Origin of the sequence: Sphingobacterium sp. ML3W (genome assembly GCF_029542085.1) — a bacterium.
In the GTDB taxonomy this organism is placed as follows: Bacteria; Bacteroidota; Bacteroidia; order Sphingobacteriales; family Sphingobacteriaceae; genus Sphingobacterium.
In genome coordinates, this window is the sequence record NZ_CP107036.1 from 2,248,456 (window position 1) to 2,479,141 (window position 230,686).

Sequence of the window (230,686 nt, forward strand, 5' to 3'; positions counted from 1 at the left end):
GCTGCGCCCAGACACGGTTAACCAAAGTGCGGGCAGTCAATGGATTTTCTTTACTAACAATCCACTGTGCGAAGCCCATACGATTTCGAGGGGCTCCCTTTGGAAAATCATTCAGTGACTCCGGAACCATAGGCTGTACTTCCGCACCCAAAGACAAACGATTTCCGCGGATAAATACATTGGTTTTCCGCTGCATATCCTTCGGGTTTTCGATCATAACAGGCACTCCTTCGGGCTGTAGATTGACGAGCTGCAAAAAGGTACGTTGCAGATGCTGATTTTCCATTGGTTTCCCGAGAGGAAAATCTTCGCGAAAAGCAAACCATTCAATCATACATATTGGCTGACCAGCTGCAACTGCTGCATTTTTAAAGACCAGGTAGAGATCATGTACACCTGTAGTTGGTACGATCGGTGCTTGAATAACCTGTCTTCCCGAAGTTTTCGGTAAATCCACATTGGTTAACAGGGGACCATGAGGGTTATTGAGGTGCACCTCCATTTTCCCTCCGACCGCATCGGTCCAGAAATTCATGAAGAGTTGTTTTTTGCCATCCAATGTAATTGCTTTCAAACGAGCCGATCCGCTATTGCGCACACCAAGCCATTTTGTATCGTACAATGCACCATCCACAATCTGATCACTATAATGCGCATGAATCTTGGGTTCTAGTGTATGCAGAAATAGGTCCGCTGATTTAACCACGTTTGCATTTCCGTTGGCCGCCAGCCAATGCTTAATGCTATCGATACGTTTTTCGTCCTGTGCAGCGTAAAAACGTAACTTCGGATGATCTCCCTGTGTATCTTCATCCCTTGTATTATTGAAAAATGCCAGCGATTTATAGTATTCTTCAAATTTAAACGGGTCATAGGTATGGCTATGGCATTGTACGCATTCAAATGTTGTACTCAACCATACCTGATAACTGGTATTTAAACGGTCCAGCACGGCCGCCATCCGAAACTCCTCACTATCGGTTCCCCCCTCATCGTTATTCATCGTATTGCGGTGAAAAGCAGTTGCGATGAGCTGATCTTTGGTTGGTTGTGGCAGAAGATCTCCTGCGAGCTGCTCAACTGTAAATTCGTCGTAAGGCATATCGTTATTTAAGGCTTTGATCACCCAGTCCCGATAAGGCCAAATACTACGGGATCCGTCTTTTTCATAACCTTTGGTATCTGCATACCGTGCCATATCCAACCACCAACTGGCCCATTTTTCACCATATTTGGAGGAGGCTAATAAGCTATCAACTCTACGGGAATATGCATCGTCGCTCTCATCTTCGATAAAAGCACGGGTTTCGGCTAATGTGGGTGGTATACCGATGAGATCCAGATAAAGTCTCCTTAATAAAGTAGCTCGGTCGGCTTCATCGGCAAATGTCAGATCTTTGGACTTCAATTTATCCTGAACAAAATAGTCAATGTCATTATTTACCCCTTTGGGTTTTATTCCAAATAGTCCCGCAAACGAAAAGGTTTTGGGTACTTCAACGTCTTTAGGTAATGTGTAGGCCCAATGTTCACCCCACTTCGCACCTTGATCAATCCATTTTTTTAGGATGTCGATCTCATCATCATTCAGTTTGGGTGCATTGTAAGGCATACGTAGTTCGGGATCATCCGACAGCAATCTTTTCATAAACTCGCTATGTTCCGCATCCCCCGGAATAATCGCCGATTTGCCAGACTCAGCTTTGGCAAAAGCTTCATTTTCGAAAAGAAAACTAAGCCCTCCATTTTTCTTCACGCCACCATGACAGGTAATACAGTGTTTATTTAATATCGGTTTGACATCTGCACTAAAATCTATTGTTTCTTCTTTGCGAAATGTAAATATTGCAATGCAGGCGACAACTACGGCCAATGATGCTAACACCATTAATTTTCTATTCATAGCAATAAGGTCTATTCTATATTAGTCAGTTATTAGGTTTATTTATAATTCTTATTTCACTATTCCAGTATCAGTTAATGGGATAGCTACAAGTAAATCAACATCAGAATGGATATTTATTTATTGTTATAAAAATAAAGAAGAACAATGGGATATACTAGAACTAGATTAACAGAAATATAATCTATATTACCCTCACATAGGCTAATCTTCGTTTTTACCCCCATTCGTGCGATACGGTTCCCATCAGCACCCTATAACAATTTGGTTACGATATCGTAGTCAGCATTGCTTTTTATATTTTTAATCTGGTGCTAAACTGATATTCTTTCTATCTTATGATCTATTTATTCTGTCTTTCTAAGCGATAGCTGATAAGGCTGGCTACTGTTGACGAGTCACAGCTTGGAAGCATGCAATTTGCTATTGGATACAGCAAGTGGAAAATGAGATGCAACAAAGGTAAAATAAGCTATAAAAAAGCCTAAATAGTGTCAGCCTTTGATTGTGGTGACCACTAAATTTGTAAAACCATATCCACATAAATTATGAAATACGTCTTTCTTATATTACTATTTTTCGCAGCGCGTCTGGTTATCGCCCAACCGTCCCCTGCTTATAATCTCCATTTCAAAGATCTTGCAACACGATGGGATGAAGCCATCCCTTTGGGTAATGGTCAGCTGGGTGCATTGATCTGGAAAAAGGAAAATGCCATCCGGCTATCCTTGGACCGTGCTGATCTTTGGGATGAACGAAAAGCTTTTGAGATAGAAAAACATGATTTTAAATGGGTACAGCAGCAATTGAAAAACAACAGCTATCAGGCGGCCCAACAATGGGGCGATTCACCCTATGACCGTTCTCCCTATCCTACCAAACTTCCTGCGGCGGCGATGACCTTAAACTTAGCTAAATTCGGAAAGGTCGTATCCAATGTACTAGATATACAAACTGCTGTACATACACTGAAATTCGACGACGGAAAAATACTTACCTCTTTTGTCCATGCGACCAGTCCAATGGGCTATTTTGAAATCACAGCGAAGAACATTAGCGACCTTGGTCCAGAGCTTATTCCACATGAATATGAAACCAAGACCAATACGGATGAGCAAAAAAGTGTTGTCGATGGTCAAAGTTTAGCCAGGTTGGGCTATAAACAGGGAAATATTGTTAAAATGGGGAATGCGCAGCTATTACATCAGGAAACTTATGATCATCACTTTTTTGAGGTCATGTTATGTTGGGAAAAAGTCTCATCGACCAAATTGATCGGCTATTGGACAATCAGTAATGATGAAAAGGTCAAGAAACAACCGCTATCACTCGAACAATTTGAAAAAGCAAAGCGAAGCCATCTCGCATGGTGGACAAGCTATTGGTCTAAATCTAACATTTCCATCCCTGAAAAAGATCTCGAAAAACAATACTATCTGGAGCTTTATAAATTAGGGGCCACAGCACGCCAAGGAGCTCCGGCAATAACCTTGCAGGCTGTTTGGACAGCAGATAATGGTGGACTACCACCTTGGAAAGGCGACTTCCACAATGATCTCAATACCCAACTGAGTTATTGGCCGGCTTATACCGCCAACCGAATGAATGAAGCACAAAGTTATACGGATTGGTTATGGAAAATCAGACCGAAAAACCTTGCTTACACTCGACAGTATTTTGGTGTTGACGGATTGAATATCCCGGGTGTGCTGACCTTGAACGGCTACCCTATGGGAGGTTGGATCCAATACTCCCTTTCGCCTACGGTCAGTGCCTGGACCGCCCAACATTTTTATTGGCAATGGAAATACAGTATGGATCCCAATTTCTTAAAAAAACAGGCCTATCCTTATATTATAGAAGCAGCGACCTATCTAAAAAATATTACCTATCTCAAAGATGGGAGACGCTATCTACCCCTGAGCAGTAGTCCAGAATATAATGATAACGGCACTGCCGCCTGGTTTAATAGTTGGACCAATTTTGATCTCAGCCTGGCACATTATTTATTCGCTATAGCAGCCGAGGTCAGTACAGCTAACGGCAAAACTGAAGCAGCAAAAGAATGGACACGATATGGCGCCGAATTGCCCAATTTTGCCACAGATGAAACTGGTCTCCGCGTTGCAGAGGATCTGAGCATGAAGCATTCACATCGGCATATGTCACCATATATGGCTATTTATCCCTTAGGAATACTTGACATCAATAATACGCAAGACAAATCGTTGATTGAAAAATCGCTGTCACATTTAGAGCAATTGGGCACCAGAGCCTGGGTAGGATATTCGTTCTCATGGATGGCCTGTCTCCATGCGCGGGCGAAACAAAGCAAACAAGCTGTCAGCAACCTACAGAAGTTTGCCCATAACTTTTGTTCCATCAATTCATTTCACCTCAACGGCGACCAAAACGGTGGTCAATATTCTGATTTTACTTATCGCCCTTTTACATTGGAGGGAAATTTTGCCTTTGCACAGGGGGTTCATGAATTGTTAATTCAGAGCAAAAATGATTATATCGAAGTTTTTCCGGCCACTCCTGAGGAATGGAAAGATATATCTTTTAAAAACCTGAGAACAACGGGCGGATTTATTGTCAGCGCTAACAAGAACAACAACAAGATCACCTTATTAAAAATAACCGCTAGCCAAGATGGTATCTTCCGCATTTTTGAAAATACAGACCTTCAGGATATTTCAACTAAAAAGCGGCTTTCAAAAGATAAGAATTTGCAATATATTAAACTGAAAAAAGGTCAAACAGTTCATCTAAGTAGCATCTAATAAAATCCGTATTATCAATTCGTTATGATCAACCGAAAAAAATTCATCCAGTTAGGAGGTCTAGGCATAGGTGGTCTCTTGGTCAACAAGAGCCTTGCCAGTGCGTCTATAACCTCGACAAAAAGCACTGTACTCAAAACTGACAAAGTTAAATTTGGCGTTATCGCAGATCTCCATCATGATCTCATGCACGACGGTGCCCGTCGGGCTAAACTCTTTATTGACGCGATGAAGCGTGAAAATCCCGACTTTATTATTTCCTTAGGTGATTTTTGTTTCCCAAAAGCCGAAAATAAAGAATTAATGGATATCTGGAGTGGTTTTACAGGAGAAAGGCACTTTGTCATCGGCAATCATGATACTGATGGCGGATTCACAAAAAAACAGGTAACCGATTTCTGGAATAGCCCTGCTCCATACTATTCGTTTGACAAACAGGGATTTCATTTTGTTATCCTAGATGGTAATGAAAAAAGCCAAACCAAGAAAATTGAAGGTTACCCCCGCAGTATCAGTCAGCAGCAATTGGAATGGTTAAAAAAAGATATCGGAAGTACCAAAAACCGGGTGATCATCTTTTGCCATCAAGGGTTGGACAATGACGATGGTGGATTGGAAAATGGAATGGCCGTAAGGTACCTGTTAGAGCAGCTGAATATCGAAGCCGGATTCAATAAGATTTTACTTGTCCTGACTGGCCACCACCATCTCAACTATCATAATGAGATCAATGGAATTCACTATGTACAAATCAATAGCGCCTCCTATTACTGGGCCGGTGATACATTTGAAAGCAAAGCATTTGATGGGGAGTTCTACAAAAAGCATAACATTCTAAGACGGACATTGGTCTATCAAGATCCTATCTGGGCAACTGTTAGCATAGATCATAAAAAAAATATCCATATCCAAGGAGCTGAAACCACAATGGCCGGAATCCCCTTGTCTCAGGTAGGTATAGATATCCACAAAGATGTATATCCCATCAGTTCAAAGATCGATGACAGGCACCTGCGGTACTAACCGCAATCTATCGCTAGTGTGGTAATGTAATGGTCAAAAAGAGTGCTTACCATCTTTTTGGCCATTCTTATTATAACCCCGCAAACCGCATATTCGCTGGATAATACAACTTAAAAAATGAATAAATAAAGTTTTGAAAAATATAATAGGAGTAATACCTTTGTGTTGTTTATAATTAATCTAATTAAGAATGCAAACCAGCATGAATAAAATTATCATCTACCTCCTGTTGTTCATTCCGGGCACCCTCCTAGCCCAAGGACAGCACAAAGCCGAAGTTTACGGCAAAATTTTCTCTTCAGATGGCAAACCCATCCCGGGAATAACAGTGAAATTGCTTCCTCAGGACATCACAGTATCCTCCCGAACCAATGGCTCTTATCAATTTAAATCTTTAAAACCCGGACCTGCACGGCTTGAAATATCGGCTGTAGGCCTACAATCTTTAGTTCGAGAAATTCAGATTGCAGACGACAAAAATAGGATTTCAGATATTTACCTCAACGAGAACCAATCTACCCTACAGGAGATTGTCATTAATGGGAATGGAGCTAATAAATACACAAAAAAACAGAGCCTCTATGTATCGAAAATGCCACTTAACAATCTCGAAAACTCCCAGTCCTATACCGTCATTACTAAAGAATTATTAAAAAGCCAGCTTAATACCAATTACGATGATGCTTTGGCAAATGTTTCAGGTATAGACAAATTATGGGCTTCAACAGGCAGACCCGGTGATGGAGTCACCTATTATACACTACGGGGCTTTAGCACACAGGTCGCAATGGTCGATGGTGTAGTTGGCATCGCCAGTACCAGCCCCGACCCAGCCAATCTCGAGTCTATCGAAGTTATCAAAGGGCCATCAGGTTCGCTTTATGGCGGTGCAGCTGTTGGCTTTGGTGGACTCATCAATAATATTACCAAGAAGCCTCTGGATACTGTCGGCGGCCGTGTCAATTATCTATTCGGCAGCTATGCACAGCATCGTGTCACAGCGGATGTATATGGACCGCTGACAACGGACAAAAAACTTTTAGGTCGTGTGAATACAGCTTTCTCAAATGTTGGTAATTATCAGGATGCTGGTTTTAACAGATCCTTTTTTATCGCACCGTCGTTACTTTACCGACCAAATGAAAAACTGGACATTCAATTATATGTCGATCTTTTTCAAAGTAAGGCGACCAATCCTTTAATGGTATTTCTCAATCGTTCTCGCCAGCTTTTTGCCAGAACACCTGATGAACTACAATTTGATTTCAATAAATCGTATACCAACGACGATGTGACCTTTAAAAATCCAACCACGAATGTACGAGGCAATGTGACCTACCGCTTCAACGAACAGTGGACATCGAATACCACAGTAAACTATAATCGACGCAAGTCAGATGGCTATTTTCAATATATCATGTACCTTCAGGAAAAAAATGATACATTGATCGACCGCTATGTTGCTGATCAGAATTATACTGCCAATAACTTCAATGCACAGCAAAATTTTGTGGGAGACTTTCATATTGGTGAACTTCGAAACAGATTGCTTGTCGGCGTTGACTATCTTTACCAACAAGCTGAAAGTCATAATTCACCTTATATTTTATTTGATCAGCTCAACACCTCAATTGATGATCCCAGATATACCAGATTCAATGCCGCAAATATTGAAGCTGCCATAGCAGCTTCAACTGGGGTCAAGACAAACACAAGAAGCCGCAATCAGGTTTTGGGCGCCTATGTCTCCGATATATTGGATCTTACACCGCAGTTACATCTGAATGTTGCTTTACGCGTGGATTACTTTGACAATAAGGGAACTTATAATTTTGATAAAGACACCACGATGGGGGCTTATAATCAAACTGCTTTTTCTCCTCGTGCGGGTTTAGTGTATGAATTTGTCAAAGATAAAGTGTCATTTTTTGCCAATTATCAAAATGGATTTAAGAATGTAGCCCCAATCCCGCCACCACATCCAAGTGTATCGGGAGACTTTAAACCGCAACAGGCCTCACAATGGGAAACCGGGGTTAAATTTAACCTACTCAACAATAAACTTGGTCTAACGGCAAGTTACTACGACATCACTGTTGATAATATGCTGCGTACTGAATCAAGGGTTATTGATGGACAGACCTACAATATTACTGTTCAAGATGGAACCCGTCTGAGCCGCGGTATAGATTTTGATTTAACAGCCGCCCCTATCCAAGGTTTGAATGTTATATTCAGTTATAGCTTTAACGACAGCAAAACAACAAAAGCGGCTGCAAGTGTGAATAATTTGCGACCAACAGAAGCTGGACCAAAACATCTTTCGAATTTATGGGCCAACTATATTGTACAAAAAGGAACATTAAAGGGTTTCGGTATCGGAGCAGGACTCAATTACGCAAGTGAGAATCTAATTACAAACAGTGTACCTACTGGCATTTTTACTTTACCCTCCTATATGCTATTCAATGCAAGCCTTTCCTACGGTTATAAGCAATTTGAATTTGCTGTAAAGGGGAATAACCTGACCAATCAAACCTATTTCAAAGGTTGGACCACTGTAAATCCTCAAATGCCGAGAAATATTCTAGGTAGTGTAGCCTATCAATTTTAATGAAAGGAACAAGAGCTAAAGACACAGAAAAGGGGCGATATATCGTCCCTTTTCTGTGTCTTTAGCTCTTATTGCATTCCAACTTACTTCTACACAGTATGATTTATAACCACGACTGTTATGGTAGTTGAATCAAAAACTCGTCTTTCGGCAATCTAAATTTTTTCAATTTCAATAACCAATCCTCCTCACCCAGGCGATAACCTAATGGTAGCAAAACAACACTTTTTAAGCCTTTTTTATCCAAGCCCAGTAATTTATCCAATTCGACGTTAGAAAATCCTTCCATCGGTGTAGCGTCTACTTTCAATTCTGCGGCTTGAGCAATAGCCATTCCAAAAGAAATATAAGCTTGTTTAGCTGCATGTGCAGCCTGCTGTTCTTCAGTAAGTGCAGCGAACATCTCTTTCAACCTATTTTTATATTCGTCGGTTGTATCCAACGGGAGGCCTCTATGGTTGTTCATATGATCAAAAGTCGCATCAATGCGTTCGTCTGTGTATTTATCCCATGCCGCAAAAATCAGGAGATGTGAGCTTTCTGCAATTATTTGCTGCCCCCAAGCAACAGGTACAATCTGCTCTTTCAACTGTTGATCCGTGATCAGCACAACACGAAACGGTTGCAAACCAGAGGAACTCGGTGCCATACGCGCTGCTTCGATAATTTTGTCTACGTCATTCTGATCAACTTTCTTTGTTGAATCGTATTTTTTGGTTGCATAACGCCATTCAAGTGTTTCTAATAATGCCATTTTCTTTTGTTTATTTACTGTCTATTTTATTTTTCAACGTCCTAATATTAGGTTGTTATCTATTATAAATTTGATAAAAAAAATTAGATCTGGAAATAGTGTTCGAACGATTGTCCATATTTTTAAATTTTTATTTATATCATAAATATAGTAAATATTTAGATGTTCAAACATTTAAAAGAATTTAATGACAAAATTGTGTTTGGATTCTAGTAAAGTTGATCTTTCACACATTTCTGATGATTAGTGGCTCATTATACTAACGCCTTTTTTTCGCAAAAGGATTAAAAGAAAGTCCGACGTTCACATAAAAAGATGGATCTGCAGAAGCTTCCCAAACATAATTATTTTGACGTTCACTTTTTTCAAATACTCTTGACCTTGGAATGGTCTTCATACCTGATTTGACTGTTGCAATAAATGATCTTCCCAAATTATGTTCGTAGGTCAATCCTGAATTAATCTCCATCTGATTAAGGGTATAAACCTTATCTGACCCCAAAAAGTCATAGAGATAAAATATCGTAGTATTGAGGTCCGTGCCCAGTGAAAGTCGACCATTCCGCAACATCGTTTTACGTACAAAAGCGCCTTTTGGTAATAACACATCTACCATCCAACCATCAGCATACTGTTGCTTATAGGTAAAGGTGGGAATAACAGGAACAATAGCCCCCGGATCCACAAAACCCAACAATCCGATTGTCACTTGTACATCCTTCGACGCCTTTAATACTAAAGTTCCAGTCAACATGCCCCGCACCCGTTCAATCCCCTTTTCACTTCCATCCGTCATGATACTGGCCGAATAAATAGCCATTTTACCAAATAACTTTGAGAAGTAAGAGAAATTAAGCGATTCATAATGGTAATGGAAATCCTTTGAACGCATTTTTAAAGGTTGTGCGCTTAAATCCGATTCTTGTAGATTCAATGTGGTATACTGATATCCAAGGCTAGTCCCCAAAGCCCAGTTACGCCGGTTTAAAAAATTGACATTTAAACTCCCCCCAGCCTGATGGAATGATTCCACCCTACCTTGGGTGCTGGCAGCCCCCTTAGCGTTAGCTGAATATTTGTAGCCGCTATTGTATTCATAACTTAGATTCAGTACTCTCGCTGCGGGAAATTTGTCAGCAACAATGGCCTGTACTTTTTGGGGAATACTGTCTTTTGTCTGTGCGGAAGCACTGCATATCAGGGCAAAGCTCCCAAACAACACGAAACTCTTTTTCATTTGGATATTTGTTTTTGTCTATCTATTCTTTTTCAATTAAATACTCCGCGAAAACTGCTCTTTTGGAAATCCGAGCTGAGCTTTAGCTTGTTACAAGAATAGATCAATTGGGTACGCCCATTTATTTTTTTATACAAAAGGGTCAATATTTTATACAAAAACAAGCGCTGTTAAAACGGTTCCTCCCCAGCCTAATTACTGAATTTACTTTAGTATAAAAAAAAGCGGTCTTCGTATAAAAGAAAGCCATTTTGAAACAAAAAAAATTACTTTTGCTGAATTAGGGTCAGTAATCCAGATCAATATGCAAGACTGCAACAATCGTATTATTTTACGCTACTTAACGGAAAAGAAGTTCAGGCATTTACGACATGGCCTGTTTTTGGTTGGCCTGCTTATTCTTTTTGCCAATGCCAATACAAATAACCAATTTCTGGGTAACTATAAAACCTACTTCTCTTTGGCACTCTGGACGGTTTTCGTGGCCATGTTTTATATCAATATGTATGTGTTGATCCCGCAGTATTTTTTCAAGGGAAAATATGAAATCTATACCATCTTGCTTATTCTGCTGGTGACAGCGAGCCTACTCGTGGTCATGCAAATTGCGATATATATTTTTAGTATCCATATCCCGACGATCGAAAGACAACGAACCAATACAATGGGTTTTGTCAGCGGTTTATTTATCTGTATTCCCATTATCTTGACCACCACCACTTTTAAGCTCTTTAAGCGTTGGATCGAGGATAATAAACGTATTTCAGATCTAAAAAACCTGGCGTTGACAACGGAGTTAAATGCGTTAAAGAATCAGATTCAGCCACATTTTTTGTTTAATATGCTCAACAATGTGAAGGCATTAATTCGGAAAGACCCCAGTATGGCCACCGAGGTTATTATCAAACTTTCCGATTTTTTGCGCTATCAGCTCTATGAAAACGATACAGATAAAACGCTTTTAAAATCCGAAATAAACTTTATTTTCAATTTTCTAAAACTTGAGGAAATACGTCGGGATAACTTGAGAACGTCATTGTCCTGCACGGCGGAATTAGAAAGGCAAAGTATTTTCCTGCCGCCACATCTTTTTACTGCCTTTATCGAGAACGCGATCAAACATAGCGTGAACTTACGTGACGAGCATACGTTTATTGCCATTCATTTTACGCAGACAGATGAACAACTTTGTTTCGAATGTGAAAATTCGATCGATCCAGATCTTTCGAATACCCGTTCTAAGTATGGTGGACTGGGATTAGTCAATGCCAAACGACGGCTGGATTTGCTGTATGGTGATAATTACGAACTTACAATATCAAAAAATGACCTGCTGTATCAGGTAAAATTAAAAATTCCATTATGAATTGTATCATTGTAGATGATGAACCCTTAGCAAGGGAAGAAATGAGAAATCTGGTCGAAGAAATTTCAGCTATAGAAATTATGGGTGAGTTTTCCAATGCCCTATCTGCTATGGAATATCTTGCGACCACATCTGTTGATCTCATTTTTCTCGATATCGAGATGCCTACTGTCAATGGATTGGATTTTGCACAATCCTTACCTAAGGATGTGCTGGTGATACTGACGACAGCCTATACACAATATGCCTTGAGGGGTTTTGAACTGGATGCACTCGACTACCTCCTTAAACCTATCAAAAAAGATCGCTTGGCCAAGGCAATCGATAAAGCGCTGACCTATAAAAATCTGCTCAATTTAAAGGAAAATCAAAGCACCTTTGAAGATGCGAATGAAGATGCTGTATTTATCAAATCGGATCGAAAATACTACAAGATCTTATTTGGCGATATTCGATTTATTGAGGCACTCAAAGATTATGTTGTTATTTATACGCGCACTAATAAACTTATTACGGCAATGAATCTAAAAACAATGCATCAAAAACTACCAGCCCATATATTTGTTCGGGTTAGCAAATCCTATTTGATCAATTTGTCTTTTATTGATTCTTTTGACAACCATACGATATACATTGACAAGTTCGAGATCCCGATTGGCGAGATTTATCGCGAGCCGTTTTTTAAGCAATATACAGGCGGGCTATTGTAAGATCGTCTGTACTGTGCTTTGAATAGCATTAGGCCAATACAAAGCGATCTAGAAAATCTACTTTTATACCATGCTTATGCAGCAAAGCTGTCAGTAGATCAACGGAACATTCTTCTGTTTCTACCCGAAATATAGCGTCTTCGTCATCCAGATCCAAGGTCGCCGACTGTATCTGTGGCAGGTGGAGCTTTAACAACTGCATCAGGAACGTCTTCTTCTCTTTTGTTCGCACAGAGCTTTTAAAAATTAATATCTGCTTTGCTTTCATTTTGTAAATTTAAAATTGTATCCACCTTCTTCTCGGTTTATATTTATCCGGGATTTTCACAAATCTATTATTTCAGGCTTTCACTGGCTGGGATTTTATACGAAAGCAGGCGTTTATTATACCAAAGGTCTGAGCCAGATCGCCCCCCTACTTTTCTTTATCTGATTATCTATTTTTTTTAAGACCTTTGTATATCTTTAATTGAACAAGCAAATACAAAAAGCAGGATGTCTATTACCAACGAGAACGAATTGACCGGAATGCAAAAAGCGAGTGCGGCAGTTGCCCAGACGCTTAAAGCGATGTGCGACTATGCTAAGGTGGGCATGTCAACCAAAGAATTGGATGAGTACGGGGCGAAGATATTAGAACAATTTGGTGCAAAGTCAGCACCAGCGCTGACCTATAACTTTCCGGGTTGGACATGTATCAGTGTAGACAACGAGTTTTGCCACGGCGTTCCGTCTGCGGATCGCTTATTACAGGAAGGAGAACTTATCAATATCGATGTATCAGCGGAACTAGATGGTTTTTGGGCTGATAATGGGGCTTCTTTTGTGGTTGGTGAGGATATTCATCATCATCAAAAATTGGTGGACGCTTCAAAGGAAATACTTCAAAAAACGATAAAAAATATACGTGGTGGTGTTAAAATTGCGGACATTGGCCAACTGATGGAAACGGAAGCAAAAAAGAGAGGCTATAAAGTGATCAAGAATCTCGGTGGTCATGGTATCGGACGCAGTTTACACGAAGATCCAGATGAGCTGCTCAATTATAGGAACAAATTTGATCAAAGGCGGTTTAGAAAAAATTCAATTGTTGCGATCGAAACATTTATCTCGACAACATCTACCTATGCAACGGAATTAAATGATGGCTGGACGATGGTCGGTGACAAAGGTGGATACATGGCGCAACATGAACATACAATCATGATTACCGATGGTGACCCAATTATTTTAACGGCAGAAAATGGTATTTTCTGTTAGGAAATTATACCCGAAGAGCTATTGTCTTTTACTGTCTCAGACGATACCTCTTCGGGATAAATTACCTTTATAGGGAACTCTTTTTACACTGGTCTCTCCATAAAATCTAAAAGACTTATCTTCAACTGTTTTTGCTCCATCAAACGAAGAATCAATTCATCCACCTTTTTTGTCGATTTGACCACCATGGTAAATAACTTATCATCGAGATCAAAGGAGATGGATATCACTGTCGGAACGAGCAAAAAAATATATGTTTCCAGTTCTTTCCTGCGTAGTAGCACTCCTCTTCCTACTGCAAATAATTGTATATAACGCATCATAATTATTCAATATAAATCCTACCTTGATTACCTAGCTATTCCTAATTTTACCCCATAGCATTCAACAGCAATGCGATAAGATGAATGTACATTACAAAACAGCTGATTCAATCCCTCCAAGTGCTGCATGATGATCACTTTTTGCTTTCTTTTTTCGAGTATTAGTGCCAGATGATCTGCAAAATCCAGATCATCATCAATAAGTATAAACCGATCGGCGCTAAGCGCGGCAGCCATCTTTTCTATTTTCTCGCTGCTGTGACTTGGATTGATCAGAATCAGCATGTTTGTTGTTTTCATTTCGAGTATTAAGATCGTGAGATTAGAGCCATCCGCCTCCCAAGGCACGGTAAAGGGATGTTATGGCATTAATTTTTTGTGCTTTCACTGTAGCCTGATCCAATTCGGCCTGCAGCCTATTGGTCTGTGCGACGATCACTTCCAGATAAGTTGCCTCATTAAATTTATAAAGCAGCATTGCATTTTGAACCAGCTTGTCCGAACGCTCTACCTGCAAGTTGGATGTCTCCAGTTGTTCCCCCAGTTTATCAATCTGAATCAGTGCATCAGACACTTCACCAACGGCTTTTAACATGGTCTGTTTGAAATTCAATTCCATTTGGTCCTTTGCAATTTTTGACTGCTCCAAACGTGTCTTTAATTGTCTGCCGTTCAGAATGGGCTGTACAATTGTCCCGGTTGCAGCGGCAAACAGTGACCCCGGTAGATTGAACCAATTATTTGCTTTAAATGCATTTAACCCTCCCTGTGCAGTGATATTTAAATTTGGATACATACTTGCTCGTGCCACGTGTATCGTTGCCAGGCTCCGCCGGATATCTAATTCGCTACTGCGCAGATCCGGCCGATAGCTCAACAGGTTTGCAGGGACACCCAGTGAGAGATTTGCCGACGACTCCACCTGATCCAATCGCATGATCCTTTTTACTGGCCCCGGCACTTCCCCAACCAAAATACTTAAAGCATTTTCCTGCACCTGAATCCCAGCCTCTAAGGCTGGAATCCGTTTGGCAATCTGATCCCGTGTCACTTCCTGCTGTTGTACCGACAAGATATTTGCCATCCCCAATTCGACCTGTTTGTTAAGGATAAATAAGGTGCTATCTGCAAATGCTAAATTGCGCTGCGATATTTCCAGCTGCCGATCCAACAGCAGCAGGTTGTAGTAGCCTTGAACAACCTCAGCGACCAAACGTGTTTTGATCGCGCGGACAGCTTCCTGAGTTTTGAGAAGATCCACCAAACTCTCCTGCTTTTGTCCATTCAATTTACCCCAAATATCAGCCTCCCAAGAAATCTGAATTGAGGAGGTATAATCCATGGTATATTTTTGGCCCATAAATTGACTGGCCATCATACCGTTCATACTGTTGCCCGAAGGACGGTTAATTCCCACATTAGCAAGATTCGCATTCACAAGTGGCACATTCAGCCACTTGGATTGCTTATACCCTTCTGAAGCAAATTCAATCTGCTTTAGGGCAACTTTCAAATCATTATTTTTCTTTAATGCGCTATCCAGTAGCGCAACGAGCATCTCATCTTTAAAAAAATCACGATAGGAGATCTTCGCGATACTACTATCAGCTTCATGCTCGTCCTGATTTCGGAAATGATCAATCGGTTTAATTTCCGTTCCGGTATAGTGTGGTACACGGCAGGCATTCACCCCTATTACCGTTGTCAGAAAGACTACACTATACCAGCAATTTCTTTTTATCTGTTTCATTTTATCTGATCATTAATTAGTAGTCCCACTCGCTTTCATCCAACTCGCGTCCATTCAATCGTTCGTGGAAGTACTGAAATACCACAAAGAGTACAGGTGTAAGGAATATCCCCAATACCGTACCCACCAGCATGCCGAAAATAGCGGCATAACCAATGGAATGATTCCCCATTGCCGAAGGTCCCACGACAAAAACGAGTGGCACGATCCCCGTAATAAAAGCCAATGAAGTCATTAAAATAGGTCTTAGCCGTGCTTTTGCACCTTCTACCGCGGCAGCAATCAAACTTTTCCCCGCTTTCCGACGCTGACTCGAAAATTCTACAATCAATATCCCATTTTTTGCCAATAGCCCAATGAGCATCACCATTGCGATCTGTACATAAATATTGTTTGCTATCCCAGCCATACCAATTCCCATAAATACCCCCGAAAGTCCCACCGGAATGGACAGCAATACGGAAAATGGTAATATGTAGCTTTCATATTGAGCAGATAACAAGAAGTAAACAAATACAATACAGAGCACAAAAATGACTGTCGTTTGCGATGTCGCCGTACTTTCTTCACGACTCATGCCCTTATAATCGAAGGTATATCCTGGTGGAAGCAGCTGTTTGGCCACCTCCTGTATGGCTGACATGGCTTGCCCGGTACTATACCCCGGAGCCGGCATTACAGTAAGGTTTGACGCGTTGAATAGGTTGAACCGCTCTACAACCTCGGGTCCGGTAACAGGTTGAACCCGCACCAACGTACTGATCGGAATCATTTCTTGTCGGCTATTTTTCACGAAAACCCCTTGTAAGGACTGTTCGTTGGTTCTGGTTTCTGCCGTAGCCTGAACCAGTACGCGATAATATTTGCCAAAACGATTGAAGTCCGAAGCCTGTATACTGCCATAGTATCCCTGCATAACGCCGAGTACATCACTAACGGCTACGCCAAGCTGTGCTGCCTTCGCTTCATCTACCACTACCTCATATTGGGGGTAGGAAACATCAAATGTGGTAAAGGCCATAGCAATCTCCGGCCGCTGCATCAAAGCGCCCATCATGCCATAAGATATATTGCCTAGCTTCTGTAATTCCGCATTCGTTCGGTCCTGTAGAACCAGTTCCATTCCACTCGAATTACCAAACCCATCTACCGTAGGTGTATTTAAAACTAGAAAGTTGGCTCGCTTATCTTGTCCTAGTATCCCCTGTAACTCTCCCATAACGGCCCCAAGATTACTCACTTTGCCTCTTTCTTTTTCAGCTTTCAGGCGAATAAAGAACGTACCGGCAGCAGATGACATTGCTCCAGTGAACAGGCTTAACCCATTCACGGAGATTACTTCGCGAACAGCAGGATGAGCCATTAACTTGTTTTCAGTATCTGACATCAATACTGTTGTCCGGTCTTTTGATGTTCCAGCGGCCAAATTGGCGGTAACAATGATAAATGACTGATCCTCATCAGGGATAAAGCCTTTTGGTGTATTCATCGTGTACCAGGCAAACAATCCGCCAAACACTGCCAAAAGCGAAAATGCGATCCACTTGCGTTTGATCATGATTAGAATTGCCTTTCCATAGCGAAACGTAAGTTTATCAAAAGCGGCATTAAATCCGGTGAAAAAGCGCTCCTTGAATGTAGCCTTATGATTTTCGTCGGAATGGGCTGCATGAGATTTCAAAAGGATTGCACATAAAGCTGGGCTAAGTGTCAAGGCATTCACCGCTGAGATGACAATCGCGATAGCCAATGTCAGCGCAAATTGTTGATAAAATAAACCTGTAGAACCGTCCATAAATGCGACCGGTACAAACACAGCAGACATCACCAAGGTAATCGAAACAATAGCACCCGATATTTCCCCCATAGCTGACATCGTAGCCGCTTTGGCATTTAGTTTCCGTCGTTCCATTTTGGCGTGTACGGCCTCTACAACAACAATGGCGTCATCCACGACTATACCAATTGCGAGGACAAGGGCGAAAAGCGTCAGTATATTGATCGAAAACCCAAATATTTTCATGAAGAAAAATGTCCCTACAATTGATACAGGTACAGCAATGGCCGGAATTAAGGTAGAACGGAAATCTTGTAAAAAGATAAAGACGACGATAAATACCAAAATAAAAGCTTCAATCAAGGTTTTGATGACCTGGTCAATTGACTGATCCAGCGATTCCTTGGTTGCATAAGGTATCTTATATTCCATGGTTCCCGGGAAAGACTTTTCCAATTCTTCCATTCGCTTTTGTAATGCAATTTGCACCTCATTGGCATTCGATCCACTCATCTGAAAAATGGCCATGGTAACGGCAGGTTTCTTATTATAGTTGGATGCTACGGTATAGCTATAAGCCGCAAATTCAACCTTGGCAACATCTTTCAGTCGTAATACCGAACCATCATTTTGGGCCCTGATAACAATATTTTCGTATTGCTGAGGTTCGGTGAATTTCCCTTTATAACGCATCACATATTCCTTTACCTCGGTACTCTGTTCACCGAACCGACCGGGAGCGGCTTCCAGGTTTTGGGACTGTATGGCACGTGATACATCACCAGGTGTCAAGTTATATGTATTGAGTTTGCTGGGGTCCAACCATACACGCATCGCGTAATCTTTATTGCCATATACCATCGCGTCCCCTACTCCTTTGATACGCTTAAGTTCGGGTACTACGTTGATCTTACTGTAGTTTTCCAGGAAAAGGTCATCCATTGTACCATCTTTGCTGGTTAAGGTGACCATCGCGATCATACTATTTTGACGTTTTAAGGTCGTGATCCCGCTTTGAATAACTTCTGCAGGCAACTGGTTGGTAACCTGGGCTACGCGGTTCTGGACATTGATGGCGGCTTGATCCGGATCTGTTCCCAATTTGAAGATTACGGTAATATTTAATGTTCCATCATTACTTGCTGTCGATGAAATATAATCCATATTCTCGACACCATTGATAGCATTTTCAATGGGTGGTGCGACTGACCGTGCAATTGTTTCGGCATTTGCTCCCGGATACACAGCTGTCACCATAACAGTAGGTGGTGCAATATCCGGAAATTTGGTAATGGGTAAGCTGAGCATACCGACCACACCAAGAATGACCAATAAGACAGAAATCACGGTGGCCAATACTGGTCGTTTAATTATTTTTTTTAACATGAATTGCTGTTTTATTTTTTGTTTTGAGTTTGCTTTTGCGCAACAACCGGCATTCCGGGCTGCAAGCGTTCGAATCCTTGAGCGATATAACGGTCACCCTGTTTTAATCCTTCGCGAATGATAAAATTATCTTCAGATTTCCCGGAAATAGCTACAGGTATCTGTACGACTTTATTTTCCTTATCGACAGCATAGGCAAAGACCTTGTCTTGGTAGGACACTGTCGATGCAATAGGTAATAAGGGCATTTCTTTCAATTGTTGATACATCACAATTTTGCCTGTATTACCACTTCGCAGCTCTGCGCGAGGGTTATCAAATTTTGCACGCAAAGTAATGGAGCCCGTATTTTTATTGAACTGACCTTCAACGGCATCTATTCTCCCTTTGGTATGATACTCCTGTCCATCCGAGAGTAACAGTGCAACGGGTGCTGCATTTTTCAATTTCTCCGCAACCGTATTTCCTGTATGTTCGCGCTGAAATCGCACAAAATCGTTCTCACTCAAGCTAAAATAGGCATACACTTGATGGTTATCAGAAACAACTGTAATGGCATCTTGATTTGAGGCAGACAGCAAACTTCCCAAGCGGTAGTTGAAGCGTCCGATATACCCATTCACTGGTGACTTGATGACTGAAAAATCCAGATTGATCTGTGCGGAGGCAATAGCTGATCTCGCTTGCGCTACAGATGCTTTTGCGGCTGCATAACTTGCTTGAGCTTCCTGCATCTGAATATCGGAAACGATACGGTTTTTGGTCAGCTCAGTTTTTCGATCCAGCTCAATTTTGGCGGTCAATAAATTCGATTCGGCAACAGACAAGGCCGCCCGCGCATTGGTTAACTGCTCCTGAAAGATCCGATCTTCAATTTTAAATAGAGCCTGTCCGGCACGGACGTAGTCCCCTTCATCCACAAATATCTTTTGGAGATAACCGGTCACCTGTGGTCGTATTTCTATATTGGACACGCCTTCTATGGCACTTGCATACTCATTTCGGATCGTTGCATCGCCTGTTGTTACAGTGCCGAAAAGGACCTCTGCAGGCCCTTGCTGATATCCACCATCCTGTTGTTTACCTGTACAACTGGATAACAATACCAGCGCAATAAACAAGTTCGTGGCGCGCTTTTTAACAACGTTTTGCTTCATAATGGATTTTGCTTTTATTTTTATGTGTAGCAAAAGTCCAAAAAAACCGATGTCTGAATTCGGCGCAAAGACGCCAAAATTTGTTTAAAAGACGCCAAAAGCATATAAACCTGATGCCAAAAATAAAGGTGCTTTTCCTGTTATAGATAGGAAAAGCACCTTCATCTGAGCAAAGATTGAAATGATAAAAATGACCTAGAAAAGGTCATCCATTTTGTAGTCACTGGGATTTCTTTCAGTATGTTTTTTGAAGAACTTGCTGAAGACGGTTTGATCTGAAAAGTTCAGCAAACAGGCCACCTGATTAACGTTATTCGCCGAATTCTTTAAGAGAATCTTTGCTTCAATAAGTAGGATCTGGTTGATAATCTCTTTGGGTGTACGCAACATCGCTTTCTTAACAACCTTCGTGAGATATTTTCTACTGACAAATAGGCGATCGGCGTAAAACTGAACATCGTGATGTTCGACATAATATTCCCGTACAAGCGCAAAAAAAGCGCTTGTAATCTCTTCTTCACGGGAAGAAAAACTGGCCTGCTGCCGAAAATTTTTGGAATAATTTTCGATATCATACATCAATAAGGAAAAGTAATGCCAGATCATCTCATTACTATAATAGACCGGATTCTTAAAATCGTTGAGATAAGCAAGTTCTTTTATATAAAATGCCAATCGTTTGTAGAGGTGTTGCTCACCACGAATAATATAAGAGGGGTTATTGGAAAAGTTCTTTAACATATCATTTGAGCGATAATTAAAGCCGGCATCTGATAGCATATCTATGGAAAAGAAAATTTGCTTTTGCTTGATATCCGCGGAAAAGTAAATGATTTTGAACACCTCCTGTGGGACACAAAAAAGAATGTCACCTTTTTGAAGCTCATACTCAAAGTCCCCCACCCGATAATAGGAAATACCCTCCTCTGCCAGCAGCACTCCAAAAAAAGAAGCACGATAATGGCAATTGCGCTGTATTTGCATATTGTCACTTGTAGACTCTAGCACCATGTATTCCTTGCTACGCTGTGGAAACAGCAGCTCACGCGTCATATCCTCCATTTTTAAAGAAATGACGTACTCCTTTTTTTTCATTATGTTGCGTTGACCTTAAAATAACTTCTATTGAAGCAATCAAAAATAGTCGATTAACAAGTGTAAAAAATCATATCACAGTCCTGATTTGGAATTTGACAAAAAAGAAATAAAAGATTTGTTCAATAGCATCGCGCCCAACAAGCGCTGCTTTCAGCATCTTTCAGAAGTATACCAGATGCTAAATTGAAGACTATAAAAAATATAAGGGGCCTCTCTTGACGAGAAAACCCCCAAATAATATATTTTAATATGGCTATTCAATCTTTCCTATATCAATCAAATAGTTCCTTTTTTAAGGAGAAGAAATGTAATGTAACTTTTAATATGTATTCAAGTGGGATGAATGTCAATATTTAAGTTTTGCCTATTTGATTATGACATAAAGGTAAATCAATTCTTTAAATAAAAAAGTGACGAAAATCACATTTCACATAAAACTCTAAATTATTTTAAAAAATATTTTTATCCGAACTGTTAAATGAATGATAAGGAATCCAATTGCTCCATTATGTTGATGCAAGATTGTACATATAGCTCTATATTTAGCTTTAAGATTAGTACTTTTGACTGATAAAGTATACTGCTATTGAGAACGATAAAATTCCATAAAGGTGAATGCGGTGTTGAATTTCTATTAAACGTACTAAATCAACAAGAAACGGACTATACCCATCGCGAGACCTATCATAAAGACTTTTTTGAAATTTTGTTTTTCAAAAAGGCTAAAGGGCGTTTGCGATTGGGGCAGGAAGTCATCGAATTAACGGACAACAACATTATCTTTATTTCTGCCTTTCAGAAGCATACCTGGGAACTGGACCCCACCAATCTTGAATTCACCACATTGATTTTTCAGGAAGATTTTCTCAATGAGTTTTTCGCAGATAAGCTTTTTACGTATCGACTGCTGTATTTCTATCAGTTGCACCATACGGTAAAAATAGCTGTAGATGATGTACATCTATCTAAATTTTACACACTGCTTGCGGAAATAAAATCAGAACTTATTCAGACAGAGGCAGACAGTGCACATATTATCCGCTCTTTGCTCTATTATTTGCTACAGACCTTGAATCGAAAATATGCTCGGTTGAATGGACTTTCTTTGCAAAAACCTGAGAATAATTTTGCTTATCAGTTCAGGATGCTACTCGAACAGCATATTCAACAGAAACAACGGATCAACGAATATACGGTACTGATGGGCATTAGTCGCATCACACTGAATCATGCCGTTAAAGCACAGTTCAATACCACAGCAACACAATTGCTCAAACAGCGATTATTATTTGAAGTGCAGGAGTTACTGATACATTCAGACAAATCTATCAGTGAAATTGCTTTTGAACTGAATTTTTCCGAAGCTAACCACCTGATGCGTTTTTTTAAGGCGCAGACAGGTAAGACCATCAGTGCATTTATCCAAGAATTACGGTAAAAGGCCTATTACTGGTTGTCCCTAACCGGTTACCCCTGTAATTACAAAAAAAGCTGACAGTGTATAACAACATTGTTATACACTGCCAGCTTAGATCATTTAGTTTTGTGCGAGGTAGATTTCTGTCATCTGAATCTGCGCATAGAAGAATTCCAATGCTGCAAGAAAAGCATGATGCACATCGTCAGCTTTCACCGTAACACCGTTAATTTCTAGGTCACGTGTTGCACAGGCATCCCCTATTACTGTACATGAGAAGCCAAAATCAACCGCAGCCCGCGTCGTGGCATCTATACACATATGCGTCATCATGCCAACAACAACAAGTTCAGTAATTTGATTGGCTTTCAGATAATCAAAAAGTTCGGTTTCCCTAAAACTATTTGGAAAGTGTTTTTGGATCACTTTCTCTCCCAATAGTGGTTTAACGTTGGGATGGATATCAGCAGCAACCGTACCCGCTATAAAAAATGGCATTTTCGTTGGATCGGGAGAAATATGCTGAATATGTATAATCGGTGCTTTTATTTCTCTAAAATGGCCAATTATTTTTCCGGCATTTACGCTTGCGGCAATTGGATTTACAAGTTCCATTCCGCCATTTTCAAAATATTCATTTTGAATGTCTATGACAATTAACGCTGTAGTATTCATTTGTTATCTATTATTATGTTTTCGTTACTACAAAATTAGCTTGTCAACCACGGAAGCCACTACCAAATAAATCATCGACCCTACCATTTTGATAAGAAGGGATGTTTTAGCTATCTTAGCCATCGAGAATGGCCTTTGTAAAGCCACTTCAATTCGTTTAAAGGAGAGAAATATCGTGAAAGAATTACTACACAGCAAAATATACGGCGCAGAAAATGGTGGGACACCGCTTGTTGTTCTGCATGGCCTTTTTGGTATGGCGGACAACTGGGGATCTTTTGGCCGTAGCTTTGGAGAAAAAAGACAGATACATTTACTTGACCTGCGCAATCATGGTCGAAGTTTTCACAGTGACGGCATGTCCGTTGAGGAAATGGTTGAAGACTTGGGCGCATATATTGCTTCAATCGGTGCAGAAAAAGTCTTATTATTGGGCCATTCTCTCGGCGGTAAAGTTGCCATGCAATTTGCCATTGAGCATCCGGAACAGGTTGAAAAATTGATTATTGCGGATATAGCTCCCAAGGCTTATCCACCACATCATGAAGATATTTTTAACGCTCTTTGTGCGGTTGATATCAATAGTATGGACAACCGAAAAGATGTACAGACAAAACTCGAAAGCTACCTTGATGATCCTGGAGTAATTCAATTTTTGTTAAAAAACGTCTTTATTAAAGAAGACCGTAAATTGGGTTGGCGTTTCAACCTGGATGTTCTACAGCGGAAATATGCAGATTTCATTACAATAGGTGTAAAAGCTGGAATTTATGCTGGCCCTGCCCTTTTTCTAGCAGGCGAAAAATCGCGCTACATTCTTCCTGAAGATAAAGTCAAAATCAAGGAGCAATTTCCAGATGTCAGCTTTGAAACAATACCAAATGCGGGACACTGGGTACAAGCTGAAAACCCACAAGCATTCGACGCTTTTGTTGCTGCTTTTTTGGATCAATAAAAAATCCACTATTAGATAGACCAATCCCATCTAAGCCGATCAGATATGGTGGGATTGATCTATCCTAATTCATCGTTTACTTCAATGCTGCTGCATAAGTTTTTAGCGCACGTTCTCTAGCGATCGGATGTGCTATAATAGGTTCGGGATAATCTATTGTCCCAAGTTCGGGAATCCATTGTCTACTATATTCTTGTTTTTTATCAAATTTTTCGGCCTGAATGATTGGGTTAAACACCCTAAAATATGGAGCGGCATCGCAACCACTCCCTGCTGCCCATTGCCAGTTCCCGTTATTCGCAGATAAATCATAATCATTGAGCTTTTGCGCAAAATAGGCCTCTCCCCATCGCCAATCAATCAATAAATGCTTGCATAGAAAACTAGCAGCAACCATACGTACACGATTATGCATACAACCGGTACTGTTCAATTGCCGCATACCCGCATCGACCAAAGGGTAACCTGTTTTTCCTTGACACCAGCGTTCAAAATCCGTTTCATCGTTGCGCCACAGGATATCGTCGTATTTCTTTTTAAAGGATTCGTTGACCACATTTGGAAAATGAAATAAGATCTGCATAAAAAACTCCCGCCAGATCAATTCAGACAGCCAGACCTCATTATGCTGTTTTGCAAAAGCAACACAGCGACGAATACTAATTGTTCCGAAACGAAGCGCAATACCCAAGTTGGTCGTTCCTTGTAAGGCAGGATAATCACGATACCTATCGTAGGTATTAATAATAGCTGCATTCAGATGTGGCGGTTCAAAAGTCAAATCCGTCTTTTTAAACCCTATTTTTTCCAAGGGAATTATCGGCGCGTACGTCTGCCGAAAAAAATGCCCCTCTATTTGATCTGTGGATTGATAATCTTCTACCGTTAATTTCTCCCGCCATCTTTTTGCATAAGGTGTATAAACGGTGTAGGGTGTACCATCATTTTTCAATAGTTCATGTTTATCAAAAATAACCTGATCTTTTACAGCATTAAATGGAATTCCAGCAGCATTGAAAAATTCAACGATCGTTCGATCCCGTCGGATCGCTTTAGGTTCGTAATCGCTATTACAATAGACTTCCTGAATATTGTATTGCTCATGCAATGCTTTAAAAATTGCCAAAGGACTACCATGAAAGGTCGTTAAAGTAGCCCCATATTCCCTTAATTTTTTATTTATTCCATCAAGAGCCTGATGGATATAATCTACACGTCGGTCCAACTTATCTTCCAATCGGCCTAAAATATCTTCATCGAATATAAATATCGGCAACACAGGAAACCCCTTCCCCAATGCCTGAGATAATCCTACATTGTCTTCCAAACGAAGGTCCCGACGGAACCAAAACACCACAACTTTACTTTTCTCCATAAAAATAGAGGTAACTCGATCAACTACCGGCGAGCCCCATCTGTTTAATTTGATAACAAAAAAATAAATCCAAAAAAAACGCTGATTGATCGGACAAAGCTAAGCCTATACTAGACTGGGAAGCATTTTTTCTTGGTTTAGCTTTGTCCCAGCTGACTTTAATTGTTTTTTAAACTATCCATATCGATAACAAAACGATATTTCACATCGCTCTTTAACAATCTGTCGTAAGCCAGATTGATATCCTGCATACGTATTAATTCTATATCTGAAGTGATATTATGCTTTCCGCAGAAATCCAGCATTTCTTGCGTTTCGGCAATACCGCCGATCATCGATCCGGAGAAACTTTTACGTGTAGGGATTAAGCTAAATGGAGCTACTGGCAGTGGATGTTCAGGAGCACCGACAAGTGTCAGTGAGCCGTCGCGTTTCAATAGGCTCAAGTAGGCGTTGATATCGTGTTGCGCGGAGACACAATCCAAAATAAAATGCAAAGTACCAGCATTCTTTTTCATCTGTTCCTGATCGGTAGACAAGATGACTTCATCCGCACCCAGGCGTTTGGCATCTTCTACTTTACTTGCAGAAGTTGTGATCACGACGACATGCGCGCCCATTGCTTTGGCTATTTTCACGCCCATATGTCCCAAACCACCAATGCCCACGATGCCTACTTTTTGTCCGGGACCAACCTTCCAATGCCGTAATGGCGAATATGTTGTGATACCTGCACAAAGTAGAGGCGCAGTCGCTGCTAAATCCAAGTTTTCGGGAATATGTAATACAAAATCCTGATCCACCACGACACGCTCCGAATATCCGCCAAAGGTCTGTTTGTCCAAATGCTTATCATGGCCATTGTATGTTTGGATATTTCCATTCTCACAATATTGCTCCAATCCCTCTTTACAACTCTCACATTCACGACAACTGTCAACCATGCAGCCAACACCGGCAAGATCGCCAACTTTAAATTTCGTCACATTGGATCCTACTTGTGTAATCCGTCCCACGATCTCATGACCAGGAACATTGGGGTAAATTGTTCCACCCCATTCATTACGTGCCGTATGTAAGTCAGAGTGACAAACGCCACAGTATAGAATATCAATTTCTACATCTTTTGCCGTGACCGCACGACGTTGTACCTCCAGTTGTTTTAAGTCTGCCGTCGGGGCCTCGGTTCCGAAAGCTTTTATTGAAAATGTACTCATATTAAAATAAATGATCTATGATGAATTGTTTCGTTAAAAATAACCCTTGGTAATCAAAAAAGTTTAGTTTAGAACAGTAATGTTTGAAAAATAATCTGATTAGACTCAGTATCAGTACACAATATATTGGAGTCCAAATACTACTTTTGGAAATACAGCAGAAGCTCCCGCCGGTAAGTCGACCCAATCGGCAATTTCTCCCCAGAATCTAGCTCGGCCGAACCACCTGAAATTTTACTGACACGCTCCAGTGAGACAATATATGATTTATGTATTCGCATAAAAAGATCTTTGTCTAACTTTTGTTCCATTTCAGCTGTTGTTAGCGAACTCACAAAGGATCCTGATGTGGTGAAAATCTTAACATAATTGCCCCAGCTTTGGATATATATGATGTCTTTACACATAATCCTAACAAAGTCGCCATCCACTTTGACTACAACAGAGGAGGTTGCCGTGGTGGCAAGCACTACAGGATGATCCAATACCGTAGGTTTGACTGAGGGATATCTGGAGAAAACGTTATCAATCGCTGACATAAACCGCCTGATATCAAAGGGTTTCACCAGGTAATCGACCGCTCTATATTCGTAACTTTCCAAAGCATATTCTTTATAAGCTGTTGTTAAAATTACCAAGGGAGGATTAGACAGCGCTCTTAACATCTCCAAGCCATTCAATCCGGGCATATTGATATCCAGAAAAATAAGATCAACTTCATGATCATACATATAATCCATTGCTTCAACTGGATGATAGAATGAAGCTTTTAGATCCAATTTTTTGATATCCTTGATATAATGATGAAGGACTAGATGTGCCCCTTCTTCATCATCAACCACAATGCAGCTCAAACGCTCATTCATATGCTGAAGATTTTAAATTTAATGTTAAAACAGTATGGTAATCATGCGCTATTTCAACACAATGCAATTTGTATTGCGCAGGATAAAGCAATGCCAAACGTTGGTGCGTATTCACTAAACCGAGACCTGTGGAATTATTCTTTAGCAGTTTGTCCGCCAACGAATTTTTGATATCCACTGTCAATGAACCGTTGATAAAAGTAATTAGGATATCTACGTACCATTTCCTTTGGTTTGTAAGACTATGTTTAAAGGCATTTTCAATCAATGTGATCAAAAGTAATGGTGCAATCCGATAGTGGTTAAATTCATCATCCTCCCCCGATACTGTATACCTTATCGCACAGCGTTTGCCAATACGTTCTTTCTCCATAGCAACGTAATTAGCGATAAAAGCAACTTCCTCCTTTAAACTAATTGTATCTCTATTGGCATTTTCCAACTGATATCGCATCAATTGCGATAGTTTCAAGATCAATTCAGGTGTACGGGACGGCTCAGTTAAGCTCACCCCATAAAGGTTGTTGAACATATTAAAGAAAAAATGGGGATTTAGCTGTGCATGTAAATATTTCACATTGATCTCACTTAACATCAGTTGTGCTTCATTTCTTTTCTCAACCTCATTGGCGTATTGACGTAAGAGGAAAAAAGATAGCATTGTAAATGTACTTATCACACATAGCATAATTTGGTAGGCAAAATCCTGGAATACGGATATCTCCCCTCTTTCATAATAGGCAGTATCTATCCAAAAATAATTAACAACAACCAAGAGGGCTGCTCCAGTTAAAGTCGAAAAAACAGCACCGATCACATAGATAAAATACTTTTTCTTAATGAAGAATGAGAAAAAGAAGTGACGGTGCAACTGTGCCTGCATATACAATAGGCTAAAAAATACTAAGCCTTTGATAAAATCAATAATGGTGTCAATTTTCATCCATTCATGGAGCATGGTCAGCAAAAACATGGCGGTAAACAGTATAAACTCCTGTAAATACCGCTTTGAATACCACCGACCTTTGTTTGTCACGAGACGTTCTTCCATATCCTGAAGTAAAATTCAACTATTTATAGGTAATATGCAAAAAATCATGATGAACTGAGTTCATCATGATTTTTTTGTCAGTTCCGCCTCCATATCATCATATAGGATTTCTTTCCCAAAGGTCTCCTAAGAGATTGCTGCGCGATGCTAAACCCAGAATATTCAAAAAAGAGGAACCATCGTATCCACTTTGAACTGAACTTGTACTTAAACCATATTCTTGTTTTACCTGCCGAATATAAGGTAACCTGTCAGCTGCTTTTAATGTTCCGTTTTTGATGTTTTTCTTCGATTTTGGAAGTGAACACCTTATATTTATACTTCTTCATCGACCGAATCGAAAACTAGGACGTGTGAATTTATGAGTTATAACAATGCGTTGAACAGGATGGCCGCAGATCTTCAGTCTACATCTTCCACCTGGACAAACTGCATGGTAATTCCCCGCTGCTGACAAATATTTAAAATTGAAAATTCTAAACGGCTATTAATTTTAACAACAAGTAAAAACTGTCGGTCATCCAACAATAAATCAATATTCTTGATCTCTGGAAAACTCTGATATAGGAAATGATATAGCTCACTTGCCTTCCATTTCAATTTGCGCGATAGGGAGTAAACAACTTTATACATAATAGACTTATTTCAATATCTTAACAGTAATTTGATTTAACTGATCAATCAAAATTCCTTTGTCCTTCAATTCATTAAAATTGCGAGCCAATCGAACTTCTTTATCTGTATTTTCTAATGCAAGCGCCAATTCATCCAGTCGTTCAATTTCTTGATGCACCAGTAGATAACAATCAAACTCCGAATTCAACAACCCGGTAGACTCCGGACGTATATTCTCATCCGTTTCAACCAATACGAGCACATATTTTTGCGCAGTTAACGTCCTTCGTACCCTTCCTATTTTTGCATTTAATATCATGTTATTTCCTATTTTTGTTAGACATTCCAATTGCCACATCAAACAAATACCTATTCAAATAGACATATTTTGTATTTATGTCGAAATCTATCGTTAAAAAAACGAGCAAATGCTCATCTATTTACTAGGGTGTGAAAACGTCTAAAATCAGCTTATTTTAACCCCTTTACACATATACTAGTCAACCAGGCAAGCCGCGCCTCAAAGTCAGGAAACCGATCAAAAAGCAATACTTCCTGCTCAAAACAACGGGATGTCGTTACCAACATCTCTGAGAGAAACAGAATATCCTTTTCTTCAAGAAACTGGATTTCCCCTTTGGCAATAGCGACCCTGATCATATTACGAATCAATTCAATTTCATCATCCAACATATAACGTGTCTTGGAGACCATCAAAGCCGGATCGGATTTCATATCCTCAAAAGCCAAGTGAAAACGTTTGGTAATCAAATTGATCTCACGCAATTTAGCCCTTAGAAAACCAACCAGATTCTCCTCTAGAGAAGCTTCCCGGCTATAACTTTCTTTGGCTATTGTAAACACTTGCTGACATAAACATTCGGCTATCGCGTCAAAAACGTCCATCTTGCTCGTAAAATAATAATACAGTGTACTACGTCCCTTACCACAGGCTTTAGAAATATCCTGCATAGAAACCCGCGTAAAACCATAAGTTTCAAACACTTTCATCGACGAAAGAATAATTTCTTCCCTAATATTTTCCTGTTGCATTGTCATTACTAGACAAACATACAAAAAATGTCGAAAATTCAAATCATCATTCTGCTTTTGAACATATTTTATTATTTTTACTGTTATGATATTGGATACTTTCCCAATTTTAACAACAGAACGTCTTTATTTACGTCAAATCCAACATTCGGATGCTCCTGCTCTATTTTCTTATTTTTCAAAAGATGAGGTAACATTATATTTCGATTTACCAACCTTCCGGCATATGGACGAGGCTTATGAGCTTGTAAAAACCTGGCAGAAAAATTTTATACAAAAAGAGGCCATCCGTTGGGCGATTTGTTTAAAGGACAATCCGGATCAGCTCATTGGTTCTTGTGGTTTTCATAATTTTTCCAACGAGCATTTCCGTGCAGAGATCGGCTATGAACTTCATCCTGACTTCTGGCAACAGGGCATTATGACAGAAGCTATTTCCACTATTATTTCTTTTGGTTTCGACAGTTATAAACTCAATCGTATAGAGGCTTTTATTGACCCGGACAACTTAGCTTCCCGTAGGTTGCTTGAAAAAATGAATCTTGTTTCCGAAGGAATTCTCCATGACTATTTCTTTGAGAAGGGGCGTTTCGTAGATGGTGAGATATTTGCCTTGCTTAAAAAGAACTATATCCAGCCTACTTCCTTTCGCCAGATCGTATAATCCATATCCTGCTGATCCAAAGTCGTCAGCTGATCTAAATCATACACTGTATCAAGTTTTACCTGTGAAAGCTCGGGTAAATTCATCTGCAAACGCTGTTTATTGAGGTTCTCTTTGTCCTCGACTGGATAGATTCTGCCATCAGTGGTCAGTTGTGTTCCAAAACGCTGTGGTTTGCTCTTAAAATAATGTATTCTATCGTATAAATAGGCTATATGAGCAGGGTTGATGTCCTCTTTTTCATTGATCATCAGTTGATAGCAGTGTTGCATGAAATCGGGTTCTGAGATAGCATGTTGGACAATTAACCATGCCGCCTCACTGGCCTTTGTTCCTACTTTTGAAATACCTGGATAACCTATCTCGGTAATTATTCCGCGTAATCGCTTCGCGTTATCACGGTGAACAGCCTCCATTGCGGGATGATAGCCCTTTTGAAGTTCCCCCTTCCCGGCCAGTTCATTCCGTAATATGAGATCATCCTCTGCTAATCGAAGCAGTTCGTTCGCTAACTTGTCGTATAATATCATGCCGATTGTCTCTTATATACCCCCAACTTTATGCTATTGTTTGGTCAAATGCCAAGAAAATTCACTTTTGTCATGCAAACCCATGTTTTATAGCAACTTTATCATTTCAACTTGATTGATGCCATTGACCAGTCCCTGTTTTTCCAAAAATAATTTCACATTTTTTGCTTTCGCATCAACGTTGTTGAAACTTATTTTTTCCGCTGGCATTTCTTTTTTAAGGGCCTGAAAAAGCTGCGTTCCAATTCCTTTCCGCCTACATTCGGCTGCCACAGCGACTTGGTATATCCGCTTGTTTCCAGGATTAAAAAGAATATACCCCACAAGTTTTTCGTCGATATATGCTCCTAACGCACTAGGTTGCAAACTATCCATACTCTGTACTGCGCTTTGCCAACTTGGTAAAATATCCCAAAACGATTGAAATTCCTGCCAAGAGAAATCAGACAGCGGCTGGATTCTCGCCACATTGCTCACCGTAGCCGGCTGAATGGCACCACTGAAACATAGCAATTGTCTGTTGATCGAAAAACCACTTTTCTCATAGGCACGGATGGCCGCTCCGTTACTTTCTATTGCTTCCAAAAGAATCCGCTTGACCTTGTTCTCATTAAAAAACGGGATTAGATAACGATACATTTTTCCCACTAACCCATGCCCCCGAAATTCAGGCAGTACACCCGTTCCACCATTGTAGACCACAAATTGACGATCTATTTCCCGCAGACCATGTATCATAAATGCGACAAGTTTGTTCTCCGCAAACACAGCAACAGACCAAGTTAACTGAATATCTTCCGTTCTGATTTTCTGTCGCAATTGTTCTATATCTAGCTGAAATGGAACAATATAATCCTTAAAAGCTTCATTAATAGTTTGCAGCAGCTCAGCAATATCTGATTGTGTTAATTGTCGTATTTTCATTGAGATATCATTTGTTTATTACCAAAAAACAAAACAGTTCGGAGTACAGACAGAATCCAGACAATAGGACTGTTCTGAACAAGGCGATTTCTTAGAATTATACCTGAGATTTAAGAACTGTCCCGATATCCCTACAATATGCCTCCAATGTCGCAATCAATTTAGCGACATGTATTCCATCACAGACAGCATGATGCACCTGAATTGCTATAGGCATTAAGATTTCATCAGCTTGTTGCTGATATTTTCCAATTGTAAAGGAAGGTGCAAAATAATCTGTAAAGTCGGCAATATGAAGGTTAAAGCTATCAAAATTGATCCATGGAATTGCTGAAATATTAAAATGATTCTCTGGAGGTGCCTCCGGAAAAAAACGTAAATCATTGGCATGTCTTTCGGCTACACGATTGTAATTGGCCATAAACGCTGCAAAATCCTTATCGTATACAGTCGATAGCGCTGAAAAAGTTTCCGTTTCTGGATGTAGCACAGTATATATCGGATTTACATGGTCCCAAACGATGAGTTCCTCTTCCTTCATTGCCATCTTAAAAGCGTCATGATTGTTTACGGCCCTTGTAATTAGGTAAATCATGACAGGATAAAATTTATAGCCATTTTCCTTTATAAAAGGAAGCAGGTTAGTGATATTAATTTTTGTTGTAAGGCTAAAGCCGCATTTCATCTGGCTACGATAGACCGAAAAGTGCTCTTTTCGTTTCCAGTCCACTAAATTTATTTTCTTATAAGCTGATTCTATTTTTTCCATTTTATTCCACTAATTATTTAATTTATACGAATTGGTCCCATTCTGAAAATCACCAATTCCTGTCGAGATCATCTTTCCAGTCAAAAGGCAATAATTCCTTTAAGGATTTGAATACTCCATTTTTCACTTCCACGATTGCATCAAGATTAGTCTTGGTAAGCTGGCTTATCAATTCTCTACAACGCCCACAGGGAGGAACGGCATTTCCCGTAGCATCCACCGCAACAAATGCCCTGACTTGAAATTCATGGTGTTTCAGCATTTCGGCAACAGCGCTATGCTCAGCGCAAAATCCCATGGAGCAAGCCGTATCAATGCTGATTCCAGTATAAATATTACCTGCCACTGTTTCTATAGCAGCTGCCACACCAGCATATTCAACAAAGTCATTTAATTTTTTTGTACCGGCAAGCCCGCTTGCTATTTCTTTTAATTTGTTTGTCATATCTTCCTCCTATCCGATTCTAGGTATGCGATAAGGTCGCCACTTTCATGCGCTCTTCTTCAAAAAACGACAATAGCTCTCGCGTAACAAATAGTTGCAGATCGTCTTCTTTCCATATTCGCCATTCGAGACCTTCTGTATGCTTCGGTGTGAATCCGAAAACAACCTCTGTAAACGAAAAATCAGCAAAAGAACTGATCACTGCGTTCAGATCAACTTCATTCGTGGAAAACAGTTCTATCATATACAAAATATTATTTTCCACTTGTACCACGACAGCACAGTTTAACTCTTCAATATAATAAATTGATTCTTTAAATCCCATTGTGGGATAAGCATAGCAATAGAAAAGGGCTAGACCTTTACTTCTAGTTTGAAATTGTGTATTAGAAACAGCCTGTTCTACCAAGTTTTCAAATAGCTTCAGATCCTCTGCATTGTCGAGGTTCAGCTTACGTTTGGTCAATACTGTGGTCATATTCGTATTTTTAACGGTTTGAAATACGGTATATTCCGGGACTGGGAAAAAGTCAAATTTTGGATAAAAATCCAGCACCTTATTATTCGCAAACAAAAACATACCTTTAGTTTGATGCACAAAATCGTTACTAATCCGTCGTAACAGAAAACTGCTCAAGCCTTGACGCTGGTAATTTTCATCAGTCATTACTGTTCCTAGTTGGAGTAATTTTTTCCCTTCTTGTTCAAACAGACTTACTGTGGCGTGTGCTACTATTTTATCCTCATCAAATAGAGAATACAAGATACAATTATCATCCCAAAAACCAGATTGATAATAATTTTCAAAATCAAACTCCCAAAAATGTTGTGTCATTCGATTAAATTCCAATCGTAACGTTTCGTTGTCCTGATAACCAATGTACAGCGTATAGTTCTTATCCTTAATCAGTATGTTTTCCGTGATCATTAGATCCTCTCCTTGTACCAGGCCAAAGCGATTTTTTCCTGTGCTTTTAAAAATAGATCTTTCCCCATATTATAATCATTTCCATCCTTCCAATCGAGTTGAGTTAATTTTTCTTTGAGCTCCTGATAGCTTTCCCGGATCGTTGGGTGTGCGATTAGATAGTCGCGTAATGCGAGGTGTCTTTTCCAATCGGACGAACCCTTTACAAATGCATGCAAATGTGCGATACGAAGGTCATGATCATGCAAGATCGCCGGTATATCATCCCCAATTTTTACGACATCCGAAACGCCAATTTTATATATAGGTTTTTTCAGTAATATAAAAAATCGGCGTTCTGGTCAGTCCTGATTATATTTTTCATAGTAAACAATATTCGGTAGTTTCAATAAACCCGGTAACCAGTCTAAATCAGTTTCGTTTTCCACCCCGATCTGTATATCAATAATTGGTTTCGCTGAAAGACCTTCCACCGCAGTACTGCCGATATGATCAATTTGAGGGTTTAACGGTTTCAATAGAAATTGTAGCTCTAGTTTAATGGATTCAAATTGTTTTTTCCATTTTGGATCATAGGGTTCAAAAGGTAATATCATTTAAATAATTGTTTAAAATTCAATACATAGTTTGTTTTATACTGGCCTAATCTATCCAGTTTTTCACACCGAACAGTACTTGCTCTGATAGATTGGATTACCCCTTAATTAAATAGATTGAAGCCGCATAATAAAGCCAAACTTTGGAGGCAAAATTAAAGCTTTTCGATTTGAAATAAGCATCCATTTTTTTGCATAATGTGTGCATATTATAAGATTTTAAAGATTACAACTTCTTTTTAAAGCGTAAGCCACATCCTCACTGCTATGGAACACAGCGCTTGTTGTCGCCATGTAGATGTTTCTCTACAGGAAAAACTTCATTCATTAAACAATACTTCTTAAACAAAAAGTTCCATTTAATTTTGCGTCAGAAAAGCATTTGCCATAATCGCTATCATATTACTGACACATAAAAAAATACACAGCTTTTACTTAAATATTTTTGGATAAGGGTATAGCTAAAAGCTTGGTATATAACATAAAATTACATTAAAATAAAGAAATCCATTACATAAAATATCTAATTACATGAATTTAAAGTCTTATCGTAATCTGAAAAACATACTAATGCTAACATGCATTGTACTAACGGGCTCAAGCCTTTACTCTTGTAAAAAGAGTGGTGAAACTACAGATTTAACAGGAGAAACAGTCGTTAAGATCAATCTACAGGGTATTGAAGCCTATACTGAGAACGATGGTAACGCTGTAGGTCAAAAACAGGGATCCACAAAAGCGTCTCTTGCGTCAAACAATACATCAGATGTTCAGGAAATGACCGTCCCTTTTGGTAACGGATGCTCCATTGATGTTGTTCTGACAAACAGTTCAGCGGCTGCTGTAAAGAAAGGATTAGTTGCTGCATCGAGTCCAAAAGTTGCAGCTGCACAAGTAACAGAAAAACCACTGGACAAAGATATCAAGTATAAAGTTGTTGTTTATGACAACCAAGGTACCTATGTTACTGAAAAGACATACAGCTATGGCGGTGAATCAACTGCAGCTGGCATCGCTCTTGACGCAGGGAAAACCTATACCTTCATTGCTTATTCCATTAACAGTACAAGCACAGTACCCAATATCAATAACCAAAACAAACTGTCTTCAGCGAGTTTAGATAATATCAGCGGAGATTTAATGTTTTTTACAGGAAACTTGAAATTGAATACGGGTGTAAACAACTTAAATGTTGTGTTAAAACACCGCTTCAGTCAGATTATCACGACCTTGACAATGGATCCGAACATGACCGGTGCAATCACCAAACTTGAAAATGCAGTCTTTAAACCAAGCCATTCTACAGCGAATTTCAAACTATCGGATGAGGCTCTTACTTACAATGGACTGAACAATGCGGGTGTATTGACACAATTTCCGAGCTTAGGAACAGGCTTACGTACAGTAGTTAGTTCTCCTTCCCTATTGATTCATCCTGGGACTAGCACCGGAACACTTAACTTAGGAACGCTGACGATCGATGGTGAAACCAAGTCAAATGTTAGCATCCCAAATGTAAAGATCAATCCAGGACAGAGATATGACCTCAAACTTAACTTCAAAACCTGTACACAGAACGTGACAAGTGATGGACTAAACTGGAGTTATCCTGAAACCACTTCCGGTCGCAGAAAAGGAATTATAAAAGATGGTACATTCTATGCAAATGGCAGTACGATTGAACGCAGCTTCACCGCACCGGTAGCAGATTATGGTTTTGTATTTGATATTACTGAATTGGACAACGCTTTCAATATGGAGGTAAATGGTATCAAATTGGCGAAACAGGAAATTCAATTCCAGAATGCAGGCGCATCTTCAACGCAAAATATCCAGTTTGCTGACGGTAGTAAATATGAAGGCACGGATGTTCAAACAAATAAAAGAGTCGGTAACATCTATGACTTAAGAGGTACAGCAACAAAACCGTTGATAAAACTTGTGATCAGCAGAACTGGCCAGGTGACTATGTTTGGTAGCAAGACCTCCGGTGGTGAGTTGTATCCACTTGTATTAACCAATGGTAATGCATTCAATACTTTCCCATGGAATGGTACACAAAGTAATGCAGTGAAAGTTACCCAACTGGTAGATGGTAGAACAGTGATTAAAGGTGTGGGTGCCGGCAAGAAGAAAATACCTTGTAATTAATTACTAGGGTATACATTATAAACGCAGCTCCATAACGTATCTATGACATGCCAGCGATAACAACAATCGCACAGTCTATGAGGAATCGTTTCTGATACTGCATCACAACAAAGCCAGCAAAAAACATTTAATGTTTTTGCTGGCTTTGTTGTTTTTCTTTAGACCTCTTTCCCCAAGATCTTGGTCAGATGACTGACATCTGTCAATCCAAACTCATCAGCAATTTCCTTTAAAATCATTCGTCCAGCGGCAATGCGTTGCCGAATAAGTGTATTCCGATATTGGTGGATATAAGTCCTAATGGTCATACCAACCTGACGTTTGAAATAGGTACCCAAATAGTCAGCAGCAATATTGAAATGAGGGGCCATTACCTGAGATCTCAACAGGTTTGGCGTATATATATTTTTATGGATATAACAAAACATTGCCTGTAGGTCGCGACTTCTAGTACCATCCATCTGTAATTCGGGCATATTTCTCACCAGCAGCATTGAAATGCTGAGCAGCTGATGCCATATTAAATCTTGATTCGCAAAGATATCGTGTTTTAGGGAGGCAATCACATTAAACAACAGACGAACAGTCTGTAGATCAGCTGCAAGAATAGGGAAACCATGCTGATGAGTTTCCCTGCTTTTTATTAAATACTCCAATTGACGAGTTAAATGGCCCGATTCGGCCGTAGTCCGATAGATGTAAGCATCTGTAAATTTTAAATAAATAAAATGCGTCTCCTGCTTAATATCAAAATAGTGATACTCTTCTGGTCCGATAAAGAAAACAGTATCACTTTGATAAGGTACGGCATAGCCATTGATCACATGACTTCCCTCCCCACTCAAAATAAAGATAAGTTCGTAGTGATTGTGATTATGCTCCGGATGTGTCCAAGCGCTGGATTTAAATTCCGAGATCAGGATAGGTTCAAATTGTCGATAGCGTTCCATTCCAGAAATTTACAAAATTATAGCCGATTTTTACCTCTCTTCGATTCAAAGCAATGCTAATTTTGTCAAAAAGCAGTTTATATGAAAACTATAAAAAATACGGCATTGATTGTGGGCGCCAATGGTGTTATTAGCACAAATCTTATTGAACATCTTAGCAGTCTTGGAAACTGGGATATTATCGGTCTCTCCCGTCGTGGCGGGACCGATCATGACCAGATTCGTTATATCGCTGTAGATTTACTGGATTTAACAGACACGGTCAACAAACTAAGTGCATTGACCACTGTAACGCATATCTTTTATGCCGCTTATCAGGACAAAGACAGTTGGGCAGCATTGGTCGAGCCCAATTTGAGGATGTTGGTCAATGTAATAACGGCTATTGAGCCAGTAGCCAAATCCCTGCAACATGTTAGTCTTATGCAAGGTTATAAGGTTTATGGCGCCCACCTCGGCCCATTTAAAACACCGGCCAAAGAATCTGATGCTGGTCATATGCCACCCGAATTTAATACCAGCCAGCTACAATACCTTCAACAGCAACAAATTGGCAAACAGTGGACTTGGTCCGCTATCCGGCCATCGGTTGTGGGTGGAACGGCACCTGGAAACCCAATGAACCTTGCACTGTTGATAGCTGTATACGCTACTATTTCCAAGAAATTAAATATTCCGCTTCGTTTTCCAGGCAAAATTGGCGCATACCACACCTTACTCGAGATGACAGACGCTACTTTATTGGCAAAGGCAACTGTATGGGCAGCAACAGAACCTCAAGCGACCAACCAGGCGTTTAATATTAACAATGGAGATTTATTTCGCTGGAAAGATCTCTGGCCCAAAATTGCAAAATATTTTAATATGGAAGTCGACGCGCCCCTCCCCTTAAACCTACAAACTATGATGTCCGATAAAGAAAATATATGGGAAGACATACAGAAACAACAGGGATTGAATTATAATTATCAGGAAGTCTCCGCCTGGGCATTCGGCGACTTTGTCTTCTCTTGGGATTACGACTTTTTTGCGGACGGTAGCAAAGCACGAAGATTCGGTTTCCATGAATACATTGATACCGAGCAGATGTTTTTTCGGTTATTCGATGAGATGCGGAACAAACAGATCATTCCTTAAAGAGAAACCTGTTTCATGGTGGTCTTTATTGCTGCCATGAAACGGGAAATGAAGTCCAGCATTTCAAGCAGCTAGCTATTTGAAATATTAAAATGAAAAATTGATTTGTCTGGTTACAGACAACTGTAGATTTACATTCGTGACTGTATAGTCCTTTTTTGTCTCAAAAAAGTTCATTTTATTATTGATCATCATTCCGTAAGTGAAAGACCAATCATTCTTGGTGTAACTGGCCACTGTCCTGGCCAATACAGTTGGGTATACTTTAAAACGAAAGTTCCGAAAATTTTCGACATCGTTTCCAATGTTAAAACCAATCGTTGTATATGCCGTGATGAGCCAATGCTGACCCAGGGCCCAGGAATGTGCATACCCTCCTTGTGCTCCGACTTGAAGATTGTCAAGATTTTGCACAAAACTACCGTCAAGCCCTTCAAAATCCCGCAGTTGATGCCAATACACATTGGCTCCTAGCAGGAAGCTCCCTGCACTCTGAACCTGTTGCTCGCTTCGTTCAAAGGCTGCTTTTAATGAAAACCGCGTGTGATTGAACACATAGGTCTGCTCGAGTCCCATCTGATTGATTTTCATCGCAGGAAAAAGCTTAGTATTCTTTCCATCCACGGCAAAGAATCCTTTATAACGCTGAAAATAGATATCTGTTACAAATTTTCGACCATAGCGATGCACCTGAAAGTCTGTCGAACTCGTTTTACCGTATGTCTTGTCTTTTAATGAAACAATCTTTGTGCCCACAAGAAAATTAATCATTGTATTCCGGATCCCCAATCCCACTCCGATTTTCAAGGGGTTATTCGGTTCAAAAGTTTTATCTTCAGTGGTCATATTGACTGCGCTTGTAGAGAGATAACTCGTTATCCAGGATGCATTGGGATAGGTATAAATAAATGTTGTGTCTATCTCCTGCCCCTTCGTGTAATGACAGAATAAACATAGGATAAAGAACAGCAATAAATTCCTGCGCATCAATAATGGGCATAAAGTTTTCAATAGTACAATCTGTATGAATCTATCCAGTGAATATACAGCTTATCTCGTAAAAACAATGAGTTTCCGGCGAGGTCCTTATCACATTCTTTTTTTTCGAACCAAGAAATCCAATGAAATTAGAAAACAAAACAAACTAAATCAGTTAGATAAATAATTTAAAATATTTATTTTTAAATTATTGCAACCTAAATTTCACTTATGGGTCTTATTTGTCCGTGAACACAGAAACAGCTATACAACGTCAAGCAGACCGGGAACTAGTCTCTCAGATCCTCCAACGGGATCCGCATGCTTTCCGTAAGCTTATCGTTGATCATGAGAAGCTCGTCGCGCATTTGGTTTACAAAATGATCCCCGTCGCTGCAGATCGCCGGGACATTGTACAGGATGTCTATATTAAAGTTCACAATAATCTAAGACAATTCCGTTTTCAGAGCAAATTATCGACCTGGATCGGACAGATTACGTATAACACCTGTTTGCATTATCTTCAGAAAAAACGCCCTATCCTCATGGAAAGTTTTTTTGAAAATGCTGATTCGTCTTATACAGATTATAAAATGTTACAAGCAGCTAGCAACGAAACAGAAAATAGGCTTTTTGCTCGCGAACTCAGCCAGACAATAGCACAGGCTGTGGCACAGCTCTCCACATTATACCAAACCCTGATCGGATTACATTACCAACAGGAATTGAGTCTACAGGAGATTTCAGAAATCACACAATTACCGGAGGGTACCATAAAATCTTATTTGTTTCGCGCACGCAAGCAATTAAAAGATATTCTACTCAAATCACAAAAAAGAGAGGAACTATGAACAGTACACATTTAACAGAAGAACAGTTGCAGGCTCTTGCTGATTCCACTGACGATACAACAAGATTGGAAATGGATCATATTTCCACCTGTGCAGTATGCAGAATCAAATTTGAAAACTATCAGTTGATCAACTCTACTATCCAAGAATTACCCATAGCAAGCTTTGATCCTGATCTACCCGATTATATTGTCGGCATGCTAATCCCCAAAAAGGCTCCAATTCATTGGGCAGCCCTCCTTGTGGCAGCCTTAGGTGGTATATTGGTTACAGTTGCTGCTGTTATCTACGGGAAACAATTTATCACGTTATTTATTCAGCTTCCCAATATTTTACGCTATTGCTTTGCCCTCCTCCCACTTTCTTTAATCAGCGTACAGACCATACTATCCCTCATCAGATATCGACAAAAAATGAACACCATCATAAAAAAAACAGATTCCTTGCAACCTAAATTGGATTGGTGGGTCTGATATACTATAAAATCAATTGTATGAAACGCATTTTGAACTTAACATTGGTGCTGCTTACAGTCAACACTATGCCGACGATGGCTGCACAACAAGCTACTTCAGTGATGGAAGATAAGGAAGTTGTTTTTTTCTCGCTCAACGCGATTGCTGTTTTGCTGTCCATTTGGATTGCTTCCTCTTTTTTGCTTAAGCTCGTCAAGCTCTTCTTAAACGATCGTTTGCGCAGAACCCTGATTGAAAGGAATGCACCTTTGGAGATCGTTACTGAGATCCTTCCGAAAGAAAACAATATTGTAGAACTAGCCTTAAGCTGGTGCTGTGTATTATTTGCGGGATCTGTCGGACTCACGTTATGCTATTTTACCCAACCCCTTGGTTTTCACTCAGCCATTATCCTGAGTATGAGCTTAGCATTCGGTTTACTCGTTTACTATTTCATCCGTAAACATAAAAATCAATCATGAAAACAAATTACACCCTTATCGCAATAGCTATGCTATGTATTGGCTTATTCGTATCTGGTAAAAAGCTATTTGATCAATTTGCTCTCAATCATTCCAAGACTACTGTTATTTACAATGAAGTTGGCCCGCTCTGTACCTTAACGGCTAGTTTTCCAAAAGCAAAAACTGCATCAATTGGCCAATACATTAAATCCTGGAGCGAAGAAGCTGGTAAAGCTTTGGTTTTGTCAGGAGATACGGCGATATTATCATCCGTTAATGGCCCCCATTACAAGCTCTATATGGATGAAACAAACCTAAAAATCATCGCAAATCGCAATCAATTTGACCGGACTGCATATACCCTCATGAAAGACGACTACAAATTGCTTACAGATTTTATTACAAAGGGAAGTGAGCCAAGCAATTAAAAGATAAAACAGATGAAAATAACAACACAGCTTCTCGCCCTTAGTTTGAGTTTTGCCGTGTTTATTACCTCCAAAACTCAAGGCCAACAAAATCTACCTGTGATTCAGGCCAGCAAGCCTATGGTAAGTATCCGTGATGGAAAGTTATTAGCTAAGGATGTATGGAAATTAACCCCGACAACCGCACCTGATATTTACTATGCACAGGTGCCGAGAGCAGAACGTAAGATCACATTTATTACTGATAAGGATTCCATTTCTTTTACGACTACTTATGGTAAAACCTATGATTTTATTATATTAATGAACGGACAGGATCGTATTCTGACGCGCATATCGGCCAATTATGAGCAACTATTAAATCCGACCGTACGCTCTAAACCCGCGATACAATCGTCGGATACCATTCCCTTTTTTATGAAAAATAGTCGTCTTTATTTTAAGGGAAATCTCAATGGCTACAAAAACTTGACGATCATGTTTGATCTAGGGGCGGGTATCACCTGCCTCAGTGAGCAATCTCCTGCAAAAGCGGCCGTCAAATTTGATGGTCACATCAGCGTCCAGAATACGGATGGGACAAACAATGAACCCAGCGCCAGTACCAATAGTTTAGAAATTGGTGGATTACGCTGGGATAAAGTTCCGTTGGTACAAATCCGAAATCTAGCAGATGGTGAAGATATGATCATTGGAAATTCACTGTTCCGGGACAAGATTATCGAAGTTGATTACGAGAAAAAGATTATGATCCTAAGCGATCATATAAACAAGAATCTACAGGGTTATCAAGTTCACTATGTTGACTATTTCCAACATCGCCCCCGATTTGAAGTCAATATCAAAGTCGGAGAACGGGATTATCCCTTTCATTTTCTATTTGATACCGGTCGGGATGGCAGTATGCTTATTGGGGACGATTTTACAAATCGTTATCATCTCTGGAGCAAATATCATTCGTTATTTTCTTTTGGCAGAAAAAAGATCATTGTCATCCCGGAGCTCAAAATCGGGAGCCAGGTATTTAAAAACATTGTAACCAATACCAATAATCCCGATTATCCGAATGCCAAGCAAAGTTTATTGGGTAATAAAATATTAAATCAATTTAATTTTATCCTAGATAACCGCAGCGGCAAAATATATTTGAAAGCAAACAAATACCAAAATGACAACTACAGCGCATACAATGAGTTTAAGCTGGCAAGGATGTTAATTGTAATCTTGATTATCGGACTGTTGCTCTTTATAGGCTATCGTATCCGAAAGTCATATCTTCGAAAAAGGTCCTTGCTATAAACTCAATTTTCACGCTGCCTACATTTCAGGAAACCTATCTCCTACGAGATTAAGCAAGATATTAAATTCTAAATATGCTTTCAGATTGGCCAAAACGAGTGTAAACCCTTCGGTGCTATCGCGCACCTCAGCGATCAGCTTTTCGGGCGTATCATGTTTGATTTCATTGGTTACGGATACAAATGTTCCTCCTTTAATTTTATTGAATTTCCATTCAACAATGGAGGGGCTGTCGTGATTACGCCAATTGAAAATAATTTTTTGGTTTTCAACGATTTCCAGTACATCAACATTAACCTTATGGTTATACATCTCCCACTCCCATTCAATATTCTTTCCTTTTTCTAATTTTCCCGAACTCTTGGTAAACCAGATTTTAGTAGTAATCGCAGGGTCTACCATCGCTTGAAACACTTCAGCGACATCTTTCCGGATAAACATTTCTGCTTTTGCAAAATTCTTATTCATTTCTCTATATTTTGTGACGGATAATGTATCTATTTATTCAAATGGAGAACTCATCAAATTTCGATCAGTTTTAGGATGCGATATCTCTATCTATAATACATTTAAAAATAGTAATTTTCTTGACAAACAGATAATTCGTAAATATTGTGCAATCCATTGAGATTGACATCAGCCGACCATAAGCTGTTTAAATAACGTACAAAAGAACGATGTGATAAAGCTCGTTCTTTTGTATGTTAATTGCCTATAGTCACAAAATCATTTAATAAAGTGACACTACCAGGGACGATAAAAACTTCATCATAACCTTCCCCCCATTGTTCTTCACCAACAGAAAGTACACCAACGATGCGTTCTCCCGGCAAAAAGCTGTAATCTGTCAAATCTTTAAAAAAGCCTAAACGACCATATCTTCCGCTGTTTGGCAGGGCGGGAAAAATGTCTTCTGCGGTCCATTTTTTATAGGAATAAGGTACTATATTTTTTCCCTTCCTGACTACATCATAAGTATAAATTTTCCCTTCTGGCAGTGGGGGTAATTCAACGGTCACAAATGATTGTGATAGGGGTATGCTAACTCTTAGTTCTGGACTTAAATGTGTCACTTCTTCTGTCATTTGGTCCCGTATGTAAAAAACGAGATCCACATCCCCGCCTAAAAACGTACTTTGTCCAAATTCGATTACGGGTTTGAATTTGAAAGTCAATGACATACCTTTTGGATTTTTTAAAGCAGGTAATGTCATGTTCTCAAGCACCTTTTCTCCATCCAACAAGAATTTCAGTGTCTTATTTGAATCGGCATCCATGAGTGTTTTGGTAAAAATCACCTCATTCTTACCTTTAATTTTGACCGAAAGCTCTCTTTTTTGATCTTTATCTAGGGGAATTTCTAATTTACGGGTAAGTTGTCCCCCAGAAAAGGTTTGAGCGACTATTTTCCCATCTATGAAAAATTCTACATCCCTATCAATTGGATTTACATATAAATTGTAAAATATACTTTTATCATATATTTTGCCATTATCATACAATATTCCAATTTGATGATTGAAAATAGCAGGGTCAATGTCATAACTTCTTAATATTGTAGTTTTCCCTTTTTCTCGAACTTGAACTTTTTGATCTCCTTTTACAATATTTACTTTCATTGATTTGGGAAATGTGTGAGATGCTCCTTTTGTGCTGTCTAAAATCACATTATTATAGACAAATTCCAAGGGTACTGAAGTAGACCCATTAAAGGTTACTTCCACAATCTTCGCACTAGCCGCGTCATAAAGCTCTCCTTTCTGACAGGCCTGTAAGAAAATTAAGAAGAATCCTAAAAGGCTTATTAGTCTAATTAATGCTTTATTGTTGGTTTTCATTTAGATGATTTACTTTTAGAATATGTTATGGCATTCAATTGTATTCAAATTTTAACAGTGTACAAATCTATTACCATATTCATTGGTTGCAAAAAACCGGGTGGCGATTAAATCATCACCACCCGATAAATATTTTAAATCTACAAAAGCTTAATAGTTAAATTTTGCCCAAGTATATGTAAGACCTGGATTAAATCCAGCTTTATTAAAGAACGGTTGTGGAATACCAAATGCTGGAGCAGGAGCGCCGACCGGAGCAATTGTATTACTGCCCAAATCATTGTAACCCGCAGTTGCAGCCAAGGTAAATCCATGTATTGAAGTACTTTGAACACTGGTTGAAGCAGCAGTTGCATCACTATTGATTTGCAATCCTGTTTTATAACCTGTAATTTTTGAGTTTACTAAAGCTAATTCTGCACCACGACGCACAAACACACCAGATTTGAAACCAGGGGCAGTGATGCCAGTCTCATCCTCCGTACCAATAATGCGAACATTGCTGAATGTAGGTTTTGTTTTCGGCGTTAAAGTGAATCCGGTCGGATGGTTATCAATTTCAGAACCATTTGAATCACTGTTTGCAGGATTTGAACTCGAAGCACTATGTGAAGATGTTTTATTTGCAATTGCAATTGAGTTCGATATTGTACCTTGATAACCTAGGTCAAAATCAAACTGATCATCATCATTGGAGAACGCAACAAGATCAGAAGCATTCACACGACCTCCGAAAAATTCGAAACCATCATCCAAACCCCAAGCTACCTCCACATTGTTTAAAACTGTACCCGAACCAACAGCACCCAAAGTCAAACCATTGACCTCATTGTCAGCAGACAATTTGTATCCAGCGTACTCAATACGTACATATCTAAACACACCACTACTTTCGGCATTGTTGGCGTCTGTGTTACTTCCATAATAATTTGCAGGAATATCTTGCAATCCTTCGATCAATTTGCTACCATTATTTGTAGGCTCATTCGTACGTGCATTTCCCAAGATAATTACACCACCAAAATCACCGGCTTTTCCAACAGTCGCATTATTACCATCCAACAGGTTACGGCTTGTGAAGACAATTGGATTAGTAGGTGTTCCCGAAGCGTTAATTTTAGCACCTTTTGCAATTACCAAAACACCATTTGCGGTGCCACCAACAGTATTGGCAGTTGACTTAATATAAGTACCAGCTTGGATAGTCAATGTTACCCCACTTTTTACAGTTACAATTCCAGAGATTTCATACACATTGCCCGAAGTCCAAGTTGTATTAGATGTAATATCTCCAGAAACGGTCACCACAGGTAGTGATGACTGCGTGTAATCAGCAGCGGCAGTACTGCGTTTCTCAAAAGTATCATCTTGCAGGGCATTGTCCTTATTACATGCAGTTAAAGCTGTTGATGCGATTGCTAGGATCGCTAAAGTTTTATTTAGAGTTTTCATTATTTTTAAATTTGATATTGTGTTAAAAGATTATTAATTTGTTGCCAAATACTTAGCAAGTCGGCTTGTTCATCGCCCTTGGCGATTTGCAAATTGGTTTGGTTTTCTTTTTAGGAAGCACATGACTTGTATATGCATTCAAGCGAGAGGTCCGTTTCAGCAAAGCCTTTCGCTTTTTTATTATAGTCTTCCACTTTATCCTCCTTTCTATTTGTCGATTTTTTTAAAATTTATATGTAATTGATGTTCCGAAGCTTCTTCCAAATCTTTGTTTGAACATGATAATATCCCCTTCATCATAATTTATATCACTGTATCCGGGCTTCAATAGTGGACCTCCTGTAGTTGCCCCACCATCTGATTCATAGCTTTTCGTATTGTTATAGATGACTGAAGCCGAATTTAAAATATTTCCAGCATTGATTTTTACTTCTAACCGGCTATCTAAAAATTTGTAGCTGACTTGGGCATCCAGGATTTCCCTTGGTCTTTCATACTCTGTTTCCTGAGTGGATTTTCCCACAAACGAGGTTTTTCTCCCAGAACGATTATAGGCCAAATTTATCCCCAAGCGTTCACCATCGTATTGCAGTCCGGCATTGATGAGATAGGGGCTTTGTCCATATAACGGTCGCTTCTGTTTTGATTCTACAAATTCTATTTCTCGCGTCTGCGGATTTTCGGTGGGGATCAGGGCCGCAACATCTGCTTTCTGAACAGTCAGATTACCGTATATAATCATATCTGCTAGTATGGCATCATCGTGGATAAAATTCAGCTTTTTCCTAGCTTCAAATTCGACCCCATAGATCTTTGCCCAAGCTGAGTTTTGTAAAGTATATTGCCAACTATAAGATGCTGTAGGCTGTGCCGCCACTTCAGCAGGTCTGTCAAAATATTTATAATAGCCACCAATGGAAATAACTTCTCCAAGCCCCGGAAACCATTCGCCTTTCAGATCCCAGCTTTTTATACCTGTGCTATTGATACCTATGCTTCCAAACATTCCATCATAAAAAGCGTCATAACGAAGGAACTGACTGTTTTCCATCATCTCCGGGCGTATCACAGTATTCGAAAATGCTGCCCGTAAATTGATTTGATTGGAGGGACTAAAGGTCAGGTTTGCCGAAGGAAGCCAGCGTAGTGCCCGTTCCTTTTTTAACTCAAAAACGGCAGTCGTTTCCTTTGGTTTTGGGTTGTTGATTTCTGTATACTTATAACTATCTGCTCGCAGCCCCCACACCAATCGCCATTGCGTCCCTAGTTTATGATCCAACATCAAGTAACCAGCATGATTTTGACTCTTTCCTTCATAAAAATCAAAGTTCCAGCCATCTATGAAAAACATAAATCCATTTTTCCCGATATTTTCAGGTTTAAAACGATCGCCAATAGTGGTAAATTTAAGGGACTGATCAAAAGTCTTATTATCTACCCCCATTGTTGCAATTTCAAAATTAAACTTAGCACGTCTCTGTAGTCCAAAATAGCCCAATTTAGCTGTGCTAAGCACTTCCCCTAACTTAAAAGGATGACTCCCTGATGCTGCCCAAGAATAATGTGTTTCATTATTTGCATAATTATGACGGGAAGCTGGATCTATACGACCTTCAGTAATTTGCGTATAGCCGTAGATAAATGTCCTGTCATTAACAACATCTTCTGTAAGCCCCTGTGTTAAAATCCCCATGTCCTTGTCCTTTCGGTCTATTCCCGATCGCGCCACTTCCCAATCTATTTTAAAATCCTGGATCTGATGCTGTGCTGTAATTTTATTTTGCAGCAATGTCGTAAACGTAGGTACATTTACTTCTCTGATCCGATCAGCTTTATTCTCTATATCTCCGTCGGCATCGATACCTTCGATTCGGGCAAAATTATTATCAAACACATGGGTCCAGGTATTACGGGATGAAAACCGATGTTTTCCCAATTGTAAACCTATATTAAGGACAGTTCCCAAAGTTGAATTAAAGTTGTAAGATTTTCCATGATTAACGCCATCAATTTCATCATACCAAGAACCACGTTTGATTTCTTCAATATTGTTAATATTTTGAGCGTTACGATAGGTTACAGCACCCGTAAAGCCCAATTTACGAAGCTCTCCACCTTTGAGGTTATAGAGTCGACCGATGGTAAACTGATAATTTTGAGAAGGCAGTGCCTTATAACGGTATAAAGTAAAATTGTCTGTTGTAAAGCGCTTACTCTGCGCCACAATCTCGTCTATAGGTGTCGCTGCATTAGCGATATGTAAGTTTTTTGGGAAGCTCCTTCGACCATCATCAAATCCTAGATAATCATGTTTACCCCGTTTAGGGCTCAAAAAATCCTTTCCAAAAGATTGGTCATTGACAGAAGCCCCGACACCAAATGTTGTAAAATTACTGGATGGAATATCTTTTGTATTAATCTGAATTAAACCGCCTCCAAAACTCGTGTTCATATCAGGCGTAATGGATTTCGCGACGACCACATTATCCACAATACTATTGGGCACCATATCAAAGGAAAAGTTACGCGTCCGGGCTTCGGTACTCGGCAGTACTGTGCCATCTAAGGTAGCAGAATTATATCGCTCACCAATTCCTCTCACAATCACAAACCTATCGTTGATCGTCGAAACACCTGAAATACGCTTCAAACTTTCACCCACATTACGATCGGGTGTCAGCGCCATCTGTTCTGCCGAAATACCATTGCTGATTTCCGAAGCATTCTTTTGTCGCGCCAATAGTCCTGAGATGCTGGCTTTTTTAAAGGAAGATGTTACAATCACCTGGCTTAGCGTATTTGCGCTTGCTTTCATGGCGATATTTAAGTTGGTACTCTTCCCATCAACGATTTTTATATCTGTCACCCGCTGACTTTCGTAAGAAATATAGGTGATATCAATGGTATATGTCCCTGCTTTTAATTCGATATTAAAATTTCCTTTATTATCGGTCATGGCAGACTTTCCCACTCCCTGTACGATGACCGTAGCACCGACCAATGGGTCGCCGCTTCCGTCAACAATAGTTCCTATCATTCGTCCGGGGCTTGCCGGGGCTGGTAATTTAAAAAGGACAACTGTATTGTTGCTCGCTGCTTTGAAACCAACGTTACTACTAGCCAAAAGCTGTTTTAAAGCAGTTTCCACAGTATAATTTTGAGCATGTAAACTCACTTTGGTCTGGGCCGAAAATATACCGCCATCGTAATTGATCTGTAGACCAGATGCCTTCTGCAAATCTCGTAAGGCATTAGTAATGGGTACTGAATTAAAGCTTAGGCTCACTTTTTTCTGAAGTCCCTGTGCATAAGCACCATTGAAAACCACAGGAATAAAAAACTGTAATATACCGAAGACTGCCAATAAGATGACCTGCTTCCAAGATTTTGAAAATTTTCTTTTGTTTTGAGAATATATGCTTATATTCATGGAATTCAACGATTTTTTAGTTATTCAATTGATTAGAAATTTGTTTCTCGAACCGTTCTGTTGGTCCAGAGCGGTTCTATTTTCTTTTTTGTTTCTCGTTCGTTGTTATAGCGTTATCCGCTCCTTATACTGCGATTATATCATGGGCATTCCTTCCTCCATAAGGTGATTGAATTTTCGTCATTGATCCGATAGCTAAGTTTCCCTCCGCTCATCATTGCTAACTGCTCCATAATCTTTCCGATAGGTTGGTTGTCAAAACTGGCGTTAATACGATAATTATCAAATTTGCACGAGCCCTTGATATCAAAATGAATGTTGTAATACCGGCTTAATTTCTTTGTTATTTCTCCAAGGTTGGCATTTCGAAAGCTCAGACGGTTTTCTATCCAACTATTAAATGATGCGGGATCCTGACCTTTTTCGACAACGAAATCCATCGTCTGCTGCTCATAGGTCAGACGCATTCCTGCAGTTAGATCCGCCAGCTTTTTCGATTGGTGCGTCCCATTACGACTTACACGGACCTTTCCACTGCGCACCGAGATCATTTGATTTTTATCTTTTGGATAAGCATAGATATTAAAGGAGGTACCCAACACTTGTGTGCTCACTTGTCCGGAATGTACAATAAATGGACTGCTGGTATCTCTTTTAACCTCAAAAAAAGCCTCCCCGGTCAATATAACTTCTCGCTTCTGTCCTTTCACAAATTGGTCAGGCCAACGTAAAGTGCTTCCCCCAGCCAGATAAATAATACTACTGTCACTTAATCTAATCTTTACTTTTTGACCATCAAGAGTCGTTTTACTCGACCATGCTATGCTTGTGGTTTGCATAGCTTTTTCAGGTTTCTGGAAATAAAACCAGCTCGAAACAACTGAAAAGACTAATACTGCCGCCGCCGCATAATACCATTGCTGTACTATCCTGACTGGCTTTCTTTTCTTATCTTTTGGAATTTCTTGCAAGATCTCAGCAAACGCGGCCTCCGTCTCAGCGGTCTCCTCCCGATAGGCAGGTTCGCCTTCCCACAGATCAGCCATCATCTCTGCAAAGAGCTCCATATGCTCTTCGTCCTGATCTGTCTCCAAATAGTGCAACAGGATCTTTTTCTCCGCCGGGCTTGCCTGCCCTTGTCGGAAACGTTCCATGATGCTTTTGATGTATCCTTTATCTTGCACTTCTTTTTGCTTATTTAACTATAGAAAGACTGGCAAGGGAGGAACGGCTACTCGAAAGAAAAAAAAATATAAATAATTGATTTTAAGAAAAATTGGCACTTAGATCAAGGCCAAAACCAAGCTCAAGATACAGCCAAATGCTTCTGGGTAGCTATTATGATAATAGGCTCGAATCTGGCGCATGGATTTTTTGATGTGATTGCTCACCGTATTGGTAGAAATCTGTAGTTGATCAGCAATTTCCTGATGACTCAATCCTTCTTCCCGACTCAGTCGATACACCTTCTGTGCCTGTTGCGGCAGGGCCTCAATCGAACGTGTTAATACCGCATAGCATTCTTGATAGTCGATATATTGTGCGGTGGAATCCTGGTGCTGCTCAACTCTGCTTTGCGTTTCGAGAAAATTATCGTAGCGCAACTTTCTTTTCCAAGTATCGAGCATACTGTACCTTACCATGACAAATAAAAGGCTCTCAATATTTTTGCTGGCATCTATTTTTTCGCGATTTTCCCAGAGCTTGACAAATACCTCCTGTGTTAATTCTTTAGCACCTTCTTGAGAACGCAAAAACTTGTAAGAAAAGCTAATTACTTTACTACGCATACGAAAATACAGCTCCTGAAATGCGGCGGTATCTCCCTGACGTAATTTTTCCAATAACTGTTCGTTTGTTTCAATTGCTTTCCTTTTCATAACAAGTATATTGATGGTAATGACCCAAAGCTAAACAGCACCTATTAACCCACAGTTAACACCAGTTTAAGTATGTGTTATATAGTTGTTAATATATAAGCTGTTAATTGTTTATTTGTAAGATCTCGTGATTGGTCTGCTCCTGTTTGCTATCTGTCAGTATCCGCAGTAAACTTACCGAAGACTGTTTGCTTGCTCCCCGTTTGTCCATACTCTTGCTTCCTCCAATGAGTGCAATAGCGTGTTGAATCAAGGGGTCATCAAGAGAAGGCAGAACTTTTAATGGTAAAGCTTCAAGTTCGTTGACATGATATTGCGGCACTATTCCAGTAGCATAATCTCCCGCTCCAAACGCATTGGACAGTTTGTAAATAATCGGATGCATTTCCCAAGAGATCGTTTTTGTGGGCTGCATATCTTTAATTGCAAATGAAGCCTCATCTTTTCCTCTCGTCTTCTCTCCTATCGTGATGACATTCACATAAGGTTTGAGGTTATTGACCAATATCTCAGCAGCTGATGCTGTTGTGGCGCTCGTTAGAAGGTAAACTTCTTTTAATTTCAGGCTGGTTTCTAAGATCTGGTTGTATTGCAATGTACCATCACTTGAAGCACTCTGACCAATACTTTCTGTTTTTCGCCCGCCATTCTTATTACCTGTATAGGTGATAAAAGCTGTATGAAAAGGTAATCCACTTATTAATCCGGCAATACCTGCTGCCTCCGCCACCTGACCGCCGGGGTTATAGCGAAGATCCACCAAAAGAGCGTCTATGTGTTCATTTTTAAAAACGGTAAAATCCAACATAGCCGACTGTACTATACCGCGGCTAAAATCATTGATATAGAGGTAACCAATTGTCTTGGCGTTCAAGCGGAAAATCTCCCGTAATATTGGCTGTTCCAGTAACATACCCCTGCTTAAATCCACAGTTTGGATATCCTTCAAGGAATTATTTTCCAAAGCTGCTAAAGTCAGTTGCCCTTTGTCTCCTGTTAACAGTTCGTTTTGAAGAACAACAGCATTTGAGGCTGTCAATTGCTGTCCATTGATCTTACTGATATAATCTCCCCGCTTCAATCCATTTCGGGACGCGGGTGAATCGTTGTAGACGTATTTGATGACGGCAAAGACTAGCTTACCATCAGCACTGCTCAAGGTACTATAATCAAATCCAAATTGACTCCGGTTGGATTTTGGAAAGCTGCTGGGATCCGATGGATTCACCATATAAGAAAAGCGGTCATTCTCGTGCAATAAAGACCTGAAAAACTTTTGTGGTTCCTGATCCATGTTGATCTTTTTTGGGAGAGATTCATTCCACAAATAATAGCGGCGAAGGCTGTCTAATATCCAGCTGTTGACATAGGCATTGGAACCCACAGGATAACTTGGCGGATCTTTCTTGCAACCCAAAAATTGAGCGACAAAAACGAAAATAATCAAATTCAATATGTAATAGACTCGTCTCATGATATTCACGCTAAACGTTGGTTTGACCACTAAGGCACAACAACTTAAACATCTAACATCAACTTATCATTATGACTATATTAAGTTTTAAATGAAAAACATACACATCTGTTGAGATAAATCTAACAGCGTTTTGAACAAGGAAATTAGGCTGTTAAAATATCGACAAAAGGGACTCACTTTATATAGAAAAAAATCTGAAGCCTAAATCTAGATCAAAACAGATTAAACACGTTTTTTTAAAGACTATCTACCAACTGGATAATAGGGAGTTATACAGAAATTTAAAGTTTTCAAGGGACTTTATTGTAAATAGCTTATGGACAAGTTCGCCCCATGCTCGCCCTGCTCCCGACTTGTAAAAAACATGTCAGCACAGTGAAAGCACCTTAAAAAGGTGGACTCAACGTGGACTCACTGTGCACTCAATCTGCTTACAGGTCGAACTTGGTAATAACCTGGTATTAACTTGCTCCCTATTAAAGCACTCCGCCAACCGAAAACCAACACTAGACATCAGCAAGAAACCTGCTTATTCTTTCCTTACCTGAATCCCCTGGTTCTGCCATCTGAAAACTTAATTGCTATCATGCCACTGGCGGATTAGATTTTGTTTTATTGTTATTTTATACTTACTTTGAGAAGGTTTTTGTGGGATACCTATTGTAAACAGAATTAAACTATGAATTTCTCCGCCTGTTCGGATCAGCAAATTTTTGAATCAGTTTGTCAAGGTGAGGAACGGGCGCTACAACACCTGATGCATCGCTTTTGGCAACCACTGTTCAAAACAGCATCCGTCACCATGCAGGATCCCGAAATATGTCAGGAACTTGTCCAAAATGTGTTTATCAATATATGGCGAAACAGGGAGAAAATAAATCTTAGATATTCCATCAAAACTTATCTATTTGGCTGCATTCGTTACGAAGTGTTCCGAAATGTCAAAAAGAAAATGGATTATGTCGAATTGAAAGATTTAGATGAGGACTATGTTGATTCCTTCAACCCATTGTTGAAATTGGAGTACAGTGAACTGCTGGATTATCTGGATCAGATGATCAACCAACTTCCTGACAAATGTAAGGAGATCTTTTACCTCAGCAGAATGGAGCAGCTAAGCCATAAGGAGATTGCTGAGAAGCTGAATATTTCCGTAAAAACAGTAGAAAACCAAATTTCTATTGCATTGAAACGATTAAAACAAGGTATGCAGAATATGCACATCTTTTTTCAAATTTTCTTTTTCTAATAAAAAACTGAAATACAACAAATTACAGCAAATACAATCTCATAAAAGACTCTTTTATATTTTCTTTTTAAAAAAAAGTGCAATTCCTTTTGGGGGTTAATTGAAAAAATGAACTCTATAAGAACGAATCAATTATAGATTTCATGAAAAAACCTGAAATTATAGACTTAATCAAGAAAATTTTGCGCAAGCAATCCTCTGAAAATGAACTACGTGAAGTAGACGACAGGCTCTTGGATGCATATCATGATACTACTTGGGACGAAGATAAATTCGGTCCTGCAGAAAATATAGAAACACAGATTAAGCTCAACGTAGAACAACTTATTCAAGCGGAAGCGGGCAATACAAAAAAAATAAGCATTTTCCGTCGTTACCTCCCCTATGCCGCTTCTTTTTTATTGGCTGTTTCCAGCATTGCAGGATATTATTTTTTTAAAGGTCGAAATTCAGACTTACAAGTTACAAATCCGCGGGCGTACCTGAATCCGGGCGCAGAAAAAGCTTCTTTGAAAAATTCAGATGGCAGCAGCCTGGATCTGCAGCAACAGCAGGTTGGAGACACTGTTCCTTTTGGAAAGCTGTTGTTTAAAATTGACCAGGAAGGCATTATTATTTATCAGGCAAAGACCGATAAAAAAAATATGGAATCTCAACTTGTCACCTTAGCAACCCCGAAAGGTGGTAAATATCAGATCAATTTAGAAGATGGCACCAAAGTATGGCTCAACGCCGAGAGCAGCCTGATTTTCCCGGAGCATTTTTCTGCTGACCGTCGTCTTGTTCAGGTCAAAGGAGAAGCTTACTTCGAAGTTGCTGAATCAAAACACAAACCTTTCATTGTAGCGGGCAATGGATTTGGAATCCGAGTACTGGGCACCAAATTTAGTGTATCCGATAGGGATAACCTCCATTTTGCAAAAGTCGCGCTGCTCCAGGGATCAGTACGTTTAACGTCAAAAGCAGGCCAGACGATGCTCAAACCCGGCGAGCGAGCAAAGATATCCACCTCAGGTGTTCAGATAGATCAATTTGATGCTGAATCCGAAATCGCCTGGAAGAACAACTATTTTATTTACAAAGATGAAAATATCAAAACTATTATGGCGGATGTCGCGCAATGGTATGATGCCGAAGTGATCTTTCAGGGAAATGACTGGGATGATGTAAACCTCAAAATGAAAGTCTCCCGAAGAGAGAATATTGAAGAGATTTTATCACTACTCGAGCTAACAAAATCAGTCAAATTTAAAATTGTGGAAAGGAGGATCTACGTTACCAAAAGATAAATCGAAAACTTAAGCCAGGATGCTGTCACATCCTGGCTACGAATAGAGTTTAAAAATTTTCTGTCAAAAATTAATTAACCTTTTAATTCTAAACAAAATTATGAAAATAATACTGGGAAAAGAACAGTACATGTTCTTAATTAAGACCCTATTGATTATGAAGTTCTATCTACTGCTCGCATTTTTTGGCGTTGTTCAGGCTAAAACTCCGGTTTATAGCCAAAAAATGAACCTACATTTTAAAAATAGTAAGGTCGACCTTGTTCTTGCAGAAATCAGCAAACAAGCCCAGCTTGATCTGCTTTACGATTCAAAACTGATCAAGAAGGCAAACCCTGTCACCCTTAATCTGGAAAATGCAACATTGAATGAAGCCCTGACAGCCTTGTTTCGAAATCAGGCACTTGAGTTTGAAGTCATCAAAAAGACGTTAATAATTCGTCCAAAAGAATCGGCTGGTACAAGTCGCACCGTTGAAGTGACCGAAAATCAAAAAGCCATTAATGGCTCGGTTAAAGATCAACAGGGAAAACCCCTAGCCGGTGTAACCATACGCATAAAAAACACACAAATCACAACCACATCGGATAGCCAAGGAAATTTTACCATCGCTCCGCCATCCGGATCCGGTCAGGTGATCTTAACATTTACATACGTGGGCTATGAGAGCACTGAACGACAAGCAGATAACAAGGACCATTTAAATATAACCTTGGCACTCGCCAATAATAATCTGGATGATGTCGTTGTCGTAGGCTATGGTACGCAGAAAAAGATCAACGTCACTGGTGCCGTGAGTTCAGTAAATATGGCCGATATGCGGACGCCAGTACCCAATTTATCGAATGCTTTAGCAGGTAAAGTTGCTGGTATTATTTCTGTTCAATCCAGTGGCGAACCCGGTTATGACAATTCGACCTTTACAATCCGCGGAATCGGGACCTACGCCGGTAATTCGTCACCTTTAATTATCATAGATGGTGTACAACGTGATGATGTCAATGGTGGTTTCGGTGGATCTTTCAATAATATTGATCCCGAAGATATTTCCAGTATTTCCCTATTAAAGGATGCTTCATCCACGGCAATGTATGGTGCTAAGGGTGCCAACGGTGTTTTGATTATTACCACCAAGAGAGGTGTCGCTGGCAAACCAAAAATTTCCTTTAAGGCAGAGACTGGCTTTTCCAGTTTTACGAAAACACCGCAAATGCTGGATGGAATAAAATATATGGAACTGCAGAATGAAGCACGGACAAATATGGGCTTAACCCCAACATATTCAGATGAATTGATCCAAAAAACAAAAAGTGGACTGGATCCCTATATGTATCCCAATGTGAACTGGATTGATGAAGTATATAAGAAGAATTCCATGCTCGCCAATGCCAACATCAATATTACCGGTGGAGGTGAATCGGTGAAATACTATATTTCGGGATCGTACTATAATCAAACAGGCCCCTATAAGGTCAGTAACTTAAACAATTACAACCCTAATCTCGATTTCAAACGCTATGATTTCAGGAGTAATGTGGATGTCAATTTATCAAAAACCACGTCCGTTCAGCTCAACTTAACGGGGATGTTGGTTAACTCGCGCTACCCAGGTATCGCTGCTGGTGATTTATGGTACTTAGCCTATGCGACTACTCCCGTTGCCTATCCGATTCAATATCCAGACGGCAAATGGGCGGGGCCACTGAGCGGTGGCGGTGCTAATCCATTAAATGAAGTTCAAAACAATGGTTATTCCAGCGAATTTAAACCTATTGTGCAGTCGGTATTGACCATTAATCAAAAATTAGATGCAATTACGGAAGGATTATCCGCCTATGCCCGGTTCTCTTTTGACAGTTATGGTGAATTCAATAACCGTCGGTCAGGGAAAAATGATTTATGGCAAGCGACAGGCAGAACACCTGAAGGGGAATTCATTTTTAACCAAAGCAGGGTAGGTCAGCAATTTTTGGACTACAGCCAGGAATCTTCTGGCCAACGCGTCATGTATCTTGAAGGTAATTTAAACTATGACCGCACCTTCAATGATCACAAAATCGGTGGGATGTTTCTCTATAATATGCGCAACCGTCTGGTCAGTTTATCGGGTAATGTTATTGGATCCATCCCCTATCGCAACCAAAGTTTGGCCGGAAGGATTAACTACGGATTTCGTGATAAATATCTTGTCGAAGTTAACGCGGGTTATACAGGATCTGAAAATTTCGAGAAGGGTCAGAAATTTGGCTTATTTCCTTCCGCTTCGGCTGGCTGGGTGATTTCCAATGAAGATTTTTTTGAGCCGTTGAAAAAGACATTTAGTTTATTAAAAATCAGGGGATCCTATGGTGTTGTCGGTAACGATAATATTGGTAATGCTGAAAATCGCTTCCCTTACTTAACGCAGATCGGTGGTGGCGGCTCTACAGGTTTTGGTCTCAATGGAAATTTGGTCGGCGGAAAAACGGAGAGAATATTGGGTGTCGAGAATCTCACCTGGGAAAAATCCTATAAAACCGGCATCGGTCTTGAAATCGGATTATGGAACAAGCTCAACCTGATCTTTGATGGTTTCGCCGAGCGTCGAAAAAACATTCTTATCGAGAGACAATCCATTTCTTCCATAGCCGGTTATAATAGTCTTCTTGTTTATGCCAATATAGGTGAGATGGACAATAAGGGGATGGATGCCAGTATTGAATACAACGATAACTTTGGGGATGTTGGGCTACGCCTTTTTGGTAATGTCACCTATAGCCGCAATAAAATAGTATATGCGGATGAACCCCTCAGACGCTACGGTTATCAGTCCAAGACAGGAACACGCTATGGCGAATATCAGGGACATATTGCCATGGGTTACTTTACGAGCAAAGAAGAGGTCGAGTCTGCCCCCCAACAAAAGTTTAACCCGGTATCTCCGGGCGATATCCGTTACAAAAACTTAAACCCTGAGGATGATAATGTCATCGATGCTTACGACCGAACCTACCTTGGAAAATCCTGGTTTCCTTCCTGGTTATATGGTGCTGGTTTTTCTGCATCCTATAAAAACTTTGACCTTTCCGTATTCTTCCAAGGGGTCGCGGACGTAGGTATTATGGCCAATGGCAGTGAAATCCCTGGAAAAGGTATGGGGGTTAATGGTGTCGGAGTCCTCCCTTTTTCGGGTCTGGGAATCTACCCCAACAATACCATGTCCATTGTTGAGGACCGTTGGACCGCCGACAATCCACGTCAGGATGCTTACTACCCACGTCTAACAATGGCTAGCGGCAGTGACAACAATTACATCAATAGTACACACTGGTTAAAAGATGGAGCTTATATACGTATGAAACAGGCCTCTGTAGGCTATAATATTAAAGCAAAAGGATTAGACAAACTTGGTTTCACCTCAATTTATGTGTATTCATCGGGTCAAAATCTCCTGACCTTCAGCAAATTCAAGCTCTGGGATCCCGAATTGGGAAGCAACGGTGCCAAATATCCATTAAATCGCATGATCACCTTCGGCATTCGGGCACAGTTTTAATCTAAATTTATACAATAACCATGAAACAGATAACACCAAAATATATCGCTACAGGCCTACTAGCACTGGTCTTATGCCAAAATATGCAAAGCTGTACCTATTTAGACAAGAAACCTGATAACCTCCTCACCTCAGATATGGTCTGGGAGACTAGGGCAAATGCAGAATCTTACTTAAACCAGATATATAGTTATATCGAAACACCTGTAGACGATTTTACTACCCTTGGTGCCAGCGATGAAAGTTCATGTAACATACCCGTTGTGAATGTTCGGCAAATGGCTGTCGGGAACTGGAATCCACAAAGCATGTACTGGCAGCATTATTGGAATAATGCATACGTCGCTATTCGGCAATCATTTGTTTTTGAGGAAAACATCGACAAGGTTCCCGAAGGTGCATTGAGCACAGAACTTAAAGTACAATACAAAGCCGAAGCAAGGTTTTTGCGTGGCTGGTTCTATTGGAAATTGCTACGTCAGTATGGTCCAGCGGTATTGTTGAAAGGGACGTTGGGTTTGAACGAAGATTTCAACAAATATCCCCGCAATTCTTTTCAGGAATGCGTCGATTACATCAATAGCATGATGGATCTTGCCGCAGCAGATCTTCCTGTGGTTTGGTCCGCCTCCTCCAATTATGGTCGACCTAGCAAAGGGACCTGTTTAGCCATAAAATCACAGGTGGCGCTATGGGCAGCAAGCCCTTTATGGAATGGGAATCCACGTTTTGCAAATTTTAAAAATAAGGATGGTAAGGCACTCGCCCCTTTACAGAACGATGCCAATAAATGGCAATTGGCCGCTGATGCCGCAAAAGCTGTTATTGACTTAAATGCCTATAAGCTCTTTACCAATCTGGATGAAGGAGATTCAAAATTCGATCCTTACCTGTCTTTCCGTAACCTCTTTTTAACAAACTGGAATAATGAGATTATTTTTTCCACGCACAAAGCGGACACTTGGCATTGGGGACATGAGAAAAGAAGTGCACCTGAACCCGGTGGGATTGCCATGATGAATGCCACACAAAATGTCGTGGATGCCCACCTGATGCGCAATGGTAAAACCATTGAAGATCCCAGCTCTGGTTATCGGGAGGACGGTTTCGTAGCAACGGATGATCCAGCCGACTGGGGCAAAAGTCGCGATGGTGTCAATAGAGGTTACATCGCTGGCAATTCAAATATGTATGTAAACCGGGAAGCGCGATTTTACGTCAATATTCTCTATAATGGTAAGCCTATCCTACCCGCACCGACAGCCGATGACCGCAACTTCTTTTCGTCAGATGCCAACAAGGATGGACGCGGAAGGGCCGAGTTTTATTATTCAGGAAAAGCCGGATTGGTCCAAAATTCAAATAGTGCCGATAAAACAGGATACCTTGCACAAAAAAATGTCAGTCCAGCCAGTAATATTCGCCAAGATCGAGCGGTATATCGTCCGTATATCCATATCAGATTGGCCGAAATCTATTTAAATTATGCCGAATCGCTAAATGAAGTTAATCCAAGCCACCCTGATATTCTGATCTATCTGAACCTCGTTCGTCAACGGGCCGGTTTACCTAAATTGGAGACAGTATATCCACAGGTGGTCGGTAATAAAGACGAACAGCGTAAATGGATTCTTCGCGAGCGACAAATTGAGCTGGCTTTTGAAGGCGACCGTTATTTCACGCTCCTTCGTCGACTGATGATGGGAAACCCAGCTTCCCGAGCAATATACAGGATGAATATCGCTTCAAACGATAATAATCAAGGGTTTTTTTATCAGGACTTCTATAAGAGAAACTTATTGCAAAACAGATACTGGGATGATAAAATGTATCTATTTCCTATTTTACAGGATGATATCGATAAGAACACGGCGCTTGTTCAAAATCCAGGCTGGTAATTAAGGTTTGAATTTTAACTTTTACTATTTATGAACCTTCCTATTTAAAATTTCATTTTTATCCCACAGGTACATGTAAATTTTAAAATAGGATAAGCTCCATCTGGCGGATGGAAAAAAAATTATTGACAGATGAAATTAGTATATAAAAGGATTTTATTCTTCCCCCTCCTCTCCTTTGCGATATTGGTGGGAATATGTTCATGTAAGAAAGATAATATGGGTGCAGCACATGATCCCAATGCGGCAATTATTGTCACGGAATTCCTTCCGAAGCAAGGTGTCTATGGAACAGAAGTTCTGATCAATGGGGAGAACTTTACAACGGACACCACGGCGATTTCCGTGAAGCTCAATGGCATCCCGTTAAAGATTATAGCATCAAACGGTACCCAGATCATGGCAATTATCCCTAAAAGAGCAGGTAGCGGACCTATTGAAGTCTCTATTGGCGGAAAAACAGGGACATCCAAAGATAGCTACAGCTATATCTATAAAAGAACGGTCAGTACCTTGGCGGGCAACGGAGCCGCGGGCTTCGTCAACGGGAAAGGTGCTGATGCAAAGTTCAATTTTGGTGGTGAGTCTTGGTATCGCAATGGCGGTATTGCTGTAGATGATGCGTTAAATGTCTATGTCACTGACCCCGGAAATCACTGTATCCGTAAAATAGATCCTGCCGGAAACGTAAGTACATTAGCCGGATCCCCAAGTAACGCCGGATTTGCAGACGGAAAAGGTGGTGAGGCGCGTTTCAGCCTCCCTTATGGATTGACCATCGATGAACAGGGGAACTTATACTGTGTTGATCCGGGAAACTGGGATATCCGTAAGATAACACCCGATGGTACAGCAAAGCTTGTCGCCTGGGCCGCAAGAGAGCCTTGGTTCATTACTTATGACCGAACCTCAAAAAAGCTATACTATAATTCTGTTACCTCCCCGGCTCCTATTTATCAGTTAAATACAGACGGTACAGCAGTAACGACAGTCATCGATGGATTGAATTTTCCAGCAGGAATGGCCTGCGGTCCGGATGGCAGTCTATACATCTGCATGCATGGGGACAACCAAATCAGAAAATACGACCCCAAAACCTGGAAACCTACCATCATTGTCGGTTCAGGTAAATATGGTTACAAAAATGGAGTCAGTGCCTCGGCTGAATTTGCACTTCCTTGGGGGATTGCCACTGATAGCCAAAACAATGTGTATGTTGCCGGAAATGGTACTGGCGGCGGCGATAGTAGCTCTCCTGATCAGAGCATACGTTTTGTGGATGGCAAAACATTCCAGGTAAGTACATTTGCGGGATCTAATATAGCGGGTTTTACAAATGCCGTCGGCGAGGCCGCATCATTTAACGTGCCTGAAGGTGTTACCGTAGACAAAAATGGTACAGTCTACGTCATCGACAAGAAAAATAATAGTGTCCGAAAGATCATATCTGAATAACATAGGGGGTGTCCGAAGCAGAACGATCGGACACCTCTTTTTTTCTTGACTTTTGTTTGTATTCCCAACAACCTCTCCTCAATTAATGCATTCTTAGAAGCTTCACTTTTACGTCTTCGACAGCTTCTTCAAATTTCAAATGACTTTATATGATTTTTAAGCGCCTATTTTCGTTGAGCTACGCACTATTACAGGGTCTGCTATTGTGCGCAGCATGCAGTCATGCTGATCATCTCGATAATATACCGGCCGACTCAGCCCTTAAAAAAAGCAAGTACGTTTCGGTCACAGGTAATGACCTGAACAAGGGTACTGAGAGCAAACCCTTTCGTACGATCGCTCGCGCTTTAGATGCGATATCACCGGGCGACACTATTTTTGTGCGTAAAGGTGTCTACCATGAGAAACTGTTGATTGCAAAATCGGGAAGTTTAGCTAAACCGATTACGATAAAACCCTATCCCAATGAAGCTGTGGCTATTGATGGTGAGGGACTATCCATTTCGGGCACAGAAGCATTGGTGACCATCAGAAATGCCCGATTTATTCAGTTTGATGGTTTTGAAATCCGAAATTTTAAAACACAGACCAAAGGCAATGATGTGAATGGGATTATTATTGATCAAGGTTCTAAAAACATAACGGTGCGAAATAATAGGGTCCATCACATTGAGAACAATGCTAGTCCACAGGATGGCAGAAGTGGGCATGGTATTCTGGTCATCGGCAATACCGCCGAGGCCTTACAGGATATTATTGTGGAGGATAATACGATCCATGACTGTAATACTGGTTATTCCGAAAACCTCACCATAAATGGATATGTCGATGGTTTTACGATTAGACGGAATAAAGTATACAATGGCGAAAATATTGGTATTGTTGCAGCGGGGGGATATGCCGCCAATGCTACAGCAAGCCTGAACTATGTACGAAATGGATTGATCAGCCAAAACGAAGTTTATGATATTGACGGTAGAACTGGTCCTATCCCCGCATTTGCCCAGCATAACGGGGCCATTGGGATTTACATCGATGGAGCCCGGGATATCATTGTTGAAAGAAACAGTGTCTATCGTTGTGGACGGGGAATTGGGCTAGTCAGTGAAACCGATCATTTTCCCACACGTGACTGTATTGTAAGAAATAACGAGGTTTATAACAATTCACTCGCGGGGATAAGCTTAGGCGGTTACCTAAATTACACAGGTGGTGGTACGCTGAAGTGTTATGTTGTGAATAACACGCTATTTCATAACAATATCGACAGGGGCTATTTTGACGAAATTGAAGGTGAAATACGACTTGTTGAAAACTGTATAGACAACATCATCCAAAATAATATTATTGTTACCAAGCCCAATAGCGTATTTATTCATAAATATACCAATACAGGTAAATCCAATGCGATTGACTACAATTTATACTTCAGTACCGGAGAAGGTCAGTGGATATGGAATGGGAAAGTCATCCGGGATCAACAAACCTGGAAATCGACCCTTATTGGCGATACACATACGATCTTTGGACAGGATCCGGGGTTTATATCAACGACACAAGCAGATTTTGGATTACGGGATTCATCTCCTGCCCTTGCCAAAGGGAATTTTATCAGTCAAGCAATCAATGGTGTATTGGATCTGAGTGGAAAGACAAGATCAGAAGCAAATCACATTGCGATTGGAGCATTTCAAAAATAATTGTTTAAAAAGAAAATAGGCCAGTTGACACAAACTTGTCTACTGGCCTATCTAGCGCTTAATTTGAATTATTTCCCTTTGATTTTAAAAATCGCTGGGTCAAATATTTTCGCACTGGGGTATCGTATAGTTTTAAACAGCTATAAGCGAGCACAATACTACCGATTACTACCGCTGCAGCACCGGGCAATGATTCCTCAAAGCTGAGGTTTTCATTTTTCACCCAAGCGTAATACAAATAGATAAAAGGATAGTGCACCATATACAAAGGGTAAGAGATATCTCCCAGGAATTTAGACAGTTTGTTTGTAAAACTGCCTCCTTTTCCAGAAGCCCCCAGAACAACTAGCAGTGGAAAAACCAGCACACAGCACAACGTATCATAGAGTCCATTCATCCAGAGGTTTTCAGCTCCCCCGATACGAGGAATCGCCAAAAGTGAAACAAGGATAATACTACAGATCCAAAATGCACCTTTAATCCGAAAAGGTTTAAAAACGCGCGATAAAAACAGTCCTGCTGTAAAGGAGAATAAAAGACGTAGGGATCCTGCTGTAAATTCTGTTCCGGTCAGTGAAAACCCTGCACAAATATCACCCAAAGGACCCCAGACTGCAAATATGGCTAATCCACAGCCTGCAGCGACCACAAGTCCCCCAAGTGCTTTTGTTGAAAATTTACGGATGACCAAAACATAAAGAATATTACCCATATATTCAAAAAACAAGGACCAACTTGGACCATTGAGTGGAAACATCTCGCCCAGGCCTCTTACCTCATGTCCAGGGAGAGCAGGGATCAACAGCGCATTTAATACCGTCGCTAGCAATAAAGCCGAAACAGTCACCTTTGATACATCCCAGACCGAACAACCCTGGAAATAAAACATAACAGCACCAATGATCGCCCCCATAACAACCATGGGATGAAGCCGTATAATCCGGCGTTTGATAAAATCCATCGTCGTCATCGTTCCCCAGCGGTCATCATAAGCATAACCGACAACGAATCCAGAGAGCATAAAGAAGAAATCGACCGCGAGGTAACCGTGGTTAATACGTTGATCCAGGTGGCTGGTTGCAAAAGCTTCGAAGATATGAAAACAGACTACTGTGATGGCTGCAACGCCACGCAAACCATCAAGCACGTTATAATGCGGCTTGGTATCAGCATAAGCGGAGGTAGAAACTGTTGTATCGGGCATAGAAATACTAAGATTAGTTTGATTGATTTCCTAAAAAACAAAGACGTAAATATAAACAAATTTCAAAAAATGCTGTATAATCGCCGCTCAAACGAATCTTTTCTTATTTGACAAGGGGAATATAGTCTCTCAAATAGACCTGCTCTTTCCGCATATCCTGAATATATTCCTTACTAAAAATTTCCAAAAGTATATCAGAAATGGCTGTCGTAGTCGGATTGTCTTCCTCGGGTTCACCAAATGAGAAAATCTGTTCCTCTGTTCTATCTTTCTTCGTTAAGAAATAATAAAAAGCCGGACTTTCCCAGCCTTTTACCCCTGAACCAGCTTCTTCTGATATGTTGAGGGCTGTATATGTTTTTTGTAGAAAATTCTGAAGACTCTGGTAGTCAGTTTTATTTTTTGATATTTTGCTCGCATATAAATAAGCGAACTTACCATCCTTATTTTCCGCCATAGCTAATGCAGGAAAAGCGATGCCATTTAACATGGCCAAGGTATCTTTCTCTTCGTTGTAGGACACCGTTTTATACCGGTAACCATAATATTTCTTCGGTTTTAGCTTCCTGGTCTCCCATCCGGAGGTAGACTCCAGATAAAAAGGTGTCGGCAAGCTTCCTTCACTATCAAAAATCGCGATTGTATCTTTCTTAAACATGGCTGTCTCAAAAGCCTCTTTTAACGCTTTCTTATCCATCTCTTTCACATCAGAAGCTAACATGGATTCCGTTTTTTTTATTTTCGGCGCATAAAACTCCGAAACATCAAAGCTGGGATCTAATTTGTCCAAGAATACAACCGCTGGATCCTGAGATTGACAAGAATATAACAGTGAGGATAAAAGCAGTAAAGAAAGAATGTTTGTATGTGTAGAACTAAATAGCTTCATAGAAAATTGCTCAAAATTATCTTTTCATCTTCTATCTTAAACCAGCGGTAAAAGATATCCAAATATACAGCGTATGAAGCGATATTAACACGAATATTTACAATCCGTATAAACTCATTTTAAAAACGTCATTTATTATTCCAAGGAGGGAGCTCATTTATTAGAAAGTAAAAAATAGTCCTTAGTCTATTTAGGATGCAGCGGCTATTAATTATATTTGAAAAAACATGAACCACAACCCTTTATGTCAATCGTTTACGACAGTATACTAAATCATATCAGTCAACACAGTATCTTATCAGAGGAAGAGAAAGAACGCTTGTGCGCAGCATTGACCTACAAAAAAATACGCCGCCGGCAATATTTACTACAAGAGGGAACGATCTGCACACGGGAATGTTTTGTTATCAAAGGTGCCCTGCGGCAATATGAGGTTAGCCCGACCGGCCGTGAGAATACCGTGCAATTTGCTTTTGAGAACTGGTGGATTTCGGATTGGTATAGTACCTTGCAAGCACAGCCTTCGGTTTACAATATCGATGCATTGGAAGATACGGAAGTATTCTTAATAGAAAAATGCAAGCTGGAAGAACTGTTTATTGAAATCCCAGCTTTGGAAAGCTATTTTCGGAAAATATTTCTAAAAGCATTCGTTTCCCTCCAGAAAAGAATACTATTCCAGCAGAAAACAGCTGAGGAAAGGTATCTTGAGTTTATGAAATGTTATCAATGGTTTGAACAACGTATCTCCCAGCAACATATCGCCTCTTTTCTTGGCATTACAAGGGAATCGCTGAGTAGACTCAAAGGACAACAGTATAAAAATATATAAATCTGTGATAAATCGCACCGGTTTTATTTATCAAATAGCACAGGTTAAGAGGCTAATTTCAAATTAAATTTGTTCATCATAAATCAAAGCAAGATGAACAAAAAAGTTAAACAATGGATGCTGTCAACAGATAATAGCTGGACAGCCTTTATTTTGCGGCTAACATTGGGGTTAGTGCTATTTCCACATGCAGCCCAAAAACTATTTGGTTGGTTTGACGGCCCCGGATTGCAAGGAGAAATTGCGTACATGACCAGTCATGTCAATCTCCCGATGTTCTTAGCCGTTAGTGCAATTGCGGTTGAATGCCTAGGAACGTTTTTTATCCTATTGGGCTTTTTGACCAGACTCACCAGCATTGCTATTTTTTTCCTATTTATTGGTATGATTGTGGTCGATCACGCCGCACATGGTTTTTTTATGAACTGGTTTGGAAAAATGCCGGCTGGTGCTGAGGGTTTTGAATACCATTTATTGGTCTTGGGTATATGTCTCGCACTCATCCTACAAGGTGGTGGCAGATATGCTCTGGATAAATTATGGAACTCAAAGTCCTAGAACAGTCGTGATCAATACTAAATTTGCTTAAATTTGCGTCTTATTTAGACACCCACAAAAGCGATATTTTTGCGATAAAGCCCATCGGTGTTTTTAATCAAGATATATGAATTTAGACGCTTTCAGTTCGCTATTGATCGACCATTTCAAAGAAATTGTGCCACTCACTGAAGCGGATATACTGTCCATTCTCCCAAAATTGGAGGTAAAAGTTGTAAAACGGAAAGAGTTTGTTCTTCAGGAGGGGCAGATTTCCAAACACATGCGATTCATTGTAAAAGGAAGTCTATATGCCTATTATATGGAGGAGAATGGCAAAGAACATATTGCGCAACTCGGGATAGAACATTGGTGGATCAATGATCTATATAGCTACCTGAGTGAATTACCATCTCGTCTATATATCCGTGCAAATGAGGATACCACACTCATACAGATCAGCAAACGCAATCTGGAAATATTGTATAAAGAAGTCCCTGCCCTCTCCGAGTTTTGGCGATTGAAAATTCAGCATGCTTATATGAATTTACAGGAACGTACTTTCGAAAATGTACGATCTGATGCGTATACCAAATACCGCAAATTTATCTCGGACTATCCTACAATTGAACAACGGTTTCCGCAATATATGATTGCCTCTTATCTTGGGATTACGGTCGAATACCTAAGTTATTTGAGAAAAAAACACCTGTCACGTCTTTCTTAAGATTTCTTAATTTTTATCCCCTCCGCCTTGTCTAGTTTTGCTCGTAATTCAAACGAGAGAACATGAAGACAACAGCTATTACACTTGCACTTTCTACCTTGGTTGCTGTGGCGACACATGCTCAGCAACTATCCTATACACCTGAGGTCGTCCTGGGACATCGTTCATACTTCTATATGCATCAGGTCAGTTACAAGATCGGTGACAAATTAAAAATCAACAATCTATCGCTTTTTGATACAGAATATACAAACGATAAAGAAAATATCTTTTTTATAAGAAATACGGCTTCCTATACGATTAATAAACGATTCACATTGAATGCAGCTTTTGGAATGAAAAATCCCGGAGCTTTCTTTAGCGCCTTTGTACAATATCGCGTGAGCAAACCTACCCAGTCTTTTTCTTACACTATAGGCAGCACTTATCAAAAAGGATTTACGCTCGAACAGTCCTTATCGTTTGAGTATACACCCTATTTAACCGCACAGAAACAGGCTTATTTCAGTTTACTTGCTATCGGCAATGTAAATACCAAAATGTACCAGCGGGGACTTCAATTTATACGTTTGGGCTTAAAACAGAACAAGCTTATGTATGGACTAGCATCCAATTTTGACCAATTTAATAACAGTAAAAAAACACTGGAAAATATCGGCGCTTTTGTAAAACACAACTTTTAAAAATAACATAATGAAGCCATCATGATTTATTCAATCACATTGGGGAATGAATAACCGAGCAAAGCGAGTTCATGAATACCACTTAAAACATACACTCGATGAATAAATCTGATAGCTTCATCACAATTTAAAAACAAATTTATACAGATGAAAAAAAATCTTGATTTAGGCATTCTAATCAGTAGAGTAGCTATTGGCGGTCCCATGTTGGTTTACGGGATCAATAAATTAATCCATGGCATCGGGTTCATTAGGGACATCATCGTCAGCATCGGACTGCCCTCATTTTTTGCAAATGGTGTATTTGTCGGCGAAATCATTGCCCCCATTATGATTATACTTGGTCTACGCATACGTTTGGCCGGAGTAGTATTCGCTATTAACTGTCTTACGGCTATTTGTCTCGCTCAAACCGGTAATATCTTAAAATTAAATGAATTTGGTGGCTGGGCAGTGGAGCTTTTGGTTATCTACATGCTGATTGGATTGAGTTTTCTATTTATGGGGGCAGGTAAATATGCCATTTCGACAAATAATAAATGGGATTAATCGCAGCGCATTAATTTGAAAGAAAAATGGGCTGTCCAAAAAAGATTTCGGACAACCCATTTTCTTTTATTTTATTCGTATCCCCCCTCTTTCACACATTCATTACTCATGGGGGTGTTTTTACTCTTCGGATTGCTTCTTTTCCGTTTATATCCTTATTGTTTGGTTCCTTCGAGTGTCGACACGCTCTTTGCTGGAATAGTTAAGCTATATACACCACTTGCAGTTGGCGCAACAATACCGGCGAGCCCCCAATGCCCTACACTGGTCGCTGTTGTCTGATAATTGGATAATTGTCCCCCCACAAAACCTGACAGATTGATATCCAACGGGACACTACTACTACCTGTATTTGTCACGACCATCGCAAATTTACCTGTTTGCGGGTCTTTATACGCGGATATAAGTAATCCATTGGCATTTTGTACCGCAACGTTGATACGCTTGTAATTCGCTTTAATAAATCTGGAATAATGCCCCATCACATCATAAGCCTTGGTAAATTCCAACGAACCATCACTTCGTGTACAGATCAAAGCCTCGTTATTTTGGAATGCGAGCATCCCGAGCCAGAAGACATAAGCACTGGCATCACAATCTGCCAGCAATTTGTGCATATTAACGGCAAGCTTCAATCCACCTTCAATTCCAGCATCATAGTTTCCGCCATCGTCCGATGCTTCGGTTACCCACATTGGTTTGCCGCCTGTGGAAAATGTCCACTTTGATGGGCTTTGGTTGAAACCTCTTTTTCCGCCGATCAACTCTGTAATTTCAACGTAACCATGTCCTGCCAGAATATCGACATTACTCCTGTCCATTCCAGATAGGAAGGTATTGGCAGTACCCCAAGCCGCATTTTCAGAAGCGATGATTTTGGTACTTTGCAAACCTTCTTCATTTAAAGCTGGTCTGAGGTTGTTAGTGACAAACTCACCAAGTTTATTTGAAGCCCAATAAGATGCATCCCAATCCGAAAACACATTTTCAGGTTCATTCGTTGGCGATATAGCATTAATTGTTATCCCTTCATTTTGATAGGCTTTAGCGAAACCAGCCAGATAACGGGCAAATAGCGTCGATGAGGTATTCAGATTAAGTCCATTAAACCATTTACCACTGATACTATTGGGATTCGTCTTCATATAAAGCGGCGGTGTCCAGGTACTCGCGATAATAACCGGGACCTGAAATCTTTCCTTAGCCTTTTTTAGAATCCACAGCTGTCCCAGATGCTCCCGCGCATCTGCCGAAAGGGCCTGATAAGCCGGGCTACTCACTGCGACATCGATATCAACCCCTGCAGGCTTAATGGTCACCACCCTATTCTGTTGATTGAATGGGTAGGTATGTAATACTTTACCGCGCAATATATTCAACTTCAAACCCGAGTTACCCCACAGATAGTCCAAAATACTATCTCTCTTCGGAGATTCAAAGAAAGGAACAATACGCCCCCCGAAGGCACCAAAACCGTCTATTTTTTGACGTTCCTGGTTCCATTCCACAACGGCATTTGTCGTTACTGAGGCAGCCTGCGCATTTAACTGATTCAAACGATTCACCGCTTCATCTTCATTCGTCGATAATACCTGCTTTTGACAACCCGTCAACCATAGGGATGCCATTAATCCAAAACAAGAGATGGATTTAAAAACAAATTGATTTCTGCTCATAAATTTCTATTTATTAATTTGCAATAACAGTTTATCTCTAAATACGACTTGCGGTAAAATTGTTTTGTCAAATTTCAAACAAAGTATTTATTTTTTGAAAAATTAACAATCCTTGCAATCGCTTAACAATAAGCTATTATCATATTAACATTCAATAAAAATGAACGATTTTATACAAGACTTTGAAGTGCGCATAGCTACTTTCCCGACCGAACTATCTGCCATTGATACCATAGCATTTAGTGCGAAGCCAGTTCCAGAAAAATGGAGTAAGAAGGAAATTTTAGGGCACCTGATCGATGGCGCCATGACAAACTACCTCCGGTTTATCAGAGCACAATCTGAAGAAAACCCACAGATCTTTTACACACAGGATGACTTTTGTGAAAATGCAAATTATCAGCAGTCAGAAACTAAACAGCTGCTTGATCTATGGTTAGCACTCAACAAGCAACTTCTATTTCTATTCAAGACTTTGATTACTAAAAGCCTGACAATGCGAAAATGTAATGATCTAACACTTGCCTTTTTGATGGAAGATTATTTAGCCCACCTCAATCATCATCGTCAACAGATACTTTCTTAATCATAAAATAGTTAAAATGTCTAGTCCAAATAATTAGATTATTTTTCAGACTAGACAAAATACAGTTTACTTTTTACTCCACCAATGATAATAGTTGTGAAGTCCATCGTATTCAAAACCGCAACGAGGGTATAGCGTATTGCCAATGTCATTTGTTTTTTCTGTTTCGAGCATTAACCCACAGGCACCGGTTTCGGTACACCATTCTTTGCTCCGATCGATCAGTGCAACTGAAAGTCCCTTACCACGATAATCTTGGTGAACAAACAGATCGCTCAGCAACCATTGCATTTCTAACTTAGTGTAATGAAACAGTTTATACAATTGTACAAATCCCACGGCTTTACCGTCAGCAACGGCTAGAAAAACAATTGATTCGTCATTCAGAAACCGCTCTTTTAAAAATAGTCTCCCTTTTTCCAGATCGGATTCCTGACGGTAAAAGATTCGATAAAGGTTAAACAATTCTGCGGTCTCGTTCAAGTCTTCAAGACTGGCTCTTTTAATTTGGTAATTCATTTTAGTAAATATTTTGATTTATACAGGCAAAAATATTCGTAAAAAGAATCCACATTATCATCCAGATTTGAGATATCAGATAGTCCAGTCCTTAGACTTCCTCAAATTGGCCCCTGTATCTGTTTCTATAATCTATGGGTGTTAACCCCGTTATTTTCTTGAATAAACTGCGGAATGTTTTTAAGTCATTATAACCGATACTATAGGTAACATCAGCTATATTTGCGTTCCCCATTTCCAATGCTTTTTTTGCGACCTCTATCTTTGTCCGCTGTATATATTCTATCGGGTTCAATCGGGTTGCATTCTTAAATCTTCGAATAAAATTTCGTTTGCTCATATTGACGTGGTCAGCAATCTGTTCTACCGAAATGTCTGCTTTAATTTTCTCTTCGATATAGCTTTGCGCTCTATGGATATCTTGATCATCGTGAAGACGTTGCCCTGAGAAAACTGAAAATATATTCTGTGAGGTACGACCATAATCCAATGCATAGAATTTACTGAGTTCGATGGCGATTTCTTTGCTACAATTTTTTTCTATAAAATAGAGCATTGCATTTAATGCCGAAAAACCACCTCCGCCTGTAATAATTGCTTTGGAATGCGTGACCACATGATCTGGTTTAAACAGGATCTTGGGATATCGACTTGCCAGATCCGTAATAGCGTCCCAATGTGAGGTTGCTGGCATTCCATCCAACAATCCACTTTCTGCCAAAAAATAGGCTCCGGTGCACAGACTGATCACTTCCGCTTTGTGCTCATATTTATCTCTGATCCAACCGATCAACTCCCAGTTGTCTTCTAAAAATGATTCAATCTGCTTTGCGGCTATATTCATAGGTGGAATAATAACCACATCCGTTCGGGCGACCTCCGCCAGTATTCTCGTACAATAAAACTGGATCGGGAGAATGGATTGCACCGTTTTTGTATCAACCCCAATTAATTCAATCTCAAATGGTATCTGCATCCCTCTTTTTAAAGCAGCTTCATTTGCACTCATGAGTAAAGCGACTGTAGTTGATACTGCCGTAGATAATACATTGTTATAGATAATGACTGATATATGTTTCATTTGCAAATAATTATGTACACCTCTATTTTCTCTCTTAAATGTACACATATTTTTGGCACGAAAACCACCCTCAAATGTCATTTTTACGTGGTAATGATCGGCAATATCTGCCTTAACTTTACAAAAAAAACAAGATGAAAACAATATTCAACAACACAGAAAGAGCAGAACTGATCGAAAGAATCGAGCTCCTTACCCCCAATAACACAGCACAATGGGGAAAAATGAATGTATATCAAATGATCAAACATTGTACAATCTGGAATGATTGGGTGCTTGGTCGGGATAAACATCATTACAAGCAAGAATTTCTTGGGAAGATATTTGGAAAAATGGCCCTAAAGGGGATGATAAAAGACGATAAGCCACTGAAAAAAAATGTGCCTGCTGGAATTTTTGCCGTTAAGGATAATATGGGTCAGATTGATACCGCCCAGAAAAAAACTTGGATGGAGCAAATTGAATCCTATGGTCATTATTCAAATCCAGATTTCGTCCATGATTTTTTCGGAAAAATGGAAACGGAACAAATTGGCATTTTTGTGTATAAACACATGGATCATCACTTGAGACAATTCGGTGTGTGATCGAATATAAAATCTTTTCAGACGAATTGTAAATGTAAGAGGTATCGACTGTTACACACTATTATATTTACGAAATAATCTGTCGTTTTACATTACTATTGATCAATTAATAGGTTGATTACGTAAAGTAAAAAATAGATCTTCATTTATAAGGAGCTTATGGTTAATGAGGTGCAGTCTGAAAAGATTTATTATCATCCGAACTGGAAAAGAATCACGATCGCTGTTATTTTAGTGCTCATTGGAACAGGGACATTATGGGTAGACTTTGCCCCTTTTTTGGGATCCATATCATGGCTACCATTAAAGCTGACATGTATTCTGATCGGGTTTTGGATGCTAAAGAACAGCAAAAAAGCCGTTCGGGCGAAAACAGATACAAGAGGATTTTATTTCAAAAGAATGCCCGCAAGACATGCGTTCAAAAAAGCCATTGCTGACCTTGATTTATTAGTGTTTGTTCCATTCGTACAAATTGTCAACATCCGGATAACCGCAAGTATCTGGGAAGGGACAAGACTCGAATTAGAAACTACACAGGGAAAAGAGATACTCACGATGTTAAACGTGTTGAGTAAAAAAGAGAAACAGCAGATCTATCAGACTATCAAAAGATTTGGTATAGCGAATGTGGTCAAACCCCAGGAGGAGCAGGGGAAAAATTGATTACATTAAAAAATCTGCTGTAGATTAGTCTCCTTTTAGCTGAAGTTGTCCGATAATAGCAGATCTACATCTTCCCTAATTTCTTCGGGTAACATCAGGTAAACCGATGTTTTTAGATTCTTTCTACTAGCTTCTCCTTCTATAAAAATGTTCCTAAATCCTTCATTGAGCCATTTTCCGTCTTCTTCCAAATAAGCTTTATATTTATTGTCCAAGATCTCAATAATGTTTTTGCTCTCTTTCATGTGTTCCGTCATTTATCTTATTGTAAACTGCATCTAAAAATATTCGACAGGGGAACATCAACATTGGTGCCACTCCTGCCCCGAATTTTCAAAAGGGGATTGGAAACAGAAAATTTTAAGATTTCTTAACATCTTCCGCTATGAGGTAAATAATGATTCAGAAAACTGGTAATCGTGTTTTTGACAACAGAATTCATATTGAAGCAAATAGCAGCAATTTTCAACACCGTTATTTGCTTTCTTGCATATTATTGTCGATTTTTGTTGTGTACATTTAAGCTATCTGTATAACTAGATGAAAGGATCTTGTTTTCGGTTATTATACAGTTCTTTTATAAATCGTTTGATATGATATTGATTGCTGTACTACTTCCTTGGTTATCCTTCTTTTTAAGAGGTAAGATATTCAGTGGAATTATTTGTTTAATCCTCCAACTTACTATTTTGGGCTGGTTGCCCGCAGCAATATGGGCCGTTGCTTCACGTGTTGATGGTAAAAATCAACAGCGCATACGAAGTTTGGAACGTAGTATGCGCCGTTAAGTGTCTCATCAGCTGTACTAAAACCGCTTCAATCCAATGAACTTAGCTTAAATAGGATGATGTTATTCGGCCTCAAGGAATTTTTGAATCTGAAGGATAGTAAAATCAATTAATCCTTTATCTATTTGTCCATCAAAATCTTTCATCATATAATTACCATGATTAGCGGGCAGAACCATGAGCCGTGCATCAGGTATCTGCTGTTGCATTTGTGCCAAATGCTCCCCTTTGACCACGTCCTGATCTCCTCCGATCAGAAATACCGGACAAGGTAAGTTTTCTAAGGTACCGGGTTCAAAATCCTGGAAATTTATCATACGTTGGCTATCCTTTTCATACATATTTTTAAACTTTTCGGGATCCGGATTCAATTTCAAAAAATTTTCTTTCAAATAAGATGGCATAACCTCAATCGTAGAAGCCGACATGCTATCAAAAAAGCCATCTAACAAGCCCTCTCTTTTGGTGTTACCCGAAGCAGCAATCAATTTGTCTACCCTATCCGGGAAAAGAGAAGCGAGTTTCAAAATGGTCGTTGCGCCATTACTGAAGCCTAAAAATGAGGCTTTATCGATCGCGAGGCAATCCAACACCGCGATAATATCCATTGCATCCTGTTCAAATGTTTCCGGAACAGTCCTATGCTCTGATCGACCATGATTTTGCATATCCAGCAAAATCAATTGATAGCGATCCTTCAATCGTGTCACGGTCTCCTCAAAATCAAAAAAACCTGAGGAACCACCGCCATGGATAAGCACAAGTGGCTTTCCGGCCCCATATATTTCATAGTATAGCTTTATCCCGTTAGCGGCTGCATAGCCTGAGTGATTGTTCAACATGCTCATTGTTCAATTTAATTAGTTTCGTCTATTTAAGATCTAGATTTATCTGCTTTCTACAAATTTTTTAAAGTTGGTCAGAACGGCGTCGGTGAAATTTTGCTGAAGATCCAGCGCTGTCACCGCATCTGGTTCAAACGTCTCCCTTATAATCGTATTATTATCTATAGCCTGAAATTCGACAATACAGTTTCTTCCGCCACTGGTACTTTCAATATATTCTAATGGAATAATACGATCATACACCCCACGATAATCAAAGCCTTCATGATCATCTCGCCGTTCCATTCGAAAATTAAACTGACCACCTTCCCTAAAATCGTTCTCTACATCCGGACAATGCCAATCATCGAATGGAATATTCCATTGTCTTATGGACGCTGATCCGATCCAGTGTTCCCAGACATCTTCGAGCGGTTTTTCCACCAAAACAACTGAAACAAGGGGATTTTTTCTTGGGTTTGCGTCTTCCATATGTTATATTTTTAGATTAAATGCGATCCGTTTATTAATTTCTACCGCCTATTGAATATATATTTCGGCATTTGCCTTCGGCCAGCATAAAGCTATGGTTGACAGGCAATATTAGCTACAATGCAATATTAATAAACGGCGTATTAAATTAACTTGCCCTATGGCAATATTTATGGTTCACTTAATTTTTTCAAACAAAGGGATCAATTTGACAAGTATGGTATATTTATTGCACTGCACGACAAAACATATAAAAAACCGATTAAAATGAAAAAAATTGCATTTTTAGCACTATGTGTTATCCTATTTGCAGGATGTAATAATGCACAGCAACCAAAGTCTGCTGAGAAAACAGACAGTCTGGCCAAAGAAGAAACACCATCTATCGGCGGAGATAAGGATGAACATGGATGTCTTGTTGGCGCAGGCCAAACCTGGAGTGAAGTTAAACAGGGATGTATTCAGGTCTTTAACGTAGGAACACGTCTGAATCCTGTTGATGTTAAGGAAGGTGATGCTGTCATCAGTACATTTGTTGTCGCTAATGATGATAAATCCAAAATGGAGTTATTTTTACCAGACGACAATAAAACAACGATTATTTTGGACAAAACTGAAAACAATACATACCAAAAGGATACCTATAAATATGATGCTGATAAATCAGATTTATATGTAAATGGTGCAGTAAAATATAAAGGTGAAGTTAAAAAATAACATCCCTGAAACTTTATAGGACGTATAAGGTAATGCCAATGTTTATCACATTGGCATTTTTTTAATTGTCTATTTTTTATTGAGCCATTTTTTTATTAAGGTATCCATAAGCTAGCTACACTCGGTTTATTGGTCAGAAAGATCCCTCAATCGATTTTCACAGCTATCTCTAACGAACAGCTATCTAACTATTCAATTTCGAAGACTGCTTGTATCTCTACAGATGAATTTACAGGTAAAGATGACGCTCCAAAAGTCGCCCGGGCATGTTTCCCTTTTTCGCCAAAGGCCGTAACAGCCAAATTGGATGCCACGTTCATCAGGTCGGCATGTTTATTATAATCGTCTTTCGTATTGAAAATTCCTGTTAACTGTACACATCGTTTGACTCGGTTTAGATCTCCACCGACCGCCTCATTAAGAACAGAAAGTACATTAAGCATTGTTATTTCGGTCGCTTCCTTCACCTCCTGCTCACTTACTCCTACCCCTAATTTTCCGGGTTTAAATATTTTACCATCCTTGAGTGCGACCTGATTAATAAAGACCAAATTTCCCGAACGGACATAAGGTTGATAATTCCCTGCCGGTTGGGGTACTTTTGGAAGTACAATATTCTTTTCCCGTAACCGATTATGGATTGATACCACATCCGGATTAGCTGGGCTACTTTTTTTATCAAGAGCCTTATTGTCCCTTGTACCCGCTAGACCTAAGGCAACCTTCGCAAAGTTCATTCCCTGCAGCTCGGCCAGATAACGCTCACTTTTGCTTGGTCTTTCGGTAGCTGTCAATGAAGCGAGACTTGTTGTCCCCAAGACTGTATTTCCCTGTGGAATGGATTTATCTATTTTGTCATTCCCCATGATACCGGTAGGAACCAGAATCATCCCATGTACAGCTAGACTATTCCAGAATGACTGCAATGCCAATTCCTTTCCTGCACCACTCCCTGCAGACATAAACACTGTAGCGGGGATGCCCTCCAAAGCGTGCTGAGACCACAGGTCTACTGTTTTGGACAGGAACTCGCTCATTGCTGTACTTACATTACCAAAATAAACAGGTGATCCAAATGCTATCCCGTCGTAATTAGGCAGTTCTTCTACTGTCGCCACTGCAAGACTACTTAGCTTTGGATCAGATGATGGTTTCACAAGTTTAACAACAGCCTGTACCTTGCCAGTACGCTCAACACCTTTTGCAACTTCCTTGGCTAATTCATACGTTCCGCCTTTATCGGAATGAATAAGAACCAAGACCTGTGTTTTATGAGCCTGTGCCATGCCAACATTGGTCAATACAGCTAACATTACGCCAATAAGGGAGGTATATAATTTTTTCATCTTAAATCACTTATTAAATCTGACACAAAATTAAAGATGCTTCCTTTATATATTTTGCCAAAAATTACACTCAAAACGACATCTAGAAATAGCGTATAAAGCAATTGGGAGTATATAAATTTTCTATATCTTTAAACTAATATATTTTTTTTTAAAATGATCGAAACTAATGCTTGTTTTCAGGTTGCAATAGAGAAAGCCTCTCGCTTTAATTATAGCTTCTGTTTCCATAATCTGTCGCTGGTGGAAAAAATAAAGATCACCGCAGTTACAAAGGATATTGAACAGATAAAAATTGAGATTACTTCTGAAATCGGATTGTTCAGCCCCTACACATTTTATATAGACAGGTTTTTGGAAGGAACACCAGTAACACTGGAAAATTTAGATTTCGACTATAATATTCCATTTATCCGGAATCTGGTAGAGAAAGATTTGGATACGCTTACCTGTACGATTTATTCTAAAAATGAAATCTTATATCAGCAAAAATTCACCGTAAATGTATTACCGATGGATTACTTTAGCGGATTAAGTAAATATCCCGAGTTATTGGCTTCTTACGTTTTGCCTAATCACGATATCATCTATACGATTAAAGCAGAGGCGGTCAAAATTCTTGAGAAAAATAGGTTAACGCCAGCGTTTTTGGGCTATCAAGCCAATAGCAAGGATCGTGTCCTGCAGGAAGTAATGGCCCTATATCAGGCTATTCTAAATATCAACATTACCTACAGTGCCATGCCTGCAAGTTTTGAAACTGAAGGTCAGCGTATTCGTCTGGTCGATCAGATCTGGGAAACTAAGTTTGGAAACTGTATCGATATCTCGCTACTATTTGCAGCCTGTCTGGAAGCTATCGATCTGAATCCAATTCTTATTGTCACTCGAGGGCATGCATTTATTGGCGTTTGGCTCAGCGATCAACGGCTAGAAGCTGTTGTCAATTATGATCAAGCCGCTATTTCAAAACGGATCGCGCATGGCATTGATGATATCACTTTGATCGAGTCTACTCATTTATGTAGAGGAAATGCCTATACCATGCGGGAAGCAATGAACATCGCCGAAACGCAGCTATTACATGCAAACAACTTTATTTTATCCCTCGATATCAAACATGCCCGTTCACATGGGATCCTTCCCTTACCTTTTACAGGAAAGGACGAGCTGAACAACGCAGCAATAAAGAATACTGCTGGATTAGCAAAAAAACAGGCTATCGATTATTTTAATATCGATGACAACAAACTGGATCTCGTTCTCAGTGAAGTCAAAGATCTAACAAAACAAAAAATCTGGGAACGAAAGCTACTCGATCTTTCCCTCAGAAATAACCTATTGAACCTCCGGTTCACTAAAAGTATGTTGCAAATAGTAGATCTGAAAACAGATCTCTTGGAAGATCATCTATCAAATGGAAAATCACTTACAATACATCCCAACAACAGTCAAGAGGTTTTACGTCGTTACAATCTTTATTTAGAGCCCTTGCATTCTTCCGAGCCATTATTCAAGCTTGCTGACGATGAATTCAGATACAATCGCCTGTTGACACTTTATCATCAGGATGATCTGGATATTATCTTAACACACCTGTACCGCAATGCGAAATTGGCAGAAGAGGAGAATGGAAAGAGCACCTTGTATCTAGGAGTCGGTTTATTGAAGTGGTTTGAACCCAAAACCAATCAACAGCCTAGACTTGCCCCCATCCTATTGATTCCTGTTGAATTATCACGCAGATCTGTTAACACCAAGTTTACACTCCGCAGCCGTGAAGAGGAGGCCATGATCAATATTACACTGTTGGAGTATCTCAAACAGGAATTTAAGCTTAACCTCAATGCACTGGAAGTGCTACCAATGGATGAGTCGGGAGTTGACGTACAAAAAGTATTCGCCATTTTAAGAAAGTCTATTTTAAATCTGGAAGGATGGGATATTCAGGAACAGGTTGTTCTTGGAAACTTCTCTTTTAACAAGCTTATTCTATGGCAAGATCTAACCAAATATGCAGAAGAAATTAAAAAAAGCACCATTGTAAAGAGCTTGATTGACGGGCGACTTTCAGACATGTTGGATATCACCGGTGATTCGGAAAATCTGGAGCAGCTCCCCTCTTCCTTGTTAACATTACCCATTCCAACCGACAATTCACAACTTGAAGCTGTACGTCACTCAAATGCGAATAAAAGCTTTGTATTACATGGTCCTCCAGGTACTGGTAAATCCCAGACCATAACCAATATTATCGCAAATGCACTAGCGAATGACAAGAAAGTTCTTTTTGTCGCTGCTAAAAAGGCTGCTTTGGATGTGGTACATCGCCGTTTGGAAAAAATTGGTTTAGGTTCCTTCTGTTTAGAATTACATTCAAATAAATCCAAAAAATCAGATGTCCTACGGCAATTGGAACAGAGTCTGGAAACACCCAAGTATCAAAGTCATATCGATTTTCAGGAAGAAGCGCAACGTATCGATCAACGTAAAGCAACATTAAGTCAATATGTTGACTCATTACATCAGCCCTTTGCAGTGGGTTGGAGCCTGTATGATTCCGTTTCTTATTTGGACAGTCATCATATCGAAATCAACGCGGACTGGTTGCTATCCTTGCAACTGGAACATATTGACAAAAAGACCTGGAATAATTGGCAGGACTGGGCAATCCCTTTCGGAGAATTAACGCATAAATTACCAGCGATTGACAAGCACCCATTGCACTTGATCCATTTGAAAGATCAGAACTTTGCTCACAAAAATAATATCGAGAAATCTATCGAAGATTATATACAGGCAGACTCTGAGGCAACAAAAGCCCTCTCGGATCTGCAATTAAATCTTACGAAGAATTGGATAGAAAACAAGGCTTCGCTATGTTCACTTCTCGAAAAGATCACTCACTTTTCGGCGCATCAGACTATAGTAAATGTCTACTTTGATGTTCGCCAAAAGAATTTACTTGATCATTGGGTTGAATTGCAAAGCCAAAAACAGACATTAGAAAATGCGCTTGTTACAGATTTTGGCAACCGAATATTTACGACAGACTGGAATCTGATTGAATCCACCTGGAATCAGTCAAAACATTCATGGTTTTTGCCCAAATGGTTGAAACAACGTAAAGTAAAAAAAATCTTAAATGGTTTTGCTACAAACAAAATCACTTCCGAACAGCAGATTGATCAGTTCTTTTATCAGAAAAATTCCTTCGATCTGGTCTCAAAGAATTTAGCGGAACCGCAATTTTATCCGATAACCGATGCGACGAGTTATTATCGCATAGGCAATACCTATAATTTAGCTACACTGCAACAGCATCAGCAAGAACTACATGCATTCAATGAACTGGCGCAACAGCTCAAATTTGAAAACTTTCAATCTTGGTTAAACTATATACTCGCACATATAGATCTAAAGTTGAGAATACCGGCCATTATTTTAACGCTCCAAAATTACGCAGATAGGCATCAGGCCATTTCGGCATTTTTAGTTCATATTCCAGAAGTTGATGCTTTAAACCAAATAAAACAAGATTTAGATCAACTTGAAGACTGGATCCGATACAATTATTATAAGGATCAGGGCATAAAGCTGGGACTATCCTGGTTGATTGATCTACTTGAATCGAACAAAATCAATAAAGATGCACTGAGCATGGATATGGAAAGTGTATTGCATCTTAATTACTTTGTAAATTCTTTGGATCAGTCCAGCATTTTAAATGGTTTTGATGCAGCTGTATATGAGGCACAGATTTTACAATACAAAACACTTCATCAAGAGTTTACCCGATTGGTACGGGAGCAATTGGTTTTAGAGCTCAGCAACAAAATCCCCAACCTCTCTCAAGAAGCAGTTCATAGTTCGGAAATTGGAATCTTACAACGTGCGATCCGAAATCGAGGTCGTGGAGTCAGTATCCGTCGTTTATTTGATCAGATTTCGACATTACTTCCGCGACTCAAACCCTGCATGCTGATGAGTCCAATTTCGGTCGCCCAATATTTTGATGTAAACACTGATCATTTCGATCTGGTTATTTTTGATGAAGCATCGCAGCTACCGACATCAGAAGCAATCAGCGCCCTTGCCAGGGCTAAACAGGCCATTATTGTGGGTGATCCAAAACAAATGCCACCAACGAGCTTCTTTGCTAACAACAAAATTGATGAAGATCATCTGGAATTAGAAGATCTGGAAAGCATCCTGGATGATACCCTCGCCTTGTCCATTCCATCGAAATACCTATTGCGTCATTACCGTAGTAAACATGAAAGTCTTATTTCTTTCAGTAACTCCAATTTTTATGAGAACAAATTGCTAACATTTCCTTCCCATGACGATCAGGATAAGAAAGTAAGTTTTCAATTTATCGATGGTCATTATGACAAAGGGAAAACCCGAACAAACCTAAAGGAAGCTGAGGCAGTTATCCAATATATAAAACAGCATTTGGAACATCGTCCCCATCGTTCATTGGGCGTGGTGACTTTTAGTCAAACGCAGCAGAATTTAATTGAAGATTTATTGCAGTCATTATTCTCAGCGCATCCCAACTTAGAAGAAACGGCACTACAGGGAGATGAACCTATTTTTATTAAAAATTTAGAAAATGTCCAGGGCGACGAACGTGATTTTATTCTATTTTCCATCGGCTACGGCCCAGACGAAGATGGCAAGGTTTCGATGAATTTTGGACCTTTAAATCGTGATGGCGGCTGGCGCAGGCTCAATGTCGCTGTGACTCGGGCCCGATACGAAATGCGTGTTTTCTCCTCACTAAAGGGAGATCAGATTGATTTAAACCGCACTAGTTCGGCTGGTGTGGAGGGACTAAAAGCTTTTTTGAACTTCGCTGAAAGAGGCCTATTGCAAACAGCTGAAGCAGTAGCCCATGACCAGGAAAAATATACGCTCATCCAATCGATCGCGAAATATTTAGACCGACACGGTATAAAAGTGAAAACAAATATAGGTACTTCGGGCTATCGCGTTGATATTGGTATTGTGGATCCGATACATGCTCATCAGTATATTTTGGGGATATTGGTTGACGGGAAAAACTATTTCAATACACAGACAACAAATGACAGGGAATTGCTGATTCCGAATGTGCTGCAATCACTGGGTTGGAATATTTACCGCATCTGGACCTTAGATTGGATAAAAAACAGAGATAAAATACTGAATGACGTTAAAGCGGAAATTCAACGCATCGTAAATGATACAACGGCAAAAGAGCCTATCGTCATCGATGCTTCCCAAGCGCAATCGAAAACCACTCTTTCAGTGATATCCGATGATGCAATTGTTTCATCTAAAATGAAACCTTATGTAAGCGCCAAAATCAATCCAATGACAACAGCAAGTCCTGAATTAATTTATGATGTGGCCTATCGAACGGTATTGAATGATCAGATCCAGAAGATTATCCGTACGGAATCTCCAATCAGTCAAAACCATCTCTTTCGCAAAGTACTACGTTTATGGAACACCACAAGAGCTACATCAAAACTTGTCCAGTATCTAACTGAACTGACGAGAAAATTGCCTGGAGTAAAGGAGGAGCTTTCCCATCAAAGTTTTTATTGGGATCAGGAACAATCGGCCACAGTGCTGACATACTACCGCGACAATAACCTCGAAAAACGAGCGATCGAAGATATTGCACCTGAGGAAATAGAGATTGCACTTATCGAGGTCATGGACAACAGTCTCAGTCTTTTAAGAGAGGATCTTGTACGCGCCACAGCCAGAGCCTTTGCCTTTTCTAAGACCGGCGCTCAAATTGATAACATTATCAATACTTCAATTGATAAGCTACTAGAACAGGGTTATTGGAAATCAATAAATGGGAGAATTGTTTTAATATAGATCAGGTTTAGTAGCCTGATCTATACATCTGATTGATATAAGCGGTATAAATTCCGATAGGAATCTTGCCTGTCACCGTTCCACGCTGAAGTTCGGGGCAGGCTGTCAAAATACTGTCCAATGAGAAAACAAATATATTCTCCACTGCATTTTGGAGTCTCCGCTCCCCTTTTTCGTGGATATATTCCATCAGATGTAGTGCTTTACCCAACTCTTCCTCGCGTCCCTGCTCGATCATCTTTTCGATATAAGATGTAAGGATGCGGATTGTTGAGATTGGATTCCCAGCATTTTCTGGCTTCGAAATTTCTGTTTGCGCCGATGGTATCACCGAAACAATTATTTCCTGAGCTTGCTTTATATTCATCATATATTACTATAAGCGGTTTAAACATCATTGTTATTCAATAGCTTTTTATAAATCCGATATTAAATTTCGCCAGCTGTAATACGAATTTTGGCTTGCAATCGACGATACGGACCCCACGCATATTTACATTAGTTATTTTCATAGGAATAGTATTCGCCTGGTTTGTTTTTCTCTTTGTCATTAGTACCCTCTGGAAGAATAAGTTGTTGTATCGAAAGCGGCAAACGGGCCTCGAGGTAACTCCATTCAATCGTGTTACATGCTTTTTTAAATCTGGAGAAGGTCTTTGGAAGTAATCCCTTTATTATAATCTGGAGTTCTGAAGTTCCGCGCTCAAGTACATAAGCCATGACCTGCATTGCCCATTCGAAACGGCGCCAATCTTTGGCATAAATGACATCCTCAGCAAACTGAGATATGACATTGACAATATTTTTGTAGTCCTTTTTAAGTTCGGTTTTCCTTAGTCTAAGATTCAACTCCGGGATGACAGCGGAAACAAAATCCACTGTCTGTCCTTCATCCATTTTTTTTCTTGCTTCCATTGTATTGTTTTTATGAATACTTGTTATCCATTGTTACTGGCATAAGCCAAACAACATTCCAAAACAAAAAAAATTAAATAAACAACTGAAATACAGTTATATAAATTTATTTCACAAAGTTTTTAATAAGAAAAATAATATCAAAATGAAAAGGTTATTCTCAAATTGGGATAAGCTTCATTTCCTCTACATTGTCCAAAGACTCCATTTCGATTTTATCGCAGTGGGATTTGCTTGCTCTATTTTCTTATAAAATTTAAAGAAGTCTTTATTCCATAGGGTATAGTTGTGCGTAAACTTAAATATTATTTTGTGATTGTCAACCCCATGGATAGTGACTTGCCAAACCTTATGATTACCGATTGTTATCGAAGTCTTGCTCAGTTCTATTATATCCGTTAGCGGGAAAACCGCCTTTCTCTGCTGTTTATTATCGATAGCATAAAAGTTTATATCATCAAAATAGAAATCTTCATCACTGACAAAATTATCTTCCAAGCCAAACAGGAAAGGGCGGGAAGAAATCTTTCGGATCTTTTCTCCTACCAAATCAGCTGAAGCTTCATAACTGATCTGATTATTTTTAGGTTTAAATCCAGCAGTACACTTCCTGAAAATTAGGCTAAATAGTACAATGAATAGCGTTAAGCCTATCAAAAATATAAGGTACAAATACATTCTTCTCTTTTAAACGAAACTTACCTTTCACTCCCGACATCAAAAAAAACGTCTAAATATGTAATTCGGTAATTAATTAGCAGCACAAAAATATCAAATTTAATTCAATATGAAGATTTTCATGGCAGACGGGGAAATAAGATGGGCCGAAGGTTTCATTTTACTGCTGAATTAGCTATTTTAGGTACTGTTAAAATCAAAATCGATGGATTATTTAAATAAGATAAGGAAGTTATTTGCTTTAGAACAGGATACATTTGAAGATGAAGATTAATGCAACTATGTATAAATTTTCAGCGAAGAAATCCGGCTATTTAAATGAAAATCATTGTTAAAAAGTATGACTATAGAAGAAAAGAATGCCATAAAAGAGGCAAATATCAAACAAATAGAGGCCAAAAATTACCGCTTTACAGCTTGGCTACCAATTTTAGAGGATCCGAATACCAGAAGCATCGATGTAGTAAGAGGGAGAATATCTGTCATGAATGCGTTGATCAATATATCCTTTGAAGCTCCGGTAGAAATTATCAGGAACTGGATCGACCATCATGGGCTGACCAAACATTTATCGAAATGGGAACAGGAAATTCTACAAAAGGATAACAACGCACTTTCAGACCGTGAACTTAGTTCATTAAGATGGTACCTTGAAGGTCTCTGGGCATTGATGTGGGCAACTGAATTAGTCAATAATTTGGATGAAACAACATGGTGCGGCGACCATATGGCTTCGTTGTTACCAAACCTCGAACGCAATGAAAATAATGAAAAAATTGATCGTCTGTCGTCATTAAGAAACGATAATAAAATTTACACCATGCTAGATTTTTATTATCGCTTACATTGGTATTGTGTCGATGAGAGGCTAAAGGGAAAACAAGCGCTGATCAATGAGGGACTCGTCTATGAGCGCCGAAAAGCATTGGAATGGCTTATCGACAAAGATGCAGATTGGGATGATATCGAGATGGGAACATAAAAAATCACTCAATGACAAGCATTGAGTGATTGATGGTATGATACGTATTTCCGTTTATCGAGATAGAAAGACTAGCTTCCTAAGCTGATATAATACAGGGGTGTATCGCCGGAGTTATTCTCGACACGATCAAGCCCTTCAAAGAATATGTGATCCCCCAGTTCCTTGCCTATCAATTGTTTCTCCATTTGATACAATAGGTCCAGTGCGGTAAAATTCTTCCCATTGGAAGCTTGGATTCGGGCGCATATTTCCACTTGAAAACATCCATCATCTCCATTATCCTCATCAAAAGCCTCTTCTTCATCATCCAATAGTATCTCATTGGGATTCAAATCTTCCATTCCCTTGATCCAGCACATATAACACAGTTCAATTTCAGGAGCATCGACCACAATTTCATTGGCATCCCACTGTGCCCGATCAGCTAAAATATCACGCTGATACTCCGCAACATCGGCATCAAACTCCTGGGAGCTATGATACGACTTGGCCTGAAATGTCCAGGCAATAGCTGACAGCACAGCATCTTGGACTGGTTCCTTGTTCCAATCAATATTATTCCAAGGGCTGCCTATCTTTTCCCTTAAATAGCCAATATATCTTTTCAAATAAGATTTCCCTATCTTATTGTTCAGCCCAACATAATGTTCTCCCTCCAAAAATTTTTCGGAGAATGTGTGCCAATCCTTAAAGTGCGATCTTGCATAGGAAGAAAGGTTTTTCAGTATGTCCAAAGCGGCTGATTTTTGCAGATACCCTATATCAGCTGCAGCAGTCGTGATATGACTGCTAACAGTAATAACAAGTGCATCCACACCAGGTTTGCTGATGTCCCAGCTTCTGCTGTCGATTTGATCTTCCCGACCTTCCAGAACGGTCCCCCCTGTCTTAATTCCGAGCAAGTTAAAATATGCCGCTAATATTTGGAGGCAGCTTTCGATATCTGTAATGGCGAAGTCTCTTTTCAATAGTTTCACCAGTTCGTCGCGGTACTCCGCCTGTTTGGGATAATTCCCGAACTGATATAGATGAACAGGATAAGTTCCATCGTCACCAGCACTACCAAATACGGTAAACCAATCGCCAAATACTATAACGCGGAATGCCGCTCCCAATGCTGTACCAAATTGCTCTTCATAAGGAATATTGTTCAACATATCCTTACTATTAATTTGCGGGCTTTTGGCTTTATCCAATTCCGCTTCCTGTGCGAGTTCCTCCCGCGCTTCGTTTACTCCCTCCTTTGCTGCACTCAATAATTCTTTGAAAAATTTAAACATAATTTTAAAATATTATTTTTAGCTAATCATTCCTATTTACATTTTATCTCAACCTCCAAAGGCTTCACACAGTGAGTTTAACTACTCATTATCACCTTTATGAGCTTAAGATTTCAATTTACTGCTGTAAATCTGAAAATAAATATTTACTTTTTATTCAGAAATCCATATTAGTCTGGAGCCCGACCATATTTGTGGCCTAAGACTCCATATTTGAAGGAGGATAACAGGAGTAATTTTCATCATTATGAGAGCTCCATTCATTAAAGCAACATCAGACATGACTGTATTCAAAGATCTAATTACACCTGCCGTTTTTAAGAAAACACTTACATTCAAGCGGAATGAACTGGTCAAAAGCAGCGGAACTGTAGACTCAAAAATATATTTCATAAAAAAAGGCAGCCTTAAAATTTCCATCTTCCAACTAGATGCCGAACAGATTATCCGGCTAGGTTATACTGGAGATCTTATCGTGGCCATGGACTCCTTCTTTGATGGTTGCAATTCAGATTTTGTTATTCAGGCCATCAAGAAAACTGAGGTATTAGTTGCGGAAAAAGAAGATTTTATGCATTTCGTCTATGACAGTCATGAGAACACTTCACTTTACATAAACATATTAGAGGGACTGGTGAAGCAACAGCTTGAAAGAGAACAGGATCTATTGCAGGACTCCCCTAAAATCCGATATGAACGTGTTTTTAAGAGAAACCCTCTCTTATTCCAAATTATTCCCAATAAACATATTGCTAACTATCTGAGGATGACACCTGAAACTTTTTCACGGATCAGTAAATCTTGAGTTCAATCAATTTTTTTACAGTTTTTTTTCGTGTATTTTATCAAAAAAACGAAAATGGAATATAAATCTCTAGCATTACTTGAACAGCTCAGCACACAAACAAGGGAACATATGGCTTTTGTTGAATCGTTGAAAACCCTGTCATTAGACGATCTCAATAAACGGCCCCATAAAGGCTCATGGAATATTTTAGAGTGTATCGCACATCTCAATCTTTATGGAAACTTCTATTTGCCCGAAATTTCAAGAAGAATGGTGGCTAGTCAATCGAAAGCAGCAAGCTATTTCAGCAGCGGCCTTCTAGGAAACTATTTCGCAAAAAGTATACTTCCAAAAGATCGGCCCAACAAAATGAAGACATTCCAGGAGATGGATCCTATATATAAGCAATTGGACAAAAATGTGCTTGTTGTCTTTTTGGAACAACAGGAGAACTTCCTTCAATTACTTGAGCAGGCAAAATCAAAAGATCTCAACAGAATCCGAACAAATATTTCCATCAATAAATGGATAAAAATCCGTCTCGGAGATACCTTCCGCTTTCTGGTTAACCATAATAGCAGACATATTGTACAGATAAAAACAATCCTTTCAAGTTACACCGCTATTGATCAGACCAGTCAGGCCCTACCGACAGTCAATTACGAATAAATAAGATCAAGTTGATTTACAAAAAAACAGAAAACACATACCGCGAAAGACTTTAAAGGGCATATTTCAGCACTTCTACACAAGGTGGTTAACGATAATCAACTATGTAAATAATTTGAAAATATCCAGCACTGCTGCAAGTATATTTAATATCTGTTTCCTTATAAAAATGATAACACAATTATCGAACCATTAGGATGAGTGCGGCGAAAAGAGGTCTATTACTCTTTCCAATGGGCGTCCGATAACCGCTTTACCGTCTTTAATAACAATAGGCCGTTCAATCAGAATGGGGTTTTGCAGCATCACTTCAACCCACTCCTCATCCGTCAATTGAAGATGTTGAAATTTTTCGAGGAATAAGGCTTCATTTTTTCGAATAAGCGCTAATGGTCGAAGTCCGAGTTGTGACAATATTTCAATAAGCTCAGCTTTACTAGGTACTTCTTCAAGATACTCTTGCACCTGAAGCTCAATGGTATGCTGTTGCAAAAAATCCAGTGCAGCACAACTCTTGCTGCATTGTTTATTATGGTATATTTTAATCATAGTAGCTTGTTGTTGGGTCTCTTTATTTGAGATTATTTTTCGAATCTAATGAAAATTCCAAAGGAAATACAAGCAGATTTCGTTTTCACTTAGGAGACACGAGATTCCCTGACGGAAATTTGTTTTTCCCTTAAGGGATTTCGTTTCCCCCTAAATTCTACCTCGAGAAACCAAAGCGGCAACTCATGCGATTAAAAGCAATAGATACATTTTTCACAGAAAAAAAATGTAATTCAATAAATCATAGGGGTAAAACTGCGCCAAAAAGTTTTTTGTACTTCCTAAATTTTGACACAATTTTACCCCTTCTATAAGCTGCGAGTTGTTTATAGAGGCACACTCCTCCTATTTACCTGAGGTACATCGGATTTATTGGCAATACCTCAGGGAAAATTGAACTGTAAATGACCATGGATTGTAAAACGAATTTTATAATTTAGTATTATGAACTCAGCTGAAAGTGTAACAGATTTCTACAAAAGACAACCGGGCTTTGCGAACGTAGACTTACCACTTAATAATACAGGTATTGGGCACTTCAATGTGTTTAGCCGAGAATCCTGTACTGTGGTCTCCCCTTATAACCGCCGTGATTTTTATAAAACATCATTGATTATAGGTCGGGGCAAATTATATTATGCTGATAAATGGATACAGATCGATCGACCTGCGATGTTATTTGCCAATCCGGTTGTACCTTACGCCTGGGAACCGGAATCTACGGCACAATCTGGGTGGTATTGTGTCTTTACGGAAGAATTTATTCAACATAGTGAACGCATAGAGAGTTTAAAGGATTCTCCCCTTTTTAAAATTGGGAGCAACCCAATTTATTTTCCAAATACAGAACAACTGGATGAAATCTCAACAATTTTCAAAAAAATGTTGTCTGAGATGAATTCAGATTATGCGCATAAAGATGATGTCTTGCGCAGCTACCTACATCTATTGATCCATGAGACAATGAAGTCAATCCCTGCTCAGGAGTTTGGTGCATATACCAACGCATCTACCCGGGTATCGAGTCTATTTTTGGAACTCCTGGAACGTCAATTCCCAGTAAACACATTGGATACTGGTTTGCAACTGAAAAGCCCCGGGGATTATGCCCATGCCCTTTCGGTGCATATCAATCACCTAAACCGTTCTGTAAAAGAAACAACAGGTAAAACCACAAGCGCACATATCGCCAGCCGCATTGCGCAGGAAGCGCGGGCATTGCTGTTGCATACCAATTGGAATATCGCTGATATCGCCTATAAATTAGGCTTTGAATACCCTTCTTATTTTACGAACTTTTTCAAAAAACATACCGGAATGTCACCAAACCAATTACGGATGACGACTGTTTGAATAATATAATTATCTGTTTGATTGTCTTAAGTAAGACACAGGATACCTTCGCTACTTTTGTATTGAACAAAATATAACAGTTATGAAATATAGAAATCTCGGAACAACAAACGAACAGTTATCTGCTATCGGATTAGGTTGCATGGGAATGAGTTTTGCCTATGGACCTACAGACGAAAAAGAGAGTATTGCTACACTTGAAAGGGCATTGGATCTTGGCGTAAACTTCTGGGATACAGCGGACATGTACGGTAATGGTGCCAACGAAGAATTAATCTCAAAAGTTCTGGTTCCCAATCGTGATAAGGTATTTATTGCAACCAAATTTGGCTTTCGTTTCAAAGATGAACAGGCGGGACCAAGCGGCACCGCAAACACCTATTTTGACGGATCACCTGCCTGGATAAAAATCGCCGTAGAAAATAGTCTCAGAAGACTTCGTATCGATACCATAGATCTGTATTATGCACATCGGGTGGATCCGAATATCCCGATCGAAGATACTGTAGGCGCTATGGCGGAATTGGTCAAAGAAGGAAAAGTAAGATATCTTGGACTGAGTGAGGCTTCGCCGGCTTCGATCATCAAAGCCAATGCGGTTCATCCCATTGCAGCACTGCAAAGTGAATATTCTCTGCTAACACGTGATGTAGAAAAAGAAATACTACAGACTGTACGTAATCTCGGTATCAGTTTAATCCCTTATTCACCACTTGCCAGAGGTTTGTTTTCCAATACCTTAAATTTGGATAGTCTGGCAGCAGACGATTTCAGAAGGACACTTCCTCGTAATCAGGGAGAACATGCGGAGAATAACGCTCGTTTGATTGCTGAATTCGCGCTCTTAGCTCAAGATAAACAATGTTCGCCAATACAATTGGCGCTGGCTTGGGTGCTCGCTCAAGGGAATGACATCATTCCAATTCCAGGTACGAAAAAAAGAAAGTATCTAGAAGAAAATGCAGGTGCTATCGAAGTACAATTGTCAGATTCAGATCTAAACGCCATCGAAGAAATACTTCGGAAATACCCGAATGTAGGCGCTCGTTATAGTGATGGCGCGATGGCATTGGTCAACAATTAATAGATACATTAATCCGTTCCTACACCTGAGACAGAACTATACACCTAAAAATGGAGTACAGCATTTTTTGCGTATCGTTTCGGTAACCTTGCTGTTGACTATTGATCCAACAGCAAGGTTTGTTTTTTTATTTAGAAACTAACAGTCAGTGCCATAACAGCTGTTGTGCTATTTTTTACCAAACTATTATTCCGATTTAGGAAAACTGCTTCTTTATTGGTCAGATTACGTATTTCTGTCCGCCAAAGTACATTGGGGAGAATTGCATAATCAGCATTTAGAGAATAGCCAAATGTTTGGAACCCATTTTTTGCATCGGTAGAGATGATGACTCCCTTTTTATCCTGATAGTATTCGCCCCTAGCAGTAAGGCTGAATTTATCGGATCCTGCATAACGTGCAATTAATACCGGGGTATACCAGACATTGTATTTGCTGCTCCCTTTTTCCTTTTGCTCTGCACCGATGTCAAAACCTACTGTGAATCCGACCTGTTTATTTAACTGGTAAATAGCATATAAATTATGAAAATAGCGCATCTGTCTGACACTATCCGCTTTATCACTACCTATAAAAGATCCACTATTGATCGTTAAATTATCGGTCGGCTTATATACTAGCTGATGTCCGAAGGCAGGCAAACTATTGCCATCGACACGCTGTATACGTTGCCAACCGTTTAATACAAGTCCGCTAAGAAATAATTTTCCAGATGCAGAGGTGTAAGATATTTTTGCGCCAGTTTCAAAATAGGGCGAATTATCGGCAAAAAGGCTCCTTGTTAATGTCCAATTGTCCTTTCCAATGGCACTTTCAAAACCCAAATGGGAAGAGAAAATACCGGCGTCGATCCATAAATTATGCTTCTTTGAGATGCGTACACCGGCATTGGCTTCATAGATATTCTTCAATACTCCAGGCTCCGCAGCATAGTTGGCATTCATGTAGGTACCCGTTGCCAAGGTTACATTAGCCCGCGTGTTTTCAGTATTATAGCTAGCTTTTAGCAAGGCCAGATTAATATTCACTTCATTGTTCCTGTTATGGCTGTAAACAAAAGGTGGACGTGTATTTCCAAGAGGGTTATTGAAATCCCGCATATAATAAGCTTCCACATACCCGTTGAATGAAAGCGGATTATTTTTCGTTGTGTCTTCCTGTGCGAATATTGATGTTGTTGACCCAAGTACGAGGGAGGTCAACAGGGTTAATTTCTTCATTTATTTAATTTTTGATTGTCATTTATTCTATTCGTATAGCTACTCTTTGGCATTTATTTTCCCATCACTGCCATTCTTCTATCATCTAGATTCGTTTTATTCCTGCGAAGGACTGCAGTCCATTATATACTCGACATAATAGCTACTCCGACTATATCCTGTCGCCAAAAGTTGATATCACGATTGTTTTTTCAAAATTTAACCGAGATACAGCTGATAGATCATGGTAAGGATCAAGATGATCATCACGACCTTCGCTATGCGATCCATAGACAATTTCCGGGGCGACTGCTGCTCCTGATTTTCTTTTAAATCTTTCATGGCTAACGTTAACTTAAGTGTTGTTCTACCTTGTATTTTCTTAATTTTTCTCAAAGGAATCCATCACATTTTAAAGAATAACTAAAAGCAAAGTAATCCAGTTATTATAGTACTAGTGTTTTCACTTTGGTGTGGATTATTAAAAATTCGTAAACTATTATTTTCATTCTCAGAGATGTTATATCATCCGCGGTCGGTATATCAGCTTCAATGTGGGCGGGCTCTGTGCCGATTCTTTTATTTTTCTAATCATCTTCATTTTTATATACGTTGCCCCTATATGCCAAACAATATTCCACAGTTTTCACGAACAATGTAAAACACTAAAAGACAATAGATTTAAAAAGAAAAGACTAAAATCAAAATAGCTAGATCCTATCAAAATGACAGGGTTATTTTATCAAAATGAGAATTGATTTGTGATATGAGCTATCCAAAATGAGGGATACAGTCCCTGTCAACGGCTGATTGATTGATTGATTGATTGATTGATTGATTGATTGATTGATTGATTGATTGATTGATTGATGACCAATACGGCGTTTTTATCGGGTGAGAATTGGTCAATCACTAAGAAAAATTAGATTTCCTCACTATCTTCTAAGTTGTCTAATGAGATTGGCTTATCTGACGAAAAATTTATATTGATACCATAGGGGTCACAAATGCTAAATAAACCTTCCGCAAAACGCAGCACCCATTCCTCCTCGTCGTCGTAAAGAATAACTTCGGGGAAATCCACTGGAAACACTTCGATCTCCCTCACTAAATACTCCCTTTCCCTATCGCTTATTTTGAAATCATCAGCTTGTTCGGTCAATGTTCTTTTCAAAAAGGATATTCCAGTTTCAAGGTAACTCTCCATATTTCCGAGAATAGCTTCGGCACGCCTTAACATACTAACACTCGGCTTTTCTGCTCTGGTCAGTATATATAGCGGAATTTCTCCATCAAAAAAACGGTTGTCCACAACAATCCGAATAGACCAAACGGATGTCTCCTCTGGACCTTCGGTGCGTTCAAATTCACCAAAACTTGTCATAAAACTTTTATCAACCATGCCCTTAATTTAGAAACAAATAGTATTAATACGCAAAAAATAAGCGTAACAAAAACAAAAAACATGAATAATCTGTAAATTAGGCAATCAAGAATAGGGAATGAACTTAACCCGTAATAATTAGATGCAAGAAAATAAATACGACGATCCAAAATTTTTCGAAGAATATAGCAAAATGTATCGATCACAGAAAGGCTTATTGGGAGCTGGCGAATGGCACGAATTCCAAAAGCTCTTGCCAAACCTGAAGAACAGTACTGTGCTCGATTTAGGCTGTGGATATGGCTGGCATTGTCGATATGTGATTGAAAATGGTGCAAAATCTGTTATTGGCGTAGATCTATCCGAAAAAATGTTGGAGAAGGCCAACGAGATCAATAAACTGGAAGGAATCGAATATCAACGAAATGCAATTGAAGAGCTTACTTTCAGATCCGGACAATTTAATCTAGTGATCAGTTCTTTGGCATTTCATTACATAAAAGACTTTGATATGCTCTGTCGAAATATTTACAATTGGCTCCAACCGGGAGGGAAATTTTTATTCTCGATAGAGCATCCTGTTTTTACCGCGCAGGGCAACCAAGATTGGATCTACAACAAAGATGGAGACAAACTCTATTGGCCTGTAGACAACTATTTTCTCATGGGGGCCAGAGAGACAACATTTTTGGGAAATACAGTTCTGAAATACCATAGAACAATTACTTCTTATCTCCGTAGCATTGTACAAAGTGGATTTAAAATAAACGCTTGTGTTGAACCTGAACCCAGTACAGAAATGCTCGAAAATTTTCCGGCAATGGGTGATGAATTGAGAAGGCCGATGATGTTGATTATTTCCGCTGAAAAGTAGTTCGCTACATCGGCTTCCCGTGTAACAAATTTGCATAAGAGCCTGTATTTATAATGGAAAGCAAACATTAAAATTTATTTTAGTATATCAAGACCCTAAAAACAATCATATACGACAAACTTTAAACAATGATAAACTTAAACCTATTCAAAAAAATTGCAGTGGCTGCCTGTATCAGCTGTCTATTTTATTCGTGTAATAAGGAGGTGAGTGCTCCAAATACGTTGACTGAGGAAGAACAAAAAGAAGGCTGGCAGCTCCTATTTGACGGCACTACCCTGAACAATTGGCATACCTACAACAATGAGAAAAAAGCACCAACTGCCTGGTTGGTGCGGAATGGTACAATCTATTGCGATCCAAACAACGAAAGTCAAAAATATGATCTTGTGTCCAACACTGACTATAAGAATTATGAGTTCAAATTTGAATGGAAACTGGAAAAGGAAGGCAACAGTGGCGTTTTCGTCAATGTACAAGAACAGCCGAATATCAACGCGACTTATCACTCAGGCCCTGAATATCAATTACTAGCAGATTCGCACCCAGACTTTGACAAACCATTGAAACGTGCAGGTTGTCTTTACATGTTTTTGCCTCAACAAAATTTTGTCAGCACCAAAGCTAAAGATGATTGGAACCAATCAAGCATTGTACAAAAAGACGGTAAAATAACCTTTTATCTGAATGGTACAGTCACAGCGGAAATGGATTTCAATTCGCAAAAATGGAAGGATCTGGTAAAACATAGTACTTTCAAAGATTTTCCGGAATTCGGTCAACATATTAGTGGCAAGCTCGCTCTTCAAGATTGGTCAAGGGGTGCATCCTTTAGAAATCTAAAGATAAAACAATTATAAGAGCCTCTACATATAGCTTTCAAAAAAAGGTCCTTCGTTTTTGTATGAACGAAGGACCTTTAAATTTTCAAACAATTCCGGAATTATATGCTCTATATAAACTAAACCGATCTCTAAGTACATGAACACAAGCAAATCATTAATTAACATATTACTTTTCTTTGCAATTGCCTCTCCCGTAGCCGCACAGACAAAAATTGAAATTGACCAATCGATTTCTTAGGTAGAATCAGGATTAATGCCTGGGATACGATTTGACGAGTGAACTGTTGGACAATACACTGTCTGCCGTATACAGCAATCTGATGCTTACGGGTTTTTATATTATTCATTGATATCTGATTACAGCATTATTCAATACAGCATCTACATTTCAGAATTAAAATACAAAAACAAAAGAAATAAAATATTTATTAAATACTAATGTATCGAATTAAATTCCACCCACGTTAAGAATTAGAGAGTCACCAAAATCGTGGCTTCTACAAATATTAAATAAAAAAAATGCTTTTGGAAAGTGCCATTATAGACTGCTCTCTTGCCTGTCGCAACTATTATCGCAAATCGATACGGGCATCTATCCAGAAGTACGCCCTGTGTTTGCGAAATAAGTCATCGGGTAATTGATGGTTATAAATCAGTTCTTCCAATGTATTAAAATTGTAACGCAACACATCATCGTTCTTAAACTGGATCGGACGTAAAATCGCGTCTTCATCATCAATAAAAATATCAGATTCGAAAAGATTAATTTGATTTGTTGTGACCCAAGCTATGGCGGCTACCTTATCCATTTTTATCAAAGCTTTAGCCGCTTCTTGATATTGTTTCATTTCCCAAGGGAGATCTTCGGGATAATGGGAGGCCACATAGTCCTGATATATTTTTATATCCCCTACTCGCAGGCATTCGTTACGAATCAACAGTCTTGTTGTATCGCGGGCAAAGCTCACATAGTCGGGATGCATAAACAAGCCGTACCGTTTACTATACAATGCAATCTTATCTGCCAATTCCTGCCTCATAATTTATGTACGCAACAAAAATCATCCCAACATCCTCTTTTATAGCAGATTTTAAACTAAATTATTGATTTTTTAGACAAAAAAATATGATTTATTCAAAATCAAGCAGCATATGGAAACTATAACGCGTTAGTTTTTCTCATAAAGAGAAAGGATTCTGATATCACTCCTTTTTATATGCAAAGCGATATCAAAATCCCTTGATTGTATTAAAATATCTTTAAGCCTACAATACCCGCCACAATTAACGTGGCCGACAAAAGTCTAAAGACGTTTGCCGAATCGCCGAAGAAGAATATCCCGACCAACAATGTACCTACGGCACCTAGACCAGTCCAAACCGCATAGGCTGTACCGATTGGGATAGCCTTTTGCGCATAAAACAATAGTGCTCCACTGATAGTCATCGAGACAATAGCGAATATAATCCAACCAAATTTATTGCCATCTGGCTGTTGTGCCATCTTCAATCCTAAAGGCCAACCAATTTCAAAAATACCAGCGATAATTAATGCAATCCAATTCATTTTCAATTATTTAAATGATCCACTACAAAAGTAGTGACTTGATTGACTGCATTTTTTGATCTATATCAAAATCGTTCGTTAACGTCTGATACGACTCAAAGTCTCCTGTGTAATTCCCAAATAGGATGCAATGTGACCAAGATTGACTCGATTTAACAAATTTGGTTGCAACTTAATCAGCGATTGGTAGCGTTCTATAGCAGATTCGGTGTGCAATGAGATAATACGTTCTTCTAAGACAATGCATACTTCCTCCGCAATTTTTCTTCCGATAAGGTTTAACTCTGGATATTCACGATAGAGTTCATTCAGATCATCCACAGCAATTGCATAGACCTCCGAATCTTCAAGAAACTGAATATTCTCAAAGGAAGGTTTTTCTGTATATACAGGTAATATCGATCCAAAAATTTGATTTTCTTCACCAAACCAGCTGTTGAGTTCCCGCCCATTTTTAAAGAAATAGGCACGAATCAGACCTTTACTTAGTACAAAATAACTGGATACATGCTGGCCTTCTTTTAGAAAATGTTCTCCCTTACGCTTCGAAAAATAGTTGATCCTTTGTTCGATCTCCTCTTCGGCCGCTTCATTGAGATGCCCATATCTTCTGAACTGCTGGATTAATGGATTCATGACTTACTATAAACTAATGGATCTGAAGATACAAAACTCTCAAAAAAACAGTGCAGGATACGATAAAAAAGTCAGGTGTAATGTATCTTTGTCTAAACGGTAAACCAATCAATAAAAATTAATCCGTTTGGAAAAAAGCAGTTCAAAAATCTATCAATATGCAAGAAATCAACCAGTTTTATTTAAGCCAGGAAGAACCCAATAAGAGCTGCCTGTTGGCACTAAAGCATATTATTCTTCAGCAGGATACAGAAATCAGGGAAACGGTAAAATATGGGATGCCTTGTTTTTGCTATAAGAACAAAGCATTTTGTTACCTGTGGACTGACAAAAAAACAAAACATCCTTATCTGCTGATGGTAGAAGGAAAATATCTGGATTATCCTGAGCTCGAAACCGGAACACGTTCACGGATGAAGGTATTTCCTGTCAATCCAAATGAGGATCTTCCACTGGAGACCATTAGAACTATTTTAAATTCAGCGGTCAACCTATATCGCGATGGAAAAATCGGCTTTTAGCAGCATCCTCCAAAACATTTAAATAATAATTACTTAACCTAAGATCAATAATACAGCACTACCTTTACCGCGGTTTAAAAAATCACCTAGTCATTTAAACAGCTAATAAACAAATGAGAAAACATTTGATTACCAGCATTTTGCTAAGTACAATTGGTACATCGATTACCTATGCGCAAAATGAAACTACCTCTGCCCTAAATGGAACAGTCAGAGAGGGGAACACTCCTATCAATGGCGCAACAATTGAGGCTATCCATTTACCATCTGGGACAAAATACACGACTTCATCACGTAACGATGGCCGTTATAACCTTCCGAATATGCGTATCGGTGGTCCTTATCAAATCACTGTAACTTATTTAGGTCATACACCAAATGTCAAGCAAGTAGAAAAACTGGCATTGGGACAAAGTTCAACCCTTGATATTCAGATGATCGCCAATGATAGGCTTTTGGAAGAAGTAGTTGTCGTGGGCACAAGGCAGGGAAAAGTCTTCAATTCAGGGCGAACTGGTGCTTCGCAGAATATCTCACGTACGGCAATACAGAATTTACCCACACTCAACCGGAGTTTTACAGATTTCGTCAAGCTGACGCCTCAATTCTCCATGCAATACGGTAATCCTTCATTTGCAGGAAGAAGCAATCTTGCCAACAACTTCACGATTGATGGAGCATTGTTTAACAATGCTTTTGGACTACAGGGGACAATTGGAAGCCAGACGAACTCGCAACCGATTAATATGGATGCCTTTGAAGAGATCTCTGTTAATATCGCTCCCTACGATGTGAGGCAAAATGGCTTCACAGGGGCTGCAATCAATGCTGTCACTCGAAGTGGTACAAATGAAATACAGGGTTCATTAAACTATTATTTCAGAAATCAGGATCTTGTCAATAAGTATAATTCAGCGGGTCTGAAAGCTCCTGTCAATAATTTTAATCTCAAAGGATATGGGTTTACAGTCGGCGGTCCAATTATTAAAAATAAGCTTTTCTTTTTTGCTAGTGGAGAAATTGAGCGAAGGGTGGATCCCGGAACAAACTTTATCGCTTCGCGCGGAGGCAACACGGGCCCTAATGTGTCAACTGTCTCAGCCGAAAAACTAGATGATCTAGCAAACTATCTCAAATCTATCGGATACAACCCTGGCTCTTATCAAGATTATCCTTTGGATACACGCAGTGACAAGTTTTCGATCAAATTAGATTACAACATCGACTCCAAAAATACGCTGAGTGCCAAATACTTTTACTTCCGCTCCTATCGGGATATCCTACCATCTAACAGTGGGGCGCCAAAAAACAATAGACAACCCTCGAATATAAGTCTACCATTTAGTTCAGCGGGCTACGGTATCAACAACAATATGGATAATGTGAATCTGGAGCTGCGTACGCGTATCAGTAGTAAATATTCCAACTCCCTAACCGTAGGCTATAATGTAATGGATGACTACCGTGAATCTAAAGGCGGCCAGCCATTCCCTTTGGTAGACATTATGAATCCTGATGGAAGTAGCATGACTGCTTTTGGGTATGAACCCTTTACGGCATTTAACAGTCTAAAAACAAAAGTTTTTCAAGCGACTAACAACTTCAATATATATGCCGGCAAGCATGAAATCACACTGGGAGCTAACTTTGAAAATTATAGAACAAGAAATGGTTTTGCACCAAACTACTATGGAGCTTATACTTTTGCCAGTCTTGATGATTTTTATAATTCAGCTAAAAACAATATTTCAAATGCAACCAAATACCAAGTACAATATTCTGTATTGGCTGATGGGTCTTTCCCCTATTCGGAGGTTTCAGCCAATATGCTTGGTCTGTATGTGCAGGACGCCTTTGCTGTAAACAATAATTTTAAACTCACCGCTGGACTACGGGCTGATTACACACACATATCATCACCTAGTGATCTTAAAAATGATAATGTCAGCAAATTGACCTTTGATCAGGGCGAAAAAATTGATGTTTCAAAATACCCTAAGGGAACTATTCTATGGTCGCCTCGCATTGGATTCAACTGGAACGTCAATGGAACCAATCAAACTCAAATACGTGGTGGCTCGGGGATCTTTACCGGTCGCCCGCCGTTGGTATGGATCTCCAACCAAGCTGGTAACAATGGTGTTATGTTTGGATCTGAAACAATAGATAAGCCCACCAATCGCCCTTTCACGCCAGATGTGGATGCCTATCGCAATGTGAATCATCAAACAGCCGCAAATAATTCGAGCTATAACCTTGCTGTTACGGCCAATAACTTCAAATTTATGCAGCTATGGCGCACAAATCTTGCCATAGACCAAAAATTGCCAAGCGGAGTCATCGGTACATTTGAAGCAATGTATTCCAAGGATATCAATTCTGTTTATTTCCGGAATGTCAATCTAAATACGACAGATGGTACAGCTTTAACTGGTGCTGATAACCGTATGCGTTATACGACACCACGTATATATGGTGCTGCGAAACCTACTCCTGAAAATCCAAATATTTCGGATGCGATCGTCATGTCCAATACTTCAAAAGGATATAGCTATACCCTGACAGGAACATTATCAAAAGAATTTAAAGGTGGATTTTTTGCTAATATCGGTTATACCTATACTGATTCAAGATCCGTTAACGACGGAGGTTCTATTGCACAATCGATGTGGCGAGATCGATATGTATCTGGGAACCCAAATAATGCGGACCTCTCCTATTCAACTTACCTGGTTAAAAACAGATTTATTGCCAACTTCTCTTACCGGAAAGAGTATTTTGATCATTTGGGAACGACTTTCTCCTTGTTTTATCAATTGCAGGATGGTCCACGCTATTCTTATACTTATGGGGGTGACCTAAATAATGATGGTCTATCTGGTAACGATTTGATTTATATTCCAAATAATAAGGCGGAAATTGCATTGGTAGGTGACAATGACAAAGATATGCGTACACCAGATCAACTGTGGTCACAATTGAATGGTTATATCAATCAGGACAGCTACCTGAATGCACACCGGGGTCAATACGCGAAACGCAACGCGTTGGTCGGAAAAATGATCGGTACTCTTGATATCCGTGTTGCTCAGGATGTATTCTTAAATACTGGTGGAAAAAAACATCAATTACAAATTACATTCGACGTATTCAATTTTGGAAATATGATCAATAAAAATTGGGGTGTGGCACAATTTGCCAATAAGGCGAATGGTATACTAAATTACAAAGGACTCAACACTCAGGGCCAACCAACTTTTTCTTTCCCTTATTTAGATGCGACGAATCAGATTCCATTGACCAGTACATTTTCAAATAGTGTTGACGAAACATCGCGTTGGAGAATTCAACTTGGCGTCCGTTATCGTTTCAATCAATAAGTAAAAAATAATGTAAATTTGACCCATCCTTGTTTAAGGATGGGTTTTTAGTTTAATATGATATGAAAAAAATATTACTTTCTTTTGTTACTCTCTTTATATGTATTTCCTCCCAAGCGCAACATTTCGACTTAATCCCTCTAGGTATATATGGTGGTGAGCAAGAGGATAATCTATCGGCCTACCTGGTTGGAGCTCCAAAGGACACTGCTTTTCTCTGCCTTGATGCCGGTACAATAAATACTGGGATACGAAAAGCCATCCAGCTGAAAAGTCTCCATGGAACAGAAGAAACGATCCTACATAATCAAATAAAAGGGTATTTTATTTCTCATGGTCATTTAGATCATCTATCCGGTCTGATTATCAATTCTCCAGCAGATAGCAAAAAGAATATTTTTGCTCTTGCTCCTGTACTTCAGATTTTACAAAACCATTATTTTATAAACGATACCTGGATTAATTTTGCTGATCAGGGGCAAAAACCAATTCTTGGAAAGTATCATTACAGTGAATTGCAAGAAGGAATAGAATTTGCGGCACAAAATACCCCTTTCTTGCTGACGGCATACGAATTAAGCCATGTAAATCCGTATAAAAGCAGTGCTGTGCTGGTGCGCCATCATGATCATTATCTGCTCTATCTCGGAGATACGGGTGCCGACCGGGTTGAAAAGGCTGACAGACTTGACAATCTTTGGAAAAATATTGCTCCATTGATCACGAAAGGTCAATTAAGCACCATATTAATTGAGGTATCTTTTCCCAATAGTCAAGCCGAAAACCTGCTTTTCGGTCATCTTACCCCTAATCTGTTATTAGAGGAGTTAAACAAACTAAAAGATAAGATCGGACAAAATGATTTAAAAGGATTAAACATCGTGGTCACTCACCGAAAACCAACAAGAGATAATCCAGAAATCATAAAAAAGGAGCTCCTAAAAAACAATCCCTTAAAAGTAAATTATATTTTTCCTGAGCAAGGAAAAAAGATTAGTCTACCTTAACCATATCTGGTAACAAGATGTCTCAAAAGTGCGATTCCGCTGAAATTTAATTGCTGAAAGAAGACGATTGAGGTTACGAACGAAATTAAAGAACAATAGGGATGACCAAGTTTTTTGGCCGTCCCTATTGCTATTAAAAGAACTATATTGCCTGAATAATATCCGCCATATTCAGACGTGATTTAGCTGTTATGCTAGGCTGATTTGAATCCTCCGCATTTCGATAACCTATGGCAACGGCAAATAAGCTATGGTATTGCTCGAGCCCCAAGATTTGATCATAACGATCATTTTCAATTCCCTCCATTGGTGTTGCATCAATATTATTTGACGCACAGGCCGCAAGAAAAAATCCCAAAGAAAGATAAACCTGCTGCTTCATCCAGGATTGCACATGTTGATCTCCCTGTGATTTTAAAAAACGATGGTAATAATTTATCGATCCCTCGGGAAGCGTGCTGTTGATCTGCTCCTCGAATCGTTGCACATCGTTAAGAGCACTAAAGACTACCAGATGACTTGCCTCATTAATTTTCTCCGCATTCCAATAGGATGCTTCCGCTAATTTTGTTTTTGTCTCTCCATCTGAAATAAAGAAAAACTTCCAGGGTTGACTATTGATGGATGATGGACTCAGGCGAAGTATTTCTTTTAGCTCAGCAATCTTGTCCGCTGAAATTCTTTCTGTTGAATTATACTTTTTTGTTGTATAACGTTGTTTTGCTGTTTCTATAAATGCCATAACATACAATTTTAAATTAACTATATTTTTTATAGTTGCAAACTTAAATATAGTGTTATATATTTGCAATAACGGTCAAAGTTGATAGTAACAGATGTATTTGATAGACAACAAACAATACCCATGCAGTACCAGCCTGACAATGAAATACATAGGCGGAAAATGGAAAGCAGTCATCCTCATTCATTTAATTGAAAAAAAACGTTATAATGAGTTGAGAAAAGAATGTCCAATGATTACCGAACGTACATTGAGCCTACAGCTGAAGGAGCTGGAAGCAGACGGCTTGGTCACGCGGACAGTACACACGGACAAAGCGCCATTAAAGGTCGATTATGAACTTACGGAATTTGGCAGGACACTTATTCCTCTATTGGAATCTATTGCACTATGGGGCAGGGAGACTGCAAGTAGAACTGGAGGAGTTCAACAGGTTAAATAGAATCCAAATAGTAGCTGTGCTTATCAGTAACGTATGAATGAACATCTCCTTAAGATCAACAGCATTATTGAACAGCTCGACGGGGATACCCTCAGTGCACTCGAGGCTGTCTCAAAAATAAAAACCTATAAAAAGGGTGATTTTATACTCTATCAGGGTGAGGTCTGCCGATATAGCTTTTGGATCGAATCTGGTATCGCAAGAAAATTTTATCTGAACGAGAACAAAGAGCTAACGACTGAACTGCTCTTTGAAAATGACCTCGCTGTTGCGTTTAGCAGTTATGTTACCCAGGGGCCGAGCCAAGAGTTTATACAAGCGGTCACAGATGTTAGAGTATCATCAATTGATAATAGCTCTTTCCAGCGTATAAAAGGTCAATTTTCGGCTTTAATGGAGCTAGATCTCTTGATGACCGAGTATTACACCATGTGGCTGGAAAAAAGACTATTTGATTTTCATACACTTGATGCATCCACGCGTTATTCACAGCTCCTGAGAAATCAAACCAATATTATACAACAGGTTCCCCTTACCTATATCGCATCTTACCTAGGCATTTCATTAGAAACCTTAAGCAGAATCCGCGCAAAAATCAAATACTGATTATTTGACTTAAGTCAAATGCCATGTTAACACATCTTTCAAAATTTGCATAACATTTTGAAAGCAATTATCATGGCAGAAAAAACGAGATTTATAGGATTTGACTTACTAAGAGCGTATGCAATCTTTGGGATGTATATCGTAAATTTTAACATGGTGTTCGGAGACCACAACGATACAAGTTGGCAGGGACAATTCCTCTCCCTCTTTAGTGGTAACTCAAGCACTATATTTGTTATGTTAGCAGGTATGGGGTTAATCCTGATGACAAAAAAACAGGCATTTGGCACCGCTGAAGAACAGCTAAATCAGAAATATATTGCACTTAAACGGGCCGGATTTTTATTTGCTTTGGGAATATTACTCGCTATCTGGTGGCCAGCGGATATCCTACATTTTTACGGGTTTTATATGTTCATTGCCTCATTTTTCCTTTTCCGCGATAAAAAACAATATATCTATGGAGCAATTATCTTTGCCGTTATCTTCCACCTGCTACTTCTTTGGATTCCCTATGAAACAGGCTGGAATTTTGACACGCTGGAATATAAAGATATGTGGACTTTATCTGGTTTTATACGAAACTCTTTCTATAACGGCTGGAATGCTGTTTTCCCTTGGATGAGTTATTTTATTACCGGAATGTATTTGGCAAAACTAGACTGGTCGGATTTAAGTATACAGAGGAAAACATTTGCTATCGGACTAGTACTTTACTTATTGATCCAAATGTTGCAATGTATTTCCAAAAATCTGATGACTCCTGAGATTGATTTTTTTCTAAATGCAGATTATCTGCCCCCTTTTCTACCCTTCTTAATCAGTACAATAGGCTTTGGATTAATGTTAATTGCTTCTTTCATGTATATCAGCAAATTTATTGCACAGAACAAGTTTGCAAACGATTTGGCCAAAACGGGACAAATGACATTGACACACTATATTTCCCATCTAACAATCGGATTAGTTTTCTTCTCATTTATGATAAATCAGGGATGCTTTGCCAAGATCAATGCACACAAATCACTGTCACCGATGCTCATATTTATCATTTCGCTTCTCTATTTTGCATGCAGTTACTATTTCAGTAAACTTTGGGCCAAAAGATTTAAACATGGTCCGTTCGAACTTCTACTGAGAAAAATTTCTGCTTAAGTTTGGACAAGCACAATGGTTCTTAAAAAGTTCTTCAATCAGAAGCGTCTATCCACGATCGCTTCCGATTGAAGTTGAGATTAAATTTGTTGTGGCTACGATCTTGCAAGTTTATATTAGAAGTTTTCTTCAACCAATTCTTTATTGACCATTGCTCCCGCTAAATTGCCTGCTGCTACGGCACTGGAAACGGACCGCATCATACTCGTATTATCGCCGCATGCAAAAACTCCTTTAATTGTTGTTTTCTGAAAACTGTCAACGGCAATATGCCCTTGTTCAGTCAATTCACAGCCCAACGCAACAGGAATACTTGAATGCTGCCTAAAAGGGATTGCTGCATATACGGCATCAAATGCTATTGCTTTGTTGTCCTTGAAAATCACTTTTTCTACCCAGCCATTTTTGTGCTGAATTTTACTAACCTGTTCTGCTATGACAGTTACACCGTGCTTCTTCAATTTTGCAGCCTGCTCCACACTGAAATTTGCTTCTCCAGAAGTCAATATTGTCAGATCGGCGGAGAGATTGTTGACTAAAGATGCCAAATGTAAAGCCCGTTCACCATTAGCCATAATTGCTGTTTTCTTGCCCCTGAATTCATATCCATGGCAATATGGACAATGGATAACTGAAATCCCCCAACAGGCCGAAAAACCTTGGATACCTGGCATGATATCTTCTACCCCAGTCGCAAAAATCACCTTTTTTGCACTAAATAGTTCACCATTTTCAGTACTAATTTCAAAGCCGGTACTTATTTTCTTTCCACTTACAGCAAGTCCTTTCTGGAATCTCACTGTTGGATAATTTAATACCTGCTCTTTAGCTTTTTTAGCAATAACCGATGGTTTTTCGCCATCATGAGTTATAAAATTATGCGAATGCGGTGTTTGTCTATTACATGGTAGACCACTATCAATAATGAGCACCTGACGTAGTGATCTCCCCAGTGCCATTGCTGCCGAAAGTCCGGCATAACTTCCCCCAATAACGATGACATCAAAATTTTTATCGTCTTTCATCTTTATAAATTTGATTTTAAATGCTGATGATACTAGCAGATTTATGGTATGGACTTATAAGTAAGGTTTTCGTCTCCCGAACCTCTTCATTCCAGCAGGTGAATTAAATAAATCAGAATAGTTTCATCTATGATTATTTTGTTTATTCTATTTTTTACAAATGATCAGATAAAAAGGATAATTCTCTTCTACTTCCTTGATTTCAATCAATCCATATTTTTCAAATTCTGACCGAATAGACTCCAAGTCATAAAAGAACATGCTAACACCTCCAAACATTTCAAAACGATCTGTGCCTATAGTAGTCCCTTGTCTATAAATACTTGCCCGTTTTGACACAGTCGTAAAGATCATGTAACCATCGTCGGACAGCTGCTCGTAACAGTCATGTATAAATTTCGCCCGCTCCTCAGTTCCCAGAAGATGGATGAGTGCGTAACAAAATATACCACCATATTTTTTGGTATCAAATGGCATATCTACGACCGAACCATGATGTATGATCGTCTGACTTCCAACATGTTTTCGGGCGATTTCAATTGCTGTCTTGGACAATTCAATTCCCGTAACAGCTATTCCATTATCTAGAAATATATGACCATTTCGTCCATAGCCAAAGCCTGGAATAAGAATTTCCTTTATATTTTCTGCTATAAAGAGATCTTTCGCAATGTGTGCTGAATGAGCAGGACTGCCTCCCCACATCTCCCCCTTTTCTATAAAATTACGTTCCCAAAACTCCATATATGTAGGCTTTTACATTAAGTATCTGTGCTATTTTTATTGAATTCTGCTTCCGATAAGCTTGCAATGACAATAAAGATAGAACGAAGGTAAGGTTTTTTATTATTGCAACTATGTAGCAATATTGTTAAATGCAATTAAATTGCAAATAAATTACATTTAAAGACCGCTATTCATATAATGGTTATTTATCAGTATTGAAAAAGACAGCATGCCGACGATATCTTTGCCTTTAAAAAAAGAATACACCTCTTGCTAAAAAAGAATATAATGAAAAAAATAAAGACACTTTTTGCGGCTTCATTGCTTCCTTTCTTCTCCACACAGGCCTCCGCACAACAATTGGACAAGATGACCTGGTTTAACGAACCTACTGAGTGGACAGTCAGTAACAACTCCCTTTCCATGTTTGTCACACCCAAGAGCGACTACTGGCGAATATCACACTATGGATTTACCGTAGATGACGCACCTTTTCTCTACACAGAGAGAGGAGGTGAATTTGAAGTGAAGGTCAAAATTTCGGCTAAGTATAAAAATCGTTTTGATCAAGCAGGTATCATGCTGCGTATAGATCATGAAAATTATATAAAAGCGGGAATAGAATTTGTCGATGGCAAGTACAATCTGAGTACTGTCGTCACTCATCGAACCAGCGACTGGAGCATCGTACCAATAGATAAAGAAATCCCTTTTATATGGATAAAAGCAATTCGAAGATTAGATGCTGTAGAATTCTTTTATTCTTTTGATGACAAGGAGTATGTGATGATGAGAAATGCCTGGTTACAAGATAATCATCCTGTCATGGTTGGTTTGATGGGTGCATCCCCAGATGGTGATGGCTTCCAGGCTAAGTTTGAACACTTTGGGATCAAACATCTTCCAGACCAGCGTAGAACCAAATGGCTAAAAGAAAATAATTCCAATTGAGCCGCTATAGTAAAGAGTCTGTCAAAAGCTACTCTTTTGGCAGACTCTTTACTATAGCGAAGTATCATCTTGATTATACATTTTATTGTATATACTGATCGCTTCATGTGAGTTGCGCACCCGCAGTTTTTGCAGAATATTCTGTCGGTGTCGATTGACGGTATTAACGCTCAAAGCTAGCTTCTCGGCAATATCTTTACTAATCATGCCTGCTTTTATGCACCGTAAAACCTCTTTTTCCCGCACACTCATGACATCCTTCATCTCCTGTTTGTCAAGCGGAAAAACTTCGCCGCTGACCTGATTAAAAATATAGTTCTTCTTACTTTGACGATCTTCTCGATCGGGCATTAGCGTATAGCAGCATAATGCCAGTTGGGGAAATTCTTGACCGGGGGTATCCAAATAGATAATATGATGCGACATCAACATAATTTGCCCATCTTTTCCTTCTACACGGAGTACACTGTTTGCCTGATATCGAAAACGTTCTTTCGGTTCGGTTTTCTTGACCAGATCAAGAAACTGCAGTTCAAGTGCATGTTTTACAGCCAGATCTTCAGGATGTACGCTCTCTAAGAGAAAATCCTCCCATATACTGTTGATCTCCAATTTTCTTTTGGGTGAACTCAAATGTAAACGTTCAGCAATCTCGCCCATAAAGGTAAAACTCCAATTCGCTGTCAGATCGCTCAATACCACAATGCCGTTATGGATGTCGGCATATGTTTTGGCATATTGCTTATAGTATTTCAAGACAGATAGGTCTACACTTGTATTTCGCAGTCCTTTACCAGCAAGATTTTTATTTAGTGTCTTTTTTAAATCCGATCCCATAGTTAAATATTTCGCAAATGTATGGACATCCCTGAAGAACCATTTTTTTTATGTATCTACAACGTGACCGAGCTTTTCGCGACTCTTTTGTAGGGTAAACGTTTACGCTTAAAAAGAAAGACCGATCCGAATATAAGGCAAAGTTGCTTCCTTACTAAAGCCTAGCACCCCTTGAATCGTGAGAAGCTCTCCCGGCATAAAATAAATTCCTCCGCCATAGCCCATATGCCATGTATCTGAACTTTCCGCTGTCATCCAAACCCGCCCAACATCGTAAAAACCAATCGCTCCTACCGTTCCCGGAACAAGATAGGATGAATAACTGAACAGTTTCAATCGCATATCAAAATTATTATATACAGCTGTTTTCCCGGTAAAACGCCTTGAATTATATCCACGCAGACTCATCTCACCACCGATTTGTGCATGCTGATAAAAATACGGGGCTCCCCAAACCGCATCTATCCCCGTCCTATTCGCAAATGTAATGTAGTCATCAGCAATTGTTTTATAGAAACTCATCGCGTGATGTAGCTTTGTATATTTCCTTGTATCGCCGCCAATCTCAGCATTCCACCCTACTCTGGTATGGATATGAATACCTGATTTTGGATTTGCAGCATTATCACGTGTATCATAATCTATCCCCCCTGTAATTCCTGTAAAAAAATTGCTCCCATAAATAGGTTCAGAAGGAAACTTAGTATTAAACTCCTCAAAGTATTTTCCAATATTATTAGCCTCTTTACTGTTGTAATACTCAGAAGATGAACCATAAAATAATTTCAGTTTAGGATCTAGATACTTTTCGAGAAAAATGTCGCCACTTACAATATCAAATCTATTTCGATAGTAAGAAATACTCCTTGAATCCGATTTTTCAAACAAGGTGTTGTTTCCATAACCAAAAAAATTGCTCAAATTTCTAGGGCCAAGTGATGAAAGATGAATAGAAAGATCCTGATCTGCAATTAATTTCTTAAAGTGACCTTTGTAATCAAACATAAATGATTCGCGTCCTGTTAAATAACTGGCCATAAATTGGTGCCGATAAGCATAGGGTTTCTTCCTAAACCCCTGATTTTCTATCAGGTATCCTAGCCCAAAAATCAGACCGCGGTCAACACCATAATCTAGATTGACCACGACTCCTTTACGATCGTATACAAAATTATCGTACTCAAATTGGTGAATAGCAGTATCTACGCTCAATTTTAGTCGCACATTTTTATCAACCTGAATACCGGAAGCCTGTTGATTTTTAGAGTCATAAATATAAACCTTATGACCATTGTCAAATTTATCAGAAGTACGATATAGATCTTCACCTTTTCCACCGATTAAACGAAGTTTGATAGGTGATCGGCCAGATCCATGGATTTTATACTCATCCGAGCCTGAAATTCCATAGATTCTGATTTCCTCGGTTTGACTAGGTAAAAAAGTACGTTTTATTAGCTTTCGCCCCTCAGTACCATCCTTTTTCTTATTGTGTATATTGACTGATACCGAACCATCTTTATTGTAATCGATATCAACGAATTCAGATTTGGCAGATAAGGGTAAATCAACAACACGTGCAAGAAAACGGTAATAGGTTAGCCCACTCTCCATGAGATCGTCCCTTCTGGATCGAATATTTGTTTCCAGTTCATTCGCACTTAATTTTACGATAGAATCAGGCATAGTAAGCATAGCCTGATGAATCAGCGAATCGGTAAGTGTTTTCTGAACAAATTTTATTTCATCGATCCATTCGTCCTCCGTAAGGTGGGTCAGAAAAAAGTGATCAAAATGGCGTGCGTTAAAGTTCCAATGAGACACATTACGTATATGTGGGCTAAATGGTTGTAAGTGGGCCTTTAACCATTGATAGGAAAGTAAAGTTGGAAACAGACCTGATGTTTTATAATACACTTTATCCCGATCGCGCGGTACAGGCGTATAAATCTTCTTACCTTTTTCTTTTTCAGGATCCCAGCGCCAATTATCTTCATGACGATCCCAGTCTCCCAATGCAAAATCAAGTAATCTTGAACGTAAAGTTAGTTTTTGATCAATTTGCGTGTCATTATCTTCTAACACTTTCCGAATGACTTTTGCACTATTGTCCGTTTTTTCATCTTCAAAAGGTGTACGGGCCTCAAACATATAAGGCCTATTTTTAAAGACCGCCCGGTATTCACCGAATCCAGGATCATCACCCACGAAAACAAGCTCGGGAGATGAATGTGGAATACCCAAAGCTGTATTAAACGGAGGAACAGTTAATGCACCGAATGGATGGTGTATTGAAATCTGATCCTGAACGATATCTTTTGCAAATGTCTTTCGAAGACTTTCAGGAAGACTACGTTCCGGATATTTCTGAATGGATCTTAACACCCATTCTCTCCCTGAGGGATCGGCCATCCGAAGCGATTGGGTTTGCATCCCCCCGCCCAGTTTGACTATATGAAGCCCGCCCTTTTCGGTTTTAAGATCCATTATACGCATTTTTACGGGCGTATTATATAATTTACGATAGCTGTCGCCCAACCAGAACCGATGAATCACGCCTACCCGGTCATACTCAGGGGCGATGACGGTTGTTATGCTGTCAACTTGTTGAGCATATGAGCTCAAAGCACAGCAGCACGTAATCAATGTTAGGAATCCTCTCATATTTCTTAAGTCGGTCGTCAGGAAAAATATGGCTAAAGTTCACATTTTAAAGCATGGAATCAAAAACTTTCTGCTCCTTTTTTAGTTTAAAACCCATCTGCTCATAAAATTTGTGACTTTCTGTCCGAAGGATGCTACATCTTACGCGCAAACGAAAATATCCTATGTTCTTTGCCCACTGAGCAGCTTCCTGTATCAGTAATTTACCCAAGCCTTTTCTCTGCACAACATGATCAACGACCAGTCCTGTTATTTCTACATAGCTCCCTGTCTCGATACTCATGGTCCGTTGTAATTGCATCCACCCAACAACCTTGTCATCAATCGTACCAACAAGTATATGATATTCACGATGGCATAATAATATTCTCAACAGGTCTTTCAACTTTTCTGCCTCATTGGGATACCCCAACTGTTCGGTCAAATCTGCAATTTCTTTATAGTCAGTGATCCTGGCTTCCCTTATCTCCATTCCATTATTTTTTTATATTAAATTTATTTATTAAAAAAGCCCAGTTCCAATACAAATAACAGCATCAAAATTATACATCCAATAGACGACGATGATAATTGATCTGCCCGAGATGGTAGGTTAAATGTGTGGTTAAATGCACCAACAAATATTCCGTTGTTGTCTTCTCCTCAAACACTAATATGGGGTATATCGCGGCAAGGTCATCCTGATTAAGCTTATCCAAAGCCAGATCAACGACGCTGATAGTATTGTCTATACTATCTAAAAGTACTGATTTTGGAGTATCCCGCAGGGTAAACTCAGCCTCCCTATTTCTAATATAGCCTGTTTTTCCGATCTCCGCTCCAATATACGTCTGTAAATTGCCAATTAAATGTAAACATAAATTTCCCGCTGAATTCGCAATACCATGATCAACAATCCAGATATTCTCCTCTTGTCCATAAGATGCAATTTCTGTTTTCAATCTATTCAGATCTCTATAAAAAAGACTTTTCAATGTTTTTACAAGCATAATCTAATTTTTAGTATAATACCACTAGCATTTCTTAATCAAAACTAACGCTTTCACAATATTAATTGGTTCTTTATGTGAAGAAGAAAAAGAAAAAATTGCCTCAACCGACTGTAATTTTGAAAAGATGGATCTAAACCTCTCGAAAAGTACATCCATTAAATATTCATAAGATATCGTATTTTTACTTGTACTAATAAAGTAATCAATGCTTATGTTTCCAAAATTTCCAAGAACGACCTGGATAATCTTCTTTATATTAACAGTCACTATCACCCTGCTATTTTCGAAATGTGGAAGTCCCTCGGATGGTAATGATACCCTTGGTTTCCCCTTTCCCTTTTATACCTATTTAGGCGGAAAGCGTTACCCAGAACCACCGGACAGAACATATTTTAACGGCATATACCTTCTTTTGAACCTGATCATCTATTTTGGGATCGCCTGTCTATTAAATTACTTAATAAAAAAAAACAAAAAAATAAAAGATTAAAGAAAGTAACGCGATCGGTACAAACTAAACTCCACATAATTGAGAAACGAAGTTCTCACCGCTTAAATTTACATTGCTAGAATTGCTGTCATTATGAAAAAAAACACGCAGATAACCAACCTGAGTATAGAATCCGCTGGTTTACCTAAAGATCCAAAACTGGTCATTGCTGAATATATATGGAACGGCTTTGACGCAAGAGCTACCGAAGTCGATATTGCAATTGATAGCAACGAACTCGGTTATATAAACAGTATCAGCATCAGCGATAATGGAGAGGGAATCGTTTTCGATACACTACCCTACTCATTTGGTAATTTTCTCGATTCAGTAAAGAAAAATAGCATCAAGCGAAGCTCCTATACAAGAGGAAAGAAAGGAAAAGGTAGATTTTCCTTTTCACTATTTGCGACAAGAGCGATCTGGAATACAATTGTAAAAGAAGAAGGAGTTTTAAAATCATACCACATCCAAATTGATAGGGACAGCAAAGAACAATATGACGTTAGCGAAAGTATTCTGGTAGAAAATCAGCAAACTGGAACCCGAGTGAGATTGGAGGGGGTTTTCGGGCTAAATTCATCCCATTTGGAATCCCAAGAATTTATAGATTTCATGGCGCAGGAATTTGGTTGGTTTCTATACCTTAACCGCGATTTAGGTTATACAATACGAATTAATGGAGTACAATTGATATATGATCATCTGATTCAAGAAACGGATCTTCTATCTTGGACTTTATATAGTCCTGAAGGTAATTCCTCCTATACTTTTCAGGTCAATTACATTCGTTGGAACCAACAGATCGGAGACCGCTATTACTATTATTTGCGCAATAGCGAAAAAAGAGAAGTGGCAAAAGTACTCAGTAGCTTTAACAATAATGCAATAGATTTCCATCACTCGGTATATGTAACATCCAATTTTTTTGACACTTTTGAACTGGAAGATATCAGCATCTCCACAGACATAAATCTCTTCACTGGCAAAGACAAACAAGTTGTCTACCGTAATCTACTTGCTGAATTACGCGATTTTCTAGATCGTAAGCAGAAAAAATACATTCGTGAAAACGCTGTTGCTGTCAAACTCAGTGAATTGGAAAAGAAAGGATTTCTACCCCATTATGATCAAACAGAAAAAGACAGGAAAAGAAAAGAAACACTGCTCGCATTGGTTCAGGAAATCTATATCATAGATCCGCGCATCTTCTTTGGAGTCAAAACCGACCTGATCCGTACCTATTTAGGTTTCCTGGATCTCCTACTACAAACAGAGAAAAGTGCAGAGATCCTACCCATACTCGAAAAGGCAATTTCCTTATCTGACAAAGAGAGTAGCCGGATAAAACAGATACTAATACTTCCCAATAATCTCGATACAGCAGCCATTTAAGCGCATTTGAGGGATATTTTTATTTAATGACTTTTATATGTCATTAAATAAAATAAAAAGTTTGAATTTTGCTTAACACTGTTAAATCATTTATGCATTAAAGCATGGGTAGTAAAGAACGCATACAACGTATCAAAGATGAGAATAGAACTAATATTCTCGACGCCGCTCTTCAAATCGTGAAAGAAGAGGGATGGCAGGCATTGAGCATGCGTAAAATCGCGGATATCATTGAGTATACCGCACCCATGATTTATGAGTATTTCGCAAATAAAGATGCAATTTTAAATGAGCTCGCTAACCAAGGTTATCTCTTACTTGCCAAAAAAGTCAGACAAGCCAAATCAACTCAAACCGACTTGGAGAAACAATTGGAAGCGATGTGGTTCAGTTATTGGGATTTTGCATTCGAGGAGCGCGAATTGTACCAACTCATGTTTGGCGTTGGAACAGCCTGCTGTGGGTTTGAAAAGACTTATAAGTGTGCGGAATCTCATGGTAGAATGATCAGTGATGTGATTCGTGAGATCATGAAGGATAAAAACCCATCGGAAGATTTGATCTGTAGAAAATATTTTACATACTGGTCAATTATACATGGGCTAATATCAATCAACTTAGTTAACCAGGGTAATGGTGAAAATACCAACCAAGAGGTTCTAAAAGATGCAATCTACGGTATCACCCGCTCGCTTACTGACTAAATTTTTTTACACCAGAAAATACAACGTTAAAAAATCTAACACCGTTAAATACACCACAACTTCAATTTTTAATATCACATGAAAACAAATGTATCACCAAGTCTTAAGAAGATTTACATTCCAGCACTTAACAGTGTTAAACGAATTAATATCGTAAAGACCGCATATGTGCTTAGTGCAATCTTTTTATACAGCTGTTCAACAGGAACCAGCAAACCTATTGATCCTCCTCCTGTTAGCCTACCTGTTGTTGCCATCGAAAATGGTAACGAGACAGTTTATCAGGAATATCCAGCAACAATAGAAGCTTCGGCGAATATCGAGATCAGACCTCAGGTTGAGGGGATTTTGGAGCAGATCTTTGTCGATGAGGGTGCGAAAGTCAGTAAAGGACAGGCGCTTTTTAAAATTAATGACCGGCCATATCAAGAGCAATTGAATCAGGCCAAAGCCAATTTATTAGCTGCAAAAGCTGCGTTGGAAAACGCCGAGCTGGAAGTTGAGAAAAAAACAAAATTAGTCAATACCAAAGTATTGACTGACTTTCAATTAAAGACAGCGATCAGTGCGCGTAATGCCGCTAAAGCGAATGTTCAATTGGCAGCATCTGCTGTGGAAACTGCTAAAATCAATGTAGGTTATACACTGATCCGTGCTTCGGCAGAGGGGTATATCGGGAGACTACAACGGAAACAAGGAAGTTTAGTAGGGCCAGCAGATCCGCAACCTTTAACTGCACTGTCAAATGTCAGAGATCTTCACGTCTATTTCTCATTGGGAGAAAATGATTTTATTGCTTTCAAAAATAATACGGAAGGCAATAATCTTCAACAAAAATTGAACAACCTCCCGCCGATCAGTTTAGTGCTTTCCGATCAGACAATCTATGATCAAAAAGGAAAAATAGATATGGTGGATGGTCAGTTTGACAAAAACACAGGCGCGATTACCTTACGCGCGACATTCAGTAATCCTGAAGGAGTTTTGCGTAATGGAAATACCGGCCGTGTCAGACTCCAAAAGAAATACGATCAGGCTTTATTGGTACCACAACTTGCGACACTTGAAATGCAGGACAAGATCTTTGTTTATACAGTTGGCAAGGAAAACAAAGTCGTTCAACAACCTATCACTGTCATTGGAAAAAGTGGTTCAAACTATCTCGTAAGCAAGGGTGTCAGTGCCGGAGATCGCATTGTTTACAAGGGTATTGATTTACTTCAAGATGGTCAAAAAATAACACCACAAGCTTTATCAAAAGACAGCATCAATTAATATTATAAACGACAAACTTATGCTTAAGAAATTTATAGAAAGGCCTGTACTTGCCACTGTCATTTCCATATTACTTGTAATATTGGGGGTGATCGGTATCCTAAAGCTGCCCTTACAGCAGTTTCCCGATATTGCCCCACCAGCAGTACAGGTAACAGCATTATATCCTGGCGCAAATGCCGAAACGGTACTTCGTGCCGTGGCCCCCTCTTTGGAGGAATCCATCAATGGTGTCGAAAACATGAGCTATATGAGCTCTACCGCCAGTAACGACGGTTCATTGATGATTACGGTATATTTTAAACTAGGCACTGATCCGGATCAAGCTGCTGTCAATGTGCAGAATCGTGTTGCACAGGCCACCAGCCAACTTCCTTCCGAAGTTGTTCAGGCCGGAATTACAACAGCCAAGCAACAAAATAGCTTGATCATGGTATTGGATCTATATACTGAGGATGAAGGTAAATATGACCAAACGTTTATTACCAACTACGCACAGATCAATATTATTCCGGAGCTGAAACGTATCCCCGGAGTGGGACAAGCATCGGTTTTTGGCGGTAGTAAAGATTACTCCATGCGTGTATGGCTTAATCCAAACCAAATGGCTGCTTACAAACTGACTCCTGAGGAGGTAACGGCAGCTATTCAGGATAAAAACGTAGAAGCCGCTCCCGGAAAATTTGGAGAAAGTAGCCGTGAAGCTTTTGAATTTGTCATTAAGTATAAAGGTAAACTTAATCAGCCGAGCGATTATGAAAATATCATTATCCGCTCAAACACAGACGGTTCTGTATTAAAACTGAAAGATGTAGCTCGTGTTGAGTTAGGATCTTATACTTATGCCAGTAAGACCCGCATCAATGGAAAAGCTGGTCTCAACATCGGTGTAATGCAATTAGCGGGATCCAATGCAAATGAAATTCAGATTGCCATACAGGAGTTTATGAAAAAAGCTTCGTTAAGCTTTCCAAAAGGTGTAAAATATCTCGTTTTATATAACACTAAAGATGCGCTCGACCAATCCATTGATCAAGTTAAACACACGTTGATCGAAGCATTTATTCTGGTCTTTTTAGTTGTTTTCCTATTTCTTCAGGATTTTAGATCAACACTGATACCGGCCATTGCTGTACCAGTGGCAATTGTGGGAACATTTTTCTTTATGCAGCTTTTTGGCTTCTCCATCAATCTATTGACCTTATTTGCGCTTGTACTGGCAATCGGTATCGTCGTGGATGATGCGATCGTGGTGGTCGAGGCCGTACACGCCAAAATGGAGCATAATAATCTCCCACCCAAATTAGCAACGACCTCTGCCATGAGTGAGATCACGGGAGCCATTATCTCCATTACCCTTGTCATGTCTGCGGTCTTCCTCCCTATTGGTTTTATGGAAGGTTCGACAGGAGTTTTCTATCGACAATTTGCCTTTACATTGGCCATAGCAATTGTGATTTCGGCGATCAATGCACTGACATTAAGTCCGGCGCTCTGTGCCCTATTTTTAAAACCTACGCACCATAACCACGACGAGACCAAGAAACTTAATTTCAAAGAACGTTTCTTCACAGGATTCAATGTTGGTTTTGACCGCCTGACCAAAAACTATTTAGGCAGCTTACGTTTTCTGGTCCGTTACAAATGGGTAGCTTTTGCAGGCTTAGGTATCACCTTGTTGTTGACAATTTTTATGATTCGTCGTACACCAACAGGATTTATCCCTTCCGAAGACCAAGGTTTTATTGCTATATCATTTTCTATGCCAGCCGGTGCCTCTTTGGATCGGACTTCGGAAGCATTAGCTGAAGCTGAAAAGCAACTTCAACATGCTGACTTCACCAAGACACTAAACGTTTTGGCTGGTTTTAATATTTTAACGCAATCAACCAGTCCATCAGCAGGTGTAGCATTTATTTTGCTGAAACCACATGAAGAACGTGGCAGTATCAAGGACATCAACGCTATTATGGCCGATGTGAACCAACGTTTAGCAAGTATCAAGGGCGCCAACTTCTTCGTGTTTACCTTCCCTACAGTCCCTGGATTTAGTAACGTGGATGGTCTCGATATGGTTCTTCAAGATCGGACAGGTGGACAACTTGGTAAATTCAGCACAATAGGTCAAGGGTTCATAGGAGAACTCATGAAGCGTCCTGAAATCATGATGGCCTTTACAACCTTCAAAGCCGACTACCCGCAGTACGAGCTACAAGTGGATGACATCAAAGCCGAACAACTTGGTGTAAGTACCAAAAGTATCTTACAAACCATGCAAGCTTATTTTGGTAGTGCGCAGGCGTCAGATTTTAATCGATTCGGAAAGTACTATCGTGTTATGGTCCAAGCGGATGCAAAAGATCGTAGCGAACCAACTTCTATGGACGGAATCTTTGTTAAAAACAGATTAGGCGACATGGTACCGATCAATACATTGGTTAAATTAGAGCGTGTCTATGGTCCCGAAACGGCTTCACGTTACAATCTATTCAATTCGATCGGAATAAATGCAATCCCAAAACCTGGCTATAGCTCAGGAGATGCAATCCGGGCCGTGGAAGAAGTGGCCAAACAGCATTTGCCAACTGGATTCACCTATGAATTTTCGGGTATGACGAAAGAAGAAATTGTCTCCGGAGGTCAGTCTACGCTTATTTTTATTCTCTGTTTGATCTTCGTTTACTTCCTTCTCGCGGCACAATATGAGAGCTACATTATCCCATTAGCCGTTATACTCTCTATTCCAACAGGTATATTTGGTGTCTTTGCAGCAATTAGCCTCACCGATACTGCCAATAATATTTACGTTCAGGTAGCGTTAGTCATGTTGATCGGGTTACTGGCGAAGAATGCTATTTTAATTGTCGAATTTGCCATTCAAGGTCGAAAACAAGGGCTTTCGATACCAAGCGCTGCGCTTAAAGCAGCACGCTTACGTCTGAGACCTATTATCATGACATCATTGGCTTTCATTGTAGGTATGATTCCTATGATGAGCGCAGTGGGTCCCTCGGCACAAGGTAATCACTCGATCAGTATTGCAGCAGCAGGAGGAATGCTTAGTGGGGTTGTGTTAGGGCTTTTTATCATTCCCATCCTATTTATCGTATTCCAGTTTATACAAGAGAAAGTAAGTGGCGCGCCAAAAGAAAAACAACTGGAGAATGAGCACATTTCTTTGGAAATTCCTGTGCATACAAATAATTAACAAACAATGACAACATCGAAATATATGAATAGAAAAGTAAAACTACTGACGGTTTTCATTTTATCCTTTGTCGCGTGGTCTTGTAAAACAGACAAACTGGTTAGCAATAAACATCTTGCACCCACTCTGCCTGAACAATATCGTGATCAGGGAAAAGCAGCACAGGAAAACAATATTGGTTCTATTCCATGGCGTGATTTCTTTAAGGATCGCGTCTTACAAAGCTTGATCGACAGCGCAATACAACATAACCTGGACATGCAATTGGCGCTGAAAAATATAGAGTCATCTCAACTGAGCTTGAAGCAGGCAAAAGCGGGCTATCTTCCCACAGCACAGTTGCAGGTCAGAGGAAATAGTACCAACCCATCCAATAATAGCATGAACGGATTGAGCTTGAATCAATTTTTAAAACAGCATCACGTTGAAGACTATACAGCATCTATTGGTTTATCCTGGGAGGCTGATTTATGGGGAAAAATCAAGAATCAAAATGTGGCAGCCTTGGCTTCTTACCTGCAAACTGAAGAAGCAAAAAAAGTGATACAAACCCAATTGATTGCCCAAGTGGCGCAAGGTTATTATCAACTTTTGATGCTCTATCAATTACGGGATATCGCACAACAAAATTTACAGCTGAGCGATACCACGCTCCGTATTGTCAAACAACAATATGAAGTTGGTGATATTACCTTGCTTGCTTTGGAGCAAGTGGATGCGCAACGTTTATCCGCTGCTGCGCTTATCCCTGATTTTGAACAACAGATTCATCTTCAAGAAAATGCGATCCAAATTCTCAGTGGTAAACTCCCCGCAGAAATCAAAACACAGGAACAATTGGTCAACGTTCGTTTTCCTGAAGATCTTGCAACAGGAATACCAGCAGATTTATTAAGCCATCGCCCTGATGTTAAACAAGCGGAGCTTGCTGTTACCGCTTCTCAGGCCTATCAAAAATCTGCTAAAGCAAGAATGTACCCTTCGCTGGTCATTAGTGCTGAGGCAGGTGTCAATGCATTTAAAGCAAGTAATTGGTTTAATCTGCCTGCATCTTTATTTGGTGCAATCACAGGGAGTATTACACAGCCTATTTTTCAGCGTAGAGAGCTGAAAACGCAATATGAGCTCGCCCGCATAGAACAAGAGAAGAATGTTATGATTTTCAAGCAAAAAGTCATATCAGCTGCTGGAGAAGTTTCCGATGCCCTGATTTCAATCCAAAAATTGAAGGAAAAACAACAGATTACGTTGGATAGAACTACTCGTTTAAAAGAGGCTACAAAACATGCCAACCTTCTCTTTGAAACTGGTATGGCAACTTATCTGGAAGTAATCACCGCTCAAAGCAATATATTACAGAGCGAACTTGAGCTGGCTCAAGTGAAGAAAGCGGAACTTTCGGCTGTAGTAGATCTTTATCGCTCCTTGGGTGGTGGATGGAGCAATAACTAATTTTAAAGATTTGCAATTTTTCTAATTTTATATCACATATCTGGGAGACAGGGGACCGCGAGGGTCTCCTGTCTTATTTTATAGCAACAACCTTCAACAATGCCCCCCCCCCGCTCATTGGATTCTTCCTACTCCTACTCCTACTCCTACTCTTAGCCAGCCCCCTTTAAGCATCAAAACAATAAAATAGGCGCCCTTTTTAAAAAATCATGTCTGTCACTATAGTCATTGTTATAAATCCTTCAAACCTTGGAATAAAAGGAACAAATACAGCAGCCATAATGCGATTACTTTTGTGAAACAATAAATTTAATAGACTATGAGAGATTTAAAAAAGGTTGCATTGGTATGTTGTATTGCCATTTGTACTTTACTGGTTATGAGCTGCAGTAAGGATGATGAAGTTACACCAGAGCCTCAGCTCACCCCGAGCGAAGTATTGGCTAGTACCGCTTGGGAAACAACAAGCGCCAAAAATAACAAAGGTGAAAATGTGGTATTGACAGATGCCAATGTCTCAAATTTTGTAGGTTTTGCCTACTTCAAATCCGATGGTACCTTTACCATGTTCAATCTTGACGACTCTCCCAAAATGCGTGGAGACTGGTCTGTTTCAGCAGATGGTAAAACACGGACTATCGTTGCCAAAAATGCAGCAGGAGAAACACTTTTCACACGTGTAGTTGATATAACGGTATTAACAAAAAACGAATTTACATACCGGATCTATCCAAACAACGACAATAAAACCGTTTATTTCGATATTATCCATACACCTACAACACACAAAGAGCCGAAATAACTAACTGGCACTATTGAATTATATAGAGGCATAATCTCCTCTTAAACCTTAAGGATTGACAAAATGAAACGTTGTCAATCCTTATCTTTTTTAGTGAAACGCTCAACACTTTTTTTAGATTATTTCAATATCAATTGAGAAAATCATTAAATTCTTAGATAACGTAATAACCGAAAACTCTAATATTGAGATTATAGACAATGTCCACATACATTTTCATTTACAGGCGAAATAATCCTGACACAATTTAAATGAAATAGCATTGCCCTAAAATACATTAATTTTGATAGCAGTCAGTTTAAGAAAAATAATGGATTAAATACCTTTATTTTGATTGCAAAACAGAAGAGAATTCCTTATATTATAATTAAGGACAGAGATCAGAAGATTTAAGCAATATACGACTGGGGTATACCAAAGTGATATTTCAGCTTGCTCTTTGTACGTTTCAGAATAAATTTGTGATTCAATCCTTAAACGAATTGCGAAATTTGTAGTGATTTAATAGCTATATACAAGTAAAACGAATGCAGGATAAGACTATCTATAAAAATGAGAAAAATCTAATCAGTACAAACAAGAAAAGGTTATTATTTACCCTACTGTCATTTTTTCTCATCTATCTTGTTGCCTATATTATAGACCCATTTTCTAGTTGCTGGAATGGCTATTTTCAGCGAAATATGTTTGAAATATTGGGAGAATGGACCTTTACCATTATTTACAGTTTCCTTATTTCAGAGTTCAGTATTATTGTCCACAATAAATTGGATCGTATTTTAACATGGAAAGACAATCCAACAGAAAGGCTTCTGATTGAAACCGTTATTAACCTCATCGTGGTTCTCCTCATCAATTTATTACTGGTTTACATCATTTCCCGTTATTATTATGAGCTACAAAACCTCACGATTGCAACATCCTTAGAAGAAAAAAGAGGTGCCATACAGAACATCTCCATCAGTGTTATGATCGCTTTAATGATTATGGGGATTAACATTGGGATTCATCTGATCAACAACTGGAAGAATGAATCTATACGCGCCGCCAAACTGGGGCAGGTTATTCTCGAAACAGAACTTCAATCGCTGAAGCTACAGATTGACCCGCATTTCGTTTTCAACAATTTGAGCGTACTATCCGAAATAATTTTAGAAGATCAGCAACTGGGCTATGAATATGCTGAAAATTTCTCTAAAATATATCGTTACCTGTTGGTGAATTCAAAAAAAGATGTTATTTCTCTTGAAGAAGAACTTAATTTCCTGGACTCCTATATATTCCTGATAAAGAACCGATTTGGAGAGGGAGTTCATTTTGAAATAAATGTAGATCCTGCAAAATCCAATTATCAACTACCACCACTCACCCTACAGCTTTTGGTTGAAAATGCACTAAAGCACAATCAAACTAATAAAAAACGTTCGTTAAAAATTAAGGTATACACCAATGCGCAGAACCAATTAGTTGTCGAAAATATCTTAATACCAATAGAAAATGTATCGGAGTCATCTGGAATAGGTATTTCGAATATCATTAAAAGATATGATCTATTGTCGCATCTGCAACCAGAGATATTGAACAATGGTAAGACATTCAAAGTTAATCTACCTCTTATAGAACAAAACTCATGAGTATAACCAACGTATTGATTATTGAAGATGAAAAACTTAATGCTGATCGTCTAAAACGACTATTGAAGGAAATAAAGCCTTCCATACAGATACTGGATGTCTTGGATACTATTACGGACAGTATCACTTGGTTTCAAAGTAATGAATCTCCGGATTTGGTCATGATGGATATCCGTCTTTCTGATGGTCTAAGTTTCGAAATCCTGGAAAGTATAAAAATTGACTGCCCTATTATCTTTACGACAGCGTTTGATGAATATGCCGTCCGAGCCTTTAAATTCAACAGTATAGATTATCTCCTGAAACCTGTAGAAAAAAAAGAATTAGAAAATGCATTGGTCAAATTAGACAGTCTACAGCTTCAACAGATGAGTCAGGCTCCGATCCAGGGCTTATTGGATTTTATCTATCCCAAAGATTTCAGAACCCGGTTTCTCCTTCCCTACAAAGATGGTTATAAAACAATACTGGTTGAAGACATTCAATATTTTTACTCAGAGTTTAAGTTAACACATGCCAAGCTGAAATGTGGTACCGTCGAAATTGTACCACAAACCTTAGAAGAGCTGGAGCAACAATTAAATCCCAAAGTTTTTTTCCGTGCCAATCGACAATTTATAGTACATATAGATGCAATAAAGAGATTACATAACCATTTTAATGGCAAACTTAAAATCGAAATCAAACATAGCGAAGATGTCGAAATCCTTGTCAGTCGGGAAAAAGCCCAGCTCCTAAAAAACTGGTTGGATTATTAGTAAACAGTGGTTCTTATCTCGAAATTTTTGTGCACAATCAACGAAGTGCAGTCAGGTGTTTAAGTAGCATCTTTCTAAGAAAAACGACAAAAAAGAACTGTTTTGATTAAATAACATCAAAATTCAGCGCATTATAGCTACGTTTCAGTAAGCAATTGTTACGTCTCGGTAGATTTCCTTATTATATCCCTTAAAAGAATTCTTTCTTTTGCATTAAATAAAATGATAAAATGGCACTAAGAACGATGACTTTAAAACCTATCCTTACATTTATTACAGCAGCTACACTATTATCGTCCTGTGGAGGCAGCCAAGAACAACCGCAAGAGCAGGCAGTTACTGTTGACTTTATCGAATTATCCCCCGCACAAGCGGAGACGGAAAAAAAATACCCCGGTACGTTGGAGGGCGCCGTCAATGTTGATGTAAAAGCTCAGGTAACAGGTTATTTGGAGCAAATCTATGTCAAAGAAGGGGATTATGTCACTAAAGGCCAAGCCCTTTTCAAAATAAAAGGCGATGTATACAATGAACAGGTAAATAATAGCAGAGCAGCCTATCAAGCGGCACTATCTGCGGAACAAAATGCGAAACTGGAAATTGAAAAAATCAAACCACTCGTAGAAGGTAAAGTGTATACTGACCTTCAGCTTAAAACTGCAGAAGCGAATTATGCTGCGGCAAAAGCACAGGTTGCTCAAGCACAAGCCGCATTAGGCTCCTCACAGATCAATGCAAGATTTACATTAATCAATGCACCTGTAAGTGGCTACATTGGACGGATTCCCAATCGTGTTGGAAATCTGATCACCGCAGCTGACGCGATGCCATTAACAACATTGTCTGAAATCAATACCGTGAACGTTTATTTTTCGTTGAGTGAGGCTGATTTTATCGCCTTTATGAAGGATCATAATACGAAATCAAGCAATCAACAAGCAACATTGATTCTCGCTGACGGTACAGTCTATAATCACCCTGGAAAAGTAGAAATGGCTAGTGGTAATATCGATAGGACGACTGGTAGCATGACACTAAAAGCAATTTTCACCAACCCAGATAAGATACTTCGTTCTGGCGGTTCTGCCAAAGTTGTCTTAAAAAAGGCTCATGATAACGTATTGTTAGTTCCTATGGCAGCTGTTAAAGACATTCAGGATCGCTATTTTGTCTATGTTATTGGAGACAAAAACAAAATTGCCATGAAGCAGATCGAAATTGCCGGAAATACGGCCAATGATTATCTACTCAAATCAGGTCTGACAGCGGGCGAAAAAATCGTAATGAATAGAATTGATATGCTTAATGACGGAATGCAGGTTCAACCTACTAAAAAATAAAAGCCTGTATTAGATTTATCTAAAATTAAAATAAAATGCTGAAGAAATTTATTGACAGGCCAGTTTTGGCAACTGTTATATCTATCATATTTGTCATACTCGGGATAATTGGTCTTTTAAGGCTACCTCAGACACGGTTTCCCGATATCGCTCCACCTACAGTCCAAGTCACGGGAAGTTATCCCGGTGGTAATAGTGAGACCGTATTACGGTCAGTTGTTACGCCGCTGGAGGAGCAGATCAATGGCGTTGAGGACATGGAATACATTACCTCAACTGCAAGTAACGATGGTACATTCTCTGTACGTATTGTCTTTAAGGCTGGTGTAAATCCAGATCAAGCAGCTGTAAACGTGCAGAACAGGGTGCAACAGGCAACACCAATCCTGCCACAGGAAGTTGTGCGCATGGGATTGACAACTTCTAAACAACAGAATAGTATGATCATGATTTTTAATATCTATACTGTAGATAATAAAAAATATGACGAACTATTCCTACAGAACTATGTAAATATCAACTTGATTCCACAGATCAAACGTGTTCCGGGTGTAGGTCAAGCTATGGTATTTGGTTCGAAAGATTACTCTATGCGTGTTTGGTTGAATCCTCAGAAAATGGCGAGTTATGGTCTTGTACCCCAAGAAGTCATCGCTGCAATTTCCAAGCAGAGTCTGGAGTCCGCACCAGGAAAACTAGGTGAAGAATCAAAGGCTCCATTGGAATATGTGATTCGATATAAAGGGAAAAAGAATCTTCCGGAACAGTATGAAAACATTATTGTTAAAAATAATGATGTTCAGATCGTCAGGCTGAAAGATGTTGCCCGGATAGAATTCGGTTCGATAAGTTATAGCGGTAATTCGCAAAACAATGGTTTAAATACTGTTACTATTGGTATTTTCCAGACTTCTGGTTCCAATGCTAACGAAATTGAAATAGGTATCGATAAACAGATCGAAATAGCGCAACGCTCATTTCCTCCTGGAATCAAGATATTTAAACTGATCAGTACCAAAGAGCGCCTGGATGAAAGTACCGCTCAAGTGCGTTCAACATTAATTGAAGCGTTCATTTTGGTCTTTTTGGTCGTTTTCTTATTCTTGCAGGATATCCGATCGACCATTATTCCGGCGATCGCGGTACCGGTAGCCATCGTAGGTACATTCTTTTTCTTACTGGTGTTTGGGTTTACCATCAATATATTAACCCTTTTCGCCTTGGTATTGGCCATTGGTATTGTGGTCGATGATGCTATTGTCGTCGTCGAAGCCGTCCATGGTAAGATGGAAACATCGACCATGACCGGTAATGAGGCCACACACAGCGCCATGAGTGAAATAACCGGTGCGGTTATCTCGATTACCTTGGTCATGTGTGCAGTGTTTATTCCTATCGGTTTTATGACTGGTTCATCGGGAATGTTTTACAAACAATTTGCCTATACACTAGTTATCGCCATTGTGATTTCAGCGATCAATGCATTGACGTTGACGCCAGCTCTGTGTGCCTTGTTACTGAAAAACACACATGCCGAAAATCATGATGGGCAAACTCAAAAAACAGGCTTCTCACAACGGTTTTTCAAAGCCTTTAATGCTGGTTTTGAAAACATGACAAATAGATACGTTGGCTCGCTGAAATTTCTTGTTAAGAAAAAATGGTTAGCAGCTTTATTAATTATTGCTACAATAGGGGCTGCGGGATATCTCATGACCAGTACGTCAAAAAGCTTTGTCCCTATGGAAGACGATAACTTTGTCGTGTACAGTTTGGAGATGCCTCCGGGTACCGGTCTCGATCGGACAACAAAAGCTGTAGGAAAAATAGAGAAACTATTGGCTGACTTACCTTCTATTGAAAGCCACACGAGTATCACTGGTTTCAATATGATTGGTAACAACTCCAGTGCGGCTTACGCAACAGGTTTCATCCGTCTAAAAGATAAGAAGAAACGTGGCGAAATGAATGATATTGATCAGATTCATCAGGTGATTTCTCAAAAGCTAACTACTGTTAAAGAAGGCAATGCAATGGCTTTCCGCTCCCCTCCTGTTGATGGCTATGGTATGATGAACGGTGCCGAACTTGTACTACAAGACAGAGCGGGAAAATCTCCAGTAGAGCTTAAGGCAATGTCCGATTCTGTTATTGCGAAGATTATGCAACAACCAGGTGTACAATTTGCCTACACCATGTTTAGAGCAGATTATCCACAAATGGAATTGGAAGTTGACGAAGATAAAGCGGCTCAGCTTGGTGTAGATGTCAGTGAAATGCTTTCGTCTGTTCAGACCTATTTTGCTGGTGACCAATCATTGAATTTCAATCGCTTTGGTAAATTCTATCGTATTGCTGTAAAAGCAGACGGAATTTTTAGAACGGATAAGGACGCTTTCAATGAAATATTTGTCAAGAACAACAAAGGAGAAATGCTACCGGTAAATACATTGGTAACACTTCGCAAAGTCTATGGGCCAGAGTCCGTGACACGTTACAACTTGTACAACTCGCTTACCATTAACGTCGTCAGTAACCCAGGTATCAGTAATGGTGCTATTATGGAAACACTGGAGAAAAATGTGCTGAACAAATTACCAGGAGACTATAGTTACGAATGGACAGGACTAAGTTTGGAAGAAAAATCTTCCGGCAATCAGACGATGATCATTTTGACATTGAGCTTATTGTTCGTCTACTTCTTACTTTCCGCACAGTATGAAAGTTACCTATTGCCGCTGGCAGTACTGTTATCGATCCCAACAGGGATCATAGGATCGTTCTTAGGAACACGTGCTATCGGTCTTGACAATAACATATACGTTCAAGTCGGATTGATTATGTTGATTGGTCTTTTGGCGAAGAATGCGATCTTGATTGTTGAATTTGCATTGCAGCGTAGACGGGCGGGATCTTCACTTATTGATTCTGCACTAGAAGGTGCCAAAGCGCGTCTTCGCCCAATTTTAATGACTTCACTAGCCTTTATAGCGGGTATGATCCCACTGATGTTTGCTACTGGAGGAACAGCAACAGGTAATCACTCTATTAGTACTGGAGCAGCTATGGGTATGTTAAGTGGTGTGATCCTTGGTGTGATCGTTATACCGTTATTGTATCTGGTATTTCAATATTTACAGGAGAAGGTTTCAAGTAAAAAACTCGTGGACAAGACAAACGATTAAAATGAAAAAATTTCATCACTATATTATTATTTTAGCAAGTACTTCCCTACTTCTCGCTTCATGCAGTGTAGGCAAAAAATATACACGTCAAGACATGGAGTTACCGGACAATTTCAGAAATAACGAAGTTGTCCTGACCTCAGACAAACTGGCATTATCGTGGCGGAAGTTTGTGAAAGATCCTAATTTAACTGCACTCATTGAAAAAGCACTGATCAAAAACACTGATGTTAGTGTAGCACTCTTGAGTATGCAACAGTTGGAACTCTCCTATAAACAATCAAAAAAGGGCCTTTTACCAACACTTGATCTAAACGTGGGAGCAAATAGGACTTGGTTATCCACCAATTCCCTTAATGGATCGCTCAGCGATCAATTTATTGGGACACCTTATATGGATGACTACAATGCTACACTCAGACTTTCTTGGGAGGTAGACATTTGGGGAAAGGCAAAGATGCAGAAAGAAGAAGCGTTAGCAAATTTCTTTGGACAAAAGGAGAATCTATCTGCGTTGAAAACCCGCATTATAGTTCAGGTTATCCAATCTTACTACAATTTGATCGCATTGGACGAACAGTTAAAGATTGCACAAAAAAATGTACAACTTAGTGACAGTACATTGAGTATGATACGTCTGCAATACAATTCCTCGCTCGTGAGTTCTTTAGCTGTAGAACAGGCCGAAGCACAAAAGAAAACTGCTGAATTGTTGATTCCACTAGCAGACCAGAATATCGCTATTGAGGAAAATGCCATAAGTATACTATGTGGTGGTTTCCCTGATAAAATTCAACGTTCGGAAGGTCTTGATGCAACTGTTGTCGGTGGGACATTAGCAACGGGAGTCCCGGCCGAACTGCTTAGCCGGAGACCTGATGTCAAAGCAGCTGAGTATGCTGTTGTTGCAGCTAACAGTAGAATAGGATTGGCAAAAGCAGCTATGTATCCTTCGATAAGTTTGACACCTTCGATCGGAACAAACTCTTTTCAATTCAATCGCTGGTTTGATCTACCGGGGTCCATTGTGAAAACAATAGCAGGAAACATCACCCAACCGATATTTCAAAAAGGTGCGTTAAAGACAAACTATGAGATTTCGATAATCGAACGGGAAAAATTGGCGGTACAGTTTAAACAGTCTGTTATGCTCGCAGTTTCGGAGGTATCTGATGCCTTAGCGAAAATTAAGCATAGCGACCGGAGACTTCAGCTGATTGAAGCTAAATCCAATTCATTGGCCAAAGCAACTTCAGATGCTGCCCTGTTGTACAAAAGTGGCATGGCAAATTATCTGGAAGTCATTACTGCGCAAAACAATGCTTTACAAAATGATCTCGAACAGATTAGCATTAAACGGGAAAAACTTAATGCCGTGGTGGATCTATACCGTGCGTTGGGAGGAGGAAACGACAGCGAATAGTAAATCATCGCGTATACTAACCTTGATTAGTTCAATTTTGAGCATATTTAGGATCATAATACTTTAATTAAGAGGGCTAACGAAAGTTTAGCCCTTTTTATAGCTTTTAGTCATCATATAAAACACAATCTCCTTTAACTACTTACTGATATTCTCCACAATTATTTGAATTAAACCACTAGATTTTATTATCTTCGGTTAAGAAATAGAATGTTATGAACAGAACAAGCTGTCTTCCTCCTCCAATCGCTTAATATTTTAATTAATATTAATAAAGCATGGCACCGAATAATCGGCTGATTCCCCATGTTTTATATTCTCAATCAAATTTTATAACAATAGTATCTGTCTTTGCTAAGACAGATCTGGAAGACAACATTTTATGAAACATTCATATTTCATACTACACCTTGCTGTGGTATGTTTGGGCATATCTGGTGTATTAGGCAAAGCCATCAGTCTCAATGAAGGTATGCTAACCTGGTATCGTGTATTTTTTTCGGCCATTTTCCTTTTTTTTATTTTAAGATGGTCAAAACTAGCTGGTGAAATTAGGTTGCGTGAAAAATTAACGATTGCAAAAAATGGCCTATTGATTACCGCCTCCTGGCTACTTTTTTATGCCAGTATTAAATATTCCAATATCTCAATCGGAGTAGTTTGTTACTGTATGGCAAGTTTCTTTACCGCGATCTTTGCGCCTCTCATTAACAAAACGAGATTTAAACGGTCAGAGTTTTTTCTGAGTGGACTAACGATTTGTGGTATAGCTTTAATATTTCATTTTGATACAGTACATCAATTAGGCATTCTTTTGGGTATCATTTCACCGGCCTTTGCTTCGCTTTATGCAATTTATAACGAACGCTTGATCAAGCGATACAGCAGTATAGTAATCAACTATTACCAAATGATTGGTGGGAGTGTCGGACTTGGGCTAATTCTCCCCTGTTATCTTTATTATTATCCGATATCATCTTTTACCCCCAATACAATGGATCTCATTTACCTCCTAATTTTGTCGTTGTGTTGTACCGTTGCTGTATACCTTGCATTCACAGAAATTTTAAAGAAAATTTCTGCCTTTACGCTCAATTTAAGTCTCAATCTAGAACCTGTATATGCCATCCTGATTGCATTTTTATTCTTCAATGAATCCAAAGAGCTCAATCTTTCATTTTACATCGGGCTTTCCCTGGTTATGCTTTCTGTACTTATACAGGCTCTCATCAGTAGAAAACAGGAAAAAACAGGGAATTAATACATCAAAAATGACCTTGGAATAATATGGTCTGATTGTTATCAGACTAAACGATTTCAAGTCAAACAAAGAAGCTTAAATTTTATTCGGAGAAAGTCCTATATTTACATAACATCAGGCATCCATTTGATGTTGGAAATTTAAGTCGATTCCTCCAATAAAAGACAATATCAATTAAAAAATATCATGAGCAATTCTTCTTCAGACAGCAAACTTATCCACGAACAAATTCAATACCTTGAATTTATATCTAGCGATCTTGAGAGAGCTAAAAAATTCTATTCAGCAAGTTTTGGCTGGAACTTTACGGATTACGGTCCTGAGTATACAGCCTTCGATGGCAAATATGTGGATGGAGGATTTACAGTCGGTACACCGGTAAACGGTAGCATTTTGGTTGTCCTCTATTCGAATGATCTGCTATCCACACGTGATAAAGTCGTCCGTGCTGGTGGCACCATCGTTAAAGATATCTTTAGCTTTCCTGGTGGTAAAAGATTTCAATTCAAAGACCTCGATGGCTATGAATTGGCCGTATGGGCAACTGAATAGGCGCTATAAAAGTGAATATTGGATAAAAACAGAAAAGAGCTTAATGATACATTAAGCTCTTTTCTGTTTTTGGTAATTTTTATTTTTGTTCTTATTGAAACGTCTTCGATTTTGTGGATTGCCGCTTTTCTTCGCCGGATTATATTCAGGCCCAGCTTCAAAGCCTTCCGGTAAAGCGATTTGTTCTACGGGATAACCGATCAGATTTTCGATCTGAGAAAACCGTTGTTGATCTTTATCATTTACAAAGGTAATCGCTGTACCTGTTGTCGCTGCACGTGCAGTACGTCCGATACGGTGTACATAATCCTCAGGATCCGGTGGGACATCGTAGTTTACGACCAGACTGATACCTACGATGTCGATACCACGTGAGATAACATCTGTTCCCACAAGTACCCGCACCTGACGTGATCTAAATCTACTCATGATATCCTCACGTTTAGCCTGCTCAAGATCTGAATGAAAACCCTCTGCATCTATACCCTGCTTTTGGAGCTCCTGCGCCAATAATTTAACTGTAGTTTTTTGCGAAGCAAAAATGATAACAGAAACATAATTAACGTCCTGTAAGATGATCTTCAAAAGATCCATTTTTTGCTTATCATATACCAGATATGCGCGCTGGTCTATACCTTCTGAAGGTTTTGAAATGGCAATATTGACCTCAACAGGTTGATAAAGGATCTTTCTCGCAAAATTCCTGATCTTGAGAGGCATAGTCGCCGAAAAAAGCAACATTTGCTTCTTCTTGGGTAAGTAACTGACGATACGCAATATATCATCTTGAAAGCCCATATCCAACATGCTATCCGCTTCATCCAGTACGAAGTGCGTCAGATGAGTTAAATCGACTTTCATCGAAGTAAGATGGCTGATCAATCGGCCGGGGGTAGCAACAATAATATTAACCCCTTCTCGAATTGCTCGTTTCTGTTGTTCATATCCCATTCCATCTCCACCTCCATATATAGAGATGGAAGTCGCTCCTGTATAATAAGACATGCCCATGATCTGTTGATCTATTTGCAGGGCTAATTCCCTTGTCGGGACCAGGATAATCGAACGAATAGATTCCTTTGCATCTCTAGCAACAGCATCTAAAATTGGCAACATATATGCTGCCGTTTTACCCGTACCCGTCTGCGCACAGGCAATCATGTCACTTCCTTCTTTTATGATGGGAATTGTCTGCTCTTGAATAGGCGTCGCCTCTTCAAACATCATGCTTTCTAAGCCCTCTTCCAATTCCGGAACAAAACCAAATTCAGTAAATCTCAAATTTTATTATTTTATTAAATATGTGCTAAGTTACTAAAACTAATCTATATATGAGATCAGCATTTACTCGCTTAAGGGCTATACCGAAGATAAACCCGCTGGCAGCGTTTTAAATCCATGCAATTTTTAGCTTATACTGTCTAGATTATTTTTGGAATTACCAGCCAATTTCAATATCGTATATCCTAATATACCTGCGCAAAGGGAGGCAATGAGTACCGCAAATTTAGCCTCCTCAATTAAGAAGGCATCATCAAAAGATAAGATGGATATGAAGATAGACATGGTAAAACCAATACCTCCAAGCAAACCAACACCGAATATCTGTGGCCAGCTTGCACCTTCTGGAAGCTGTGCTATTTTCAATTTCTTTGCAATAAAACATATTAAAAATATACCAATTGATTTCCCTACAATCAATCCTGCAATAATACCTAGTCCCAATTTGGATGTTAAGCCACCAACCATTTCTGCATGAATTGGAATTAATGTATTTGCGAATGCAAATAAAGGAATGATTATAAAATTCACAGGCTTGGTCAGTAGATGCTCCAATTTTTCCAATGGAGATTCTTTTTCATCTGGCGTAGTGGGTAAAGTCATGGCAACCAAAACTCCGGCAATAGTCGCATGAATGCCCGAATGATGGATAAAATACCAAATGAATACTCCGGGAATAAGATAGGCCCATAGGGCTTTTACACCAAGTTTATTTAGAATGATCAGAAAAGCAAATATCCCCAGTGCAATAAATAGATAGGTCGCATGAATTCCACTGCTATAGAACAAAGCGATGACTAAGATCGCAAGCAAATCATCCACAATAGCCAAAGCAGCCAAAAAAATCTTGAGGCTAGCCGGAACTTTATTTCCCAAAAGGGTGATAACAGCAAGTGCAAATGCGATATCCGTAGCCATTGGGATCCCCCATCCGTGAGCGGTATCGGCGGCATCTTTATTGATTACAAAATAGATTGCCGCAGGCAGGAGTGCCCCTCCTACTGCTGCCAGAATTGGAAGAACAGCTTTACTTACTGAAGATAATTCTCCCTCAATGATTTCTCTTTTGATTTCCAATCCTACTAATAGAAAGAAAATAGCCATCAACCCGTCGTTGATCCATAGCAGCCATGAATATTTTAAATGAATATTATCTGTTTCAAGTCCCACCTCCCGAAGAAGAAAGTCCATTACCGATCCATATAGTGATGTATTCGCTACAATGAGTGCCAAGATAACACAGGAAAACAGAATAATCCCACCAGCAAAGCTAGATTTCAAAAATTCTCGGAATACAGTTAAATTAATAAGTTTTGACATGACGATAATATCTTTAAACACTTAAAAGGTTCACAATATACAACTTTACAGTCATTAATCTGCCTTCTGAGCGGCATTACCTGAATCTGTTCCATTAGCAGGCAAAGAAAATCTTCTTTTTCACCGGTCCGCTCCAAATCCAATATTTTAACAACAACTTTGCCAATTATAGGAGTAATTTGACTTTAAACATCCCTCTTAAAACATGTATACTTCACAAAATAAACACCTTACAATACAAAGTATATAAAACCACATTTAAATATTGTCATTTTTGTAAAATTAATTTGTCTTTATTGCAAAAAATAGTTAGCTTGCTATTATAGTTAATAAACCGTTTATTATGTGCAAGAAGTGGATTTTCATGGTGCTTCTTTTCGTAGCAAATTTTACATATGCGCAGACGACAGAGGATACAACCCAACATCAACAACAATCAGGCTCCCATTACATCATTTTAGGGATCATAGCAATTATTGTCATCGTTTTTATATTATACAGGAGGCAAAAGAGGAAATTTAATGAATAAGGGAGATCAATTGATCTCCCTTATTGTTTTTCCCTGAATTTCTATCGAAATAAACTTATCCCCATTTTTGCCCACATCATTCTTAGTGTTTAATCGGTTCATTTGTCTGTGCCAAACGTTGCGATCCTGTATTCGCTGGACAAGCAATATCATCTGTCGCATCATAAACCAACTTTTTACCTTTCAATTTCGTGATCAATTCCTCCGGTACATGCACCTGTACTTTGGTTACAGAGTAACCGCTTGGAAAATAGCGTACGTAATAGCCATCGGGATGAAGTGTCCAGATTCCACTGGGAACATCCGTACGAGGTTCGGCCATACCCGCCATTATTGCGTACTTTTCAAACTCAGCATAAGAATAGTTGCCCGAAGAAACCAATTGTCTGATATTATTTTCTGCTTCAAATATCGCTTGCACAGCTGGGGGCATCTGGTCTTTAGCCTTTTGCACCACATCAAACGGCAATATGCCAAGCGCCCCGCCTTCCAGCAATAATAATTGCTCTGGTGTCAACAACCTCAATGCTGTTTCCTTGACCTCCCCGGAATAGTCTATAAATTTAGTTTTAGCAATAATTGTCCACAATAACATCTGTATTGATGATTGTTCAACTTCCGGATGTTTTTCCGCACTTTTCAAGATGGCAATGACAACCTCCCGCTTTTTCCCTAATGTGGGAGCATACATATAGCCATCCCCCTTAGAAGGCGCATAAGTTCCTGCTTTTAGGCAATAGCTTTTGTTGGTCATTTCAAAATGGCCAGCTTCAAGCAAATAGCCGTCCTGGCCATTTTTCTGCAGATTTTCCAACGGCTTATAAATAGCCGTATTTTGAAAATCAGGCATCTGTTCACCTTTCCGATTTACATCCTCAAAACTTGTGCTTATCGCTTCAGGTTCCTTTAAAAGCTTGTCTAGTCCTAATGCTTTACTTCCTTTCGAAGCAACTGCCTTGCTTGCTTTGTCAAGCAATCCACCAAATTGAGCATGAGCACCCTGCAAATTCAGCAAAAATGCAACAATGAGTACTAAAACATACGTAATGCTATTTCTTTTCATAATTGATTTTATTTCAACACCAATGCCACAAAAAAGAAGCCAATTTATTAGTAAAATCCCAATTCATAATTTATTAATCTGGTGTACATCTTTTCAACGATATCCTATCATCTGAACTGTCTCAAATTGTAATATTTCATATTTTCCGTCAGTCCGCCAATCGCTTGGAAAGCGATATTTCTCGCGATCTATTATTGGGCTTGTTCGGTAAGGAACTGATGTTCGGAAATAGTTAAAAAATACAAGATTAAAACGTATCTTTGCAGCATGATTAACGTGTCAAATCTCTCCCTTCGTTATGGTAAACGTGTACTATTCGAAGATGTCAATTTAAAATTTACACCTGGCAACTGTTACGGCATTATTGGTGCCAATGGAGCTGGTAAATCTACTTTCTTAAAAATTATTTCTGGCGAAGTTGATCCCTCTACAGGTTCGGTGGCATTCACACCTGGCGAACGTATGTCTGTATTGAGTCAGGATCACTATGCTTTCGATGAATATACGGTATTAGAAACTGTCATGATGGGTAACCAAGAGCTTTACAAAATCATGAAAGAGAAAGACGCTATTTACATGAAAGAGGATTTCTCTGATGCAGATGGTGAACGTGCCGGTGAACTCGAAAGTCTTTTTGCAGAAATGGACGGATGGAATGCAGAATCCAATGCAGCTACGCTATTGAGTAGCTTGGGCATTAAAGAAGAGCTCCACTACAAGTTAGTCTCTGAAATTGATGGTAATCAAAAAGTACGTGTCTTATTGGCACAGGCACTCTTCGGTAATCCAGATATCTTGATTCTCGATGAGCCTACCAATGACTTGGACATCAATACAATTGCATGGTTGGAAGACTTTTTAGCTACTTATGAAGCAATTGTACTCGTTGTATCCCACGACCGTCACTTCTTGGATGCTGTATGTACACACACTGTCGATATTGACTTTGGTAAAATGACCATCTATACAGGTAACTACTCGTTCTGGTACGAATCTTCCCAATTAGCATTAAAACAACGTTCTGATCAAAACAAAAAGATGGAAGATAAGGTTAAGGAACTTCAGGAATTTATCCGTCGTTTCTCGGCCAATGCATCCAAATCAAAACAAGCGACTTCCCGTAAGAAAGCCTTGGATAAGATCAATATTGATGAGATCAAACCTTCCAACCGTAAATATCCTGCGATCATGTTCAATACCATGAACCGTGAACCAGGTGACCAAACATTGCAAGTAGAAGGTTTGAGCAAAACGGTCAATGGGGAGGTCTTCTTCAAGGATATCACATTTATGATTAATAAAGGAGATAAAATTGCGGTGTTGGGTCCTAATTCCCTAATCACAACAGCCTTTTACGATATTATCACAGGTAGAGACACTGACTTCGGTGGTGAATTCAAATGGGGTATTACCATCACTCCTGCCGATATGCCAATTGAAAATGCAGCGTTTTTTGAAGGCAAAAACGAAAATTTGGTCGATTGGTTAAGAGACTATACAACAAACCCTGAAGCGGATGAGCAGTTCCTACGTGGATTCTTAGGAAAAATGTTGTTCTCCGGTGAAGAAGTAATGAAAAAAGTTTCGGTGCTTTCCGGGGGTGAAAAAATGCGTTGTATGTTTTCAAGAATGATGTTACAGGGAGCTAACTTCTTGATTTTTGATGAACCAACCAACCACTTGGATCTGGAATCAATCACAGCATTGAACAATGGTCTATCAGACTTTAAAGGATCAATGTTATTCACATCCCGTGACCACGAGTTGACTGAGACTGTTGCAAATAGAATCATTGAATTAACACCAAAAGGAATCATCGACAAGTTAATGACGTATGATGAGTACATCAACAGCGATGTTGTCAAAGCACAACGTGCAGAGATGTATAAATAAGATAATTTATCCCAATTTTATAAAGGCTCCATAATTCATTTTATGGGGCTTTTTATTTGTAGGTGCCCCCCTGTTTGGACAGTCGAAAATGCAAAAACACAAAAAAAGCACTGAAGGGGACTCAGTGCTAATCGCGATTGATATGAAAGAATTGAGAAAGTCTATTGAACTGAAGGTTTTATCAGATGCCACCCCAATTGTAGCGATACCGCACAATGGTCAGACAGATCCTGTCCCTCCCTATTTTTAAAAAGTTTCTTTTGAACCTGATAGTTCTTTGCTTCAAATATCATCTGATCATTATTACGGTAATAGATCTTATCAATGCCCTCACAGTCATCTGTTAACTCCAATGCGGCCGGGGCGACAAAGTTTTGCTCACTCTGAGGTATTTTACCACTATTTTTCAAATTTACCCATGCATCTACCAAGTCTAATTCTCCTTGAAAAGAAACAATATTATCCAATGCGTACGCATAATGAGCGTTAAAATCACCCATGATTAACAAAGGTTGTCCTGCGGAGTTCTTTTGAATATAGTTCTTCAATTGATTCAAGTTCTTCTGACGCGCTATTGCCGCACCAGGATCATCCTGGGCTGTTGCATGTACATTGTAAACATCAATAAAAGCCTCTTTTGCCAATTGAATACGTGCATAGGAAAAGCCTTTGGGAGTTAAACAATCCGCCCCATTACAAGCGTCCCACCTTACCCGCTCAAAGTATTGGATCGGATATTTCGACAACGTGCTCAATCCATCACCAAAAGGTACACCGCCCATATTTTCCGTTCGATAGCTATGTCTATTCTTGCTGTACAAAAATTTATTGTAGTTGAAATCCTCTTGTACATTCACAATATCAAAAGGATTCACCAATTCGCCAATGGATGTAATGCTCGGAGCTCTTTCCGTTACAGCACTTGAAATTAACTCTGGAAGACCAGCAATATTATAAGTTAATAAGTTAAGCTTTCCCTCGCTGACATCAGGCATATCGACATATACCATGTTCATTGGTCTAACTTCTTTGGGTTTCAATTTGAATCCCAACATGATGCCTGCAGAAGCACAAACAGATAAAATAAGAACTTTACGAAGACCTTTAAGTCTAGTGTTCCTTTCGAACAATAAATCTAACAACATGGACTGAATAATTTGTTCATTCCAAAAGTAAAGCGCCAAGATTAGCTTAACTATATTCTTGAATTAATTTTATTTATAAAAATTATTTACAAATTATTAATAATAAACAATTTATAAACACTTTAATGATAAAAGATTAATATCAAAATAGTTTTTTAGTTATGCTTTTCGAATATTTTTATGAACCCCCTAATAAGAATAAAATGAGAAAGGTAGCCTTCTTTACAGAAATACTCGTTGAGGATTTCGACGGTGCATCTCGCACAATGTTTCAGTTGATAAACCGTATTGACCAACAGAATTTTAAGTATTTCTTTATTTATGGTGGTGGCCCCACACAATTCCGGGACTTTCATTCTTAAAAAGTGCCTACATTTAAAATACCTGTCAATGATGATTATTGTCTGGCTATTCCGCAGCTCATCAAAAAAAAGCTCGAACTGGCTTTGGATGAATTCGCACCGGACATCATTCATATCGCAACCCCATCTCTCCTCGGTTTTTTTGCATTAAATTATGCCAAACGTAGAAATATACCCGTATTAACGATCTACCACACACACTTTATATCCTATATAGCCTACTATTTCAAAAATATCCTCCCTCTGGTCAAACCCACCGAACAATGGATGAAACGGGCGATGAACAATTTTTATAACAAATGTGATATTGTCTATGTTCCCACCAAATCTATCCTAACCGAGCTCCAACAAATTGGGCTTGAACAGGACGGCTTAAAACTCTGGCAAAGGGGCATTGATACGCAATTATTTACACCCCAAAAAAAGAATAGCAGTTATATTCAACAACTGACTAAAAATGACAAACCAACGGTATTATTCGTTAGTCGGATCGTTTGGGAGAAAAATATCAAAGCCCTAATTGACATCTATCAGCAGATACAAGCCCAACAACTGGGCTACAATTTTATAGTTGTAGGGGAAGGAACAGCCAAAGTAACGGCAATGCAAGAAATGCCTAATGCTATTTTTCTGGGGAAAAAGACACATCAGGAACTTGCAGTGCTGTATGCATCAGCAGATGTTTTTGTTTTTCCTTCAGTTTCAGAAACCTATGGCAACGTTGTAGTCGAAGCATTGGCATCGGGCCTTCCATGTGTGATTGCTGATGGTGGTGGTTCAGCATCGCTTATTCAACATGGGGTAACCGGGTTTAAATGTCAGCCTGAAAATGCAGCTGGATATGTCTATTATTTAAAGAAAATTCTCTCTGACAAAATGCTAAGAAAAAACCTGATTAACGCCGGACTTTCCTATGCAGGCCAATTAGATTGGACACGACTATCCCAACAGTACTTTAATGACATTGAATTACTTGCTGACAAAACGCAAGACGCAGACCTCGCATGGGCAAATTAATAACATCCCGTCAATTGATCAAAGCTGTCTTTTTACTTTTGATCTTGACATCTATGGTAATTTTTGTAATCCACAGTGATCTTTCTGCGTTGAAAAAAGAACTGTCAACGATTGGCTACCGCTTTATTTTTATCGTATTTACGACTTTAGTTGCCTATCTTTTTGGAACGCTAGCTTGGTGGGTTTGTCTAGGCTCTTCAAAAAAAAAGATCAATATTTTAGAACTTTTTGCCGTGCGTCAAATAGGCGAAACTGTTGGACTCTTTAATCCCACCAGTATTATTGCAGGCGATTTACTAAAAGCCGAGCTGATAACCCGCTATGACATCCCTTTACAGCCGGGACTCAGCGCTGTCGCCATCTCACGCATTACAGCCATACTTTCCCAATTAAGCATTTTCCTACTGGCCATGATCTGGCTGATGCTCTCCCCCTTAAAAAAAGAGGTGATGCAGTATACGGGATACGCTATCTATGTCGTATGCGTAGTCTTGCTGTTATTCGTAATTTTAATATTCTACTGGTTAGTTTCCACTAAAATACCTCCTAAAAATAACCCTGCTGATACTTCATTTGTATCGAAATCAAAAAATCAGCTCCAGAAATTACTTTGGGATACGAAAGACTTCTATCAACAACAAAATAAAGTATTTTGGTACTCCTACCTGCTGTTTGCGATACATTGGCTAATTGGTAGCCTAGAATTCTATCTGATCTTAAAATTTCTGGCTGTCGATGTCAGGGTTATTCACGGATTAATTTTAGACATGAGTGTCATCCTATTTAAGAGTGCAGGCGCATTTATTCCCGGTCAACTGGGCGTTGAGGAAATATCCAACAAACTACTGCTTAGCATGATTGGAATTTCTGGTGGAAGTATCTGGTTGAGTGTTTCTCTCCTGCGTCGTGGCCGCCAGGTATTCTGGACAGCTATTGGCGCTATATTTTATCTATGCATCAAAAGAAAAACCGTACATGTTTCCATCTGAAATAGAAATTTTGTTTATCAGCCATAAATATCCACCCGCGGTTGGGGGGATGGAAAAACAGAGCTTTGAACTCATTAATAATGCTGCACTCTATCTCAAAGTACATACAATCGTTTATGACAACGAAGAATCCATTTTGACGTTCTTCTTTCGCCTAAATCAACGTATCCTATCAAAAATTAAAGACAATCCTGGCATTCGGCTCCTTCATTTTAACGATGGATTAATTGCTGCTTTAGCATCTTTTCACAAGGGCTACGATCATCTAAAAAAAGTTGTCACCCTTCATGGCCTTGATATTGTTTTTCCATTTCCTTATTTCCAACGTAAAGTAATCCCCCGCTTCAATACATTTGATCAGGTTATTGCGGTCAGTCAGGCCACCGCCGAAGCCGCTCAATCGCGTGGCATTGATTCTTCCAGGATCTCAGTTATCCCAAATGGAGTAGATCCCGTGGCCTCGATATCAATGCAAGAAGATGATAAGTTCCCGCCTTATTTTATCACATTGGGAAGGCCTGTAAAGCGCAAAGGGTTCTCCTGGCTGATGCAGCAAGTCATTCCTGCCCTTCAAGGCAATTTCAAGCTCCTGATGGTAGGGCCATTTGACCAAAGACCAACCTTGAAAGAGCGTCTGCTCAATCTTTTACCAGCTAAACTCTACCATCTGTCCACCTTATTCTTGGGGCATCCAACTGATCAACAAGAAATGCGCAGATTATTGAAAGTCTATCCCGAAAAAATCCAGCATCTGGGGAAAGTTCCCTTCGCCCAATTAAAGCATCTTCTTGCAAATGCGCAGGCTTTCCTAATGCCCAATATTCACGTACCGGGAGATATGGAAGGTTTCGGTCTGGTTTGTCTTGAGGCATCTTCAGCGGGCACTATTGTCGTAGCCTCCGAATTGGAAGGAATCACGAGTGCAATTACACATAATCACAACGGCCTTTTGCTCACTAGTCAGGATATTGATACCTGGATCGGACAATTGCAATCCATTTTGGATAATCCCGACTATTATCAAAATCTTGGACAACAATTTAAGAACAATACCAGTGCAGATTTCAGCTGGGATATCATGGCCAGAAGCTATTGTCATACCTTCGTCGAACTCTGCCAAAACCTCCAATCAAACGACAAGCCTAGCTCATTCACAAATGAAGAATCCGTTCGTAGTAATGTTTTATTGGCTTAAAGAATACCAACTGAATGATGGTGGTTGCTGAGAGGACAAGTAGTACTGGAAAAGAAAAGAAGGTAATTGCTATAAATAATAACAACAGAAAAAGACGCAACATTTCGAGCGGAAAGACCCATTTCTCATGTTCCAACAATCCACCGATACAGATGACACTGCACAGAATAAAGAGACCACCTACAAGCAATTGTACAATATTTTGATAATTACCATAAAACAAAAAGAAAAACAGAAGTACCATGGTTAGCATCGATTGGAAAAAAATATATTGACTCAATTTCTTTCCGTGTACCTGAACTTTGGTTCCTGCAAAGATTTTCTGTTCCAACTCATCCCTAATTTCTGGTTGTATATCATCGGGACGACCAAATATCGTCCGCATCTTGTTTCTAAATCCCATTGCACGATTAAAAGACAGCCCTATTTCGAAAAGATAATGAAAATGCTGCCAAAGGAACGTGTATCGATGAATGGGTTTGGTCAATCCATAAACACAGGGCTCTTCTTTCTTCTCAGCGATAAAAGTTCCAAACATTTTATCCCAAATAATCAAGATATCACCGTAGTTCTTGTCCAAATAAATCTCATTGCTACTATGATGTACACGGTGATGAGATGGGGTGACAAGAATTTTTTCAAGAATACCCAAACTACCCACCGTTTGTGTATGAGAAAAAAATGGATACACACCATGAACCAATAAGATTGCGGTCATCATAAAAGGAGGAAAACCTAAAAGTGGAATAAAGGCCCAAAACAAGGAACGAAATACTGCCTGAAAAATAGTAATCCTTGCTGCAACGGTAAAATTATAGTCTTCACTTTGATGATGAACCACATGTGCCGCCCATAGTAGATTTATCTCATGACTATAACGATGATACCAATACCATAAAAAATCAGTAAATAGAAAAAGTAATATCCATGTCCAAAGATTCGCTTCAATATGGAATATTGCAAAATTTTGGTAGATCCACATGAAAAAAAAGTAGAACAGGCTAACCGAAAACATATCGCACATGCGTTCGACAATGCCGACATTGAGATTAGCGATAGATTCATTAAACGTATAATATCGCTTTTGTTTCTTCAGACTATACCAATACTCCAACAACATCAACACCAAAAACAAAGGGATAATAAAAGCTAAAAAATTAAGTCTTCTTGTATCCATACTTGTTTATTTTAAAATAAGAACTTCTTCGTATCGACCATCTGATAGAAGTAAATTCCAAAGAAATCTTTTATTATTTAACAATCAATTCTGAATCAGGTTTTCATTTTATGCCTTTCTGGATATAAAAAAGCCCTCAAAAAACATGTTTTTTGAGGGCTGATCAAATTATATAAATTCGAGAATAACGTATTCCTTACGATCGCTAGTGCACACTTGACATATCCACTTGAGTTTTGCCCTGTTTGATCATCAGTACAAAAGGTACACAAATTAAAAATACAACACCCAAATACAGGAATACATCCATATACGACAATACCGTCGCCTGTTTCATGACAGTCATGTCCAGTATCTGGTGAGCTTTGGCCAAGGCCTCATTTGGAGCAAAGCCTTTCGCCTGAAAACTCATTTGCAACTGTTGCACACGCTGCTGTACCTCAAACTTACTGGGATCCAGATTAGCAACCAGATCAACACGATGCTTTTGAGAGTCACGTGCAATAAATGTTGTGATCAATGCGATACCAAATGAACCACCAAGCTGACGCATCATACCAGTAAATGCCGCGCCCTCTCCGATGGATCTTCCATGTAGCGTGGATAAAGACAATGTCATTACTGGCACAAATAATAAACCCAGGCCTACGCCACGAAGGATAAGCGGCCAAAACATATGTTCAGATCCAGTGTCATTTGTCATCAGGCTGTACATCCAGAAACAAAAGCCAAAGAAGATGCTCAAACCAACCGCAACCATATATTTCTGCGGAACACCATTCTGGATCATTTTACCAATAAAAGGCATCATGATCCCGGTCATGATTGAACTTGGCAACAATAGCAAACCTGCGTCTGTTGCGGTCCATCCCAATATGGATTGTGTATAGATTGGAATAATAAAAGTCGATCCAAATAAACCAAATCCAAGGATAAAACTCATCACAACCCCTACCTGTAGGTTTTTATCACGCAATACCCTGAGGTTTACGATAGGCTTGTCATACACCAACTCTCGCCAAATGAAGAACAATAAACCGAATACAGATAAAATCGACAACCCTAAAATTAATGGATCATCAAACCAATCATCCTGTTGACCATGTTCTAATACAAACTGGAGTGAACCGATAAACATAATCAAAAAGATCATACCGAACCAATCCACCTCTTTTGCCGATTGCTTCTGGCTATATTTAGGACTACGTACAAAGGACAGTGTCAGTAAAGTAGCTATAATCCCCAATGGCACATTGATATAAAAAATATAAGGCCAGGAGAAATTGTCTATGATATACCCCCCCAGTGGTGGACCCAAAGTTGGTCCAATGATAACGCCCATACCGTAAATCGCTTGCGCCATACTCCGTTTCTCTTTGGGGTAACTTTCGGTGATAATGGTCTGTGCGGTCACCAATAAGGCTCCCCCACCCATCCCTTGTAGAAAGCGAAATGCCACAAGCTCCCAGATATTGGTCGCGTTACCACATAAAAATGAAGATATTGTAAATATGACAATTGACGCCGCAAAGTAATTACGTCTTCCAAACTGTTGGGACAACCAACTGGTCATCGGAATAACGATTACGTTTGCAATAGCATAAGCCGTAATAACCCAGGCCACGTCTGTCAATGTTGCACCCAACGAACCTTTCATATCGTTTAAGGCCACATTCACAATCGTCGTATCCACGATTTCGAGCAGGGCACAGAGCACAGCCGTAATCGTGATGACTACGCGTCGAAAACCATATTCAACCAGACTATCTTGTTGATTTAAATTTTCCATAGTTATTGAACATGCACATCTACGTCAGCATTCATGCCCGGTCTGAGCAAAGCTACATTTTCAGCTTTATTATCTTTCGACAATTTGATTTTTACCGGCAGACGTTGTACCGTCTTCACAAAGTTACCCGTCGCATTATCCGGAGGCAACAAGGAGAAACGCGAACCTGTAGCTGGAGAAAATGAGTTGACTTCGCCTTCAAATTCGATATTTGGATAAGCATCCACTTTAATCCCCACCTTTTGGCCCGGTTTCATTTTTTGTAATTGTGTCTCTTTAAAATTCGCTACGACCCAAGTTTCAATATTATCAATAATGTAAAATAAAGACTGACCAGGGTTGATCATCTGCCCCGGTTGCACTTTGATATTCGATACTTGACCATCTACCGAAGCCAATACTGCGGTATACGAAAGATTTAATTTTGCAGCTTCCAATTGCGCTTTCGCTCTTTTTATATTCGCCTCAGCCACAGAAGTTTGTTTCGAAGCTACAGTAGTCTTACTCACGATCGCATTACGTTGAGAAGCACTGGCATTGCGTTGTTGTTGCAAGATTTCTACTTGTTTATCCGCTTCCAACTTGGTCGTCAAAGCCTGCTCATATTGCTGTTTTGTAATCGACTGATTGTTATATAAATTTTGGTAACGAATGTAATCGTTATTCGCCTGTTTCGCACGGATACGTGCTGCATCAATGCTACCCAAATTTGACTGTATTGTTGCGTCAGAGATGGCTACATTGGCAGATGATGCTGATACATCTGCTTTTGATACATCAAAGCTACTTTCCGCAGCAGCCAATGTTGCATCAGCTTCATCTACTCGAACCTGGTAATCTTGGCTTTCGATTGTGAACAAAGTATCCCCTTTCTTCACCAAATCGTTGTCTTTGACATAAACCTTGGAAATAAATCCACCAACCCGAGGAATGATCGGACTCATATTTTTTTCAACCTGCGCATCGTCCGTGGTCTCATGTGCTTGACCATGCAAGTATTTATAACCACCATAAGCCCCGCCAAAGATGACCAAAGCGGCTAGAATAATTGTGAATTTTTTATTTGTACCCTTTTTTTCCGGTGCGTTTTCAACTGTATTTTCCATGTCTAGATTAATTGCTATTTAATGTTTAACGACCCATTTGCCAATTGCAGGTCATAGTATTTTTCAATTGTGTTTGCCTTGCTTATCGCTAGATTTATTTTGCTCTGAAGCTGTTGTACATCAGCGGTCAATAAGTCGTCCGTATCCGCAATACCATTATCATATTTATCCTTTGTGATGCGATAATTTTCAACGGCTTGATCTACCGCCTGATGGTATACCACATCCTGTTTTTGGGCCAACATGTAGTTTTCATTTGCCTGTTGCACCTGAACCTTTACCCGATCGTTGAGCAGTTCCAAATTCTCATCAATTTCCTTGATCCGATTTTTGACGACATTGACCTCCCTTTTGTTTTTATACAAAGAACCAATATCATAAGATACTCCAACACCCACCATTGCCGCATTCGTTACAGTAACGACCTTCTGTAGACCAAAAGCGTTGTAACCTGCAGTTGCCGAAACCATTGGCAATGTCGAAGACTTGGTCACTTTCAATTGATCTTCGGCAACTTTACGTTGAGAAGCCAACGATTTTAGATCCGAACGCTCAGTTTTTGCAGTTTCATAAGAAGCCTTCAATCCGAGGTCAATTCCAGTTACCTCAGCCAGATTAATCTGATCCAATTGCGTATCCTCTGCAATTTTTAGCAAATTGGCCAATTGATAATTTAGCACCTTAATATTCTTCTGCGCTTCCTGGAGCGACACCTGATAATTAGACAGCTGCAATTCCGCTTTAAGCAGATCGTTTCTTGCAATCAGCCCATTATCCAACATCGCTTTAAAGTCTGAAACACGTTGCTCAGACTGCTTGATATTTTCAGCGATCAACAAATTGGTTTGCTGCGCTTTATATAGATTCAAATAAAGTGCTATCGCACGTGAAGCCAATTGTTCTTTGTTTGCTACAGCGTTCCATTGTTCAGCTTGTAGAACATCTTTTGCTATCGCTATCCCCCCTTTAATCCTGCCCCCGGTATAAATAGGCATACTGACAGATGCCTGCCCCAACCACAGCTGATTTGCTGCGATATCCGGAGCCGAGCCACCCTCACCAAGTGCCAACTTCAGATTCACATTCGGTGTTGTCATCGCCATATATTGCGCGCTCAATTTTGCATCAGGAAGCTGTTTCGATTTGGCACTCTCGACCTCTAGCTGTCTTCCCAATATTTTGGTATCGGCAGTTTTCGCTTCCACACTTTGGTTTGCAGCCATGTGAATTATTTCTTCCAAGCTCAGGTGTTTGTTGTCTTGTGCCAGCAAACCCAGAGGACTTAAAAGCAATAAAGCACTTAAATTGGCCAACTTATTTTTCATATGTCAATAAAGCTTTAATTGTTTTCTGTATAAATTGTGTTAATGTTGTTTCAATATATTGCCCATAGCCACCATCATCGGCTATATTCAATTGATCCTGTAAAAAGACTTGGTTCATCTGAAAATTCATAAAAGTCCCCATCATCATGGAATGAATTAATATGGGATCATTTCCTGTTTTAAATACCCCCTCTGCGATACCACTGTTGATGATAGAAGTGATTACGTCCAGATTATGAATCTTCAATTTTTTAAAAGCTTCCGATATCAACATCCGCTGTTTTAGGGTACTTTCTATTGCAATAACCCGGTAGAGCTTCCGATGAGAGTTCATCGATTTGACATACCTATCAACCATCACATCTACTTTATCAAGAGCATTACCTACCAAAGCGAGCTCATCCACATTAATCATAAAATCTGGAACACGCCATTCAAAAAAGGTATCCAGCAACTTATCTTTCGATCCAAAATAATAGTTGATCATGGCTACATTGACATTCGCCTCCTGTGCAATATCACGCACCGAAGTCCCGTCAAACCCTTTTGTTGCAAAAAGTCGCTCCGCGGCAAGAAGGATATCTATTTGCTTCTCGTTAAATTCCATTTAAAACCCAATCTTTTTATAGATAATTGCACCTACTGTCTTTAAGGATAAAATCATCATTTGTTAAATGCGGAGCAAAGTTAAACAAACGTTTAATTTAAACAAATGTTTAATTATTAAATTTATGTAAAAAAATACACCAAAATCTGGACACAAACACCAGAAATAACATTTAAAAAGCTACATTACAATGTGTTAACATTTTTAAAAAACAAAATCCATTTATTGCTATTTCAAATAGTATGAAAGAAAAACGGATACACAAAAAATAGAATAGAGCTAATTATAGCTTAAAAAGAGGTTAGAAAAAGATTCTTAGGACTGTATGAAAGGGCCTGCCCCACTCTCTAAAATCTCCCCCTTTTATAAATGAAAGTCGGTTATCCGAATTGTCGGAAAACATGCTCTGACAATAAACTGCTGGAAACACCATTGCCGAGTTTAAGATTTGTTTGTATATCGCTATTGGGTGAAACGACAGAAAAAATTACTATAAAAAGTACGGGTTCGATACCTAGCCGCCCATAACGTTCAGGCAAACATTATAGGCGACTGATAAGGATAAACTAATGGTTATATAAAAACTTCTTCTCGCTAGGTCTAAAATACCAGGACACAGCAATAAGGAGCAGATAAAGTAGTGCCGGAGCTATGAGACCAACAGAATCTCCTACAACAATGTGCGAATACAAGGCACCAGTCACCGTGAAGAAAATACCAGCATAAGCCCATTCTTTCAATAGCGGTCTCCTTGGTGAAAGCAGTGCTACGACTGCTAATATTTTCCAGACACCTAGTAGTGGGAGGATATAGTCCGGATACCCCAGATGGTCTACATTTTGTACTCCACCTGCTCCCTCAGTTTTTATCCGAAAGATTTGTATAATGGCTGTAGATACCAGCCCCAAGGACAACCATACCGTTGCAATCCAATAAATTATTTTATCCCTCTTTTTCATTATTATATTGTTTTAGTTTACAATTGACTATTTGTTATGATACTCAGATCTGAATAAGTCCAATAATATTGTTGTTACTATCTTTAGCGCTTGCAACCAGTTTCCCCCCACCGACATCAGTTATATTCCGTATCATTTCGGCACCCCCATCGACAAGAATCTCCAAACTGCTTTTGATATTATCAACATGAAAAAAGGCAGTTAACCCATCTTCCGGGTTATTCGGCACCAGACCGATATCCTGATTATTGACCTTAAAGCCGATGTAATACGGGCTATCCACATACGGCTCCACAGCCAATAATTTTGTGAATAATGCTTTCGATTGTGCCATGTCCTTCACGGGATAAAGCACCGTTTTGATTCCTTGATTCATTGTTATTATATTTTTGCCTACTCTTTTGGATTTTCAGTGACTCCCGTTTTTTGTGGTTGCTGCTCCACTATTTATCTGTTGCATTGCCTATTAGGACTTCAGTCGCATTGAATTTTTCCGCTATAAATTACAAATCATTAAATACGTAGCTACTTGACTACAAATATACATGTAGTTATTTAACTACAAAACATTTTTTGTTTTTTTCCGATTGATGCAGATTCGAATAATTTTTATTCGATGTATCAATTCAGCTCTGAAAAAAGATTGGAACAACAATTGTATGCAGTTAAGTCAATATTAAACTTTACAAGCATGCCATTAAAAGCTTATTTTTTTATCCTGTTCATGGGCCTATCACTGCTTTCGGTAGCTCAACCCAAACACATACGATTAGTAGATGCTCTTTCAGCCGATAATTTCGCAAAACATTTTAACACAGATACAGTACAGTTAAGCCAGCTAAACACGAGCAAAACACCTGCAGGAGTTTTTATTGCTTACGAAAAAGCAGATACGCTTAATTTCAAGCATGAATTTTATAAGAGCTTTGACGGCCCAGGTTACACCAAAGTCGGATTGGCATTTTATGCTAGAAAAGGAAATGATTATCAGCTGTCCTTCAAGAATGATAACGCTTTCTTTTGTGTGTCGTGCAATAATATGCGTTATTACAACGTAAATGCCAGCCGCGATACCGTAAGCATCTCGATTTCGTGGGGGCCGAACGATTTTGGTCGAAGTGAGGGCTATTATTTTGTTTATAGACCGACGGCAAAACGCTGGCAATTGGCTGAACGAGATAATGCTGGATCGGATGACGAAGGTACAAGCAGCAGCGAATATATGACCTATCCTCAAAACGTCAAGGTGTATCTAGACGACTACGATGCTGAGTCCTTATCCTATGATTCCACAGTAATAAGTAATCAGCGGATTGGTCTGAGCTACAAGCCCGGAGACTACGCTGCTCTCCTTCGTTCGTTAAAAGAAATACCTAAAAACAGTCTTTTTTTGCTACCTAGAGTTTTTAACGAGCATACAGCAGAGTATTTTATGGAAAACGGTTTGGACGAGGACCAGCCTGACAATACAAATCCAATTCATGGTAAAAATGTCCTTTCGGCCAATGAGATAGCTTATTTTCTGGAGCAGACGAATCAGCTGGATGCGGCACAAGTTTTTTTAGATAAAGTAATTGAGCGTTTTCCTGAGCGTGAGGTTGCCTATTTAAACCGTGCTGATGTATTTTTCAAAAAAGGGCAATCTTCTTACAAAAAAGCCGAAAAAGATTACCGTACTTACGTCGCACTAATGAATAAACGCGGGTTGCAGGCAAAAATTCCACAGCGAGTCTTAAAATTTCTAAGCACACAATAGTCTTTGACAGCCTGCAATTACCTAATTTAAGATCCGATAGACCATTTCTTTGAGAATCTCCTCGCTATTGAAATTGCTGGGCACGTTGACGCCTTTTGATTTTAGGTCAGTCTCTTTGAGGACGTTTAGTACATCAAAAGTTTTCCGACGATTATAATTTCGCGCAGCCAGTTCATATTCTTTTAGGAAAAACGGATGCACGCCCAATTCTTTGGCGGCAACAGATTTATCAATCAGGTAATGGTATTTTAGTATTTTAGTAAAGTAGGTCGCGACCTGTCCAATTACCATCACTAGCGGGTTATTCTTTGGATTTGCCACAAAATAATCTACGATCTGATAGGCCTTCAAGGCATTGCGTTTTGCTAAAGCCGTATTGAGCTCAAATACATTGAAATCTTTTGAAATACCAATGTTACGTTCTACATCGTCCATACTTATTTCGTGACTCTTAGGCACATTGAGCATCAGTTTATCCAGTTCATTGGATACTTTCGCCAGATCATTCCCCAAATAATCCGCGATTAGCGCTGCTGCCTGTGGATGAATGCGCCAGCCTGCATCCTTTAGATAGCCACCGATCCAGGGGGCAACTTTATCATCATATAATTTAGCGGCATCGATAACCAATCCGGCTTTTTCAAATACCTTATAAATCTTCTTCCGTTTATCGAATTTCCCGTGTTTATAGCAAAAAACCAAGATAGTTGTTGGTGTCAGATGTTCAAGGTATTTCGTTAACATTTCCTCCGTGTCCGATTTCCACTTCAGTTCCTGCGCTTCCTTTATAATAATCACCTGATGGTCGCTCATCATAGGGTATCGTTTTGCCGCATTGACCACTGTGGAGATATCAATATCCTTCCCGTAAAAAACAGATTGATCAAAGCCTTTTTGAGCATCATTCAGCACAGTAGATTCCAGTGCGTCCGCGATGGTATCAATAAAATAGCTTTCCTCCCCCTGCAGTAGATAGACAGGCTTAAAGGATCTGTTCTTTATATCGGATAAGATCGGATTTATATTCATATAGGCGAAATTACGATTTTACTATCAAATCCGTAGCAGCCCTGCGATTAGAATTCGACTTATTATCCAATCTATTTCGACAAAAAGATCTAACCGACTGATTAAAAGAAATAATTCTAAAAGCGAAAAAAACCAATTGAGAGAATCGTATGATCTACTTTTTTTGCTAAAATTTTAGTATATTTGTGTATGTTTTCACCGACACCACTCAATTTGCCACCATTCAAAGCCAAAATATCCAAAAAGAATAATGCGGTTTATATTTTTGATGAGTTGCGAAAAAAGGAACTGGTATTGACACCGGAGGAATGGGTCAGGCAACATTGGATAAACTATTTGGCATTGATCAAGAATTATCCAAAGTCGCTGATGAATATTGAGGGTGGATTGAAACTAAACAGCCTACAGCGACGGAGTGATTTACTGATTTATAATAGTGCGGGACAGAAGGTAGTTTTGGCCGAATTCAAAGCACCGTATATCAAAATCACACAAAAAGTATTCGAACAGATCGCCAATTACAATTCTGTGCATCGGATTCCATACTTACTGGTGAGCAATGGCATAAATCATTATTATTGTAAAGTTGACTTTGAGAACGAATCGTATCAGTTTTTAGAAGAACTTCCCGACTATAACGAAATCGGTTAAGGACTTCTATTTGAAACGGATAAAGCATAAGCCCTATTATAAAAATGCCTTTCTTTGCTGAAAGAGGCGGTATCGAAAAAATGTAAAGTGGATGTAAAACATCTTTGCAATTTATTTGATTTTTAAAATATAGTTTTATATTAGTCCTACAGAATAGAAAAAATAAAAAGATGAATATAGATAAAAACGAATTCAGAAAATATGCAGTAAAGCATCACCGTATTGGAAGTCAACATGTTGACAGTTTTATTGCCCGTACAGAGACTAGCATTCCGACAAATCTTACACCTTACATCGTTGAGGAGCGTCAATTGAACGTTGCACAGATGGACGTGTTTTCACGTCTGATGATGGATCGTATTATATTTTTGGGAAGCGGTATTGATGACCAAGTGGCTAATATTATCCAGGCACAATTGTTGTTTTTACAGTCCACAGATGCACAGCGTGACATCCAGATTTACATCAATTCCCCAGGAGGAAGCGTTTATGCAGGTTTGGGTATCTACGATACGATGCAATATATCACACCGGACGTAGCGACCATCTGTACAGGAATAGCAGCATCTATGGGTGCAGTTCTTCTTGTAGCAGGAGCAAAAGGCAAGCGTGCTGCATTACGTCACTCACGTGTGATGATTCATCAACCATCTGGCGGCGCTCAAGGGGTTGCGGCAGATATGGAAATCAACTTACGTGAAATGATGAAATTAAAAGAAGAATTATATACCATTATTTCAGAACACTCCGGACAAACCTATGAGTGGGTAGAAAAATCTTCTGATCGTGACTACTGGATGAAAGCCAATGAGGCCAAAGAATTCGGTATGATTGACGAGATTTTACTTCCTAAGAAGGAGATTATTAAATAAAGATGGCGAAGAATAACGATAGAGACATTCATTGTTCGTTTTGTGGGATAAGCAAAAATGAAGCTCAGATGCTCATTGCTGGAAATGGAGCACACATCTGTGACAGATGTATCCAACAGGCAGGGGAAATCTTGGCAGAAGAATTAAAACAACGGAAAAGCAAGACATTACAGACTGCATTAAAACTAATACGTCCCCAAGAGATCAAAACACACTTGGATCAGTACGTAATCGGTCAGGATGATGCAAAGAAAGTAATTTCTGTCGCTGTTTATAATCACTATAAACGTTTGAATCAAAAAGTGGATAAAGATGAAATTGAAATCGAAAAATCCAATTTGATTATCGTGGGTGAGACAGGTACGGGAAAGACATTATTGGCAAAGACCGTTGCCAAAATATTGAACGTCCCTTTCTGTATCGTTGATGCGACGGTACTAACCGAGGCAGGTTATGTCGGAGAAGATGTGGAGAGTATTTTGACACGCTTGCTTCAAGCTGCAGATTATGATGTTGCTTCGGCGGAACGTGGTATCATCTATATCGATGAGATTGACAAAATCGCACGTAAGAGCGACAACCCTTCTATCACGAGAGATGTCTCTGGTGAAGGTGTGCAACAGGCGCTATTAAAGATTTTAGAAGGTACAGTTGTCAACGTACCACCTCAAGGTGGCCGTAAACATCCAGACCAGAAAATGATCGCTGTCAATACCAGCAACATCCTATTTATCTGTGGTGGTGCATTCGACGGAATCCAAAAGAAAATTGCAAACCGTCTACGCACACAAACCGTGGGGTATAAGATGAATGAAGACGAAGAGGAAATCGACTTGAACAATCTATACAAGTATATTACACCTCAGGATCTCAAAAATTTTGGATTGATTCCAGAGTTAATTGGACGTCTTCCGGTCTTGACCTACTTAAATCCGCTGGATAAAGAAACCTTGTTGAGTATTTTGACAGAGCCAAAAAATGCATTGGTCAAACAATACAAAAAATTATTTGAGTATGAAGGCGTCGAATTGAAATTTGATACCGAGGTATACACGTTTATTGTAGACAAAGCTGACGAATTTAAACTTGGGGCCAGGGGCTTACGCAGTATATGCGAAGCAATTATGCTGGACGCCATGTTTGAAATGCCGTCAATGAAAGAGCAAACGGGACAGAAAAGTTTGGAAATCACCTTGGATTATGCGAAGAAAAAATTCGAAAAATCCGATCTGAAAAAGCTTAAAGTCGCTTAAAAAAAAATCCCGTTCGCTGAACGGGATTTTTTTTTACCCCTTGCGTTTAAACTGGTTCCTCTTGATGCTGGTTCGCCTCATGAATGCTATCCAACAACATATTATTGAAAGAATTTAATGGATAAAAGTGCTTAAAACAAGCTAAAGTATAATAAAAAAAGAATTAAAAATCTTATATTACAATAATAACATAGCCATAACGGAATGTTGACAGACCGATAAGAGATTAGTGAAATTAAAATTTAATGACTATGACAAAGAAAACTACAAAAAATACTGTAAATAGCCCGATAACACCAGGTTTAAAAACCAAAGAAGAAATCGTGAACAACTGGCTTCCACGTTATACAGGAAGACCTTTGGAAGAGTTTGGAGAGTATATCCTATTAACAAATTTTTCAAAATATATTCATCTATTTTCGGAAATGCATGACAATACCCCTATCTACGGAGAAGACAAACCTATGCAATCAGTGACCGCTGGAGGTATTACCATTATCAATTTTGGAATGGGTAGTCCGATGGCCGCAACGATAATGGACCTATTATCCGCCATTGCCCCTAAGGCCGTGCTATTTTTGGGCAAAACTGGAGGAATTAAGAAAAAGATTCCTGTAGGAGAATTGATCCTCCCTATCGCAGCGATCCGTGGCGAGGGAACATCAAATGATTACTTTCCCCCCGAAGTACCCTCATTACCTGCATTTGCTATGCAAAAAGCGATCTCTACGACAATCCGTGACCATCAACGGGACTATTGGACAGGGACCGTCTACACCACCAATAGACGCGTATGGGAGCACGACAAGGCATTCAAAAAGTACCTGAAATCAATTCGGGCCATGTGTGTCGATATGGAAACAGCAACAATATTCAGTGTCGGTTTTGCGAACAAGATCCCGACAGGTGCTTTGCTGTTAGTTTCCGATCAACCGATGGTCCCTGAAGGAGTAAAAACGTCTGTAAGTGATGTCACGGTTACAGCGAAATATGTAGAAGCACATATCAGTATCGGTATTGATGCCCTAAAACAACTTATCAATAACGGACTGACTGTAAAACACCTTAAATTTTAAGGGATTGATACGATAAGAAAACCGATACTGAAGTTCACTTAAAAAGGTGGACAAAGTTAAAAAATTAGATGCGTGATGAGTCCGATATGAGATATGCCCCAAATAGTGTCTAACTTTTTGGGGTATATCTATGTATTATTGGGCTCATTTTTTTGACGAAGTTTTTTATTCCACCCCCTCCTTCTAGTCCATTCGGACTGCCTACAGCTTGTCTATTTTGGTCGATTATGGTTCGCTCAATAAACCAATGATACTAAATGCTTACTACCTACTGAAAACTAGACATTAAAAACTAATACATAGAATACTTGATTATTAATTGAGCGATTATTAACTATAAATTGAAACGTTAACAAATGTTAATTTACACAATAATTAAACTATTTGGCGTTATATCTTGTATTAGTAACATTACAAAAGCACATATATCAAAAATTTAATCAAGTATTGTGAAGAAAAAAACATTATCTATTTTCAGCGTATCCTTATTGATTTGTTCAGTCTTAGCCACCCAGGTAAGTTGTTCTTCAAGCTCTTCCAAAGAAAATAATACCAATGAAAAACCTGTAGCTTTGCCCTTTTATACGGTTGTAAAATCTGATGCCACCACGATCAAGGACTATCTAGGTACCATTGAGGGAAAAGTGAATGTAGAGGTCCGTCCCCAGGTTGAGGGATTACTGCAAGAAATCTATGTCGATGAAGGTTCTTTTGTACAAAAAGGGCAAAAGTTGTTCAAAGTAGATCCTTCTACCTATCAGGAAAATTTAAACAACATGGTAGCCACGGAACAGGTTGCGCGGGCCAAACTTAAAAATGCGCAATTAGAAGTCGACCGTCTGAAACCGTTGGTTCAAAATGACGTCATTTCAGATGTAAAACTGGCATCAGCCAAATCTGACTATCAAGTTGCAAAGGCAACCCTAGATCAGGCCAGTGCCGCTGTACGTTCCGCACAGATCAGTAAAGACTTTACGATCATTACAGCACCTGTAAGCGGATATATTGGGCGTATTCCTAAGCGTATTGGAAATCTAGTTTCCAAAGGTGACAAAGAACCCCTCACTTACCTTTCCGATATACAAGAAGTCTATGTTTATTTCTCCATGAATGAATCCGACTTCCTCTACTTCTCAAAAGCACAGGCGAAAAAAGACAGTATTGAGGGTAAGAAATACAACCAGAATCAAAAACTGGTATTTCCTCAAGTAACACTGGTTCTCGCCGACGGCGAAGAATATGCGAAAAAAGGGATTGTCGATGCTGTCAATGGGCAGATAAACAGAACCACAGGGGCAATTTCTCTGCGTGCAACTTTCCAAAACCAAGACAATATTTTACGTTCGGGAAGTAGTGGTACACTAAAAATTGCAGAAGTAAAAAAAGACGTCCTACAGATCCCTCAGATTGCCATCAATGAATTACAGGACAAAACTTTTGTCTATATATTGGATCAAAACAATAAAGCACAACGCCGTAATATTCATCTTTCAGGCAAGAGCAAAGGCAATTATATCGTAGACTCAGGTCTCAAGGAAAACGACCGTGTCATTACCAGTGGATTTGACAAACTGACCGATGGTTCGGCCGTTACCCCTATTCCTCAGAAATAATTATCGCACATTTTTACATCGCTGTGGTAACCTATTTTCAGGTTTGCCTGAGCTATGTCTAAAATTCTAATATATGTTAAAAACCTTTATAAACAGGCCCGTTTTAGCCACGGTCATTTCTATCATTTTAGTCATATTGGGCTTGGTGGGATTAAAGCTGCTCCCTGTATCCCGATTTCCAGAAATCGCCCCCCCCAGTGTACTTGTATCACTGAGTTACCCTGGCGCAAATGCTGAAACGGTAGCAAAAAGTGTTTTATTACCTATTGAGGAGGCCATTAATGGTGTGGAAGATATGACCTATATCAAATCGTCTGCTTCCAACTCCGGTTCGGGTAGTGTGTCCGTCTATTTTAAGACCGGAACAAATCCGGACATTGCCTCAGTCAATGTGCAGACCCGTATCTCCAAAGCGATCAGTTCTATTCCAGCTGAAGTAAATGAAGCTGGGATTACCGTCATGCCACGCCAGACTGGGGTTATCATGACCATTAATCTTTACTCGGATCATCAAGATAAGGCCTACGATGAAACCTTTTTACAGGCTTACGCACAGATCAATCTTATGCGTCCTTTATTACGTGTAGATGGTGTAGCACAAGTGTCACGGCTCGGAGCAAGGGATTATGCCATGCGGCTTTGGCTGAATCCAGAAAAGTTGGCCCTTTATAATCTGGTTCCCCAGGATATCATGAATGCTATCAAAGACCAAAACTTTGAGATAGCCCCAGGTAAATTTGGTGAAACTTCCGATGAGGCATTTGAAACGGTCATTCGGCACAAAGGACGCTTTACCACACCCGAAGAATTTCAGGGTATCGTCATCAAGACAAACAATGATGGTTCAGTGCTATACCTCAAAGATGTTGCACGCGTAGAATTTGGTGCAACAAATCTCAGTAGCGACAATAAGGTCAATGGTCATCCCGGACTGACACTCAATCTGACGCAAACCAGCGGCTCCAATGCCCATGATATTGATATCGCTGTCCGGAAAGTACTCGAAGAACAGGCCAAGACATTCCCAAAAGGATTGCATTATGAAGTGACTTATTCCGTACGTGACCAAATTGATGAATCCATCAGCCAGGTTGAACACACTCTTTTCGAAGCATTTATTTTGGTCTTTATCATTGTTTTCATTTTCTTACAGGACTTTAGATCGACCTTAATTCCAGCGATTGCTATACCTGTTTCGTTGATAGGTACCTTCTTTTTCCTCCAGCTCTTTGGCTTCTCGCTCAATGTATTGACCATGTTTGCCCTTGTATTGGCCATCGGTATTGTTGTCGATGATGCCATTGTTGTTGTAGAGGCCATCCATGAAAAGATGCATAGTACGGGGTTAAAAGCTAGAGCGGCGACATTGTCGACCATGTCAGAAATTACCGGTGCAATCCTCTCTATTACCATGGTCATGGCAGCGGTATTTTTGCCTGTTGGTTTTATGGAGGGCCCAGCGGGTATCTTTTATCGACAATTTGCTTACACGCTGGCGACAGCGATCCTAATTTCAGCTTTAAATGCCTTGACATTGAGTCCCGCCCTATGTACATTATTGCTCAAAGCCCCCAAGCAACAAAAGGAAGAAGAAGCTAAATCAAGAATCAACCAATTTAAGGATCGTTTCTTTAAAGCATTCAATACTTCTTTTGATCGCCTGACCACCCGATACGTATCTATTGTCCAGTTGTTGATCAATCATAAAAAAATAGCTTGGATAGGCCTGGTATTGATTACTGCGATCGGAGTCATTTTAATGATCAAAACACCAAAGAGTTTTATACCAACCGAAGACGATGGTTTCATCACCTATAACATTGCGCTTCCCCCCGGGGCTTCATTAAGCCGTACGACAGAAGTACTCCATCGTGCAGACAGTATATTGAAAAAAAGAAAAGATATCGAGGGCATGACGACAGTCTCTGGTTTCAATGCACTGGATGGTAGTTCAAGTCCAGCCTTTGCCGCAGGATATATTACACTTAAACCACATGCCAAACGCAAGCACATCAAAAACATTAATGCCTTTATGGATACAATCAGGAATGACCTCGCACAAATAAATGAGGCCACATTTACTGTATTTCCCAGACCTACAGTACAGGGATTTGGTGATTTTGCCGGTATAGAGATGGTTCTTCAAGATCGCATGGGTGGCGACGTAAGAGACTTTAATACCATTGCAGACACCTTTATCAGCCAGCTGAATACCCGTCCGGAAATCCGTAGTGCTTACACCAGTTTTAAATCCAATTTCCCGCAATACGAGGTGAACATCGATGCTGTCAAGGCAAAATCACTCGGTGTTGAAATCAAAGACTTAATGTCCACCATACGCTCCTATTTTGCACGGGTGCAAGCCAGTGACTTTAATCGTTTTGGCCGCCAATACCGCGTGTATGTACAGTCCGATTTTGATTTCCGCAAAGATCCAGCGTCTTTCAATTCGATTTTCGTGCGAAACAACAAAGGCGAGATGGTGCCCATCAATACCGTTCTGACACTGGAAAAAACTGTCGGCCCCGAAACCATTACCCGTTACAATCTATACAATGCAATTTCCGTCAATATCACTCCAGCAGAAGGCTATAGTACTGACGATGCCATGCAGGCTATCCAAAAGCTAGCCGACGAAAAACTACCCGGAAACTATGGCTTTGAATGGACTGGTATGAGCTATGAAGAAAGCCAATCTGGATCCCAAACTATCCTGATTTTCGTCTTGAGTATCCTATTTGTGTACTTTTTACTCTCCGCACAGTACGAAAGCTATATTCTTCCCTGGGCGGTTTTGCTCTCCATACCTGTTGGTCTGATCGGCGTTTTTTCAGTCATCAACCTTGTCGGTCTACAGAACAACATCTATGTACAGGTTGGATTGATCATGCTGATCGGTCTACTGGCTAAAAATGCGATCCTAATAGTCGAATTTGCCGTACAGGAACGCAAAAATGGAAAAACTATCGTGGAAGCTGCCATCAGCGGTTCAAAGCTAAGGTTAAGGCCAATCCTAATGACCAGTCTTGCCTTCGTTGCTGGCCTAGTTCCACTGATGTGGACTGTTGGCCCTTCGGCTATCGGCAATCACTCCATCAGCTTCAGTGCAGCAGGTGGTATGCTATTGGGAGTTGCCTTTGGCATCTTTATTATTCCGGTACTCTTTGTTGTCTTCAAGGGTCTGGATGAAAAACTACAGGATAAACTAGCTAAAGAAGAAGAATGAAGAACATAAAAAAATACTTTTCAGCACTATTTATAGCTACGGGTTTACTGATTTTAATGAATGCCTGTAAAGTTGGCAAAGATTATGTTCAACCCAAACTAAAATTGCCCGGAACCTTTCGTGGTGACACCTTAGATTATTTTGGTGATACCTCTAGCATGGGGTTGATTCATTGGAAATCGTTCTTTCATGATCCTACCCTAAAGCTACTGATCGATTCAGCGCTGACCAATAATTTTGAAATGAAAACAGCGCTACTCAATTTACAGATCTCCAACAGGGTAATGGCTCAAAATAAGTCAAACTATCTTCCAAGTGTCAGTGCCACCATAGCGAATGGAAACCGTACCTGGCGATCGAAAGAATTTGGGAGTGGTCCATTGTCAAAATACTATGAGCACAAAGGTGAGAAAGCTCCAGAAAATATGTTTGTTTACCAATCTCAATTTGGATCTGACATCAGTTTCAGTTGGGAAATAGATATCTGGAAAAAAATTAGCAGCAAACAGGAACAGCTGCTGGCGGAATACCTAGACACACAGGAAGCCAAAAATGCCATTCAGACCAATATTATCACGTCTGTTGCAAAAGGTTATTTCAATCTGTTGATGTTAGATGCTAAAATTGAAGTCGCCAAACGTAATGTTCAATTGAACGATAGCACATTACGTATGATTAAGCTCCAATACAAAGCAGGCGAGATTACCGCACTGGCCATTCAACAGACAGAATCGCAGCGTCTATTAGCAGCCTCATTGGTACCAGAATTGGAAAAACAGATTGTTATTCAAGAGAATGCACTTCAGACATTAACGGGAAAACTACCCGATAGCATTAAACGCGGAACTTCATACGAGCATCTTTTTGCGGAAAGCAAAGATATATCCTTAGGTTCGCCTGTCGAAATCATACGAAATCGGCCAGATATCCGATCCTCCGAGTTTCAGCTAATGGCCGCCAATGCGAACGCCAATATCCAGCAGGCCATGCGCTATCCTTCGCTTAATATAGGCGGTGTACTGGGCGTAAATTCGATGCTTCCCCGAAACTGGTTCAACATCCCGGGCGCACTATTAGGTGGCATCACCGGCAATCTGACCACCCCTATTTTCAAAAATAAAACATTAAAAACACAATATGAAGTTGCAAAACTTGAACGGGATAAGGCCGAAATTCAACTTCAACAGAAAGTCGTCGAAGCAGTTGCCGAAGTCTCCAACGCTGTAGTTACGGTAGACAAACAGCGGGAACAGCTCGAGCTTGCGAGAAAAAGAGTGGATAACGCGCATCTTGCGGTAAAAAATGCAAACCTGCTCTTCAAAAGTGGCTATGCGACATATTTAGAAGTGATCACCGCACAAAGCAATGCCCTGGATAGCGATCTGGATCTGGTCGAGCTACGCCAGCAGCACCTGGATGGATTTGTGGATCTCTACCGTTCTTTAGGTGGTGGTTGGAGATAATGAATTAAAAACGCTATTTTTGTCTTATGACACCAGAAGAATTACAACAATATTTTCAGTCTAGGGAATTACCCAAATCACTGGAAATACAACAAGATATGCAAGTGTTTGATGTGGAAAGATTTATCAGCACAAGCTTTATCCATGTTGGATTATGGAAAAAAGATCTGAGCAAATGCCCCGCATGGGTCAGACTTTTAAAATTTAAAGAAGCACTGGAAAATAACGAAAAAGCCTAACAAATTGTTAGGCTTTTTTTATGCTTTTAACTAAAGTTGTTGTAACAATGCGGACATATCTTCTTTCGCGAAGATCTGCTCCACCCCTCCGGCCAACATTTCAATCCGTTCACTTTCATCACTACTCGAGGTCAGACCAAATATACGAATGGAAGGAAACTTGTCCCTAACGATCTTTGCGGTTTCGATACCGTTCAAAATCGGCATGTGCAGATCCAATATGCACACCTCAGGTAGCGCTTTATTATGTTCAATCAAATAGTCGATAAGGTCTCTTCCATTAGAGGCACAATAAACTAATTCCAACGAATGGGATTGGGCCATGGCCTTCATCATAACATGATGGATCATCGCATCATCTGCGTAGACAATCTTACATTTACTTTTGGTATCCATTCGAAAAAGAGATCATTCAACTAATTAATACAATAAAATTCTATAAATATGTAATAAAAATAAAAAATCTAGAAAGAAGTTAATAAGAATTATGTTACTATGCAAATTTTATTTCAAAAAGGTGCATCACAACACAACCTTTAAATTCAATTTAGATCGAATAATAACATCATTAGGTAGCAATAAATTCATTTAGACAACATATCTAAAACATTTGGAGTAGTCGAAAGATTTAATTTAACGATACGATATCGTTAAAAGTCATCCTCTATAATTTCAGCCACTCGTCCTACTTGACCATCTGTCAGCCTTACTTTTATCCCTCTTGAATGATAAGATGAGGATGTCAGTAAATCCTTTACAATGCCCTCAGTAAGATTCCCCGTGCGCTGGTCTTTTTTCAGAATGATATTAACCAACATTCCGGGCTTTACATCCGCTCTATTTCTTCCGTCCATGGTCAAATGTAAGAAATAAAAAAGGAGTTTTCCAAAAGAAAACTCCCCTATTTTTTGTTGAATTATGTATTTTTTTATCATCTCATATAGACCTTGAAACCATTAACATCAAGATTTTGATCTATATTTTTTGTTTTCAACGAGATACATAAGTGACTTTTTTTGTTGTTTGTTCCAAATGCTACGAACCTATACTGTATCCATCCTATTAGAAGAAATACATAGGGACATCTGGGCGATAAGTTATTTGAACAACTTAAAAATATCATTTCCGAATATAAACACCATCAGGCCCAAAAGGATAAAGAATCCGACCATTTGTGCTTTTTCGAGAAATTTTTCACTCAGCGGCTTGCCTTGAATCATCTCGATCAGTAAGAATACAACGTGACCACCATCCAGTGCTGGAATAGGTAACAAATTCATAAACGCAAGAGCCATTGAAAGCATACCAACCAAAGACCAGAACCGAATCCAATCTACTTCAGTGCCGAATAGTGTAGCAATACCGATAGGTCCAGATAGCGCTTTATCAGCACGCACCTCCCCTTTGAAGATTTTACCGAATCCTTTCGCATTATCTGTGATTACCGTAAATGCTTTTTTAGCACCGATCGGAAAAGCTTCCATAAGTGTATAATTCGTTGTAAACGACTTGATCGAATTATCATGATTGACACTGATACCCAACATTGCATCCGCTGGTACATTTCCTTTTAGGGAAACCTCCGCTCCCGCACGGATTACTTTAATGACAACAGGTTTATTGATATTTGCTTTAACTAATGTTCTGAATTGATCAAAGAAAGGTACCGGAGTATCATTTAGGGCAACAATGCTATCCCCTTTGGTGAAGCCCATCTTGCTTGCCACTGATCCTGGAGCCACTTGTGCAATACTTGTCGTTTTAAAGCGAGGTTCAATAAACTTCTCTCCTTTTTTATCGGACAAGGTATTCAATAAGTCTGCTGGAACCTTGATTTCTGTTGTCGCGCCATCACGCTCTACCGTAAGGGATACACCGCCCATCAAGACTTTAGAACCAAGCAACTCGGAGTAGTTTTCAACACGGTGTCCATCTATTGCGATCACTTTATCACCGGCTTTAAGGCCAATAGATTCACCAATGGATCCCGGTACGATACCGTTTACCATTTGATCCATCTTGACATCTGTATTACCCATTTTGAAGGTCAACATCCAAAAGACAAGGATACCGACAACGATATTAACGATAATACCACCCAACATAACGATCAGACGCTGCCATGCCGGTTTTGAACGGAACTCCCAAGGTTGTGGCTCGCCCTTCAATTGTTCAGTATCCATCGACTCATCAATCATACCGGCAATCTTCACATAGCCACCCAGAGGTAACCAACCAATACCATACTCACAGCCTTTATAATTGAATTTAAACAATTTCACTCCCCATGCATCAAAGAACAAATAGAATTTCTCCACTTTAATTCCAAATGCACGTGCTGCTAAAAAATGCCCTAACTCATGTAGAACAATTAAAATTGACAAGCCTAAAATCACTTGTCCGACCATAATTAAAACACCCATGTATGCTTTCTATATTTAATCTTTGATTATTTCTTTTGTTATTAACCTTGCTAACCGATCCGTCTCCAGATAATCCTCCAGTGTTGGATTGGCTATAAATTCCACTTTTTCCAATGTACTTTCGATGACGTCGCTCATTTCCAGGAAGCCAATTTTATCAGCGAGGAAAGCAGCCACCACAACTTCATTTGCTGCATTCAATATACAGGATTTATTTCCACCGGCGCGAAGTGTTTCGTAGGCCAGTGCCAAGTTTCGAAAAGTCTCCATATCCGCTTTTTCAAATTGCAGCGTTGGATAGTCCATAAAATTGAAGCGTTCAAAATTATTTTCAAATCGGGCAGGATAAGTCAATGCGTATTGAATAGGCAGCTTCATATCCGGGACACCCATTTGTGCTTTCATAGATCCATCTTTAAATTGAACCAAGGAGTGCACGATCGACTGTGGGTGTACGATAACATCCACCTGATCGATAGTTAGATCAAAGAGCCATTTGGCTTCGATCACCTCAAGTCCCTTATTCATCAAAGAAGCTGAATCTATGGTAATTTTAGCACCCATAGACCAATTGGGATGTTTTAGGGCCTGTGCTTTCGTTACCTGCAGCAACTCGTCCCGCTTTCTTCCACGAAAAGGACCTCCAGATGCCGTCACATAAATTTTTTCAATGGGGTTTTGCTCCTCACCGACCAGACATTGAAAGATTGCCGAATGTTCAGAATCTACAGGCAACATATTGACACCGTATTCTTTGACCAAGGCCATAATCAATTCCCCGGCAACAACAAGAGTTTCCTTATTCGCCAGGGCAATATCTTTTCTGGATTGAATAGCCATTACCGTAGGTTTTAAACCTGCGGAACCCACGATTGCATTTAAGACAATACCTATTTCGGCATATTGCACCACTTCAATCAAACCCTCTTCACCATATAATACCAACGTATCCTGAAACGCTAAGGCTTCTTTAACTACTTTATATTGGGTTGGATCGGTCACAACGACCGATTTTGGTTTAAACTCCAATGCTTGTTTGATCAATAGTTCAGCATTGCTACCGCAAGTCAGAACAACTGCTTCAAACTTATCCGGAAAGGCTCTAATAACATCCAAGGCTTGTGTACCGACACTACCCGTTGCCCCTAAAATGGCAATTCCTTTTTTACTCAAAACCTTCTCTCTTTATTAAAATATATTATTCAAAATCTTCGGATCCTCTCCACCGTGATAGTCCGACATCATTTCCCGGTAAGCAACCGAAACAACAATACTGGCCAAAGGTACCACCAAGAATGAGCTCACAAGGTTCAAAATAATAAAAATTATGTAATATTCTAAAAAATTAAAATACATCTGCAATAATTGCAAAGAAGCAAATACCGCGAATATTAATAATAATTTGAAAACATTGCCTTTGGTCAGCGCAAAGCTAAAGCGTAGTGATTTAAAGGTTCCCGCATGTTTATCAATGATAAAGAATGGATAAAATGCGATGCGAATAATCAAAATAAAAGTCAATACTGCTGCTGCATAAACAACACTGGTCGTAAATTTTTCAATAAGCACAGCGCGATTAGCACCATTTTCGAGTAAGTATAACAAAGGAAACAAAATCGCTCCCACAATCATCAGCAATGCAAAAGAAAGCACCATAATACTTAACATTGCACCGAAAAAATGCGCCAATTCTTTTGAACTTGGTATACAATGGATCAATTTCTTATCCTGATTGCCATCGATCAGATTGAGGATGTATTTAAACAAAGTAAGATTCAGCCCAAAATACATGATCATAAAAAAGAAGGCCATAAAACCACTAAGTACGACATTAAAATCACTGATTGTCGTTGCCAGGAAATTGGATAAACCAGAGGTTACAAACAGCAAAAAACATAGGCCCGCAACAGAAAAATAATGCTTTTTCAATAGTTCCCACGATCTATTAAAAACTTCATTTACGGCAAAAGTACTTTCCTTTAGGAATTGAATCATTTTTTCTTTGAATAAACTTTTACAAAGATGCCATTATTTTTAATTTTCAACAATTTACACCCACATAAAATTGACATTTTTTAGGTTTTTTAACATCATATTCGATCCAACTATTTTTTCAGCGCATCTATAGCCCCAGCTTTATTTCAATGCTGGTAAAAATCCACTTCAAATGTGGTAAAAAAATGTGCGGTGGTCTAAACATTCAATTCATTTCCTGAGATTTTTGCTATTTTAGTACGTCCGGACAAAGTCATTTACCGTTTCAGTGAGAGATGTGATTGATCGGAAAAATACGGTTTCGCAGGACGACAAAACAGCCAAAAATAAGTTAAAACAGAATCACTAGAAGACACAACCAACAAGTATGGAAACAGAAGATGCCTATCGTCACATGGAATTTGAAGAATTTCAGCTTTTAAAAACACCCCAGGAGCTCCATAAATTAGCGACACAATGTTTTTTCTACATCCAACAATGGATCGTTGAGAGCCCATTTTGTAGTGAGGCTACTGCCCTGATGCTATTCTGGAATAACTATCCTTTTGAAGCGATCCGTCGAAGCTGGAAGACAAGAAAAGGAACTGACGAGAACTTCGACATTATAAAAACGGTTATAAGTAATTCTGAAAAAGGGTTTTATCTCAAAACAGACATCAGTTACGATCCCACTGAAAAAATTGCACAAGCTCCAAAAATACCAGCTGTCGTTTTGCAGGCAAGCCAGGGAGAGGAACCCTATATTTATTTGGAAGAAACGGAAGTTCATAGCTGGTTTGGAGAACATTTGATCAATCAGATCAGGCGGAGTGAAAGCACCATTGAATTGTACAACATTGCCATCTTATTGAAACATCGCGAATTCAACGTATATCAAACTGTAATCGAACATACATACTGTGATAAAGCAATTGCTCTTATGGTCTATTGGCTGCTTGAAAGGTATTCGACCTTGGCATTATATGCTGAAGATTGGCCGGAAATAAGGCCTATTTTGGAAAATATTATTGATAGGCTCGAACGAAATGAATACCCTGAGATTTTAAATTATGATCCTGTCAAAGTAGTAAATCCCATTAAATGGGAGATTCCGGATCAATTATTTAACAAAATCAACTAACTAACTTTTGGGGCGTAATTTCCTAGCCTGTTTTATTTCCTCGACCCTTTGGTCATACAATTTCCTTTGCCTTTGTTTACGAAAAGGATCAACCGTAAAATAAATGAATAATAAGATGAAGAGTGCAGATAATAAGGCAGCTATATACATCAGCCAAGTAAAAATAACTTCCATTTCTTTTGAATTTAATCAGTCAAAATAGTGAAGCAAATTTCGGACAGGTAATATGAATTTTGAGCAACTATCTTCACCTAAGATCCAAAGGCGATCCTGTACAAAAAAAAACACGCGGTTTAGCTGAACCGCGTGTTTTTCTGTAATCACATAGATATAATGAGATTTTCCAGACTCAAATGCTGGAGCCCAGCAATCTACTTAAACTCTTTTGGAAGAGGTTTCTCCAATAGATATTGATAGTAGAAACGTGCACGCTCATTAAAGTCATATTTACTTTTTGAACGGTCAAATCCATGACGACTGCCCGGATAGATCATCAATTCAAAAGGTACACTTCTATCTGTTAATTTATCAACCAGTTGCGTTGTATTCTGCAGATGAACATTATCATCCATATCGCCATGCATAATGCGCAGTACGCCCTTGTAATTGTTTGCATAAGTCAATACCGACCCCGCTTTATAGCCTTCCGCATTATCTTGTGGTGTATCCATCCAACGTTCGGTATAATGGGTATCGTACAACTCCCAAGACGTTACCGGCGCACCAGCAATACCAAAGTCAAATACATCCGCAGCTTTAGTCATCGCCAGACAAGTCATATAACCACCGTAGCTATGGCCTGTGATCAATACTTTGTTATTAGCCACCCAAGACTGAGATTTCAACCATTTTACGATCGTAGAATAATCAATAATTTCCCAATGTCCCAGATTACGGTGCATGTAAGCTACGCCCTGTTTACCGAAGTGACCAGAAGCCCTGTGATCCGCAGAAACCTGGATAACGCCTTCATTCGCCCAATACTGATTGCCCGTACCTTTCCAGGTATCCTTCACAGTACCCGCATCCGGACCACCATAGATACTGAAAACAACAGGATAAGTTTTCGATTTGTCAAAATCCGTAGGATACGTGATCGTCAGTGGTAAATCAAATAGACCATCATCCGATTTAATATGTAAATACTCCGTTTTACCGTAGCTGTACGAACTAAAGTCAGCAGCTTTGCTATCCGCCAATTGACGTACCACTTTACCCTGATTATCCACTAAGGCAAAACGGTCCGGTGTGCTCACGTTAGAATATCGGGTGATAAAGTACTTGGCATCAGGCGATACGTTGACATCATGTGAATATTCACCAAAGGTCAAACGTTTTAGATTTTTACCCGAGTAATCCACGCGGTACAGATCAAAACGAGCCGAATTTTCCTTACGTGCGGTAAAATAAAGCACCTTATTTTTCTCGTCTATCCGTTTGATTTCGGTCACCTGCCAATCGCCAGATGTAATCGGGTTCACCAATGTTCCATCCAACTTATACAGGTAATAGTGCGCCCAACCAGTTTTATCCGATTTTAAGATGTAATATTTATTGTCAGCAAGGTAAGTAATACGCTCATCATGATCCAGGTTGATCCAAGAAGCTTGGCGTTCATCATAAATCTCCTTTTTCGAACCAGTATTTGGATCCACCTGATAAAATTTCAGGTTATTCTGATCCCTGTTCATCCATTGCACCATGAAATTTTTACTATCGAAAGCCCAGTAAGGCTGTCCGAAATACTGATCATCCTTTTCATTGAAATCCGCCCATGTCACCTGTCCGCCATTCAGTTGAACGATACCCACTTTCACCTCAGGATTAGGATCGCCTGCTTTCGGATAACGTGTTTCCTCTAGATAACCATGTTGTCCTTTGGATGAATATATCGGGAACATAGGCACTTTGGTATCATCAAAACGCATAAAAGCGATCTTCTTGCTATCTGGAGACCACCAAAAAGCCTTATAGTTTGTAGGACGTCCCAAAATTTCCTCATAATAAACCCATGAAGACCAACCGTTGTAGATCACATCGGTACCATCATTTGTATACTGCGCCTCTTTCCCTGTAGCTACCTCTAAACTATACAAATTGCTTTTACGTGTGAAAGCAACATATTGACCGTCTGGCGATAAAGTTGGGTTCTGTTCTGCAACGTCGGGTGAATTGGTCAATTTCTTTGCAGTACCTGAGCCATTTTTGATAAAAATATCATTTTTCTCTACATAGACCACCGTCCCCTCTTTGGCAGGAATTGTATAGATACTTCTCTTCCCCGATTTGACGTTGACCTGATAGAGCCGGCTATCGTTGACGTCATTTTCCAGATAAGCGGCTCCATCCGCCCAGCCCGGATATTGATTTGTGCGCACGGTCAAAGACTGTTTCTGTCCCCAGGATTGCGCAAAATCCAATTTCTTCTGTGCAAAAGTTAGATCATGCACAAAAAACACAATAGATGCACCTAAGAGCACTCTTGATACTGTATTCATTAATTCTTGGATATGTTTATTAATTATTTCAGCTAAGATAAAGAATTGTGGTAAATAACGACGATTTTACCTGTAACAAGCTTATTCAGCTCCATGTACAGTTGATTGTTATCCCCTCCTACCGATAATTCTCAAAAAGAGCGAGTTGGACACCCTCTTTTGGAAAATCTGTCTCATCAACAAAATTAGAGATCGAAATCCCCAGCAGCCGCACCTTATTTGCTAGTGTAATCTTACTTAGTAAACTATGGGCTGTCGCATAGATTTTCTCTTCAGAGTCAAAACTTGTATCCAGCGTCAGGCTTCGCGTCAGCTGTACGAAATCAGCATACTTTAGTTTCAATGTCAGTGTCCTACCAGATATTTCTTTTTTACCGATACGTCCCCAAAGTTGTATGCTCAGTCGTTGCAGTATGGCATTCAGTTCTTCAAAAGTTTCGATATCAGCCTCAAAAGTATCCTCTATTCCGACAGATTTGCTGCTCCGATTAGGCGTAACCGGTCGCTCGTCTATCCCGCGAACAATACGGTAAAAAAAATGCCCTGTCTTACCAAACCAACGCACCAGATCGTCTTCGCGCTGCTTTTTGAGATCCATCCCCGTAAATAAACCTAGCTCGTGCATTTTCTTTGCGGTCACCTTGCCCACGCCAAAGAATTTCTCTACCGGTAAGGATTCCATAAATTTCAGGATCTTTGAAGGGCCTATAAAAGTTAGGCCATTGGGCTTATCCATATCGGAGGCAATCTTAGCGACAAATTTATTGACCGAAACTCCGGCAGAGACAGTCAGATTAAGCTCTTCTTTAATCGCAGATTTGATCGCCCTGGCGATATCAATGGCCGAACCGATTCCCTGTTTATCCATCGTTACGTCCAAAAAAGCCTCATCAAGCGACAACGGTTCAATTAAATCCGTATACCTCTGAAAGATCTCCCTGATCTGATATGAAACCTGCTTATATACCTCAAACCGTGGCCGGGTAAATATGATCTCCGGACAGAGTTGCAGTGCTTTGCGGGAACTCATGGCTGACTTAACACCAAATTTCCGGGCTTCATAGCTGGCCGTAGCGACTACCCCCCGCCCATCAGGCGAACCGCCAACAGCAATAGCCTTCCCCCGATATTCCGGAAAATCCCGCTGCTCCACAGACGCATAGAAAGCATCCATATCCAGGTGGATAATTTTACGATATGTTTGGGGCGAATCCATTACCCAAATTTACAAAAATTAGCAAGAATCACTATAAACCGCGACAAAATACTAATATAATTAGTTCATCAAGCCAATTCTCAGGCAGTTAATTTCAGTATCAGACCCAACTAGTATTGGCGCTGATACTTTTTCACCCGTTATAATTGGCCGAGTTCTTGTATAGGATTGGCATGGACACCTTTGCGCCAAAACATATTTGAATAAAATGAAAAGAAAATAATACATCAAAAACTAGCGAAAAAATTATGGAAAATTTACCGGAACAAAAAAAGAAGAAGTCTGGATTTAAGAAATTTTTAGTTATCCTGCTCCTCTTTTTGTTAGTAGGCTTCGGATCCTATGGTTACTGGAAATACTATTACGTATTTGGTGAAGGTGTGAAATCTGGCTACTTAAATTTTGCCGTCAAAAAAGGCAATATATTTAAAACCTATGAGGGGAAGCTAATTCAGGAGGGATTTGGCAGTGTCAAGACTGGCGGAATTGCCAGCAACCAATTCGAATTTTCTATTGAAGATGATTCTATATTTCGCCAGCTTGAGCTCAATAGCGGTAAGTATTTCGACCTTCAATACAAGGAATATCATGGGGTATTGCCTTGGCGTGGCAATACGGTATACGTTGTTGACAAGATTATCAATATGAAATAATAAAGGAGGGTATACCCTCCTTTATGCTGAAAGCACATCTCTTACCATTAACCTGTCTCCAAAATAACTTTTGAGTATTGTCCCATCGCCATGCAATGTCCAGACCTCTTTTGGGTCAACCATCTTGATATAATGCAGAATATCGTTCCAATCCACATGATCCGAAATATACAATTCGATATCATTCTGTGCCTGTAGTCGCTTCCATCCCGAGGCAAAGGCCCGCAATACTTTTGTCGCCCTAAAATAACTATTGAAAGTCATGGGCGGTACCAGATAAACCTTATTCTGCTCACCCTGTTTCATTTCTCTACGGTTGTAAGGTTCATAGGTCATTTTTTTAAGCCCATGTTCATCATACAGGCGATGGTAAGGCAATATTCCACTATGTACCAGCACCCTTCTTTCCGGACAGTATCGATTGATCAGATCTGTGATCCGTTGCGCTTTCCCAAGCACATAAGTTCCCAATAGAATATTGCTGGCGTGCCCCTCCAGCTTCTTGATCTCCTGAATGGGATCCGGATGGATAACCTCAGGATTTGCGAAAGTACTTTCGGTGATCAATACATCAGCCTGCTGCACTTCGATAGGCTCACAGGTCTCATCAACCTGCAATTTATAGTCACCCGTATACAAATATCGTACGCCCTGATATTCCATTAAGATCTGCGCCGATCCCAATATATGGCCAGCCGCTAAAAAGGTAATTTCCACCGGACCGATTTTAAAAGTGCCGTTAAACAATTTGACCTGATAGGAATCCTTACGGTTCTGCTTATAGCGATAGCTCATAAACAATGCTGTTCCATTTGTACAATAGACATAATCATGTCCTGAACTGGCGTGGTCACCATGGGCATGTGATACCACATTATGTATTACAGGGCTACCCGCATCGATAAAAAAGTCGCCATAACGGCAATAATACCCTTCCGGTTTTCTGACCAGAAAGTCAGACAATATGATAGACATATATTTATTTTAGAAATTTTTGATGCAATGTCCACACTTGCGGCAGTAGTGGAGTGATTCCATCGTTAACGATGACGAAGTCCGCAAGCTGCAGTTTTTCCTCGTCAGACAATTGTTTGTTCATACGTTCCCACACCTGTGGTTCTGTAGTGCCATCCCGCTCGATGACACGTTGTATACGAATATCTATTGGGGCAGTAACCAATATGGTATAATCCAGTTCTTTGTACGAGCCACTTTCAAAGAGCAGTGCCGCTTCTTTGAGTGAATAACGTGTCGTCTGCCGCTCGGCCCAATCTTTCGCTTCCTGGATGACGATCGGGTGTACAATACCGTTCAGGAGTTCAAGTTTATCCTTATCCGAAAAGACCATATTGGCCAGGAATGCCCGGTCCAGCAGACCATCCTTGTAAGTTGCCTCACCAAACTGCGCAATAAGCTTTTCCTTGATCCGTATATCGGTATTCATCAACCTTTTGGCTTCCTCATCCGCATTATAAACTGGTATACCAAGGGCCTCAAAAAGCCTACAGATAAATGTCTTTCCGGAACCTATTCCGCCTGTTATTCCTATTTTCAGCCCCATTTTTATTCGCTATTTTCTTACAAAGAAGTCCACATTCTGTGGCACAACACTGATAATCTTACAATAATCCGGCACCTTGGTTAGCAGGATCGGTAAATATTGCACCTCATTTTTCTCCCAATCTGCCAAATCCACCACAGCCTCAAAATCACGGGATGTATAATTATTATAATCCTTGACCGACATCAGCACGGTGATCACTACTTTACTTGGATTGGGCCTCACGGAACTATAGCGCTGTCCATTTTCAACTTTTACGGGCAGTTCGATGACTTTCTCCGTCAACTCTCCTACCGGCATCAGCACCTCTACAGATGTGGGATATACATTGATATTTCCCTTTTGATTGCGGGTGAGATTTGCCACAGTGCGCACATCAGTCTCCACCTCTTTCCCACGCACGGTATCTGTTTCCCAATATTCTATGGTCGAAACATCCTCATACGGCCCTGTTATGGTCACGTATGCAGGCGTGACCTTGGTATCAGCGATAACACCATATCCCCTTTTAAACAAGATATTGGACAATGGTTTTACGGGAACTTTTCGCTGTGTTTGTTTCGAAAAGTCAAAAAACAAGGTATCAGGGCTCACCGACACCACACGTTGTTCATGCGGAAACTGGCGGTTGATAAATCCCAGCTGATTGGAAAACACAATCCAATCTTTTGTTTTCAGCGAGCTGAGATCCACCTGTACTTTGGGTGTTTCCAATGCAGCTTTCGAAAAGAGGAATTGCCAGCCCGTCATCTCGAGCTTTACTTTGACCGTATCCGATTGTTGTGGGTGAAAAGCCCGCTTTTCGGGGAGGTTGACATATTCTATCGCAGCCTTGACAGATACTGTATATTGGTTGGAAATCGAAAACAACAACCAAGCCAGCAACGAAATTGCAACACAGCGCACAAAGATGTTGATCTTGCGTCGTTGGGTCTTATTTAATCGAACTGCATTTGCCATGTTACAAACTTAATCAATTTGCGTAAAAATCAGTTGCGAGCAAGGATAAAAACTTGGTCGAACAAAAAGTGAGTTTTAATCCGTTTGATTTGCAAATTTTAACATAATCGTCCCCCTCATTTTCCTATTTTATTATACTTAGGTCTGCTTTATGAATTAAAGGCGTACAAAAAATGTCGGTTACCTATTAGTTACCAGCGCGACATCTTGCTATAAAACTCTCTAAATAAAGATCTTTTTTACAACAAAAAATCCGCTACACTTTTTCGATCTATCTTTCGTATTTCAAATGGGTCATGGGTAAGAATAAAAAAATTGCCAGTTTGGTCAAATCCTAAAAAATCTCCGTCTTCAAGTTCCTTTAAATGATAATAGTCTTTCCCATTTATATTTGATATATAAATATCCCCAATATTGATTGACTTTAATTCATTATTTGTTAAAAATCTTTTCACAATTGAGCTTCCTTCATCACCCCAGAACTTTTTTCGGGTCTTTGAAATATCAATTTTTTCGCAATTAAATTGAATTGAGCCTACTGGTAGATTTGTCGAGTATCCGAGAAATATATTATCGGAGAAATATAATATAACTTCTACATCACGCCTTTTATATAAATCTTCAATGATTAGTCCCTCAACTTTAAAATTTTCTATCAATTCATTTTCGAATTCCTTGTAAAATGAAACTGGATATATACAATTAATCAAATTGGATATATCGGAACGATTAATACCTACCTCATCTACAAAATCAAGTTGCTCAATATAATGCACGTAACGATTACCCAATAAATTAAATACATGCTGTAAAGTCGTTTTTTCCCAACTTTCTAATTTTCTATACTTTTTTCTAAAAATACTGAACATAATTATCCTTTTTTACTCAAATTCATTCGAAAACAAAAAATCGAGCGTCAATCCGTTTGATTTATAAATTTTAACAAGGTCTCTCACACCACCACCCGTCAAAAAATAACATTTTGTTCTTTGAATTGCATTTTCACAGCTATCTAAAACCAAGTTAGATAAACTATCATCTCCTAAATGTTCAGCTGAAGCCTGATAAAACACAAAAGCATTATTCTCAAAACTATACCATAAGTCGACCAAAGCAGCAGCGAGATCACCAGTAAAATCCATTTTGTTCCCCGCTAAATCTATCCAATTTTCATCATATCGTAGATAAGAAAATTCATTTTCAAATTCATATAATTTTTCCAGCATAGGTTGCAAATTGTCGGCAGTTCTGATGCTAGACACCTGTAAATTAGGACAGATGGATGCTAGTTTTATCAAAATTTTTTGAAAATACAGCTTGTCTCCATCATTATAGTCAAATGAATATAGAGTGAATTCATTTTGGTTACTATAATCAATCTGTTTTTTCATTTAATATAATTATTTAATCTCTCTAAAACTAGACACATATTTCTCCTTAATAGCTATCGAAAAACACACCGAATTTTCTTTGCCCCCCTCATTCTTATAATATTTCTTTTAAAAAACATCAAACTTATCGGTTTTATAAAAATCTACCCCCTTTTTTGTATCTAAACCATTTGATAGGCTTAACATATCGCGAGTGTATTACATACATAAAGTTGAAACCATCCAAGCATTGAAAGATGATCATATCTTAAGAGAATAACTATTTTTGGGGGAAGGGTTTATGTAGAATTTTAGTTTTTTTAAGCGTTTGCTGAATTTTGTAAAGGCGGGTAGCCATTTCGAATCGTTCCTTATATGTACGGCTAAGACCTTCTTTCAATAAAGCAATTTCAGATTCGCTAAATGACTGTGAGGCATTTTCTTTGTTACTATACATCGTATTAAACTTAGTTAAAAACTATTTCTTTACAAAGATACATGATTATTTGGGTCTCCATTTAACATACCCAACCGCTCCATTACCTTTTTCTCTTTAACAGCTAGGATTTTGAGTATTTCCGACGCTTGCTGTATATACTCGCCCCGAGGAATCTCACTTATTTCATAAAATAAGTTTGAAACAGATCCCCATAGCAAGGCTATTTCCACAAATTCTTGATGTGCCTCATCAAGTTGCTCAATCTGGAGCAGGTCATAACTTTCCTTTAGAAAATCGCGATATAGATTTCTGAACAGCGCGCCTCCAGTACCGGCTTTTTCCATCAGATTGGCCGCCATTTTAAATTCGGCGGCTATATCCTTACTCTTATTAAACCATTTTATAAGCTCCTGACTTGTCTTCACAATCCCCCTGTAAGAAATATTTGTAATGGGCGGATTGAGATATTCGTTTGCATTATTGACTATAGCGGAAATGATGGTCTTTTTTAAATCAAAGTCTTCACTCGTTCGCTGTATGGTGTAGTATAAGTTATTGGAAGCCATTAGCCCTTTCTCCGCCCTGGCCAAAGCCAGACTATCGAGCGAGGTTTTGACTTTCCCACCCTGCTGTCTGGTATCGACCAAAAAAGCATTTTGATTGTCATAACCATAAATCGCTACATAATGCCCAGCGAAATGGAACGGATTGGTGAAATACTCAAGGTAGTAGGCATCAAGTTTGAGCCCGACGATTTGCCCCTTATCCAAAAGCTGTTTGACCTGTTGCCAGGCCTTTGTTTTCGAGGTAGTTTCCCTTACAGAAAGCTCGAGATTGAGATTTTTACAGAGATTCTTTGTCAACAAATCAGTCTTTATGCGTCCACCCAAAAAAGGAAAATCCATTGTTTTCATATTCCAATAGATAAAACTAAGTCCCTCCCCGAGCCCAAAAAGCATGGGTTCGGAAAGTTCAATTCCAAGCTGCCACAGTAACGTTCCGGTGGCTGTAGTTTCACAATGTTGTCCGTCAAACGGTTTTAGATTGCTCATGATTTTTTCTTTTGCTTAAAATTAACCGTCTAAACTGACATCTCTATGTCAACACGTAAAATGAGATTGCGGGAAAATAGCTATGCCAACAAAAAAGCTGATTACACCATAACAATTAATCAAACATGTTTAAATACTGATGCAATACAAGATCCTCTTTATCCTTGATTTTTAATAACGAACCTTCTTTCATCAGATACATTTCATCGCTAACATCCATGACATCATGATAATAGTGATCAGAAATTAAAATCCCTTTATGTGGTCTCCTATCATGAAGATGCTCCTTAAACAACTCGATATACATTGGACTTAGCCCTACAAAGGGTTCATCAAAAAGTGAATAATTTGCATTGGAGTACAATATCAAAAGATCTTCAAATAGCTTGGCGAATCCAAGGGAAAGGTTCCCCAACTTGAAATTCATATGCTGCTGAATGATTGGAATTTCAGTCAAAAGCGAATTTTGAAGATCAAAAAGCTCAATACATTTACGAACTGACAAGCTTTTAGGTACAAATCCGTGTTGAGGTAGATATGTAATTTCCTTGGTAAGATATCCGCGCCTAAAGACCTCTCCGTCACATTTCATAAAAGCAAAATCGGGCTTGCTGCTCCCAAAGATACAATTCATTAATGTTGACTTTCCGCTTCCATTTCGCCCCAATATACCGATGACTGTATTACTAGGCACCTGTAGATATACCCCCGAAAGTATCGCTCTTCCCCCTCGACTGAAAGAAAGACTATCTATATATAAACTACGATCAGTACACATAGAAAAAGATAAAATGTGAAATCAATTAGGTAAATGCCACTTAGTATTTTTATAGGAGAATATCCTATGTTGGATAAAAAAAGCTGCTTTTTTCGAAGATTAAAAACATATTCTCCACCAAAAGATAGCACTGAACCGATTACTTTAAACCAAAAAAAGAGCACAAGAGAGACTGCCCCATGCCGTTCAACAAAACCAGTGGCTTGAGATACCAGACAGGCTGTCACAAACAAATTGAACAAGATAACAAAACTAAAGAATTGGAAGATCAGCTTTATCATTACTCACCTTCTCTTGTTTAATGCGTCCAATAATATAGCGACCGACCGAGCATTTCTCCAAAAAACATAGCCAATATCATTAATACAGCAAGGATACTTAATACAGTCAGTCCCTTGTCCCGAGTGTCAATATTTATTTTCATAATTGATTACATGAGCCATTAAGTTACAAAAAATTATTTTCAATCGTAACGCTTTCAATTTTACCAAGGTTGATGATTCCTAAAGCCAAAATCACTTTTGAAGGTCAAAGTATCTATGGGAATGCTCTTCACCATGTTAGGTACAAGATAACAATTGCTTAATACCAACTTCTCTATTAGCAGGGTAAATATAAGGGGTTAGCAAGGGGTTAACAGGGGTATAATAGGGATAAATCCCTATTAACCCCCTATTAATAGGCTGTAAAAATAGTGTTACTTCACTTTTAATTACGAATTTGGTATTAACTTGGTAATAAGTTAGATACCAGCATTTATAGACAATAAAAAGAAAATACTATGGCAATTTTACAAAATGGGCCTAATGGTCCAATTACCGGAAAATTTGGCTCTGTTAGTGCTTATATATTAAATGGTCAAAATATTGTTCGTGGGCCGAAAAGAAAACGCACTTCCCCTCCAAGCGAGTCAGAACTACTGAATAGAAAAAAGCAAAAAGTTGCCGGAAGATTTGCCGGCGACAATCGGGGGATACTTGATTTTGGTTACAAGTTTTTAGCGAAAAAAGGAAGTCGAATAGGTGCTTTCCAATTGGCTCAGCGCCATATTTTTAAGGAAGCCCTGGAATTGGATTCGGAAAAAAATCCTTTTGTCAATCCCGAGAAACTAATTGTATTTGCAGGACAGTTGACGCCATTGACCAGTTGCGAAGTTAGCCTTCACGGTGATACGATCGATCTCAAATGGACTCCCAATGATCAATATGACGCTAGCACATACAAAATCAACCTGGCATTGGTTGGTTTATATGGTGAATCTCATCTGAGAACGTCAATCGCAGAAGTGAGACAAGGAGCCTGTACCTTACAATTTGATGGAATAAGTAGAAAAAACCACGATTACCACATTTATGTCGGTATATGGGATACTCTATATGGCGATTTTTCAAATTCCATCTATTGTGGGGTAATATAAAATAAACAAAGCCAGTCCTTTTTGGAGACTGGCTTTAAATTTTTTAAAGAAAAACCTTATGAAGCGCTTTTCTCCGTTGCATTAGCAGCTTTTGAAGCATCTAAAGCAATGGCAGACTTGTCAAAACGAATTCTTACGCCTGAACCTACATCGACCAAGAAAGTCGTATCAGATACCTCTACGATACGTCCGTGGATGCCCGCAGTAGTAACAACTTTCGAGTTTACACCCAATTCTTCAATATATTTCTTATGGTCTTTTTGCTTCTTCATCTGCGGTCTGATCATGAAGAAATAAAATACCACAATGATCAAAACCATTGGTAAAAAACTCATCATGCTACTCCCACCCGCTGCTTGTAATAATACTGTATTCATCTGTTATTATATCGTTTAATAATGTGTTATTTTGGTAATACTTCGCCCTTTAGTTGAACAGTCGTCATACCGTTGGAAGCATTTGATTGGATCGTGATGATCTTCTGCTGCTTACCTACCTGTCCCTCACTCTTGAAAGTCACACGGATATCCGATGTTCCTCCCGGTAAAATTGGGCTTTTTGAAAACTCCGGTTGTGTACAGCCACAAGAAGCGGTTACTTTGGACAAAATAACCGGCGCATCCCCTGTATTCTTCAATACGAATGTGTGTTTCACTTCTGCACCTTCTTTGACCTGACCAAAATCGAAAGCCGACTCTGCAAATTCTATTTTACCCAATTGTGCCGCAGCTTTAGAAAGACTGTCTGTTGCTACCGCCTCAGTTCCTGTCTTTGCAATTTCCGCTTGTCCCTTTTGAGAATTTCCACAAGAAAAGAAAAGCACCGATGCCAAAGCTAAAACTGAATATTTACTAAAGTTCTTCATTTGTTGATTGATCTTTAATCCCTTAAACCACGACCTGCCTTCTGGATTCTTCCCTGTTGGTTCAAGTCGCTTAATATTTTATCTAAGATACCATTAATAAATGTATTACTTTTCAATGTACTGAATACCTTAGAAATTTCAATATACTCATTTATTGTCACTTTCACAGGAATAGATGGAAAATTCACCAATTCGCATATTGCCATGCGCATCAATAAGGTATCCATCAAAGCAATACGATCTGATTCCCAATTCTTTGTCTTATCAGAGATCAGTTTCTGATACTCATTTGTATTTCGGATTGTCTTACCCAACAAGGCAATCACATAATCGCTATCATCATTCCAGTTTTGCGTGATTTCAGCAAGCTTATTTTTACGCGGATCTTCCGAACTGAAGTTCTTAAAAGTTTTCGCGATTAATGCTTGCAACACTTCTTTATCGACAGGCCAGTTGATAAATTTCTCCTCAAAAACCTGCTCTATAACCGGTGATTTCAAAATGATCTTTTTAAAGATATGTTTGATGATATCTTTTTCTGTACCGATCGAACGATCTTCCTGCTGTAAATATTCCAAATAAGCTTCAGAATCTTTTAATTGTAAAAATACCGTGCGCACGATCTCCGGATCAAAGCTCCATGAAATCTTATATTTTTTGACTCCCTCGGCGTATTGCGGATTTTGTCTTAATGACTCAATAAAAGTATTTGTACTTAACTTGGTCGTTAGAGACAAGTCTTTTTCAGTTGGCAAAAACTTGTTGGCTCTGCCCTCTGCGTCTATCAATACATAATCGGATACCTCATCCAATAGATTCAGTGTCCAGATATACATCTCGTAGACCTCATCCACATTTTTTAATAGTGCTTTTTCAAATGTTTTGATGTCTTTGTCTTCTGTAAGACTGTACGCATAAAGCGTTTGCACTACTTTTACCCTCAGGTGTCTCCTGTTTAACATAGTAATTTTAAAGAACGATTTTTTATAAACTAATAAATAAGAACGATTTTAGAAAGAAGACTATCTTTTGATTTTTTTAATATCTTGGATACGCTTCTCCGCGATGCGATTGGCCGCTTCAAAAGTAGAGATATTCTCTTCTTTTGATTTTTTCAACACGTCTCTGGTCGCATTATATATGTTTTTGATCACAAACTCCGTGTGATCTACACCATAATTCTGAATTTCTGAATAACAGCTAATCAATGCACCTGCATTGATCAAATAGTCCGGTGCATACAATATACCTCTTTCGTGAAGAATAGTGCTTGTCGCTACCTCATCTTTCAATTGGTTGTTTGCTGAACCTGCAATGATTTTACATTGCATTTTTTGTGCTGACTCAGGATTTACTGTACCGCCCAATGCACAAGGTGAATAGACATCAAACTCATGATCGAATACTTCATTGTATGGGATTGGCTCCGCTTTGTATTTCGCCGCCACCTTAAGCATTTTCTCTTCGGTAATGTCACTCACGTAAACACGTGCATTTTCTTCACGCAACATGGCGATCAATCGCTCACCAACGCTACCTACTCCGTGTACAATAACTTTTTTGCCTGCCACACTCTCTGATCCGTACAACTCTTTCAAACAGGCTTTAATACCGAAATAAACACCTTGGGCTGCAAAAATTGATGTATCTCCAACACCACTGCCGTGAATTGCTTTTGGCAAACCGGCAACATGATCTGTCTCGGTATAAATATATTCTAAATCACGCTGGGTGGTACCCACATCCAAAGAAGCAATGAAATTACCATTCAATCCTTCAATAAACTGGCCCAAACGGCGCAATAAAACCTCAGATTTGTCCAAACGACTGTTACCAATAATAACAGCACTCCCGCCGCCCAAATTCAATCCAGTGATTGCCGATTTATAGGTGATGGCCTTGGATAAACGTAAAGCATCCTCAATAGCTTCTTCTGTAGTTTCGTATGGCAACATACGAACCCCTCCTATTGCCGGGCCCAATGTGGTATCATGGATCGCAACAATAGCTTTTAAGCCCACTAATTCATCATTACAGAAAAATAAGTTTTGATGGCCAGATTGGCTCATCAATTCAAAAATAGAATTTTGAGATGTTGACATAAAATGTACTACTCTAATTTGTTTTAATTTTTTAAGGTACTTGATGCAAAAGTAGGAAAATTATTCGTTGTGCATAATATCTTTTTTTATCCAAGACTTAACATTTGATTTCCCAATGACAGTAATTTCATCGAAATATAAAGCAGAGTTGACGAATTAGTCCTATTTTTGTACCCATAATATGAAGGATCTCGCTTACTTAAATAAGTACTTTTATAAATACCGCTGGAAACTGGTTCCAGGGGTGATTTTTGTCATCATTTCCAATTACTTTGGGGTGCTCCCCGCCAAAGTAATCCGCGAAGCGTTTGACCTGGTACAGGAAAATATTTATCTCTACCGCCTGTTTGACGGATTTGATAGACAGGAGCTTATTTATAAGGTATTTGGTACAAGCCTGCTTTTCTTCGGTTTTGTGGTCTTAATACTTTCTCTCCTACGGGGTATTTTCCTATTCTTTATGCGGCAGACTATTATTCTGACTTCCCGTTATATCGAGTATGATCTTAAAAATGAAATTTACAACCATTACCAGGAACTGAATTTCGGATTTTTCCGTAAAAATAACACGGGTGATCTGATGAGCCGTGCAACCGAGGATGTCAATCAGGTACGTAATTACCTGGGACCAGCCATTATGTATGCAATCAATACCGTGGTACTGTCCATTATGGTCATTTATGCCATGTATAGTGTAAATGGAAGACTGGCGACCTATGCATTGGCGCCTATCCCTGTCCTTTCTGTCATTATACTTTTTGTCAATAAAATCATCAATAAGCGCAGCTTAAAAATCCAAAAACAGCTGTCAAACCTCTCCTCTTTTGTTCAGGAAACCTTCGCCGGAATCCGCGTCATCAAGACCTATACCCGGGAGCAGAACAAAATGCAGGCTTTTGAAAAGGAAAGTACAATCTACCGCAACACAGCATTGGATCTGGTTAAGGTACAGGCCGTTTTCTTTCCGCTTATCTTATTGCTGATCGGTCTCAGTACCGTCATCACCATCTATATCGGTGGTATTGAAGTTGCCAAGGGAACGGTCACAGCCGGAAACATCGCCGAATTTATTATCTATGTCAATCAATTGACCTTTCCGGCCATGTCTTTAGCATGGGTGACCTCGCTGGTACAACGTGCCGCGGCATCACAAAAACGGATCAATGAGTTCCTTGAAACCCAATCGCCGATTGCCAATGGCAAAATAGAGAAAGAAATCGCCGGTGAAATCAAGGTAGAAAATATCTCATTCACGTATCCCGAAACAGGCATTCAGGCCATTAAAAATATATCATTCCAGGTTCCTATCGGAAAAACACTGGCTATCATCGGAAAAACCGGTTCCGGTAAATCTACTTTAGCCAACCTATTGCTGCGGATGTATGATATAGATCAGGGTAATATCCAATACGATGGTATTGCATTAAAGGATCTCAACTTCAAAAATCTACGTCAACAAATTGGTTTTGTCCCACAGGATGTATTCTTATTTTCAGATACAATTGCCAATAACATTGGTTTCGGACTGGATCATTTCACACAGGAACAGATCGAACAAGCCGCTAAAGACGCTGCTGTATATGATAATATTATCGCTTTTGAAGATGGTTTTGACACTGCTGTCGGAGAGCGCGGTATCACACTATCGGGTGGTCAAAAACAACGTGTATCCATTGCCAGAGCCTTGGTCAAAGAACCAAATATATTGATCTTTGACGACTGTTTATCTGCTGTTGATACCAAAACCGAAGAAACAATCTTACGCTCATTAAGCCGCATTATGAAGGGCAAGACCTGTATTTTCATTGCCCACCGGATTTCAACCATCAAAAATGCGGACCATATTCTTGTAATGGATCAAGGTCAGATTCTCGAGCAGGGCACTCATCTTGAGTTAATGGAGAAAAGAGGTGAATATTTTGAACTTCACGAAAAACAATTGCTGGAAAGTGTCGAAGGATAATCAAAACTACCCTAAATAACGACAGTAAATACTGCACAAAATTAAATATCCCTGAATTCAGCTAAAGAAAACAGGGATTTTCTCTTTTACATTTGCCTTATACATTTACATCACACTTTTATCGTATAAGTATCATGGAGAGAAACTCAGTGCAGAGCACATCATCAAACGACGGCAAAACAGTTGCTATTATTTCCTATTTGACCCTCATCGGCCTGATTGCTGCCGTCATTATGAACAATAAGGAAAAGACTTCTTTGGGTCAGTTCCACATCAGACAAAGTATTGGCATTACCGTCACAGGAATTGCATTGGGTTTGTTGCGCTTTATCCCGGGTATTGGTGGAATAATTATGAGTGTTGTCGGTATAATCTTACTGATCGCTCTTGTATTGGGTTTAATTGCGGCATTCTCGGGCGAGAAAAAAGCCCTTCCTTTTATTGGTGAAAAGTATCAGCAATGGTTTAATATGATTTAAACAAGCCTATTTAGCCCTATTTTAGAAAAAAGGCTGTTCAAAAAACCGGAATGATCCCCAAAAGTAAAATAAGTACTTTTGAAGGCCAGTTCAGCGTTTGAGCAGCCTTTTTCGCTACTTTGCTAGAATTACTTTATATCTTCTACTGTCTCAACCGTTTTTTCTTCTTTGAAAAAAACAGCAAACAGCAGCAGACAGAAAAATGAAATTCCTGCCGGTATAAACCATAGGTATTCCCAAAATTGATCGGCATAGGCCACTTTGAGGTAATCTGAAACCCCACCGGCAACCCAGAATCCGATCAGCATCCCCACACCATACATAGCAATCGTAATCAGCCCCTGCGCCGAAGCTTTATATTTCTCTCCTGCAATCCGATCGGTATAGATCTGGCCGACGACAAACATAAAATCATAACAGATTCCATGTAGAACGATACCTAAGATAAGCAGAAAAGCCTTTTCCTGTCCATCTCCAAAAGCAAAGAACAGATACCGCAAGACCCATGCGGCAATACCCAATAAAATCATTTTCTTATACCCTAAACGTCTAAAGAAAAATGGAATCAACAGCAAACAGATGGCTTCCGAAAACTGGCCCAACGCCATTTTTGCAGTAGGATTGGGCATACCTACATTGACCAAAAATGGATTGGCATTCTGATAATAGAATGAAATGGGAATACAGATCACTATGGCCGTAACAAAAAAGATTAAGAAACTCTTTTGTTTTAACAACCCCAAAGCATCCAGCCCAATGGCTTTTCCAAAATCAAATTTTTCATCTTTAACCCGTATCTGTGGTGGAGTTTTGGGAAGAAATAGGCTGAAAAATGCCAAAAAGACGGAACAGATGGCTCCCATAATAAAGGTATTGTGCAGGGCTCCCCGGCTTATTGCCTCAGGGCTATCCCAACGGAACAGATAGCTGATCACAAGCCCCGAACAGATCCAACCGATTGTTCCCCATACCCTTACCCCCGGAAAATACGTTTTGGCATCTGCGATATGTCGGAAAGCAATACCATTGGAAAGGGAAAGTGATGACATATAAGCCATGAAATAAACAAAGACGTAGGGGTAAAAATGGCTGGCATCAGGTGCTTGGGACATCCCATAAAGCAATGCGGCACCCAGCAGATGCAAAACCGAGAGCACCCGCTCGGCATTAAAATAACGGTCTGCGACGAAGCCAACAAAGAAAGGAGCAAATACAGCACCTAGGGACTGCGTAGAAAATATGTTGGCAACCTCCATTCCTGATGCATTCAGGGACTTGATCAAGTAGGTACCTAAAGTGACAAACCAAGCTCCCTTGATAAAATACTCCAAAAACATCATCAAAGATAACTGGAGGCGTAAAGTAAACGTCATAGTGGTTTAGAATTGTTTCTGTTTACGAATATATCATTTATTTAGAGGACATACCCACCGCGAAAGCAGCCTTACTTGTAACGATCTGTTTACCATAATCTGATTTTATCTGTCCTAAATGCTTAATCTTGAAGTGACTTCCCAGAAGACTACTACCCCCTAAAGGTCTAAATCTGTGTTTTCAACGATCATTTTTTGTCAACGATCACGACCTTAATCGCCAAAGACAAAGATGGTGATATGATGCCAGGCATCTCGATGGGATGATAGCTATCACGAACTGCGATTACCCCGGGAAGACCTCCCGCTATTCAGGTAAGGCATTCCGCATAAAATTCAACCAGTTCTGGCTGGCGATTTTGTCAAGATCAGCGCTGCTGTACCCGCGTCGTTTCAATATCCCAAAAACCTTTTGGATATCTGCAATGGTCTCCAGATCATAAGGACACTGTTCCCGACCAAAGGCTCCATCTAGATCGCTCCCTACCCCAACATGATTGACATTGCCCGCCAACTGACAGATATGGTCGATGTTATCGGCCATGATTTCCATTGAGCAATTGCTGGATTTAGGATCAGACAGACCACGTACCCAGTTGGGCACCATCATCCAGGCATCTAAAGCAACACCGATAACAGCTCCCTTCTCCACCAGAATCTTGATCATCTCATCGCTAAACTGTCGGTTGTGATCCACAAACTTCCGACAATTGTTGTGGCTGGCCCAGATTGGCCCATTGTATTGTCCCATCGCATCCCAAAAAGCATCGTCATTAAGATGTGTTGCATCCAGGATCATCCCCAATCGTTCCATTTCCTGCAATAACTCTACACCTTGTTCATTCAGTTTACCTGAGGAGTCAGTGCCATTAGCATATCTTCCTGGCCCATAATGTGCCGGTCCGATCGCCCGCAACCCGTAATTGTAGGCAACTTCCACATGACTGATATCCACCAAAGAATCGGCACCTTCCAAGCTCAGTAGGTAACCGATGGGCTTATTTGAATGATCAGTTCCCTCGGACCACAAAGCACGATGTTGATCTAAATCGGTCTTTGTTTTGATCATTTTCATGTGTCCGTCAGCCTCCATGGCCTTATACCAGGCCAATTGCCCCTGTGTCTGCGCCCAGGCCTGTTCTGCTGAGTACCAGCCTGGCAAAGTGCTGTCCGGATGGACAAATCGCGCAATCTGCGTGGTTACAACGATACCGATATTCCCTTTGCGTAGCTCTTCAAAAGTAACCGTAGCTTTTGCCCGGTCGGGCTTATCTGCCATCCCCTGCTCCCTGCGGTTCAATTCCTGAATGGGTAGCCGGAGATCTCTATTCCACTCCATGGCATTCATGCTCAAGTCTAAATGAGCATCAACCACAAAAGGCATTTCAAATTCGTACATATCAATAATTTATCTTTTTACCTCGTGCAAGCACCTTCCAAACCTGATCCGCAACTGCATTGTTTACGACCTGCAATTCGTCGTAACAGGCGACCGTAGGACAGATATGCCGCGGCACACAGTACAACTCATCACCTATCTTAAAGTCGGCACTGTCCCTGACTTCAACTACCAGATGTTCCTCACTCTGCATTTTGATCCCGCCAATCCGCTGGTCAAAAAATTTGACACGGGGCTGCGGCGATTCGCTGGCAACAGATTTGTAGCCAAGATCCAAGCAGAGATGCTTGTGATCTACAATGGAAACCACACGTGTCAGCAACACAGCGGCAACTAAAAAGTCCTGTTCGGCATAATTTTCGGCGTAACCAAAATCCCAAAACACGAATGTACCCGGACTGCATTCTACATCACTACGTTCGGCATGAAACGGAAAACTGGGCGATCCGCCGATCACCTTCGTTAATGGGGTGGTGGTGGAAACCTGCGCCATGACGTAAGCCATTTCGAGCACACTATAAGCCTTTTGAGTTTGTTGCTCCCGTACTTTGTAATCTTTATCATGAATATGTCCATCGTAACCATGTACACCATCCAGTTGAATTCCATCCAATAGCTGAATGTCTAACACAAGGCGCTCTATCTGTGCAATAGAAGCTCCTGTACGCCCCATACCAACGTTTACATCAATATAAACTGCGATAGGTTGTCCTTTTTCCAACGCTCGTGCGGATAGCTGTAATGCAGAATCCGCATTATCTACCAAGCAGGCATAATGTGTATTGGGGAATGCCTCAATCAGGTGCAGCAAACGATCAATCTTGGGTCCCACAGGCTGATAAGCCAACAGCACATCCTTTGCGCCTGCCATACCAAGCAATTCGGCCTCGGCAATGGTTGCACATTTGAATTTGCTGATCCCGCGCTCCAGCAACAGCTGACAGACCTCCATGCATTTATTGGTTTTGATATGTGGCCGCAAACGATCCACATGGCCGTCCACAAACTTCAGCGCACGGTCTATATTTCGAACGATACGATCAGGATACACCAGCAGTGCCGGTGTATCTACCTGATCGACATTTTGTACCCGATACCAATTTTCCATGATCAGCTCGTTAATATAACTCGAATAGGGCTTCGATTTCGACAGGGATATTATCAGGTAAAGAGCCAAAACCAACTGCACTCCGTGTACCGATTCCATTTTCTTCGCCCCAAACCGCAGCAAACAACTCACTACAACCATTGATTACCCCAGGATGATACAAGAAATCGGACGTACAGTTGACCATACCCAATACTTTAATAACACGCTTAATTTTATTTAATGACCCCAAATTGGTTTTGATCGTCGATAGCATCGTCAAGCCTACCTGTCTGGCCGCAAGTTTCCCTTCCTCGGGACTGATATCGCTACCTATCCGCCCTATAATCAGAGAAGCATCGTCCTGTACCGGCCCATGTCCAGAAAGATAAAGATACTTTCCATCAATAACGTATGGTTTATAGACACCTTTAGGTGCTGGTGCCGGTGGTAATGTCAAACCTAATTTCTCAAATTGTTCATCTGCATTGTACATCGTGAATGATTTTAAAGTTTAAAAATATAATAGCTAATATAAAATTATTTGCAATAGCAAAACAGCAACTAGCCCGACGATGGAAACGATTGCTTCCATGATCGACCAGGAAAATAAAGTATCCTTGACGCTCAGACCAAAATACTCCTTAAACAGCCAGAAGCCCGCATCGTTGACATGGGAAAACATAAGACTTCCCGCCCCGATTGCCAACACCATCAGATTGGGATCAACCTTGCCCGCTGTAACAATGGGTAATAAAACTCCCGCAGCGGTCAATGCAGCAACTGTTGCTGACCCCACACAACCTCTAATGACCGCTGTAATTAACCATGCTAACAGCAAAGGTGAAATAGGAAGTTGCTGTAAGGTGTTGGCCAACAACAGGCTCACACCGCTATCCTCCATGACCTGTTTAAAAATTCCAGATCCGGCAATAATCAATAAGATCATCGCGATATCCCTGACTGCCGACTCATAGATCGACATGACTTTGACCATGGAACGGCCAAGTTTCAATCCCAATAAGTAGGTGGCTACAATGATCGCAATGACCATCACTACTGTTGTGCTGCCGATAAATTTCAACCAACGCTGTACATTGGCATCATCGGTATGGTATATATAAGGTATAAGGGTAAATAAGATAATCAATAGGACGGGTAACAAAGCAACGACCAAACTGGTACCAACCGTAGGTTGCTTGTACTCCTGTTGATCGACTGTTTTTTCCTGCCGGAAGATTGATTCTTGACTCGGGAGCATATTTCGCAGCGAACGTCCAAAAATAGGACCACCTAATATGATAGCGGGGATAGCAATCAGCAGACCATATATCAGGGTTAGTCCCATATCCGCATGAAAAAGTGCGACCAGCGCAACTGGTGATGGATGGGGAGGAATAAATCCATGGGTTACGGATAATGCGGCCAGCATGGGCAGCCCAATATATACGGCCGGAAGTTTGTATCGATAAGAAATCGAAAAAATCAAAGGTACCAACAACACGAAACCAATCCCGTAGAACAACGGAATCCCCACGACGAAACCGGTCAGCATCAGGCCCCACTGCAGGTATTTCTCGCCCATTAGTCGAACCATCTGCGCAGCAATGATTTCAGCTGCGCCACTTTCGGCAACAATCTTGCCCAACATGGCACCCAGCACAATAATTAGGGTCAGGCTTCCCATAATCCCTGCAATACCTTTTTCAACAGTACCGACCAATTGATCCGGCGCAATACCCAAACACAGTCCGCTGAGAATAGAAACTAATAAAAAAGAAAGAAACGCATTAATCTTAAAATAAGTAATGCATAGGATGAGCAAACAAATGCTGATTACAATGAGGATTATGGTCATTATATCAATATTAGGTCCACCCCTCAATAGAGAGGTTTAATAAAATTTTGGTCTAGTAAATCATTTTTTCATCCTGAAAATACAATTATTTTTCGTTTTCTGCAAGGAAAGTGAAAAATTGATGAAATACAAGGGGAACACGTGTTGGCTTCGGACGATGAAAAAACGAAGTCCTAGTTTTAGGTGGAATGGCGCCATGACCTAAATCCGCAGGGTTAGGGAGATCCTCGCAACGGTAAAGAAAAAGGACTGCACAAGAAAGCTGCCCATGAAAAAGGCTGTCCAAATTATTGATGTATCCGGAGATTGCGTTTAAAACCTTTGTGATACAATTCAACTTTTCAAACAGCCCTTTTTATATTGATACGATAAGCTAAGCAGCTATTGCAGCAAAAGAGAACAGCGACTTACTTACGCGGGAAATCTTTTAGAATTTCGAGCACAAAATTCCAATATTTCTGAACAGAAGATATGGAAGCGCGTTCTGCCGGTGAGTGTGCACCCAATATCGTTGGGCCAAAAGAAATCATATCCATACCGGGATAATTGGTTCCCAATATACCACATTCCAATCCAGCGTGACAGGCCACAACTTCTGGAGCCGCCCCGTGTTGTTTTGTATAAATGGATTTAAGCACCTCTAAAATTTCAGAATTTGGATTGGGTGCCCATCCCGGATAATTTCCGGAGAATGCCACATCAAAACCGCCCAATTCAAACGACGCCTGTAGTGAATAGGCCAGATCAAACTTGGACGTTTCAACCGAAGATCTGGTTAAACATTTGATCGCAATCTGCTCCGCCCCCACCTCAACTTTAGCGATATTATTGGAAGTTTCAACAAGATCCTCGAAATCTGCACTTACCCGATATACACCATTCAACGCCGCATAAACACAATTAATTAAATTCTCCTGTACAGGGACAGGAACAACTGTTGTCCATACTGCATCCGTTGGCTCCACCAGAATTTCCATAACCGGTTCAGTCGTCGCGAACTCGATTTTAATCGCTTGAGCCAATTGTGTTAAAGCATCAACAAAAGCGGCCGATTTTTCTTTGCTAACAACAACCTTAGCCACACTCTCCCTTGGGATTGCATTACGAAGGCTTCCACCCAATAACGATGCAATACGTAAGCCATAGCGTTCATTTGCCTTAAACAACAGGCGGTTCATCACCTTATTCGCATTCGCGAAACCCTTATGGATATCCATACCTGAATGTCCGCCATGCAGCCCTTTTACTGTAAGTTCAAAAGATACGGTATCTGAAGGACAGGCTTCTGCCACATAGGATTGTGTTGCCGTAACATCAATACCACCCGCACAACCAATGTCTATCTCATTGTCATTTTCAGTATCAAGGTTCAATAGGATCTCGCCTGACAACACACCACCCTTTAATCCCAAAGCCCCGGTCATTCCAGTCTCTTCATCAATGGTAAACAAAGCTTCAATAGTTGGGTGAACAATTGTTGTAGACTCTAAAACAGACATGATCGTAGCTACACCCAGCCCATTATCTGCACCCAAAGTGGTTCCCTCGGCCTTCACCCAATCACCATCGACATACATTTTAATACCCTCATTGTCGAAGTCAAAAACGGTATCATTATTCTTTTGGTGAACCATATCCAAGTGCGATTGCAACACCACAGTTTTGCGATCTTCCATTCCCGTACTTGCCGGTTTTTTGATCAACACATTACCTATTTCATCTACACTGGTTGCTAAGCCCAGGTTTTTTCCGAAATCTACCATAAATGCAATGACACGCTCTTCTTTTTTCGATGCCCGTGGAACAGCATTTAAAGCAGCGAAATTTTTCCAAATTGCTTTTGGTTCTAATTTATCTAAACTATTTTCAGCCATATCTAAAAATTTGTATCCGTCAAAGTTACTCCATTTTTACAATATATCCCCCTTTATCGGAAGCTTATAAAAACAAAATCCCTTTGCTGATCGTTCTTAGTAAGAGTGTAAACTTGAAAATAACGACATGCACAAACCCGTAAAAGTAGAGCGAAAAGACATTTATTTCAAACCGGATAAGAAAAGGGTACTGGCAAGGTTCTTCTCTCTGGGTGAGGAGCGTACCATCAAGGTCATCAGACGTACACTTGAGCTGACCGAATCTGAGCGTAAAAAGGTTTTTGGTCAGGTTCTTCGGAGCTACACAAAAAGACATCGTAGTATTATCAATATTTTCGAACGTAATTTTGAGCGTGTGAGTTACTTACTGGAAAAAATCCCTTTTCCTAAAGAAAAACTCAGTCAATTGGACAAGCTGCTGATCGGCTCTTACTTTACGATGGAGTATTCCATTGAATCGGCGGCCCTTTTTAATCCCTCCATCGTAGAACACCCGGATCAGACCGAGCTCTTTAAGGGCGAAAAACGCGTGATACTCAGCTTTCGGGCCACTGGTGAAGGCCATGTATCCTCGATTGTATTTCGGGCCGGAACACTTGATCTAGACAATAATATTCACATAGATTACATCGGTAATTTGTTGGATAAACCAATTCAGGTCAAAAATCACCGTTACCATAAAGAATCTTTCTTAAAAAAGATGAACGAGCTTCATGCCGAACCCACTGAAGTCAAAACGAAACTTGAACAGAAATTAACAGCAACATTTACCTATGAAGAACTCAAACGTTATATTGACGAGGTCAGGCAGGACAGTGAGGAAAATCTAGAAAATATCACCTTTCTACAACAGGCGATGTGGTTGGCGTCATCGCATTATGAAATGACTTTTTCGCTGGATACCTCCATTTCCGAACGTGTGATCTTCCCTATTGCGGACACTGAAAAAAGAGGGATCGAAGACGCTCGCTTCGTGCAGTTCAAAGATGAAAAGGGAGAAAGTGTCTATTATGCGACCTATACGGCCTACGACGGTTTTAGTATCCTCCCCAAGCTTTTGACCACAAAGGATTTCTATCACTTTAAAGTGAAACCGATCTATGGTGAGATCGCAAATAAAGGCGCAGCACTCTTTCCCCGAAAAATCAATGGGCGATACGCGATGCTCTGTCGGATAGACGGTGAAAACAACTATATTGCTTATTCGCATAACATTAATATCTGGCAAGAAACAGCCATACGTATCCAACAACCCGAATATGCGTATGAATTTGTGCAGATAGGCAATTGTGGGTCACCGATAGAGACACAATATGGCTGGTTGATTTTGACCCATGCTGTCGGGCCGATGCGTGAATACGTCCTTGGTGCTGCCCTATTGGATCTAGATAACCCTCATGTAGAAATAGGCCGTCTACACAGCCCTTTGATGACCCCAAATGATGAGGAACGGGAAGGCTATGTGCCGAATGTCATTTACTCATGTGGTGCACTGGTTCATAACGAACAGCTTATTTTGCCCTACGCGATGTCTGACTATGCATCTACTTATGCAACCATCAATCTGGAAGAACTTTTACTCGCTATTTTGAACCCTGAGCGCTATCAATAAAGGCGCGGTAAACCACGATATAGGCGAGGTAGAAACAGAGTGTACTTTCAGCTCCCTGATTTCTGTTGATCCCATAGGATTCAAGGCCATCACAGCATCCTTTGGTCTCTTCATCATACAGGCCCAGCTTTAAGTCATTCTCACCTAAAAACCAGCGGAAGGATGTAATCATGCGGGCAAAATATACTTTTTTGTTGGTGAGTCTAAATGCCTCACGGTACATAAACACCATTGCTGTGACATCGAGGGGCTGCTGGCCAAATTTGCTGATATGTTTACCCTGTTTTGCCCATTCCTGATTCCCGACCAAAGAAAGGCCTCCGTTCTGAACGGTAATCCCCTCCAGGAAGGTCAGGGTCAACAAACCTAATTGCTTTACAGCCGCATCATTCAGAAATGGATAGGCCGTCAATAAGGCATAAGGTAAAATAGCATTGTCATATGCCAGCACTGGCTCAAACCATTGCCAGCTGTCATCCGAGCTTGCCTCATATTCTTTGATCAACTTTCCGATCAGCTCCCGCATCAATTCGACCATGACTTCGTCATTCGACTGATGATGCAAATACTCCGCAATTCCGAGTATGGTATAAGCAATAGCACGGTTGGACCGCAACTGCTTAAAATGTGGTACGGACCTGAAAAACAGTTCGTGTCCCAACTGGTAATAACTCGTCAATTTTGTTTCCCGGAGCAGCACACCCAAAGCCCAGATCGTCCGACCAAAAGAATCTTCTGACCCGACTTCATCCAGAAAATTATGCTGAAAACTCATAAAATTATGAAACAATCCGTCTTCGCGCTGATGATAATAGATATAACTCAAATAAGTTGAGATACGACGATCATGCCGTTTGTCCGCAAAGTCAGGCTGGGCCAATAGCGTCACCAATAGAGCCCGGGCATTGTCATCTAGGCAATAACCTTCTTTATAATTGGGCAGTGAATAAGTCGCATGCTGCAGTATTCCGACCTGGTTGGTCAAGCGATCAATATGCTTCCAACTGAATTTGGGCATTTCATCTTTGGAAAATGTCGTATTTTCTTTAAAGCCGTCAAGTGAAGGAACTACTTTATCCAAAAGTCGGGTATAGCGAAGTCCGATATTTTTCCAGGTCATTTCTTTACCAAAGGCTCGGGCATTGTCCCGCAGGGTCATACGATATTCCTGATTGCTAAACAACGCTGCCAAGGTGGTTGCCATCAATGCTGGATTCTTAAATTCGACCAGTACCCCCCGACCATCGGCCAATAGCTCTTTGGCGTGCCAATATGGGGTAGAAACCACCGCGGCCCCTGCCCCGATCGCATACGACAATGTTCCGCTGGTGATCTGGGCTTCATTGACATAGGGAGTGACATACACATCACAGGCAGACAAATAAGTGACTAGATCGGACTGGCTCACAAACGAATTGACAAATTGGACATGATCTTCTAAATGGTATGCATCGACCATGCTCTTTAGGTATTCACGGTATTCTTCTCCAGAATGGGCAAGCACATTAGGGTGTGTCTTGCCAACGATCAAATATATAAGATTAGGCTCATTTTTAACGACCGTAGCAAGTGATTCGATAACGGTTTCAATTCCTTTATTGCGCCCTATAAACCCGAAAGTCAGTAAAATCTTTTTTCCGGAAAATCCTTTTTTTTCTTTTGCTTCCTCCTGACTAAGATGAAATTCGGGTACCCCATGATGGATGAGTCTAACTTTTGTGGTATTTACCCGATAGACGGATTTCAATAGAGTAATTGCATAATTACTCATTACGATAACAATCGAAGCCCGTTTGACTATTTCAATTAAAATTGCTTTTTCATCTACCTTTGGCTTTTCCAGGATGGTATGTAAATTTACCAGCAAAGGGATATGAAGCGCGTTAATAAGCGAAAGAATATATAGACCACTATTCCCCCCGAAAATACCATATTCGTGTTCCAGGATAACGCAATCGTAACCGTTGTTGTTGATGTAGTCGGCAGCCGCGATGTAAGAAAGCTGATGCTGTTGATCTATGGTGAAAACCACCTCTCCAGGATAAGCATAGTTGCGGTCCGCAACGGCAATAACATGCTGGATCAAATCCTGGTTATGTAAGGCCACAGCATGTAATAGATCCGACGTGAAGGTAGCAATCCCACATTCTTTGGGCAGGTAAGTACTGATATAAGCGATTTTCATTGAAATGATTGTTTTGAATAAAAGCCTTTTTTGAGGACAATAGCATTCATGTATTCCATTATCTAAATGCTTTTCAACAGCAAATTGTTTGTAAAGAGTATGTTATTTAATCCGGAAGGAGTAAATTTCGCGGATAAATGGCGTCCTTAAATTTGATACGCCGATGTGGAGCCTGCAAAACTTCCTGTATATTTGCGCCAGATCAAAAATATTGACTGAATGAAATCACCCAAGGAGAAAATGATTGCAGGCATCCCTTATATTGATACGGATGGACAACTATTTAAGGAAAGACAATCTGCAAAGGAAGAGCTCAAACGTTTCAATGACTCCGAACCGAAACAGATCAAATTCAGAAAGCAGATTATCCAAAAGCTATTTAAAGCGACAGGTACCCGTTTCTTTATGGAACCACCGTTCCGTTGCGATTACGGTTACAATATTTCAATAGGTGAAAACTTTTACAGCAATTACAACTGCACCATTTTGGATGGGGCTCCAGTGACAATAGGTGAAAATGTATTGTTTGGTCCGAATGTCAGCCTTTTCACCGCCGGTCATCCGGTTTATTTTGAAACAAGAAATCAAGGCTGGGAATTTTCGGCGCCCATTGTCATTGAAGATAATGTATGGATCGGCGGTCATGTCGTTGTCAACCCCGGAGTCCGTATCGGCAGAAATGCGGTGATCGGATCGGGTTCGGTGGTGACCAAAGATATTCCGGCAGATGTCGTTGCCGCTGGAAATCCATGTCGTGTCATCCGGCCGATTACAGCAGCAGACCGTATTGATTATACAGACATTTAGAAAGCATAAATACATCACCTACTATCAAAACAAGGTCATCATGCACGTGATGATCGTTGTTTTTAACTACTTCGCCACGCGCAGCGGACATGATTCACATTATTGTCTACATACCGCTGCAGACAATGCGATCCTAAGGCTATTCAAAAAATCTCGTTAAATGCCAGTTCAGCCTATTATTCAACGCGAAGGAAATTTTAAGAACTAGCTTGATAGTAATAGGAATTCCTCATTCATGCATTTATCACTGGGATATATTGCCCTCTTTTAAATTGTATATAAATCGGTCTGGCTTACCTGATTCTTTCATCAGTAGAAATCCATTTTGTGTCCAAAAATGATAATACTCCGAAGTCGCCCGAACAAAGAGACTACGACCCTCAACTATTTTGACAAATTGGAGCGTATAACGAAGTAGCGCGCTGCCTGCTCCTTGTTTTCTAAAATCGGGGTGAACGGCAAAATAAAGAATCTCATAATCACCTTCCGAGCACAGCAGGGTAAGTACGCCAACCACTTCGTCACCACTGTAAGCTGCAAAATGAGCGGCTTCAAAATCCCCATCAAGCATGACCTCCGACAATTGCCCTGTAGCACTGAACACCTCCTTTCGGAGTTTCCAGGTGCGGGCCGCAAATACCTGTTCGATATACCAATCTGTCATAATTGTATTTCGAGTTCTAAAAATGCCGGTGGAAGGTAATTAATAATGTCCGAAGGCAATAGGGAATAAACGCCAATCGAGGGTACCGCAATATCAGCTGCCCTTCCATGTATGTATACCCCCATAATCAGTGCTTCCTGGGACGAATAGCCCTGCCCGACCAAAGCCGTCAATATCCCTGTCAAGATATCTCCGCTTCCTCCCGTAGCCATTCCGACATTGCCGGTGCTATTGAAATAAATTGCTCCTTCAGGTGTAACCATCGCACTGTTGGCTCCTTTTATCAAAACGTTCAGTTGGTATTGTGCTGCAAAGACCTTCACCTTATCCATCTTTTCGAAGTCATTCTGCCAAGTCCCCAATAATCGACTTAATTCTTTAGGATGTGGAGTCAATATACTTTGTTTCGGAATGAATTGCCATAGCTCAGGTTCTTGCGCCAAGATATTCAATGCGTCAGCGTCTAATACCAAAGGGGTATCAAGATCCTGCGCGATAAACATCTTAAAAGCATCAATCGTAGATTGGGCTGTCCCCATACCAATGCCGATGCCGATGGATTGAAAGCTGTGCACATCAGGGAACTGTGTGACTAGATCGTCGTTGGGGTCAGTAATTACCATCGCTTCGGGGACGGCAGTCTGGATACTTGTATAGCCACAGGATGGTATATAAGCAGAAGCTAAACCACAGCCCGCACGCAAAGCAGCCCTTAAGGCCAATTGCACAGCGCCCATCTTGCCCCTACTCCCACCGACGATCAGACTATGCCCGAAGGTTCCCTTGTGATCAAATTTATTTCGTTTCCGATAGAACGACCTGAGCAAAGCTGAATCGACATAACGAAAAACAGTATCAACCTGATCAAAGGCTGTTGGGCTCAGCCCAATATCCAATATACGAAATGCTTTGACCCGCAATCTATTCTCAGGCATTAACAACCCCAATTTAGGTGACTGAAACGTATACACCAGATCTGCCTCCACCACCGGTGAATCGTTGGGTGTGGTTTCGTCACTTAGCAGACCTGAAGGCATATCTATTGCATAAAGCGGCCCATCACAATGATTGATGGCGGCAATGAGATCCTGCCAATTTTCACTCAGTGAGTATTTCAGTCCGTATCCAAACAGGCAATCTAACACAATTGCCCCTCTAGGAATATGAACCTGACTTTCGGTACCAATTTTTTGGATAAGATGAGCAGGCAGCCGGTTTTGGTTCGCTAAGTTATCTGCTGAATAATCCGGCGTATCAATTAAATAAACGCTGACCTCAGCTTGCTGTTGATCCAGAAGCCTGGCCAGTACCAGTCCATCGCCACCATTATTGCCTTTACCACAAAAAATACAAAAAGAATGCTGTTCCAAGTTTGGATGCTGCTGCTTGATTGCTTCAAAAACAGCGGTTGCTGCCCGCTCCATCAAGTCAAGGCTACTGATCCCCTGATCATGCATCGTTTGTCTATCTACCCAGCTCATCTGGGCCGCCGAAAGTATTTTCATGTTTATCTTCCTTTTTTAGCGAATCATGTTCTACAGATTCTCCTGTTCTAAATTACTTAGAAAATGGGGTACCACCAAGATTTAGCCACTATTCGCTGACCGTTACTTCCCGCACTCCCCCAGTTCGCTTCAATGTACCCCAGGTATTCAACTCTCCTTTAATGGCTTTTCTGACCGATTTGAATAATACAAAATACATCAGTTGTCGCCAGAAAAAACGCTGCGGAAACAGGTAGATCAAATTTTTCATTTTCTCACCTTCCATCCGAAAAGCAATCCCGGCAAAGAAAATATCCACGAATACAAATAAAAAGTAATAAAACATGACCTGACCAAAACCATTATGCAGGGAGAACAAACCGGCGAGCCCAGTCCAGCTGATTCCATTGACTTCGCTCAGCGAAAATAGGCCACTGACCAAGGAAAGCAGCATAAATAGATCTGCCAACGGCGCAAATAAGGGCAGGATAATCTGAAAAATCAAGATATTGGGCATACCGACCATACCAAAATATCCGTATCGGGGGTTTAACAACGTATTCTTATTTTTCCAGAAACTTTGCAGCACGCCAAAGCTCCAGCGGAAGCGTTGCTTGAAAAGCATTTTTACAGTATCGGGTGCTTCGGTGAATGCAACCGCTTCTGCCGAGTTGCGTACAGTATAACCGGCCTTCAGTATACGCATGGTCAGATCACAGTCTTCGGCCAAAGTATCTGTTGTAAACCCGCCAACTTCCAAAATAACGGACCGCCGAAAAGCACCGATTGCGCCGGGAACAACCGAAATCATATTGAGCAGATCAAAAGCCCTTCTATCCATATTCTGCGAAGTGATGTATTCGATAGATTGCCAATGAGTCAACATATTATGTACATTACCAACTTTCACACTACCGGCGACCGCAGCAACCTGATCTTTATTGAAATACTTCATCAACATCCGCAAGGCGTCAGTCTTCAACTGCGTATCCGCATCTATACAGAGTACAAAAGCTGCATCGGACTGTTGAATACCATAATTCAGCGCCGAAGCTTTACCGCCGTTAGGTTTTGTAAACAACCTGACCTTTGGGTGGTCGCCATAGACCTTGCTCACAATTTCGAAGGTTTTATCTTTGGATCCGTCATCGACAAAGATCAGTTCGTACGCAGGGTAATCGAGATGGAGCAGGCTTTTGATTGTTGCCAAGACGGTCACCTCTTCGTTATAGGCAGGGATAATAATACTGACCTTTTCCTGTGGATCCGATATCAATTCCGATTGTTCCTTCCTATTTTTTCTTTTTTGTCGTATCGCCAGATAGGCAATCATGACTGTACGAAAGATTGCCAATACAATCGCTAGCGAGAAAATCAGGTTAAGAAAGATATTTCCGTAAAACAGTGTTCCTAAAAATAGTCGATTGGATGATCCGCTGAACCCGGAATCCGATGCATTTTGCACGGGCGGCATTAGCTCATCGCGTTTCTTACCCATAAGGTCTCCGATCGTCGCAAATTTATAACCATGTGCTTTGAAATAATGAATAATACGGGGTAGCGCCGAAATAGTAGCCTCCCGGTTACCGCCAGCATCATGCAGTAGGATAATATTACCATTGTCACGTTGCTTTACAACTTCATTATAAATTTCATCCGCAGTACGACCGGGAAGCCAGTCATTGGGATCAATATACTCACCGACATTAATGTAGTTTTCCTTTCGGCTCTGGGCGACCGGAAGAATTTCAGCGACAGTCTGCGGTTCGGCATCAGCATTAAACGGTGCACGGAACAGAATCGTGCTATGCCCAGTAATACATTCTATGATCTTCCGGGTTGCATTTAATTCAAATTTGACCCGATTGGGACCTATTGTTGACATATCGGGATGGAAAAAAGTATGGTTCCCAAGCTCATGCCCTTGCTGATACTCTCTACGTACTAGATCCATATTTTTTTCAGCCATAACCCCCACAAGAAAAAATGCTGCCGGAACGTGCTCTCTTTTTAAAATATCCAAAACCTCGGGTGTATATGTAGGATCAGGACCATCATCAAAAGTCAATACTACGGTGTTGTCCCTTTCGCCAAAACGCTTAATCACATAGTTACTCGGCGTCTTGACATACTGTTGATCCTCGATCAAACCATTCGCCTGATTGTATGCAAATTTTACCAATCCGGGCTCGGGACTATTCACCAAATCCAGAATCTCACCATCACCGATATATTGTATTCCCCCGACCTTGATTTTGCTTATTTTTTCAAAATCAAAAGGCTCCTTGGCTAAATGATCATAGTCCAAAGATCTCGAAATAAAGGACCATAAACGGGCATCTTCACTTCCCAACCGCCAAAGTGCTATACCCGCCAATCCCCAATCGTCGGCTTTACGGATCAGATTGAAGTAGGTGGCTGCATCCGTGAAATAGACATCATGGCGCATGCCGGTGCCATCCTTGTAACTAAAATTGAGATTCGCTGACTCCCGATCGAACCGAATGTTTGCATTGTAATTATGCGCCAGGATAACGGCATTGTCATAGGTCAGGGTTTTGCCCACTTTTCCAGCGGGCCAATCATATCCATAACAGGCCAATGCCAAAATCACCTTATCTGCATCGACTTTACCGCACAGCTCATCCAGGTTCTTTTCGACCCAAGCCTGGTGGGAAATCGCACCGGCATTACTCTCGATGGAATGCTGATCATAGGCCATTAAAATGATATAATCATTGTATTTTTGTAGCGAAATGGGATCATAATCATCATTTTCGGGTGAAATATCCTGTGACACCAACAAACCTTCACTATGAAAAACCTGATAGATTCGCGCCATAAAATCGTTTAAAGGTTTACGGTCTTCCAGTTGAAGATTTTCAAAGTCGATATTGATACCTGAAAAACCATTCCGCTTTATTTTGATTAAAATATCATCCATAAAACGTTGCTGTTTTGCTGGATCTGACAATATTGTCCGTACAGTCTGTCCATCAAAGTCATTGCCGCTGAAATTGGAAATTTGGGCAATTGCCTTCCGTTTATATTGATGGATCACATTCAAGGCGGCGGTATCAGCTTTATCCACAATGGTATCCTGACCGGGCACCGTAAAAAAGGACTCCATGGCGACCATATCCAGATGTCCTATGTTTCGCCTGAGGTCTGACAAAGATTGCTGACGAACCTCATTAGACCAGGAACTCACATAAAAGCCCATGTTAATCCTATTTTTATTGCCAAGATGCTTCATATGTTTCAGTTCCCGATCGCGTTTAATCTTTTCAAGTTCCGATCTGACGACCGTAAACTCCTTAAACTGTTTCGAGTTTTTCAACTTTGCGGTAGACTTTGCCGTCAAAGGTGCATTTGTACTGATTGTTGGAAATGGAGGTACCTGGATCTTGCCCAGGGTATAGACAACGCATACAATGGCTACGATCATTCCAATGATCAGTGCCCTGCTCATCCATGAAAAAGCGTACCAACGCTTTTTGCTCGACGTCTGAAAAATCTGTTTTTCTGACATAAAATATTGCGATTAACTTCGGCTAAGCTACATCAGAAAATGATCCAAAACACTCATCCACAGCTTAAAAATTCCTTAATTTTAAAAGACTCTTCAACCTGAACACTCTGCCGAATTTTGACTATCTTAGTAAGATCGGTAACACTGACTTAAAAACGCTGATATGACAACAACATACCTGCTATTATCCATGCTATCCCTACAAGCTCTTATCGGCTGCGGACAGTCTAATTCAGCAGTTTACCAACCGAAAACCAAAGACCTAACTGTGGAGACTGCCAATCCTGACGGGAGACAGTTTATTGATCCAAAGGGAATGACTGTCAAATCGAGAGTTTTATTGCCTGCAGGTTTTGAAAGGCTCAGCTATACAGCAAAAGATTTCGGAAGTTTTCTCGAAAACCTTCCATTATACCCCATTGATCATGAGGTACGTTATTATAATGGAAAAATTAAGCCCCGAAACAATATCTATAATAGCGTTATAAAACTCGATATCGGCAAACGCGACCTGCACCAATGTGCCGACGCGGTCATGCGATTAAGGGCAGATTACCTCTACCAGCAAAAGAGATATCAGGATATTAGATTCAATTTTCTCTCCGATGGCAAACCACGCACCTATATAGATTATGCCAAAGGAGATTATTCGTACCCAAAATATTGGAAGTATATGGAGTATATTTTTGCCTATGCCAACACGGCTTCTTTGCACGATGAGCTTCCTCATGTAAAATCGTCCACAACTGTCAAAATCGGTGACACTTTCGTGCAGAAAGGCTCCCCCATTGGCCATGCGATTATTGTCGTTGATCTTGCAAAAAATAAGGAAGGCAAGACAATTGTACTACTTGCCCAGAGCTATATGCCTGCACAGGAAATACAGCTATTGAACAATTGGAACAATGCTGAGCTAAGCCCTTGGTACGATATTGACAAGGATGTAATCAATACCCCAGAATGGACTTTTTATGCCCCTAACCTGAAAACCTGGAAATAGTGTCATCATCCTGAAAATTCTTTCAGCAATTCTTGAACAATAAAACCGAATTACGGTCTACATAGTTGTATGAGTGTGTGGGCAAATTAAATAAAAGATATTTTTGTCTTTTATTTAATTTTACTATTTTTGCTTACGATAGTCATTTGCAAATGTACCCTATCAAGGAGTAGTAACAACCTCTAAAAGAGGTAAAATCACATTTCATTCCTTTTTTTTAATAAAATAAAAGACAAAAAGGTATTTAAATATTTTATTATGATTACCGAAACACAAAAAGATCTAGTCAAAGGCACTATACCCGTTTTGAAGGAGCACGGTGTTGCGCTAACCAGTCATTTTTACAAACGCATGTTTACGCACAATCCTGAACTCAAGCATATATTCAATATGGGGAATCAGCAAAATGCAAAACAGCAAACGGCATTGGCCACTGCTGTATTGGCTTATGCGGAGCATATTGATAATCCAAGTGTACTACTATCCGCTGTCAAACACATCGGACAAAAACACAGTAGTCTCCATATTCGTCCTGAACATTATCAGGTTGTTGGCAAGCACTTATTGGCTTCCATCCAGGAGGTATTGGGCGATGCTGCTACAGATGAACTCATCGAAGCATGGAAAGTTGCCTACTTTCAATTGGCCGACCTGATGATCGGTATCGAAAAAGAGATGTACGACCAAATGATCCAAAACGAAGGCGGCTGGACAGGTTGGAAACCTTTTAACATCGTTAAAATCGTTTCGGAGACTGCGGAAATCCAGTCAATTTACTTAGCACCTACTGATGGCGGTCAACTTCCAAAACATACTGCCGGCCAATATGTAAGTGTACGTGTGTATCTACCTGAGCTTCACCTCTACCAGCCGCGGCAATACAGCCTATCTGACGCCAGTAATGGTCAATACCTTCGTATCTCTGTAAAAAAAGAAACTCCCATCGGAAAACCGGAAGGAATGGTCAGCAACTACTTACATCAATACTTTCAGGAGGGAAAGCAGTTGGAATTGACAGCACCTACTGGCTCCTTTAACCTGATTGAGAATGAGCATCCACATGTGTTTATTAGTGGCGGAGTCGGCCAGACTCCGTTGATGGCCATGCTGGAACAACTTATCAAGGCAAAGGGACAAAATGCAGTAACATGGATTCATGGTTGTAGAAATAGCGATTTACACGCATTTAAAGACAGGCTTAGGACACTTGAGGCACAACATGAGCATATCAGATGCTTCTCGTTTTACGATGAACTCCAAGAAGGCAACAGCAGCAATCTCCCGGGCTGGGTAGATCTGGCTAAAATCGATTCGGATCATCTGCCACAAAAAGCCAATTACTACTTGTGCGGCCCCTCAGGTTTTATAGAAAAACACTTTCAGTATCTGACCGACCAAGGTATCCAAACCGAGCATATTCATTTTGAAGAGTTTGGACCAGCTTCCCTACAGCTCAACTAGGGACAATGATAGCCATCTGTAAATTTTCCATGGATTGCGGATGGCTATTCTTGATTTTGTACCTTTGTGGAAAAGCAAGAATAGATTATGGGTATTTTTTCCAAAACATGCGAATATGGTCTTCGGGCAGTTTTTTTTATCGCACAGAGTTCGCAAGAAAACAAACGTGTCGGCATAAAAGAAATCGCCGAAAATATCCATTCTCCTGAGGCCTTTCTCGGGAAAATCTTGCAAAATTTAAGCCGTGCTGGTATTATTCGTTCCATGAAAGGACCTGGTGGCGGGTTCTATCTGGATGCATCCGATATGTCTACCCCCTTGTCAGATGTGGTTAAAGCAATTGATGGGGAGAACCTTTTTGTGGGCTGTGGGATGGGTCTGGAGTTCTGCTCAGAACAGTATCCCTGTCCGCTACATCACGAGTTTAAAAGTATCCGCAATAGCCTATCGGAGATGCTTCAAAAAACGACTGTTGGCCAATTCAATGATGACCTCATAAAAGGAAAAATCCTGCTGACAAAATCCAAAATTACACCAGATCAGGACAACTAAAGCGCCACTCAAAAGTGGACGACATAGGTCCAAAATAACATATTTTTCACCCCATTATGGATACCTTCTCAGGATTCCGCTTGTTGTGGCAGTCTTTCACACGCTGTCTTTATTGAGATTTTTACTTATAAACAAAAGAAACAAATAAACTTCATAATTAAACTGAAATACAATAACTTAACAAAATAAAAAAACCAACAAACCAGCACCCTATCTCTTTTTGATCTTATAGCTATAACAGCAGGTACTGATGCCGTATCTCCCTAAAAAGAACAGCTATAAAGAATTCCTTCACACTATTACCTACCTTCCAATACCGTCTGTATTAAATAGCTGTAAACGATACGTTAATCAAGAATAAGTCCGTGGATGAGTAGATCTATTTGCGAAAAAATGATAAAATAGCAGGGTTCAAAAGCGCATTTCTTATGGGTTAAAACCACATAGACCATGCGCATTATTGGTCAAAATAATATTCTTACACAATTTTCACTCTTTGACACAAAATTCACAAAAATACATTATATTATCATTTAAAATAGAACACTTTACAAAAATCATATAAATAAAAAAATAACATACAAAACTCGGTAAAAACTATGGTTTTCAACTAAAAAAAGGTATGGATAAAATTCTATCCACACCTTTTTCTTCAATACAACAACCTTTCCTGCATCGAGTCAATCTAAAAATGCCATTTTTCAAATGCTGTATATTTCTACTACACTTTGCTTGCTTGCTTGCTTGCTTGCTTGCTTGCTTGCTTGCTTGCTTGCTTGCTTGCTTGCTTGCTTGCTTGCTTGCTTGCTTGCTTGCTTGCTTGCTTGCTTGCTTGCTTGCTTGCTTGCTTGCTTGCTTGCTTGCTTGCTTGCTTGCTTGCTTGCTTGCTTGCTTGCTTGCTTGCTTGCTTGCTTGCTTGCTTGCTTGCTTGCTTGCTTGCTTGCTTGCTTGCTTGCTTGCTTGCTTGCTTGCTTGCTTGCTTGCTTGCTTGCTTGCTTGCTTCAGATAAAACACCTTTCACAATTTCCAAACGACGGGAATAAATGATCATCAGCAGCTATCAGCCAGCATGCATCACAGTCCCCCTTTATTTAACCACATTTTTAAGCGATACAAGCCCTTTGCAGACAACAAGAGCAGCAAGCATAGCTCAAACCAAAAGATGACTTAAAAGACATAAAAAATGGATATACTCCAATCAGCTTGTACAGAGCAAACGATCATTAGCAGCTATCAGTCAGCATGCATCACAGCCACCCTTTATTTAACAGCATTTTTAAGCGACATGAGCCCTTTGCAGACAACAAGATCAGCAAGCATGGCTCAAACCAAAAGATGTCTTAAAAGACATAAAAAATGGATATACTCCAATCAGTTTGCACAGAGCAAACGATCATCAACAGCTATCCACCAGCTTGTGTTGCCCCCACCCTTTATCTAACCGCATTTTTAAGCGACACAAGCCCTTTGCAAACAACAAGAGCACAAGGCATGGCTCAAACCAAAAGACGCCTTAAAAACCTTAAAAAAATGGGTATACTCCAATCAGCTAGCACGGAGCAAACGATCATCAGCAGCTATCTACCAGCTTGTGTTGCCCCCAACCCTTACGCTAACGATATTTTATAAGTGGTACAAGCGCTTCATGTGCAGAACCACCAGATTTACCACATGAAAAAACAGCCAGGAAATAATTAGAAAAGACAAAACAAACTATCCTGCAGCAAAATAACACCATCTAAATAAACAGAAAAATCACATCTATAAAACACAATTCAAATCATAAAGTCCAAACAAAAGTGAAAACTACCGCAGAAACTTTAAACACAGAAACATCCAAACAATCTTACTTCTTGTTATCTTTGCTGTACTACATAATTCATTATATGCATAATTATTCCGCTGAAGACAGTTTATTTATACAGATCGAGATCAAGAAAATAAGAAAAGCCCGTAACAATGCCATCGCAGTTTTTATGGTATTTTTTCTTCTCTGCTTTGCTATCTCGTTATATGTTTTTTCGGACAGGTGGCTGGATACTCCAGACAAGTGGACTGTTTACCATAGCCCCACCATATCTCTTTACACAATATTTCTATTCCCTACTATACTATTTACTGGATTAAGTTGGGCCTTGTCTATCAAAAACCAGAAATATATCAGTGCATTACAGCAGCTCGACAGCCATGACTTAGATATCTATCGACTGTACGCAAGCATACTTCCTCAGCGATATGCAGCCATTGCGCCCTACATTTTCTGTAAAAATGAACTTATATTCTTTCCTCTTTTTGGAAGTAAAAAGATTCCAATCAATCAGATCAAACGCATAGAAACAAAATGTGTTCATAATTATCGCGACACATACAGCTACCACATCTATTTTTATAACGATGCTACAAAAATCTATCAGACAACAATGCACCAGATAGATGCCTTCGATTTTCTACAGAAACAGCTTCTGGAGGAAAATCCCAATCTAACGATCATCGCACGAAATCAGATACCCTCGTATTTGAGAACAAAAGACAAGCCTACACACTATTAATTTATTATATGGAAAGTTATTCGTCCAACAAAAGTTCATTTTTACAAACGGAGATAAGGAAAATCTGCAAAGTCCGCAATGCCATTATTGGACTATTTATAGCGATGTTTCTTTTTTGCTATGGCTTCTTCTTCTATGTTTTTTTGGATAAGTGGACAGCTGCTTCAGATAAACTGGCATTTTTTTACAAGTCCCTCCCGCTCTTGAGTACATTGTTCGTCTATTTCGGCGTATTATTCGGCGGGCTCAGTTGGGTCGTTTATGCCAAAAATCAAAAATTTATTATTGCCCTACGAGGTCTCAATAGTCGTGACCTTGCTATTTATCAGCGGTACACCCGAAGACTTGTCCGCATCTATGCAACTATTGCGCCGTACCTTTTTCAGGAGCATGAACTTGTATTTTTTCCTTTTTTTGGAAGTAAAAAAATTCCAATCAGTCAGATTCACCGTATAGAGACCAAGATTATACAGAATTATCGCGGCCCGAATAGTTTCCGCGTCTATTTTTACAATGAATTCACCAAGATTCATCAGGTGACAATGAACCAAAGAGGTGCATTCGATTTTCTACAGGAACAGCTTTTAGAAGAAAACCCGAACCTCAACATCATTGCGAGAAACCATTAAACACCTCACACACAGTCTACATTTAAAAAGCAATCCTCCACCCTACCCTTCGAGATAGCGGCTATAATCTCCTGACTCGGCAACCAGCTTGATGATATGGTTACGCTCTTCGAGAAACCGCCTCATATAACCTGTAAGGAAAGACCATTCGGCAAACCGCCCCAAAGGCCCTAGGGGCGCCTTAAAATTAAACACATCCCGCATCAGCACCGTACCATCAGCCTGCTCTTCGAAAAGATGCTGATGATCCATCGACTGAAATGCCCCCTGTATCATTTTGTCTTCGAAAAAATAGGGTTTTTCCATTTTTGCGATCCGCACCGTCAACGTTTGATATACACCCAGATGTTTTGCCCGCCACTGAACGGTCTGTCCGGCTTCGATCAGCCCACTGGTCACACCTGCGATCGCCTTCTCATTTGTCTTCCCAGTCGAATACATGTGTAAGTCTATACTGCGGGCCAGATCAAAAACTATCCCTATTGGTGCATTTACAGTGGTGTCTAATACAATTGTTGGCATAAAATCTTGCTATCGATGAATTCGGAACAAATTTCGTAAAAAACACGAATTTCTTAGGAAAGAGTCTAACAATTATCTAATTTAACCCTCCAATCTAATATCAATAACAAGAAGGCTATGATCACATTGCTTCCATTTGAAGAAGCTGACTTTGACCGCTTCAAATCCTGGATCAAATCTCCAGAAGAACTCCTGCAGTTCGCAGGTCCATATTTTTCATTTCCAGTGACTGACGAACAATTAAAAAAGTATATTGACGATCCCAAACGCCGTCCCTATAAAATTGTCAGTACAGAAACACAAAACGTTATCGGGCATTGTGAATTGAACTTTGAAAGAAGTATACCACGATTATCCCGCATATTGATTGCTGACAATACCGAAAGAAATAAGGGCTATGGTAAGAAAACTATCAATGCGATGCTGAAATTGCTCTTTGTTGATAACACCTACGATCAAGCGGATTTAAACGTTTATGACTGGAACACGAACGCAATAAAATGTTATGAGGGTGTTGGATTTCAGATCAATGAAGGCGCCACAACTGAAACGTCAATCGGCAATGAAACCTGGAAGGGCCTGAATATGCAAATCACCAAATCAAACTGGCTAGCCAAAACACAATGAAGAAGAAACGTTTTTTAAAAAAAGCCTTTATTACCCTGACCTTGGTCGCTGCTCTGCTCGGTTACTATGCCTGGCAGATCGAAACACATTGGGTCAAATTCGAACAGCTAAAACTCCCTATAAAAAACCTTCCTAGCAACCTTGAAGGGAAAACTCTCGTTCAGATTTCGGACATCCACATCGGTGACTATGTCAGTAAAGATTTTATCAAAAACAACTTCGCGAAAGTTGGTATAACACATCCGGACATTATTGTTTACACAGGTGATTTTGTTCGGTTGGTCGACAATGCCCTGCCACTCCATGATCTCGACGAAGTCATGCAATTAGCACCAAAAGGAAAACTACAGACATTGGCCATCTTGGGAAATCATGATTATGGAAGAGCCTTTAAAGACAGTTCCGCAGCGGATTCAATCACTAGACTGCTAAAAAAGTATGATATTACTGTTTTAAGAAACGAAAGTGTGAATATAAATGGTCTACAGCTCTATGGTATGGATGACTATTGGGGAACAAACTTTGACCCTGTAAAAACTATGAAGAACTACAACCGTAACCAAGCGAGCCTTGTCCTCTGCCACAACCCCGATGTTGCTGATATGGATGTATGGAATGGCTATGAAGGGTGGATCTTATCAGGTCACACACATGCCGGGCAAGTACGGATCCCATTCTGGGGTTCACCCATTATCCCTGTCTCGAACAAAAACTACGATCAGGGTATTAAAAAACTTTCTGGAAACCGAACCCTTTACATCAACAGGGGCCTCGGTCATAGTATCCCCGTCCGCTTTAATGCACGACCAGAAATAACCATTTTCACCTTAACAAAGGACTAAGATCGGAGATACTGTCATGTTTAATGCTTCAATAAACACCATATGGAATTAAGTCAGGTATGGATAGAATGCCACTTCTATTGTTTGTCTATAGTCTTCCAGCCCATCCGATTCAAATCGACCGCCCAATACCGCAAAACTCGAATACCAAAAATCTGATATAATAAAAATCTGACGTACAAAACCCTTCAGAATGGCTATTGGTATATCTTGTCTAAACATTCCCAATTTGGAGTAGTGCTCAAAGAGGGAAATAAACTGTTCCTCACGTCGTGCAACAAGAGTCCGGTAAGCATCCCCAATAGCGGGTATCCAAGTACAGATCTCGACGAAATTGGCAAAAATAAACTTATACTTATTGATCAACAGATAAGAGCCCTCCGTAAATTCCTGCAATAACTCCTGAAATCTGGCATCTTTCTGATCAAATAAAACCACCATTTCGTCATAGTCGCGTTGCAGCTCCTCAAAAATAGTAAAGATAATATCTTCTGTATGTTTGAAGTGATAATGGAGATTGCCAGCACTAATACCTATTTCCTGCGCAATTTGCCGTGTCGTAACGGTACGTATTCCTTCTCGATTATATACCCCTAGCGCTGCCACTACAATTTTTTCTTTCGTATTCATGACACAAAATTAGAACAATTGTTCTAATTTTGTGTCATGAATGATAAATTAAGATAATATGAAAGACGAAAAGAAAGAAAGTTGGCTAAAAAATCAATATCTAGATCTAAAGCAAACGCTTATTCCGACCCATCCAAATGATGGTCCCTGGAAAAAAATCGGTAAACAGACAGCTTTTTTTATGTTTTTAACGTTGATGGTATGCGGAGCAATAGCTATGTTGATCGCCATTTCCTTTGCGCATTAGTAAAGAATCTTTTTGACGGTATATTTATTTTTTATTGGCTATGCTGGTTCTTTATTCGATTTACACGGCTACAGCATTTTCCTATTCCATTTTTAAACAGCTGGCTTACGGACCTTGTCTTTGTCCCTATTATTGTTCATGTCGCATCTATTACGGGAAGCTTTCTATTCAATAAAGGAAAACCGCATGGATATCCATTGCACCAAATCTGGTTTATATCGGCTATTGTATCACTCTTGTTTGAGTACGTGATGCCTAGCTACACAGACTACAATACGGGGGATACCTATGACGTCATTGCCTATTTTATGGGAGGACTATTTTACTTTTTATTCCATCAACCCCGTTATATCAGAAAAAGTCCCGGTTGAACCAATCATGTGGTTTGCAGCCGAAATTAAACCACAGCCAATAAAAATACGTTCTGGAACAAAATAGAATATACGCTCAGAAAAGCTCCCGCCTAAAATCCCCCCAGAATATATTAATGGTAAACAGACCTTCAATGGCAAAAAGTATAAACTATAATTGAATAATAGTGTTGATATTGTGATTAATTAGCAGATGTAGGTCACATGACAAGAATCAAAACCAAAAGAACATGTAGTAATGGGCACAGCTTCTATAAGAGTACAGATTGCCCAACATGTCCAATATGCGAAAAGGAAAAGAAACCTGAAGATGGTTTTCTAGCTCTTTTGGGTAGCCCCGCTAGAAATGCGCTATTAAACCATGGTATAGATCAACTTGAAAAGCTAACTCAGTACTCGGTGAAGGACCTACTGAAGCTCCATGGCCTTGGAAAGGCTTCCTTGCCGCTGTTAAGTCAGGCTTTAATGGAAAAGGGATTAAAATTTAAGGAGTAATTGTCCCAAGGATTTTTCTGTCAGATGATAACAAAAAATAAGCCCTCGATTGGCTTCCATATAGTTTCTCGCTACTTAGAAGTGCTTGAGGGCTTTATTATTCAACGCTTTTAACACAAGCGGAATCTTCGTTTACTAGTACTCGATCAAAACTTCAGTTACCTGAGCACCTTGTTTTGCGCTTTTGAATTTAAACTTAACTTTCTGATTCAGATTCAATTTCTGTCCAACAAGACGATCATTGAAATAAATAGATTGTTGAGTCTCATTATCTCTGATAAATCCATAGTTGGATTCGGTATTGTAATGGACAACTTTTCCAAAAGAATAGTCATCTTGGTGGTTCGAAGACATACTTGGACTCTCCCCTTCTTTCAATTTGATCGCAGGTCTGTCTGAGATATTCCCATGTTCATCAACATAAGCAAACAGTTCTTCCAAAGATTTTCCTTTGTCATTGTTTGTTTTGTTGAATTCTTTTTTCTCAATTTTTTGTTGTTTTTTGAGTAATTTCTTTTTTTCTCGTTCTTTTTTGTTAAATGTAATTTGGCTTTTGCTCATTCAATATGGATTAAAATAAAATGTTCCCGAGGAGATGTCGGACCTTTAGAGCTTCGTTGAAAAGATAAAAATGCGAGGTGTTCTAAGGAGATAATTGCAAAGGTACGAAAAAAATAGGAAAAATCAACGACATCCGATAATACATCTAACAGCCACCACAACCTAAATTCGGAGAAGCTCCGACTACCATGATAACAGACATATAGTCCACATAGCAACACAAAATTTGAGCGTTTTTATAAAACAAAAATATCTTTTGGACGTTATTTTGAAAAAACACTATGGAAGTAAAAAATATTGAAAGAGATGACCGAGGTAATTTCATTGCTGAGGTGGAAAATAATGAAGCTGGGATTTTGGAATATACCTGGCAGAGTGAGTACGAGTTTTCCATAGACCATACCGAGGTCTATGACGAATATAAAGGGATGAGTGTCGGTAAAAAGCTTGTTCTTGAGGCCGTAGATTATGCCCGGAAAAACGATGCCAAGATTGTTCCGAACTGTCCTTATGCAAAATCAATTTTTGACAAAACAATTGCCTTTCAGGACGTACTAGCATAAAAAAACCATTTTATCACTGGGACAAAATGGTTTTTATTTTTGACAACTGTATTAGACTAAGCTACAATATTGATTATTTTCCCTTTTACAAAAATAATCTTTTTAATTGGCTTACCGTCCAGGTGTCTCTGTACATCTGCATGTGTCTTGATCGTTTCTTCAACAGTTTGTTGATCTAAATCCAATGCAAGTGATAAATTGAACTTCATTTTACCATTGAAAGAGACCGGATATGCAAATTCAGACTCGACTAGATATTCTGGTTTGAACGTAGGATAAGTTGCCTGAGAAAGTGTACCTGCCTCATGCCCCAATAAGTTCCACAATTCCTCCGTAATATGTGGTGCATAAGATTGAAGAACGATAACAAGTTGCTCCAATATCTGGCGTTTATTGCATTTCAAATCGGTCAATTCATTCACACAGATCATAAAGGCCGAAACAGAAGTGTTGAACGAGAAACGCTCGATATCATCTTCCACTTTCTTAATAATCTTATGTAAAGCTTTAAACTCGGCTTTTGAAGGCTCTTCATCCGATACATTAAAATTACCTTCGGCATCGTGAAACAGGCGCCATACTTTCTTTAGAAACTTGTAAACACCTTCGATACCATTCGTATTCCATGGTTTGGCTTGCTCCAATGGTCCCAAAAACATTTCGTAAAGACGTAAGGTATCAGCGCCGTAAGTTTCAATGATATCATCTGGATTAACGACATTGAATTTCGACTTGGACATTTTCTCCACTTCACTACCACAGATGTATTTGCCGTTTTCCAAAACAAATTCAGCGTTCGCAAAATCAGGTCTGAAATTTTTGAATTTTTCTAAATCCAAAACATCATTTGATACGATATTAACATCTACATGCAAAGGAATTGTATTGTAATCATTTCTCAAGCCATAGGACACAAATTGATTAGTTCCTCTGCCGTCTTCATCGAGTACACGGTAGACAAAATTTGAACGTCCTTGAATCATACCTTGATTGATCAATTTTCGGAATGGTTCTTCCTCATTATGATAGCCAAGATCTTTTAAAAACTTATTCCAAAAACGTGAATATAACAAGTGACCTGTAGCATGTTCTGAACCACCAATATATAAATCAACAGCTTTCCAGTAATCAACAGCTTCTTTTGCAGCAAAGTTCCCCTCATTCTTTGGATCCATGTATCTGAACCAATACCATGAAGAGCCTGCCCAACCTGGCATTGTACTCAACTCATATTCATATTGATCCTCATATTTCCAGTCTTTAGCACGCCCTAAAGGAGGTTCTCCAGACTCTGTTGGCAAGTATTTATCAACCTCAGGCAATAATAAAGGTAGTTCTTCTTCTTTAATAAGATATGGTAGACCATTTTTAAAGTAGACTGGTACAGGTTCGCCCCAATAACGTTGACGACCAAAAATCGCATCGCGCATACGGAAGTTGATCTTCGCTTTACCTAATTTCAATTCTTCCAGCTTCGCAATCAGCGCAGGCACAGCCTCCTGATAGGTCATACCGTTAATAAAATCAGAATTGATGTATTTTCCATCCTTATTCGGATCAGCCTCTTCTTCAATCTGCTGAGTATCCGAAATCGGAATAATTTCTAAATTAAAATGCTTGGCAAAAACATAATCACGTTGATCGCCACTAGGTACAGCCATAACCGCTCCTGTTCCATATCCTGCCAAAACATAATCTGCAATCCAGATCTGCACATCACGGCCTGAAATAGGATGTTTAGCAAATGAACCTGTAAAGGCTCCCGATACTGTTTTGGTATCGGCCATACGATCTAGTTCAGATTTTTTTGATGTTTTCTCAATATAAGCTTCAACTTCAGCTTTTTGTTCGGCTGTCGTCAACGATGCAACCAACTCATGTTCAGGCGCTAAAACGACAAATGAAACACCGAAAATAGTATCCACACGGGTTGTAAAAACTTCAATAGCAGCACGCAACTGTGGAACTGGGAATTTGACAGAAGCACCGACGGATTTTCCGATCCAGTTACGTTGCATTTCTAGCAAGGGCTCTGGCCAATCAATGCTATCCAAACCTTTTAACAGGCGATCAGCATAGGCGGTGATACGCATTGACCATTGCATCATCTTCTTTTGCTCCACAGGATAGCCACCACGTTCAGACACGCCGTTAATCACCTCATCATTAGCCAATACTGTCCCTAAAGCAGCACACCAGTTGACTGTGCTCTCACGTAGATAAGCAATACGATACTTTAACAACTCACGTTGTTGTTTTTCTTCATCAAAAGATTTCCATTCTTCCGAAGTGAATTCTAATACATCTTCGTCAGAAACAGCCTGAACAGCAGCAGAACCATTTGTAGAAAATTTCTTAATCAATGTGTCAATGGGTTCAGCTTTATCCGTTTCTTTATTATACCAAGAACCGAATGATTTCATAAAAATCCACTGCGTCCATTTATAGTATTCAGGTTCAGAAGTCCGAACTTCTCTACTCCAATCATAAGAGAAACCGATATTGTCCATCTGCTCGCGGTAACGATTGATATTTGCCTCGGTTGTAACAGCAGGATGTTGACCCGTTTGGATCGCATATTGCTCTGCAGGAAGTCCAAAGGAATCATAACCCATTGGATGCAGTACATTGAAGCCTTTCAGTCGTTTATATCTTGAAAAGATATCCGAAGCAATGTATCCGAGTGGATGACCAACATGTAGTCCTGCCCCAGATGGATAAGGAAACATATCCAACACATAGTATTTTGGCTTCTGATGCGCATCTGATGTTTTATATGTTTGATGATCCGCCCAAAACTTCTGCCACTTTTTCTCTAATGATTTGTGATTATACTCCATTTTTGTTCGTAAGGAATTTTTATGACTTGCGAAATTACGATTTTAATACTGAAATGTGATAAAAGTTTTGTAGTTTGAACAATAAATTCTAGTATTGAAAAGTTATTTAAACATAGGTAGAAAACTAAATTCGAATTGATTTTTATCAAAGTAATTACAAGATAAATTCGAAATCTTCCGCTCAATTAGTTACTTTCGCAAATAAATTTTTGCTTATTATGTCAGAATACGAATTAAGCACACAAAAAAGAAAAACAAAGTCTGTATATGTATCCACAGTTATCAGTATAGCACTGGTGCTATTGGTAACAGGTATGTTAGGCTTATTATTGGTGCACGCTAAAAATCTTTCAAAGTACGTTAAAGAAAACATTGTCCTGAATGTCATTGTAAATGATGGCACCAGTGAAGGCGATGTACTTTCTTTGCAAAAAGATCTTGAAAAAGACCCTTATGTCCTTCGCTCAGTGTATATCAGCAAAGAAATTGCTGCCAAAAACCTAAAAGAAGATCTTGGTGAAGATTTTGTACAGTACCTTGGGCACAACCCATTATTGCCATCATTGGATGTCTATATGAAGGAGAATTATGCCAATACGGATAGCATCAAGACTTTCATCGAAAAAATCTCTAAAAACAATAAAATAAAAGAGGTTGTCTATCAGGAATCATTGATTGATATGGTCAATAAAAACGTACGTATCATCGGTATGATTGTTTTGGCCTTTGCTGTTATTTTATTGATCATCGCTGTGGCCTTAATTAACAATACCATACGTTTGGCTATTTACTCGCAGCGTTTCTTAATTAAAAGCATGCAATTAATTGGTGCAACCAAAAACTTTATTCGTAAACCTTTTATCACTTATGGTATTATCCATGGTTTATTAGGTTCGCTGATTGCGATTCTACTATTGATATTGACGCTCAAATTAGCACAACAACAAATACCTGAATTGGTCTTTTTACGCAACTGGTTTGAGTTTGCGATCATCTTCTTAGGTGTCATCTGCATCGGAATTTTAATCTCAGGGCTTAGTACCTACTTCGCGGTAACGAAATATTTAAAAGCTCAATCTAACGACTTATATAGATAAAAATGGCTCAAATAAAGAAATCTACGGAATCTGTAAATAAAGGTTCCTTCGTATTTTCAAAATTAAATTATCAGCTTTTTATAGCTAGCTTGGTTCTTGTAGTCATTGGCTTTGCGCTGATGTCTGGTGAAACTGATATCTATAGTTTTACCAAAATCACTTTAGCGCCAATTGTAGTCGTCCTCGGCTTTGCATTGGGATTTGTAGCGATCCTGTATCGCCCCAAAACAACTAAAACTGAAGAATAATCTTATTAAAAACTGATGTCTATTATTGAAGCTATAATCCTTGCTATCATCGAAGGATTAACGGAGTTTTTGCCTGTCTCCTCTACAGGTCATATGATTATAGCAACTGCACTGATGGGTATTCAACCCTCAGCCTTTGTTAAATTATTTACGATTGTCATTCAATTGGGAACGATTTTATCAGTTCTCGTCTTATATTACAAGCGATTCTTTAAATCGCTTTCATTTTACTATAAGTTGGTGATCGCTGCTATTCCTGCATCGGTACTTGGATTACTTTTCAACGATTTTATCGATTCACTTTTGGAAAGCCCACTGATGGTTGCGATTATGCTGGTAATCGGCGGTGTTGTTCTGCTCTTTGTCGACAAATGGTTTAATAAACCTACTGTTGAAGATTCAGACAACGTCTCGTACAAGCAGGCCTTTATGATCGGTGTATACCAATGTCTGGCTTTGATCCCCGGCACATCCAGATCTGCTAGTACCATCATCGGTGGTATGGCCGAAAAATTAACACGTAAAGCAGCCGCAGAATTTTCATTTTTTCTGGCTTTGCCGATGATGTTTGGCGCTTCAGCTGTTAAACTATTGAAATTCTTCAAAGAAGGAAATACATTTACAGGCGAAGAGCTTAATCTTCTTATTGTAGGTAACCTCATTGGTTTTGTTGTCGCAATTGTTGCAATCAAATCTTTTATTGGATTTTTAACCAAATATGGTTTTAAGGCCTTCGGATGGTATAGAATAGTTGTTGGGGTTGTTATTCTCGTACTACTTCTTTCGGGGCATAGTTTACAAATTATCTAATTTTTTTTCATGGAAAACATAGAGGTTGGTGAAAATTCAGCAAGGTTTAATTTTGCTGAAGGTGAAATGTTGTTGATTGATAAACCTTTAACATGGACAAGTTTCGACGTTGTTGGGAAAGTCAGAAACTCACTGAAACCATTAAAATTAAAAGTTGGCCATGCAGGCACATTGGATCCCTTAGCAACGGGATTGCTAATTGTCTGCACTGGTAAGTTGACAAAAAAGATCGACAGCTATCAGGCTGAAGACAAAGAATATACAGGTACAATTACATTGGGCGGAACCACTCCCTCCTATGACCTAGAAACCGAAATTGATGAGCTATTCCCTATCGATCATATTACCGAACAGATGATCTTTGATGCGGCAAAGACCTTTGAAGGCGACATACAACAGTTTCCTCCAGCGCATTCTGCCATAAAGATCAATGGTGAACGTGTCTATGCAAAAGCTCGTCGTGGTGAAGAGGTTGAAATAAAATCCCGCCAGGTACGGATCAATCGCTTTGAAATTGAGAAGATTGAACTTCCGAATGTGTATTTTCGCATTTCTTGCTCAAAAGGCACTTACATCAGATCATTAGCATACGACTTTGGAAAAGTATTACATAGTGGATCCCATTTAAGTTCCTTAAGACGTACCAAAAGTGGTGATTATACGATTGAAAACGCTTGGAATCTTGAACAGCTTATCGCCGAAATAAAACGTCATAAGGAAATCATTAAATAAACCCATCGGTGCACTTTATTGATTCTTTATCTTATTTTTGCAAAAAATCCAATAAATGAAAATCTACAGAAGTTTAGAAGATTTCTCCCCCGTTGAAAATGCAGTAGTTACCATTGGTACTTTTGATGGTGTTCATATTGGCCATCAAAAAATATTAGTCCACTTAAAAGAGGCTGCTCAAAAAATTAACGGCGAAACCATAATACTTACTTTTTTCCCTCATCCACGGTTAATTATTAATCCAGATGATGATAGTTTACGTTTAATAAATGATATTGAGGAAAAAGTAAGCCAACTCAGCAAGGTTGGTATTGACCATCTTATCATTATCCCCTTCTCCCGAGATTTTTCCAATCAAACTCCTGAAGAATATATTAGCAATGTGCTTGTAGGTAAATTGGGTACTAAAAAAATCGTTATCGGATATGATCACCATTTTGGAAAAGATCGCAAGGGTACATTAGGCGATCTGGAACAGTTTGCGTCCATATTCGACTATAGTGTAGATGAGATCCCAGAACAGGATATCAATGATATCGCAGTCTCTTCCACACGTGTGCGTGAAGCACTCATTAAAGGTGATATCAAAACAGCCAACCTATATTTAGGTTATCCTTTTGAGTTAACGGGAACCGTGATCCGAGGGGATCAAATCGGGCGTACCATCGGATTTCCTACAGCCAATCTACAAGTGCATGAACCGCATAAATTAATTCCTGCTTATGGTATATACGCAGTAGAGGTTTATATATACAATCACATCCAGAATATTACTACAGGCGAGTATAAAGAAGAGAATCCTATTTCTATCGCTAAAGGTATGGGCTATATTGGTACAAGGCCTACGGTTGACGGAATGAATCGTGCGATTGAAATCAGTCTATTTGATTTTGATCAGGATATCTACGGCAAGACACTTCGGGTTAAATTCCTGCACTTTATCCGTCATGATGAACGTTTTGACTCACTAGAGGAAATGAAAGCGCAAATCAAAGCAGATGAGATAGAAATAAGAAGTCTTATTGGATAATAACCTAAGGGCGCAGTTAAAAAGAAGAGGCGGGAATTCCCGCCTCTTCTTTTTTTATACCTATCTTATTCTTTGTATCCTCATTGCTCCCACATCATCCTATTTAATGGCCCTTACGCCCCTTTTAATCGGTCACGCTTTAGTCTCTCAGCATTATTATACCAGAAATGAGCAAAATACCAGCTGTAGTTTTTTTAGACTAGAAGTGCTTCGATGCCAAGTCGGTAACTATCTAACCCAAAACCACAGATTACCCCCTTACAGTTTTTAGCCAAAAAGGAATGATGCCGAAATTCCTCCCGTTGATGAACATTGCTGATATGAACTTCAATAACCGGAGTCTGAACAGCAGCAATAGCGTCTCCAATGGCAATAGATGTATGGGTATATGCTCCAGCGTTCATGACGATACCATCATACTCGAAACCGACCTCATGAATTTTATCAATTAACTTTCCCTCAGAATTACTCTGATAATACTCCAATTGAACTGCAGAAAAACGTGCCTTTAATTCCTCAAAATAACTCAAGAAATCTTGACTTCCATAGATTGACTTTTCCCTAACACCCAATAGATTTAAGTTTGGGCCATTTAATACAAGGATTTTTTTCATCGGTATTTAGTGATTGATTCAATATTATCTATTCGATTATGCCTTCAAACTACCTCAGTAGCATCGGTTACATTTTAAACGATATTAAAATGAATATATTAACAAAAAACATCATGATTATACATTCCTTTATACGGCCTGAATAATCATGATGTTTTCATAAGCTGTAATGCTCAAATATATAAAAACTTCCTATAAATCATTATAGATCGCTCTAAAGCTTGAACGAAGTCCAAATGTGACCACCCCCGATTTATTCACGACAGGTGTGTCGTACTGTGCTTTAGCATAGCGTTGCATGTACCCCAATTCTAAACGAAGGTTATATTTAGGATTTAGTACATATGCTGCTTTCGCATCCGCATAATAGATATTATTTTTTATACCTTGCGCGATATGGTTTCCATACATATTTGGGATGGTATTATAAGATTGAAAGATATTTCCGCCCATATTAGTTCCATCAGGCAGATCCAATCCGTTTTGTGTATACATTCCCTGTAATGAAAAGTCCCATCTGTCCCAAGCATAGTTTACGAGACCAACCAACTCCCTAAAGTTAGCACCTTTTGGGTGCGCCAATGGTTCGGCATTGTTGCTATAATTTGAATAGGATTTAAAGTGTGCATACGTATAAGGTCTAGCCGTATTATACTCTGCAAGGAAGTTTAGTTTTTTGACACCAAACATATCATAGCCCCTTACCCCTAACTGCGCACCCCACTTGTTATGTGCATAACCATTACCCGCAAAAAATTCCTTCGCTGTAAATTCTCCTAATAAAAACTGACCATAAACCGTCAGGTTATAAGGTAATTTATACTTTGAAGTGGCCCCCAAGAACATTTTATCCGGTGAAGATCGACTATTACTTTCAACGGGACGTATAAAGATAATCGGACTTATATAACTGAAGTCAAATCCTCTTCTTCCAGCGTCATCCTGGGCTGCCCAAACAACAGACTGGAAAAACCCAACAGATAATTTATTGGTCACATTCCAATCCAAATATTGGAATGCTCCCCATTTCTTGCCGTCCCCCAGACGCTCATAATTTTGTCCTTCCACTGAATAATCCCCAGTCATATTTCTTCTAGGATGTGTCGGATCATTCATATAAGCCCAAATGGATGTATACTGCACATTGCCGATCGTACCGGTCAACTTCAGATGCGCATAATTAGATGAAAAGTCAGAAAGCAGCATCGAGCGGTAACCATCTCCAATAAAGTTTTTATCGTACGCTATAGTCGCTTGAATATACTTGTGCGCATCGTAGGTCATACTTGCAGTCGCATACATCCAGTCCATTTTATTTTTCGACTGAAATTTGGTATTTCCCTGACCGGGAATTACTTTATTAGCGACAATATAATCGTCCAAATACTTTGGAAAAACAGCTTGGCTTTCAAAGGCCGATGAATTAAAGGTGAATTTATTACCCACATTCAATCCCACTTGAAATCCTCTGCCATTCATCCATGTACGACGTTTATCACCCTGCATATCTTTTCCAATATACATATCCGGCAAAAAGTCCGCATAGAACGTGTAATCGTCTTTTTCGACTTGAACCAAATGTTCATTAAAGATCTTACGCATGAACCAATTTGAGGAGGAAACCGGTTTATTGGATTGAATCGAGTCAAATTTGGCCAACAACAAAGAATCCTTGATGACGAATGGTTTAGCTGTTGTGTGCATTCTCGTCTCGGTAGAATAAACGACATCGTTCATTTTCTGATAGAAATGATACGAATAAGGCTGACTTTTAATTTGTCCAAAACCTGCGAACGAGACACCTACCCCGATGCCTGCCAGCACAATTCGAAGTAAATTATTTTTTTTTGATATATTAAGCCCCATAAAATTATTTCAAAGATTATTTCTTCTAGCAAAATGCATTCCTAACTGCAAATTAACCGAATAAAAATGACTTTATTAACATGCGTAGTCAATTTTATAATGCTAAATCGTATTTGCTGTTCGTTATATTCAAAAATATTTATATCTTGCATCCTAGTAAATAACCTTGTATAACAAAAAATCAGCCCTAATAAGCATGAAACGCAGAACATTTATCCAAAACGCAACCTTATTGACAGCAGGTGCATTTGCAAGCAAATTTTCTTTTGCTCAGGAACATTCTTTTCCTACTGTACGCACAGCCAAAGAAAAACGGCTTTTTTCAAGTAAAGTAATTGAAGATGCCATTACAGAGTTTCAAAAAAATGTCAAAAACAAGGAACTGACCTGGTTATTTAACAACTGCTTTCCAAATACATTGGATACGACTGTATTCCCGTATGTTCAAAATGGCAGAAACTATACCTACGTTATTACAGGGGATATAGATGCAATGTGGCTACGTGACAGTAGCGCACAGGTATGGCCCTATCTTCCTTTCATGAAAAAAGATAAAAAATTGCAGGATCTCATTGTCGGCTTAATACAAAAACAAAGTAAATGCATCAACATTGATCCTTATGCGAATGCTTTTTATAATGACCCAACAAAAAAAGGTGAATGGTTCAGTGACCATACAAGCATGAAACCCGGAATCCACGAACGAAAATGGGAAATTGATTCGCTATGTTATCCTATTCGACTGGCTTACCATTACTGGAAGGAAACAAATGACAGTAGTCCATTTAACGAGGAATGGCTAGATGCCCAACATAAGATCTATCAAACTTTTGTTGAACAGCAACGTAAGGATAATTTAGGACCCTATAAATTTGAGCGTACCACGGCAAGGGGTTCAGACACACTACAAGTAGATGGTTATGGCTATCCTGTAAATCCGGTAGGTTTGATCTGCTCAAGCTTTAGACCTTCGGATGACTCGACTATTTTTTCTTTCCTGATTCCTTCCAACCTATTTGCGGTTGTCAGTTTGAGACAATCAGCAGAAATTCTTAAAAAGGTTAAAAACGAACAGACGCTTTCTGCAAAAATGGAATCACTAGCGAATGAAGTTGAGGCTGCCGTCAATAAATATGGAATTATAGATCATCCAACCCTGGGAAGAATATATGCGTTCGAAGTAGATGGTTATTCAAGCCATCTCATGATGGATGACGCAAATATCCCTAGTTTATTAGCTCTGCCCTATTTAGGTGCAGTCAATCTCAATGACGAAGTCTATCAGCGTACACGTAATTTTGTTCTGTCCGACAAAAACCCATTCTTCTTTAAAGGTACAGCAGCCGAAGGTATCGGGGGGCCACATATTGGCCGCGATATGATTTGGCCAATGTCCATTATTATGCGCGCACAGACTTCGACAAATGATGAGGAGATCCGCAATTGCATCAAAACTTTAGTTAGTACGCATGGTGGTACAGGTTTTATGCATGAATCCTTCCATAAGAATGATCCGAAAAAATTCACCAGACATTGGTTTGCCTGGACCAATACATTATTTGGCGAATTAATTTGGAAAATATATAAAGAGAAACCATCTTTGCTTCAGTAAAACTGAATCTTATAACGCAATGTTATAGGTGGATGTAACTTATAGCATTGCGTTATGGATAATACACTGACTTCTGGTCCTATTGGAATTTTCGACTCCGGCTATGGCGGCCTTTCTGTATTTAAGGAAATTCAGCAGCTCCTTCCTCAATATGATTATATTTATTTGGGTGACAATGCACGTGTCCCCTATGGCACCCGGTCTTTTGAGACCGTATATAATTACACCAAGCAATGTGTATTTAAATTGTTTGATTTAGGATGTAATCTCGTTATCTTAGCCTGTAACACAGCCTCGGCAAAGGCGTTGAGAACAATTCAACAAAACGATCTTCCCCCTGGAAAAAAAGTGCTTGGGGTCATCAGACCAACAACTGAAATCATCCATAATTATACGAAAACAAACAAGATCGGTATCCTCGCAACAACTGGAACAGTAAAATCTGAATCCTATAAGATCGAGATACATAAATTTAATCCGGAAATTGAGGTTTTTCAACACGATTGCCCTTTTTGGGTTCCTCTGGTTGAAAATAATGAGATCAATACAGAGGGGGCGCATTATTTTGTCCAAAAAGATATCCATGAACTGTTACAGAAATCCGATCAAATAGATACCATTGTATTGGCATGTACGCATTACCCCTTATTATTACCTGTGATCGAAAAATACGTCCCAAAAAATGTCAATATTATTTCCCAAGGACCTATCGTTGCGCAAAGTCTACAGGAATACCTTCACCGTCATACGGAAATAGAAACATACTGTTCAAAAAATAGTCAGTTGGCATTCTATACCACAGACGATCCCAGGGATTTTGAAAGCAAAGCAAAAATATTCTTCGGAAAACATGTAGATGCCAGTCATATCAGTGTTTAAAAATAAAAAGCTGCGAATTTTTAAAACTTTTGTCGTTTACTTTTCGTTATTCTAGGTAAAGGAGCGTACAATGAAAAAGAATTATGTAACAATTGCATACAATCAAGAGACACAGCATTGTGAGTCAAAAGAGTTTTCGACTTTCCAGGAAAGTGCGGACTATTTTAAGACTTTTGAAACATCTGCTCAACCAAATTATATTCCGGTATGTGTCTATAATTTAAGCACAAATGCACTTTTAGAAGTTAGCGATTATTATGTCAATAAAGACAAAGAATTACAACAGATACTGACTCACTGTCTGAACACCCCCTAATTTCCCCTTAAAAATACCCAGCAAAAATAGATGAAATTATTATCCCGCCTCTCCTTTCTTAGGCTTATGGCCGGATGTCGATAAATTTATTACATTATATCGGGCAGCATTTCATTAATTTTTAATATCTTCAAACGAACAATCAGACCAAAAAAACAAGTCATTAATAATGAAAAACAAACTGACAATAAGCCTTTTAACGATATCACTTGGCTTGACCGCCTGCAATTCCAATCATGCAAATTCAAACTCCGGTTCAGATAGCACAGCTAATCCTACTGATACCACAAGCTATCCACCGGTAGAAACGCAAAAAGCAAATTCGGACTACAAACCTGCATTTGCTGGGCAGACCAGAATTGCTGGTGCTAAAACGACTACAGCTTTCGAGGGTAAAGTTATAGCTGAGGGACTAAAGTCTCCTTGGGGTATTGTAGCGCTACCAGATGGCAGACTGCTAATCACAGAGAAAGAGGGCGATATGCGTATTGCAAGTGCTGATGGCAAATTAAGCGAACCAATCAAAGGTATACCTGCAGTCAATACAAGTGGTCAAGGTGGTTTACTCGGATTGAGGCTCGATCCGAATTTTAGCTCCAACCGTATGGTCTACTGGGTATTTGCGGACAACACCCCAGCAGGAACGTTAACGGCTGTTGCTAAAGGCAAGCTCTCTGCTGATGAAAAATCATTTGAAGAGGCTAAGGTTATCTATCAAGCTACTCCTGCTCATAAAGGTAATCTCCATTACGGGGGACGTATCGTTTTTGACAAAGAAGGAAATATTGTTTTTAGTACCGGAGAACGTTCCGATTTAGAGACAAGACCCTTGGCTCA

At 39.6% G+C, this 230,686-nt stretch carries 210 protein-coding genes (2 of these 210 running past the window's edge); 102 read left to right on the forward strand and 108 right to left on the reverse strand.

Annotated elements, in window-relative coordinates; all coding sequences use genetic code 11:
* Nucleotides 1–1,903, reverse strand: partial view of a DUF1553 domain-containing protein gene (locus OGI71_RS09555; RefSeq protein WP_282255187.1) — the 5' portion only. Its footprint begins 854 nt before the window's first position; 1,903 of the gene's 2,757 nt are visible here — the first part of the coding sequence; its start codon is at nt 1,901–1,903; the stop codon falls past the left edge of the window.
* 548 nt (nt 1,904–2,451) lie between these two features.
* On the opposite strand from OGI71_RS09555, the gene OGI71_RS09560 reads away from it, so the two are divergent.
* From OGI71_RS09560 to OGI71_RS09570, 3 genes are all read left to right on the forward strand, one after another.
* Entirely contained in the window at nt 2,452–4,689 is a 2,238-nt protein-coding gene (locus OGI71_RS09560; protein WP_282255188.1) for a glycoside hydrolase N-terminal domain-containing protein, read from the forward strand.
* Nucleotides 4,690–4,713: 24 nt separating this feature from the next.
* A complete protein-coding gene (locus OGI71_RS09565; RefSeq protein ID WP_282255189.1) occupies nt 4,714–5,712 on the forward strand; it encodes a metallophosphoesterase in 999 nt (332 codons plus the stop codon).
* 202 nt (nt 5,713–5,914) lie between these two features.
* Nucleotides 5,915–8,326 carry a TonB-dependent receptor gene (locus tag OGI71_RS09570; protein WP_282255190.1) on the forward strand — a complete coding sequence of 804 codons (2,412 nt, stop codon included), beginning with the start codon at nt 5,915–5,917 and terminating at the stop codon, nt 8,324–8,326.
* A 118-nt stretch (nt 8,327–8,444) separates the two neighbouring features.
* Here OGI71_RS09570 and OGI71_RS09575 read toward each other — a convergent pair whose 3' ends face one another.
* A complete protein-coding gene (locus tag OGI71_RS09575) occupies nt 8,445–9,080 on the reverse strand; it encodes a nitroreductase family protein (RefSeq protein WP_282255191.1) in 636 nt (211 codons plus the stop codon).
* A gap of 259 nt (nt 9,081–9,339) precedes the next feature.
* On the reverse strand, nt 9,340–10,317 hold the full coding sequence (locus OGI71_RS09580; RefSeq protein ID WP_282255192.1) for a hypothetical protein: 978 nt from the start codon (nt 10,315–10,317) through the stop codon (nt 9,340–9,342).
* A gap of 304 nt (nt 10,318–10,621) precedes the next feature.
* Here OGI71_RS09580 and OGI71_RS09585 point away from each other — a divergent pair, with 304 nt between their 5' ends.
* Together OGI71_RS09585 and OGI71_RS09590 are read left to right on the forward strand one after the other, a co-directional pair.
* The gene (locus OGI71_RS09585) at nt 10,622–11,683 is read left to right on the forward strand and encodes a histidine kinase (RefSeq protein ID WP_282255193.1); all 1,062 of its coding nucleotides are present in this window, start codon (nt 10,622–10,624) and stop codon (nt 11,681–11,683) included.
* The gene (locus tag OGI71_RS09590) at nt 11,680–12,393 is read left to right on the forward strand and encodes a LytTR family DNA-binding domain-containing protein (protein ID WP_282255194.1); all 714 of its coding nucleotides are present in this window, start codon (nt 11,680–11,682) and stop codon (nt 12,391–12,393) included. Before OGI71_RS09585 ends, OGI71_RS09590 begins: the two co-directional genes overlap by 4 nt.
* A gap of 28 nt (nt 12,394–12,421) precedes the next feature.
* On the opposite strand, the gene OGI71_RS09595 is transcribed toward OGI71_RS09590, so the two are convergent.
* Entirely contained in the window at nt 12,422–12,661 is a 240-nt protein-coding gene (locus OGI71_RS09595; RefSeq protein ID WP_282255195.1) for a hypothetical protein, read from the reverse strand.
* A gap of 227 nt (nt 12,662–12,888) precedes the next feature.
* Between OGI71_RS09595 and map the strand changes: the two genes are divergently transcribed.
* Nucleotides 12,889–13,653, forward strand: a complete 765-nt coding sequence (map, locus tag OGI71_RS09600; protein ID WP_282255196.1) for a type I methionyl aminopeptidase — start codon at nt 12,889–12,891, stop codon at nt 13,651–13,653.
* 83 nt (nt 13,654–13,736) lie between these two features.
* Here the strand turns inward: map and OGI71_RS09605 are convergent, their stop codons facing one another.
* The 6 genes from OGI71_RS09605 to OGI71_RS09630 form a co-directional block, all read right to left on the reverse strand.
* On the reverse strand, nt 13,737–13,976 hold the full coding sequence (locus tag OGI71_RS09605; RefSeq protein ID WP_259178429.1) for a hypothetical protein: 240 nt from the start codon (nt 13,974–13,976) through the stop codon (nt 13,737–13,739).
* Between the two features lie 27 nt (nt 13,977–14,003).
* Nucleotides 14,004–14,276 carry a hypothetical protein gene (locus tag OGI71_RS09610; protein WP_282255199.1) on the reverse strand — a complete coding sequence of 91 codons (273 nt, stop codon included), beginning with the start codon at nt 14,274–14,276 and terminating at the stop codon, nt 14,004–14,006.
* A 22-nt stretch (nt 14,277–14,298) separates the two neighbouring features.
* A complete protein-coding gene (locus tag OGI71_RS09615; protein ID WP_282255202.1) occupies nt 14,299–15,726 on the reverse strand; it encodes a TolC family protein in 1,428 nt (475 codons plus the stop codon).
* Between the two features lie 16 nt (nt 15,727–15,742).
* Nucleotides 15,743–18,889, reverse strand: coding sequence for an efflux RND transporter permease subunit (locus tag OGI71_RS09620; protein WP_282255203.1), 3,147 nt, complete (start codon nt 18,887–18,889; stop codon nt 15,743–15,745).
* 11 nt (nt 18,890–18,900) lie between these two features.
* Complete coding sequence (locus tag OGI71_RS09625) at nt 18,901–20,046, reverse strand: efflux RND transporter periplasmic adaptor subunit (protein WP_282255204.1); 1,146 nt, start codon at nt 20,044–20,046, stop codon at nt 18,901–18,903.
* A 195-nt stretch (nt 20,047–20,241) separates the two neighbouring features.
* Entirely contained in the window at nt 20,242–21,141 is a 900-nt protein-coding gene (locus OGI71_RS09630; protein WP_282255205.1) for a helix-turn-helix transcriptional regulator, read from the reverse strand.
* A 589-nt stretch (nt 21,142–21,730) separates the two neighbouring features.
* On the opposite strand from OGI71_RS09630, the gene OGI71_RS09635 reads away from it, so the two are divergent.
* Nucleotides 21,731–22,582: an AraC family transcriptional regulator gene (locus tag OGI71_RS09635; RefSeq protein ID WP_282255206.1), complete on the forward strand. Its 852-nt coding sequence runs from the start codon at nt 21,731–21,733 to the stop codon at nt 22,580–22,582.
* A 99-nt stretch (nt 22,583–22,681) separates the two neighbouring features.
* Here the strand turns inward: OGI71_RS09635 and OGI71_RS09640 are convergent, their stop codons facing one another.
* Entirely contained in the window at nt 22,682–23,236 is a 555-nt protein-coding gene (locus tag OGI71_RS09640) for a cysteine hydrolase family protein (protein WP_282255207.1), read from the reverse strand.
* Nucleotides 23,237–23,411: 175 nt separating this feature from the next.
* On the opposite strand from OGI71_RS09640, the gene OGI71_RS09645 reads away from it, so the two are divergent.
* A complete protein-coding gene (locus OGI71_RS09645; RefSeq protein WP_282255208.1) occupies nt 23,412–24,191 on the forward strand; it encodes an alpha/beta fold hydrolase in 780 nt (259 codons plus the stop codon).
* Nucleotides 24,192–24,267: 76 nt separating this feature from the next.
* On the opposite strand, the gene OGI71_RS09650 is transcribed toward OGI71_RS09645, so the two are convergent.
* From OGI71_RS09650 to OGI71_RS09680, 7 genes are all read right to left on the reverse strand, one after another.
* Nucleotides 24,268–25,566: a deoxyribodipyrimidine photo-lyase gene (locus tag OGI71_RS09650; RefSeq protein ID WP_282255209.1), complete on the reverse strand. Its 1,299-nt coding sequence runs from the start codon at nt 25,564–25,566 to the stop codon at nt 24,268–24,270.
* Nucleotides 25,567–25,724: 158 nt separating this feature from the next.
* On the reverse strand, nt 25,725–26,783 hold the full coding sequence (locus tag OGI71_RS09655) for an NAD(P)-dependent alcohol dehydrogenase (protein WP_282255210.1): 1,059 nt from the start codon (nt 26,781–26,783) through the stop codon (nt 25,725–25,727).
* A 140-nt stretch (nt 26,784–26,923) separates the two neighbouring features.
* Nucleotides 26,924–27,649, reverse strand: a complete 726-nt coding sequence (locus OGI71_RS09660) for a LytTR family DNA-binding domain-containing protein (RefSeq protein ID WP_282255211.1) — start codon at nt 27,647–27,649, stop codon at nt 26,924–26,926.
* On the reverse strand, nt 27,642–28,700 hold the full coding sequence (locus tag OGI71_RS09665) for a histidine kinase (protein WP_282255212.1): 1,059 nt from the start codon (nt 28,698–28,700) through the stop codon (nt 27,642–27,644). The genes OGI71_RS09660 and OGI71_RS09665 overlap by 8 nt, the downstream gene beginning before the upstream one ends.
* 402 nt (nt 28,701–29,102) lie before the next feature.
* Nucleotides 29,103–29,333 carry a hypothetical protein gene (locus tag OGI71_RS09670; RefSeq protein ID WP_120258183.1) on the reverse strand — a complete coding sequence of 77 codons (231 nt, stop codon included), beginning with the start codon at nt 29,331–29,333 and terminating at the stop codon, nt 29,103–29,105.
* 7 nt (nt 29,334–29,340) lie between these two features.
* Complete coding sequence (locus OGI71_RS09675) at nt 29,341–29,634, reverse strand: hypothetical protein (protein ID WP_282255213.1); 294 nt, start codon at nt 29,632–29,634, stop codon at nt 29,341–29,343.
* Between the two features lie 152 nt (nt 29,635–29,786).
* Complete coding sequence (locus tag OGI71_RS09680; protein WP_282255214.1) at nt 29,787–30,368, reverse strand: TetR/AcrR family transcriptional regulator; 582 nt, start codon at nt 30,366–30,368, stop codon at nt 29,787–29,789.
* Nucleotides 30,369–30,453: 85 nt separating this feature from the next.
* Here OGI71_RS09680 and OGI71_RS09685 point away from each other — a divergent pair, with 85 nt between their 5' ends.
* Nucleotides 30,454–31,032 (forward strand): GNAT family N-acetyltransferase, encoded by a 579-nt coding sequence (locus tag OGI71_RS09685; RefSeq protein ID WP_282255215.1) that lies wholly within the window; start codon nt 30,454–30,456, stop codon nt 31,030–31,032.
* Here OGI71_RS09685 and OGI71_RS09690 read toward each other — a convergent pair.
* The 7 genes from OGI71_RS09690 to OGI71_RS27110 all read right to left on the reverse strand — a co-directional run bounded on the left by OGI71_RS09690 (nt 30,996) and on the right by OGI71_RS27110 (nt 35,224).
* Nucleotides 30,996–31,562: a DUF6624 domain-containing protein gene (locus OGI71_RS09690; protein ID WP_282255216.1), complete on the reverse strand. Its 567-nt coding sequence runs from the start codon at nt 31,560–31,562 to the stop codon at nt 30,996–30,998. The two genes, OGI71_RS09685 and OGI71_RS09690, sit on opposite strands and share 37 nt — an antisense overlap.
* 87 nt (nt 31,563–31,649) lie before the next feature.
* Nucleotides 31,650–32,486, reverse strand: a complete 837-nt coding sequence (locus tag OGI71_RS09695; RefSeq protein ID WP_282255217.1) for a GNAT family N-acetyltransferase — start codon at nt 32,484–32,486, stop codon at nt 31,650–31,652.
* A 97-nt stretch (nt 32,487–32,583) separates the two neighbouring features.
* Nucleotides 32,584–33,255: a type A chloramphenicol O-acetyltransferase gene (gene catA / locus OGI71_RS09700; protein ID WP_282255218.1), complete on the reverse strand. Its 672-nt coding sequence runs from the start codon at nt 33,253–33,255 to the stop codon at nt 32,584–32,586.
* Nucleotides 33,256–33,304: 49 nt separating this feature from the next.
* On the reverse strand, nt 33,305–33,700 hold the full coding sequence (locus OGI71_RS09705) for a cytidine deaminase (protein ID WP_282255220.1): 396 nt from the start codon (nt 33,698–33,700) through the stop codon (nt 33,305–33,307).
* 19 nt (nt 33,701–33,719) lie between these two features.
* Nucleotides 33,720–34,628, reverse strand: a complete 909-nt coding sequence (locus OGI71_RS09710; protein WP_282255221.1) for a GNAT family N-acetyltransferase — start codon at nt 34,626–34,628, stop codon at nt 33,720–33,722.
* Nucleotides 34,628–34,876 (reverse strand): GrpB family protein, encoded by a 249-nt coding sequence (locus tag OGI71_RS27105; RefSeq protein WP_335995459.1) that lies wholly within the window; start codon nt 34,874–34,876, stop codon nt 34,628–34,630. The genes OGI71_RS09710 and OGI71_RS27105 overlap by 1 nt, the downstream gene beginning before the upstream one ends.
* A 93-nt stretch (nt 34,877–34,969) precedes the next feature.
* Nucleotides 34,970–35,224: a GrpB family protein gene (locus OGI71_RS27110; protein ID WP_335995458.1), complete on the reverse strand. Its 255-nt coding sequence runs from the start codon at nt 35,222–35,224 to the stop codon at nt 34,970–34,972.
* A 570-nt stretch (nt 35,225–35,794) separates the two neighbouring features.
* On the opposite strand from OGI71_RS27110, the gene OGI71_RS09720 reads away from it, so the two are divergent.
* The gene (locus tag OGI71_RS09720; protein WP_282255222.1) at nt 35,795–37,375 is read left to right on the forward strand and encodes a hypothetical protein; all 1,581 of its coding nucleotides are present in this window, start codon (nt 35,795–35,797) and stop codon (nt 37,373–37,375) included.
* 158 nt (nt 37,376–37,533) lie between these two features.
* Here OGI71_RS09720 and OGI71_RS09725 read toward each other — a convergent pair whose 3' ends face one another.
* Complete coding sequence (locus OGI71_RS09725; RefSeq protein ID WP_282255223.1) at nt 37,534–38,325, reverse strand: AraC family transcriptional regulator; 792 nt, start codon at nt 38,323–38,325, stop codon at nt 37,534–37,536.
* A gap of 81 nt (nt 38,326–38,406) precedes the next feature.
* On the opposite strand from OGI71_RS09725, the gene OGI71_RS09730 reads away from it, so the two are divergent.
* Complete coding sequence (locus OGI71_RS09730; RefSeq protein WP_282255224.1) at nt 38,407–39,462, forward strand: SDR family oxidoreductase; 1,056 nt, start codon at nt 38,407–38,409, stop codon at nt 39,460–39,462.
* A gap of 87 nt (nt 39,463–39,549) precedes the next feature.
* Here OGI71_RS09730 and OGI71_RS09735 read toward each other — a convergent pair whose 3' ends face one another.
* Nucleotides 39,550–40,449: a DUF4421 family protein gene (locus tag OGI71_RS09735; RefSeq protein WP_282255225.1), complete on the reverse strand. Its 900-nt coding sequence runs from the start codon at nt 40,447–40,449 to the stop codon at nt 39,550–39,552.
* Nucleotides 40,450–40,688: 239 nt separating this feature from the next.
* Here OGI71_RS09735 and OGI71_RS09740 point away from each other — a divergent pair, with 239 nt between their 5' ends.
* From OGI71_RS09740 to OGI71_RS09760, 5 genes are read left to right on the forward strand one after another with little or no spacing between them, the layout of a single operon-like run.
* Complete coding sequence (locus tag OGI71_RS09740; RefSeq protein WP_282255227.1) at nt 40,689–41,291, forward strand: sigma-70 family RNA polymerase sigma factor; 603 nt, start codon at nt 40,689–40,691, stop codon at nt 41,289–41,291.
* A complete protein-coding gene (locus tag OGI71_RS09745; RefSeq protein WP_282255228.1) occupies nt 41,288–41,764 on the forward strand; it encodes a hypothetical protein in 477 nt (158 codons plus the stop codon). The genes OGI71_RS09740 and OGI71_RS09745 overlap by 4 nt, the downstream gene beginning before the upstream one ends.
* A gap of 20 nt (nt 41,765–41,784) precedes the next feature.
* Nucleotides 41,785–42,228: a hypothetical protein gene (locus OGI71_RS09750; RefSeq protein WP_282255229.1), complete on the forward strand. Its 444-nt coding sequence runs from the start codon at nt 41,785–41,787 to the stop codon at nt 42,226–42,228.
* On the forward strand, nt 42,225–42,638 hold the full coding sequence (locus tag OGI71_RS09755) for a hypothetical protein (RefSeq protein WP_282255230.1): 414 nt from the start codon (nt 42,225–42,227) through the stop codon (nt 42,636–42,638). Before OGI71_RS09750 ends, OGI71_RS09755 begins: the two co-directional genes overlap by 4 nt.
* Before the next feature lie 12 nt (nt 42,639–42,650).
* Nucleotides 42,651–43,937, forward strand: coding sequence for a retropepsin-like aspartic protease (locus tag OGI71_RS09760; protein ID WP_282255231.1), 1,287 nt, complete (start codon nt 42,651–42,653; stop codon nt 43,935–43,937).
* An 18-nt stretch (nt 43,938–43,955) separates the two neighbouring features.
* Here the strand turns inward: OGI71_RS09760 and OGI71_RS09765 are convergent, their stop codons facing one another.
* The 7 genes from OGI71_RS09765 to OGI71_RS09795 all read right to left on the reverse strand — a co-directional run bounded on the left by OGI71_RS09765 (nt 43,956) and on the right by OGI71_RS09795 (nt 54,011).
* Complete coding sequence (locus tag OGI71_RS09765) at nt 43,956–44,405, reverse strand: SRPBCC family protein (RefSeq protein WP_282255232.1); 450 nt, start codon at nt 44,403–44,405, stop codon at nt 43,956–43,958.
* A 236-nt stretch (nt 44,406–44,641) separates the two neighbouring features.
* On the reverse strand, nt 44,642–45,775 hold the full coding sequence (locus OGI71_RS09770; RefSeq protein ID WP_282255233.1) for a hypothetical protein: 1,134 nt from the start codon (nt 45,773–45,775) through the stop codon (nt 44,642–44,644).
* Between the two features lie 150 nt (nt 45,776–45,925).
* A complete protein-coding gene (locus OGI71_RS09775; RefSeq protein WP_282255234.1) occupies nt 45,926–47,227 on the reverse strand; it encodes a hypothetical protein in 1,302 nt (433 codons plus the stop codon).
* A 223-nt stretch (nt 47,228–47,450) separates the two neighbouring features.
* Nucleotides 47,451–50,657: a TonB-dependent receptor gene (locus OGI71_RS09780; RefSeq protein ID WP_282255235.1), complete on the reverse strand. Its 3,207-nt coding sequence runs from the start codon at nt 50,655–50,657 to the stop codon at nt 47,451–47,453.
* A gap of 140 nt (nt 50,658–50,797) precedes the next feature.
* Nucleotides 50,798–51,841, reverse strand: a complete 1,044-nt coding sequence (locus OGI71_RS09785; protein ID WP_282255237.1) for a FecR family protein — start codon at nt 51,839–51,841, stop codon at nt 50,798–50,800.
* A gap of 99 nt (nt 51,842–51,940) precedes the next feature.
* Nucleotides 51,941–52,537, reverse strand: coding sequence for an RNA polymerase sigma-70 factor (locus OGI71_RS09790; protein ID WP_282255238.1), 597 nt, complete (start codon nt 52,535–52,537; stop codon nt 51,941–51,943).
* A 103-nt stretch (nt 52,538–52,640) separates the two neighbouring features.
* The gene (locus OGI71_RS09795; protein WP_282255239.1) at nt 52,641–54,011 is read right to left on the reverse strand and encodes a S41 family peptidase; all 1,371 of its coding nucleotides are present in this window, start codon (nt 54,009–54,011) and stop codon (nt 52,641–52,643) included.
* Between the two features lie 682 nt (nt 54,012–54,693).
* Between OGI71_RS09795 and OGI71_RS09800 the strand changes: the two genes are divergently transcribed.
* From OGI71_RS09800 to OGI71_RS09825, 6 genes are all read left to right on the forward strand, one after another.
* On the forward strand, nt 54,694–55,263 hold the full coding sequence (locus OGI71_RS09800) for an RNA polymerase sigma-70 factor (RefSeq protein WP_282255240.1): 570 nt from the start codon (nt 54,694–54,696) through the stop codon (nt 55,261–55,263).
* 143 nt (nt 55,264–55,406) lie between these two features.
* Entirely contained in the window at nt 55,407–56,552 is a 1,146-nt protein-coding gene (locus OGI71_RS09805) for a FecR family protein (RefSeq protein WP_282255241.1), read from the forward strand.
* A 100-nt stretch (nt 56,553–56,652) separates the two neighbouring features.
* Entirely contained in the window at nt 56,653–60,087 is a 3,435-nt protein-coding gene (locus OGI71_RS09810; protein WP_282255242.1) for a TonB-dependent receptor, read from the forward strand.
* A 20-nt stretch (nt 60,088–60,107) separates the two neighbouring features.
* On the forward strand, nt 60,108–61,985 hold the full coding sequence (locus OGI71_RS09815) for a RagB/SusD family nutrient uptake outer membrane protein (protein ID WP_282255243.1): 1,878 nt from the start codon (nt 60,108–60,110) through the stop codon (nt 61,983–61,985).
* Nucleotides 61,986–62,117: 132 nt separating this feature from the next.
* Nucleotides 62,118–63,440 carry an IPT/TIG domain-containing protein gene (locus tag OGI71_RS09820; RefSeq protein ID WP_282255245.1) on the forward strand — a complete coding sequence of 441 codons (1,323 nt, stop codon included), beginning with the start codon at nt 62,118–62,120 and terminating at the stop codon, nt 63,438–63,440.
* A 149-nt stretch (nt 63,441–63,589) separates the two neighbouring features.
* Entirely contained in the window at nt 63,590–65,140 is a 1,551-nt protein-coding gene (locus OGI71_RS09825) for a right-handed parallel beta-helix repeat-containing protein (protein ID WP_282255246.1), read from the forward strand.
* A gap of 58 nt (nt 65,141–65,198) precedes the next feature.
* On the opposite strand, the gene OGI71_RS09830 is transcribed toward OGI71_RS09825, so the two are convergent.
* Nucleotides 65,199–66,344: an acyltransferase gene (locus tag OGI71_RS09830; protein WP_282255247.1), complete on the reverse strand. Its 1,146-nt coding sequence runs from the start codon at nt 66,342–66,344 to the stop codon at nt 65,199–65,201.
* Nucleotides 66,345–66,447: 103 nt separating this feature from the next.
* On the reverse strand, nt 66,448–67,233 hold the full coding sequence (locus OGI71_RS09835; RefSeq protein WP_282255249.1) for a hypothetical protein: 786 nt from the start codon (nt 67,231–67,233) through the stop codon (nt 66,448–66,450).
* A gap of 244 nt (nt 67,234–67,477) precedes the next feature.
* Here OGI71_RS09835 and OGI71_RS09840 point away from each other — a divergent pair, with 244 nt between their 5' ends.
* The 5 genes from OGI71_RS09840 (at nt 67,478) to OGI71_RS09860 (ending at nt 70,561) form a co-directional block, all read left to right on the forward strand.
* A complete protein-coding gene (locus OGI71_RS09840) occupies nt 67,478–68,065 on the forward strand; it encodes a Crp/Fnr family transcriptional regulator (RefSeq protein ID WP_282255251.1) in 588 nt (195 codons plus the stop codon).
* 93 nt (nt 68,066–68,158) lie between these two features.
* Nucleotides 68,159–68,623, forward strand: coding sequence for a DoxX family protein (locus tag OGI71_RS09845; RefSeq protein ID WP_282255253.1), 465 nt, complete (start codon nt 68,159–68,161; stop codon nt 68,621–68,623).
* Nucleotides 68,624–68,729: 106 nt separating this feature from the next.
* The gene (locus OGI71_RS09850) at nt 68,730–69,329 is read left to right on the forward strand and encodes a Crp/Fnr family transcriptional regulator (protein ID WP_282255254.1); all 600 of its coding nucleotides are present in this window, start codon (nt 68,730–68,732) and stop codon (nt 69,327–69,329) included.
* Nucleotides 69,330–69,391: 62 nt separating this feature from the next.
* A complete protein-coding gene (locus OGI71_RS09855) occupies nt 69,392–70,012 on the forward strand; it encodes a hypothetical protein (protein WP_282255256.1) in 621 nt (206 codons plus the stop codon).
* Nucleotides 70,013–70,159: 147 nt separating this feature from the next.
* Nucleotides 70,160–70,561 carry a DoxX family protein gene (locus OGI71_RS09860; RefSeq protein ID WP_282255258.1) on the forward strand — a complete coding sequence of 134 codons (402 nt, stop codon included), beginning with the start codon at nt 70,160–70,162 and terminating at the stop codon, nt 70,559–70,561.
* A 155-nt stretch (nt 70,562–70,716) separates the two neighbouring features.
* On the opposite strand, the gene OGI71_RS09865 is transcribed toward OGI71_RS09860, so the two are convergent.
* Nucleotides 70,717–72,237: a glycoside hydrolase gene (locus OGI71_RS09865; protein ID WP_282255259.1), complete on the reverse strand. Its 1,521-nt coding sequence runs from the start codon at nt 72,235–72,237 to the stop codon at nt 70,717–70,719.
* Between the two features lie 160 nt (nt 72,238–72,397).
* On the opposite strand from OGI71_RS09865, the gene OGI71_RS09870 reads away from it, so the two are divergent.
* On the forward strand, nt 72,398–72,823 hold the full coding sequence (locus tag OGI71_RS09870) for a DinB family protein (protein WP_282255260.1): 426 nt from the start codon (nt 72,398–72,400) through the stop codon (nt 72,821–72,823).
* 66 nt (nt 72,824–72,889) lie between these two features.
* Here the strand turns inward: OGI71_RS09870 and OGI71_RS09875 are convergent, their stop codons facing one another.
* The gene (locus tag OGI71_RS09875; RefSeq protein ID WP_282255261.1) at nt 72,890–73,342 is read right to left on the reverse strand and encodes a GNAT family N-acetyltransferase; all 453 of its coding nucleotides are present in this window, start codon (nt 73,340–73,342) and stop codon (nt 72,890–72,892) included.
* Nucleotides 73,343–73,433: 91 nt separating this feature from the next.
* Nucleotides 73,434–74,423 (reverse strand): helix-turn-helix domain-containing protein, encoded by a 990-nt coding sequence (locus OGI71_RS09880; protein ID WP_282255262.1) that lies wholly within the window; start codon nt 74,421–74,423, stop codon nt 73,434–73,436.
* Between the two features lie 134 nt (nt 74,424–74,557).
* Here OGI71_RS09880 and OGI71_RS09885 point away from each other — a divergent pair, with 134 nt between their 5' ends.
* Together OGI71_RS09885 and OGI71_RS09890 are read left to right on the forward strand one after the other, a co-directional pair.
* Nucleotides 74,558–75,010, forward strand: a complete 453-nt coding sequence (locus OGI71_RS09885; RefSeq protein ID WP_282255263.1) for a DUF1569 domain-containing protein — start codon at nt 74,558–74,560, stop codon at nt 75,008–75,010.
* A 159-nt stretch (nt 75,011–75,169) separates the two neighbouring features.
* Nucleotides 75,170–75,676, forward strand: a complete 507-nt coding sequence (locus tag OGI71_RS09890; protein ID WP_282255264.1) for a hypothetical protein — start codon at nt 75,170–75,172, stop codon at nt 75,674–75,676.
* Nucleotides 75,677–75,711: 35 nt separating this feature from the next.
* Here OGI71_RS09890 and OGI71_RS09895 read toward each other — a convergent pair whose 3' ends face one another.
* A complete protein-coding gene (locus OGI71_RS09895; protein WP_282255265.1) occupies nt 75,712–75,921 on the reverse strand; it encodes a hypothetical protein in 210 nt (69 codons plus the stop codon).
* A 348-nt stretch (nt 75,922–76,269) separates the two neighbouring features.
* Between OGI71_RS09895 and OGI71_RS09900 the strand changes: the two genes are divergently transcribed.
* On the forward strand, nt 76,270–76,464 hold the full coding sequence (locus OGI71_RS09900; RefSeq protein WP_077435067.1) for a YqaE/Pmp3 family membrane protein: 195 nt from the start codon (nt 76,270–76,272) through the stop codon (nt 76,462–76,464).
* Between the two features lie 62 nt (nt 76,465–76,526).
* On the opposite strand, the gene OGI71_RS09905 is transcribed toward OGI71_RS09900, so the two are convergent.
* Nucleotides 76,527–77,306 carry an alpha/beta hydrolase gene (locus tag OGI71_RS09905; RefSeq protein ID WP_282255266.1) on the reverse strand — a complete coding sequence of 260 codons (780 nt, stop codon included), beginning with the start codon at nt 77,304–77,306 and terminating at the stop codon, nt 76,527–76,529.
* A gap of 45 nt (nt 77,307–77,351) precedes the next feature.
* Complete coding sequence (locus OGI71_RS09910) at nt 77,352–77,780, reverse strand: SRPBCC domain-containing protein (RefSeq protein WP_282255268.1); 429 nt, start codon at nt 77,778–77,780, stop codon at nt 77,352–77,354.
* Between the two features lie 267 nt (nt 77,781–78,047).
* Between OGI71_RS09910 and OGI71_RS09915 the strand changes: the two genes are divergently transcribed.
* Nucleotides 78,048–78,497: a hypothetical protein gene (locus tag OGI71_RS09915; RefSeq protein WP_282255269.1), complete on the forward strand. Its 450-nt coding sequence runs from the start codon at nt 78,048–78,050 to the stop codon at nt 78,495–78,497.
* Between the two features lie 188 nt (nt 78,498–78,685).
* Here OGI71_RS09915 and OGI71_RS09920 read toward each other — a convergent pair whose 3' ends face one another.
* On the reverse strand, nt 78,686–79,843 hold the full coding sequence (locus tag OGI71_RS09920) for an Atu1372/SO_1960 family protein (protein ID WP_282255271.1): 1,158 nt from the start codon (nt 79,841–79,843) through the stop codon (nt 78,686–78,688).
* Nucleotides 79,844–79,999: 156 nt separating this feature from the next.
* On the opposite strand from OGI71_RS09920, the gene OGI71_RS09925 reads away from it, so the two are divergent.
* Complete coding sequence (locus OGI71_RS09925; protein WP_282255272.1) at nt 80,000–85,723, forward strand: DUF3320 domain-containing protein; 5,724 nt, start codon at nt 80,000–80,002, stop codon at nt 85,721–85,723.
* A 7-nt stretch (nt 85,724–85,730) separates the two neighbouring features.
* Here OGI71_RS09925 and OGI71_RS09930 read toward each other — a convergent pair whose 3' ends face one another.
* The 3 genes from OGI71_RS09930 to OGI71_RS09940 all read right to left on the reverse strand — a co-directional run bounded on the left by OGI71_RS09930 (nt 85,731) and on the right by OGI71_RS09940 (nt 87,316).
* On the reverse strand, nt 85,731–86,093 hold the full coding sequence (locus tag OGI71_RS09930) for a hypothetical protein (RefSeq protein WP_282255273.1): 363 nt from the start codon (nt 86,091–86,093) through the stop codon (nt 85,731–85,733).
* Between the two features lie 128 nt (nt 86,094–86,221).
* Nucleotides 86,222–86,638: a hypothetical protein gene (locus tag OGI71_RS09935; RefSeq protein ID WP_282255274.1), complete on the reverse strand. Its 417-nt coding sequence runs from the start codon at nt 86,636–86,638 to the stop codon at nt 86,222–86,224.
* A gap of 186 nt (nt 86,639–86,824) precedes the next feature.
* Nucleotides 86,825–87,316 (reverse strand): hypothetical protein, encoded by a 492-nt coding sequence (locus tag OGI71_RS09940; protein WP_282255275.1) that lies wholly within the window; start codon nt 87,314–87,316, stop codon nt 86,825–86,827.
* A gap of 340 nt (nt 87,317–87,656) precedes the next feature.
* Here OGI71_RS09940 and OGI71_RS09945 point away from each other — a divergent pair, with 340 nt between their 5' ends.
* On the forward strand, nt 87,657–88,298 hold the full coding sequence (locus OGI71_RS09945) for a DUF4272 domain-containing protein (RefSeq protein WP_282255276.1): 642 nt from the start codon (nt 87,657–87,659) through the stop codon (nt 88,296–88,298).
* A 71-nt stretch (nt 88,299–88,369) separates the two neighbouring features.
* Here the strand turns inward: OGI71_RS09945 and OGI71_RS09950 are convergent, their stop codons facing one another.
* Nucleotides 88,370–89,581: a DUF1266 domain-containing protein gene (locus OGI71_RS09950; RefSeq protein ID WP_282255277.1), complete on the reverse strand. Its 1,212-nt coding sequence runs from the start codon at nt 89,579–89,581 to the stop codon at nt 88,370–88,372.
* Between the two features lie 247 nt (nt 89,582–89,828).
* Between OGI71_RS09950 and OGI71_RS09955 the strand changes: the two genes are divergently transcribed.
* Nucleotides 89,829–90,386, forward strand: coding sequence for a cyclic nucleotide-binding domain-containing protein (locus OGI71_RS09955; protein WP_282255278.1), 558 nt, complete (start codon nt 89,829–89,831; stop codon nt 90,384–90,386).
* Between the two features lie 54 nt (nt 90,387–90,440).
* A complete protein-coding gene (locus OGI71_RS09960; RefSeq protein WP_282255279.1) occupies nt 90,441–91,037 on the forward strand; it encodes a DinB family protein in 597 nt (198 codons plus the stop codon).
* A 192-nt stretch (nt 91,038–91,229) separates the two neighbouring features.
* Here the strand turns inward: OGI71_RS09960 and arsC are convergent, their stop codons facing one another.
* Nucleotides 91,230–91,586, reverse strand: a complete 357-nt coding sequence (arsC, locus tag OGI71_RS09965; RefSeq protein ID WP_282255280.1) for an arsenate reductase (glutaredoxin) — start codon at nt 91,584–91,586, stop codon at nt 91,230–91,232.
* A 444-nt stretch (nt 91,587–92,030) separates the two neighbouring features.
* Between arsC and OGI71_RS09970 the strand changes: the two genes are divergently transcribed.
* On the forward strand, nt 92,031–92,939 hold the full coding sequence (locus OGI71_RS09970; protein ID WP_282255281.1) for a helix-turn-helix domain-containing protein: 909 nt from the start codon (nt 92,031–92,033) through the stop codon (nt 92,937–92,939).
* A gap of 82 nt (nt 92,940–93,021) precedes the next feature.
* A complete protein-coding gene (locus tag OGI71_RS09975) occupies nt 93,022–94,023 on the forward strand; it encodes an aldo/keto reductase (protein ID WP_282255282.1) in 1,002 nt (333 codons plus the stop codon).
* Nucleotides 94,024–94,154: 131 nt separating this feature from the next.
* Here OGI71_RS09975 and OGI71_RS09980 read toward each other — a convergent pair whose 3' ends face one another.
* From OGI71_RS09980 to OGI71_RS09990, 3 genes are all read right to left on the reverse strand, one after another.
* Nucleotides 94,155–95,243, reverse strand: coding sequence for a porin (locus OGI71_RS09980; protein WP_282255283.1), 1,089 nt, complete (start codon nt 95,241–95,243; stop codon nt 94,155–94,157).
* Between the two features lie 198 nt (nt 95,244–95,441).
* Nucleotides 95,442–95,564, reverse strand: a complete 123-nt coding sequence (locus tag OGI71_RS09985; RefSeq protein ID WP_282255284.1) for a hypothetical protein — start codon at nt 95,562–95,564, stop codon at nt 95,442–95,444.
* A gap of 580 nt (nt 95,565–96,144) precedes the next feature.
* A complete protein-coding gene (locus OGI71_RS09990; RefSeq protein WP_282255285.1) occupies nt 96,145–96,624 on the reverse strand; it encodes a hypothetical protein in 480 nt (159 codons plus the stop codon).
* 124 nt (nt 96,625–96,748) lie between these two features.
* Here OGI71_RS09990 and OGI71_RS09995 point away from each other — a divergent pair, with 124 nt between their 5' ends.
* Nucleotides 96,749–97,480, forward strand: a complete 732-nt coding sequence (locus OGI71_RS09995; RefSeq protein ID WP_282255286.1) for a class I SAM-dependent methyltransferase — start codon at nt 96,749–96,751, stop codon at nt 97,478–97,480.
* 128 nt (nt 97,481–97,608) lie between these two features.
* Complete coding sequence (locus OGI71_RS10000; RefSeq protein WP_282255288.1) at nt 97,609–98,340, forward strand: DUF1080 domain-containing protein; 732 nt, start codon at nt 97,609–97,611, stop codon at nt 98,338–98,340.
* Between the two features lie 554 nt (nt 98,341–98,894).
* Here OGI71_RS10000 and OGI71_RS10005 read toward each other — a convergent pair.
* From OGI71_RS10005 to OGI71_RS10015, 3 genes are all read right to left on the reverse strand, one after another.
* Nucleotides 98,895–99,365 (reverse strand): hypothetical protein, encoded by a 471-nt coding sequence (locus OGI71_RS10005; RefSeq protein ID WP_282255289.1) that lies wholly within the window; start codon nt 99,363–99,365, stop codon nt 98,895–98,897.
* Nucleotides 99,366–99,574: 209 nt separating this feature from the next.
* Nucleotides 99,575–99,892: an SMR family transporter gene (locus OGI71_RS10010; RefSeq protein WP_282255290.1), complete on the reverse strand. Its 318-nt coding sequence runs from the start codon at nt 99,890–99,892 to the stop codon at nt 99,575–99,577.
* 78 nt (nt 99,893–99,970) lie between these two features.
* Complete coding sequence (locus OGI71_RS10015; RefSeq protein WP_282255291.1) at nt 99,971–100,528, reverse strand: Crp/Fnr family transcriptional regulator; 558 nt, start codon at nt 100,526–100,528, stop codon at nt 99,971–99,973.
* A gap of 158 nt (nt 100,529–100,686) precedes the next feature.
* On the opposite strand from OGI71_RS10015, the gene OGI71_RS10020 reads away from it, so the two are divergent.
* The 3 genes from OGI71_RS10020 to OGI71_RS10030 all read left to right on the forward strand — a co-directional run bounded on the left by OGI71_RS10020 (nt 100,687) and on the right by OGI71_RS10030 (nt 105,436).
* On the forward strand, nt 100,687–101,049 hold the full coding sequence (locus OGI71_RS10020) for a DUF1801 domain-containing protein (protein ID WP_282255292.1): 363 nt from the start codon (nt 100,687–100,689) through the stop codon (nt 101,047–101,049).
* Nucleotides 101,050–101,162: 113 nt separating this feature from the next.
* On the forward strand, nt 101,163–104,429 hold the full coding sequence (locus OGI71_RS10025; protein WP_282255293.1) for a carboxypeptidase regulatory-like domain-containing protein: 3,267 nt from the start codon (nt 101,163–101,165) through the stop codon (nt 104,427–104,429).
* A 62-nt stretch (nt 104,430–104,491) separates the two neighbouring features.
* The gene (locus OGI71_RS10030) at nt 104,492–105,436 is read left to right on the forward strand and encodes a 3',5'-cyclic-nucleotide phosphodiesterase (RefSeq protein WP_282255294.1); all 945 of its coding nucleotides are present in this window, start codon (nt 104,492–104,494) and stop codon (nt 105,434–105,436) included.
* Between the two features lie 142 nt (nt 105,437–105,578).
* On the opposite strand, the gene OGI71_RS10035 is transcribed toward OGI71_RS10030, so the two are convergent.
* Nucleotides 105,579–106,178, reverse strand: a complete 600-nt coding sequence (locus tag OGI71_RS10035) for a nitroreductase family protein (protein ID WP_282255295.1) — start codon at nt 106,176–106,178, stop codon at nt 105,579–105,581.
* Nucleotides 106,179–106,320: 142 nt separating this feature from the next.
* Here OGI71_RS10035 and OGI71_RS10040 point away from each other — a divergent pair, with 142 nt between their 5' ends.
* The 3 genes from OGI71_RS10040 (at nt 106,321) to OGI71_RS10050 (ending at nt 108,381) form a co-directional block, all read left to right on the forward strand.
* Nucleotides 106,321–106,620 (forward strand): winged helix-turn-helix transcriptional regulator, encoded by a 300-nt coding sequence (locus tag OGI71_RS10040; RefSeq protein WP_223579086.1) that lies wholly within the window; start codon nt 106,321–106,323, stop codon nt 106,618–106,620.
* A 33-nt stretch (nt 106,621–106,653) separates the two neighbouring features.
* Nucleotides 106,654–107,226, forward strand: coding sequence for a Crp/Fnr family transcriptional regulator (locus OGI71_RS10045; RefSeq protein WP_282255296.1), 573 nt, complete (start codon nt 106,654–106,656; stop codon nt 107,224–107,226).
* 72 nt (nt 107,227–107,298) lie between these two features.
* Nucleotides 107,299–108,381: a DUF418 domain-containing protein gene (locus OGI71_RS10050; RefSeq protein WP_282255297.1), complete on the forward strand. Its 1,083-nt coding sequence runs from the start codon at nt 107,299–107,301 to the stop codon at nt 108,379–108,381.
* 116 nt (nt 108,382–108,497) lie between these two features.
* Here the strand turns inward: OGI71_RS10050 and OGI71_RS10055 are convergent, their stop codons facing one another.
* Together OGI71_RS10055 and OGI71_RS10060 are read right to left on the reverse strand one after the other, a co-directional pair.
* Entirely contained in the window at nt 108,498–109,406 is a 909-nt protein-coding gene (locus OGI71_RS10055) for an NAD(P)/FAD-dependent oxidoreductase (RefSeq protein WP_282255299.1), read from the reverse strand.
* 147 nt (nt 109,407–109,553) lie between these two features.
* Entirely contained in the window at nt 109,554–110,150 is a 597-nt protein-coding gene (locus OGI71_RS10060) for a class I SAM-dependent methyltransferase (protein ID WP_282255300.1), read from the reverse strand.
* 270 nt (nt 110,151–110,420) lie between these two features.
* Here OGI71_RS10060 and OGI71_RS10065 point away from each other — a divergent pair, with 270 nt between their 5' ends.
* Nucleotides 110,421–111,083: a DUF1349 domain-containing protein gene (locus OGI71_RS10065; RefSeq protein WP_282255301.1), complete on the forward strand. Its 663-nt coding sequence runs from the start codon at nt 110,421–110,423 to the stop codon at nt 111,081–111,083.
* Between the two features lie 51 nt (nt 111,084–111,134).
* On the opposite strand, the gene OGI71_RS10070 is transcribed toward OGI71_RS10065, so the two are convergent.
* The 4 genes from OGI71_RS10070 to OGI71_RS10085 all read right to left on the reverse strand — a co-directional run bounded on the left by OGI71_RS10070 (nt 111,135) and on the right by OGI71_RS10085 (nt 115,573).
* Nucleotides 111,135–111,920, reverse strand: coding sequence for a LuxR family transcriptional regulator (locus tag OGI71_RS10070; RefSeq protein ID WP_282255302.1), 786 nt, complete (start codon nt 111,918–111,920; stop codon nt 111,135–111,137).
* Between the two features lie 108 nt (nt 111,921–112,028).
* Nucleotides 112,029–114,584 carry a BamA/TamA family outer membrane protein gene (locus OGI71_RS10075; protein ID WP_282255303.1) on the reverse strand — a complete coding sequence of 852 codons (2,556 nt, stop codon included), beginning with the start codon at nt 114,582–114,584 and terminating at the stop codon, nt 112,029–112,031.
* Nucleotides 114,585–114,630: 46 nt separating this feature from the next.
* A complete protein-coding gene (locus OGI71_RS10080) occupies nt 114,631–115,056 on the reverse strand; it encodes a GNAT family N-acetyltransferase (RefSeq protein WP_282255304.1) in 426 nt (141 codons plus the stop codon).
* Between the two features lie 70 nt (nt 115,057–115,126).
* Nucleotides 115,127–115,573, reverse strand: coding sequence for a DinB family protein (locus OGI71_RS10085; protein ID WP_282255305.1), 447 nt, complete (start codon nt 115,571–115,573; stop codon nt 115,127–115,129).
* Nucleotides 115,574–116,159: 586 nt separating this feature from the next.
* Here OGI71_RS10085 and OGI71_RS10090 point away from each other — a divergent pair.
* From OGI71_RS10090 to OGI71_RS10150, 13 genes are all read left to right on the forward strand, one after another.
* Entirely contained in the window at nt 116,160–117,461 is a 1,302-nt protein-coding gene (locus OGI71_RS10090) for an ATP-binding protein (RefSeq protein WP_282255307.1), read from the forward strand.
* A 104-nt stretch (nt 117,462–117,565) separates the two neighbouring features.
* Nucleotides 117,566–118,165, forward strand: coding sequence for a TetR/AcrR family transcriptional regulator (locus tag OGI71_RS10095; RefSeq protein WP_120258266.1), 600 nt, complete (start codon nt 117,566–117,568; stop codon nt 118,163–118,165).
* Nucleotides 118,166–118,243: 78 nt separating this feature from the next.
* On the forward strand, nt 118,244–119,440 hold the full coding sequence (locus tag OGI71_RS10100; protein WP_282255308.1) for an efflux RND transporter periplasmic adaptor subunit: 1,197 nt from the start codon (nt 118,244–118,246) through the stop codon (nt 119,438–119,440).
* Nucleotides 119,441–119,459: 19 nt separating this feature from the next.
* The gene (locus OGI71_RS10105; protein ID WP_282255310.1) at nt 119,460–122,648 is read left to right on the forward strand and encodes an efflux RND transporter permease subunit; all 3,189 of its coding nucleotides are present in this window, start codon (nt 119,460–119,462) and stop codon (nt 122,646–122,648) included.
* Between the two features lie 24 nt (nt 122,649–122,672).
* Nucleotides 122,673–124,100, forward strand: a complete 1,428-nt coding sequence (locus OGI71_RS10110) for a TolC family protein (protein WP_282255311.1) — start codon at nt 122,673–122,675, stop codon at nt 124,098–124,100.
* 319 nt (nt 124,101–124,419) lie between these two features.
* Nucleotides 124,420–124,902 carry a DUF4822 domain-containing protein gene (locus OGI71_RS10115; protein ID WP_282255312.1) on the forward strand — a complete coding sequence of 161 codons (483 nt, stop codon included), beginning with the start codon at nt 124,420–124,422 and terminating at the stop codon, nt 124,900–124,902.
* A gap of 527 nt (nt 124,903–125,429) precedes the next feature.
* Nucleotides 125,430–126,536, forward strand: a complete 1,107-nt coding sequence (locus OGI71_RS10120; protein ID WP_282255313.1) for a sensor histidine kinase — start codon at nt 125,430–125,432, stop codon at nt 126,534–126,536.
* Complete coding sequence (locus OGI71_RS10125; RefSeq protein WP_282255314.1) at nt 126,533–127,294, forward strand: LytTR family DNA-binding domain-containing protein; 762 nt, start codon at nt 126,533–126,535, stop codon at nt 127,292–127,294. Before OGI71_RS10120 ends, OGI71_RS10125 begins: the two co-directional genes overlap by 4 nt.
* Nucleotides 127,295–127,524: 230 nt before the next feature.
* Nucleotides 127,525–128,634: an efflux RND transporter periplasmic adaptor subunit gene (locus tag OGI71_RS10130; RefSeq protein WP_282255315.1), complete on the forward strand. Its 1,110-nt coding sequence runs from the start codon at nt 127,525–127,527 to the stop codon at nt 128,632–128,634.
* Nucleotides 128,635–128,669: 35 nt separating this feature from the next.
* The gene (locus OGI71_RS10135) at nt 128,670–131,819 is read left to right on the forward strand and encodes an efflux RND transporter permease subunit (RefSeq protein WP_282255316.1); all 3,150 of its coding nucleotides are present in this window, start codon (nt 128,670–128,672) and stop codon (nt 131,817–131,819) included.
* A 1-nt stretch (nt 131,820) separates the two neighbouring features.
* Nucleotides 131,821–133,242: an efflux transporter outer membrane subunit gene (locus OGI71_RS10140; RefSeq protein ID WP_282255317.1), complete on the forward strand. Its 1,422-nt coding sequence runs from the start codon at nt 131,821–131,823 to the stop codon at nt 133,240–133,242.
* A gap of 382 nt (nt 133,243–133,624) precedes the next feature.
* Complete coding sequence (locus OGI71_RS10145; RefSeq protein WP_282255318.1) at nt 133,625–134,503, forward strand: DMT family transporter; 879 nt, start codon at nt 133,625–133,627, stop codon at nt 134,501–134,503.
* 186 nt (nt 134,504–134,689) lie between these two features.
* On the forward strand, nt 134,690–135,055 hold the full coding sequence (locus tag OGI71_RS10150; RefSeq protein ID WP_282255319.1) for a VOC family protein: 366 nt from the start codon (nt 134,690–134,692) through the stop codon (nt 135,053–135,055).
* 51 nt (nt 135,056–135,106) lie between these two features.
* Here the strand turns inward: OGI71_RS10150 and OGI71_RS10155 are convergent, their stop codons facing one another.
* From OGI71_RS10155 to OGI71_RS10165, 3 genes are all read right to left on the reverse strand, one after another.
* A complete protein-coding gene (locus OGI71_RS10155; protein WP_282255320.1) occupies nt 135,107–136,336 on the reverse strand; it encodes a DEAD/DEAH box helicase in 1,230 nt (409 codons plus the stop codon).
* Nucleotides 136,337–136,462: 126 nt separating this feature from the next.
* Nucleotides 136,463–137,656: a Na+/H+ antiporter NhaA gene (nhaA, locus tag OGI71_RS10160; protein ID WP_282255321.1), complete on the reverse strand. Its 1,194-nt coding sequence runs from the start codon at nt 137,654–137,656 to the stop codon at nt 136,463–136,465.
* A gap of 611 nt (nt 137,657–138,267) precedes the next feature.
* Nucleotides 138,268–139,248, reverse strand: a complete 981-nt coding sequence (locus tag OGI71_RS10165; protein ID WP_282255322.1) for a hypothetical protein — start codon at nt 139,246–139,248, stop codon at nt 138,268–138,270.
* Between the two features lie 267 nt (nt 139,249–139,515).
* Between OGI71_RS10165 and OGI71_RS10170 the strand changes: the two genes are divergently transcribed.
* Complete coding sequence (locus tag OGI71_RS10170) at nt 139,516–141,141, forward strand: ATP-binding cassette domain-containing protein (protein ID WP_282255324.1); 1,626 nt, start codon at nt 139,516–139,518, stop codon at nt 141,139–141,141.
* A 161-nt stretch (nt 141,142–141,302) separates the two neighbouring features.
* On the opposite strand, the gene OGI71_RS10175 is transcribed toward OGI71_RS10170, so the two are convergent.
* A complete protein-coding gene (locus OGI71_RS10175) occupies nt 141,303–142,286 on the reverse strand; it encodes an endonuclease/exonuclease/phosphatase family protein (RefSeq protein WP_282255325.1) in 984 nt (327 codons plus the stop codon).
* A gap of 203 nt (nt 142,287–142,489) precedes the next feature.
* Between OGI71_RS10175 and OGI71_RS10180 the strand changes: the two genes are divergently transcribed.
* The 4 genes from OGI71_RS10180 to OGI71_RS10195 are packed head-to-tail and all read left to right on the forward strand — an operon-like array spanning nt 142,490 to nt 145,849.
* The gene (locus tag OGI71_RS10180) at nt 142,490–142,648 is read left to right on the forward strand and encodes a hypothetical protein (protein ID WP_282255326.1); all 159 of its coding nucleotides are present in this window, start codon (nt 142,490–142,492) and stop codon (nt 142,646–142,648) included.
* A gap of 3 nt (nt 142,649–142,651) precedes the next feature.
* The gene (locus tag OGI71_RS10185; protein ID WP_282255327.1) at nt 142,652–143,665 is read left to right on the forward strand and encodes a glycosyltransferase family 1 protein; all 1,014 of its coding nucleotides are present in this window, start codon (nt 142,652–142,654) and stop codon (nt 143,663–143,665) included.
* Nucleotides 143,653–144,654, forward strand: coding sequence for a lysylphosphatidylglycerol synthase transmembrane domain-containing protein (locus tag OGI71_RS10190; RefSeq protein ID WP_282255328.1), 1,002 nt, complete (start codon nt 143,653–143,655; stop codon nt 144,652–144,654). The genes OGI71_RS10185 and OGI71_RS10190 overlap by 13 nt, the downstream gene beginning before the upstream one ends.
* Nucleotides 144,641–145,849, forward strand: coding sequence for a glycosyltransferase family 4 protein (locus tag OGI71_RS10195; RefSeq protein WP_282255329.1), 1,209 nt, complete (start codon nt 144,641–144,643; stop codon nt 145,847–145,849). The genes OGI71_RS10190 and OGI71_RS10195 overlap by 14 nt, the downstream gene beginning before the upstream one ends.
* On the opposite strand, the gene OGI71_RS10200 is transcribed toward OGI71_RS10195, so the two are convergent.
* The 7 genes from OGI71_RS10200 to OGI71_RS10230 form a co-directional block, all read right to left on the reverse strand.
* Nucleotides 145,806–147,026, reverse strand: a complete 1,221-nt coding sequence (locus tag OGI71_RS10200; RefSeq protein WP_282255330.1) for a sterol desaturase family protein — start codon at nt 147,024–147,026, stop codon at nt 145,806–145,808. The genes OGI71_RS10195 and OGI71_RS10200 overlap by 44 nt on opposite strands.
* 205 nt (nt 147,027–147,231) lie before the next feature.
* Complete coding sequence (locus tag OGI71_RS10205; RefSeq protein ID WP_282255331.1) at nt 147,232–148,815, reverse strand: MDR family MFS transporter; 1,584 nt, start codon at nt 148,813–148,815, stop codon at nt 147,232–147,234.
* 2 nt (nt 148,816–148,817) lie between these two features.
* Nucleotides 148,818–149,921 (reverse strand): HlyD family secretion protein, encoded by a 1,104-nt coding sequence (locus OGI71_RS10210; protein ID WP_282255332.1) that lies wholly within the window; start codon nt 149,919–149,921, stop codon nt 148,818–148,820.
* Between the two features lie 14 nt (nt 149,922–149,935).
* Nucleotides 149,936–151,246: a TolC family protein gene (locus tag OGI71_RS10215; protein ID WP_282255333.1), complete on the reverse strand. Its 1,311-nt coding sequence runs from the start codon at nt 151,244–151,246 to the stop codon at nt 149,936–149,938.
* A complete protein-coding gene (locus tag OGI71_RS10220) occupies nt 151,236–151,853 on the reverse strand; it encodes a TetR family transcriptional regulator (protein WP_282255334.1) in 618 nt (205 codons plus the stop codon). Before OGI71_RS10220 ends, OGI71_RS10215 begins: the two co-directional genes overlap by 11 nt.
* A gap of 566 nt (nt 151,854–152,419) precedes the next feature.
* Nucleotides 152,420–152,812 carry a DoxX family protein gene (locus tag OGI71_RS10225; RefSeq protein ID WP_282255335.1) on the reverse strand — a complete coding sequence of 131 codons (393 nt, stop codon included), beginning with the start codon at nt 152,810–152,812 and terminating at the stop codon, nt 152,420–152,422.
* Between the two features lie 43 nt (nt 152,813–152,855).
* A complete protein-coding gene (locus OGI71_RS10230) occupies nt 152,856–153,188 on the reverse strand; it encodes a hypothetical protein (protein WP_282255336.1) in 333 nt (110 codons plus the stop codon).
* A 315-nt stretch (nt 153,189–153,503) separates the two neighbouring features.
* Between OGI71_RS10230 and OGI71_RS10235 the strand changes: the two genes are divergently transcribed.
* On the forward strand, nt 153,504–154,568 hold the full coding sequence (locus OGI71_RS10235; protein ID WP_282255337.1) for a hypothetical protein: 1,065 nt from the start codon (nt 153,504–153,506) through the stop codon (nt 154,566–154,568).
* Nucleotides 154,569–154,589: 21 nt separating this feature from the next.
* On the opposite strand, the gene holA is transcribed toward OGI71_RS10235, so the two are convergent.
* Complete coding sequence (gene holA, locus OGI71_RS10240; RefSeq protein WP_282255339.1) at nt 154,590–155,597, reverse strand: DNA polymerase III subunit delta; 1,008 nt, start codon at nt 155,595–155,597, stop codon at nt 154,590–154,592.
* Nucleotides 155,598–155,786: 189 nt separating this feature from the next.
* Here holA and OGI71_RS10245 point away from each other — a divergent pair, with 189 nt between their 5' ends.
* The 8 genes from OGI71_RS10245 (at nt 155,787) to OGI71_RS10280 (ending at nt 165,990) form a co-directional block, all read left to right on the forward strand.
* Entirely contained in the window at nt 155,787–156,248 is a 462-nt protein-coding gene (locus tag OGI71_RS10245; protein ID WP_282255340.1) for a type I restriction enzyme HsdR N-terminal domain-containing protein, read from the forward strand.
* Nucleotides 156,249–156,418: 170 nt separating this feature from the next.
* Complete coding sequence (gene clpP / locus OGI71_RS10250) at nt 156,419–157,120, forward strand: ATP-dependent Clp endopeptidase proteolytic subunit ClpP (RefSeq protein ID WP_259178204.1); 702 nt, start codon at nt 156,419–156,421, stop codon at nt 157,118–157,120.
* Nucleotides 157,121–157,122: 2 nt separating this feature from the next.
* Complete coding sequence (gene clpX, locus OGI71_RS10255) at nt 157,123–158,373, forward strand: ATP-dependent Clp protease ATP-binding subunit ClpX (RefSeq protein ID WP_282255342.1); 1,251 nt, start codon at nt 157,123–157,125, stop codon at nt 158,371–158,373.
* 251 nt (nt 158,374–158,624) lie between these two features.
* Nucleotides 158,625–159,449: an AMP nucleosidase gene (locus OGI71_RS10260; RefSeq protein WP_282255343.1), complete on the forward strand. Its 825-nt coding sequence runs from the start codon at nt 158,625–158,627 to the stop codon at nt 159,447–159,449.
* 449 nt (nt 159,450–159,898) lie between these two features.
* Complete coding sequence (locus tag OGI71_RS10265; protein ID WP_282255344.1) at nt 159,899–161,062, forward strand: efflux RND transporter periplasmic adaptor subunit; 1,164 nt, start codon at nt 159,899–159,901, stop codon at nt 161,060–161,062.
* A gap of 73 nt (nt 161,063–161,135) precedes the next feature.
* Nucleotides 161,136–164,288 carry an efflux RND transporter permease subunit gene (locus tag OGI71_RS10270; RefSeq protein WP_282255345.1) on the forward strand — a complete coding sequence of 1,051 codons (3,153 nt, stop codon included), beginning with the start codon at nt 161,136–161,138 and terminating at the stop codon, nt 164,286–164,288.
* Nucleotides 164,285–165,751 carry an efflux transporter outer membrane subunit gene (locus tag OGI71_RS10275; RefSeq protein WP_282255346.1) on the forward strand — a complete coding sequence of 489 codons (1,467 nt, stop codon included), beginning with the start codon at nt 164,285–164,287 and terminating at the stop codon, nt 165,749–165,751. Before OGI71_RS10270 ends, OGI71_RS10275 begins: the two co-directional genes overlap by 4 nt.
* A 26-nt stretch (nt 165,752–165,777) precedes the next feature.
* Nucleotides 165,778–165,990 (forward strand): hypothetical protein, encoded by a 213-nt coding sequence (locus OGI71_RS10280; RefSeq protein ID WP_120258298.1) that lies wholly within the window; start codon nt 165,778–165,780, stop codon nt 165,988–165,990.
* A 30-nt stretch (nt 165,991–166,020) separates the two neighbouring features.
* Here the strand turns inward: OGI71_RS10280 and OGI71_RS10285 are convergent, their stop codons facing one another.
* The 5 genes from OGI71_RS10285 to OGI71_RS10305 form a co-directional block, all read right to left on the reverse strand.
* On the reverse strand, nt 166,021–166,386 hold the full coding sequence (locus OGI71_RS10285; protein ID WP_282255347.1) for a response regulator: 366 nt from the start codon (nt 166,384–166,386) through the stop codon (nt 166,021–166,023).
* 254 nt (nt 166,387–166,640) lie between these two features.
* Entirely contained in the window at nt 166,641–166,844 is a 204-nt protein-coding gene (locus OGI71_RS10290; protein ID WP_046674525.1) for a YwbE family protein, read from the reverse strand.
* A 243-nt stretch (nt 166,845–167,087) separates the two neighbouring features.
* Nucleotides 167,088–168,413: an RIP metalloprotease RseP gene (gene rseP / locus OGI71_RS10295; protein ID WP_282255349.1), complete on the reverse strand. Its 1,326-nt coding sequence runs from the start codon at nt 168,411–168,413 to the stop codon at nt 167,088–167,090.
* A 15-nt stretch (nt 168,414–168,428) separates the two neighbouring features.
* Nucleotides 168,429–169,586, reverse strand: a complete 1,158-nt coding sequence (locus OGI71_RS10300) for a 1-deoxy-D-xylulose-5-phosphate reductoisomerase (protein WP_282255350.1) — start codon at nt 169,584–169,586, stop codon at nt 168,429–168,431.
* A 15-nt stretch (nt 169,587–169,601) separates the two neighbouring features.
* On the reverse strand, nt 169,602–170,408 hold the full coding sequence (locus tag OGI71_RS10305; protein ID WP_282255351.1) for a beta-carotene 15,15'-monooxygenase: 807 nt from the start codon (nt 170,406–170,408) through the stop codon (nt 169,602–169,604).
* A gap of 367 nt (nt 170,409–170,775) precedes the next feature.
* On the opposite strand from OGI71_RS10305, the gene OGI71_RS10310 reads away from it, so the two are divergent.
* The gene (locus OGI71_RS10310) at nt 170,776–171,528 is read left to right on the forward strand and encodes a hypothetical protein (protein ID WP_282255352.1); all 753 of its coding nucleotides are present in this window, start codon (nt 170,776–170,778) and stop codon (nt 171,526–171,528) included.
* A gap of 371 nt (nt 171,529–171,899) precedes the next feature.
* Here OGI71_RS10310 and OGI71_RS10315 read toward each other — a convergent pair whose 3' ends face one another.
* Both OGI71_RS10315 and dinB read right to left on the reverse strand, forming a co-directional pair.
* Nucleotides 171,900–174,026, reverse strand: coding sequence for a S9 family peptidase (locus OGI71_RS10315; protein ID WP_282255353.1), 2,127 nt, complete (start codon nt 174,024–174,026; stop codon nt 171,900–171,902).
* 118 nt (nt 174,027–174,144) lie between these two features.
* On the reverse strand, nt 174,145–175,242 hold the full coding sequence (gene dinB / locus OGI71_RS10320; protein ID WP_282255354.1) for a DNA polymerase IV: 1,098 nt from the start codon (nt 175,240–175,242) through the stop codon (nt 174,145–174,147).
* 248 nt (nt 175,243–175,490) lie between these two features.
* Here dinB and OGI71_RS10325 point away from each other — a divergent pair, with 248 nt between their 5' ends.
* Complete coding sequence (locus OGI71_RS10325) at nt 175,491–175,895, forward strand: hypothetical protein (RefSeq protein ID WP_282255355.1); 405 nt, start codon at nt 175,491–175,493, stop codon at nt 175,893–175,895.
* Nucleotides 175,896–175,916: 21 nt separating this feature from the next.
* Here OGI71_RS10325 and OGI71_RS10330 read toward each other — a convergent pair whose 3' ends face one another.
* The 7 genes from OGI71_RS10330 to OGI71_RS10360 all read right to left on the reverse strand — a co-directional run bounded on the left by OGI71_RS10330 (nt 175,917) and on the right by OGI71_RS10360 (nt 182,055).
* Nucleotides 175,917–176,870 (reverse strand): exonuclease, encoded by a 954-nt coding sequence (locus tag OGI71_RS10330; protein ID WP_282255356.1) that lies wholly within the window; start codon nt 176,868–176,870, stop codon nt 175,917–175,919.
* A 4-nt stretch (nt 176,871–176,874) separates the two neighbouring features.
* Nucleotides 176,875–177,456: a dephospho-CoA kinase gene (gene coaE / locus OGI71_RS10335; protein ID WP_282255357.1), complete on the reverse strand. Its 582-nt coding sequence runs from the start codon at nt 177,454–177,456 to the stop codon at nt 176,875–176,877.
* 9 nt (nt 177,457–177,465) lie between these two features.
* A complete protein-coding gene (locus tag OGI71_RS10340; RefSeq protein WP_120258309.1) occupies nt 177,466–178,416 on the reverse strand; it encodes a hypothetical protein in 951 nt (316 codons plus the stop codon).
* Between the two features lie 239 nt (nt 178,417–178,655).
* Complete coding sequence (locus tag OGI71_RS10345; RefSeq protein ID WP_282255359.1) at nt 178,656–179,285, reverse strand: hypothetical protein; 630 nt, start codon at nt 179,283–179,285, stop codon at nt 178,656–178,658.
* A gap of 12 nt (nt 179,286–179,297) precedes the next feature.
* On the reverse strand, nt 179,298–179,807 hold the full coding sequence (locus tag OGI71_RS10350) for a hypothetical protein (RefSeq protein WP_282255360.1): 510 nt from the start codon (nt 179,805–179,807) through the stop codon (nt 179,298–179,300).
* A 465-nt stretch (nt 179,808–180,272) separates the two neighbouring features.
* The gene (locus tag OGI71_RS10355) at nt 180,273–181,277 is read right to left on the reverse strand and encodes a BtrH N-terminal domain-containing protein (protein ID WP_282255361.1); all 1,005 of its coding nucleotides are present in this window, start codon (nt 181,275–181,277) and stop codon (nt 180,273–180,275) included.
* Nucleotides 181,278–181,392: 115 nt separating this feature from the next.
* Nucleotides 181,393–182,055, reverse strand: coding sequence for an ATP-binding cassette domain-containing protein (locus OGI71_RS10360; RefSeq protein ID WP_282255362.1), 663 nt, complete (start codon nt 182,053–182,055; stop codon nt 181,393–181,395).
* A gap of 781 nt (nt 182,056–182,836) precedes the next feature.
* Between OGI71_RS10360 and OGI71_RS10365 the strand changes: the two genes are divergently transcribed.
* Complete coding sequence (locus OGI71_RS10365) at nt 182,837–183,472, forward strand: hypothetical protein (protein ID WP_282255363.1); 636 nt, start codon at nt 182,837–182,839, stop codon at nt 183,470–183,472.
* 56 nt (nt 183,473–183,528) lie between these two features.
* On the opposite strand, the gene yajC is transcribed toward OGI71_RS10365, so the two are convergent.
* From yajC to OGI71_RS10385, 4 genes are read right to left on the reverse strand one after another with little or no spacing between them, the layout of a single operon-like run.
* On the reverse strand, nt 183,529–183,849 hold the full coding sequence (gene yajC, locus OGI71_RS10370) for a preprotein translocase subunit YajC (protein WP_120258318.1): 321 nt from the start codon (nt 183,847–183,849) through the stop codon (nt 183,529–183,531).
* 26 nt (nt 183,850–183,875) lie between these two features.
* Nucleotides 183,876–184,337, reverse strand: coding sequence for a DUF1573 domain-containing protein (locus tag OGI71_RS10375; RefSeq protein ID WP_282255364.1), 462 nt, complete (start codon nt 184,335–184,337; stop codon nt 183,876–183,878).
* 14 nt (nt 184,338–184,351) lie between these two features.
* The gene (gene nusB, locus OGI71_RS10380; RefSeq protein WP_108632211.1) at nt 184,352–185,299 is read right to left on the reverse strand and encodes a transcription antitermination factor NusB; all 948 of its coding nucleotides are present in this window, start codon (nt 185,297–185,299) and stop codon (nt 184,352–184,354) included.
* A 60-nt stretch (nt 185,300–185,359) separates the two neighbouring features.
* Nucleotides 185,360–186,439, reverse strand: a complete 1,080-nt coding sequence (locus tag OGI71_RS10385; protein WP_120258321.1) for a Glu/Leu/Phe/Val dehydrogenase dimerization domain-containing protein — start codon at nt 186,437–186,439, stop codon at nt 185,360–185,362.
* 181 nt (nt 186,440–186,620) lie between these two features.
* On the opposite strand from OGI71_RS10385, the gene OGI71_RS10390 reads away from it, so the two are divergent.
* Both OGI71_RS10390 and OGI71_RS10395 read left to right on the forward strand, forming a co-directional pair.
* Entirely contained in the window at nt 186,621–188,402 is a 1,782-nt protein-coding gene (locus OGI71_RS10390; protein ID WP_282255369.1) for an ABC transporter ATP-binding protein, read from the forward strand.
* Nucleotides 188,403–188,536: 134 nt separating this feature from the next.
* Nucleotides 188,537–188,881 (forward strand): hypothetical protein, encoded by a 345-nt coding sequence (locus OGI71_RS10395; protein WP_282255370.1) that lies wholly within the window; start codon nt 188,537–188,539, stop codon nt 188,879–188,881.
* Between the two features lie 128 nt (nt 188,882–189,009).
* Here the strand turns inward: OGI71_RS10395 and OGI71_RS10400 are convergent, their stop codons facing one another.
* The 6 genes from OGI71_RS10400 to OGI71_RS10425 all read right to left on the reverse strand — a co-directional run bounded on the left by OGI71_RS10400 (nt 189,010) and on the right by OGI71_RS10425 (nt 196,472).
* On the reverse strand, nt 189,010–190,254 hold the full coding sequence (locus OGI71_RS10400) for an MFS transporter (protein ID WP_282255371.1): 1,245 nt from the start codon (nt 190,252–190,254) through the stop codon (nt 189,010–189,012).
* Between the two features lie 307 nt (nt 190,255–190,561).
* A complete protein-coding gene (locus tag OGI71_RS10405) occupies nt 190,562–191,653 on the reverse strand; it encodes a membrane dipeptidase (protein ID WP_282255372.1) in 1,092 nt (363 codons plus the stop codon).
* A gap of 1 nt (nt 191,654) precedes the next feature.
* Nucleotides 191,655–192,761: a D-TA family PLP-dependent enzyme gene (locus tag OGI71_RS10410; RefSeq protein ID WP_282255373.1), complete on the reverse strand. Its 1,107-nt coding sequence runs from the start codon at nt 192,759–192,761 to the stop codon at nt 191,655–191,657.
* Nucleotides 192,762–192,771: 10 nt separating this feature from the next.
* Nucleotides 192,772–193,236, reverse strand: coding sequence for a RidA family protein (locus tag OGI71_RS10415; protein WP_120258327.1), 465 nt, complete (start codon nt 193,234–193,236; stop codon nt 192,772–192,774).
* Nucleotides 193,237–193,269: 33 nt separating this feature from the next.
* Nucleotides 193,270–194,598, reverse strand: a complete 1,329-nt coding sequence (locus OGI71_RS10420) for a gluconate:H+ symporter (protein WP_282255374.1) — start codon at nt 194,596–194,598, stop codon at nt 193,270–193,272.
* 407 nt (nt 194,599–195,005) lie between these two features.
* Nucleotides 195,006–196,472 (reverse strand): aminoacyl-histidine dipeptidase, encoded by a 1,467-nt coding sequence (locus OGI71_RS10425; RefSeq protein ID WP_282255375.1) that lies wholly within the window; start codon nt 196,470–196,472, stop codon nt 195,006–195,008.
* Between the two features lie 127 nt (nt 196,473–196,599).
* On the opposite strand from OGI71_RS10425, the gene OGI71_RS10430 reads away from it, so the two are divergent.
* Nucleotides 196,600–198,084, forward strand: a complete 1,485-nt coding sequence (locus OGI71_RS10430; RefSeq protein ID WP_282255376.1) for a glycoside hydrolase family 130 protein — start codon at nt 196,600–196,602, stop codon at nt 198,082–198,084.
* On the opposite strand, the gene OGI71_RS10435 is transcribed toward OGI71_RS10430, so the two are convergent.
* Entirely contained in the window at nt 198,056–200,269 is a 2,214-nt protein-coding gene (locus tag OGI71_RS10435; RefSeq protein WP_282255377.1) for a glycosyltransferase family 4 protein, read from the reverse strand. The genes OGI71_RS10430 and OGI71_RS10435 overlap by 29 nt on opposite strands.
* A 219-nt stretch (nt 200,270–200,488) precedes the next feature.
* On the opposite strand from OGI71_RS10435, the gene OGI71_RS10440 reads away from it, so the two are divergent.
* Nucleotides 200,489–201,076, forward strand: coding sequence for a sugar O-acetyltransferase (locus OGI71_RS10440; protein ID WP_282255378.1), 588 nt, complete (start codon nt 200,489–200,491; stop codon nt 201,074–201,076).
* 244 nt (nt 201,077–201,320) lie between these two features.
* Here the strand turns inward: OGI71_RS10440 and OGI71_RS10445 are convergent, their stop codons facing one another.
* From OGI71_RS10445 to OGI71_RS10455, 3 genes are all read right to left on the reverse strand, one after another.
* The gene (locus OGI71_RS10445; RefSeq protein WP_282255379.1) at nt 201,321–201,740 is read right to left on the reverse strand and encodes a GNAT family N-acetyltransferase; all 420 of its coding nucleotides are present in this window, start codon (nt 201,738–201,740) and stop codon (nt 201,321–201,323) included.
* On the reverse strand, nt 201,737–203,245 hold the full coding sequence (locus OGI71_RS10450) for an NAD(P)H-hydrate dehydratase (protein ID WP_282255380.1): 1,509 nt from the start codon (nt 203,243–203,245) through the stop codon (nt 201,737–201,739). Before OGI71_RS10450 ends, OGI71_RS10445 begins: the two co-directional genes overlap by 4 nt.
* An 88-nt stretch (nt 203,246–203,333) precedes the next feature.
* Nucleotides 203,334–206,756, reverse strand: coding sequence for a glycosyltransferase (locus tag OGI71_RS10455; protein WP_282255382.1), 3,423 nt, complete (start codon nt 206,754–206,756; stop codon nt 203,334–203,336).
* Between the two features lie 163 nt (nt 206,757–206,919).
* On the opposite strand from OGI71_RS10455, the gene OGI71_RS10460 reads away from it, so the two are divergent.
* The 3 genes from OGI71_RS10460 to OGI71_RS10470 all read left to right on the forward strand — a co-directional run bounded on the left by OGI71_RS10460 (nt 206,920) and on the right by OGI71_RS10470 (nt 209,769).
* Entirely contained in the window at nt 206,920–207,756 is an 837-nt protein-coding gene (locus OGI71_RS10460) for a DUF4846 domain-containing protein (protein WP_282255383.1), read from the forward strand.
* A 258-nt stretch (nt 207,757–208,014) separates the two neighbouring features.
* Nucleotides 208,015–209,217 carry an NO-inducible flavohemoprotein gene (gene hmpA / locus OGI71_RS10465; protein WP_282255384.1) on the forward strand — a complete coding sequence of 401 codons (1,203 nt, stop codon included), beginning with the start codon at nt 208,015–208,017 and terminating at the stop codon, nt 209,215–209,217.
* A gap of 87 nt (nt 209,218–209,304) precedes the next feature.
* The gene (locus OGI71_RS10470; protein ID WP_259178104.1) at nt 209,305–209,769 is read left to right on the forward strand and encodes an Rrf2 family transcriptional regulator; all 465 of its coding nucleotides are present in this window, start codon (nt 209,305–209,307) and stop codon (nt 209,767–209,769) included.
* Between the two features lie 721 nt (nt 209,770–210,490).
* Here OGI71_RS10470 and OGI71_RS10475 read toward each other — a convergent pair.
* Complete coding sequence (locus OGI71_RS10475; RefSeq protein ID WP_282255385.1) at nt 210,491–210,799, reverse strand: hypothetical protein; 309 nt, start codon at nt 210,797–210,799, stop codon at nt 210,491–210,493.
* A gap of 326 nt (nt 210,800–211,125) precedes the next feature.
* Between OGI71_RS10475 and OGI71_RS10480 the strand changes: the two genes are divergently transcribed.
* The 3 genes from OGI71_RS10480 (at nt 211,126) to OGI71_RS10490 (ending at nt 212,947) form a co-directional block, all read left to right on the forward strand.
* Complete coding sequence (locus tag OGI71_RS10480) at nt 211,126–211,398, forward strand: hypothetical protein (RefSeq protein ID WP_282255386.1); 273 nt, start codon at nt 211,126–211,128, stop codon at nt 211,396–211,398.
* 257 nt (nt 211,399–211,655) lie between these two features.
* Nucleotides 211,656–212,318, forward strand: coding sequence for a hypothetical protein (locus OGI71_RS10485; protein ID WP_282255387.1), 663 nt, complete (start codon nt 211,656–211,658; stop codon nt 212,316–212,318).
* An 8-nt stretch (nt 212,319–212,326) separates the two neighbouring features.
* Nucleotides 212,327–212,947, forward strand: coding sequence for a hypothetical protein (locus tag OGI71_RS10490; RefSeq protein WP_282255388.1), 621 nt, complete (start codon nt 212,327–212,329; stop codon nt 212,945–212,947).
* A gap of 42 nt (nt 212,948–212,989) precedes the next feature.
* Here the strand turns inward: OGI71_RS10490 and OGI71_RS10495 are convergent, their stop codons facing one another.
* Nucleotides 212,990–213,469, reverse strand: coding sequence for an SRPBCC family protein (locus OGI71_RS10495; protein ID WP_282255389.1), 480 nt, complete (start codon nt 213,467–213,469; stop codon nt 212,990–212,992).
* Between the two features lie 117 nt (nt 213,470–213,586).
* On the opposite strand from OGI71_RS10495, the gene OGI71_RS10500 reads away from it, so the two are divergent.
* Together OGI71_RS10500 and OGI71_RS10505 are read left to right on the forward strand one after the other, a co-directional pair.
* The gene (locus OGI71_RS10500) at nt 213,587–214,096 is read left to right on the forward strand and encodes a GNAT family protein (RefSeq protein ID WP_282255390.1); all 510 of its coding nucleotides are present in this window, start codon (nt 213,587–213,589) and stop codon (nt 214,094–214,096) included.
* Nucleotides 214,093–214,938: a metallophosphoesterase gene (locus OGI71_RS10505; RefSeq protein WP_282255391.1), complete on the forward strand. Its 846-nt coding sequence runs from the start codon at nt 214,093–214,095 to the stop codon at nt 214,936–214,938. Before OGI71_RS10500 ends, OGI71_RS10505 begins: the two co-directional genes overlap by 4 nt.
* A 48-nt stretch (nt 214,939–214,986) precedes the next feature.
* Here the strand turns inward: OGI71_RS10505 and OGI71_RS10510 are convergent, their stop codons facing one another.
* Nucleotides 214,987–215,568: a TetR/AcrR family transcriptional regulator gene (locus tag OGI71_RS10510; protein WP_282255392.1), complete on the reverse strand. Its 582-nt coding sequence runs from the start codon at nt 215,566–215,568 to the stop codon at nt 214,987–214,989.
* Between the two features lie 58 nt (nt 215,569–215,626).
* Here OGI71_RS10510 and OGI71_RS10515 point away from each other — a divergent pair, with 58 nt between their 5' ends.
* From OGI71_RS10515 to OGI71_RS10525, 3 genes are all read left to right on the forward strand, one after another.
* A complete protein-coding gene (locus OGI71_RS10515; RefSeq protein WP_282255394.1) occupies nt 215,627–215,815 on the forward strand; it encodes a hypothetical protein in 189 nt (62 codons plus the stop codon).
* Nucleotides 215,770–216,186, forward strand: coding sequence for a hypothetical protein (locus tag OGI71_RS10520; protein ID WP_282255395.1), 417 nt, complete (start codon nt 215,770–215,772; stop codon nt 216,184–216,186). The genes OGI71_RS10515 and OGI71_RS10520 overlap by 46 nt, the downstream gene beginning before the upstream one ends.
* 204 nt (nt 216,187–216,390) lie before the next feature.
* Nucleotides 216,391–216,681, forward strand: a complete 291-nt coding sequence (locus OGI71_RS10525; protein WP_282255397.1) for an RNA polymerase alpha subunit C-terminal domain-containing protein — start codon at nt 216,391–216,393, stop codon at nt 216,679–216,681.
* A gap of 135 nt (nt 216,682–216,816) precedes the next feature.
* On the opposite strand, the gene OGI71_RS10530 is transcribed toward OGI71_RS10525, so the two are convergent.
* Nucleotides 216,817–217,242 carry a cold shock domain-containing protein gene (locus tag OGI71_RS10530; RefSeq protein WP_120258346.1) on the reverse strand — a complete coding sequence of 142 codons (426 nt, stop codon included), beginning with the start codon at nt 217,240–217,242 and terminating at the stop codon, nt 216,817–216,819.
* 281 nt (nt 217,243–217,523) lie between these two features.
* Between OGI71_RS10530 and OGI71_RS10535 the strand changes: the two genes are divergently transcribed.
* Nucleotides 217,524–217,805 (forward strand): GNAT family N-acetyltransferase, encoded by a 282-nt coding sequence (locus OGI71_RS10535; protein WP_120258347.1) that lies wholly within the window; start codon nt 217,524–217,526, stop codon nt 217,803–217,805.
* 56 nt (nt 217,806–217,861) lie between these two features.
* Here the strand turns inward: OGI71_RS10535 and leuS are convergent, their stop codons facing one another.
* Entirely contained in the window at nt 217,862–220,645 is a 2,784-nt protein-coding gene (leuS, locus tag OGI71_RS10540; RefSeq protein WP_282255398.1) for a leucine--tRNA ligase, read from the reverse strand.
* A gap of 218 nt (nt 220,646–220,863) precedes the next feature.
* On the opposite strand from leuS, the gene OGI71_RS10545 reads away from it, so the two are divergent.
* The 5 genes from OGI71_RS10545 to OGI71_RS10565 are packed head-to-tail and all read left to right on the forward strand — an operon-like array spanning nt 220,864 to nt 224,562.
* A complete protein-coding gene (locus tag OGI71_RS10545) occupies nt 220,864–221,742 on the forward strand; it encodes a permease-like cell division protein FtsX (RefSeq protein ID WP_120258349.1) in 879 nt (292 codons plus the stop codon).
* 2 nt (nt 221,743–221,744) lie between these two features.
* The gene (locus OGI71_RS10550) at nt 221,745–221,990 is read left to right on the forward strand and encodes a DUF3098 domain-containing protein (RefSeq protein WP_282255399.1); all 246 of its coding nucleotides are present in this window, start codon (nt 221,745–221,747) and stop codon (nt 221,988–221,990) included.
* A gap of 15 nt (nt 221,991–222,005) precedes the next feature.
* Nucleotides 222,006–222,800 (forward strand): undecaprenyl-diphosphate phosphatase, encoded by a 795-nt coding sequence (locus tag OGI71_RS10555; RefSeq protein WP_223578820.1) that lies wholly within the window; start codon nt 222,006–222,008, stop codon nt 222,798–222,800.
* A gap of 9 nt (nt 222,801–222,809) precedes the next feature.
* The gene (gene truB / locus OGI71_RS10560) at nt 222,810–223,532 is read left to right on the forward strand and encodes a tRNA pseudouridine(55) synthase TruB (protein ID WP_282255401.1); all 723 of its coding nucleotides are present in this window, start codon (nt 222,810–222,812) and stop codon (nt 223,530–223,532) included.
* A 55-nt stretch (nt 223,533–223,587) separates the two neighbouring features.
* Nucleotides 223,588–224,562, forward strand: coding sequence for a bifunctional riboflavin kinase/FAD synthetase (locus OGI71_RS10565; protein WP_282255402.1), 975 nt, complete (start codon nt 223,588–223,590; stop codon nt 224,560–224,562).
* A 194-nt stretch (nt 224,563–224,756) separates the two neighbouring features.
* On the opposite strand, the gene aroQ is transcribed toward OGI71_RS10565, so the two are convergent.
* Nucleotides 224,757–225,176, reverse strand: a complete 420-nt coding sequence (gene aroQ / locus OGI71_RS10570) for a type II 3-dehydroquinate dehydratase (protein ID WP_282255403.1) — start codon at nt 225,174–225,176, stop codon at nt 224,757–224,759.
* Between the two features lie 192 nt (nt 225,177–225,368).
* Nucleotides 225,369–227,042, reverse strand: a complete 1,674-nt coding sequence (locus OGI71_RS10575; RefSeq protein WP_282255404.1) for a gliding motility protein RemB — start codon at nt 227,040–227,042, stop codon at nt 225,369–225,371.
* Nucleotides 227,043–227,238: 196 nt separating this feature from the next.
* On the opposite strand from OGI71_RS10575, the gene OGI71_RS10580 reads away from it, so the two are divergent.
* From OGI71_RS10580 to OGI71_RS10595, 4 genes are all read left to right on the forward strand, one after another.
* Complete coding sequence (locus tag OGI71_RS10580) at nt 227,239–228,654, forward strand: glycoside hydrolase family 125 protein (RefSeq protein WP_282255405.1); 1,416 nt, start codon at nt 227,239–227,241, stop codon at nt 228,652–228,654.
* Between the two features lie 54 nt (nt 228,655–228,708).
* Nucleotides 228,709–229,533 carry a glutamate racemase gene (murI, locus tag OGI71_RS10585; RefSeq protein ID WP_282255406.1) on the forward strand — a complete coding sequence of 275 codons (825 nt, stop codon included), beginning with the start codon at nt 228,709–228,711 and terminating at the stop codon, nt 229,531–229,533.
* A 70-nt stretch (nt 229,534–229,603) separates the two neighbouring features.
* Nucleotides 229,604–229,849, forward strand: a complete 246-nt coding sequence (locus OGI71_RS10590; RefSeq protein ID WP_282255407.1) for a hypothetical protein — start codon at nt 229,604–229,606, stop codon at nt 229,847–229,849.
* 169 nt (nt 229,850–230,018) lie between these two features.
* Nucleotides 230,019–230,686: the 5' portion of a PQQ-dependent sugar dehydrogenase gene (locus OGI71_RS10595; RefSeq protein WP_282255408.1), read on the forward strand. The gene runs 583 nt beyond the window's last position; only the first 668 of its 1,251 coding nucleotides appear in the window; its start codon is at nt 230,019–230,021; its stop codon lies off the right edge, out of view.

Excerpts from the sequence above, each read along its gene's own strand:
- OGI71_RS10060 (WP_282255300.1), bottom strand. The coding sequence starts at position 110,150 with ATGGAGTTTTGGGAACGTAATTTTATAGAAAAGGGGGAGATGTGGGGA.
- OGI71_RS09830 (WP_282255247.1), bottom strand. The coding sequence starts at position 66,344 with ATGCCCGATACAACAGTTTCTACCTCCGCTTATGCTGATACCAAGCCG.
- OGI71_RS09590 (WP_282255194.1), top strand. The coding sequence starts at position 11,680 with ATGAATTGTATCATTGTAGATGATGAACCCTTAGCAAGGGAAGAAATG.
- OGI71_RS10365 (WP_282255363.1), top strand. The coding sequence starts at position 182,837 with ATGGCAATTTTACAAAATGGGCCTAATGGTCCAATTACCGGAAAATTT.
- OGI71_RS09960 (WP_282255279.1), top strand. The coding sequence starts at position 90,441 with ATGGAATATAAATCTCTAGCATTACTTGAACAGCTCAGCACACAAACA.
- OGI71_RS09895 (WP_282255265.1), bottom strand. The coding sequence starts at position 75,921 with ATGAAAGAGAGCAAAAACATTATTGAGATCTTGGACAATAAATATAAA.
- OGI71_RS10305 (WP_282255351.1), bottom strand. The coding sequence starts at position 170,408 with ATGATTCAATTCCTAAAGGAAAGTACTTTTGCCGTAAATGAAGTTTTT.
- OGI71_RS10035 (WP_282255295.1), bottom strand. The coding sequence starts at position 106,178 with ATGGCATTTATAGAAACAGCAAAACAACGTTATACAACAAAAAAGTAT.
- OGI71_RS10460 (WP_282255383.1), top strand. The coding sequence starts at position 206,920 with ATGACAACAACATACCTGCTATTATCCATGCTATCCCTACAAGCTCTT.
- OGI71_RS09580 (WP_282255192.1), bottom strand. The coding sequence starts at position 10,317 with ATGAAAAAGAGTTTCGTGTTGTTTGGGAGCTTTGCCCTGATATGCAGT.
- OGI71_RS10350 (WP_282255360.1), bottom strand. The coding sequence starts at position 179,807 with ATGAAAAAACAGATTGATTATAGTAACCAAAATGAATTCACTCTATAT.
- OGI71_RS10120 (WP_282255313.1), top strand. The coding sequence starts at position 125,430 with ATGCAGGATAAGACTATCTATAAAAATGAGAAAAATCTAATCAGTACA.
- OGI71_RS09795 (WP_282255239.1), bottom strand. The coding sequence starts at position 54,011 with ATGAGACGAGTCTATTACATATTGAATTTGATTATTTTCGTTTTTGTC.
- OGI71_RS10425 (WP_282255375.1), bottom strand. The coding sequence starts at position 196,472 with ATGGCTGAAAATAGTTTAGATAAATTAGAACCAAAAGCAATTTGGAAA.
- OGI71_RS09790 (WP_282255238.1), bottom strand. The coding sequence starts at position 52,537 with ATGAAAAGGAAAGCAATTGAAACAAACGAACAGTTATTGGAAAAATTA.
- OGI71_RS09835 (WP_282255249.1), bottom strand. The coding sequence starts at position 67,233 with ATGAAGCTATTTAGTTCTACACATACAAACATTCTTTCTTTACTGCTT.
- OGI71_RS10280 (WP_120258298.1), top strand. The coding sequence starts at position 165,778 with ATGACACCAGAAGAATTACAACAATATTTTCAGTCTAGGGAATTACCC.
- OGI71_RS09925 (WP_282255272.1), top strand. The coding sequence starts at position 80,000 with ATGATCGAAACTAATGCTTGTTTTCAGGTTGCAATAGAGAAAGCCTCT.
- OGI71_RS10490 (WP_282255388.1), top strand. The coding sequence starts at position 212,327 with ATGGAAAGTTATTCGTCCAACAAAAGTTCATTTTTACAAACGGAGATA.
- OGI71_RS09945 (WP_282255276.1), top strand. The coding sequence starts at position 87,657 with ATGACTATAGAAGAAAAGAATGCCATAAAAGAGGCAAATATCAAACAA.
- OGI71_RS10480 (WP_282255386.1), top strand. The coding sequence starts at position 211,126 with ATGGATATACTCCAATCAGTTTGCACAGAGCAAACGATCATCAACAGC.
- OGI71_RS10210 (WP_282255332.1), bottom strand. The coding sequence starts at position 149,921 with ATGGAAAATACAGTTGAAAACGCACCGGAAAAAAAGGGTACAAATAAA.
- OGI71_RS09615 (WP_282255202.1), bottom strand. The coding sequence starts at position 15,726 with ATGAAACAGATAAAAAGAAATTGCTGGTATAGTGTAGTCTTTCTGACA.
- OGI71_RS27110 (WP_335995458.1), bottom strand. The coding sequence starts at position 35,224 with ATGATATTACCTTTTGAACCCTATGATCCAAAATGGAAAAAACAATTT.
- OGI71_RS09775 (WP_282255234.1), bottom strand. The coding sequence starts at position 47,227 with ATGAAAACTCTAAATAAAACTTTAGCGATCCTAGCAATCGCATCAACA.
- OGI71_RS10235 (WP_282255337.1), top strand. The coding sequence starts at position 153,504 with ATGCCATTAAAAGCTTATTTTTTTATCCTGTTCATGGGCCTATCACTG.
- OGI71_RS09730 (WP_282255224.1), top strand. The coding sequence starts at position 38,407 with ATGAAAACTATAAAAAATACGGCATTGATTGTGGGCGCCAATGGTGTT.
- OGI71_RS10410 (WP_282255373.1), bottom strand. The coding sequence starts at position 192,761 with ATGGAAAATTGGTATCGGGTACAAAATGTCGATCAGGTAGATACACCG.
- OGI71_RS10345 (WP_282255359.1), bottom strand. The coding sequence starts at position 179,285 with ATGTTCAGTATTTTTAGAAAAAAGTATAGAAAATTAGAAAGTTGGGAA.
- OGI71_RS10190 (WP_282255328.1), top strand. The coding sequence starts at position 143,653 with ATGGGCAAATTAATAACATCCCGTCAATTGATCAAAGCTGTCTTTTTA.
- OGI71_RS09980 (WP_282255283.1), bottom strand. The coding sequence starts at position 95,243 with ATGAAGAAATTAACCCTGTTGACCTCCCTCGTACTTGGGTCAACAACA.
- catA (WP_282255218.1), bottom strand. The coding sequence starts at position 33,255 with ATGGAAAAAATAGAATCAGCTTATAAGAAAATAAATTTAGTGGACTGG.
- leuS (WP_282255398.1), bottom strand. The coding sequence starts at position 220,645 with ATGGAGTATAATCACAAATCATTAGAGAAAAAGTGGCAGAAGTTTTGG.
- dinB (WP_282255354.1), bottom strand. The coding sequence starts at position 175,242 with ATGGATTCGCCCCAAACATATCGTAAAATTATCCACCTGGATATGGAT.
- OGI71_RS10530 (WP_120258346.1), bottom strand. The coding sequence starts at position 217,242 with ATGAGCAAAAGCCAAATTACATTTAACAAAAAAGAACGAGAAAAAAAG.
- OGI71_RS09875 (WP_282255261.1), bottom strand. The coding sequence starts at position 73,342 with ATGAATTACCAAATTAAAAGAGCCAGTCTTGAAGACTTGAACGAGACC.
- OGI71_RS10390 (WP_282255369.1), top strand. The coding sequence starts at position 186,621 with ATGAAGGATCTCGCTTACTTAAATAAGTACTTTTATAAATACCGCTGG.
- OGI71_RS09880 (WP_282255262.1), bottom strand. The coding sequence starts at position 74,423 with ATGAAACATATATCAGTCATTATCTATAACAATGTATTATCTACGGCA.
- OGI71_RS10055 (WP_282255299.1), bottom strand. The coding sequence starts at position 109,406 with ATGAAAGACGATAAAAATTTTGATGTCATCGTTATTGGGGGAAGTTAT.
- OGI71_RS09860 (WP_282255258.1), top strand. The coding sequence starts at position 70,160 with ATGAAAAAAAATCTTGATTTAGGCATTCTAATCAGTAGAGTAGCTATT.
- OGI71_RS09640 (WP_282255207.1), bottom strand. The coding sequence starts at position 23,236 with ATGAATACTACAGCGTTAATTGTCATAGACATTCAAAATGAATATTTT.
- OGI71_RS09975 (WP_282255282.1), top strand. The coding sequence starts at position 93,022 with ATGAAATATAGAAATCTCGGAACAACAAACGAACAGTTATCTGCTATC.
- OGI71_RS09665 (WP_282255212.1), bottom strand. The coding sequence starts at position 28,700 with ATGGAAGAACGTCTCGTGACAAACAAAGGTCGGTGGTATTCAAAGCGG.
- OGI71_RS09770 (WP_282255233.1), bottom strand. The coding sequence starts at position 45,775 with ATGAAAACCAACAATAAAGCATTAATTAGACTAATAAGCCTTTTAGGA.
- OGI71_RS09625 (WP_282255204.1), bottom strand. The coding sequence starts at position 20,046 with ATGAAGCAAAACGTTGTTAAAAAGCGCGCCACGAACTTGTTTATTGCG.
- OGI71_RS10095 (WP_120258266.1), top strand. The coding sequence starts at position 117,566 with ATGGGTAGTAAAGAACGCATACAACGTATCAAAGATGAGAATAGAACT.
- OGI71_RS10025 (WP_282255293.1), top strand. The coding sequence starts at position 101,163 with ATGAGAAAACATTTGATTACCAGCATTTTGCTAAGTACAATTGGTACA.
- OGI71_RS10140 (WP_282255317.1), top strand. The coding sequence starts at position 131,821 with ATGAAAAAATTTCATCACTATATTATTATTTTAGCAAGTACTTCCCTA.
- OGI71_RS10100 (WP_282255308.1), top strand. The coding sequence starts at position 118,244 with ATGAAAACAAATGTATCACCAAGTCTTAAGAAGATTTACATTCCAGCA.
- OGI71_RS09760 (WP_282255231.1), top strand. The coding sequence starts at position 42,651 with ATGAAAATAACAACACAGCTTCTCGCCCTTAGTTTGAGTTTTGCCGTG.
- OGI71_RS09820 (WP_282255245.1), top strand. The coding sequence starts at position 62,118 with ATGAAATTAGTATATAAAAGGATTTTATTCTTCCCCCTCCTCTCCTTT.
- OGI71_RS10310 (WP_282255352.1), top strand. The coding sequence starts at position 170,776 with ATGGAAACAGAAGATGCCTATCGTCACATGGAATTTGAAGAATTTCAG.
- OGI71_RS09805 (WP_282255241.1), top strand. The coding sequence starts at position 55,407 with ATGAAAAAACCTGAAATTATAGACTTAATCAAGAAAATTTTGCGCAAG.
- OGI71_RS09940 (WP_282255275.1), bottom strand. The coding sequence starts at position 87,316 with ATGTATTTGTACCTTATATTTTTGATAGGCTTAACGCTATTCATTGTA.
- OGI71_RS10085 (WP_282255305.1), bottom strand. The coding sequence starts at position 115,573 with ATGCTTGTAAAAACATTGAAAAGTCTTTTTTATAGAGATCTGAATAGA.
- OGI71_RS09735 (WP_282255225.1), bottom strand. The coding sequence starts at position 40,449 with ATGCGCAGGAATTTATTGCTGTTCTTTATCCTATGTTTATTCTGTCAT.
- aroQ (WP_282255403.1), bottom strand. The coding sequence starts at position 225,176 with ATGAAAAAAATCCTTGTATTAAATGGCCCAAACTTAAATCTATTGGGT.
- map (WP_282255196.1), top strand. The coding sequence starts at position 12,889 with ATGTCTATTACCAACGAGAACGAATTGACCGGAATGCAAAAAGCGAGT.
- OGI71_RS09705 (WP_282255220.1), bottom strand. The coding sequence starts at position 33,700 with ATGACAAACAAATTAAAAGAAATAGCAAGCGGGCTTGCCGGTACAAAA.
- OGI71_RS09670 (WP_120258183.1), bottom strand. The coding sequence starts at position 29,333 with ATGTATAAAGTTGTTTACTCCCTATCGCGCAAATTGAAATGGAAGGCA.
- OGI71_RS10145 (WP_282255318.1), top strand. The coding sequence starts at position 133,625 with ATGAAACATTCATATTTCATACTACACCTTGCTGTGGTATGTTTGGGC.
- OGI71_RS10445 (WP_282255379.1), bottom strand. The coding sequence starts at position 201,740 with ATGACAGATTGGTATATCGAACAGGTATTTGCGGCCCGCACCTGGAAA.
- OGI71_RS09815 (WP_282255243.1), top strand. The coding sequence starts at position 60,108 with ATGAAACAGATAACACCAAAATATATCGCTACAGGCCTACTAGCACTG.
- OGI71_RS09695 (WP_282255217.1), bottom strand. The coding sequence starts at position 32,486 with ATGAAAATACGACAATTAACACAATCAGATATTGCTGAGCTGCTGCAA.
- OGI71_RS10105 (WP_282255310.1), top strand. The coding sequence starts at position 119,460 with ATGCTTAAGAAATTTATAGAAAGGCCTGTACTTGCCACTGTCATTTCC.
- OGI71_RS10000 (WP_282255288.1), top strand. The coding sequence starts at position 97,609 with ATGATAAACTTAAACCTATTCAAAAAAATTGCAGTGGCTGCCTGTATC.
- OGI71_RS10550 (WP_282255399.1), top strand. The coding sequence starts at position 221,745 with ATGGCTCAAATAAAGAAATCTACGGAATCTGTAAATAAAGGTTCCTTC.
- OGI71_RS09630 (WP_282255205.1), bottom strand. The coding sequence starts at position 21,141 with ATGAAAAAAAAGGAGTACGTCATTTCTTTAAAAATGGAGGATATGACG.
- OGI71_RS10195 (WP_282255329.1), top strand. The coding sequence starts at position 144,641 with ATGTTTCCATCTGAAATAGAAATTTTGTTTATCAGCCATAAATATCCA.
- OGI71_RS10065 (WP_282255301.1), top strand. The coding sequence starts at position 110,421 with ATGAAAAAAATAAAGACACTTTTTGCGGCTTCATTGCTTCCTTTCTTC.
- OGI71_RS10115 (WP_282255312.1), top strand. The coding sequence starts at position 124,420 with ATGAGAGATTTAAAAAAGGTTGCATTGGTATGTTGTATTGCCATTTGT.
- OGI71_RS10230 (WP_282255336.1), bottom strand. The coding sequence starts at position 153,188 with ATGAATCAAGGAATCAAAACGGTGCTTTATCCCGTGAAGGACATGGCA.
- nhaA (WP_282255321.1), bottom strand. The coding sequence starts at position 137,656 with ATGTCAAAACTTATTAATTTAACTGTATTCCGAGAATTTTTGAAATCT.
- OGI71_RS10220 (WP_282255334.1), bottom strand. The coding sequence starts at position 151,853 with ATGGAATTTAACGAGAAGCAAATAGATATCCTTCTTGCCGCGGAGCGA.
- OGI71_RS10405 (WP_282255372.1), bottom strand. The coding sequence starts at position 191,653 with ATGTACGAATTTGAAATGCCTTTTGTGGTTGATGCTCATTTAGACTTG.
- OGI71_RS09660 (WP_282255211.1), bottom strand. The coding sequence starts at position 27,649 with ATGAATGAGCGTTTGAGCTGCATTGTGGTTGATGATGAAGAAGGGGCA.
- OGI71_RS09780 (WP_282255235.1), bottom strand. The coding sequence starts at position 50,657 with ATGAATATAAGCATATATTCTCAAAACAAAAGAAAATTTTCAAAATCT.
- OGI71_RS10215 (WP_282255333.1), bottom strand. The coding sequence starts at position 151,246 with ATGAAAAATAAGTTGGCCAATTTAAGTGCTTTATTGCTTTTAAGTCCT.
- OGI71_RS10045 (WP_282255296.1), top strand. The coding sequence starts at position 106,654 with ATGAATGAACATCTCCTTAAGATCAACAGCATTATTGAACAGCTCGAC.
- OGI71_RS09720 (WP_282255222.1), top strand. The coding sequence starts at position 35,795 with ATGCTAACATGCATTGTACTAACGGGCTCAAGCCTTTACTCTTGTAAA.
- OGI71_RS09595 (WP_282255195.1), bottom strand. The coding sequence starts at position 12,661 with ATGAAAGCAAAGCAGATATTAATTTTTAAAAGCTCTGTGCGAACAAAA.
- OGI71_RS09675 (WP_282255213.1), bottom strand. The coding sequence starts at position 29,634 with ATGATATTAAATGCAAAAATAGGAAGGGTACGAAGGACGTTAACTGCG.
- OGI71_RS09750 (WP_282255229.1), top strand. The coding sequence starts at position 41,785 with ATGAAACGCATTTTGAACTTAACATTGGTGCTGCTTACAGTCAACACT.
- OGI71_RS10110 (WP_282255311.1), top strand. The coding sequence starts at position 122,673 with ATGAATAGAAAAGTAAAACTACTGACGGTTTTCATTTTATCCTTTGTC.
- OGI71_RS10135 (WP_282255316.1), top strand. The coding sequence starts at position 128,670 with ATGCTGAAGAAATTTATTGACAGGCCAGTTTTGGCAACTGTTATATCT.
- OGI71_RS09605 (WP_259178429.1), bottom strand. The coding sequence starts at position 13,976 with ATGATGCGTTATATACAATTATTTGCAGTAGGAAGAGGAGTGCTACTA.
- clpP (WP_259178204.1), top strand. The coding sequence starts at position 156,419 with ATGAATATAGATAAAAACGAATTCAGAAAATATGCAGTAAAGCATCAC.
- OGI71_RS10575 (WP_282255404.1), bottom strand. The coding sequence starts at position 227,042 with ATGGGGCTTAATATATCAAAAAAAAATAATTTACTTCGAATTGTGCTG.
- OGI71_RS09865 (WP_282255259.1), bottom strand. The coding sequence starts at position 72,237 with ATGAGCAGAAATCAATTTGTTTTTAAATCCATCTCTTGTTTTGGATTA.
- OGI71_RS10375 (WP_282255364.1), bottom strand. The coding sequence starts at position 184,337 with ATGAAGAACTTTAGTAAATATTCAGTTTTAGCTTTGGCATCGGTGCTT.
- OGI71_RS09855 (WP_282255256.1), top strand. The coding sequence starts at position 69,392 with ATGAAGACAACAGCTATTACACTTGCACTTTCTACCTTGGTTGCTGTG.
- OGI71_RS09935 (WP_282255274.1), bottom strand. The coding sequence starts at position 86,638 with ATGGAAGCAAGAAAAAAAATGGATGAAGGACAGACAGTGGATTTTGTT.
- OGI71_RS09585 (WP_282255193.1), top strand. The coding sequence starts at position 10,622 with ATGCAAGACTGCAACAATCGTATTATTTTACGCTACTTAACGGAAAAG.
- OGI71_RS10005 (WP_282255289.1), bottom strand. The coding sequence starts at position 99,365 with ATGAGGCAGGAATTGGCAGATAAGATTGCATTGTATAGTAAACGGTAC.
- OGI71_RS10590 (WP_282255407.1), top strand. The coding sequence starts at position 229,604 with ATGAAAAAGAATTATGTAACAATTGCATACAATCAAGAGACACAGCAT.
- OGI71_RS09765 (WP_282255232.1), bottom strand. The coding sequence starts at position 44,405 with ATGAATAAGAATTTTGCAAAAGCAGAAATGTTTATCCGGAAAGATGTC.
- OGI71_RS10520 (WP_282255395.1), top strand. The coding sequence starts at position 215,770 with ATGCGGAGCAATAGCTATGTTGATCGCCATTTCCTTTGCGCATTAGTA.
- OGI71_RS10075 (WP_282255303.1), bottom strand. The coding sequence starts at position 114,584 with ATGAGAGGATTCCTAACATTGATTACGTGCTGCTGTGCTTTGAGCTCA.
- OGI71_RS09915 (WP_282255269.1), top strand. The coding sequence starts at position 78,048 with ATGAAAAAAATTGCATTTTTAGCACTATGTGTTATCCTATTTGCAGGA.
- OGI71_RS10010 (WP_282255290.1), bottom strand. The coding sequence starts at position 99,892 with ATGAATTGGATTGCATTAATTATCGCTGGTATTTTTGAAATTGGTTGG.
- OGI71_RS10315 (WP_282255353.1), bottom strand. The coding sequence starts at position 174,026 with ATGAATACAGTATCAAGAGTGCTCTTAGGTGCATCTATTGTGTTTTTT.
- OGI71_RS10555 (WP_223578820.1), top strand. The coding sequence starts at position 222,006 with ATGTCTATTATTGAAGCTATAATCCTTGCTATCATCGAAGGATTAACG.
- OGI71_RS10435 (WP_282255377.1), bottom strand. The coding sequence starts at position 200,269 with ATGAAAATCGCTTATATCAGTACTTACCTGCCCAAAGAATGTGGGATT.
- OGI71_RS10430 (WP_282255376.1), top strand. The coding sequence starts at position 196,600 with ATGCACAAACCCGTAAAAGTAGAGCGAAAAGACATTTATTTCAAACCG.
- OGI71_RS09680 (WP_282255214.1), bottom strand. The coding sequence starts at position 30,368 with ATGCAACAGGAAAATATTAGGGAAGAAATTATTCTTTCGTCGATGAAA.
- OGI71_RS09560 (WP_282255188.1), top strand. The coding sequence starts at position 2,452 with ATGAAATACGTCTTTCTTATATTACTATTTTTCGCAGCGCGTCTGGTT.
- OGI71_RS09755 (WP_282255230.1), top strand. The coding sequence starts at position 42,225 with ATGAAAACAAATTACACCCTTATCGCAATAGCTATGCTATGTATTGGC.
- OGI71_RS09610 (WP_282255199.1), bottom strand. The coding sequence starts at position 14,276 with ATGAAAACAACAAACATGCTGATTCTGATCAATCCAAGTCACAGCAGC.
- OGI71_RS10400 (WP_282255371.1), bottom strand. The coding sequence starts at position 190,254 with ATGACGTTTACTTTACGCCTCCAGTTATCTTTGATGATGTTTTTGGAG.
- OGI71_RS10505 (WP_282255391.1), top strand. The coding sequence starts at position 214,093 with ATGAAGAAGAAACGTTTTTTAAAAAAAGCCTTTATTACCCTGACCTTG.
- OGI71_RS10245 (WP_282255340.1), top strand. The coding sequence starts at position 155,787 with ATGTTTTCACCGACACCACTCAATTTGCCACCATTCAAAGCCAAAATA.
- OGI71_RS10030 (WP_282255294.1), top strand. The coding sequence starts at position 104,492 with ATGAAAAAAATATTACTTTCTTTTGTTACTCTCTTTATATGTATTTCC.
- OGI71_RS10395 (WP_282255370.1), top strand. The coding sequence starts at position 188,537 with ATGGAGAGAAACTCAGTGCAGAGCACATCATCAAACGACGGCAAAACA.
- OGI71_RS10175 (WP_282255325.1), bottom strand. The coding sequence starts at position 142,286 with ATGTTGTTAGATTTATTGTTCGAAAGGAACACTAGACTTAAAGGTCTT.
- OGI71_RS10455 (WP_282255382.1), bottom strand. The coding sequence starts at position 206,756 with ATGTCAGAAAAACAGATTTTTCAGACGTCGAGCAAAAAGCGTTGGTAC.
- OGI71_RS10355 (WP_282255361.1), bottom strand. The coding sequence starts at position 181,277 with ATGAGCAATCTAAAACCGTTTGACGGACAACATTGTGAAACTACAGCC.
- OGI71_RS09565 (WP_282255189.1), top strand. The coding sequence starts at position 4,714 with ATGATCAACCGAAAAAAATTCATCCAGTTAGGAGGTCTAGGCATAGGT.
- OGI71_RS09655 (WP_282255210.1), bottom strand. The coding sequence starts at position 26,783 with ATGAGTACATTTTCAATAAAAGCTTTCGGAACCGAGGCCCCGACGGCA.
- OGI71_RS10260 (WP_282255343.1), top strand. The coding sequence starts at position 158,625 with ATGACAAAGAAAACTACAAAAAATACTGTAAATAGCCCGATAACACCA.
- yajC (WP_120258318.1), bottom strand. The coding sequence starts at position 183,849 with ATGAATACAGTATTATTACAAGCAGCGGGTGGGAGTAGCATGATGAGT.
- OGI71_RS09970 (WP_282255281.1), top strand. The coding sequence starts at position 92,031 with ATGAACTCAGCTGAAAGTGTAACAGATTTCTACAAAAGACAACCGGGC.
- OGI71_RS09650 (WP_282255209.1), bottom strand. The coding sequence starts at position 25,566 with ATGGAGAAAAGTAAAGTTGTGGTGTTTTGGTTCCGTCGGGACCTTCGT.
- OGI71_RS10050 (WP_282255297.1), top strand. The coding sequence starts at position 107,299 with ATGGCAGAAAAAACGAGATTTATAGGATTTGACTTACTAAGAGCGTAT.
- holA (WP_282255339.1), bottom strand. The coding sequence starts at position 155,597 with ATGAATATAAATCCGATCTTATCCGATATAAAGAACAGATCCTTTAAG.
- OGI71_RS10150 (WP_282255319.1), top strand. The coding sequence starts at position 134,690 with ATGAGCAATTCTTCTTCAGACAGCAAACTTATCCACGAACAAATTCAA.
- OGI71_RS10450 (WP_282255380.1), bottom strand. The coding sequence starts at position 203,245 with ATGAAAATACTTTCGGCGGCCCAGATGAGCTGGGTAGATAGACAAACG.
- arsC (WP_282255280.1), bottom strand. The coding sequence starts at position 91,586 with ATGATTAAAATATACCATAATAAACAATGCAGCAAGAGTTGTGCTGCA.
- OGI71_RS09900 (WP_077435067.1), top strand. The coding sequence starts at position 76,270 with ATGATATTGATTGCTGTACTACTTCCTTGGTTATCCTTCTTTTTAAGA.
- OGI71_RS09950 (WP_282255277.1), bottom strand. The coding sequence starts at position 89,581 with ATGTTTAAATTTTTCAAAGAATTATTGAGTGCAGCAAAGGAGGGAGTA.
- OGI71_RS10525 (WP_282255397.1), top strand. The coding sequence starts at position 216,391 with ATGACAAGAATCAAAACCAAAAGAACATGTAGTAATGGGCACAGCTTC.
- OGI71_RS09885 (WP_282255263.1), top strand. The coding sequence starts at position 74,558 with ATGAAAACAATATTCAACAACACAGAAAGAGCAGAACTGATCGAAAGA.
- OGI71_RS09910 (WP_282255268.1), bottom strand. The coding sequence starts at position 77,780 with ATGGAAGACGCAAACCCAAGAAAAAATCCCCTTGTTTCAGTTGTTTTG.
- OGI71_RS09570 (WP_282255190.1), top strand. The coding sequence starts at position 5,915 with ATGAATAAAATTATCATCTACCTCCTGTTGTTCATTCCGGGCACCCTC.
- OGI71_RS09690 (WP_282255216.1), bottom strand. The coding sequence starts at position 31,562 with ATGATATTATACGACAAGTTAGCGAACGAACTGCTTCGATTAGCAGAG.
- OGI71_RS10020 (WP_282255292.1), top strand. The coding sequence starts at position 100,687 with ATGCAAGAAATCAACCAGTTTTATTTAAGCCAGGAAGAACCCAATAAG.
- OGI71_RS10500 (WP_282255390.1), top strand. The coding sequence starts at position 213,587 with ATGATCACATTGCTTCCATTTGAAGAAGCTGACTTTGACCGCTTCAAA.
- OGI71_RS09955 (WP_282255278.1), top strand. The coding sequence starts at position 89,829 with ATGAGAGCTCCATTCATTAAAGCAACATCAGACATGACTGTATTCAAA.
- OGI71_RS09985 (WP_282255284.1), bottom strand. The coding sequence starts at position 95,564 with ATGAAAGATTTAAAAGAAAATCAGGAGCAGCAGTCGCCCCGGAAATTG.
- OGI71_RS10330 (WP_282255356.1), bottom strand. The coding sequence starts at position 176,870 with ATGTCTATCATATTGTCTGACTTTCTGGTCAGAAAACCGGAAGGGTAT.
- clpX (WP_282255342.1), top strand. The coding sequence starts at position 157,123 with ATGGCGAAGAATAACGATAGAGACATTCATTGTTCGTTTTGTGGGATA.
- rseP (WP_282255349.1), bottom strand. The coding sequence starts at position 168,413 with ATGGGTGTTTTAATTATGGTCGGACAAGTGATTTTAGGCTTGTCAATT.
- OGI71_RS09710 (WP_282255221.1), bottom strand. The coding sequence starts at position 34,628 with ATGATCACGGAAAACATACTGATTAAGGATAAGAACTATACGCTGTAC.
- OGI71_RS10340 (WP_120258309.1), bottom strand. The coding sequence starts at position 178,416 with ATGGCAAATGCAGTTCGATTAAATAAGACCCAACGACGCAAGATCAAC.
- OGI71_RS10205 (WP_282255331.1), bottom strand. The coding sequence starts at position 148,815 with ATGGAAAATTTAAATCAACAAGATAGTCTGGTTGAATATGGTTTTCGA.
- OGI71_RS09725 (WP_282255223.1), bottom strand. The coding sequence starts at position 38,325 with ATGGAACGCTATCGACAATTTGAACCTATCCTGATCTCGGAATTTAAA.
- OGI71_RS09825 (WP_282255246.1), top strand. The coding sequence starts at position 63,590 with ATGATTTTTAAGCGCCTATTTTCGTTGAGCTACGCACTATTACAGGGT.
- OGI71_RS10535 (WP_120258347.1), top strand. The coding sequence starts at position 217,524 with ATGGAAGTAAAAAATATTGAAAGAGATGACCGAGGTAATTTCATTGCT.
- OGI71_RS10360 (WP_282255362.1), bottom strand. The coding sequence starts at position 182,055 with ATGTGTACTGATCGTAGTTTATATATAGATAGTCTTTCTTTCAGTCGA.
- OGI71_RS10080 (WP_282255304.1), bottom strand. The coding sequence starts at position 115,056 with ATGGAGATAAGGGAAGCCAGGATCACTGACTATAAAGAAATTGCAGAT.
- OGI71_RS10165 (WP_282255322.1), bottom strand. The coding sequence starts at position 139,248 with ATGAAAAGAAATAGCATTACGTATGTTTTAGTACTCATTGTTGCATTT.
- OGI71_RS09800 (WP_282255240.1), top strand. The coding sequence starts at position 54,694 with ATGAATTTCTCCGCCTGTTCGGATCAGCAAATTTTTGAATCAGTTTGT.
- OGI71_RS10510 (WP_282255392.1), bottom strand. The coding sequence starts at position 215,568 with ATGAATACGAAAGAAAAAATTGTAGTGGCAGCGCTAGGGGTATATAAT.
- OGI71_RS10580 (WP_282255405.1), top strand. The coding sequence starts at position 227,239 with ATGAAACGCAGAACATTTATCCAAAACGCAACCTTATTGACAGCAGGT.
- OGI71_RS09685 (WP_282255215.1), top strand. The coding sequence starts at position 30,454 with ATGATATTGGATACTTTCCCAATTTTAACAACAGAACGTCTTTATTTA.
- OGI71_RS10440 (WP_282255378.1), top strand. The coding sequence starts at position 200,489 with ATGAAATCACCCAAGGAGAAAATGATTGCAGGCATCCCTTATATTGAT.
- OGI71_RS10170 (WP_282255324.1), top strand. The coding sequence starts at position 139,516 with ATGATTAACGTGTCAAATCTCTCCCTTCGTTATGGTAAACGTGTACTA.
- OGI71_RS10125 (WP_282255314.1), top strand. The coding sequence starts at position 126,533 with ATGAGTATAACCAACGTATTGATTATTGAAGATGAAAAACTTAATGCT.
- OGI71_RS10275 (WP_282255346.1), top strand. The coding sequence starts at position 164,285 with ATGAAGAACATAAAAAAATACTTTTCAGCACTATTTATAGCTACGGGT.
- OGI71_RS10180 (WP_282255326.1), top strand. The coding sequence starts at position 142,490 with ATGAGAAAGGTAGCCTTCTTTACAGAAATACTCGTTGAGGATTTCGAC.
- OGI71_RS09995 (WP_282255286.1), top strand. The coding sequence starts at position 96,749 with ATGCAAGAAAATAAATACGACGATCCAAAATTTTTCGAAGAATATAGC.
- OGI71_RS10290 (WP_046674525.1), bottom strand. The coding sequence starts at position 166,844 with ATGGACGGAAGAAATAGAGCGGATGTAAAGCCCGGAATGTTGGTTAAT.
- OGI71_RS09575 (WP_282255191.1), bottom strand. The coding sequence starts at position 9,080 with ATGGCATTATTAGAAACACTTGAATGGCGTTATGCAACCAAAAAATAC.
- OGI71_RS10485 (WP_282255387.1), top strand. The coding sequence starts at position 211,656 with ATGCATAATTATTCCGCTGAAGACAGTTTATTTATACAGATCGAGATC.
- OGI71_RS10420 (WP_282255374.1), bottom strand. The coding sequence starts at position 194,598 with ATGACCATAATCCTCATTGTAATCAGCATTTGTTTGCTCATCCTATGC.
- hmpA (WP_282255384.1), top strand. The coding sequence starts at position 208,015 with ATGATTACCGAAACACAAAAAGATCTAGTCAAAGGCACTATACCCGTT.
- OGI71_RS10090 (WP_282255307.1), top strand. The coding sequence starts at position 116,160 with ATGAAAAAAAACACGCAGATAACCAACCTGAGTATAGAATCCGCTGGT.
- OGI71_RS10070 (WP_282255302.1), bottom strand. The coding sequence starts at position 111,920 with ATGGGATCGGATTTAAAAAAGACACTAAATAAAAATCTTGCTGGTAAA.
- OGI71_RS09845 (WP_282255253.1), top strand. The coding sequence starts at position 68,159 with ATGAACAAAAAAGTTAAACAATGGATGCTGTCAACAGATAATAGCTGG.
- OGI71_RS10200 (WP_282255330.1), bottom strand. The coding sequence starts at position 147,026 with ATGGATACAAGAAGACTTAATTTTTTAGCTTTTATTATCCCTTTGTTT.
- coaE (WP_282255357.1), bottom strand. The coding sequence starts at position 177,456 with ATGGGGCTGAAAATAGGAATAACAGGCGGAATAGGTTCCGGAAAGACA.
- OGI71_RS10545 (WP_120258349.1), top strand. The coding sequence starts at position 220,864 with ATGTCAGAATACGAATTAAGCACACAAAAAAGAAAAACAAAGTCTGTA.
- OGI71_RS09930 (WP_282255273.1), bottom strand. The coding sequence starts at position 86,093 with ATGATGAATATAAAGCAAGCTCAGGAAATAATTGTTTCGGTGATACCA.
- OGI71_RS09920 (WP_282255271.1), bottom strand. The coding sequence starts at position 79,843 with ATGAAAAAATTATATACCTCCCTTATTGGCGTAATGTTAGCTGTATTG.
- OGI71_RS09620 (WP_282255203.1), bottom strand. The coding sequence starts at position 18,889 with ATGTTAAAAAAAATAATTAAACGACCAGTATTGGCCACCGTGATTTCT.
- OGI71_RS10325 (WP_282255355.1), top strand. The coding sequence starts at position 175,491 with ATGGAAAATTTACCGGAACAAAAAAAGAAGAAGTCTGGATTTAAGAAA.
- OGI71_RS10385 (WP_120258321.1), bottom strand. The coding sequence starts at position 186,439 with ATGTCAACATCTCAAAATTCTATTTTTGAATTGATGAGCCAATCTGGC.
- OGI71_RS09890 (WP_282255264.1), top strand. The coding sequence starts at position 75,170 with ATGGTTAATGAGGTGCAGTCTGAAAAGATTTATTATCATCCGAACTGG.
- OGI71_RS09905 (WP_282255266.1), bottom strand. The coding sequence starts at position 77,306 with ATGTTGAACAATCACTCAGGCTATGCAGCCGCTAACGGGATAAAGCTA.
- OGI71_RS10495 (WP_282255389.1), bottom strand. The coding sequence starts at position 213,469 with ATGCCAACAATTGTATTAGACACCACTGTAAATGCACCAATAGGGATA.
- OGI71_RS10565 (WP_282255402.1), top strand. The coding sequence starts at position 223,588 with ATGAAAATCTACAGAAGTTTAGAAGATTTCTCCCCCGTTGAAAATGCA.
- OGI71_RS09745 (WP_282255228.1), top strand. The coding sequence starts at position 41,288 with ATGAACAGTACACATTTAACAGAAGAACAGTTGCAGGCTCTTGCTGAT.
- OGI71_RS10225 (WP_282255335.1), bottom strand. The coding sequence starts at position 152,812 with ATGAAAAAGAGGGATAAAATAATTTATTGGATTGCAACGGTATGGTTG.
- OGI71_RS09870 (WP_282255260.1), top strand. The coding sequence starts at position 72,398 with ATGAACGATTTTATACAAGACTTTGAAGTGCGCATAGCTACTTTCCCG.
- OGI71_RS10285 (WP_282255347.1), bottom strand. The coding sequence starts at position 166,386 with ATGGATACCAAAAGTAAATGTAAGATTGTCTACGCAGATGATGCGATG.
- OGI71_RS09850 (WP_282255254.1), top strand. The coding sequence starts at position 68,730 with ATGAATTTAGACGCTTTCAGTTCGCTATTGATCGACCATTTCAAAGAA.
- OGI71_RS10130 (WP_282255315.1), top strand. The coding sequence starts at position 127,525 with ATGGCACTAAGAACGATGACTTTAAAACCTATCCTTACATTTATTACA.
- OGI71_RS10270 (WP_282255345.1), top strand. The coding sequence starts at position 161,136 with ATGTTAAAAACCTTTATAAACAGGCCCGTTTTAGCCACGGTCATTTCT.
- OGI71_RS10040 (WP_223579086.1), top strand. The coding sequence starts at position 106,321 with ATGAAATACATAGGCGGAAAATGGAAAGCAGTCATCCTCATTCATTTA.
- OGI71_RS09990 (WP_282255285.1), bottom strand. The coding sequence starts at position 96,624 with ATGGTTGATAAAAGTTTTATGACAAGTTTTGGTGAATTTGAACGCACC.
- nusB (WP_108632211.1), bottom strand. The coding sequence starts at position 185,299 with ATGTTAAACAGGAGACACCTGAGGGTAAAAGTAGTGCAAACGCTTTAT.
- OGI71_RS10015 (WP_282255291.1), bottom strand. The coding sequence starts at position 100,528 with ATGAATCCATTAATCCAGCAGTTCAGAAGATATGGGCATCTCAATGAA.
- OGI71_RS10515 (WP_282255394.1), top strand. The coding sequence starts at position 215,627 with ATGAAAGACGAAAAGAAAGAAAGTTGGCTAAAAAATCAATATCTAGAT.
- truB (WP_282255401.1), top strand. The coding sequence starts at position 222,810 with ATGGAAAACATAGAGGTTGGTGAAAATTCAGCAAGGTTTAATTTTGCT.
- OGI71_RS10470 (WP_259178104.1), top strand. The coding sequence starts at position 209,305 with ATGGGTATTTTTTCCAAAACATGCGAATATGGTCTTCGGGCAGTTTTT.
- OGI71_RS10415 (WP_120258327.1), bottom strand. The coding sequence starts at position 193,236 with ATGTACAATGCAGATGAACAATTTGAGAAATTAGGTTTGACATTACCA.
- murI (WP_282255406.1), top strand. The coding sequence starts at position 228,709 with ATGGATAATACACTGACTTCTGGTCCTATTGGAATTTTCGACTCCGGC.
- OGI71_RS09840 (WP_282255251.1), top strand. The coding sequence starts at position 67,478 with ATGTCAATCGTTTACGACAGTATACTAAATCATATCAGTCAACACAGT.
- OGI71_RS09810 (WP_282255242.1), top strand. The coding sequence starts at position 56,653 with ATGAAAATAATACTGGGAAAAGAACAGTACATGTTCTTAATTAAGACC.